The organism is Paenibacillus sp. J31R34, from assembly GCF_059383715.1.
Genome location: NZ_JBXENU010000008.1, coordinates 57,672 through 288,357, shown reverse-complemented (window position 1 = coordinate 288,357; position 230,686 = coordinate 57,672). Strand labels below are relative to the sequence as shown.

Below are 230,686 nucleotides of genomic sequence, written 5' to 3'. Positions count from 1 at the left end.
AGGAAAGAGTGGCATTCGCATTGAAGGTGCTGGACGGCTCTGAAGAGGAATGGGCACTGATTATTGCATCCGTTTTGGAGCAGATAAACTATAGCAATCGGGTTACAATTGACCTGATGTACCAGCTTGCGTCGCGGGAGCTCAAGAACGACGGCGGTCTTGTTGTAGGTACCAATAAAGCGGTATTTAAACTGAATAGAACCGAGGAAGGAAGGCGGTCCCAATGATCCAAGCGCAATGGGTAAAATCGGCGGCAAGCGTGTCGCCATCAGAACGTCAACTTAAATGGCAGTCACTGGAGTTTTATGCCTTTATTCATTTTACGGTAAACACCTTTACAGATCAGGAATGGGGCTTAGGCAATGAAGACCCCGCTGTTTTTAACCCGACGGAGCTAAGTGCTGATCAATGGGTAGAGGCGTGCAAGTCGGCTGGGATGAGGGGGCTAATTTTGACCTGTAAGCATCACGACGGTTTCTGCCTGTGGCCTAGTGAATATACGGATCATACGGTAGCAGCAAGTCCTTGGGAAAATGGCTCCGGCGATTTGGTGCGGGAAGTAGCCGAGGCATGCCGAAAAGGTGGAATCCAGTTCGGTGTGTATTTGTCGCCATGGGATCGCCATGAAGCCTCCTATGGGGACTCGGAGCGTTATAATGAATTTTTCAAAAATCAGCTTAGAGAGCTGTTGACGAATTATGGAGATATTTTTTGCGTGTGGTTTGACGGGGCTTGCGGGGAAGGGCCTAATGGCAAACGGCAGGTTTATGATTGGGACGGCTACTATACGGTCATCCGCGAGCTGCAGCCCAATGCCGTTATTTCCGTTTGCGGCCCCGATGTGCGCTGGTGCGGCAATGAAGCGGGACATACAAGAGCTTCAGAGTGGAGTGTCGTGCCAGCCCATTTGCAGGATAATGAAAAAATCCAAGAGCAATCCCAACAGGCGGATGATCGTGAGTTTGCGACTAGAATTAACTCGCAGGAAAGTGATCTAGGCAGCAGGGAGATCGTTAAACAGTACGACGAATTAATCTGGTACCCAGCCGAAGTGAATACATCGATCCGTCCGGGCTGGTTTTATCATGAGACTGAGGATGATCAAGTAAAATCGCTGGAAGAGCTTCTCAGCATTTATAATGGCTCGGTTGGCGGCAATGCCACTTTTCTGCTGAATCTTCCGCCGGATAAGCGCGGGCTCGTTCACGAAAATGATATAGAGCGCTTACAGCAGCTGGGCGACGCCTTGCGAAGCGCCTTTACTCATAATTTAGCGGCACAACCTCAAGTGGAAATACAAGCGTCGGAAACGATGGATGCTGCTGGGGCCGCTCACGCAGTGTCACAGCTGTTAAATGATGATTTGGATACGTTCTGGTGTCCTCGCGAAGGAACGGAGCAGGCCTGGGTCGAGCTGGATTTGCAGGAAGAACAGCGCTTTGACCGAATCGTGCTCCAGGAACATATTAAGACGGGGCAACGAATCGAACGTTTCCAGCTGGAATATTTTGAGGAGGATGGCTGGAAGCCCTTATATGAAGGGACGATAGTGGGCTATAAGCGCATTTGCTGCTTCGAGCCGGTAACCGCGAGGAAAATCCGTCTCACCGTACAAGAATCGAGATGGTGTCCGACTTTATCTGGGCTTGGCGTCTTTTTGAGCAATCAATTGTAGATACCCCGGATTTGGGCAGCTAGACTGGAAAATAGAATAGTAGACGATTATTGCGAATTGTGTAATACCCGGGAAAAGGGTATACGTTGGTGTGAGGATACAAACATGCGGGAGAGGATGAAGGAAGAGATGAAGGTAGGACTCAGCACATACAGTCTTCAGCAGGCTTTGGACAAAAAAGAAATGACCGTGCCGGATGCGATTCGTTTTATCGCCGAGCAAGGCGGGGAGCATGTGGAAATCGTTCCTATTGGCTACAGCCTAATCGACAATCCGGAGTTGGTTGATCAAATTGTGCAGACAGCCAAGGAAGTGGGCATCGATATTTCCAATTATGCCATCGGAGCTAATTTTGTTGCAAATGACGGCCCCGAAGCGCTGGAGAACGAAATTCAAGCCGTCAAGAAGCATGTCGATGTAGCCAGAGCGCTGGGTGTCACCAAAATGCGCCATGACGTCGCCTTCCGCCCCGCGCATGAGGGAACGATCGCCCAGTTTGAGGCGGATCTGCCGATTCTTGCAGAGGCATGCCGCACCATTGCTGATTATGCAGCAGGCTTCGGCATTACAACAAGTGTAGAGAATCATGGGTATTATGTACAATCCAGTGAGCGAATCCAACGATTATTGCATGAAACAGCGCGGGATAATTTCAAAACGACGCTGGACATCGGCAATTTCCTCTGTGTAGATGAAGATCCTGTCAGCGCTGTGAAAAATAATATTCCTTATGCCTCGATGGTTCATGCCAAGGATTTTTACCTTAGACCCTCCTATCGCAACCCGGGAGCGGGCTGGTTTCAGACGGCGCACGGCAATTATTTGCGGGGGGCAATTGTGGGGCATGGAGACATCGACATGTACGAAGTGTTCCGCGTGTTGAAGCGGTATGGCTATGACGGGTATATTTCCGTTGAGTTTGAAGGCATGGAGGATTGCAGAACCGCCTCCAAAATAGCAATGGACAATGTACGCCGTTTCTGGCAAGAAGCGTAAGCATCAAGCCCAGTAGCAAATGAACAGGCCAAAAAGCAGATCATGGAGGGAAGCAAAATGTCCATATTTAAAATCGCCGTTATCGGCGCAGGCTCTATATCAGATTGCCATTTGCAGGCGTATGCCAGCAATTCGGAAGTTGAAATCTACGCCATCTGTGACTTGAACGAAGGCCGGGCGCAGGAAATAGCGAAAAAATATAACGCTTCTAAAGTGTTCACCGATTATAAGGAGCTGCTGGCGCTGCCTGAAATCCACTCGGTCAGCATTTGTACGTGGAATAATTCGCATGCCGAAATTAGTATTGCCGCCTTGGATGCTGGAAAAAACGTTCTGTGTGAAAAGCCGCTCTGCCAAACCGTCGAGGAAGCGCTCGAAGTGGAGAAGGCGGTGCAGCGTAGTGGAAAGCTCCTACAGGTAGGTTTTGTGCGGCGTTATAGCGACAATGCCCAAATTCTGAAAAAATTCATCGAAGAGGGCGAGCTCGGCGAAATCTACTATGCGAAAGCGTCCTGTTTAAGACGACTTGGCAACCCTGGCGGTTGGTTCTCGGATATCGAGCGTTCCGGTGGCGGCCCCGTTATTGATCTGGGTGTGCATATTATTGATATTTGCTGGTATTTGATGGGCAAGCCCAAGGTCAAGTCGGTATCGGCCAACCTTTCCAATCGCTTAGGCAACCGTTCCAACATCCGCCATCTGTCGTTCTATAAAGCCGCTGACTACGATGCGAAGGAGAATACGGTAGAGGACATGGCCAATGCGATGATTCGGTTTGAAAATGGCGCAAGCTTGCTGGTAGATGTCAGCTTCACACTGCATGCCCAGCAGGACGAAATCTCCGTCAAGCTTTACGGAGACAAGGGCGGCGCCGAGCTGGAGCCGGAAATCTCAATAATCGGCGAAAAATTCGATACGATCCTGAATATGACGCCGCAGGTCGATTCTAAGTCCTTTGATTTCATGGGCTCCTTCAGCAATGAAATCAACCATTTTATCGACAGTGCATTGGGGCGCAAGGAGACGCTGAGCCCGGTAGAGGACGGCGTTGAAGTCATGAAGATCCTTTGTGCGATCTACGAGTCGGCACGTCAAGGACGCGAAATACAATTTTAGGAGATGACGGCGATGAGCGAGCCTAAGGATATTTTGCTGGAGCAGGAAGCGGATGTTGTTGAAGCTGGTGTCCATCATTTCAGCAAAGAGGAAGAATGGATCAGGCCCGAGGAGCCGCTGCTGAATGAGCGATTGGAATGGTTCAAGGACCAGAAGCTTGGCCTAATGATGCACTGGGGGCCCTATTCACAGCTTGGGCTGGTGGAATCCTGGGCGCTGAGCGATGACGATGGGGACTGGTCCCGCCACGATGTGGATTGGACCGACGACATGGAGCACTTCAAGCGCGAATATTTCGACCTAAATAAGACGTTCAACCCGATTCGCTTTCAGCCGGAGGTGTGGGCGGATTTGGCCGCAGACAACGGCTTTAAATATTTTTTGTTCACGACGAAGCATCATGACGGCTTCTGCATGTGGGACACGCATACAACGGATTATCGCATTACGGGAGCGGACACGCCGTTTCATAAGCATAAATACGCCGATATTTGCCGTACGCTGTTTGATGCCTTCCGTGCTAGGGGGCTGGGCATCTCGGCTTATTTTTCCAAAGCGGACTGGCATACGCCTTATTACTGGGCGCCGGGCATGGAGCGCGGACATCATATGTGGCGCGGGCCTTCTTATGATCCAGAGCAGTATCCTTGGCTGTGGGAGAAATTCGTAGAGTTTACGCATGAGCAGATTATGGAGCTGCTGACGAAATACGGCCGAATTGAGTGTCTCTGGCTCGATGCAGGCTGGGTGCGGGAAGGCCGGAAGGGGCAGGATATCCGTCTGGGCGAGGTTGTGGAGCGGGCGCGCAAGACGCAGCCATGGCTTCTGGCTGCCGATCGTACGGTCGGCGGGCCTTATGAGAATATTGTAACGCCGGAGCAGACGATTCCAGAGCAGTCGATGAATATTCCATGGGAGAGCTGCATCACGATTGGCAATTCCTTTGCTTATGCCTTCGATGATCAATATAAGACAGCCAGGCAGCTGGCCCATATTCTACTCGAGGTAGTAGCCAAGGGAGGGAATTTGGCGCTGAACGTAGGGCCACAGCCAGATGGTCGCCTGCCGGCAGGTGCGGTTAAGAGCATCAAGGAGCTTGGAGCCTGGCTGAATGTACATGGCGAGGGCATCTACGCAACGCGGATTTGCGGTCCTTATTTTACAGGTGATTGGGCATTTACCTGCAAGGACAATGTAACATATGCCTTCCGCCTATACGCAAATGAAAATGAGGCGGTCGATCAGCAGCTCGTCATTCCATACTCAGGCCATGTGGAACGAATTGAGCTTGTTGGAGTGGATGATCAAGAGGGTGTTACGTTTGCCAAGGCGGAAGCTGGAGTGGCTGTTAGCCTGCCACAGGTGTCCATCACGGAGCAGGCTCCTATCACACAAACGTTCCGATTGTTTACATCCTAATAAGCATTATTCGAAATCTCGGGGGATAATCAGTGTCCCTCGGGATTTTTTTGTACTCTGCTTATCGCTTGTTCATCCCCTGCTTCTACCTTATGTCTCCGCTAGCCACTGGCGAAAAAAGAGAGGAAAACAGCATTTTTCCCTGATTTGACAAGGGTTTCTGGAATATGGAGAGGTGTGAGAAAATTGCAAATTGCTTAAATGACCTCACTCAAGGTACGATCAATGCAAGAAAGCGCTACCTGATAGAAAAGTTTACACATTAGGCGCACGAAAGAAGTTTTAGTGAAAAAATACGCGGTATAATGAATTTTGTGTTAGGTATTATTACATTAAAATATAGAGGGAATGATGCAGATGAGTCAGAACTCGGGAACGATACCGGCACGAATGAAGCCCCAAAAAAACATGAACCAGAGCGAGCGTAAAATAGAGCCCCCCTTCCTTAAAAGCCTCAAAAGGCATTGGCAGCTTTATTTATTAGTGCTTCCTCCGGTGCTTTATTTATTGATCTTCAAGTACATGCCAATGGCTGGCGTACAAATTGCCTTCAAAAACTACAGCGTCGTTCAGGGTATTTGGGGAAGTCCATGGGTAGGGCTTAAACATTTTGAAACCTTCTTCAACTCTCCAAACTTCTGGCTGCTGCTCAAAAATACGATTGGGATCAGTCTCTACACGCTGATTGCGGGTTTTCCCATTCCGATTTTGCTGGCTTTGGCGCTCAATGAGCTGCGAACGGGCTATTTCAAAAAGACGGTGCAGATGGTCACCTACGCCCCGCATTTTATCTCAACGGTCGTTATGGTATCTATTATTATCTTAATGCTGTCGCCGCATGTTGGCATCGTAGACCGGCTGTTTACCTTCCTTGGCATGACCATGACCAACTTTATGGGCATACCGGAATATTTTAAATCGATTTATGTATGGTCGGGTGTATGGCAGGGGATGGGCTATTCCTCCATTATTTATATTGCTGCCCTTGCTGGAGTTAATCCCTCGCTCTATGAAGCAGCCCGCATGGATGGGGCCTCCCGCCTCAAAAAAATATGGCATATCGACATTCCAAGCCTCATTCCCGTCACCGTCATTCTGCTGATTTTAAATCTTGGCAGCATAATGGGTGTTGGCTTTGAAAAAATTTATTTGATGCAAAATCCGTTGAATACGAGTGCTTCGGAAGTCATTTCCACTTATGTGTACAAGGTCGGATTGATTGGAGCGAATTTCAGCTTTTCCTCGGCGGTCGGATTGTTTAACTCAATCATCAACCTGATTTTGCTTGTTTTGGTCAATGCGGTTTCCCGAAAGGTCAGTAAAAACAGCTTATGGTAAAGGAGGAGGAGGCCATCTATGTTTAATCGGAATCGAATTAAAGACCCACTCGGCGACCGTGTGTTTATGGGTATTAATTATTTATTTCTTGTACTGGTGCTGATTGTCGTCGCTTACCCGCTGCTCTATATCGTCAGCTCCTCCTTTAGCTCCTCCCGAGCGGTCACATCCGGGCAAATATGGCTGCTGCCGGTTGATTTCAACATTAAGGCGTATATTTCGATTTTTAAAAGCACGCAGCTGATGATGGGTTTTTATAATACGATCATCTACACGGTAGTCGGAACGGCGATCAATGTCATCCTGACGGTGATGCTGGCGTATCCGTTATCCCGCAGGACGTTTTATGGGCGCGGTGCCATCATTATTTTCATGATGATTACGATGTTTTTCGATGGCGGCCTGATTCCGACTTACTTGCTGATGAAGGATCTTCACCTGCTCGATACCCGCTGGGCGATGTGGCTGCCGGGGGCGCTGGCGGTATTTCAAGTCATCGTTGCCAGAACCTTTTTTCAATCGTCCATTCCGGATGAATTGCGGGAGGCCGCTGAGGTGGATGGCTGCCGGGATATCCGTTATTTGGTCAGTGTTGTGCTGCCCTTATCGAAGCCGATTTTGGCAGTTATGACGCTCATGTATGCGGTGGGCCATTGGAATGCTTACTTTGATGCACTCATTTATTTGCGCTCTGAATATTTATTTCCGCTGCAATATGTACTGCGCAATTTGCTCATTCTGAATGCGGCCGATCCGGCGATGCTCGCCAATACGAGCCAGCAGCTCCGTGATCAAGGGTTCGAGCAGGTGCTCAAATACGCATTAATCGTTGTAGCGAGCATTCCGATTTTAATCATGTACCCATTCGTTCAACGGCATTTTGTCAAAGGGGTTATGGTTGGTTCCTTGAAAGGGTAGGGCATTTGCCATAGCTACCATCCGGAAGCTTTTGTGGAAGGGGGCGAAGGTCTGGCGGACTTCCGGGACAGGGTTCAATATAGTGCAGTAACAGGCAATTAAGTGGCGTTCATTAAAAAGGAGGAGTCTGGTTTGAAAAAATCTTGGATTTCAATGTTGGTGCTTGTTTTTACTACGGTTGCCGTACTGTCGGCTTGCAGCTCTGCGCCAAGCAATAATACACAAAGCAGCAGCGGTGGCAGTGGGGAGAACACAGGGCCTGTAACGATGACTTTTTTTGCTCCACAGGGCAAGGCGCCTATGGAAGACAATGAGTTCACAAAATTCATTGAAAACAAGTTTGATGTGAAGCTGAAATGGGATCTCGCTCCAACAGATGCGCTCCAGGATCGCAGGCAGCTGCTGCTGGCGAGCGGCGATTATCCCGAAGTATTCCTCCATGGCAAGTTTACAACCTCAGACCTTCAAACGTACGGGAGCCAAGGGATCTTCCTTGGGCTGAACGATTTGATTGCCCAGCATGCTCCGAATCTGACGAAGATGATGGAAGAAAAACCGTATTTCAAAGAGGCCATTACCGCTCCGGATGGTAAAATTTACGCCCTGCCTATTTTTAATGAATGCTATCACTGTACGTATGCGCAAAAATATTGGATAAATACCGATTGGCTCGACAAGGTTGGGCTAGAAATACCGACCACGACCGATGAGCTGTACACCGTTCTTAAAGCTTTTAAAGAAAAAGACCCTAACGGCAATGGCAAAGCCGATGAAATTCCGCTTACAGGTGCTCCAAACAAGTATGTATGGAACGGGAATATTGATGCTTATTTGATGAATAGCTTCATCTATAACGACAACGATAAATATTTAATCGTCAATGATGGCAAGGTTGATTTTGCCGCTAACCAAGAGGGCTGGAAGAAGGGTCTGGAATATATGCACAAGCTGTATTTAGAAGGCTTGATCGACCCGGCTGCTTTTACACAGAATGACCAAGCGGTTGGACAGCTCGGCAACAGGGAAGGCGACGAGGTCGTCGGCTCCATTACGACCGCGCTCGTAAGCTATCTGGTCAATACGTACGATAAGACGATTACGCGCCATCAGCACTGGGATATCGTGCCTCCGCTCAAAGGACCGGATGGTGTGCAAACGACAGGCGCTACGCAAAGCGTAGGCGAATTCGAGTTTGCGATTACGAATAAAGCTTCGGAAGCGCAGCAAATTGCAGCGATTGAAATAATCGATTACATGTTCAGTGAAGAAGGCGCGCTTTATGCGGAATATGGCCCGACTGAGGGCAAGGGCTGGCAAATGGCCGGTGCTGATGAGAAAAATATTAATGGCGAGCCTGCCAAGTACAGCTACTACAACCTGCCTGAGCGTGATCCGAACGTCGTCGTTAACGAAAGCTGGTCGCAAATTGGCGCCCATGATTTGTCCAATACGTTCCGCAACTTGTTTGTGGAAGGGCAGGACCCCCTAGTGTCTGAGGGCTACGGCACTCGTCTGGCACAGGCGACGAAGGTGTACGCTCCTTATGCGCCGAAGGAGGTGTATCCTTCGAACGTCTTCATTCGTCCAGAGGATACCGAAGCAGCTGCTCAGCTGACAACGGCAGTTAAAGACTACGTACAGACCAATATGGCGCAATTCATCCTGGGCAACAAGAGCATTGAGAAAGATTGGGATAGCTATGTCAAAGGCTTCGATGGACTGGGCCTGAGCAATTATTTGGCGATCTACCAGCGCGCGATTGAGAAAAAATAAAACAGCATAAACGTTTATTCTCGGGGGCTGCTCCTTGTTGTCAGACATGACTCGGAGCGGTCTTCTCCTATGACGGCCCCGCTCCATCCTATATAATTAATGAATATTTTAAAGGTTGTTGTCACGTGTATAAAAAGTGAGGGGGGACCTCGGAGATGAACAACAATTGGTTTAGACGTTTGCTGCTGTCGTATTTGCCTGTTTTCTTTATCGTAACGACGATATTGTTTATTATTTTCTTCCAGCTGTTCAATGAGCAAAATCGCAAGGAAGCTTTGAAGGCCAATGAATTTCTGGCATCCCAGGTCATGCAGTATTTGGACAATTCACTGCGCTCAATCGATTTTAAAGTGCTGCGGGAAATTTTGACGAATCCGGATTTGAAAAATTATTATACGGCTGCTGGCAGCAATGATGTGTACGCCGGCATTCAGGTTCTTGACGTTATCGATGAGCTGAAAATCAATTTCCCGTTAATCGATTCCATCTATTTGGTCCGCTACAAGGACAATATCGTATTCAGCAACGGAAAGGCGGTTCCGATTGAGGAGTTTCCAGATGCCTCTTTTATAGAAGAAAGCCGCAGCAGCCCGACGCGAAAATGGGTGGATTTCAGAAATTTCAAAGCTCTTCCTTCACAATCGGCGCAGCAGGTCGTGACGCTTGTTCGCGGCCTGGAGGGCGGAACGGGCCTTGTGGTCGTCAATGTGGATTTGCAGACGCTGCGGAAGTCCATTATGCAGATGTATGATCCCGAATATACCTTCGTCAATGTGATCAGCAGCTCTGGGGGAAGTTTGTGGGATGAACGTGTGCTTGAAAGCGCGGGAACTAAGTCTGCTTCCGGCGAAGTTTTCTCGACGTTTACGTCCAGCTACAGCGGCTGGAAGGTAGAGACGGGCATTAATAATGGGAAAGTCGTTAAATTTGCGCTGCAATTTTATAATATATGGTTTGCTTTCGCGATCGCAGTGGTTCTAATCGGTGTCATTTGGGTTATTTACGTCACTCGGAGAAACTACAAGCCTATCCAGCAAATTGTGACGTTAATTCAGACGGTCGCCTCGCAGAAACAACCGGGAATGAGCTCTACGAAAGAAAATGAGTTCAGGTTTATTCAAAACACGCTGGAGCGAATGATTGATCAAACGAAGCAATATCAAGAAAAATACGAAGAAAATCTGATTTTGCAAAAGAAATATTTTTTTCAGGAGCTGCTTGAAGGGTTGCGTCCTTTCACGGGCAGCGAGCTGCAGGCTGAAATGAAGAAGTTTAAGCTTCCGGAGCTGGATTGCAGCTGGATGGTCATGGTTGTGGAAATTGACCGTTATCCGCAGTTTGCCGCTGACTATCATCAGCATGACCAGACGCTCCTCAAGTTCGTCCTTTCCACTGTGCTGCAAGAAAGTGCCCAGCAGGAGGGGGCAGACGTATGGGCGGAGTGGATTTCCGAACGCCGGCTGCATGCGATTATCTGGCTTTCCGAAACGGCGTTGTCTGAACAGGTAGAGCGCAAGGTGCTGTCTGGCTATTTGGAGAAGGTGGGGCAATATTTGAACTTCACCGTTACGATTGGGACGGGTGGAGTGGCGAGTGATGTGCGAGGCCTGAGAGCTTCGCTCAAGGAAGCCTCCCATGCTTTGGATTATAAAGCGGTGTTGGGTATGAACCGAGTGGTTTCGTATGGGGAAGTGCCGGATTCTAAAAATGATGTGTATGAGTTCCTCAAGACGATTTCCCTGTTTGTGCAAGCGATGCGGCTGTCCGATGAAACGTGGGAAAAGCATTTCGAACGCTTGTTTGACCAGATCAGCGCCTCCGTATTGTCCCGTCAGGAAATGATGAACACGGTGCAGCTGCTGTTTCAGCACTATAATCGGGAGTTTGCCGAGCTGCCGCGTGAATACCAAGATTTGTGGTCGGCCTCGTTTGGCCGTCTCCTTCGCGGGCTGGAGGACTGGGAAGTGCTAGATGATCTTCGGCTGCTCTGCTGGGAGACGTTTCGGGAGCTGGCTGAGCAAATGCAGGCGATGCGCTGCAGCAAGAAGCATCGAACGCATATTTTGGAAATCCGCAAATATGTGGAGGAAAACTATAATAATCCGGAGCTGTCACTGAATTATTTAAGCGATCTGTTTGATATTAATCCGAAATATTTGAGCAAGCTGTTCAAGGATGAAATTGGCGAGAAGTTCGTCGATTTGCTCATCAGCCACCGAATAGAGCGGGCGAAGCAGCTTATGCTGGAGACGGACAGGGCGATTCAGGAAATTAGCGAGGAAGTGGGCTATACCAACTACAATTCCTTTAATCGGGCGTTCAAAAATGTAGTAGGCGTAGCGCCAAGCGATTACCGCAAGGCGATATGAACAGGTAATAGCAGCTAAAGATAGGTACGAACAAGCGTTATGAATAGATGGTAGGGAGCGAAGAGGGCGGCTTCACAAAAATAAACGGCGATAGTTCATTGTGAATGCACAAAAAACGATCGCCGTTTGTCTTTTATTGGGGAAAGTCCGCTGCTCAAGCTTATGCGAAATAGGATGCTTAAGCGGAGTCTCGCGGAATCAAGGTGGCGCTGAGATGCAGCCGCTCCATCGGCGTTCCCGGACGTTCAATGCGGCGCCATAGCGCTTCGATTGCACGGCTGCCGAGTGCTTCCTTGCTTAGGTTCACAGTAGTGAGTCGAGGGGACGTATGGGCGGCTGCCTCCACGTTGTCTATACCCGACACGCGCGTCTGCTCGGGGACGGCTACCCCCATTCTCTGCAGCTGCTGCATCCATTGCATGGCGATGTCGTCATTGGCACAGATCCATGCATCAGGGTGCTGCTCTGGTGCCAGCTGGGCAAACCGTTCCGCAGTAGCGGCGAGCCAATCCTTGTCTTCATAGGCCAGCTCCCATTCCTGCAGCTTCGCTTCTGAGCCGCCGTAGCGCTCCAGTGCGGTTCTTACGCCGATTCGTCTTTCGGCAAAGCTGGCGGAGCGGCCATCATCACCGAGAAAAATAAGGCTTCTGCATTTCTGAGCAACCAGCAAATGATGGGCAATGAGAATTCCCGCTTCAATATTGGCATGATTGACCGAATCAAAATCAAGCAAAGGCTCATTATGATCGAGCAGCACGAGTGGCTTGCCAGTACGGGCCATAAGCTGAAGGGCGGCATAAGGGTATGCGCCCATGACGATGAGCCCAAGGCAGCTGTTCCAGTCCAAATGCGGCGCGATGATTTCCTGCGGAGATAAATCGGACACGGCTGGAAAAGAGACTGGCTGGGAGACGATAACATGAGGCCACCCCCGCTCGCTGCAGCCGGAAATGATTCCTTCGAGCACCCGCTGCCAATAAAAAGGATCGACTCGGTTGGAAGGGTTCATGCAAATCAGGACAAAGGAAGAAGCGGCATCGGGAGCAGGTGAAGGCGCCTTCTGGGAAGGAAGCCCGTAGCCAAGTGTCTTGGCAAACTCTAAAACCCGCTCGCGCGTTGCCTGGCTGACACCGGATTTTCCGCTAAGTGCGCGGGATACCGCATATTTGGATAGGCCGAGTTGATCGGCGATCGTTTGAATCGATACTTTACGTGGCATGATGCTCTCCTTAGGTGCTAGGACTAACAAACGTTACGCTAAAGCCACGCTAAATAACAGCGTTGACGTTTGTTGGCAAAAGTTATAGACTGGCTTTATCATAACGTTATTATATATTAACCTAACAAAAATAACAATAATATTTGTTTAGAGGGCCCATGAAAATTTGAGCATCAGAGCATTCAAACGTTAAATCAACCCAGAAGGAGAATGTGCATATGGACTATAAAGACGCTTCGCTTCCGATTCAAGAACGGGTTCAGGATCTGCTCGAACGAATGACAATAGAGGAGAAAATCGGCCAGCTGATCCAGCCTATGGGGTGGAAAACCTATCTTAAGGAAACGGATGGCACCGTGCAGGTGACGGAACAGTTCAAAGAAGAGGTTGCGCGGGGCGGAGTAGGTTCATTATACGGCGTTCTTCGCGCTGATCCTTGGACAGAGGTGACGCTGGAGACGGGACTTACGCCAAGACAGGGAGCGGTCGCTACGAATGAAATTCAGCGGTATGTCATCGAAAACTCCCGTCTTGGCATTCCGATTTTGTTCGGAGAGGAGTGCTCGCATGGGCATATGGCAATTGGCGCAACGGTATTTCCTGTTCCGCTTACGGTAGGAAGCACATGGAACATAGATTTGTACCGGGAAATGTGCGAGGCCATTGCGGCTGAGACTCGAAGCCAAGGCGGAGCTGCGACGTATTCGCCCGTCCTTGATGTGGTGCGCGACCCGCGATGGGGACGGACGGAGGAATGCTTCGCCGAAGATCCGTATTTGATCGGCGAGCTGGCGGTTCAGGCGATCAAGGGGCTGCAAGGGGAACGGCTGGATACGGACAAAACGATTGTGGCGACGCTTAAGCATTTTGCCGCTTATGGCAGCTCGGAGGGTGGGCGCAATGCGGCTCCCGTCCATATGGGCATGCGCGAGCTTCATGAAATTGATTTGCTGCCGTTCAAAAAGGCGGTCGAAGCAGGCGCCTGCTCCGTCATGACGGCGTACAACGAAATTGACGGTGTGCCCTGCACCTCGAATTCCTATTTGCTGAATGACCTGCTGCGTGAGGAATGGGGGTTTGACGGTTTTGTCATTACCGATTTTGGTGCGATTCAAATGCTGGTCAGCGGCCACAATACGGCGGAGAACGGGGAACAGGCTGTGGCGCAAAGTCTGAAAGCAGGCGTCGATATGGAGATGTCCGGCTATATGTACGGCAAGCATTTAGCGGGTGCGCTTGCACAGGGGCTGATGAGCGAGGATGAGCTGAATACAGCGACAGGACGGGTGCTCGACATGAAATTTAGACTGGGCTTATTCGAACGGCCTTATGTTGATCCTGATTTTGCACACCGGGTCATCGGTTGCGAGGAGCATGTGGAGCTGGCGAGACGGGTGGCCGCAGAGGGCATTATTTTGCTCAAAAATGAAAAGGCCACGCTTCCGCTCAGCAAAGCAGGCACCAAAATAGCCGTTATCGGTCCGAATGCGAATCACGTCTACAATCAGCTCGGCGATTACACCTCGCCGCAGCCGAAGGGGCAAATCGTCACCGTGCTGGACGGTATCCGCCGCAAGCTTGGCGCGAATGCAGAGGCGGACGATCAGGTGCTGTATGCGCCTGGCTGCCGGATTAAAGGAGACGCTAAAGACGGCTTTGGCCATGCTTTCGCCTGCGCGGAGCAAGCGGATGCCATCGTTATGGTCATCGGCGGCTCCAGCGCCCGCGATTTCGGCGATGGCACGATTGATTTGCGGACGGGGGCGTCCGTCGTTACGGATAATGCCTGGAACGATATGGAGTGCGGCGAAGGCATCGATCGTTCGACGCTTAATCTCACGGGTGTGCAGCTCGAATTGGTGCAGGAAATCTATAAGCTTGGAAAGCCGGTCATCATCGTCTATATCAACGGACGGCCGATTGCTGAGCCTTGGATTGAAGAGCATGCCCATGCGATTTTGGAGGCGTGGTATCCGGGACAGGAGGGCGGCAATGCAATTGCGGACATTTTGTTCGGCGACGTTAATCCTTCTGGGCGACTTACGGTTTCCATTCCAAAGCATGTCGGACAGCTGCCTGTTTATTATCATTCCAAGAGAACGCGCGGCAAGCGGTATTTGGAGACGGATCTGGAGCCGCAATATCCATTCGGGTTTGGACTCAGCTATACCCAATTTGGCTACGATAACATACGGGTTGTGCCGGAAATAATTGCTCCAGGCGGAGAAGCCGAGGTGCAAATCGAAGTGACGAACATCGGCGGTGTGGCTGGTGACGAGGTTGTGCAAATGTATATAAGCGACGTATCAGCATCGGTTACCCGCGCTGAAACCTCGCTTAAGGGCTTCCGCAAAATCCATTTGCAGCCGGGGGAGACGAAGCTGGTCACTTTCCCTGTAAATCAAGAGCATCTTGCACTGATTAATGCTCAGCTGGATCCGGTTGTGGAACCGGGTGAATTCCGCTTAATGGTCGGCAGCAGCTCGAAGGATTGGCTGGCATGCAGCTTGCACGTTAAGCGTGAGGGGGAACAAGCATGATTCGAATTCAGCGGTTCATACAGGACATGGCCGAGCGGCAGTGGCTGGAGAAGGTAGAGCTCCCGCAGTGGCATATGCAAAAGGCGAAATATATCCGCCCCGGCGAATACGTGCTGGATGAGCAAAATGTCGGTGTGCAAAATGTGAATCCTCTTCACAGTACACAGGGCACGACTTATTTTTTAACGAAAAAGGCAGACATACCGCAGGCTTGGCATCGAGACGCGGTCGGTCTTATTTTCGAAGCCGGCGGGGAGGGGCTGCTGAAGGTCAACGGGGCTCCGTATCACGGACTCGACCGGAATCACTGGTATGTGCCGCTTCCGGTGGAGCGAGTAGGGAGTACGCCGCTGCTGGAAATTGAATTGTACGATCCGATTCCCGAGCCGCATGATCCGCTGAACCGCCAGGCGGTCATTCAGCCGCCAATCGCCGGCATCCGCTCTGCACTTGTTCGAGTGAATCAGCCGCTGCAAAGCTTGATGTACAGCGTAACGGTGCTGGCGGAGTCGTTGAACGCGCTGCCGGGGAACGATATGAAGCGCAATCGCCTTATGGGAGCGATTCATAGCATTATGGACCTTATGTATGACGAGCCGAAGCGCTGGAATGAGGCGGAGTGGGTGAACGGTCTGGAGCAATTGCTTGCCCAGAAGGTGCAGGAGGAAGATTCGGAGGGAGGCCGTAGTGGCTTTATGCATTTGGTCGGACAATCGCATATCGACATTGCTTGGCTGTGGCCTGTCCGCGAAACGGTCCGTAAGTCCAGCCGCACATTTTCGACGGTATGTACACTAATGGATGAATATCCTGACTTTATCTATTCGCAGAGCCAGCCGCAGCTGTATGCCTTTGTGAAGGAGCATTATCCGGAATTGTATGAGCGGATTAAGGCGCGAATTGCTGAAGGGCGCTGGGAGCTGGTCGGCGGCATGTGGGTCGAGCCGGATTTGAACATTCCGAGCGGCGAGTCGCTGGTGCGGCAGATTTTGTACGGCCAAAGCTTCTATAAGGAGGAGTTCGGCAAACGCTCCAACATCGAGTGGCTTCCTGATACGTTCGGCTACTGCGCGTCGCTACCGCAAATGCTGAAGCTGGCGGATATCCCGTATTTTATGACGACGAAGCTCAATTGGAATGATACAAATGCGTTCCCTTACGACTTGTTTGATTGGGTGGGCATCGATGGCACCTCCGTCATTGCCTATTTGAACCATGGGGTAAATGAGCATACCCGTCCCAAGGATGTCGATGAACACTGGAAATCTTACAAACAGAAGGATTTGCATCCCCAGCAAATGCTGCTTTACGGGCATGGGGACGGTGGCGGCGGCGTGACGAACGAAATGGTCGAGTTTGCCGAGCGGTCCTCCTTTATGGTCGGACAGCCTGTAAGCAAGTTCAGCACGGCCGGGGCTTTTTTTGAAGGAATCGGAAAAAGCGGGCAATCGCTGCCTAAGTGGCATGGCGATTTATATTTGGAGCTGCATCGCGGCACCTACACGACACATGCAAGAAATAAGCGAAGCAACCGCAAGGCGGAAGTGCTGTACCGCGAAGCGGAGCTGTGGGGGCAGTTTGCTGGGCTGGCAAACACCGTGACTGAGGCTCTCGATGAAGGCTGGAAGCTGATTTTGCTGAATCAATTCCATGATATTATCCCGGGAACGTCTATTCCAGAAGCGTATGTGACGTCTACTGAGGAATATGCAAAGGTGGTGGAGATTGGAACGGCTGCGCTGGCCCGCTCTCTTGAGGCCATTGCGGACAATGTAGCGTCAGACGGGGAAGGCCTGCCTTACGTCGTGTTCAACAGCTTGGGCTGGGAACGCGGAGAGGTTGTCAGCTTGACATGCAGCGCTGAAATGAACGGTATATTCGTTGTTGATGTGAACGGGGAGCAGCTGGCTTGCGATGTCTTGCGGAGTGGGGACGTCCAGACGGTATCCGTATACGTTCCGTCTATCCCGGCCTTCGGCTATACGACGATATGGCTGCGTACTTCAAAGCATACGGATAGCGTTGAGGACAAGCAAACGAATGAGGCCTTTCCTGACGTTTGGGAGACGGATTTTTATACGCTTGCATTTAATGACGTGGGTGAGATTACCCGCTGGTACGACAAGTCTGCACAGCGCGAGTGGCTGAAGCCGGGTGATAAGGCAAATGAGCTGCAATTTTTTCATGATAAACCGACCTATTGGGATGCATGGGATATTGATCCGCGCTTTGAATCGCAGCGTGCCGGCTCTGTGCAGCTGATCTCGAAAGAAGTTGTGCAGCGAGGGAGCACCAAGGATGTGCTGCGCTTCCGCTGGAGGCTGAATGATTCGGATATTAGCCAGGATATGATTTTGTATCGCCATCAGCGCCGCGTTGATTTTCAGACGAAGGTAAGCTGGGCGGAGAGCCATAAATTGCTCAAGGTGGCGTTCCCGGTTGATCTAATTGCTGCAAAAGCCACGTATGAAATTCCATTCGGTGCGTTGGAACGGCCAACCCACAATAATACGAGCTGGGAGCAGGCGCAATTTGAAGTGTGCGGGCATCGCTGGGCCGATGTTTCCGAGGGCAACGGCGGCTTGAGTGTGCTGAACGACTGCAAGTATGGATACGACATTAAGGACCAAACCATTCGCTTATCGCTGCTGCGCGCGCCGAAATGGCCGGACGAATATGCAGATCAAGGCGAGCATGAGTTCACTTATTCGGTCTTGCCTCATCAGGAGGATTGGCGGGGAGCTAAGGTCGCTTGCCGTGCGATGGAATTAAATCATCCCGTCTTAATGGTCGCTGGGCAGCCGAATAAAGGTACGCATCCTGCGCATCCTACACGTCCCATGATTCCATCAATTCCCGCACTTTCATCACGGCATGCATGGCTGGATTTTGAAAGCGAGCATGTCATTTTGGACACGATCAAAGCTTCCGAGGATGGGACTGGCACCGTACTGCGGTTTTATGAGTCATCAGGTGGAAGGGAGACGGTGAAGATCCAGTGGCCGAACGAGAAAATGAAGGTGTCTGTCGTGAATCTGCTTGAGGATGAATTGTGGCAGCTGCCATGTGAGCGGGGAGCATTCGAGCTGACGTTTAAGCCTTTTGAGATCAAAACGGTGAAGCTGGTTTCATCGAATCAGGATCAAGAGTAGGGGGAGCTTTGTATTATGGAACGATTTAAGCTGCCGAAGGTAAAGCTGCCGCAGTTGGCACTGCCTGAAGCGATAACAAAGGTGCTGGAGGAAGCGGAGGCGAGGCTGGCACACCGTCCAAAGCTCCAGCAGCAATTTCGCAATTGTTTTCCCAATACGCTGGAAACGACGACGAAGCTGATGGACGACGGTACGACCTTCGTCATTACGGGTGATATTCCGGCGATGTGGCTGCGGGATTCGGTGGAGCAGCTCATTCATTACGTACCTTTTGCCAAAGAGGACGCTTCATTGCAGCGATTAATTTCGGGACTCATTAAACGTCATATGATGTACATTGCAATTGATCCATATGCCAATGCTTTTAATGAAACGGCGAATCATTGGCATTGGGACGCCAATGACGATACGGAGATGTCGCCTTGGGTGTGGGAACGTAAATTTGAGCTGGATTCGTTATGCTTTTCGATACGCCTGTCTTATATGTATTGGAAGGAAACAGGGCTCACTGATATTTTCGATGAGCAATTCAAACAAGCGATGCGTTCTATTGTGAACGTATGGAAAACGGAGCAGCGCCATGCCGAGCAATCGGCGTATCGGTTCAAACGCTCCAACTGCCCGGCCATCGACACGCTGCGCAATGATGGATGCGGGATGCCTGTCAACTATACGGGCATGGTGTGGTCGGGCTTCCGCCCAAGCGACGACGCCTGCGAGCTGCATTATAATATTCCGGCGAACATGTTCGCCGCTGTCTCGCTCGCCCAAATGCAGGAGATGGCGAGATGGGTATTCCGCGACGAAGCGTTTGTGCGGGAAATGGCGATTTTGGAGGAAGAGATCCGCCATGGCATTCAGCTCTACGGGATGTACAACCACCCGGTATATGGCAGAATCTATGCATACGAGACCGATGGGTTCGGCAATTACTGCCTATTGGATGATGCGGGTACACCAAGCTTGCTGTCTATCCCTTACATTGGCTACACCGATGTTCATGATCCTATTTACCAAAACACGCGGCGCTCCATCCTCAGCCGAGACAATCCTTATTATTTTGAAGGAACAGCAGCTAAAGGGATTGGAAGTCCTCATACACCGCCGGGATATATTTGGCCTATGGCTTTATCCATGCAGGGGCTGACCGCCGCGAATGATGAGGAAATGCTGGAGATCATTAAGGTGCTGGAGGCGACGGATGCCGATACGGGCTTCATGCATGAAGGCTTTCATGCAGATGATCCCCATTTATTCACCCGTCCATGGTTCGCATGGTCAAACAGCCTGTTCTCTCAGCTTGTTCACAAGGCGATGGAGAAGGGGATTTTAGAACCGAAGCAGTAAGATTTAAGCTGGCGATTTCTAGCTGGCGGCTAGTTGGAGCATGGTCATGCTGCGGCTCATATCCCCGCACGGAGACATCAAATACAGTTTCAGAAGGAGGGTAATTAATCGATGAAACTAACGAATAAAATAGGGGTAATCGTAGACAGCTTTGGGCTAGGCGTGCGAGAGGGGTTGGCGAAAGCCAAGGAGGTCGGCGCAGAAGGCGTGCAAATTTATGCGGTAAAGGGGGAAATGGACCCGGAAAACTTGTCGCCTGCGGCCCGTAAGGAATTAAGAAGCTACATAGAATCACTCGGCCTAGAAATTTCGGCATTGGTCGGCGATTTGGGCGGTCATGGCTTCGGGGTCAGGGAGGACAATCGCTGGAAAGTGGAAAAATCGAAGCGTATCGTCGATTTGGCGCTGGACCTCGGCACGACGATTGTAACGACGCATATTGGCATCGCTCCACATGATACGTCCTCTGAGGCATTTCATACGATGCACACCGCTTGCGAGGAGCTGGGCCAATATGCCAAAAGCGTCGGAGCCTACTTCGCCATTGAGACCGGCCCCGAAACGGCGGCGGAATTAAAAGCGTTTCTCGACACGTTGTCGACGAACGGCGTATCGGTTAATTTTGACCCGGCAAATATGGTGATGGTAACGGGCGATGATCCGGTGCAAGGCGTTCATCTATTGAAGGATTATATTGTCCATACCCATGTGAAGGACGGCATTCGCCTTAAGGCGGTTGATCCAAGAGACGTATACGGAGCGGTTGGATATGCCCCTATGGATCATGAGAAAATCGCGGAGATGGTTTCCTCCGGCTTGTTTTTCCGCGAGGTTCCGCTTGGTGAGGGCGGAGTCGATTTTGATAGCTATTTTCAGGCGCTGCAGGATATTGGGTATGCCGGTTATTTAACGATTGAGCGTGAGGTAGGCACGCAGCCGGAGCTGGATATTCGTAAAGCCGTTGATTTTATTACAAAGTATAAATGAGTAATATGGATGAGTTTTAACGATTGTAAGGTAGGAAAAAGGCAGAAGTTCGCAGCAGCGGACTTCTGCCTTTTTTAAAAGTATGTGCTGAGACGAAATGGGCAAGAGCCCTATTTGGCGCGTTTGTCGTTTTTTAGGGATTTTTGAAAGTGGCTATGTTACGATGGATGATGCAATGTGACTAGCGAGATTGCCAGCGGTTATCCCAACATGAATGGAGAGTTTCTGGTATGGCGGAAATAGGAAGGCGACAGGCGGCACCAAAAGTCCGAACGGCTATAATCGTTATTATCATTGGTTTGCTGCTTGTAGCCATTTCGGCTGTCGTATGGGAAGGGTATCAGAAACACCAAGCACCTCCACAAGCAATCGATGGAAGTATCGATCTGTCTAATTGGGATTTTCGTAAGGTGGGAACAGTAAGGCTGGATGGAGAATGGGAATTTTATCCTAATCGTTTACTTAATCCGTCCGACATATCCGGCTTGCGACCGGAGCATTATTTACAGGTGCCTGCTGGTTGGAGAAATCCACAGACTTTGTCCTATATGCAGGACAAGGGCGTGGGCACCTACCGACTGCTTGTCAAGGTGAATCCCGAGATTAAACGGTACGGTATTAAAACAACATTTATTAGAAGCTCCAGCGTCATATTTGTGGACGATACGGAGGTTGGCCGCAGCGGAGAGGTATCCGCGCAAGGGGACGAGAACTACAGGGGCCACAATATACCGATTTCAGCATATTTCATGCCAGAGGGAGATTCATTTTACCTGACGATTCAGGCCGCAAACTGGGATTATTATCGTGGAGGCATAATCCAAAGCCTTTATTTGGGAACCTCTGAGGATGTTCGCTCACTGGCGTTGCAAATGAGTGTTGGCGATGCCGTCAACGCGGCTTTTTTGCTGATTTCATCCCTTTATTATTTGGGCATTTATTTAAAACGCCGTCAGGATATTCGTTTTCTGTTTTTCGCCTTATTCTGCCTCGGTTTTTCCTTTTCTGTCATATCAACCAGCGAACGGGTACTTATGCAGCTCATGCCTTCCATACCCTATCTTCTTATTCTGAGAATCAAATTTGTTGTTATCTTGGGAGGCATATACTGCCTGTGCGCCTTTATCCGGAGGACGGAGCCGGCCTTTATGCCGTTATGGTTTATAAGGCTGGTGGCTGGCGGTTGGGCCGTCTATTCGGCTTGCATCCCGTTTGTCGATATGCCGCTGATGGATAGGACGATTCTCGTCATGACTCTGCTTGAGCTGGGAGGGATACAAGTGCTGCTGCTGCGGGCAATCGTGCTGAAGCGATTTGGAGATTCCAATGCGCGGACGGCTTGGCAGCTGATTGTGAGCGTGCTGTTTCTTTTTGTCATGATGATCAGCATGACCCTGTATTTGTATTCCCAAATTTTCACGCTGTTGATTCCTCTTCTAATGATGCTTTTGTTCCTTGGGATGATCGCGCTTATCTTTGCAGAGCAGTATACAAGAGCCTACGATGAGCTGGAGGTAATGAGCCGACGGCTGGTTGAGACAGATAAGCTTAAGGACGAATTTTTAATTCGCACCTCCCACGAATTCAAGACACCACTGCACGGCATTATGAATCTGGCTCGTGTTGTGATGGATCAAGGAGAAAACAATATATCGAAGCAGCAAAAGGAGAATTTGTCCTATATTATGTCTCTTTCAGCCCGGTTGTCGACGCTTGTGAATGACATTATTGATTTCCAGCATCTCCGGGAAGAGAGGCTGGTACTGAAAAACAGCTTATTCGATATTAACGGAACGATTCAAGCGACCATTGATGTCCTTAAGCATATGAAAAAGGAGGAGGAGGTACGCCTAATTAACCGGGTTCCTTCTGGCGAATTTTATTTATTTGCAGATGAAAATCGCTTTACGCAAATTCTGGTCAATCTGGTTGGCAATGCGCTCAAGTTTACGGATGAGGGCAAGGTTGAGCTGCAAGCGGAGGCGCGCGGCAATGCGATAGCTATTAAAATTTCGGATACCGGCGCTGGAATGGGAGAGGAACTGCAGGAGAGGCTTTTTGGCAGAGAGGGCGGCATTGGAGACGGTGTACAGATGGATGATCGGCCATCCGGGATGGGGCTGCAAATCTCTAAACGGCTTGCTGCACGGATGGGAGGAGATTTGCTATTGGTGGAATCCAAGGCGCAGCATGGCACCGTGTTCGAGGTGGTGCTGCCAGCTGCAAGCGATGATCAAAGGCGTGAGCTGGCGGTGCTCGTCTCGGATGCGGCATTGCCGGAGGGTCGAGGCAGCTTGCCAAGGGCCCCTGTAGCTGTAGGAACGACTCCTGCCTGGGAGGATGAAGATAAAAATAAGGTCACTCTGTTGTTGGTTGACGATGAAGCCTCCAATATTAAGGTACTTCAAGAATGTTTTCCGCCAGATCGCTACCGCACCGTGACGGCTTATGACGGAGAGTCCGCTTTAAGGCTGCTGCAGCAGCATAGGGATATTGCCATTGTACTGCTGGATGTTATGATGCCGGGACTGTCCGGTTATGAAACTTGCCGTCTTATCCGCGAGACTTATCCGATCTACAGTCTGCCGGTGCTTCTGCTTACGGTTCGCCATTCTCCCGCAGACATTGCTACGGGTCTGGATGCAGGAGCTAACGATTTTCTCGTAAAGCCGTTTGATGCTCGGGAGCTGCATGCAAGGGTCAATACGCTTCTACAACTGAGAGAGGCTGTTAAAGAGGCTATCCTTATGGAATCGATGTTCCTGCAATCGCAAATCAAGCCGCATTTTATTTATAATGCACTCAGTATTATTATTTCGTTGTGCTATAAGGATGCAGAGCGGGCCGGACGTCTTCTGGGGCAGTTCAGCAATTACCTGAGGCTGAGCTTTGATGTGGACCCTAGACAAGCTAGGGTCACCCTAAGGAGAGAAATCGCCTTGGTGAAGTCTTATGCTGAGCTGGAGCAAGCGCGTTTCGGAGATCGGCTTAGAGTGGAGCTTGCGATTGACGAAGGCCTGATGGACTGTATGCTGCCGGCGCTCACCCTGCAGCCGCTTGTTGAAAATGCCATCCGCCATGGTTTGATGAAGCGAGCTCAAGGAGGTATTGTTCGGCTTGAAGCCGGAATGGAGGGTGCTGAGTTGCAGATCACCATTATCGACAACGGACTTGGATTCACGCTCGACAAGCTGGAAGATTTTTTACATACGGGGCAAGTCGGCGTGGGAGTCGGCCTTGCCAATGTGCACAAGCGCTTGTTGAATGAATATGGACGAGGTTTACGGATTGAAAGCCGGGATGGGTTTGGAGCGAAGGTGACGATTCTGCTGCCTGAAAGAAGGACAGATATTGGGAAAGGCGGTCAATTGGCATGAGGGCGGTTATTGTAGATGACGAGCTGCTGACTGGTGAACATATCGCTAGGCTTCTGGAGGGCATCGGAGTGGAAGTGATCGGATGCTTCACCGATCCGCGCGAGGCACTAGAGAGAATCCGCGGGCTGCAGCCCGAAGTGCTGTTTCTGGATATTGAAATGCCAGAAATGAGCGGTTTGTCGCTGGCGGAACAATTGGCTGACGAAGAAGGTATAATGGAAATCGTATTTGTAACGGCGTATACGAATTATGCCCTCGATGCATTCAAGGTAAGCGCGCTGGATTATTTGCTTAAGCCCGTTATGGAGGAGGAACTGGCCCGCGCGATAGAACGGGTTCGCAGGAGGCTTGCCGGAAATGATGCACGTTTGACCGAACGGAAGGAACGACGGGCGGAGGTTTCATTTTTCGGGCCATTTGCGCTACGACTGGAAAGCAGTACGGTACCGGTGCGCTGGACGACAGCTAAGTGCGCGGAACTGTTTGCGTATATGCTGTTGCAGGGTGAGGGAAAGGAAATAAGCAAATGGACGTTGATTGACACGCTTTGGAAGGAGAAATTCGCGGAGAAAGGAGACGTGAACCTGCGCAGCACAGTCAGCAGAATCAATAAAACGCTGCGGGATAACGGGTCCTCCATCAGCCTGGTTTCGGTCAGGAACGGCTATCGTCTGAACTGTGATGATACGGAGCTTTTGGTGGATGCTTTCCGGCTTGAACGCTTCATTCTTCGAGGATCTTCCATTTCAGAATACAATTCCAAGCAGATTGAGGAATGGATTATAGGATGTGTTCGCCCCTTTCTCGCCGAATTTGGCGGGGAATGGTGTGAAAGCTACCGCTACCGGTATCAGCGCTATTTAATGGAAGTTGGACTCAGGCTGCTTGAGCACTTAGAAATGAATGGCGGTGATCCTTCCAATAGCTTAAGGGTAGCCGAAACGCTGCTTGAGCATGAACCATTTGCCGAGCCTATCCGCTGTGCCGCGCTTAAGCAGCAGGAGCGGATAGGAGGAAGGGTGCGGGCTATTGCGTATTATCGAAGCTATGCGGAGCTGCTGGAACGGGAGCTTGGTACGGAGCCTGGACAAGAGCTCAAATCCAGCTACAGAAGGCTGCTGGAAGCATAGCCTGCTAGGCTTGAAATGAAGCTTTTACATATTGCAAAAGGGAACAGGTACGGATAATCCGTGCCTGTTCTCTTTTTTTTGAAATATAGGAAAGGATATGATTTTTTCATCCCTTCTCTATATTTCTCGGACTGAAACGTGCCGAGTTGCCAAAGGACGGCGACAGCCGTTTATGCTTGCAACAATTTTGTCACAGAAGAGGAGGTATAATGGCGAAAAATGCCACAAAATGTCGAGGTGTTGAGTGACATGCGGCAGAGATAACATTTGGGAGGAAAACCACATTATGATTGGTCGTTATTTACATTCAGTGAGTTTGGGTTATATGAACATAACGCTGGACGAAAATACTGGCGGACTGGCAGGCGCACAAAGAATGAAGGAAAAGGGAGTGGAAGACAACAATGATTAAACGTTGGTTATCAATCGTCATGGCAGTATTGATAGTGGTGGGTCATTTTCCTCAGATTGCGAATGCCGCGAATCCGCTTGACGAGTGGACGGTCCGGGGGCCTCTGCCCACGGGTGTGAATTTATATGACGTGACCTATGGGGATGGGAAATATGTAGCTGTTGGAGATAATGGAACCGTTATGACCTCTGCCGATGGTGCGAGTTGGACAACTCAAACGAGCGGTATTACGAGTAAGCTAAAAGGCATTAGCTATGAAAACGGCCAATATGTGGCGTTAGGCGAAGGCGGGAAATTTATCATCTCCAGCGATGGAGTGAACTGGACGAACGCAACGAACAACGATTCAAGCGAGCTTGCCAGTGTTGCTTATGGGAATGGGAAGTATGTGGCGGTAGGGGGGTTTGGGAAGGTTGTGACCTCCAGCGACGGCATGGACTGGACGTTGAACCCAGTTAGCCCCGTAATTACAAATTCCGTTTTATATAGGATCACCTATGGAAACGGTATTTTTGTAGTAGCGGGGGGGAATGGAAAAATCTTTACTTCCAGTGATGGAACGAACTGGACAGATCAAACGAGTAACTTATCTCTCAATTTGCTGGGAGTCGCCTATGGCAACGGTATCTATGTGGTAGTAGGTTCAGAAGGGAAGGTTGTAACCTCCGAAGACGGGGTAACCTGGACACAGCGGACGAGCGGCACTTCGGAAAATTTGCTTAGCGTCGTTTACGGAAACGGGAAGTTTGTGGCAACGGCGAACTCTGGAGTAATTAAAATTTCTACTGACGGAGTAACTTGGGAAAATCAAACGAGCGGCCTCAACTCAGGAAGTTTAATGGGAGTCGCCGGCGGTAATGGAACCTATGTGGTAGTAGGGACTGGCGGAACGATTTTAACCTATGCTGACGGAGGGAACTGGACGATCCGGAGCCCGTTGCCTACGAGTAATAAGTTAAATAGCATCGCTTACGGTAACGGAACCTATGTGGCGGTTGGTCCAGATGGAACGATTGCAACCTCCGGCGACGGAATCGCTTGGACAAACCGAACAAAGAGCAGTATGACACAAGATTTAAATGGGGTTACCTATGGAAAAGGTATATTCGTAGCAGTGGGTCCAGATGGAACGAATTTTACTTCCACAGACGGGATCGCTTGGGCGAACCGATCGAGCGGCACTTACTCTCAATTATATGGTGTCACCTATGGAAATGGTTTGTATGTTGCAGTAGGGGCTACTGGAAGGATCGTAACTTCCAGTGACGGAACGAGCTGGACACTACGGACGAGTAACACTACGCAAAGTCTAAACAGCGTCATTTATGGAAAAGGGAAGTACGTGGCGGTTGGAAATACGGGAATGGTTGTTACTTCCAGCGACGGCGTGAACTGGACGAGCCCGGCAAGCAGCACTACGCAACAACTAAAGGGGATTGCCTACGGAGGTCACCAGTTTGTGGCGGTAGGGCTTGGTGGAACGCTGATTGTCTCCAACGATGGCGTGAATTGGACGAGCCCGGCAAGCGGCACTTCCTCTCAGCTAAATGCTATCATCTATAGAAATCATATGTTTGTGGCAGTAGGGAATGCTGGAGAGATTGTAACCTCCAGCGATGCAATGAATTGGACGAAATCGGCGAACCAGGATTTGGTCAATCTTAACGGTATCGTCTACAACAATGGGACGTATGTGGCGGTAGGGAACTCAGGAAGGGTTTTGCAATCCGCTGCAATGCCAATATTACCGGAAGTAAGCAACGTCGACGTCAACCCGCGCAGCGTAAGCGTAGTACAAGGCGGAAGCCAGCTGCTCACGGCAGCAGTGGATGCGGCGGGTGGCGCTGCGTCAACTGTGACGTGGGCAAGCAGCGATGCCAGCGGAAAGGTGGCGGTAGATGCTACGGGGGAGGTAATCGTTGCCGCGGATGCCGCGCTAGGCTACCACACGATTACGGCAACATCGACAGAGGATGACGGGCAAATCGGATCCGCGACGATTACGGTGACTGCCGCTCCGGGATCGCCAGCAATAAACAGTGTAAGCGTCAGCCCAATCAACACAAGTGTGCAGCAAGGCAAGAGCGGGCAGCTCTCAGCAACGGTAGGTGCGGCGAACGGCGCAGCGACGACAGTCACGTGGAAAAGCAGCGATGCCAGCGGCAAAGTAGCGGTAGACGCCACGGGCAATGTAACTGTTGCTGCGGCAGCCGTTCCAGGAAGTTACACGATCACGGCAACATCGACAGTGGACAACAGCAAGACCGGAACCGCTATGATTACGGTTACCGTTGTTCCTGTTACGTGGACAAGCCGCGGAAGCTCAGCGTTAACGACCAATATTTTAAATTACGTAACATATGGAGGCGGGAAATATGTGGTCGTTGGGAACACTGGAACGGTTGTAACCTCCGACGACGGAGTAAGCTGGACGAAGCAGACGCTGAGCGGCATTAGTCAAAATCTGTTTAGTGTTATCTATAGGAACGGCAAGTATGTGGCCGTTGGGAACAGTGGAACGATTGTAACCTCCGACGACGGAGTAAGCTGGACGAAACGGACGCTGAGTGGACTGACGCAAAATCTGCTTAGTATCACCTACGGAAATGATAAGTACGTAGCTGTGGGAGCTAGCGGAAAGGTTATTACCTCCGCTGACGGAGTAACCTGGATGAGCCAAACAAGCGGCACCACAAGCGGCCTAAATAGCGTAGCCTACGGAAATAACGTTTATGTGGCTGTGGGAGCCAGCGGCACGGTTGTGACCTCTTCCGACGGAGTAATCTGGACGAGCCAAGAAAGAAACATTTACGTTAATTTAAACGGCATTTCCTACGTAAATGGCATGTTCGTGGCTGTAGGAGCCAGCGGTACGGTTATGGCCTCTTCCGACGGAGTAACCTGGACGAGCCAAGCAAGTAGCACCGCAAATGGCCTAAATAGCGCAGCTTACGGAAATGACATTTATGTGGCTGTAGGAGCCAGCGGAAAGGTTGTGACCTCCGCCGACAGAGTGAACTGGACTACGCAAACGAGTACGAGCAGCACTACAAATAATTTGCTGGGAGTCATTTATGCCAACGGTACTTTTACGGCTGTGGGGGCCAGTGGAACCATTCTACAATCTGTTCCGGCTCCGGCGGTGAACAGTGTGAATGTTAGTCCAAGCAGCGCAAGCGTAGAGCAGGGCAAGAGCCAGCAGCTCACGGCCACGGTAGATGTGGTAGGTGGCGGAGCGACGACAGTGACATGGACGAGCAGCGATGCCAGCGGCAAAGTGACGGTAGACACTGCGGGTAACGTTACTGTTGCCGCTGAAGCAGTGCCGGGAGCTTATACAATCACGGCAACATCGACGGCGGACAGCAGCAAAAACGGAACCGCGACGATTACGGTCACCGTTGCGACGCAGAGCGACGCGGGAGCAGTCAGCGATGACAAGGCAGCTCTGGAGGTCAGCTTCGGAAGTGGCGACAGCGCTACGAATGTCACGCAAGATGTGACGTTGCCTATAGCAGGAGCAAGCGGTACGACAATCACATGGTCATCCGACGATACGACTGTCGTGGATGATGACGGGAAAGTGACCCGTCCATCCTATGCCGAAGGAGACAAGGACGTCACGCTGACCGCGACGATTACGAAGGGAAGCGAAACGGAAACCAAAACCTTCACCCTCAAGGTGAAGGCCAATCCGCAGACCGACGCGGGAGCAGTCAGCGATGACAAGGCGGCTCTGGAGGTCAGCTTCGGAAATGGCGACAGCGCCACGAATGTCACGCAAGACGTGACGCTGCCTGCAACAGGAGCAAGCGGCACGACGATCACGTGGTCATCCGACGATACGAGCGTTGTGGCCGATGACGGGAAAGTGACCCGTCCATCCTACACTGAAGGAGACAAGGAAGTAACGCTGACCGCCACGATTACAAAGGGAAGCGAAACGGAAACCAAAACGTTCACCCTCAAGGTGAAAGCCAATTCGCAGAGCGATGCGGGAGCTGTCAGCGATGACAAGGCAGCTCTGGAGGTCAGCTTTGGAAGTGGCGACAGTGCTACGAATGTCACGCAAGACGTGACGCTGCCTGCAACAGGAGCAAGCGGCACGACAATCACGTGGTCATCCGACGATTCGACCATTATTGCCGATGACGGCAAAGTGACCCGTCCATCCTACACTGAAGGAGACAAGGAAGTAACGCTGACTGCCACGATTACAAAGGGAAGCGAAACGGAAACCAAAACGTTCACCCTCAAGGTGAAAGTTAATTCGCAGACCGACGCAGGAGCAGTCAGCGATGACAAGGCAGCTCTGGAGGTCAGCTTTGGAAGTGGCGACAGTGCTACGAATGTCACGCAAGACGTGACGCTGCCTGGAACAGGAGCAAGCGACACGACGATTACGTGGTCATCCGACGATACGAGCGTCGTGGCCGATGACGGGAAAGTGACCCGTCCATCCTACACTGAAGGAGACAAGGAAGTAACGCTGACTGCCACGATTACAAAGGGAAGCGAAACGGAAACCAAAACGTTCACCCTCAAGGTGAAAGTCAATTCGCAGAACGACGCGGGAGCTGTTAGCGATGACAAGGCAGCTCTGGAGGTCAGTTTCGGAAGTGGCGACATCGCTACGAATGTCACGCAAGACGTGACGCTGCCTGGAACAGGAGCAAGCGGCACGACGATCACGTGGTCATCCGACGATACGAGCGTTGTGGCCGATGACGGCAAAGTGACCCGTCCATCCTACGCCGGAGGGGACAAAGAAGTAACGCTGACCGCCACGATTACAAAGGGAAGCGAAACGGAGACCAAAACGTTCACCCTCAAGGTGAAAGCACAATCGGCTAATAACACGGGATCAGCGCCTGCCTCCAGCAACTCAAGCGGAGATGTGGTCATCGTGTTGGTGAACGGCAAACAGGAAAATGCGGGAATCGCCGCAACAAGTAAGCTTAACGATCAAACCGTTCTCACGATCACCATTGACCAGAAGAAGCTGGAAGACAAGCTGGCTGCGGAAGGCCAGGGTGCAGTCATTACGATTCCGGTCAACACACAGTCTGACGTGGTCATTGGCGAATTAAACGGTCAAATGGTTCAAACCATGGATAATCAAAAAGCTATATTGGAAATCAGAACGAATCATGCGACTTATAAGCTTCCCGCGCAACAAATGAATATTAACATGATAGCGGAGCAATTCGGGAAGTCGGTGCCGCTAAAGGACATCAAGGTTCAAGTTGAAATCGCCGCACCAACGAACGATTCGATGAAAGTTGTGGAGGATGCGGCAGCGAAAGGGAAATTCACGCTTGTCGTTCCGCCGGTTGAATTCACGATCAGAGCTACATACGGAACAAAGACAATCGAAGTATCTAGATTCGATGCTTATGTTGAGCGAACCATCGCCATCCCGGCCGGATTCGACACGAACCAAATTACTACGGGCGTCGTTGTCGAGCCGGATGGAACGGTTCGTCACGTACCAACCAAGATCGTCGAAATCGACGGCAAATATTATGCTCATATTAACAGCTTAACCAACAGCACTTACTCCGTCGTCTGGCATCCGCTTGAATTCCTTGATGTTGCGAGTCACTGGTCGAAAGCTGCTGTTAACGACATGGGGTCGCGGATGATCATTGATGGTACGGGCGGCGGTCTGTTTAATCCAGATCGAGATATAACACGAGCTGAGTTTGCAGCTATCCTGGTACGCGGATTGGGACTAAAACTGGAAAACGGGGCGGCACCATTCTCTGATGTGAAGACGTCAGATTGGTTCAGCAGCGCAATCAATACGGCTTATACGTATCAGTTGATTGACGGTTTTGTAGACGGCACTTTCCGACCGACGGATAAGATCACGAGGGAACAGGCGATGGTTATTCTCTCCAAAGCGATGAAGCTTACAGGACTGAAGGCTAAACTGTCTGTTCAGCCAACAGATGCTACTCTTCGTATGTTTGGAGACGCACAGGAGGTATCCGCGTGGGCGCAAAGCAGTGTTGCGGACATCCTTCAAGCTGGCATTGTATCTGGACGAAGCGTTGATAAGCTTGCGCCGCAGGAGTACATAACCAGGGGCGAGGTTGCAACCGTTATTCAAAAACTTATGCAAAAATCTGATCTAATTTAGGTATAGAGGGGGCCGAATTCGGCCCCCTCTATTTGTGTGCGCCCAGCGTGGTGCTATCTCTAGGGTTCAAATCCCGAATGGTGAAGGCAGTAGCAGCCATAGCTTAAGGCAATGGTGTCCATCGTGAGGTGAAATCTGAAGGAAGCCGATGGCAAATCTCTGGTCTGAGGAACACGAACTTCATATAAGGCTAGCGTAGGTTGGATGAGACTGCACAACATGTAGAAGTCCTTACTGCCAAAGGCGTACGAGATTAAAGAAGCAGATAGATGGAGAGGAAGATAGCGCTCTTAGCCCGGGACGTCTCACAGACGTGGAGTAGGAAAAAAATTCGGAACATGGAAGACGTGAATGTCCCTTTCTCGCGGAATTTGGCGGGGAATGGTGTGAAAGCTACCGCTACATTTATCAGCGCTATTTAATGGAGGCTGGACTAAGGCTGCTTGAGCATGAACCCTTTGCTGAGCCTATCTTGCCTCCAGAGGGAGGATCAGCCGTTGCACTTGCAACAATTTTGTCACAGAAGAGGAGGTATAATGGCGAAAAATGCCGCAAAATGTCGAGGTGTTGAGCGACATGTGGCAGAGATAACATTTGGGAGGAAAACCACATTATGCTTCGTCGTTATTTACATTCCATTCTGATCGTTCTATTGATTTTTTCGGGACTTCCCCCGCTGGGAGTCTCAGCCGAATCCAATGATCCGCTGACTCTCGGCAACGAGGACGTTAGGTTGTTCGACGGCGGTGAGGGAACGGCGGATGATCCGTACCAACTGTCAACCGCGGAGCAATTGGATAGGGTAAGGGACTATCGGGACAAGCATTTTGTTCTGACGTCAAATATTGATCTGGACGCTGCGCCGTACAATCAGGGCGAGGGCTGGAGCCCCATTGGCAGCACAGCGGATAATAAGCCGTTTACTGGAACGTTTGACGGAGGAGACTTCACGGTTTCGGGGCTTACAATCAAGTCGGACAAATTGGACAATTCCTTGTTCGGTTACATCAGCTCCGCAAGAATTCGGAATCTGAATATGGCCGCTGTCAATATAAGTGATGAAACCAATGGCGATACAACCACTGGCGCAACGGCTGGTGCGCTTGCGGGTACGGCCCAAAACTCGATCATTGAAAATGTTTCGGCCTCCGGAACAATTGTCAGCCGGAGAGACAACACTGGCGGTCTGATCGGATCATTGGCCGCAGCAGGTGCCAAAACGGCGGTGATTCATTCCTCTGCATCGGTAAAGGTGCAGCTTCCAAGAAATGGAGCAGGCCAGCTTTCTCTTTTTGCTAATAACAAATACCAGAACAGGGGTGGCTTAATCGGCAGTGTAAAAGGCACGGCAAGCGATCAAGTCGAATTCATTGGCAGCTGGGCAGCGGGAGATGTTGAAGGCACCTTGCAGACAGGCGGATTAATTGGCTATGGTGAGAACATCATCGTTGAAACATCCTATTCGACCAGTTCGGTTAAGGGTTACACTGTGAGCTCGGGCCATATGAACATAACGCTGACCGAAAATGCTGGGGGGCTGGCAGGTGTCCTGAAAAATGCCACGGTGTCTGAGTCTTATGCTGGACCATCCGTTATCCAGGGAATCCCGGGCTCATCCGTCGTGAAGGGCGGGGCGGCGATAGGGGGCTTTGTTGGCAAAGCGCAAGACTCGACCTTTACCGATGTGTTCTCCCGTGCAACAGTCACCGGCTATGAGATGGCGGGCTTTGTTTATAAAATGGAAGGAACGGTAGCCTTTAAGAACGCCTATTTTGCCGGAACCTTGATAGTCGATGAAAGTATTGTGAAAGAGTTTGCGCCGAGCTATGCAAATGCAACGGTTTCCAATGCGTTTTACCATTCAGGTGCGCAATGTTCGGTTGTCAAACCGGGAGATGAGCTGGGTACGCCGCTATGCACCAACAAAATTCAAAATGCCGATACCTATCCGGCAGACTGGAACTTTAAAGGCATATGGCTGATTGACTCTGCCGTTAATGGTGGATTCCCCTATTTTGGTGACAAGCTGGCACCGGAAATTGAAGGAGCAGTTACCGTCGAACCGGGTACAATAAAAGGAACTACGCGTATTAGTGGAGCTTCTGCTGGCATCGCCAACCGTCTTGTGGTACAGATGCTGACGGGCAGTGTGCCGACTCCAGATGCGGGAGCTGCTGCTCCGGTCGGCAACGGAACAAGCGTGATAGATCCTTATGCAGTTGGCAGCGATATTACTATCGATAGCTCTGCGGCAGTTAGCCACCTCGCATTGTACGAGGTTGATGCTGCTGGCAATATCGTAAAATTCAGCCTCATTGAGCTTGAAAATGGTGATGTCCAGCTGTTTGCAGGCGGGTTGGGAACAGCTGCCGATCCATACCAAATTGCGGGCTCAGATGAATTAAATGCTATTCGTTATGTACTGGATGGCCACTTCGTTCTTACGGATGATATTGATCTGACGGATGGTGGAGCAGGGACAAGCTGGACACCAATCGGTTCATATATGACTTACGATGTGCCTACCGAGCCGTTTACCGGGGTATTCGATGGCAATGGCAAAACGATTAGCGGCCTGAACATACAGGTTTATGCCGGCAAGGGTGTTGGCTTGTTTGCGTATACAGAAGGAGCAACGCTCGAGAACGTACATCTGGCCAATGCCGTTATTACGGCAATGGATGAATTAAATCCGCCTGAAATGGTGGGGGCTTTGGTGGGGATGGCCAAGAAAACGCAAGTCATTCATTCGTCTTCATCCGGCAGTGTTACTGGTAAAAGTGCCCTTGGCGGCCTGATAGGCGCCATTGAAGGCCAATCGCTAGTCTCCGGCTCTTATTCCAGCGCCGAAGTGATCATCATTGATTTTAGCGGAAGCGGCGGAGGTGGTTTAATCGGGCGGGCGGGCAACGTTACCGGCGGTGAAAACGAGCGGGTAGCCATTGTTCAATCGTACGCTACGGGCAAAGTTTCCTCAGCCGAAAGCTACTATGGCAGCAAGCTTGGCGGTTTAATCGGTGAGGGCAACAGAATCGATATTGAGAAATCCTACGCTTCAGGAGAAGTGGAAGGGAGAACGATCCTTGGTGGATTGGCGGGCTACCTTGCGGGAGCGACCATTAAGCAGACTTATGCATCTCCGATCCAGCAAGTCATAGGCTCCGGCTTATATATTGGCGGTTTTGTCGGCCAATCCGACAACTCCCTATATGAGAATGTTTACTCGCGTGCAAGAGTTGAAGGTGTTCAGTACGTAGGTGGATTCATCGGAAGCGACCTGGGCTCCAATACGTTTCGTTTCGCCTATTCTACGGGAGCCATATTGGACAAGGATTATATGTATACCGACGCATACAGCTTCGGAGGCAATAACGGCAGCAATGTGTCAGTTGCCGAGTCGGTATACTCTGATAGGGTGACGGGTGAAACCGATCTTAAAATCTTGCTAGATATAAGCGAATATCGGTCTACACCTGACATGAAGGAAAAACCGAAGTTTGAGGAATGGGATTTTGAGCAAATATGGGCGATTTCCCCAGCGTTTAACGAGCGTTATCCGCATTTCCAGTGGAGTTATACAACTCCGCCGGTGATTCCGGTGCCTGTATCGCCGTTTAGTCCCGTTCCTGCAGCCAAGGAAGGCTTGCAGGAAGGCGCTACAAGCCTTCCGTACGCTTTTTCACAGCCGGGCAATCGGTTAGTGGTTTCTATTTCTTCAAGTCCGGTTGTAACACCTAATTATGGCGATTCCGCTCCGATGGGAGCGGGAGTGATCGATCCCTATCAGATGGGTGACATCTCAGGTGTAGATGCTGAAACGAATAAATATATTGGACTTTATGAAATAGATGCTGGCAATAAGGTACTCCGATTTAGCTTGATTGAATTGACAGCAAGCGATATTAAGCAAGGTCAATCGGCGACGCCGACACCGGATACAGGCGCAACCCCGACGCCGACACCGGATACAGGCGCAACCCCGACACCGACACCGGATACAGGCGCAACCCCGACGCCGACACCGGATACAGGCGGAACCCCGACGCCGACACCGGATACAGGCGGAACCCCGACGCCAACACCGGATACGAGTGCAACCCCGACGCCGACCTCACATTCTTCGTCGGGGACGGGTACCGACTCTGGCACTGTCAAAGAAGAGGTGTTCGCGGAGGTTTCGGCGGGCGAAGGCGAATTACTTACTAGAACGCCGATTGAGCGTACGACCAGTTCGGACGGCAAGGTCAGGGATAATGTTGTCTTGGCACAGGATAGAGTTTTGGCAACGGTAGAGCAGCTCAAGGGCAAGTCGAATCCAATAGCGCGAATCATTATACCAGACGAAGAGGGGAAAGTGTCCCAGACGGATATCAAAGTTCCGAAAAATGCCGTCAAACCGCTAGCGGACGGTGGTATTGCATTGGAATTCCAGCTTGAGGGTGTTCGCGTGTTTATTCCGCACGAATCATTGGCGGGATTCGATGAGGATCTTTATTTCCGCTTCATTCCGATCCGGACTGAAAACGAACGTAAAGTCGTGGAGGATCGAGCCAAGAAAGAAGAGCTTGTGCGCCAAATTGCAGGAGACCAGACGATTAAGGTATTGGGCAGTCCGATGACCATTGAAACCAATATGCAGAGCCGGTCTGTAACGTTGATGATGCCGCTTAAAGGCGCTTTGCCTGAAGATGCCGCGGCCCGTCAAAACATTCTGGACAACCTAGTTATTTTCGTAGAGCACAGCGATGGAACCAAAGAGCTGATTCGTGGCGAGATTGCTGCCTATAAGGGCGGGGAGCAGGGCGTGCAATTCGACGTAAATAAATTCAGTACATTTACGATGGTTTACATGGAAGGCTGGAAGGAATATTTTGCTGCCCAGCAGCAGGACGGTGAAGGGGCGAACCTCCACAAGCCATATATTAAAGGCTTCCCTGACGGAACATTTGGCCCAGACAAGCCAGTTACCCGTGCGCAGATGGCGGCTATGCTGGTCAGAAATTTGGAGAGCCTCCCGAACGGGGGAGTAGTATTCTCTTACAAAGACGTTTCTGTGAAGCATTGGGCATATGAGGAAATGGGAGTCGCGTCCGAAGCCGGGTTGATGGAAGGTTATCCAGACGGACGCTTTGGCCCTGAGGATGGTATCACACGCGCTGAAATGGCGGCCATCGCATACCGCTGGCTGACGAGCAAGGGCGTTGAAGCCGAAGTTTCAGCAATAGGACAAACCTATAAGGACCTATCCTCCGAGCATTGGGCTTATGAGGCAATTGCCTTCATCCGTTCCAGTGGCATAATGAGCGGTTATGATAATCATACGTTTAAGCCGAATCAGAAGCTGACACGGTCTGAAGCCGTCAAGGTGCTTAACCGCCTGTTTGAACGGGGACCGCTTTATGGTGTGAATACTCCGACCTTTGAGGATGTTGGCACAAGACACTGGGCCTTCATGGAAGTCGAAGAAGCGGCACAGGAGCACCGATGGTTCATTGATGATCAAGGGCATGAAGTGAAGCGCTAGCAGTAGAGAAAGACGTTTCTTCCTTTAAATGAGGGAGGAACGTCTTTTTGTAGTATGTCCCGCATGGTATAGACTTGTATATTTTGCATTTATAGAAGCGGTACTTGTATAGTAGTAGGGTAGCTTTTATTTTTTTAAAAGGCTTAATAGATATCATACAAAGGTTCGTGAAAAACGGGAAACTTCATAATAGAAAAGGTGTTTTTCTATAGAGCCAGCAACAAGCAAATGGTAGGGATACGAGAAACAGGAGGAAATCAATTGAGTACACAAAGCATTGGAGTTCCATTAGAGGGTTTTGCAGAATTCAGCCGGACGGTAGCTGCAGAGGGTGCCGTATTATTGAAAAATGAAGGACAGGTGCTTCCGTTTAAGGATGGCGACAACGTTGCTATTTTTGGCAGAACTCAAGTGAACTATTATCGCAGCGGTACCGGTTCGGGCGGCAGCGTTCATGTTACTTATACAACAAATCTGCTGGATGGGCTTCGTGGCAGCAAGAATGCTGCCGTCAATGAAGCGCTGGCGGCTGTTTATGAGAAGTGGATTGAAGAAAATCCATTCGATAACGGCGGAGGCGGCTGGGCGGCTGAGCCATGGCATCAGAAGGAAATGCCTTTAACGGCTGAGCTGGTTTCGGAGGCAAGAAGTAAGTCGAATAAGGCTGTCGTGGTGATTGGACGTACAGCGGGAGAAGATCAGGACAATGCTGATGAGTCCGGAAGCTACCAATTGACAGTGGAAGAAAAAGCGATGCTGAAGCAGGTGACGGCTTATTTTGAACAAACCGTTGTCGTGCTTAATGTATCGAACATTATAGACATGAGCTGGCTGAACGATGAAAGCTACGTGCATCCCATTGCAAGTGTCATCTACTCCTGGCAGGGTGGCATGGAAGGCGGCAATGCAATTGCCGATGTGCTGGCTGGAGACGTGACGCCAAGCGGCAAATTGACGGATACGATCGCTTATTCTATTAACGATTATCCGTCGACTCGCAATTACGGCAATGAATTTAAAAACGTTTATGAGGAAGATATCTATGTGGGATATCGTTATTTTGAGACGTTTTGCCCGGATAAGGTTCAGTTTGAGTTTGGCTATGGCATCTCTTATACCTCGTTCGACATCAAGCCGGAGGATGCCAAGCTGACAACCAAAGCAGGAGAGCAATACGTTGAAGTCGACGTCAACGTAACGAATACGGGAACCGCCTTCGCGGGTAAAGAAGTGGTGCAGGTTTACTACGAAGCGCCGCAAGGCAAGCTGGGTCAACCGGCTAAAGCGCTGGCCGCATTCGGCAAAACAAAATTGCTTCAGCCAGGCGAATCGCAGCTCCTTACGGTGAGCTTCCCTGTTTCTGCTATGGCTTCCTATGATGACGCTGGTGTGACGGGGCATCCTTCCGCTTATGTGCTGGAGGCAGGCACTTATCGTTTTTATGTGGGAACGAGTGTGAAAAAGGTAGCGGAAGTGGCTGTTGAGGGTCAAAACGGCTATGTCGTGGATGCTCTTCAAGTTGTGGAGCAGCTGCAAGAAGCGATGGCGCCAACGGAAAGCTTTACGAGAATGAAGCCGGGTGCCCGGAAGACAGATGGCTCGTATGAGCTCATCTTCGTAGAGGTGCCGCAGCGGAAGGTTTCTATGGCGGAACGGATCGAGAACAATCTTCCTGCAACGCTAGTACAGACGGGCAATCAGGGACATACGTTAAGAGATGTTTTTGAGGGTAAAGTCGGTATGGAAAGCTTCATCGCGCAGCTTAGCGATCAGGATTTGGCGGCAATCGTCAGAGGCGAGGGCATGAGCAGCCCGCTCGTTACATCGGGGACGGCTTCGGCTTTCGGCGGAGTCAGCGATCAGCTGTTCAATTATGGCATCCCCGTGGCTTGTACAGCAGACGGCCCGTCCGGCATTCGTATGGATAGCGGTCAGAAGGCAACTCAGGTCGCAATCGGCACCTTGCTTGCGGCAACGTGGAATACGGAGCTAGTCGAAGAGCTGTATGTAATGGAAGGCCAGGAGCTACTAAGAAACAACATCGATACGCTGCTCGGGCCAGGCCTGAATATTCGCCGCAGTCCGCTTAATGGACGGAACTTTGAATATTTTTCAGAAGATCCATTCATTTCGGGTGTATTTGCGGCAGCATGTACGAAAGGGATTATGAAGGGCGGCTCGAACGCTACGCTGAAGCATTTTGCCTGCAACAATCAGGAAAAGCACCGCAGCAAGGTCGATGCGGTTGTCTCCGAACGCGCTCTTCGTGAGATTTATTTGAAAGGCTTTGAAATCGCCGTGAAGCAGGGCGGTGCGAATTCGATTATGACCTCCTACAATCCGATCAACGGACATTGGGCCGCTTCCAACTATGACCTGAACACGACGCTTCTTCGCGGCGAATGGGGCTTTACAGGCATTGTGATGACGGACTGGTGGGCGATCATGAACGATGTCGTGGGTGGCGGCCCAGCGGATCGCAAACTGACGAACTGGATGGTTCGTGCGCAAAACGACCTGTACATGGTGGTGCCGAACTACGGTGCGGAAATCAATGGCTGGGATGACAATACGATTGAATCGCTTGAAAATGGCATGTTGACCCGCGGCGAATTGCAGCGCTCTGCTATGAATATTTGCACATTCATTATGAACGCGCCTGTATTTTCCAGAAAACATGAAATCGTAGAGACGGTTGAAGCGTTTAAGGCGAATGCTTCGCTTGCAGCAGCCGCTTCCTCAGAGCAAATACAAGTGCTTTCCCAAAATGCACAGGTGAAGCCTGCTGTAGCGGGTTCATCCTTTATGCAGGTGGATCAAGCTGGGCAATACCGGATCATTGTCAGCATTATGTCTCCAGAGACGGAATTAGCGCAAAGTGCATGTAATGTAACGCTGAACGATCAACTGATGACGACGATTCAAACGAATGGAACCGAAGGCAAATGGATCAAACAGAAGCTTATGAAAGTCGAACTCGAAGCAGGTTTCTATGAACTGAAGCTGGAATTCATCAAGCCAGGCTTGCAGGTGGAGTGGATTGAGTTTAAACAGGTTTAGGGTAGGTACGACAGCGATTATAAATAAATAGCCTAATTCCAAGCCCCGACCAATCCCGGTCGGGGCTTACAAGGATTTTCAGCCATTTTGTCGAATGATAGACGAGATGCTCGAAAGAGCAAACGAAAGGGAGGTGCCGTCGTGGATACGAGATTGTGGATGTCAGTATTGCTATGCTTTGCGACGGCGCTGATGCTGTTTGTGTTGTTCCTGTCCTATCGGAAACGCCATTTGCAGGTGGCAAGAACGATGGTTTACATGATGGCAGCAGCATCCTGCTATGCGCTTGGCTATGCCTTCGAAATATTGAGTGTTACCTTGGACGGCGTAAAGCTGTCGCTTCAGTTCGAATATTTAGGCATTCCCTTCGTCTCCGCCTTCTGGCTGCTGATGGTGATCCAGTTTACCGGACTTGCAGCTCCTTACCGAAAATGGCTTGCGCTGCTGCTTTTTCTCATCCCGTCGGTCACATTTCTTTTGCATCTTACTAATGAATGGCATCATCTTGTGTACGCGGGCTATTTTCCGAATCCGGACGATACCGTTCCGTTGTACAATACATTAAAAGGCCCTTGGTATGCGGTGCATGGCGTTTATAATTATACGATTTTGCTGCTGGGCATTCTGCTGTTTATTCCGATGTATATACGAGCTTTGCCTATTGTGCGGAAGCAGATTGTCCTCCTTATTCTTGGAGCGGCTGCGCCGATGCTTTTTAATATAGGCTATATGTATAATACGATTATTGACTTTACCCCGCTGGGGTTCGCTGTATCGGGTGTCGTGTATGCGTGGGGGATTTTTAGGTTCGGATTGCTCCGACTAACACCGCTTGCTTATGCCAAAATGTTTGATACCGTTCGCGACGGGGTGGTGCTGCTGGATTATGAAAATCAAATCGTGAACCACAACCGCGCAGCCGAAGAGGTGTTTCCCGAGCTTATACAAACGAAAAGCTTCCCTGCCTTAGGCAAGGACGTACTAGCGACCAGTCCCGAATTGCTCCAGCGAATATCTACCGGGGGTTTTCAGGATGAACGGTTTGCATTCCAGCGTTTGCTGGGTGATCGGCAAATGTATTACATTTGCAGCTTAACGTATATTTACGACACGGGGACGACCCCGATTGGCAAAATGCTGATGTTCAGCGATATTACGGAGCTAAAGGAGAATGAGGAGCGACTTCGTGAAAAATCGCAGCAGCTGTCCCAACTGAACGCCTTTAAGGATAAGCTGTTCACCGTTATGGCTCACGATATTCGCGATCCCATTGCCCTACTGGTGAGCTTAACCGAGCTGCTGGGCGAGGAGCCTACGGATACCGATATTGCCAGCGCCGAGGTATTTCAAGAGATTAGACGGCAAATACGCGGCACCTTCCAACTCGTCGATAATTTGCTGGACTGGTATCGCAGTCAAAATGGAGAGGTTGCATTCCGGCCACAGGCCTGGAACCTGCAGCAGGTTATCCGCCAAGCTTTATCGCTGGCAGGAGCCAGGGCAGGGATGAAAAACATTCAAATTTCCGAGCAGATTGACGAGAGGCTGACGGTGAATGCCGATAAAGAAATGCTGGATCTGATTTTTCGGAATTTGCTTTCCAATGCGATTAAATATACGGATATCGACGGAGAGATCGAGCTCAGCGCTTCTATTGAGCATAATGAGGTAACGGTATCCATTAGCGACAACGGGAGCGGGATTGATGAGGAGACGGCGCGTCTGCTGCGTCATGATGAACTCTTTTTCAAGGAGCCTGGATTTGCAAGTGGGGAGGACGGAAGCGAAATGAGATTTGGTCTCGTATTGACCCGGGAATTTCTCCGCATGCATGGCGGCAATCTCCGATTTGAGAGCTCGGCGGGGCAAGGGACGACATTTCAGTTTACATTGCCAGGGGACGTCAGCAGCAGGGTCGAAAGTGACAGCGAGGAAACGGTGGTGAAAGCTAATGAAGGTCATCTTAATTGATGATGAACCCGTCATGCATTTAATTATGCGGAAAATGCTGGCGAAATACACAGAGCTGCAGGTCGTAGGGGCATTTGTGAATACGCATGCGGCGGGCGATTTTCTCGCTGGAAATACCGATGTCGAGCTGGCGTTTGTAGACATCTCCATGCCGGGTGACAGCGGGCTTGCATTTGCTTCCAAGCTGGACGAGGAGGGCTGCAAAACACAAATTGTGTTCGTTACCTCGCATAAAGATTATGCCGTGGATGCCTTTGAGCTGTCGGTGCTCGATTATTTGGTGAAGCCCGTAACGCAGGAACGGCTGGAGCGGACGATTCATCGTGCACTGGAAGGCAGAAAAAGGATAGGCGATTCCCCGACGGGCAGCGCTCTAATTCAAAACCCCAACCGTGTCAGAATCACAGCTTTAGGCGACTTTTCCGTGCAAAATGAACAGGGACGCGTGAAATGGATTTCCAGCAAAAGCGCCGAGCTGTTTGCCTACCTGCTTCTGAACCGTGGTCGCAGGATTTCGCGTGCCAGGCTCGTTGCAGATATTTTCGCCGGTATGACGAGTATGAATGCGGAAAAATATTTGAATACGACCGTCTATCAGCTTCGCAAATCATTAGAGCCGTTAGCGCTTCGGGATGCCATTCGCTCGGAAAATGACGGCTACGCGCTGGAGCTGGCCGATGCGATGATTGATTTTGAGGAGTTTGAGCGTCAAACAAGCAAGTGTAAAAGGGTTGATGCCGTTAATATGGAGGACGCGCTGAACGCGGAAAGGCTCTACACGGGGGATCTGTTCGGCAGCAAAGCCTACGTCTGGGCTATACACGAGACGGATCGGCTGGCGGAAATGTACACCTCGTTCGTCAAAAATGTAGTGGAGACGCTCTTCGTTCTCTCCAATACGGCCGCAGCATCGAAGCTGTTGCTGAAGCTATATGCGCAAAATCCCCTTGATGAATCCGTTCTGAGCCTGCTGCTCCGCAAGCATGCGCAGGACGGAAACAAGAAGGGGCTTACGACCCAATACATCGACTATGTGAGGCTGATCAAAAAAGAGCTCGGCATTCGTCCATCCAAAGCACTGCTCCTCTTATACGATTCACTTGTCAGTGAATTATCTGATAATGCTAAATAATTTAAATTATGATCTCGACCTACGCTGACCTAAGCTGATTTAAGCTTTAACGGTTTCCGGTCGTGTATACATATTCAGCTCCTGCAGCTGAATCAGCACCTTGCCATAACGTCCACTCTGATGAATGACCACTTTGCCATCCGGATAAGTACGGTGCACATAATCGGTAACGATTTGGCGGGCGGACTCATTAGGAATTAATTTATGGGTTTTCAGCGCTTGCATGACTTCCTCTATTGCTTCTTCGTAAGACGACTCGGTCGTTTTTGTTTCTTTCGTGATAATGGATTGGAATGAATAACCCTTCAAATAGAGCAGGTGCGTTAAGTAGGCCATATCCGAGCTTTCTGCATGAACCTCCTGGCCTGTCAGCAAAGGAAGAACAGCTTGCAGCAGACTATGCTCTCTAGGCCCCGCACCTACACTAATGTAGCAATACTTGCGAGCCGTGCTGAGTACCCGCTCCACGCTTGCCCAATCGACAATGACCGGACACATGGACACAAATACGAAATCGAAGGCATTGTTCCAGCCCCTTGCTTCAATATCCAACTCCTCAAACACATCATGGACCAGCAGGGCCTGCCCCTGATCAAACCTTGCTGTATTCTCCATGAAGAGCTCGCTTAGCGGAACGTTAGGCTCTACAGCCGTCACCCGTGCTCCCCGGTCGATGAAAGGAACCGTAAATCCGCCCGAGGCAGCACCGATATCGAGTACGGACAGCCCTTGGAAGTCGACACCCTGCCCTTCTATCCAGCGAATAATGCGCTCGCTTCGGTGTCTTCCCCCTTCACTGAACACCTCTGCATTAAAGGTTTTTGCTTTATGGTCAAAGGACGTGCGGCCAATGCCGGCCTTCTTCATTTTATTGCCCGTCGCGTTCGGGTCCTCCGTCCAAGCCTTCTCCCACACAGCTGCATTAAACAAATCGCTGCTCATATCCCGTCATTCCTCTCCTGATTATAAAATAGTTTTCATTTCGCAGACTTTAAAGACTCTGTATATCTACAATAACCTTTAATGGAGTGAAAAGCAATTGCTCTTTTTTGAAATATAGGGAGGACGGCGACAGCCGTTTCACCTGGGGTTCGAGCACCGCGCCGTGTCCCGAGACAAGTCCGAAAATAAAATGGAACCGGACAAATAACGTGGAAGTAATTAGAGTATAAATAGAATCTAAAGAGATATTAGTAACATTTAGGAGCTTGTTCGGTTATTCTCTGTTAAAATTAAATATACAGGCAAAGGATGTTGTTGTTTTTACAGATGGAGACAAGTTACCGCATTCGTGGAGGAATTATTTATGGGGAATAATTCGAAATTGTTGAAGCTGCTCGGACTCATAGGCGGAGTTGTCGCTCTAAATATTGTTATTTTGTCACCGGGGCTTGTCGGGGTGGTCATAGGGGGTGAAAATGTTCTTGCAACCGCTTCAGGCGTAACCTTATTGGTCAGCAGCTTTCTGGTTCTGACTTATGGAAGCTATACGCTGCTGCTCAAGCCCGCTTCGGTGCCGCAGATTCGTTCGATTGCCACACGCGAGGATTTCATGGCGGCGCTTTCCTATTACAAAAACGTTAAAGTGCTGCACAAGGATATCGCCTTAGCCCTCGACCAACTGGAGCGAATAGCGAAGAAGAGAGCGATCTTATCCGATATTCTCGGCCAAAGATTTGAGAAGACGGAAATCAGCTACAAGAAATTCGACTCCGTCATCGTTGAGGTCGAGAAGCTTTTTTACTTGAATATTAAAGCAATGCTGAATAAGCTCGGCGTGTTCGATGCTGCTGAGTTTGCCTCCTTGGAACGGCAGCGGAGCGCGAGGAAGTTCTCGAATAAGCTGATGCAGGAAAAAATAGAGCTTTACCAGCAATATCTGGACTACGTGTCCGGTTATCTGGGGGCGAACGAAGAGATTTTGCTGAAGCTGGACCGCTTGGCTCTCGAAATTTCACTGCTAGGGAGCACAGATTATCGAACGGTCGAGGAAATGCCCTGCATGAAAGAAATCGATGTATTAATTAAGCAAACCAAATTATATCAACAATGAGAAGGTGACGCATATGGCGAGTAAAGGAAAAGCTTTTGTAGTCTTGGCACTTATTGCGATTGTCGTTTTTGCTCTCGTTTATTTTGGGATTAGCTTGACCTCGAACATAGGTAAGACAGATACGCAGATTTCGTCCGAGGATGCGGGCAAGCAGCTGAATAAGCTGTATCAAGGCATTTCAGTTACGACTGCGGAGCCGGTTAAAGGACAGATCGATCTTGATCCTGCCGATGTCGGCGACTCCTTGCCGGATATTTCGAAGTTCCCCGTATCGGTTGAAAACACCACAGACCAATTTGTCGAGATTTTTTCCTCGACCGAGAAGTCGGGTACGGATATGGATGGCTGGCTGAACGAGGTGGCCACCGCTTTTAATCAAGCAAAGATTAAAGTGAACGGGAAGACGGCTTCGGTCAAAATCCGCAATATTGCCTCGGGCACCGCGGCGGATTATATCCGTTCAGGCAAATATGTGCCCGATGCGTTCACGCCATCCAACGAGCTGTGGGGCGAGATGGTCGCAGCGAGTGGCGTTCAAACGAAGCTCGTATCCAAACGACTTGTGGGCAATGTAGCGGGAATCGTCTCCACTCAAGCGAAATATGATGAATTGATTGCCGAATATGGCTCCCTCAATGTGAAGACGCTGACCGATGCGATTGCAAGCAATCAGGTAGCGATGGGCTATACCGACCCTTTTGCCAGCTCAACGGGCCTCAACTTTTTAGTGACGTCCCTCGCGACGTTTGACAGCCAAGAGCTGCTGGGCGAGAAGGCGGTGCAGGGCTTTGAGAAATTCCAGGCCAATGTGCCATTCCTTGCCTCGACTACGCTGCAAATGCGTGAGGCTGCCAAGACGGGGATGCTGGATGCTTTTGTACTGGAGTATCAAACCTATGTGAACGCGGCGGATTTCCAGAGCGGCTACGTGTTTACGCCGTTCGGTGTGAGGCATGACAGCCCGCTGTATGCGCTCGGCAAGCTGCCGAAGGATAAGCAGGAAATTATCCAGAAGTTCGCCGACTTTGTTACGCAGGATAAATACCAGAAGGCTGCTGTGGAAAAAGGCTTTAATGGCCTTGAGGACTACAAGTCCGAGATGGAAGCTGTGAACGGAAAGACGCTTGCCGCCGCACAGAAGCTTTGGAAGGAAAAGAAGGATGGCAGCAAGCCGATTGCCGCTGTTTTTGTAGCCGATATTTCGGGCAGCATGGGCGGGGAGCCGCTTAATCGCTTGAAGGAATCGCTGCTCAAGGGGCAGAAGTTTTTGGGCAGGAGCAACAGTATCGGATTCGTCTCGTACTCCAGCGACGTTGCGATTAACTTGCCAATTGGGAAATATGACACTAACCAGCAATCGATGTTTGTGGGCGCGATCAACAGCTTGCAGGCAAGCGGAGGAACGGCCACCTTTGACGGCATCGTAGTCGCCCTGAAAATGTTGCAGGATGAGCTCGCCGTCAACCCGGATGTGAAGCCGATCATTTTTGTGCTAAGCGATGGGGAGACGAATGAAGGGCATTCGCTCAAGGATATTAAAGGACTCATAGAAACGTACAAGGTTCCGATTTATACGATTGGCTACAATGCGAATATCAAGGCGCTGCAAAGCATTTCGAGCATTAACGAGGCGGCAAGCATCAACGCCGATACCGACGATGTCGTTTATAAAATTGGAAACCTGCTGAACGTTCAAATGTAATTTTATATTGCGGATATAGGTTGAAGAGGAGGGGTTGCAATGTCATTTACGATGGAAGTGGTCAGTGAGGAGAAGCTGAAATCGGTCATTGAAGAGCAGGTGAAGCCTGAGCCTGAGGAGGTCACCCAACTGCGCGAGCTGGCGACGAGCAATGTATCATCGATTTTGGAGCTGGATCTGGATTCGCTCGAAAAACGGAAAGCGATTTTGCAATCGATTGACCAGTTTGGCATTCAGTCGATGAGGTCTTCCTCGGAGAAAAATTCGCTGCTGCAGGTGGCGGTCGGCAATTTGTCTCAAACGGGCGATGAAGGCGGCCAAGTGGCGAAAGATTTGACGGAGCTGCACATCCAGCTCAAGGATTTGGACCCGAGCGTCGTCGATTTTGCCAAAAGCGGCGTACTAGGCATGTTTTTTAATCCGTTACGTCGTTATTTTGCCAAATACCAGAAGGCGGATACGGTCATTTCGGGCATCATTTTATCGCTGGACAAAGGCAGTACGATACTTAAAAATGACAACACCACGCTGGAACTGGAACAGCACGCGCTTCGCGAGCTGACGAAAAAGCTGCAAAAGGAAATCCAGCTCGGCATGCTGATGGATGAAGGCATTGAAGCCCAGATTGCAGCCGCCAAGGCGCGTCAGGAGTCGGAGGATAAAATCCGCTTCATAACGGAAGAGGTGCTGTTCCCGCTCCGCCAGCGTGTCATGGATTTGCAGCAAATGCTCGTCGTGAACCAGCAGGGCATTATGGCGATTGAAGTTGTGATGCGCAACAACAAGGAGCTGATCCGCGGGGTGGATCGGGCGAGGAACATCACCGTTTCGGCGCTGAAAATCTCCGTTACCGTAGCAAGCGCGCTCTACAATCAACGAATCGTCCTGCAAAAAATCGAGCTGCTGAATCAGACGACCGACAGCCTGATCAGCGGAACCTCCAAAATGCTGAAAAATCAAGGCGCCGCGATTCAAAAGCAGTCGATGGAAGCAAACATCTCCGTCGATACGCTCAAGACGGCTTTCGCCGATGTGCTTTCGGCGATGGACTCCATCAGCACCTACAAGCAGGAGGCGCTGCCTAAAATGCGCCAAACGATCCAGCAGTTCAGAGAGCTGGCGGATACCGGCGAGGTGCAAATTCAGCGGCTGGAGAAAGGGCAGAAGCTGGGGCTGTAGTAGAGTATGAATAGCAGGGGCAGCAAGCGTGAAGCGCCTCTGCTTTTTTTATACAAGAGATCCTTTTATGAAATATCATAAAGAATGGAGACAAAGTGATGATTAACTTATCCCTAGAAATTCAAAATGCAGACGGAGCGGTGCTTGCGACCTGTACAGACAGCGAACAGGTTTATTTGGTGTACAAGCGGGCTTACGAGCCTGGAAATGTAATCGCTCTCAAAAGCTCGCAAGCGAATGTCCATCTAATCATTCAGTTGGAGGATTCGATGAATTCGGCGTTCATTTATTTGAAGGGCAAGGAGTACCGTTACACGGTCCCTTTTGACGAAAAAAGAGTATCCTACTCACCGAAGTCGTTTACGGGCGACACTCATGTGCTGACTGCTCGCCTGGCAACCGTTGAGGAAATAGGAGCCTATAAAAATGTAGCGAAAAATGAATATGACCAGCACGCCAACGACACCTGCTTCCCGCATGCTTCCGCTAATGTCGAGACGCGGGGAGAGGCTGTATTTGCGGCACGGAACGCCATTAATGGAAATGCTGCGAATGACTCGCATGGCGAATGGCCTTACGAATCATGGGGCATTAACCAGAGAGCGGATGCCGCTATTTCGATTGATTTTGGACGTGCCGTAGTCGTGGACAAGGTTGTTTTAACGCTGCGCGCGGATTTTCCACACGACAACTATTGGGAAAATGTGACGCTGACGTTTTCGGATGGCAGCTCGCATCAGGCAAGCCTAATCAAAACGCATAAGCCGCAAACGATTTTGCTGGAACCAAGAACAGTTGACTCTGTTACGCTAAGCAAATTAGTGAAGTCGTCCGAGCCTTCGCCATTCCCGGCTTTAACGCAGTTTGAGGTGTTCGGAAGAGAAGCCTAATTGCGTCGCATTCAGACATACAAAAATCGATTAGACGAGAGCACCGTACAGGTGCTTTTCTTGTTGTTTGGCAGACGGTTCGCAGCATTGACACTTCCATAGAAACTTTATAAAATGAAGCAGGCACTACAATACTGCCAGTATTCCATGCAGAGTACTCAGGTAATCTGCTGGATATATGAACAGGAGGTTCACTGGATTAAAATGAACTTGAAAATTATCGCAATTGGCGTTTACGTCATGCTTATTTATTGGCTTTCCTTACATTTTTCATTTCTGGACACTTTATTTTTTCCTACTTTGGGGGCTTTCAGCTTCCTGTTCGTCTCGCGCTCATTCCGTTATACGGAGCTCAGCAAAATTACTTTAGGCGCGTTTATTTCGTCAATCGTCGGCACGCTGCTCTTCTCCATCTATCCAAGCGCGATTTCCTTGTTTGTAAATGTGTTGATCACGATTTGGATGATTACGAAATTTAAGTGGAATGCTCCGCCAATTGTAGCGGTGTCGCTCATTCCCTTTTTCTCCCATTCAACGCATCTGTGGCTGATTCCGGTATCTGTATGTACGGCACTGCTGGGTTTGATGTTGATTTTATTCCTTGCCGAATGGGCAGAGAAACGGCTAAGCCCTTTATTTTCGCAGATTAAAAGAATTGGCGTTCCTGTAGAAACGGATTAACGCATTTATAAATTCTTATCAATTGTTTGAAAAGTATTCACTCGCAGCGCAGGTAGTTTTATAATAAAATATATGATAACATGTAGTATTAGATGAGGAATGTGAACAAGGATAAAATTATTCCGTTCATGCCTATATGTCTGTCGTTTATGAGTGTTATTTTAAGCAGTAGATCAATGGGCATGATTGAAAGTTCTATTCATTAAATTGCAACTACACTGAAGGAGGATTTATCATGGCATTGGTTTCGATGAAAGATATGTTGAACAAAGGTTTAAAAGAAGGTTACGCGGTAGGTCAATTCAACATCAACAACTTGGAGTGGACGCAAGCAATTTTGGGCGCAGCTCAAGAAGAGCAATCCCCAGTTATTTTGGGCGTATCTGAAGGCGCAGCTCGTTACATGGGCGGTTTCACGGTTGTTACTGCAATCGTTAAATCCCTAATCGAAGAAATGAAAATCACAGTTCCAGTTGCGATTCACTTGGACCACGGTTCCAGCTTCGAAAAATGTAAAGAAGCAATCGATGCAGGCTTCACTTCCGTTATGATCGATGCTTCGCATTCCCCATTTGAAGAAAACGTAAAAACAACGAAGCAAGTTGTTGCATATGCGCACGAGCGCGGCATTTCCGTTGAAGCTGAGCTGGGAACAGTTGGCGGACAAGAGGATGATGTTATTGCTGATGGCGTTATCTACGCTGATCCACAAGAGTGTAAACAACTTGTTGAGCTTACAGGTATCGATTGCCTGGCTCCAGCACTTGGTTCCGTTCATGGTCCTTACAAAGGCGAACCAAACCTGGGCTTCAAAGAAATGGAAGAGATTTGCCAAACGATCAAGCTGCCATTGGTATTGCACGGTGGTACAGGTATCCCTACGGATCAAATCAAAAAATCCATTTCCCTTGGAACAGCTAAAATCAACGTTAACACTGAAAACCAAATCGCCTTCACTAAAATTGCTCGCGAAATTCTGACTGCGGATTCGGAAGTATTTGATCCACGTAAATTCTTGGCTCCAGGCCGCGATGCAATCAAAAAAACAGTTATGGGTAAAATGCGCGAGTTCGGATCTTCCAACAAAGCATAAGCCTATATATAAATGAAAAAGGGCCGGTCCAGCTGCTGCGTGCAGTTGGACTAGCCCTTTTTTGCTTTATGCTGCTCTCTGCTATTAACGGTATGCTGGGAGCCAGCTGCCATGCGCTTCAATCAATTCGTCGCAAAGCGAGACAATGTCATCCATCGACAATTCCGCTGACGTATGCGGGTCCAGCAGAGCGGCGTGATAAATATGTTCGCGCTTCAATGTTTTGGCAGCTTCAATCGTGAGCAGCTGGGTATTGATATTTGTGCGGTTTAACGCAGCCAGCTGCGGCGGAAGGTCACCGACGTAGGTTGGCGTTATGCCAGAGCGGTCAACCAAGCAAGGCACCTCGACGCAGGCTTCCTTCGGCAAGTTTGTAATAAGGCCCGTATTCATAACGTTCCCGGCGATTTTATAAGAATGATTGGTCTCGATCGCTTCCATAATATGCGAGGCATATTCATGGCTGCGCGTATGCTCAATCTTCTTATTGCCGAGCATCGAATCCCGTCTTTCCTCCCAGCCTTTAATTTGCTCAATACAGCGGCGCGGGTACTCATCCAGAGGAATATTGTAGCGTTCAATGAGCTCTGGATAGCTCTTTTTAATGAAGTACGGATGGTATTCAGCATTATGCTCGGAAGATTCGGTAACATAATAGCCGAACTTCAGCATGAGCTCGTAGCGCACCATATCGTGGTGCTTCTCCGCTTGCTTTTCCGCCGCGCGCCGTTTAATTTCCGGGTATAAATCTATACCGTCCTTTGTTGCTTCCAGCAGCCACGCCATATGGTTAATGCCAGCGATCTTTGTTTTGACACCTGCTGTATCGATGCCCAGATGCTCGAATAGGTGCGGTACACAAATTTGTACGCTGTGACAGAGTCCTACAGCCTGCAAGCCGCCTTGCGAAATGAGCACATTCGTCAGCACAGCCATTGGGTTGGTGTAATTGAGGAACAGAGCGTCTGGACAAACCTCCTGAATATCTGCTGCAAAATCAAGTACGACCGGAATGGTACGGAGGTTGCGGAAAATGCCGCCGATGCCGACTGTATCGGCAATGGTTTGGCGCAAGCCGTATTTTTTCGGAATTTCGAAATCGGTTATCGTACAAGGATCGTAACCGCCAACCTGAATGGCATTGACGACATATTTAGCGCCGCGAAGCGCCTCCTTGCGGTCGGTATATGCTTTAATGACGCAGCTGCTTCCGAGCGACTCCTTCATATTCAGCAGCAGCTGCTCAGATTCACGCAGCCTTCCGCCATCAATATCAAACAAAGCTAGCTCGAAGCCCTGCAGTGCTTCTGTAAGCATGACATCACCCAATACATTTTTCACAAAAACAGTGCTGCCCGCACCAAGGAACGTTATTTTCGCCAATGAATTCGCCTCCGTTTATGAATAGTCTCGACTCCTTAACTATAGTCCCGGAGAGAGCGTGCGAACATGGAGTAATTCCTGATAAACCTGTCATAATGCTTTTTCATTGCATGGTTTCATCCGATCTATTATACTATTACCTGTCATAATGAGGGGGGATGTCGAATGCCTCTGACCGAAGTCAGACATAATCAGGAGACGCCACAGCGGCAGATGGAGCTGTTTTTGCGTTTTTTCGGCAAGGAAGAATGTGAACCCCTGCATAGCTGGGGTCCGGGCTTGCGCGACTTGTATATTATCCATTATGTGATCAGCGGCTCAGGCGAATTTAGTACTGGAGGAGAAACCTACCAGCTGTCGCAAGGTCAGGGCTTTCTCATATCGCCGGGCGCGATTGTCCATTATACAGCGGATGAGGCTGACCCTTGGGTGTATACGTGGGTGGGTTTCGATGGGCTTCACGCTAGGGCGTTTATGCGGCGGGCGGGGCTCAGTGTATCGCATCCGATATTTCGTGCCAAGAGGACGGGGAAGGGCGATAGCCAGAGCGGCAAAGGCAGCGGGGAAAGCGATAGCGGTAATAGTAATTGTAGTGATGATAGTGATGGGTCCAATTGGTTCGATAGCAGCCATCAGGAGCTTGTGGCTGCCCATGAAACGGGCTGTCGGGACATTTTGTACCAGAGCATTTTGTACCGTCTAATTGGAGAATTAATTGAATGTGCAGAGCTTTCATTATTGGACGCGCAGCCGCTCCGTGGCAACACCAAGGAAACCTACATCAATGAGGCGATTACCTATATCGAAAATAACTACAGCCAGAAAACAACGGTTGAGCAAATTGCTCACGCTGTCGGCTTGGACCGGACCTATTTGTCCAGCTTGTTCAAACAGCAGTTTGATGTATCGCTGCAAGCATTTTTGCTGCAATTTCGAATGAATCGGGCGGTGGAGCTGCTGAGCAGCAAACAGCTGTCGGTGAGCGATATTTCACGCTCGGTGGGCTACACCGATCCCTTCCTTTTCTCCAAAATGTTCAAAAAGGTCATCGGCCAATCGCCGCGCCGAACGCGAGAGCTGCTGGAGGAATTGGAGTATAATGAGCCCTGACACTATGTAGCTAAAAGGAGCGAATTTTAGCCATTAGAAGCTGTCTAGCATTACTAGACGCACATAATGTGTCTGAGCTGATTCCTGCTTTTAAAGGATATAATAGTTAATTTATCTATATTTTCATGTGCTTCATGGGTGATACGTAGTAGATGGTGGAATTCAGCAAAGTCTCAAAAACTTCCATTGTTTATTATTGGTGATAGCTACTTTGATTTATCTTTCTTAATAAAGGCTTTTTCTAAATACTCTATTTTTTCTAAAATTGTCTTCTGATATTCGACTAATATTTGAGTTAATTCGTTATCATCCTTTTTATTTCGCCGTTCCACTTGCTTTATAAAATCTTTGGATTTTCTTATCCCACGTAGTTGAACATTTATTCGACTTGCTCCTCTAAATTTTATATTATCAGCATTAATTTCTAAAATCGCATCACATAGTTTTTTACGGGGATCAGTTAAAAAAATTCGTATATGATCAATGCTAGCGTGTTTGATAAACAAGTCGTTCTTAATATCGAGGACACCGACTAAACCTTTGCTGATTTTATTTAACATGGTTGTCCTAATCATTTCAGTGGAATATTGATTTACCAATGTTGGATACTCTTTATTTAAATTGTCCAACCAAATTGCGAGGTAGTGTAATACCGAGATTGTAAAAAGTCCCTTTCGGAGATTTTCCTCTATTTCTTGATGGGGATAGTATTGAAAAATTTTCACTCTCGTAGACACGAATATGCTGCTTTTATTCATTTTACGAGATAGTTCACTAAACGAGCATCTCTCCCAATGAATCCAAAGTTCATAGGTATATTTTGCCCACTCATAGTCGCTCCAATCCATTTTCCCCCCTTGTACGGAGCCGATTCTTTCTAGCTCCTCATCTTTGGATTTGGGGGCATCAACCACGAAAACGGGAATATATTTAAGTGCTAGTTTTTTAGCAGCATACCAGCGTCTATGCCCGGAAAGAATAACATATTGTGTATCCTTTTGATAACAAGTAATGGGGGTTTCCCATCCTTGTTCTTTAATAATCCTTTGCATTTCTTCTGTTTTAATTGCGTGATTCTTTCTCGGATTAAATGGATTGGGGATTATATCTTTTATAGGCACCCTTATGATTCTTGAGAGATTATTCATGTCATCCTCCTTATAATCGTGCATAAATCATAATTTTTTTTATTGTGGTTGAGTAAGTTCAACTATTTTGGCCTCAATATCTAGAAGTGAAGATTGTAATTCTGCAACTAATCTTTCTGCCTCATTCCGGTCTTTTATTTGTAGTTTATTGATTTCATTTTTTGATTTTTTTATGTTTTGGATTATTTTTGTTGTCTCATTGTCTTTGCTAAATTGAGCCCAGAGTACTTCCATTTGGGACTCTTGTAGAGTCTTGTTAGTATCTCTTATGAAGCCCAATATCTGATCGTCAGAGGCTGTAGTGACAAATGAGTTATCGTTGTTAATATGGCTATTAAAACATTTGTTTTCATACTTTTTCAGCATTTGTTGTCTAATAAAGTCCTCACCAATTCTATTAACTAGTTCTGGGTGATAATAAAATAGTTTTTTTAACCAAGTACAGATATAATTCAACATAGCTAATGAGTACATACCATTATCAAGGTTGCCTTCAATTTCTTCGCTTGGGTAAAAGCTGAATACTCTAATTCTTGCTTTTACACGGGTCTCACTTATACCAAGCTTTTCAGCCAAATGTTTATAGGATATACCGCCAGAGTATTGCCATCTGTCATATGTGTTTTTTGCACTTTCATACTCTGTCCATTGAACTTGCCCACTTTGAAGTAATCCTAAGCGCTGCATTTCTTCTTTACTTGTACTAGGAGCTGTTACAATATTTACAGGGAGTTTTGATCTTCCTATTTTTTTGGCTGCATGCCATCTTCTATGTCCCGAGAGGATAATATAAAAATCACCTTTCTGATAACATGTAATAGGTTCTTCCCAATCCAGAGTAGATAGGATTTTCTCCATATGTTCCGAGAGTATCGAATTATCCTTTCTGGGGTTTTTAGGATTTGGCAAGATCTGCTCTATGCTTATCCATTTAAATGGATGATGCTGTTCTTCGTTAATTATTTCCAAAAACCTCATCTCCTTTAATCGTCTTGCTGATTCATTACTAAAACCGTAAGTCTCTTCAATTTTTTGAATCGTAGTTTGTAATTCATATGGGGTAACATTAAGATTGTGTAGGATATTTTCATGACTGTATCCTTCTAACAGTTTACTAATAATTTTTTGTTCTACTATAGAAGAGCCGTTGGAAATGTCGATGTTGAATAGGTCGTCTGTTTGTTTCGAAGCCAATATATCTATAAGTTCTAGTGGTTCTTCGTCATTTGGTGATGGTAGTGGTTGAAATAATGAGCTGACTTTTCTCATCTCTAATAAATTAATAGCTTCACTGGACATTCTTGGGGAGCACCCTAGTATATTAGCTATAAATTCTGGGGAGTGGTTTGCCAAATCTAATTTTCTAATTTGCATCATGACAGAATTTACCTTCTTGCTGGGTCGGAAAGAATTATTGCTATAGGCAGTAAAATCAATCATTTTGCCTTTTACGAATTTTTTTGCATAGCTCCAAAAAGAGAAATTGTTTTTTTGTGCATCAAATTTTTTATAGGCTTCAATGAGACCTACAAAACCTTGTTGGATTAATTCTTCCTCTAGAAAATTTGAACGTGTGTTTAAGCTAGTAGTTACCATACTTCGTGCTATTTTTTTTATTTTATTGGAGTATATTGAAACTACGTCTTCTAAAGTACCAATGTGCTTGTTTTCTGTGAGCACGCCACATCCCTCCCATTTTCAGATATCATAGGTTTCCACAGAAGTAGAGGATTTCCTCCCTTAATCTATCTTTCCGACAAAGGTTCTAACTATCTGACAAGTTTTGATGCTTTAAAAACAAAAAAGCTCACATAATTTTGTGAGCAAAATAAATAAGCATGAGCTTGTTCCAAGTTATAAAAGACGATTTGGACGTAAGCTTGGCGCTTGATATTAATTTTTTGATTATATATTTCAAACCTACCTGCGAGAGTAATTTGGCTATAATTGCTTAAGTTTTTGATGCAGTTTCTCTGCTTGTGTGCACATAGCACGTATTTCATCCCAATTTATAAGAACCTTTGGGATTAAATGATCTCTATATTTTGGTAAGGATTTTTTTGGTTTTCCATCTTTTCTTTTTAGTAATTGGTGTTGATTACTTGAGAGTATATAATCAGGTTTAATGATACACTCAATAAATTGTTTTGGAGGGTTATGATATGATGAATCAAATGCTGCTAATATCCAGCTCTCAGTATTGTCACTTGGGATGCAGAAGATAATGCGCCCCATTAAATCTTGTATATTAAGGGCTGATTTAAGTTTGTTCTCAAGTTCGACTACGGTGTCTTCCGCTTCGGGACAATTCCTTGCACAGTTTATTTCCTGCTCTCGTGCAACGTCGGCATCCACGTGAATGATTATTACATCAACTAGAGGTATCATATTATCCATAAAAAAAATGGGGCCAGAATTTTTGCTGAATTCCTTGCACCATGAAAATACCCCTTTCCATCCACCACCATGTACTCCAAAACCTTCAGTAGCGGATCCTTCAGGCTGTAGCGATAAAAAACGATGATTACCGGGCAAAACTTTTTGGATGATTTGTGTAATAAGTTCGTAATCCCGTGGGCCTTCTGTTACCAACCCAAATGCAAAATCTTTCATATATTAGGAACACCGCCCAGCCAACCTGATGTCCACAGCTTTGATAGACTATACCCTTCCTTTCCTTTAGCAAGAAGTTCATCGGTTACCTTAATTCTATTAATTTGAGTATGACCTCTGGTATTTCTATCAACGCTAAACAATCTTATTCGATCATCATTTATGTTTAGTCCATCTAAAACTAGAGGATTATGAGTGGTTACATAGCAGATCTTATTGTTTTTGATAGCCTGTTCGCAAAATTTAGTTGTTACTGCTCTTGCCAGTCTAGGGTTAAGAGCCTGATCAAAGTTATCAATAGCAAACATCCGCGGAGAATTTTTGTGCATAACTAATGTCAACAAAAATAAGACATACAATGAGCCTTCACTCGCGTCATAAGCCGTTAATTCATTTCTGCCTTCCCGCATAAAGCGGTCTGTAAATCTTATTGTTTTTGACGTAACAGGTACACTAGATGAGAGCATTTCTTTTGCTGGTTTGCCAATAGAGACATGGTTTACCCAAGTTAATAATTCAAATAGATCCTCAAGATCTAATGTGCCAAAGGTATCTTCTTCAATATCTATTAGTTCGTTCACTGCTTCTGAAAGTCTTCCCCCAAGTAGGCCTACAGGTTCTTTTTGAAATGGGTCGGATTGGATACCCCTTAAAGTTGTTGTATTTGGAGTGAATATGCAATAATCCTTAAAAGTCTCATATAAGTCACTCGCATAGCTTTTTCCTTCATTAGTTTTTACTCCTTGTAAAAAAGATAGGAGACCTTTATATGCATCTATCTCGATTTCTGGAAAGTTATCTAATTTATACTTTGAGGCTCTAGATCTACCGAATACTTTATTATTATTCTTTTTTAAAATTTCTGAATAGTATTCCCAGAATGGTTTTGGTTTTTCTAAAGGGTTGTTTAAATTAACTTTATATTGCCAATTATCAAGTTCATTAATCCAATCCACCGCAAATTCAATGTTCAATGCTATTCTTTCCTGATCCTTAAATGATGATTTGTATAATGACGGCGTGCCTAATCGCACACCTTTGTTATACAAAGTAGCATCATCTACTTTATCAGAAATGGCAGCGCTTAAAACGCCCATTGCCTCTAAAATTGCACTTTTACCGCTGCCATTAGCACCAATAAATACGTTAACAACACCTGGTTCAAAAGATACATTTAACAAAGACTTAAAATGAGAAATCTCAATGTTCATCTGCAATTTCAAGCACCTCCTACTGAGCCTATTAGTTATTTTTTGTACGAGCTTTGATAAGCTTATAACAAGCTTTGTATTTCTTACATGATAGTTTTTATGATAAAAATGTCGTAGACACTAATCTGTTCTTGCTTAAGTATCAACTCCTTTAATTGACTACATCTGATAGTTATCTGATTACGTTTATACTTTAGTGTGTTAACCCCTCAAGTTTCTGCTGCTTCATAGTCTAATTTTATCACCATTTATGTTGGTTTTATAGTTAGAAGATGTGAGGTTTAGTTCCTACATTCCTATTCGGTAGGGATACCTTTTATAATTAGCATTGAGGACTAGGCTTATAGTGAGTTTTAATGCTCCATTAGTGCTGTTATCAGAGTGTGTTCTGAGAACTCTGATATTATATAATAGATCTTCGACGATAGTGTAAAGCATAATGATTTGTGACTTAAAATGGTACAGGTTCGATTTACTTTTCGCTCCAGTGATATGATTTTTTTGAGATAGGGCAGTTAACAAGCTTTGTGTAGGGTAGACTTGATTTAGCAATAACCAACCAAAGTACTGTTCGATTGAAAGTGCTCTTTTGCTCACTAATTTTGATTTTTGTAATCCTTGTTAAAGGCAATTTTGTTTAGAGATACGATCTACAATAATAAAAACATTTACGGCCTTGCAGGGTTACGTTAAAATTTTAGCTCTTCTAATACAAGGAGTGGATAGTTTGTTACAGCGTTATTATTATGCTTCTTTTTTGGTGGATTCACCAATTCTATATTGGGAAAGTTAGAACGGGGATATTGAAAATTGAAACGTTAGGAGAACTATAATTTTTGGTATTTATTTTTTAAATACAATTAATACCAGTTTATTATTTTTAGACAGATTGTCAAGCCAAGTGCGACACCTCAACCTGAAAAGCTTTGTGTGCGGTTTTCCATCCTAGACACTTTCGAGGACGGTTATTAATAAGGAACAAAGCGCACGCTAATTCCTCTTCTGTAACGTCTGCGAAATCATAGCCCTTTGGAAAGAACTCTCTTAACAACCCGTTGGCATTTTCATTCGTACCTCACTGCCAAGAGGAATAAGGATCGGCAAAATACACCTTCATGCCATGTGAAAGTAGTTAGGCGTTCGTGGCAGGCAAATTCTTTACCACGATCAACGGTAGCCGTTACGAAGGCCGTTGCCGGGATCGATAGGACAGCCTGTGTATAGGCCATCTCCATGGAAGAGGCTGTACGATCCTGCATTTTAATCGCGTGGTAGAACCTTGTTTTACGCTCAGCGAATGTGGCTACGCAGGCTTTGCTTTTTCCACGACTAGAAACAACCGTATCCAGTTCCCAGTGCCCGAAGGCCTCACGCTTACGTATCTCTTTGCAGCGCTGGTGGATGGACAACCCGATCGTAAAACGTCCGCGCTTCTCCAGCGGTTGACGACGTTTTCCTTTATGCCTTAGAAAGGTTTAACAAGCCTTCCTTGGTACAGCCATCGGTAGATCGTTTTATGGCATACACGAAGATGGGGCTCGTCCCGTTTCATCCTGCCTTCAATCTGTTCCGGCGACCAGGTCTCTGCGAGCTTCATCGTGATGTAACGTTGCCTTTCAGCATTCCATTTACCCGAAGGTTTACAACGAGCTCGCTTGGTTATATACGATGTCTGGGCTCGATTTGCACAATAAGACTCTTCTGTTCCTTGACGCTTGAGCTCACGGGATAGGCTGGAATGATGACGCCCGAGCTTACGTGCAATCGCTCTAGCCAACCATCCCAATTGATGGAGTAATTCTAGCTGGCTTCGCTCTCTTGTGGTAAGATGTTGGTAGCTCATGGCTGATTCTCCTGTGTAGGGGTAGTGTGGTAACTTCATTCTACACACGAATCGGTCATGGGTCATTTTTATGTGTCGCACTTCATATTACAATCCGTCTTTAATAATTAATTTTAATAATAATTTTTAAATAAGTAAATTAATTATTATAATACCAAATACAGGTGGTTAGTGGCTTCATGAAAAAGTTTACCATGATTCTATCCCTCCTTCAATCTAGTATGACTCTATAAGAAGTTGAATCGATTGTTCTAATGATCGATTTTTAAGATAAAGTTTGCATGTTTATGCTCTGACATGATTTTTAATATTGGTGTAAGGCAGCATTTGAGAAGTGGGATAGTTATCGCTCCGCTGCCGTTCATGAGCAAATTCAATTGGAAAACAGTCCGTAAATGGGAAGCTCGAACGGTTGAATCGTTACAAAAAGGATGGGCAGTTATTCGATTACGAGGTCATAAGCATCTCTAAAAACATGTGCAATAAGACAGCAAAAGGATAGGATGTATCTCGACTTTATTTGGTATGACTGATGCCCTACTGGCTGTTGGGAAAACAGAGGTTATTATTTGTATTACGCTAGTCGCTTAGGCCGCTGCCTGCTCATTCAACGGTAGCTATGGTGTCGGGAAAAAGCAAATAATTCCGTTCACTTTAAAGCCTAACTACGACGTAATATCGGAGCTTGACCTTGGTAAATATGAGTTTATGTATACGATGTCCGCAAATTAGATGTTTGCCAAAATAAACGAAAAGGGGTCCTTTTTGGCATGTAAGCCAAAGAGGACCCCACAGAGCAAGTATTCGAGCTACATAGATGGGACAGCTTGCTCTTGTTTATGTTTCCAAGTAGAAATAATGCACTCTCGTGCCACTTTACTAGCTGGAGGTCGCCTTGTGCTTCTTTTTCATGCCAGCTCGCATGGACAGAAGGAAGCACAGTAGAAGCACGATACCAGCGGAGGCGTATGGGAAATTGATATTCATATCAAACAGTACGCCCGCAGTGATCGGTCCGAGAATGTTGCCTAAGCTCGTAAAAGCGGAGTTCAAGCCAGCGAGGTAGCCTTGCTGGTCATTGGCCATTTTTGAAATTTGGGTGCCAATGGCCGGGCGCAAAATATCGACAGACAGGAACAGGAAGAAGGTGACCGCGAATACCATCCAGTAGTTGTTGGTCAACAGCATCAGCAGAACGAATAGACCCGCTATAAACAAAGACCACGTAATGACGTTCTGCTCGCCAAACCGATTCAAAATCCAGCCGAAAATCGTTACCTGTACAACCGCGCCCGCGATGGAGCCGAACGTAATAATAAACGCGATGTCGGTTGCTGTAAACCCGAAGCGATGGTCAACGTACAAGCCGAATACCGTCTCATAGTTCGCAAGCCCGAACGAGGCGACAAGCACGATGATTAAGCTGAAAAAGTAGGGCTGTTTGTAAGACGTCAGCAGCTGGGACATAAAGCTGGGTTCACCAGCCGAAGCCGAGGTCTTAGAGAGAGCTGAAGCGGCAGGCGTTGGAGCGGAAGTCGGCTTGGATTCTGGCAGAACCAGCAGCGTAACAATGGCGGCCACACCGCCGGCGATGCCCGCTACATAAAACGGTACGCGTACGCCAAATTCGGCCAAATAACCTCCGATGCCGGGGCCGATAATAAACCCGGTCGTAATCGCGGCATTGATGTAGCCCATACCTTTGGCGCGTTCTTCGTTGCTAGTAACGTCAGCGACGTAGGCCATAATCGAAGGCATGCTGAATGCGGCCCCGATTCCGCCAAGTATGCGAGAAACAAACAGCAGCCATGGCTCGCTGACCGCGCCAAACATCCATTCCGAGAGGGCGAACAGCGTTACGCCAGCCACGATCATTTTTTTTCGGCCGATAGAATCGGAGAGTCTGCCTGCAAGCGGTGAAAATAATAATTGGGCTAATGAAAAGGCCGCTACCATGAAGCCTAGTATGCTTCCGTTCAAATCCAGCTCTCGCATATAGGCAGGCATAACGGGAATCACGAGCCCGATGCCTGTAAATACGAGCAAAATATTGCCCATCAGAAGGAGTATAGCTCCTCTATTCCGTAGTAATAATGACATGGTTAAAATCCTTTCACCCTGATCTAGGTTGTATTAATATTTAAGTTTGCTGGCGCTTGGAGCTTGAGATGCCGTGAAGGACGACCTTTACAGCGGTTCTGTAAATGGTCAAAACCTCATCCATCGCATAGGAGCGTCTGGACAATTGATTCAAGCCGAAAAACAAGCTTTCCAATATGATCGCCAAATGTTCAACCTGCATCGGCTCTAATTCGCCTCGGTCAATGCCTTCCTGAATAAGGCGTTTGTTGAATTCCAAATGCCGGTCGATCATGACCGTCATTCGCTTCTCCACCTCAGTGGTTTTCTCCTCATGATTGAAAAATTCATCAGCCGCTTTCGTAAGCGGGTGGCTGAAATCATCCATCACACCTTGCTCGACGATGGCGTACAGCTTTTCGGTGGACGTCTCGTAGCGCGCCTGCTGCTCGTTCCATTTTTGCTCCCATTCCAAATCCCATTCCTCTAATAGATAGAGAAACAAGCCCTCCTTGCTTTTAAAATGGTAATAAATATTGCCCTTGCTGCTTTCGGTCGCCTCTACAATATCTTCAATCGAAGTTCCTTTATAGCCCTTCTGGGCAAAAAGCGCCCGTGCGGCGCTTGCGACTTTCTTCTTCGTTTGCTCGCTTTGCAGCTGTTTCTTATTCATGAGGCGCTGCCCCTTTCTCTTAATTATACTGAACGTTCGTTCTATAATAATACCAAAATATAAAGGGAAAATGCAAATGAGAGATGAAGAAGGCTTTATAGCTGAGGAAATACCAAATATTTTATTAACATTTTCATTTTATATGTAAAGAATTTCTGGCCAAATGCCGATAATGGAAGAGTAGAATATATAATGGAGGGATTTACAAGTGGTAAAGAGTGATAAATCTTTTGTAGCAGCAATATTGTTATGTTTCTTTTTAGGATCTTTCGGCATTCATCGTTTTTATGCGGGAAAAGTGGGAACTGGCATTTTGATGCTGATTACATTGGGTTGCTTTGGTATCTGGACACTAATCGACTTAATTATGATCATTTGCGGCGCATTTAAAGATTCAGAAGGCCGTCAAATTAAAGCATAACGATCATTTTATAGGTAAAAAGGGAAAAAGAGCTCATATGAGCTCTTTTTTGCGTCCGCGTATTTAAGTAGGCTGTGCTGATTGCTGATGCTGTACTTATATTCAAGCCTCTTCTTTTTTAATTTTCGCCGGGTTGTTGATTTTATAAGGAACGGGATGCTTGGTCAGCTTTTTGGCTACAATTTTAGCCTCGAAGGTGATGACATCGCCAATTTCCAGCTCCTGCTTTTTGAGCGTGGCGCTGTGGCTGGACCAGGCTTCGCCCACAAGTGTCCCTTGTTCCGTGATAGACAAAGCCTCATAAATGACAACCTCATCATCATTATCGGAAAAATGGTTCGGCACCGTCGTAAACTCTTTAACGGTCGCGATCATTTTCACCTTATCCTCCGGCAGCTCAAGCTTCGGCGCTTTTTCCTTTTTGGCTTTGCTTTTCGGCTTTTCTTCCGTTTGCTCAGCCTGGTCTCTATCGCTGGAATGGGCCGCTTCCTCTACTGCCTCTGGAATCGCTGCTGCACTTTCGACCGAATCGATAGCAAAGCCTGCTTCCGCCAGCATTTCCTCGACTGTCTTGGCAGCGCCCGTATCGCTCTCTCCAGTGGCTGCGGAGTCGCTGCTAACGTTAATGCCGTTTTCTACATTTTGGGCTTCAACAGCTTCTGTTTCATTATTTGTAGTTTCCTCATTAGTCTCGTCAGCCTCAACACCAGCCGCATGCTTCGCGCCATAACTTGCCGCTTGCATTTCTTTCAAATACGAAGGGTGGATGCAGTGCAACTGATCGTTGCCCAGCTGTATGACAGCGGTCATTTTATCGACGAAACCGATGATGCTGCAAACGATATTCAGACCGTGGCCTTTATAATAAAAGGTTTTTGTTTTGCTGGCTTTCCCTGAAAGCAAGCCCCACTCCTGGCATTTCTCTACCTGTTCCTCATCATTCTCAAAGGGCTGGTAATTTTGCGGTTCAATTACAAACGCATACTCCATCATATTCCCGCCTTTCCGTCATTCCGGCTAAATTGTTTTAGGTACAACCAGTTTAGCATAAAAGCGGCCCATCCAGCATCTTGGCTACTGTCCGACCATGGTGCTGGCGGCGCGAAGCCGCCTAAGCTTCTCCTGCCCAGTCCTGCTTCAGCGTAACGAGCTGTTGGAGCGCAGCGTTGTCGAGCTCTGTAATCCACGTCTCGGAGCTGCTGGATATGACATTTTCGCTCAGCTTCTGCTTTGATTCCAGCATTTCGTCGATACGTTCCTCCAGCGTGCCGAGCGCAATGAACTTGTGAACCTGAACGTCGCGGGTTTGCCCCATGCGGTAGGCGCGGTCGGTCGCCTGATTTTCCACGGCGGGATTCCACCAGCGATCGAAATGGAATACATGATTCGCCGCCGTCAGATTAAGCCCGACCCCGCCCGCTTTAATCGACAAAATAAAGACGTTCGGCTGCTCAGACGCAGGCAGCGTGCTGGATTGAAAACGCTCGATCATTCGGTCGCGAGTTAGTTTGGTTGTGCTGCCGTTCAAGTAAAGAACCCGTTCTTGAAGCTCCCGCTCCAGTACGCCCTGCAGCAGCTGGCCCATACCGATATATTGCGTAAAAATAAGGCAGCGCTCGCCTTCGGCTCGCAGCTCCTTCACCATCGCCATCAGCCGCTCCAGCTTTGACGATCGGCTGATTAGCGACTCCATTGCAGCCTCGGCGCCGGTCGTGCCGCTGGCGATTTCCGCTTCCATTACCTCTAGCGGCATCCCATCCTCCAGCAGAGCGGGATGATTGCAAATCTGCTTGAGCTGCGTCAGCACGGACAAAATCGCGCCTCGGCGCTTGTTGCCCTCCACCCGCTGCACCTTAGCCATCAGCTCGTTGACGGTTTGCGTATATAGCGCGCCTTGCTCGGCGGTGAGATGAACATACGTTTTCATCTCGTTCTTATCTGGCAGGTCAAGCTGAATCGCCGGATCTTTCTTTTTGCGGCGCAGCATGAACGGCTTGACCAGCCGCTGCAAATCGACAATGCGCTCCGGGTCCTGCTCCTGCTCGATTGGCGTAGCGAAGCGCTTCTGAAAGCCCTGTGCACTGCCGAGAAAGCCGGGATTCATAAAATCGTAGATCGACCACAGCTCGCTCAGCCGATTTTCAATCGGCGTTCCGGTTAGCGCAATGCGATGCTTGGCGGGCAGACTGCGAATGGCGGCGGCCTGCTTCGTCTGCGCATTTTTAATATTTTGCGCCTCATCGAGGCAAATCGCTTCCCATGTGCGGCTCTGCAGCAGCTCTTGATCGAGCATGGAGGTCGCGAACGATGTGAGTATAACATCCGCCGCGCTGGCGGCTTCGTAGAAAGCGTCGCCCGTCAGCCGCTTGCTGCTGTAATGCAGCATGACGTTCAGTGATGGCGCGAAGCGGCTAATTTCCTTCTGCCAGTTGCCGAGCACCGAGGTCGGGCAAATGATGAGTGCGGCTGCACGGCCAGCGCCGCCCGTTTCCTTCATCTGCATCAGGTAGGCGATGAGCTGCACCGTCTTGCCGAGGCCCATATCATCGGCGAGACAAGCGCCAAGCCCAAGCTGGCGCATAAAAGCAAGCCACGAGTAGCCCTCCTGCTGATAAGCGCGCAGCGTCGCTTGCAAGCCCGCAGGAACGGGGATAGGTGGCGCCTCTTTTTGCTGCACGAGCTGATCCATCATCTCCTGCATATAGCTATTCAGCTCGACTTCCAGCCGCAGCTGCTCGTTCTCATCCTCGGCCTCATCCGCCGATGCCTCTGCGTCTTCTTCCTTGCGGGCGAAGTAGTCTTTCCGCGAAAGCAGATGGAGCTGAAGCACATCCTGAAAGGAGAGCCCTTGGGCGCTGTTCATGCCCTTCATCATTTTGCTGATTTGCTCCAGCAGGCCGGGATCGAGCGTCACCCACTGCCCGCGGAATTGCAGCAGCCGCTCCTGACGGGCGAGCAGCTCCGCGAACTCCGCTTCCGTAAGGGTGAGATCGCCGACGGATACGCGCCAATCGAATTCGATAATGGCGTCGAGCCCGAAGAAGGAGCGGCCCTTCGCCGGGTTTTCCTCTTCCTTGACCTTGGCGCGCAGCTTAGGCTTTTTGCGGCGGGCGCTTTCCCACCAGGCGGGGAGCAGCACCTGCCAGCCCGCCTCGAGCAGACGGTTGCTGCCCACCGTCAGGAAACGCCAAACTGTATCGCTGCTGAGCGGCACTCTCAGCACATCGTATTTCTCGCCTGCCAAATGCTCGTCAGGCAGACTGGCGCGCAGATGATCCAGCCATCCGGCGGATCGACCCTGCACAGCATGAACCCAAGCCGCCGGAACCTCTCCGGCGACATCGCCATGCTGCGACAGCCTCACGGGCCGCAGCACCGACGGGTCCAGCTTGTCCTGCAGCACGAGCCGCAGCTGCCACGCCTCATCGGTTTCCTCGCCCGGCTCAAGCAGCTGCAGCATAGGGCGGAACGGCGCATGGTCTGCCTTCCAGCCGACGGCCATCAGCCAGCCGGACGGATCAAGGCCAGCGAAGATCGCCTTCTCCTTCACGAACAGCAGCGGATATTCCGCGCGCAAATCGGCGGAAGCTGCTTCACTGTTATAATAGCGCTGGAACACCGCCGCCGAGAAGGCAGCCTCCAGCATGCCCAGAAAGCCATTCGACAGGCGGCCGTCCTTCACTTTCTCCTCAGCAAGCGCAAGCTCGCTTGCCAGCTCCGCCGAAGCAGAGCCGTCCCACACCCATTGCAGCTGCCCGGCCCGCCATGCGGAGTGGCTCGGCAAGTAGCGCTTAGCCTCCGTGTGCTCGCGGAGCAATGGCGCGAGCCGGATGAGCGCAGTCGACTGCTCGTCCCATTCCCAATGAATATGCGCCAGCAGGCGCTGCTCGGCAAAGAAGGGGAGCACATGCTCAGCAGGAAGCACGACCAGCTCTACCTGCTCCATTTGCCGAATTTCAAGGTCTGTCCCATAGGTGGTGGCTGCATGCCAAGCGAATAAGCTTTGCTTAAGGCGAACGCCGGAAAGCAGATCCTGGCGGTCGTCCACCGCATACAGCAGCGCATCGCCAAAATCGGTTAAAGCCAAATGTACCGTTATCGTCGTCCATAAAGGGCTCTTCGTCAGCTCTGTGCTCATGACAGCAATTTCCCCTTTCGCAGCTCTTCCTGTAACGCCCGCAAGCGGCTGTAGCGCCCAGCGAAAGCGGTGATGAACGTTTCCCAGCCCGCCTCGTCCTTGCGTTTTTTATACAGCTTCGCTAATCGCTTTAGCAGCTTGACCGCCGATTTGTAGCCGTCCCTGTTTTTCAGCAGCACATAACGCTCGGCGGCTTGATGATAGAAGGGAAGCAGCAGCTCAGGAGCGTGCTTCTCGATCGGGGCGAACATGGCGACGCGATAATACAGCGGGTCGATGCTCTCGCTGAGCTGGTAGTCGATCCACTCCTGCCATTTTTCATAATGATGAAGCTTGTCTGCATAGATGGAGCGCGAGGCGGGCAGCAGGAGCAGCAACTGCTCCCACATCGCTTCCTCCTCCTGAGGCATTTCCGCCAGCACCGCATCCCAATAGGCAAAAAAAGCGTTCAAATGCACGCCATGATGATCTTCCAGCAAGCTCGCCGTTTGCTTCAGCCAGTGGAGCAGGCGATGCCACTCCTTGCGCTGCTCCAGCTCATCCAGCAGGGCATAATAATCATGAATGCGCAGCTTGGATTTGCGGCCCAGCGCGGTTAACAGCGCTTGCGCCTCCTCGTCGCGGCCTAGCAGAAAGCACAGCCAGCATTTGGCGAACATCCATTGATAGCGGGTCTGGGCGATTTTCTGCTGGGGCTTCAGCGCCTCCAAATGTGCAAGCTCCTCTGCAAGCAGCGGGCTGCCCGGCAGGCGCGGGTAGAGCCATTTTCTCCAAAGCGCATAATACACAGGTGAAAAATAATCCGCATACCGCTCCTCCGCGAGCAGTCTTCCACGCAAATCCGCCGCGGTTTCCGCCAGGCGGTCCCAAAACGCCGGCTCGGCATCAGCGAGCGCCGGCGACTGCTCGAACAGCTTGCTGATGCTGCCCTGCACATCCTCCATCGCGACTCGCGTATGGTAGCCGACGAACGTGCCCGTATGCAGCTGCTCCATAATAAACAGGAAGCTGTGCAGCTCGAACAGGCATTTCATCGCAGGGGAAAAAGCTGGCCGCGATTGCTGAATAAGCTCAGCTGCGCGGCCGGCATAGTCGCTGTTTCTCGTTTGTGCGGCCAGCGGCTCCAAGCATTGCAGCAGCCATTTTCGCCACTCCGAAATCGGCAGCGTGGGAAGCTGCTGGAGTGCGTCGTTTTTTTTTCGCTCGTTCTGTTTATCTATAGGCATCATTCGAATCAATCTCCTGAGTCATTTCTTGAAGGCGGGCTTGTTGGCTAGCTTCATTCCGCTTCCATTCTTCAAAAAGTGCGAGGTATAGGCAATTATGGTTAACCATTTTTATGTATTTAGATGAGTAGGAATTTTGATGGACACAGAAGCCGTTATTTACTGTGAAAATGGTTTTTGGCCGTGTTGGCGGACACAGAATTCGCTAATCGTCCCTATTCCTCCTTATTGAAGCGATAGGAGGCGGCATAACGGCTTCTCTGTCCGCGCAGCAGCTGAAAACATGAAAATCGCTGAAATAGCGGAATGTCAGTCCTTCAAAATGGAGAATCATTGAGCTGAGTTGAGCTGACCGAGTGCACGAGTAAGCTGCTCTTGTTCGCTCACCATGTTTCTAACCCTAACTATACGCGAATAAAAATAGAGTTGGCAAATCGCTCGTTCAAACGAAATCGCCGTGCTCCTAATGCTTAGGGGCGCGGCGATTGACGGTTATATGTGTTTTAGGCCAGTATAGAGCACGTGTTGCGCAGAACAGCCTTCATGAAAGGAGAATCTACAGGGACGCTGCCCATAATTTTAATTTTCCGTTTTTGCAGGTCCAGACTTTTCATTTGTTCGGTCAGGACAACCCCAGAGAAAGCAAGACCGCTAGGCAGCGCGACCTCAAACGGATATTCTTTGATTTGGCTTGTAATGGGACACACGACGGCAAAGCCTGTCCTTTCGTTAAAATCAGCTTCGGACAATACAAGAGCTGGTCTTCTCCCAGCCTTCTCATACTCAGCCTGCTCATGACCAGCTTGGGGATCAAAATAAAGCCATATTACATCGCCGCGCTGGGGGATAGGTATCGTCAAATGAGCTCGTCTCCTTCAATGCCAACATCGAATTCCTCATGCCGTGGGGAAGCGGGCTGGATTTTAGCAAGGAGTTGCTTTAAATGAGTGCGCAGCTCTTCATTCGTTTCTTGCTGCTGTTTCATAGGACGCAGCAGTAATTCATTATCAGGAGTAATGACCAATTCGATTTCAGCGCCCTCCTCCAAATTCAGACGTTTAAGAAGCTGATTCGGAATCCGGACAGCACTGCTGTTTCCCCATTTACTAAGCGTTACAGTCGTCATTGGGCTCATATCCTCTCTCTTCTGGTCTTTCAAGTATACTCAATGACCGAAAGAAAGGCGCCTAAATCCAATTATTAAATCTCCTTGCTGTAGTAGTATAATGATTACTACTGAAGTAGGATGCAAAACAGGGAAAGAGGGATCGGATGCTTACTATTTTTCAACTTGAAACGGTTCGTGGGCTTGGCTATCGACTTGAGGTGCAAAAATGATTAAATCATTATATACACGTGTAGTCCTGATATTTTTAGTGTCCGTGATTGGGAGCACGATCATTGCTTTTTTGGCAGCAACTTGGTTATTTGAAGATCAATTAAACGAAAACTCGCAAATTCTTTTGCGTAATTTTGGACAGGACATCACCTCGATTTACGAGACCATTCCGTCACGTGAAGCGGACGAATTAGTAAGTAAAATGAAGCAGCTCAATTCCTATCATATTCGAATTTATGAAGCAACGGATCGATTCCAGTCTTTCGGAGCGCTGGGCGGACACACGCCTGCTGTTATACCTGTGGAGCAAGTAAAAAATGTATTAGATGGAGAAGAAGTTCAAGGCAATAAGGACGGTGTTACGGTGGCCTATATTGGATTTCCGTTGAACACAGATATGGGAATGAAAGCGATGTTTGTGGAGACGCTCTCCCCTCCGTCCACCGCATTTGTCATAAAATGGGGACTAAATATTGCAGCGTATTCGTTAATTACAGGAAGCTTATTTGTTCTAATTGCCTCCTTTTTCATCGTAAGGCCGATTAACAAGCTGACAAAAGCGACCAAGCGGATAGCAGCTGGAGACTTCAACGTCAAGCTGAATATTAAGCAGACGGGTGAATTAGGTGCGTTGGCTCGCAGCTTCGAAGAAATGATGCATGATCTGCAGCGGCTGGAGCAGATGCGCAGGGAATTCGTAACGAACGTGTCGCATGAGGTGCAATCGCCGCTCACCTCGATATCCGGGTATGCTATAGCGCTCAAGCAAGAAGGCATTGAAGCTAATGAGCGCAGCCGTTATCTCGATATTATTATCAATGAAGCGAAGCGAATGTCCAAGATGAGCGATAATCTGCTCAAGCTAAGCTTACTCGAATCACAGTCACAGCAGCTGCAGCTGGCAACGCTCAGTCTTGATGAACAGATAAGGCGAGTTATCGTCGCGATCCAGCCGCAATGGTCGGCGCGCAGCATCCATTTTGAGCTTAATTTGAAGCCAGCTATGCTAACGGCTGATCATGATCAGCTAAATCAGGTATGGACCAATATCATTGGCAATAGCATCAAATTTTCCAAGGAGGGCGGCATAATTAAAGTCAGCATCAAACAAGACAGCAAACAATTTACCGTCCGAATATCAGACAACGGTATTGGTATTTCGCTAGAGGATCAGAAGCAAATATTCGAGCGTTTCTTTAAGGCGGATCGTTCCCACAGTCGAAAATATGAAGGCAGTGGTATGGGGCTGGCCATCGTAAAACAGATCATATCGCTTCATCAAGGCGATATCCGAGTGGAAAGCGAACCGGGTTTGGGAACCACCTTCATCATCACCTTGCCCATCACAAGGCTGACTGAATAAGGGGCTTATCCTTTATCCTAAAGTGGTCACCTCACTTCTCCTATGCCTGCGTCATCTGGTGCAAGCTTCTTGCCTATGATGACGCAGGCTTTTTTGTGCTCGTTCATACTCCGTTCATCCTGCCGGCATGTAGAGTACATCTTCGTCGTGTAAGCTCTCCTTAACGAATCGTAAAGGCAGCCCAATAAAGAGATGACGATAGGAGAAGATGCAAGTGGAAAGACGAGAGGTAAACAACATGGAGCAGGATACAGCAGCAGATAAAAAGCCAGCCAGCAGAATGAAAAAATGGCTTCGCAATTTACTTAAAGGATTAGCAATCGTAGTTATAGCCATTGTTGTTTTTATAGCCGTCGTTTTTTTCATTGATCTGTTCAGCAGCAAATCAGAGCAAGCGAAATTATTACCTTATGGCCAGTCTGTAACTGTGGATGGGAAATATATGAATGTATCGACTTATGGAGAAGGAGAAGAAACCATTGTGCTCCTTCCGGGTTATGGGACAGCTGCGCCAGCACTTGATTTTAAGCCGCTAATTGAACAACTGTCACCCTATTACAAAGTCGTCGTAGTTGAGCCATTTGGTTATGGATTAAGTGATCTAACCGACAAGGAACGAAGCACAGACAATATTGTAAGTGAAATTCATGAAGTGCTGCAGAGCCTTCAAATCAATCGTTATATTTTAATGGGCCACTCCATTTCAGGATTATACAGCTTAGATTATGTGAACAAATATCCAAGTGAAGTGAGCGCATTTGTCGGGCTCGACAGCAGTGTCCCGGCGCTAAAAGAGCAGAAGATAGGGTCCTCCATATTAAAGACGCTTAGCCTGCTTAGAGAATCAGGCTTCGCCAGATTGCAATTGAAGTTAGGCGATGATCCTTATGCTGAATTGCCATATGATGATCAAACAAAAGAACAATTAAAAATACTCATTCGCAAAAACATTTATAATGCCAATCAATTAAATGAAGCTGGAAGTATGTATGCTAATTTTGAAGCAGCAGAACAATTAACCTTCCCAAAAGCTCTTCCCGTTATTTTCTTTATCCAAGCGAATCATCCCGTAACGGATAGATGGATACCAGAGCATGAGAAGCAAATTAAGAATTCTGTTCATGGAAAAATAGTGTTATTTGAAGCGGATCACTATTTATATCGTACTCATTCGGCAGAAATCGTTGAAAACCTTAGGATGTTCAAGGAACAAATTAAACAAGACAAGTAGATGATTTCTACTGTGCTAGGTAACAATTTGCTGCGTATTGCCCTGCTTTGCGCCGGGGCGCTGTACGATTTTCACCGAATGGCTTTGTACGAGTAAAATATATCCAACATCAAAAAGGAAAATAAGGACGTACATGATCATCAGCAGCAGAGAATCAGGATAGAGCTTGTAGCTGAGCACGGAGGCGCATAGGGTGCCGAGCATTTTCGCCCAAGCAATAAAACGGGACTGCCCTAGCAGGTCCTTCTGGAACAGCATCTGAATAAACAGGATCGACATCATCAGATTGATGCCAAAGGCGGTATATTTGCCCTCCGGGTCATGGAATTCGACCGAGACGCCGTAATGCAGCAGAAACGCGGTAACGAGCAGAGCGCTGACGATGACCGCTATTTTTTTCGGCGAATAGTCATTGCGGGTGTAATACAAAAATTGCAGCAAAATGATGATGTCGAGCGCGAACCAGACGATTGTAATGATTTGCTGAAGCGGATTGAATGGCATGAGAAAGCCAAACAGCAGCTCCCACGTCAGGTTGGCGCAGAGTGCAGCCAAAGGCATGCCGCAGGTGCGGTCCTTAAAGCCTTGATAAATAATAAGCAGATAGGTGATTGTCCAAAAAAACGCCATTCCGAGCAGCAGCAGCAGGTCCATCAAGCCTCATCGCATCCTTTCCAAAAACGGTTGTTATAAAAACGTATGTTGGCGGCTGCTCGTCTATGTCTTATGTTAAAATAGAAGGCAACGAAGCTGGCCGGGTGCTGTTAGGCACATATGCAGCCAGAGCAAGGAAAGAAGGACGAACGTATGGCAATCTATGAAATCGAAGAGGATGAGTGGCTGCGTCTGGCACGAATCGGCAATGGGAAGGATGCTTTGCTGTTCTCCAGCCCTTTTTGCGGAACGTGCAAGGTAGCCGAGCGGATGCTGGACATCGTTCAGGCAGCGGAAGTGCCGACGACGATGTATAAAATCAACATCAACTACGCGCCCAAGCTGCGCGAGGCTTGGAAAATTACGAGCGTCCCCTGTCTGGTGCTGGTGAAGGACGGCGAGCCGCAGCGGTTCGAATACGCGATGCGCTCTGTCGATTATCTTTACAAGTTGCTGAAAGAGGATGAGTAGCTATTTACATTTATGAAAAGGGTACATCGGAGCATGCTGCGATGTACCCTTTTTTAAAATATAGGAAAGGATGTGATTTTCCCATCTTTTCTCTATATTTCTCGGAATGAAACGCGCTGCGCCGCCAAAGGACGGCTTTCGGCCGTTTCACCTTGTCTTTCACCTGAAAAAAACAGACATTACCTGAAATAAACAACGGTAGGAAAATAAGCGGCTCTCCATTACGATGAAGGAGAAGCAGGCGGGTATACTAGAATGATTTAGAAGGTGCTTTGCAGGGAGGATGGGGAAGATGCTGAAAGCGGTTGTATTTGATGACGAATATATTGTCCGCCAAGGGCTGAGCCAGATGATCGACTGGCAGCGTTATGGCATCGAGCTGGTAGGAACGGCGGGGGATGGCTTATCGGCACTGGAGATGTTCCGCGAGCTGCGCCCAGACATTGTGCTGACGGATATTCGGATGCCGGGGATGGACGGACTGCGGCTCATTGAGACGGTGGCTGGCGAAGCGGGGGACACGATGTTTATCGTGTTCAGCGGCTTTAATGAATTTGAATATGTGATGCGCGCAATTGGGCTTGGGGTTGTCGATTATTTGGAGAAGCCGGTTACGGTAGAGAAAATAGATGAAGTGATGCGCAAAGCGATAGAGCGGATCGACAAACAGCAAGCGTTCAGCTCCATGAAATCCAAATGGGAAGCGTCTCAGCAGGAGCTGCTGGAGAAAGCGACGTTGAATTTGTTGTTAGCAGGCGATAGTGCGCTAGGCAAATGGAAGCAAAGCTATGGCCCAGATTGGGAGGCTATTGCGGGTATTACGGTGCTGGCTTTTTCCTCGGAATGTGTGGAGCTGGTGAAAAGCTCATCCTATCGCATCGTTGAGGTGACGAATGGAGCGGACCGGCTGTCAGCGGTGCTTCATTTCAAGCTGCCTGCAGATGAGCTATGGGAGCAGCTTATGCTGCAGGGTGAAGATTGCGAGCTGTTCGCAGCTGGAGGAACCTATGCAACGCTTGCCGAAGCGCCAAAAAGCTGCAAGGAAGCACTGCGAGCGCTCCGCTACGGCCGGTTTTTGGAGGAAAGCGGCTTGGTTCGCATTGAGCAAATGGAAGGCAGCGATGAGCTGGCTGGCAACTTGACGAAGCATGAGGAGTCCGTCATTTTCTCCTTGCGTACGGGGGATAAAAAGGGGCTGCTGGCTGCCTTGGACGAATTCGAGGCGTCGGTCGGGCAGCAGAAGCTGGACCCGGAGCAGGCGGAGCGCGAAATTTTGCAGCTCGTTTATGTAGGCCATGAGGTGCTGAAGGAAACGGGGCGCGATACTCGCTCCCTCGGCAAGGTCGCGCATCAGGAGCTTGGCGTCATGTATACGCGCGAGGAAATGTTCCGCTGGCTGCGGGGCAAGGTAGAGGCGATGCTGACGGCGATTACGGAAGCAAGGCGTTCTACGAAGCATACGGCGGTCGAAAAGGCGCTTGCCTATATGGAAGCTCGCTTTGGGCAGGACATTTCCTTGCAGGAGCTGGCGGAGCATGTTGGCCTGAATGCGACGTATTTCAGCCTGCTTTTCAAAGAAGAGATGGGCATCTCCTACATTAAGCATTTGACCCATGAACGGATGGAGCATGCGAAGGTGATGCTGCGAGAAGGGCTGCTGGTCAGTGAAGTCAGCGAGAAGGTCGGCTATCTCAACTACAGGCATTTTACGGAAACGTTTAAGAAGCTCGTAGGCATGACGCCTAAGCATTATCGGGAAGCCCATGCTATCGAGCGTAAGGAAGACGGCCATGCCTAAAAAACGACTAGTGGAATGGCTGCGGTTCAAAAAAATCCGAAGCCGGTTTCTGGCGGCGATGATTTTGCTCATTGTGCCTTCGATTATGCTGCTCGGCTATATTTCCTTCAATATTACAAAGGACACGCTGACGGATATGAATGAAAAAACGAATTTGGATCATTTGCGGACGTCCAGCGAGGTGGCCGACCTATTATTTCGGAATATTAACAATTTTCATCTGTCCATTGTTGTAAACGATGCCATTCGGCAGAGCCTGCGCAGCAGCGGGGAAAACCCGGGCATACAGCCCGATACGGTGAACGGCAGAACCTCCTCGCGGCTCCAGCGCTTAATCAGCAGCAGCTTTGCGGATACGCGTTATGTGACCTCGGTCTGTCTGCTTGATCTGAAGTTTCACACCTACTGCTTTGGCCGCTCCGACGATGCGGGCGTGTATGAAGGAAGCGATAAAATAGCCAAGATTACAGGCTCAGATTGGTACAGGGGGGCGTATGAGAGCAAGGGAAGGGTTGTGTATTATCCGACTGATATTTTTGACGAATCGAATAAGTCCTTTTCCAGCGTGAAGCTGTTTCGCGATGCGGAGGACCCGGGCGGCGAGCCAATCGGCATTCTCGTGGTCAACGTTTCCAAGACGATTTTTGATAAAGTGTTCGGTGGCAGCAAGGAGAATGGCTCGTTCATGGTGCTCAGCGAGGGGGCTGGCCCGACAAAAGCGGTATACAGCCATAATGATACCGTTCCGCTTGCTGGCGGGACAATTTCGGAGACGCTGGGCCACTTGAAGGATGAAGGCTTTCTGGTCAATCCTTATTATAATCAGACGACAAGCTGGACGCTTGTCCATCTCGTTGAATCGAAGGAGCTGCTGAAGCACACCCAATACATTGGCCTGGCGACGACGCTTATTGCTGCGGCTTTCGCGGTGACAGCGCTGATTATTTCCTATTTTATATCGGGGACCATCACAAGACCACTGCTGCGGCTGAAAAAAATGATGAACGACTGGACGCTTGGCAAGCGCGATTTTCCAGCGGAATTTGCCCAGGATGAGGTCGGTGTCATCGGTGAAACGTTCAAGCGTATTGCCCACGAAAATGAGGAGCTGAATGCGCGGCTCATCAACTCGGAGCTGAAGGAGCGGGAAGCGGAGCTTAGGGCGCTGCAATCGCAGATTAAGCCGCATTTTTTGTACAACACGCTGGATTCGATTTATTGGATGGCGATTTTGCAAAATAATAAAGAGGTCGCCCAAATGGCAGTGTCGCTCTCCGAAAGCTTCAAGCTGAGCTTGAACAAGGGCAAGGAGACCATTCTCGTATACAACGAATTGAAGCATATCGAGCATTATTTGAACATCCAGAACATTCGGTTCAACAACCGCTTCCACTATATCGAGGAGGTGGAGGAGTCGATCAAGGGGCTGGAGATGATGAAGCTGCTGCTGCAGCCACTGGTCGAAAACGCCATTTACCATGGTCTGGAGCCGAAGGTCGGAGAAGGAACCATTCGCTTGACGGGTGGAACCGACGGGCCGTATTTGATTTTCACGGTCGAGGATGATGGTGTGGGAATGGCGGATATCGCCCAGACAGAGCAGGGCTACGGGATGCGCAACGTCAAGGAGCGGCTGCTGCTGTCTTATGGGCAAGGAAGCTCGCTGTCCGTTTGGAGCCGCGAAGGAGAGGGCACCCGTGTGACCTTGCGCTTCAACCCATCGAACCTACCTAAAAAAAACCGACACTCACCTGAAAAATGAAGCGCTTTCATAAAAGGCGTTTCCTCCCTACAATAAGGATATAGAAAGCTACTTATACAGCATCAGCGACAACGAACGAGGGGGAACGAAACATGAAGAATATGAAGCTTAAATCGCTCGCAATGACGGCAACTGCACTTGTGCTTACCGGAACGCTTGCGGCATGCGGGGGAAGCAATTCCGGAAGCAATTCGGGTACGAATGCGGCGGCTGGCGGCGAAGGCGGCAATACAGAGAAGAAGGTGACGCTCTCGCTGCTGGTTGATAATACGCAGGATTCGGTCAACTTGGCGAATGCTTATGTCGACGCTTTCCAGAAGAAATATCCGAACATTACAGTGGAGATGGAAACAAGGCCTGGCGGCGGCGAAGGCGATAATATTGTGAAGACCCGCCTGGCGACAGGCGATATGACGGACGTTTTCTTTTATAACTCGGGCTCCTTAATGCAGGCATTGTCTCCAGAGAAAAATATACTGGACCTGACGAATGAAGCGTTCATGTCGGACGTCGTGGATTCCTTCAAGCAGACGGTTGCCGTGGATGGAAAAGTGTACGGGGTGCCGACCTCTTCCACGATTGCTGGCGGTTGGTTCTATAACAAGAAGATCTATGCCGACCTTGGGCTGAAGGTACCAACGACTTGGGCTGAGCTGATCGCGAATAGCGAGAAAATTAAAGCGGCAGGTATTTCCCCTGTCATTGGTTCCTACAAGGACTCATGGACCTCGCAGCTCGTTGTGCTGGCTGATTATTACAATGTACAGGCACAGGTACCAACGTTCGCAGAGGATTTTACCGCCCATAAGGCTACTTTTGCAGGCACACCCGCTGCGTTGAGAAGCTTCGAGAAGCTGCAGGAGCTTTATGATAAAGGCTTTATGAACAAGGATATGCTGGCGACAACTTATGATGCTGGCCTCAAAATGCTTGCTGATGGCAAGGGAGCGCAATATCCAATGCTGTCGTTCGCATCGCCATCGCTTGTGCAGAACTTCCCGGATGAGATTGAAAATATCGGATTTTTTGCCCAGCCTGGCGACGATGCCTCGAAAAACGGCTTGAGCGTCTGGATGCCGGGAGCAGGCTACATTTATAAAGAAACAAAAAATGTGGAGGCAGCCAAGCAGTTTGTGGCATTCATGGCTTCTGTAGAAGGGACACAGGTTGCGGCTACGGTCTCGAAGCCAACCGGTCCTTATCTGATCAAGGATGCGAAGATTCCAGACGATGTGCCAACGCTGGTGAAAGACATGCTGCCATACTTCGAATCGGGCAAAACGGCGCCTGCGCTTGAGTTCGTTTCCCCAGTTAAAGGGCCGAGCCTGGAGCAAATTACCGTTGAGGTTGGCGCAGGCATTAAGAAGGCAGCGGAAGGCGCGGCTGCTTACGATAAAGATGTGGAGAAGCAAGCGAAGCAGCTTGGACTGGCGGGCTGGTAATCTATAGCTTAAATAGTAGTAAAAAATAGCTAGAGAAGTTCGGCCCTGCTTGCAGGGCCGCTTTACTTCAAAATATACGCTTGACAGTGTAGGAGTGATAACGATGAACAGTATTTTTAAACGAACCTACTCCTATTGGTTCCTGCTGCCTGCAGCCATCATTTATTTTATTATTTTCATCCTGCCGACGATGATGTCCTTCTTCTTCAGTATGACGAGATGGACGCTGTCGGATTGGGAGTTTATCGGTTTTGAAAATTTTATTACGTTTTTTCAGGAGCAGTCCTTAAGCATTGGCTTTAAAAATACACTGATCTACGCGGTCGTTACCTGTACGCTCAAGGTTGCGCTGGGACTGCTGCTAGGCGTATTGCTAACCTCGAAAATTCGGACCAAAAGCTATTTGCGGTCTGTCATATTTTTCCCAACCTTGGTGAGTACGATTGCTGTTGGTATTGCCTTCAGCATGATGATGCACCCGACCCAAGGCGTTATTAATACAGCGCTTGCCGCGATTGGCATTGAAGGGCCGGACTGGCTCGGCGATACGAGAATCGCGCTGCTGTCGGTCGCCATGGTCGATGTGTGGAAAGGCTTAGGCTTTGCCACGGTCATTTACATTGCCGGGATTTTGTCTATTCCCGCGGAATATTATGAAGCCTTGCAAATCGACGGCGGCAACAACTGGCATAAGTTTTGGAACATTATTGTGCCGCTGAGCCGTCCAGCTACGAACTCGGTTATTATTTTAGCCTTCATCGGCGGCCTGCGCTCCTTCGATCTAGTGTGGGCGATGACTAAGGGCGGCCCAGGCTTCACGACCGACTTGATCGCGTCGATCATTTATAAGCAGTATCAAGGCGGCTTCTATGGCCTCGCTACGGCGGGCAATGTGATTTTGTTCCTCGTTGTGACAGCGCTTGCCTTCCCGCTCTATACGTATTTGAACCGCAAGGAGGTAGACCTGTGAGAAAGATCAGACAATGGGGCTTTGAAATCGGTGCCGTCTTGTTTACGATTGTCGTGTTCTGGATTCCGTTCTACTTCATATTGGTCAATTCGGGCAAGGACGCGAAGGAGTCTTCGCTGCTCACGATGTCGTGGGCTTCGAATAGTCAGTATTGGGAAAATATCAAAACCGTCGTTATGGCCCGGGATTTTATGCTGGTTCGCGCCTTCATCAATAGTACGGTGCTGACGGTGGCCTCTATCGCTATTTTGATCGTACTGTGCGCCATGGCGGGCTATGTGCTGCAGCGCCGGACAGGAAAGCTATCTCCCTTGTTCAACTTCCTGATTCTTGCCGGGCTTATCATTCCACCAGCAATTGTCCCGACGATCTGGGTCATGGATGGGCTTGGCCTGTTCAAAACGCTGATCGGCCTTATTTTAATCGAAGTCGCGCTGGGCTTTCCGTTCGCGGTTCTGCTTTATAAAGGCTTCATGAGCGGCATTCCGCGTGAAGTGGATGAGGCGGCCGTTATTGACGGCGCAGGTGGCCTTCGACTGTTCTTCGGCATTGTTTTGCCGCTGCTCCAGCCTGTGACGGCAACGGTAGTCGTATTGTCCTCGGTTACCATCTTCAATGATTTCACGAACCCGCTGTATTTTCTGCCGGGCTCGGACAATGTGACGGTGCAGCTGACGCTCTATAACTTCCAGAGCCAGTATGTGACGCAATACAATTTGCTGTTCACGAACATTTTGCTGATTACGATTCCGCCGCTGCTGCTCTTTATTATTTTTAACAAGCGTATTGTATCCGGCATGACGGCTGGTTCGGTTAAAGGCTAACGTAAAATGAATAAATCTATAGTAAAAAGGGGATAGCTACATGTTAAATGTTCATTCCGCAAGCTGTGAATATAGAGGTGCCCTGCTGGGCACCGACATCACAAAGCCGCGCTTCAGCTGGATGCTGGAAGCAGCAGGGCGCAGAGGAGTCCGCCAAGCGGCTTATCAGCTGCAAGTGGCGGAGGCATCTGGCGGCTTCGAGACAAGCCTTTGGGATACGGGCCGGGTCGAAAGCGAGCAATCGCTTCATATTCGTTATGGCGGCCCTGCGCTTGCAGCGCGCACCGCGTATCGCTTCCGGGTTAAAGTATGGGATACAGCAGGAGAAGAGTCGTCTTGGAGCGAGGAGGGCACCTTCGAGCTAGCCCTTGCTGGCGGGGCGGACTGGCAGGCAAAATGGATTACGCCGGATACGTCTGCTATTGCGGCAGATGCGGCCCCAGCCTATTTGCTGCGCCAGACCTTCGATGTAAAACCAGTGGGCATCCTGTCCGCCCGGGTGTATGCGACTGCGCTTGGCGTGTATGAGCTTTACCTGAATGGCGGCAAAGTGTCAGATGATTTGCTCGCTCCCGGCTGGACCAGCTATCACACCCGTCTGCAATATCAGACGTATGATGTGACAGCGGGGCTTAAGGAGGGCGCGAACGGTATTGGCTTTATGCTGGGCGATGGCTGGTATCGCGGCGGATTAGGCTTTGAAGACAAAAATTTTATGTACGGCGACAACCGTGCCGCCCTGCTGGAGCTCCATATCCGTTATGTAGACGGCACGGAAGAGATCATAGCGACGGACAGCTCATGGCAAGCGGCGCTTGGCGCGATTCAATATACAAATATTTATCATGGTGAGACGTATGATGCGCGTCTGGAAATTCAGGGCTGGAGCGAAGCCGATGGAGCGGGAGAAGTAGATAGAGCGGAAGCTCAAAGTGATGCGAAGCTGGCAGCTGGCAGCTGGTCTGGCGTGCAAGTGCTGGATCTGCCATACAGTCAGCTTGTAGCACAAGAAAACTGGCCGACTAACGTTACCGAAGTCATCAAGCCGATCTCCTCGTTTATTACACCGGCAGGCGATCATGTGCTGGATCTGGGTCAAAATATCGTCGGGCGCATGAGATTTACCGTCGAGGCGCCGGAAGGAACGCAAATCGTTCTGCGCCATGCAGAGGTGCTGGACAAGGACGGCAACATTTATTTCGGCAATCTGCGTCCTGCGAAGCAGACGCTGACCTATATCGCGAAAGGCGACGGCATGGAAAGCTATGCGCCCCATTTTACCTTTATGGGCTTCCGCTATGTGCTTGTTCAGTGCTTTCCAGGTCAGGAGGCAGGTGTTCCGCTGCCGGCAGATGCTTTCCAAGGCGAGGTTATTCACTCCGACATGCCTTCATCGGGTGAATTCGAATGCTCTGACGAGCGAATCAACAAGCTCCAGCAAAATATCCGCTGGGGACAGCGCGGCAACTTCCTTGACGTGCCGACAGATTGTCCGCAGCGAGATGAGCGGCTGGGCTGGACGGGAGACGCGCAAGTATTTATTAGCACGGCGTTGTTCAACTTCCAAGGGGCGCCGTTTTTTGCAAAATGGCTGCATGACCTGAAGGCGGAGCAGCATGAGGATGGCGGCATTCCTTTCGTTATTCCTGACATTGTTGGCGGAGCCAATTCGGCGGCCTGGGGAGACGCTGCGGTCATTTGCCCATGGACGGTTTACCAATATTATGGTGATGAGCGGCTGCTCTCCGAGCAGTATGAAAGCATGAAGCGATGGGTCGAGTACATCCGGGCACAGGGCAGCGAGGAATATTTGTGGAATACCGGCTTTCATTTCGGGGATTGGCTTGCGCTCGATGCGAAGGAGAACAGCTATATTGGCGCGACTCCAACGGCATTGGTTGCTACGGCCTACTATGCCTACTCCACGCGCATTGTTCGTGATGCAGCGAAGGTGCTTGGCCATGACGAGGACGCTCAGCGCTATGGAGAGCTGCACAGCCACGTAATCGCTGCTTTCCGCGACGAGTTTATGACCAAGAGGGGGCGTATCGCTTCACCGACGCAAACCGCACATATATTGGCGCTGATGTTCGACTTGGTGGATGAGAGTGTGAAGGATCGGGTGGCGGAGGATTTAAACAACCTGATCGTCGAAAATGACTATCACCTGACGACCGGCTTTGTGGGCACGCCGTATTTATGCTTTGCCCTGTCGAACAGCGGCTATCATACGACGGCGGTTCGCTTGCTGCTGCAAGAGAGCTATCCGGGCTGGCTGTATTCGGTATCGAAAGGCGCGACGACGATTTGGGAGCACTGGGACAGCATTAAGCCGGACGGCTCATTCTGGAGCGACGACATGAACTCGTTCAACCATTATTCCTATGGCGCCATCGGCGATTGGATGTACCGCAAGGTGGCGGGGCTGGACATGGACCCTTCGCAGCCTGCCTTCAAGCATATTCGAATTGAGCCGTTGTTTGGATCGACCATGCTGACCTATGCGAAAGCCTCTTACGACTCTGTTTACGGACGGATCGAGTCGGGTTGGCGTGTGGCTGGCAGCCGTATTGAACTTCAGGTTGTCATTCCGGCGAATACGACCGCAGATATTATTTTGCGGGGAGCGACGCTCGCTGGCACGACAGAAGGCGGGACCTCGCTTGAAAATATAGCGGGCATCGCATCGGCGGAGGAAACCGCAGCTGGCTTGATCATCCGTGCCGGCTCGGGTACGTACCAGTTTGCCTATGAAAGTGAAGGCTTGTTCCGCTCACAGTACAGCGCCAAGACGAAGATGAGCGAAATATGGATGGATGAGCGGGCAATTGCTATTGTAAGCCGGCATATGCCAAATCTGTTCAGCGGCGCACAGGCAAACATTGCTAAGCCGTTCTCTCTTCAGCAAGTCAGCGAAAATGGCATGTTCCGAATTTCCAAAGAGACGATTGATCAGGTATTAGAGGAGCTTGCGGCGTTGTAGAGCGTAAAAATAGAAGAAAACCGCACGGCTGATGCCATGCGGTTTTTTTTATGCAGCGCTTGTTATTCTATTCCCGTACCTAGCATCGACCGGATCGTCAGTTGCTTTAATCCATGAATATAGTCCTGCTGCCAATCCCTAAGTATGAGCTTCGGAAGATGAGTCTCCGGCACATAAACAGCGCTTCGGCTTTTTACTTCGTCCAGCTCTGGCTCAGACAGGTTGATGCTGCAAAAAATAAAAAGATTCGGATTCAGCGTCGCTGTAAAAATCGCAACCAAGCGGCTCATCGCATCAATCAGCTTGGCATCATTACGCTGTTCATTGGGACCATCCGTAAGCTCTTGAATGACCTCGCCAAAGCTTTGCTGCTCAAACAGGGGCAAATAAAAAATCTCGCCCGCAAAATACGTATGCCCCCTTACAAGCTCCCCATTAACCATAATCCCTGCCCCAGGACCATTCATACCAAAATATAAATAGACCAGCGACAGCTCCTGATTGTTGTCCAGCTGGTCGTGATAGCCGAGTACAGTTGCATTCATATCATTTTCAATTTGTACCTGAAGCGGATACCGGCTCTCATATGCGGCCTTCAAATCAAAGCCGTTAAATTTCTCATAGCTGGGAATATGAAATACCTCTCCGTTTGTCACACTTGCAGGAACGCCGAAGGTCAAAGCGCGGATGAGCGGGTATTGCTCCAAATAAACCCTCATTTGCTGATCCAGCGCTTCGGGTCCTTCATCCAAAACGCCGGGCAGCTTGTCCTGCAGCATGACCTCTCCGACGTAGTTCAGCAAGGTGTAAATGGTATAGTCCTTTTCCAGGTATACGGCTAAGCCTGACATATGCGCTGCATTAAGCATATAGATTTGCGGCCTTCGGCCTCCGCTGGATTCCCGTAGCCCCGACAGCAGAACCTCGCCATCCGCCTTCATTTCCTCTATCGCTTTGCTTACGGTCGGGAAAGTCAGCCCTGTGATTTGAGCGATTTCAACCTTGGTCGACTCCTGCTCATAGTAGAGTGCGGTGCGGATTTGCTGCCGGATCATTTCACCCATTAGCTTTGGATTCACAAATGGAAGCTTTATTTTTTTCACCCTCCTGACGGTTATAAAATGTGAGACCTACTTGGTTAACGGCGAGTCCTTCTCGCCAATTGGCCTTGCGGCATGAGACGTCAGCCCTGCGAATACAATGCCGACAAGCACGACGATTAAGGCCATTCGCAAGCCTATTGAATCGCCAATCATGCCAAGCAGCGGCGGTCCAACGAGGAAAGCCAAATAGCCGGCTGTTGCTACAGCTCCGACCCTTACAGCTACACCATGCGGATTGTCGCCAGCGGCGGACAAAGCGACAGGGAAGCCGAAGGCTGCGCCAAAGCCCCATAATACAACGCCGATAGAGGCGATGATGTAATTGTGACCCAGGATTACGATGAGCAGGCCAGCAATAGCGGATACAGCCGACGCTCGCAGCACAGCTACTCGGCCGAATTTATCGAGCAGCATGCCGCCAGTTGCCCGAACGATCGTCATTGCAGCTACAAATATGCCATAGACGAACGAACCTGTTGAAGCAGAAGTATCGTAGCCATCGACCATAATTAAAGGAAGCCAGTCATTGGCTGAGCCTTCGGCGAAGGCCATACCCAAAATAATAATGCCGAGCAGCAGAGTGCGCGGCTCTTTCCAGATCGCGAGGCGTTCTTTAGTCGTTAGAGTTGGCGCGCTTGCGTTTGTTTTGCTTTCTTGGCCCGTTCCTCTAGGCACGAATCGGGACAAATAGACGATGAGCACAACTAATAAAATGAGAACAATACCCAAGTGCATGATGACGGAAACATGAGACTTCGTTGCTAACCAGCCCACGACAGCGCCGATAAAGGTTCCTAAGCTGAAGGCAGCATGAAAGCCGGTCAGCAGCGATTTTTTCGTTGCGCGCTCCAGCATGGTGCCTTCAACATTCATTGCCACATCACAAATGCCGAAGCCAAATCCGAAGATTGCTAGACCCACGAACACAATAGGAGCATAGGTGAAAAAGGAGCTGCCAAGACCAACGATCGCGAGGCCTACTGCCGCGATGAGCAGCCCGTTCATCATCACGAAGCGTCCGCCTTTGCTGGCAATAAAATGCCCTGCACCAAGCAGGCCGAGGATTGAGCCAACAGACAGCCCGAAAATAATCCAGCCCATCTGGCCGGTCGAAGCGCCGAGTGTATCACGAATGGCTGGCGTACGGGAAATCCAGGATGCTGTGGCAAAGCCGCATAAAGTAAAAATCACATAGATGGCATTACGCCATAATCCAATCTGTCTTGCGTTTAATTGTTCGTACATAAGACGCTCTCCTTACTCGCTGAGATACTTTTTAAAGATGTTTAATAACTAGGCAAGCTAATCATAACGTATCTTATCCGCATTAAAAAGCTGTCTTTTTGCGAAAATCATATGGGATTATGGGTTTTGTCGGCCGCGAGATGAATGGGCCCATGCGAGAAGATGCCATGTTCCGCCTTGCTTAAGGTCGACCTTTGTGAAGCTGCTTATGATGGTATCAAAAAATAGCTATTCTAAGAAAGCAGGATTAGCCGATTTTCCTCGAAAATAAAAGGAGTGAAGCAGCCTCATTAGGGCCGCTTCACTCCTTTTATTATTTTCAGCTAATCCTGGATAATGGATAGTCTCGCTGCTTTTTCCCGATGTGGCATCGGACATTTAAGCAGCTCAGTTGCTAGTTAAATTTCATCTTTGGCAATGCCATTTAAGCTTGGGGCATAATCAGCAGCTTTATTGCTTGTCAGCGTCTGTGCTTCTTCTGTTAAATGATCGTTATTTTGTTGATTGTTTTTCTTATCTGCATGATTATTGGATCGGTCCAATTTGGGATCGGCGCTATTTTTGGGCATGATATTCACCTCCATCTATTCAAACATAGTATGAGAAGGTGGTTTGAATTTTATCCCAAGGCATTCTGATGAGACAGCTGCTTGGACAAGCCTGTATTCTAATTTTTCAATGAAATATCAAACGTAGAGCCTGCCTCGCCTGCAAATACGATGCTGCCGTTCTCCGGCAATATGACCTGATTATTATCGCTGATCACGGTATGGTTGATGCAAATACCTGCTTGATTATATACAGCAAAGGAGCCATTTGGAGGCAATTTAACCGTCATGACCTTTCCTTTTTCCTTCGCTGAAACGGAATACCATTTAGCTTCGCCGTCCGCTTGGATCGTTGCCCGGGATTGTTCACCCGAATAGAGTGGTTTTACAAGCTCCTCATTCACGTAGACGTTGCCTGCTGCCGTAAAATATTCGACTCCGTTCTTCTGAAAGAAATTAATTTCCATCGTGTCACGGCCATCCATGACAGGCAGTTGCAGCTGGTTAACGGCTTTGTTTGCTCCAATAATTTTATTATCCAACACATACCCTGGAACCTCTTTAATAGTCTGAAAAGGTATGATAGGCGTCGAATTGAGGTAAACCGTGGATGTATATTTCCCGCTCACCAAATAATATTTTTGGCCTTCACGCTGTGCCCACGCGTCAGCTACGTCTTTGGATAATGGATTTTCTTCGAGCTTTTCAGCGTTATACTCGGAGATTGCCGTTTGACCGAGCCCTGGCACTGATAGATATACGCGGGACCACAAATAGGTGCGTCCATTTTTCTCAACAACGAATTTCAGCTTCTCTGTACCTTTATCGTTTACAAACGAACCATCAGCCGTATACGTATAGGTTTGGGCAGGATTGTTCGGAGCCGTAAGCGAGGCTACAGACAATTCGCCCCCGGGATTCATTTCTACCTTCATAATCTTACCCGAACCGCCACCATAAATACCCGCATACTGGGATACTTCCTGCGGCATATCTGCCTTAATAGGCACGCCATAAGATTTCTCCGATTTCCGCTCTTTAATCATGCCCTTCTCCTGAAGGACGCTAAGCAGCAGTTCATTCGCGAATAATTGGTCTAATGCGCTTGAGCCACCTGAAGAAATAACGGCGGCAGACATATTGTATTCAGGCAGCACCACTAAGGATGAATGATACGAAATCGTGTCTCCACCTTTCGAGAGTGCCTTAATGCCGTACTCGTTGAAGGGGAACAAGCGGACACTATCCCAGCCTAACCCGTATGCGAGGTAGGAGGGATCGGCTTCCTCCGGCCACATGCCGCTTCTATACTCCTCTTGTGCCATAGCCTCTACCGATTTAGCAGAAAGAATGCCCTCGACCTGTCCCGTGAAAATTTGTGAAAAGGCAGCGAGATCTTCGGCTGTGGAGTAAATGCCTCCCGTTGCAATCATATTATAATTCTCCTGTGGAAGCTGTCCCTCATATATAGGGGAATAGATTCCGGCCAGCGCCGCTTGATCAATGAGATCCTGCGGTGTTTTCGTATGGCTCATGTCTAAAGGCTCTGTCATATATTTGTGAATAAATGCTGTAAAGCTTATGCCGCTAACTCTCTCTACTAGAATCTCAGCTAATGTAAAACCATCGTTGCAATAGACCGAAAAGGCTCCCGGATCTGCCTTTAAGCTTTGCGTCGCCAATTGCTCAAGGAAAGTATCATGTGCATAAGTATCATTATCCCCATATAAGGTTGCATTGCTGCCCGTAGTTCCGAGAAAGCCGGAGGAATGATTCAGCAGCATGCGCGGAGTAATCTGCGTGTAGCGGCTGTCCGCCATTTTAAAGTCAGGGATATAGTTCACAACAGGCAAATCCAAATCTACCTTGCCCTCGTCTACAAGCTTCATAACAGCCGCCGTGAGAAACATTTTGCTCGCAGAACCGATGCCGTATATCGTATTTGAGGAAAGTGGAATCGCATCCTCGCTATCATTTTTGCCTGCATGCCCGGAAATCGTAATTTCTCCAGCATCAATGAGTGCATATTGCACGCTTGTGATGCCGTAAGTTTCGGTCAGCAGCTTGGCCTTCTCAGCAGCTATTTTCTTAGTCGCCTCAAAAGCATGATGATTGCTATTCGCAGCAGCCGTTGCAGCCATTGGAGCCAGCATCGTCAGCGCGAGGGTGACAGCGACAATAGAAGTTCGTTTCACTCGCATCTTCTCCTATCCTAATGGGTATATTGAGCCGCCTTAAAGGGCCGCTAAGGAAAGCTTATATGACGGGGATGTCCTCCCCGTGACGTCAATATGAACGGAGTATGAATAAGTAGCGAAAAAAAATGCCATGGCGTCATATGCAAGAAAGCTTGCACATATTGCCATGGCATGGAGATTAAGAGGAGCGCTTGTCTGCTCGAATTATTTTACTTCTTCCATAAATGCCTTAAAGTTTTCAGCAATCTCTTTGGATTTGGTATGGTGCAAATAATGCCCGCCTTCAAAGGTCATCACTTTTCCATGCACTGAATCTTTGACTTGCTCTTCATGCAGGGGTACCCAGGTTGGAATGCCTTCATTGTGAGCTTGGATAAAGAAAATAATAGGCAGCTCTTTCGGGAAGGTTAAATGCTCTGCTGCTTTAAAGTTAGAAGAAATATTCTTCATTTCATTGAGCATAGTGGGACTATTGCTGTTCTTGAGAGAGAGCAAAGTTAGCTGTTCTTTTGTTTCCTCATCGTATGGCAGCCCTTCATAAGGGTCGCTGCCTGTTTTCACGATCAATCGAAGAAAACCGGATTGTTTAAGAAGGTTAAACGTTGTTATAGGGAGTTTAACATCCATGCCAGGCTGTGTCGGAACACTGCTATCAACGCCGGCAAATGCGCTCACTTCGTTCGTATATTTATTCGCATATTCGATTCCATAAATGCCTGCAATGGAGTGGCCCATAAGAATGTAGCGGTCGATGTTAAGGGCTTGCAGCGCTTCATGGAGCTCATTTACTATATTTTCTGTCGTACGCTCTTTATCCGTACCATCACTTAATCCATAACCAAAAGGTTCAACCGCGACTACTTTGTAGTAAGGCGAAAGCTCATCAATTAGCGGTTTGAAATCGAGCGCTGGTGCTGCTGTTCCATAACCCGGCAAGAGCACGATGGTTTCTTTACCGTCCCCTTGAATCAGCACATTCATCTTTTTCCCGTCTACGGGTACGAGCTGACCATAGGCTTGTATTTTTCCTAGCTCAGATTTGCTGCTGACCTTATTCACTATAAACACAATGGCGATAAAAACGACGATTGCTATAACAATTGCTGCTAATATTTTAAGTAAAACCCTAAGCCATTTTTTCATAATCGTATCTTCTCCTGTCGTTATCTTGTTAGTGGGCTGCCTTAATGGGCTGCTAAAGTAAGCTTATACGACGAAGATGTCCTAGCGATGACGACAATGTGAACGGAAGATGAACGAGTGAAATAAATGCTGCGGCAGTACAAAGAGTATTAAAATGAAATTAAATCGAATTCCATTTGCCTCCGCCATTGATTTGAGACATATATTCAAATGCCGTTGTTCCATACACGCTTTTGAAATGTTTATTTAAATGGGTTAAATCCACAAAACCGCAATCAGCTACGGCTGAATAAACATCGCTATTTTTTTCGATTAATTGCTTTGCGAATTCGATTTTGCAGTTAAGAAAGTATTGATAAGGCGAAATCCCCGTATGAGCCTTGAAAAATCGGATAAACTGAAACTTCGATAGTTGAAGCTCTTTACAGATCTCGTCAAGCTTAAGTACATGCTCCAAGTTGGCATGAATCATATCCTTTGCTTTTCTAATTAGAGCGTTATCTTTTTTGTCATCTATGGAAGAATGAGTTTGAATAAGGCCATCCGTGAGGGACAAAAATAATTCGCTGCACAAAGCCTCATCTTTTTCGCTTAATATGGCATGAGCCAGACTTAATATGCGCCGTTCAAGCCTCTGATTATACACAATAGGAGTTGAAAAACGGACGATATCCTTTTTCTCCATAACGTCTAAAAGCAATTGCGGTTCAATATACAGCATGACATACTCAAGCCCTGTCCTATCATGTGCCATACCGTCATGGGCCTGTTCGGGATTAAATAGCATAACACCATTTTGGTAGGATAATTGTAAACCGCCATCCATGTTATAATGCTGAATGCCACGCAAGGTTACGCCTATTGCATACTCCTGATGGGCGTGCTTTTTATATTTAAAATCAGTCATGCTTGCTGACAGCGCGGTAATACCGGCTGATTTTTTATAAATAAATTTGTCCATTACATCCACCTCAAAATAGGGTCAGCTACATCCAGATCATGATAGCAGCATAAACTAGAGATATGGCCATGATTACATTAACAGTCTTATGATGCTTCTGTAAAAACGCCCTGAAGATTTTGCCGAAAAGAACCCACGTCATTAATGCTGAAAAGCCAATGAATGTTATAGCTGCAATGCTTATCGTCACCTCATGGATTACGCTATAGTAGGGCATAATAAAGTTTGGAATGACGGTCATGGCAAATAGAACTACTTTTGGGTTTAGAAACTGCATAAGAAAGCCTGATGTAAAGGTAGCCGTATGGTTTACAGTTGGGTTTGATGTATCCATTTTGTAGACTTGATAAGCAAGATAGACCATATAACAGCTTCCGATTATTTGCATCACAGTTATGATTTTCGGTAATAGCGTTAAGAGCACCGTATTCAACATAGCCGAAATCATAAGTAATAACCCAAAGCCAATCGTTGCTCCATACGTGTATTTCATGGCCTTTTTTGCGCCCGAATTTTGCACGGTGGATAATATAACGATATTAGTAGGCCCCGGTGTAAAGGTAGCAATCATACAATAAATCACAAAAGATGCAGCATCCATGAGAATACCCCTTTCGAGCTATTCTCATATCCTACATCTTAAAGGGCTTGGCCTATAGTACATTATTGCAGATATAAAGCTTCGTCCGCCATGGATCTATGTGGAAGGGGCCGTTCATTGTGGTTTAAAAGAAGAAATGATACGAGCAATAGCCTCTGGGCTTTCCTCCCCATCCGATTCCAGCCATTGATTAATGACGCCCATTGAGCCGTGAACCATATACGTAAAAGCATAGTCCATGGCAGGCCAGTCTTTTTGGTTTGGATCATCTCCCTTTCTCTGCAAATAATCTTGATGAAACTCAAGCAGCACTTCGGATAAAAAGCTGCTTTCGCCTCTATCCAAAATCATGATTCGATAAATGGTTTTCTTCTCTTGGATGATGTTCAATAGCTTGATTAAGGAACCACCTTCCCCGCATGGACTTTGATCCTTGTGCAGCGTTTCCCCTATTTCTTGATTCATTTCCTTCTGCATCACTTCAAATAACTCGTAAGGATCTTTGTAGTGCAAATAGAAGGTGCCGCGGTTAATGTCGGCTTGCTTGCATATTTCGGTGACCGTTATTTGAGGCAATTTCTTCGTCTCCAATAGAGCAAGGAAACACTTTTTAATAAGCTCTGTCGTATATTGGGCTCTTCTATTGTTTTTTACTCCGACCATATGATCCGTCCCTTTCTGTATCAATTCAAACAAATGCTAGTGGATCTGTTGAATAGATAACATTAACTCGCACATTGATTATTGAGATCATGGATATTTTGAGATTATACTATCACCATGATATTAAATGAACAAGTGTTTATTTTATGAGAGTGATCCAAACGGTCATTCCGTTATTTGGAGAGTGAATAAAAATGACAACTAATACGAATAAACCCGACATCCTAATTGTAGGAGCGGGGGCAGTAGGATTTTCTGTCGGCTACCATCTTAGTTTGTCCGGCGCCAACATTACCTTTCTAGTGCGAGAAGGACGGAAAGCCGCATTCCAAGCTCCTCAACAGCTTTATTGCTATGACGACGCTGCACTGAAAAATTTTACCGGATTTGGCGTTATTGAGAATGTCGCTGAGCTGGCAGATAAATCATTTCAGTTTATCTTCATTACACTGGACGGAAATGCCAGCCGAACGAAAGAAGGCATGGCCGTATTGAGCGAGCTTGGCGACGTGGTACGCGCATCTAAAGCGACTGTCATTATGAACGGTTTCGGGTTTGGACTTCGCGAGCACTATATTAAAGTCATGCAAATTTCGGAGGATCGCTTGCTAAGAGGGATTCTCGGCATGCTAAGCCACCAAGGAAGCGCGGGCCTCCCCGTACATGCACCAACAGATCCGGCGAAGATAGCAAAGGCTCTTGTCTGTTACAAGCATCCGGCAAACAAGGTCGGATTCCAAGTCGAGACCAACCATAAAGAGGCAGCGAAGTCATTCATCGAGCTTTACAATCGCAGTAAGGTATCGCGCTGTGGCCAAGTAAGCCCAGCTATGTTTAACATTTACGCAAGCATTGGCTTTCCTGTATATGCAGCGTGTGATATTGCGGGGTGGTCTGATTTTTCGACGGTTTCGGCGAACAAGGAGCTTTGGCGGCTTGCCATCCGTGCACAAGGGGAAATAGCGGCACTCCCGCAGCATGGCTTGTTGGGCAAAATAATGGCCTTGGTTATGGGGGCGCGCTTAACGGCAAATGTGCATATTAAAATGGAGCGGGACATGCTGCCGCTAGATTATCAGGCATTCAACCGCTTCCATCATGGCGGCAAGGTTCGTGCTCAGGACGTTGAATCGATGAAGAGCTCCCTTGCCGAAGGGCAGCGTCGCGGTCATAAGATGCCGGCGCTGCAGGAATTACTGAAAAGACTGGCAGAGCACGAAGCGGCAAGTTAAGCCGTGGAGAAAGAAACAGAAGCTGAGGATATATTGGAGTTGTCGATCTTGGAGGATGGAGCCTTTATACGCTTTGATGACGGGATCAGGTTCTCGATTTAGATATAAACATAACAAAGGAGCTTGCCGCGGCGGCTCCTTTTGTCTTTTTCGCTGATAGAACCCGAATTCGTTAAGCTGATCCTAATCATAAGAATTTACTCCACTTCGATCTCTTTTACGGTTTCGCCTTCAACTAATACGGGTTGGTAGTAGGTGCTCACGGGCAAGTCTTTTTTTCCTTGTATATTTTTAATGACCCAGTCCGCTGCGTCTCTTCCCATCTGTTCTTGGGGGTGCGTCAGAGTCGTTAGCTTGATATTTGCATTTTTGGCCATATACGAATTGTCCTGGCCAATGATGGATAGTTCATCTGGAATGGATATCTCCAGTTTTCTACAGGCATGTACGACTTCCAGACCTACCTCGTCGTTGTAACAAACAAGCGCAGTCAGAACGTCCCTATTGTCGCTTAGGAACTCCTCCAAGCCCGTGGAGAGGTCCGGCTTCGTCGCCGTATCGAAGGAAAGCACCTGCTCGGGGTGAAACCGTAATTTGGCTTCCCCAAGCGCCTTGATATACCCCTTCATGCGATATTTCCCTTGTAGATCATCCATTTTCGCAATAATGCCAATTTGGGAATGTCCTTTAGCAATCAGCTCCCGGGTTGCAAGATAGCTGGACTGCACGTCATCCAAACAGAAGAAAGGGACCTCCAACTCTTCATAGTAGGCGTTAATCATGGTGAACGGAACCTCTTGCTCCTTGAAGGACAGGTAGTAAGCGATATTGGGGTTGTATAAATTGCTTTTGGTTGGCTCAATAATAAGACCGTCCACGCCATAGGACAGCATCATTTCGAGCGCCTTTTTTTCCTGCATAATATCATTATTTGTACTGGCTAACAGCAACGAATAGTTATCTTCATTTAATCGGCCTTCTATGCCACGGATAATAGAGGGGAAGATGTAATCCGAGATATAGGTCGTGATGACGCCAATCGTTTTTTTTGCGGTATTCCCGCCCGATCTGGAGCGGTATTGGCTGCTGACATATGTCCCAGAACCCTTCTCGCTTCTTAGGAACCCTTCGTTGGACAGCTCTAAAATGGCCTTCCGCACGGTCTGGCGGCTAACGTTATAGCTGCTCTGCAAAGCAGACTCTGTAGAAATTTGTTCTCCTGCTTTATACGTACCCGACAGGATATTGCTTTTTATATCATCAATGATGATCTGATATTTTGGCTTCACACAATCCACTTCTTTCATCGTTGTTCAGAAAGTTGTACGTACACATTCTAACATGATTTGCAGGGAATGAACATGCAGTATCATTTTTCGCGAAATAAAAGGTGTAATTCCATGCTTGTACGGAGATTTTTCACATGGGAAAACGTCTAATAAGGGGGCGCCAACTCTAGGGATTAAGAGGTGATGGCACCGTTGTTAGTATAACTATTAGTTAGTGTTGACAAATGTACGTACAAAAAATATACTAAGGCTGTCAGCAATGGAAAGCGCCTTCTTTTGATTCAATGATTACGCTTCTCTCATGGAGTGAATCGTTTAATCTGAAGCAGCTATTATACAAATTAATATAGACCCGTTATTTGAGAGGTCACACTCACTGAACAGAGAGGGGACTTGCGTGATCATGAGTCATGTAGAGTTGAAAGAAGCGATAGCTAAGGGAGAAACCTCGCTAGGTATCGAATTTGGATCTACGCGGATCAAAGCGGTATTGATCGATCATCGTTTTGATACCATCGCGTCAGGAAGCTATGAATGGGAAAATCAATTAAAAGACGGATATTGGACATACAGCCAAGAGGATATCATTACAGGCCTCCAAACGGCCTATCGCGAAATGAAGCAAGAAGTGGAACGCAAATACGAAGTCACCCTCAAGACCGTCGGTTCGATCGGTTTTTCCGCAATGATGCATGGTTATATGGCGTTCGACAGCTCGGGTGAGCTGCTTGTGCCGTTTCGGACTTGGCGCAATGCAACAACCGGCCAGGCAGCAAGGGAGCTGACGGACAAATTCCAATTCAATATTCCTGAGCGCTGGAGCATCGCCCATTTGTATCAAGCGATATTAAACAAAGAGGAACATGTGCCTCGCATTGATTTTGTGACAACTTTGGCCGGTTACATTCACTGGCTGCTAACTGGCAATAAAGCGATTGGCATTGGGGATGCTTCCGGTATTTTCCCCATTGACGAATCGACCCATGCTTACCATCCCTTGATGGTCAAGCAATTCGATGAACTGATCGCAGCTGGCGGCTATCCGTGGAAACTGGAGGAGCTTCTTCCTAAAGTCCACCGCTCAGGCGAGCAAGCCGGTGAATTAACCGAGGCGGGAGCCCGCATTTTGGACCCCTCGCAGGACCTGCAGCCAGGCATTGCGCTTTGTCCTCCAGAAGGTGATGCCGGGACAGGCATGGTTGCCACCAATAGCGTGAGAAAACGTACGGGGAATATCTCCGTGGGAACCTCCGTTTTTGCGATGATTGTACTCGAGAAGGAATTGTCCAAGGTGTATCCGGAAATCGATATGGTTACGACGCCAGACGGAAGCCCGGTCGGCATGGTGCATGCCAACAACTGCTCTAGCGATATCAACGCATGGATGGGATTGTTCCGTGAGTTCTCTGTGGCCATGGGCTACGAAGCGGATAACGAAAAATTGTTCAGCGTGATGTTTAATAAGGCTTTGGAGGCCGACCCGGATGGTGGCGGTTTGCTCAGCTACGGTTATTACTCAGGCGAAAATATTACCGGAATCGAAAAAGGCCGTCCGCTATTCGTTCGCTCGCCGGAGAGCAACTTCACTTTGGCAAATTTCATGCGTACCCATTTGTTCACTGCTTTCGGAGCACTTAGGCTGGGCATGGATATTTTGACCGAAAACGAGCGTGTTGCTATTGATAGCATTTTGGCTCATGGCGGTCTATTTAAAACCCCTGTCGTCGGACAAAAAATGGTAGCAGCGGCACTTAACGTTCCGATTTCGGTCATGTCTACAGCCGGCGAAGGCGGAGCATGGGGAATGGCTTTGCTAGCTTCTTATTTGATTAATAAGGATCAGCAGGAGAGCCTGGACGAATTCCTCGAGCAGAAGGTCTTTAAAGATGTTGAAGGGCAGGAAATTGCTCCGGACCCATCTGATGTGTTGGGTTTTGAAGTGTTTATGGAGCGCTACAACAGTGGGCTGGCCATTGAGCAGGCTGCTGTAGATCATCTGCTGGAGAACGGGAGGGACTAACGATGTTAGAACAGCTGAAAGAAGAGGTATATGAGGCGAATCTGGAATTGCCGAAGCATGGACTCGTAAAATTTACATGGGGTAATGTGAGCGCAATGGATCGGGAAAGCGGCCTGTTCGTCATTAAACCAAGCGGAGTCAGTTATGACAAGATGAAAGCGAGCGATATGGTCGTTGTCGATCTTGACGGCAATGTAGTTGAGGGAAATCTAAGACCTTCCTCCGATACCGCAACTCATGCTGTCTTGTATAAGCATTACCCAGAGATCGGAGGCATCGTGCACACTCACTCCACTTGGGCAACGATCTGGGCACAAGCAGGACTTGATGTGCCGGTAATGGGAACGACGCATGCGGACACCTTTTATGGAGCTGTTCCTTGTGCACGTTTCCTGAACCAAGGGGAGATTGACCGGGGTTATGAGGCTGAAACGGGACGTGTCATCATTGAAACGTTTGAGCAGCGTGGGCTGGATGTCATGGCCATTCCGGCCGTCCTGCTCCATGGTCATGCACCGTTTACTTGGGGCAAGGATGCGAAATCGGCAGTTGTGAACAGCGTTGTGCTGGAGGAAGTTTGCAAAATGAATTTGTATGCGCGGCAATTGAATCATTTTGCCAAAGAGCTGCCGCAAGGCATTTTGGACAAACACTATTTGCGCAAGCATGGGAAAGACGCCTACTACGGGCAGAAGTAATTATTTTATCCACTATTAAATTTAGAAAAGAGGATGATTGTAATGACAGTAACATTAGCTAAACAGTTTTGGTTTGTCGTAGGTTCTCAAAACCTGTATGGGGCAGAAGCATTGGCCGAAGTAAAAGCAGACGCACAGAGAATGACGGATGCGTTGAATGCAAGCGGTGTGCTGCCTTACCCGCTCGTATTGCAGGACCTGGCTATCAGCGCAGATAAAATCACAAGCATGATGAAAGAAGTTAATTATCGCGATGAAGTGGCGGGCGTCATTACGTGGATGCATACGTTCTCGCCTGCAAAAATGTGGATTCGCGGAACGAAATTGCTGCAAAAGCCGCTGCTTCACCTGGCAACGCAATACAACGAAAGCATTCCTTGGTCCACAATCGATATGGACTTCATGAACCTCAATCAGGCTGCTCATGGTGACCGCGAATACGGCTTTATCAATGCCCGTCTGAAGAAGCAAAATAAAATCGTCGTAGGCTACTGGGAACGTCCTGAGGTGCATCAGCAAATTGCCGACTGGATGGATGTAGCCGTTGCCTATAACGAAAGCTTTAACATCAAGGTGGCTCGTTTTGGCGACAATATGCGCAACGTAGCCGTAACGGATGGAGATAAAGTCGAAGCCCAAATTCAGTTCGGCTGGACAGTAGATTATTACGGTATCGGCGACCTCGTACAATACGTGAATGCCGTTACGGAGCAAGAAATCGACGATCTGATGGGACTGTATGCGGAGCTATATACATTTGATTATGGCACGAGCAGCAAAGAGTCTTGGGAAGCTAGCGTAAGAGTGCAAGCGAGCTATGAAATCGCCATGAAACGCTTCTTTGAAGAGAAGGGCTACAATGCCTTCACTACGAACTTCGAGGATTTGCATGGCATGAAGCAGCTTCCGGGTCTGGCCGTCCAACGTCTGATGGCACAAGGCTACGGCTTTGCCGGCGAGGGCGACTGGAAGACGGCCGCGCTTGATCGCTTGCTGAAAGTGATGAGCCACAACCAAAATACAGGCTTTATGGAGGATTACACGTACGAGATGGCAGCTGGGCAAGAAGCTATCCTGCAATCTCATATGCTTGAGGTAGACCCGACTTTGGCCAGCAACAAACCAACCATCATCGTTTCCCCATTGGGTATTGGCGATCGCGAAGATCCAGCGCGTCTCATATTCGATGGCAAAGCTGGTGAAGGTGTCGTTGTTTCCATGGCTGATTTCGGCACACATTACAAACTGTTGATTAATGAGGTTTCCGCATTCGAGCCAACGGTTCCAGCTCCTAAGCTCCCTGTAGCTCGTGTGCTGTGGAAGGTGAAGCCGAACTTCCAGGATGGCGTCAAAGCTTGGATTGAGAATGGCGGCGGCCATCATACTGTCGTTTCCTTGAACCTGACGACAGACCAAATCGTGACTTATGCTAAATTGGTGAACCTGGAGTACGTTATTATCAAGTAACATCGTTATTCATTCAAGCAAATAAGCGTTTTCCTTAAGGCCGGGGGTGACCCTCCGGCCTTTTTCTTTTGCTCTAGGGTGTGTAGGCAAACGTGAGCCCCGCTGCTGCTCCTTGTTTAGTGATTATTCGAGGCAAATCTCCTCGGACCATTCAAGGCTTAAGGAATCGCAGCATGTAATTGTTGCTGAGTGCACAGTTGCAGTGAGCACTGTGGCTTAGACTACAGTTGTAAAGAATACTGTGGCTGAGAACACATAGATTTGGAATCGAATTCCTTTTTTGTTAGACTGAGTTTCCGTTATTCTGGCTTTTGATTCCCTTTCGAGCCTTAAGGGGACAGGAGATTCGCTATTGCCTTCAAAATCCTCTCAAAATGACGATGTGCAGCGCATTAGCGGCCCCTGAGTCCGCAGCCTCTGTCGTAGCCCATGATTCAATTAAAATAGCGGCTTCTGTGTCCACCAAGTCTGTCTTTATGTCTTTGTGCAGGGAGCAAGCCTCAGAAACGAAGAGCATGAAGCAGACTTTTGGTACGTAGGTTCACATTTTTCATATTTATAGGTTGTACCATTCCCGGCAGTAGAGGGAAGACGTTTGAACACTGGTTTTTATCGAAATCCAGCTCGCTTGCGTTTGCATACAGGCTCTAGTTCATTATATTTACTGCTTTGGCAATTGGAGTTGGGGGATAGGTATCCAGCTGTTCATTTTCGGTAATATGACAGCTGTGATTTTGGTGCAATATGGATTAAACTAACTGGAAGTTTTGTTTAAGCAGGAGTATGAAACAACAGGTGAACTTTTGTCGTCTTATAAGAATAGACTCAGATTTAGTTACTATTATTCAACTACAGGGCGAACTTTGTAACAAGAAGAGCTGGATGGAGGAGCATAGTGATGGAAATAAAGCAATCATTTTCGAATCGAGTGAAAGATTATGTTAAATATCGTCCAACCTATCCTAGTGACGCAATAGATTATTTATATAATATTGTCAAACTTGATGAGAATTCGACCGTGGCTGATATTGGGGCAGGGACAGGAAAGTTATCTGAATTACTAGTTGAAAGAGGTACTCATGTTATCGCAGTAGAACCAAATCAGGAAATGCGAAAAGCTTGTATACAAATACTTGGACATGAATCCAACTTTCGTGCTGTGGAAGGTTCAGCGGAATCCACATGTTTGCATGACAATTCCGTGGACTTTATCGTTTGTGCACAAGCGTTCCACTGGTTCGATCGTACGGTTACAAAAAAGGAATTTACACGAATTCTAAAAGACCATGGTAAGGTTATTTTAGTTTGGAATACACGTCAAACAAAAGGAACCCCTTTTTTAGAAGGGATAGAACATTTATTGCTTAACTATGGGATTGATTACTCTGAAGTGAATCACAAAAACATTTCGGAAGATGAATTGCAATTATTTTTTAAAGAAAATACGATGAAGAAATCCGTTTTTAAAATGCAACAATTATTTGATTTTGAGGGTCTAAGTGGAAGAATAATGTCTTCCTCCTATACTCCTATGCCTGAACATCCTAACTACGGACGTATGAAGGAAGAATTAAAAAAGCTATTTAATCGATATGAGAAAAACGGGAAAGTCACTTTTATATATGAGACAGAGTTATATTGGGGAGAGATTTAATATTCACTTAGGGAGCTATCATGCTTATTGTAAGGAACAAAAATATTCTAGGAGTGTGGCATGAATGATGCAGCCATACAAGGTTCTATCTGAACTTCTAGCACGAATAGAAAAAGATGTTTCTGGTACTAGGGAGACAGACTATTTGGCTGATCTCCCGATCTCCGTTGTTCATTTGCGTCGGCTCTTCAAGTTCGCTTTCGGCGTGCCGCTACAAAGCTATATCCGCTCTCGAAAGCTGGCCATCAGCTTGGAGAATTTGATGCTAACCGAGAAACGGGTTCTCGACATTGCAATTGAATGCGGTTATGAACATGAGCAAACCTTCATACGCGCGTTTAAACGAGAGTATGGGCTTACGCCCGGCGAATGCAGGCATTCCGGCAAGAACATCCACGTAACACCTCCTCTTCATCTGTTTCCAAAAAACAATGTTGGCGGAAATTTGGTGTACGGGCCGGAAATGGTCATGATTCCAGCCTTCCATTTAATCGGGCAAAAGTATCGAATCGAAATCGCCGAAGCCCCGACAAAGGCACCCGAAGCTGCCAAGCAGTTTTGGTGGAGCAAGCGGCATAAAGTGCCTAATCCTGTTGAATCCGATATTTATTACGGTCTAACGAGAACACCTGACCCATCGCTTAGTTGGACATATTACATACCGTCTATGCGCGTAAAGAATCTGAGTGAAATTCCGGACGGCTTTACAGGCGACACCGTACCTGCATCCTTGTGCGTCGGCTTTCGATATATCGGGAACCATCATTATGAGGAGATTGATGAACTACGCGCAGAGGCGCTATATAAAGCCATCGATAGGCTTGCACAGGAGCACAACGGGAAATATGAGCTTCTGGAAAGCGAATTTTTCTTAGAGAAAATTGACACGGGTGCCTATGATGGGCAATTTTGTCAAATGGAATGGTTTACACCCATCAGAGTGAGAAACACTTAAAATGATCAAAAAAGTCCATTGAGCTTGTAACTATTATGGTAGATTTTATTGTATAGCAACAAAAAATAGAGGTTTGTGCGAAAGGAGATAAAATGAATTATAACGAAACTGTTTCAATCGGAAATACCTATTTGATTCCAGCAGTAACGGAGTTGTTCGGATTAGAAGGCTATGAAATTAGGCTGATTCCGGCACATGACGGAGGGCGGAATGTCGTATATAACTGTGAGAAAGGAGGGAGCCCTTCAAAAATACTCAGAATCGCTTTCTTACCCGACAGGAGCCGGGAAGATTTCCTAGGGGAAACGGAATATATTCGGTATTTATTTGAGCATGGAGGCAGTGTCTCGAATGTAATCAGCTCCCGGAAGGGGAATCTGCTGGAGGAGATCAGCCACAATAACCATACCTTTTTTGTTTGCCTGTTTGAAAAGGCTAAGGGGAAAATGCTTGTAGAAAATAATTATCGGTACCGAGAAGGGGCTCCAATTACCGAATATTATTATAATTGCGGTAAGGTCTTGGGGAAACTGCACCAAATATCGAAAGGGTATGTGCCCACCCATCAACGGTATAGTTTTTTTGACAAATACAAGGTTGAATATATTGAAAAACGGATACCCGGCTCCCTATCGCTGCTAAAGGAAAGACTAGTTGAGCTCCTTATGACATTAAAAGAATTGGATAGGAACCAGGATACTTTCGGTATGATCCATTTTGATTACAACGATGGGAATTATTCAATAGATTTTGATAATGGTCAAATAACCGTATATGATTTCGATAATTCTTGCTATTGTTGGTATATGTATGACCTGGCAGATCTCTGGTCAAACGGATTGGGCTGGATAAAATTTGAACCAGACGCCGATAAACGTAAAAAGTTTATGAATGATTATTTTGAAACAGTCCTCGCTGGATACAGAACCGAGACCAAGATCGAAAATTCGATGCTGGATAAGTTGCCCTTATTTATTAAAGTAACGCTCATGGAAAATATTGTTGATGCATTCGAGGTGATGCGAAACAACGGTGAGGAGCCGAAATGTGATGAGGAGCTGTCGTATCTCATAAAATGTTTGGAAGATGATATTCCGCATAAGGGATTTTTCCATGAGATTTACTCATGTGAAAAACCCTTTGAATATGAGGAACGAAATATTTAGTTAGCGCTTTAGCGCTCCGTGAAGACGTCCGAGAGTAAAGTCTCCATGACTTACTAACGTTATCGGGGAACGATAGTTGAATTGCCAACACTAGGCCGCGAGTACTTCGACGGCCTTCTGTGCATGCAACGAAACATTAATCATATCACTTATGCATAGATATTTCAGAAATATCACGGAGTTCAAAGTCCAGGCTTCGAGTCATATATTTATTGAAAAAACTTGAATCAATTCCTGTGAGCTGATGGAAGAAAGAAATTTCGGCTTTCCAATCATTCTCAATCATTTGACCAATGTCGATAACTCCTTTTTTTGAAACGAAATCAATGATGGTTTTGATTTTCATTGGTTTCTGTATTGGAATTACGTTATCTAGGGGCTCGAACTCCAAATAACCTTTCCGATGCATGGCCGCATAGAAGTTACGATGATCCTTTGACTGAATGATTCCAAGATTAGCTGCTCTATACCCCAATACCTGCAACGAAGTTTTCCATTTCTTTTTTAAATCCAAATAATCATCTGGATTGGTAAGATGGGACACGTCCTGCATATCGGTGGTGAATTCGTCTTCGGGTAATAATAAAGCGCCAGCAAACATATTTGCTTCATTCTCAATAAGTTTGTGTTCTTTTCGTTCTAGGTTCGTAAACTCCATACGATAATGAAGTAATAAATGACCTAATTCATGAGCGATATCAAAGTTCCTGCGAACAGCCGAACGCTTCATATTGCCTAAAATAATATATGGCCGATCATCCAGAGTCCAAAGGCTATAGGCATCAATTTCTTCACCAATAGCCTTTTCAAACACGAAAACACCGCTCTTTTCAATTAGGAACATAAGATCATCATTATTCGTTTTTGCTAGCTCAAGTCTTTGTCGTGCTAAAAGAGCAACATGGTTGATTTGAGCAGATCTATCGTCCTCTGTATGATTTAAATACGCTATAACTTCATCACGTAATTTAATCATTTTAAGGGTAGGATAACTAATTTTAGTTGTAAGATAGCTGACAAATACATTCAAAAATTCAACATGCTTAGCCTCCGCTTGTGTTTTTGAAATGACATTCAGCACTTTTGAGCGATAGGCAATATTCGTTAAGTCGATATTGGATGAAGTGATGTTCTTTTCAAGCATGTCTTCTGTATAAAAATATTTACTTTTTACTTGGAAAATCCGTTTTAACTCATTTACGATTTGCATTTTAGGTGATGTATAAGCATTCTCGTATTGCCAGACTGCTTGTTCTGTTACGCCTAACTTTTCGGAGAGCTCTTTACGCGAATATCCGTGCATGATTCGTAAATTGGTTAGGTTCTTACCAATAAACATGCTTGCTGCCTCCTAGTTAAATTAACATCATGCCATTTTATATATCTTGTTTTTTATCTTTTTCAATTATACCGATATCAAATGCTGCTGGGTCTATACGTTCATCATTTGATTCAGGTGCGACTACTTCTCGGTCCTCATCAGATAATGTAGCTCCTGAGATGAAATCGGACAGATCCTCGACAAAGTATGCAATGTTATCACTTGGATTGGGTAAATAGTGTAAGATCTCGGAAATTTGATACGCTTCATCAATAGCATATGTGAGTATGTGAAACTCATTGTAAGAAGATTTGAAATAATCCAGATCAGGTTTGACTGCACTTTCTAACATAAATAAGGAGAGCTGTTCGACTCTCTCGGTTCGTGCCCCTCTTTTTGGCGATTTTTCTGAGGCGGAAAATACCAAATTTTTATTTATTTTTGAAAGCTCATGAAGATAGGTACGAAGAGACCCGTTATTTTCACTCTCATCTGGAAGTGTAGCTTGTGAAAAGCAATCTTCATTGAAATAAGCGGCATTTTTAATAAGAAAAAGAATGTTGGAATCTCCATTAACGAATTGGAGGTAGTCCCATGTTAATCCAGCCTTTGCTTTCTTGTATGTAAATCCATGAGCGATGCACTCTTCAGCGAGTTTGCTCTCAATAAAGTTACCCTTAGTCCAAGAAAAAGCAGAGCTGATTTTCATTTTTGATTTTCTGTCTTTGCGATGATCAACATAGTCACGATAACCTTCAACAATGGCATCAACAATCATATTATTATGTGCAGGACTAAACTTGTATTTATCCACATCAAACACCTCAGTTCGATAATATGAAGACAGTTAATATTGTAATCGAAGTTGGGATGTATTGAAATGATTTTTTCTGTTTTTCTTAAAGTTTCAAGCTGTATCTTGCTTTTTCTTTATAGTGGTTGGTTTGAATTATTGACTATCTTTCTTGAATTTATTCGTAGGTTGCCTAAGATCATATCAGTCAATGGCAACAAAGAATGGAATACAATCGTCTAGTTATTGTACTTCCTAGTTACAGCTTGGGAATAAGCAAAGCAAAAGGAGCGTTTCCATGAAACCATATACCAGAAAAATCGTGGTGCTGGGAATCGTTGCTGCGATACTCATACCTATCCTGCTGTTCACAGAGTTTAATTACGGTTTTTACCAAAAGTTTCGATTCGAGCAGCGGGCAGAGCATTATTTGGCGGAAACCTATGCCGAAGACATGAAGATTGTGAGCGTTCGTTATTTATGGGATAACATAGAACCGCTAGTAGCGACTGTACACCCAAAATCCGATTCATCGCTCCGGTTTTATATCTACCATAGTGAGGAACGAGAGCTCGGATTAACAGACGATTATGCGACTACTTTATGGAAAATACAGGCGATGAAAGAAGCGGAGACACTACTGCAGCCCATACGGCCGGAGTACGCCCGCCACGCGAGTATCGATTTTTCCTGCTGTAAGGTCAGTGAATATGATTTTGCGTCGATTCGCGGGGAAGTGCCGCATTACGGGACAACAAAACTGCCCTTCGATTTAGCAGTTACTCTGGAAAGGGCGATGGAAGCAAACGATATGGATCATATGTATCAAGCTGTGGCGTCTCTTCGGGAATCCGCGTCACTTGTGCTTGGGAGCCTTGTATTCCGTTTTCCGCTTTCGGAGACAGGCGGCTTCGCTGTATTTGAGATTCCAGGTGACGCCTTAAATGCTGTCACATCCGCAGCGGATGTGGAAGCCTACAATGCAACGAGGATACCCGCACAGGAAATGGCCGAGCGAATCGGAGCCTCTCTTGAGTGGAACGAGCAGAAGAGCGAGGCGATCTTCACCCGGGATGATACGACTTTGGTCGTTCGCAGCTGGGGAAATGAGGCGTTTCTGAACGGAGAATCCGTTGCTGACCCAATAGGCGCTCATATTGGCGACTTCATGCACCTTATGGTGCCGGTCTGGTTGGCCGAGCACGCTTTTGAACAAAAGATAGCATTGTGGTAGCCTTTCTAATGAACTACGAAATATGACAACAGGTTGAATGGCTCCCAAACTAAATGAGTTAATACGTCCTAAAATGTCAAATTACTAGACATAGTCTTATTGAAAGTCGCTATTTTAGCGGCTTTTTTTGTTTTATCGGTATAAGTAGAATATAGTCCGATTACCGATTAGATGCTGATGAATAAGCAGTGTAAAAAAATAGCTTGCCTTAAAAGAAAATTTGTCATAAACTGTTGATGCATCAACCGTTGATATGTCAACGATTTTTTTGAAATTTATAGATTGCCTGTAGAAAAAGGAGAATAACACATGACAAAGACAGCATTAGTAACTGGTGCGAATAAAGGTATTGGATTTGAAATTGCAAAGCAGTTGTTAGAAGCGGGTTATCGTGTTTTAGTAGGGGCACGCGATCAGGAGCGAGGAGAAACGGCAGTAACTGCCCTCCGAGCATTTGGTGATGCACATTTGGTATTGCTGGACGTTGCTGACCTGCAAAGTATTGATCATGCAGTGACAAGTATTAAGCAGAATTACCCTGAGTTGGCGCTTTTGGTGAACAATGCTGGTATTCCAGGCGATATGCATAAACCAGGATGGGAGTTTGCAGTTGAGGAGCTGCAGGCAACTCATCAAGTCAACTTTATCGGCCCTTATGCACTTTCAAAAGGCTTGCTGCCCCTATTGATTGCCAATAAAGGCATGATTCAAAATATCAGTATCCCTCTTGAGCCGTTGCCTTACTTCAATGCATTTGCCTATGCAACATCCAAGGCTCCATTGAATGTCATGACAAAGTCTTGGGGAATGAGCTTTGAGAAGAACAATATACCTGTACAGATTTTTGCAGTGATGCCGGGGGCGGTTTCAACAGATCTGAATGGTAATATGACAGGAGATTTTGTGAAAACAACTGCTCAAGCTGCGGAATTTATCCTTACCTTTGTTTTGGATGATGAAAATCACAATGGACAGGTCATTAATTACGATGGCACTCTAGCAGTATACTGATTGAATAAAAGATTCAATTATAACTTTTGATCTATTTCCTCTTCGATAAAAGCCCTTTCTCCACTGGAGAGAGGGCTTTTAAGTTTGGATGATAAGCCTTCTACTTATAAAAGCTATGGCTATGGGCAGACTTGCTTGTAAAAAGAATCATTAAGTTGTATATTGTCTAATACATTGCAAGCCTTTAGCAATCATATACTATCAAGAAAGTTGGGATGGTTTTGAGTAAAGATTGGTCACAGGAGGCCACGTTGTTATACCAAATGTACCGTGTAAACAACGCCATAAATACTACATTCGATGCTTACATCAGCATCAGCCAATCTCGCTTTGAAATACTCGCATTGATATATCAAGAGATCGAAATCAGTCAAAGTGACTTACAAAAAAAAGTAACCCTTGATAAGGCAGCTGTCGCTAGGCATCTCAAACAGCTTGAAGACAACGAGATCGTATCAAGAAGAAAAAAAGATGGGGACAACCGTATGATTTTGGTTAAATTGACTGATTACGGAAGAGGATTAATCGAAACTTCACAAAGGGAGAAAGAGCATTTTGCGAAGGAACTATTAACTGATATTAGTGATACAGAACTTACCATGCTAAGAAAAATATTAGTTCAGTTAAATACAAATATTGAAAAAATGAAGGGAAATGCTTAGTAAGAACAGGTCTTTATTTCAGCGGCTTATTTCTTGAAGTAGTCACTTTTAGAGCATCTCTCCAAATCCGAATTAAAAAGGAGTAAAGCAGCCAATGGAAGATGGCTGCTTTACTCCTTTTTTGTCGCTTCCTCAATAAACCTTCTTCTGATCCCGATCCTCCTTGATAATTTCGACCGCTTCCTTGAAGCGTAGCGCATGCACGATCTCCCGCTCGCGCAGAAACTTCAGGCTGTCCTGCAAATCGACGTCGTCGGTCATATCGATGAGCCATTGGTAGGTCGCACGCGCCTTCTCCTCAGCCGCAATATCCTCGTATAAATCCGCAAGTGGATCTCCTTTCGCTTGTATGTAGGCGGCGGTGAAAGGAACACCTGAGGCATTGTTGTAAAATAGCGCGCTGTCATGGCTCACATAATGCGGACCAAGCCCAGCCTCTTCAAGCTGCTCGGGCGTTGCATCCTTGGTAAGCTTGTAAATCATCGTGGCGATCATTTCAAGGTGCGCGAATTCCTCCGTTCCAATATCCGTCAGCAGACCAATGACCTTGCTTGGAATCGTATACCTCTGATTCAAATAACGCAGCGCTGCCGCCAGCTCACCATCGGCGCCGCCATATTGCTCGGCGAGATAACGCGCCATTCGGGGATCGCATTTGCTAACCCGAACAGGGTACTGGAGCTTTTTCTCGTAAACCCACATGCCGTTGTCACCTCCAACATGCTAAGCCGCCGCTTTTCGAGCCTACACTGCCCCGATTGAGCGGCAGCCCGCTGTGCTTCATATTGACTGTCTGGCAGGTTTATTACACCTGCCAAGGCCAAGGCGTATCCGGCCACTGAAAAGGAAAACCAGAGAAGCTGTGTCCGTAGTTCATCAGCGGCCCGTACTTCATCTCGAACTGCTGGGCGCATAGCCGGCGCTGCTGGGCCAAATAATTGAACTGCTGCAAGGCTTGATGGTCATGTGGATGGGTATCGAGATAGAGGTTCAGCTCGAGCAGGCCAAAATCCAGCTGCTGCAGCTCCAATAGCTTGGCATAGTAGGCTTTATCGCACACGATAGGCTGCTCACTCATGACTAATAGCTCCCCCCTCCGCATTTCGATTCGTAAGGGCTGTATAGCGCCGGCCACAATGTTCCAAGCCGCAGCGCCTCCTCTAGCGAAAACTGCGGAAGGTTCGTCGGCTGAAAAGGAATGTATTGGTTCGGCGGAACGACATACGTCCGCACAATCATCGGCTCACACGGATCGTGCGGCCCGACGAAAGGGTACCATCTTCGAATTTGCGAATTGCTGTTCATGCACGGCCTCCTCCATCCAGCCAGAACCGCAGAATTTCCCGCGCTGTCCTGCATCCAGGCTGGAGCAATATTCATATGTATGAGCACCGCCCAGCTATATTGCCTGTCTGCTGCAAAATTTCCAATATTCGGCTTGCAATTGTGACTTTTTTATACGGAGGGACTGCCTTTGCTTACTCCATATCCGGAGGCATCATCTGATTGCGCTCAAGCAGCGCCCATAGCTCTTCGGCCAGCTCTTCGGCCGGATAGGGCATGGAACGGGTTATCCACCACTCCAGAACACCAACTGCGGCGGATACTAAAAACTGCTTCAGTACCTCTTTGTTCCGGTCTTTGTTAATCCCTTGCATATCTATGTTTTCACCGAGCTGCTGAAACATCAACTCCATCATGCGGCTTCGGAAAGCGGGAATGCTCTTGTTCGTTAGCAGCGTTGCATATAGAAAAGTATGCTCCTCTAAAAATTCAAGGGTTTGAAGCAGCAGCTCTTTAGAAGAAAAGGAGGTTGCTTCCTGGCTAGGCAAGCATTTTTGCTGCAGCTGGACCAAATGGACCTCGATGCATTGATCAAGCAGATCGAATTTATCTACATAATGCAAATACACGGTGCCCCGGTTTACATTCGCCTGATCTGCGATCTCATTGATTGTTATTTGCTCAAAATTTTTCTCTGCCATAAGTGCAATAAAAGCTTTCATAATCGCTTCCCGCGTTTTGAGCACCCGTCTGTCCATAGGACCCTCCTGAAAAATGGTTTTGAACAACTTTTCCAAATCTGTTGAATAATCAACAAATGGGCCCATTTTAGCGATTGAAGCGAGCCCAAGTCGTTGGTACTATCATTGTATTGAACGAATGTTGATAAAGCAACAAACGTTCAAAAAGGAGGTCAATATGAAAATATTAGTTTATGGCGCGGGCGTGTTAGGCAGCTATCTGGCCCATGTGTTAGTACAGGGAGGCAATGATGTTACGGTGCTTGCCAGAGGCAGCAGAGCGGAGGAGCTGAGCAGTGACGGGCTCGTGATTCGCCATTATTTTCAGCGTAAAACGACCGTAGATAAAGTGAAGGTCATTCAGACGCTCCCGGCGGATGACAACTATGACTTGATTTTTGTCGTGATGAAATATAATGATTTTCCAGCGGTGCTGCCGATTTTGGCGAAAAATAAAAGCCGCCATATTGTGCTTGTCGGCAATAATCCGACGGCCGCTGCGACGGAGCAAGAGTTATTGGCGGATAGCTTGCCTGACAAAAAGGTCGCCTTCGGCTTCCAGCTAAGCGGCGGCCGCAGAGAAAAGGGGCGCATGATCGCCGTACGTGGAGGCGGTCAAATGGTGCTTGGCAGCCTGAACGGACCTGTTCCCTTTAAAGATTTAATCGACAAAGTATTTGCAGTAGCGAAATATAAAATCGATTATCATGAGGATATAGATGCATGGCTTAAAAGCCACATCGTGCCGATTCTGGTGTTGAGCTCCGTCAGCTATGTCAAAGATAATCAATTTAAACATATAGCGAAAGACAAAAAGCTGCTCCAGCAAATGATTGCAGCTGTTGATGAAGGCTTTAAGGTAATGGAGGCTGTCGGCTATACGATTACACCTGCTAATCAGGTTGATTATTTTCGTCGGAAAAGGCAGCTCGTCTACTTTTTTCTGAAAATTTATCATCGTCTTCCCGTTGCGAAAATGATAGATGGCTCATTCGTGGAAATCGCCCATTTGCATAAAGCGTTTGATGTTTGGAAGCAGCAAGCTCGTATAGCAACGCCAAACTGGAATGAGCTTGAGGAGGCGTTCATCTCTAAAATGGAGGGGGAGGCTAACGGAAGACGATAAGCGGGGGATGAAAAAGGACAGCGCGGCTTCGCTGAGGCCCGCTGTCCTTGCTTATTGGCTTTTCAGTGGTTGATGTCCAGCTGTGCCTGAAGCCGTTCCAGTACCGCTGCCACCCCCGATCCGCTTGAAGATAAGCCGAAGCAGCGGCGGAACTGCAAAATAGATAAACCAAATGCGAAACAGCTGGTAGCAGCTGACGATGGCAATATCGGCGTGAATTTCCTTCGCCATAATGCCCATTTGATCCATTCCGCCGGGGACCATGCTTAGGAAGGCAGTTGCGGGCGCAATCGCATGCAGCTTCCCAAGCAGCACGGTAAGGCCGAATGCGCCGACTAGCAAAACAATTCCGCTAGCGACGGCGAGCAGCGTCATTCGCACTTTGCTTTTCAGACTCTCTGGCCGCAGCAGCAGCCCTACATAGGTGCCGATCATCAATTGTGCGGCGTTAATCATGGCCGATGGAAGTACAGGAGCATCCACGCCCAAGCCGTGAATAATCGCCGTTGCGATCATCGGCCCAAGCAAATAGGCGGAGGGCATTTTGATCCTTTTCGCCAGCAGGGCAGCCGCCACGCATGCGATGGCGAAAGGTACAATGCCGGGAAATAACGCGGCCCAGTAAGCACCCTCAGAACCATCCGTTATTGGTTTAGCCGCCTCATGCACTCCGCCAAATAGAGGGCTGAATACGAGCAGCGGCACACAGAAAATAATCATCATTAATCGCGACACCTGCAAAAAGGTGACGACCGTAATATCAATCCCCTTCGTATCCTCCGCCAAAATCACCATTTGTGACAAGCCGCCGGGAATACAGCCCATGAGCACGGTCGGCAGCGGCAGTCCAGACAGCTTGGCGAAAGTCACGGCGATTAAACCGCTGAACAGCAAAAGCAGCACGGTCATCAGCACCATAGTCGGCAGCTGATGACCCATCTGCCTGATCGTATCCAGCGTTAGCGACAGTCCGATCGAATAGCCGATCATAATGAGTGCGGTATCGCGTATGGAGCTGGGCCACTCCGGCCGCAGCTTCTCCTTGAGCAAGCGGGAGCCGATGAAGGCGAAGACCATCGGGCCGAGCAGCCAAGAAAGCGGCACCTGCAGCAGCGTGAATAGAAAACCGCCAGTCAGCGCGAGTACAAGTGTAATAAGAAAGCGGATCACAGCTGATCAGCTAGCTCGGCAATCCGTTTGTTTGCGTCTCCTTGGAACAACCCGCCGTGGTAGCAAATCACCTGCTCAATATCAAAAGCTTTAAATTTACCGAGGGAACGGATAGCCTCAGCCATATCAGGTGTAGCAGCAGGCACTGGCCCAGATAGCTGGCCATCGATAACGACCATAGCATCGCCTGCAAGAAGCGTCTTGCTCGGCTGGTGGTATAAAGCGACATGCCCCGGCGTATGGCCGGGTGTATGAATGACGGTAAGACCGCCGCCGAAGTCGAGCGTATCGCCATCTGCAATCGTCAAATTGACGTTCGGACGGGTTGGGTGTATGAACGTGTTCTCAAAGGCTGTCCGCTGCTGCTCAGGCATCGTGTCCAGCAGCTGTGCCATCCTTTCAGGAGATGCTTTGAGAAGAGGTTCTAGCCCGTCAATGGCAGCCTGATCCCCAAGATGAGCGTAAACGACAGGCAGCTTGCGGCTTCCGGACAGAAAACCTGGCAAGCCGCCAATATGATCTAGATCCTGATGGGTAAGTATAATCGCGCTAGGCGGTGCATCGGGGAACCCCGCTTCTACGACGATTCGCTGAATGGCTTCAGCAGAGCCGGGCAGACCAGTATCCACCAGCACCCAGAAGTCAGGTCCCCATATCGCTGTGGGATGGAATACTCGTTGATTGCCTCCCAAGCTTAAAGTCAATTCCAGCATTTCAATTCCTTCAGCTATGCGCATGTGCAGGCCACCGCGTCTTTCCTATTTATATAGAAACAAGCGGCAGCGCACCTCCTTTACCAGTAAAGTAAAACTTATGAGTTCAATATAGAACTAAATAGTTTCGGTGTCAACTCTACACATTGACCTTGCTCTTTCCTCATGTCAAGATAGGGGGGAGGTGGGCATACAGATGAAGGAATTACGAAAAGGGAAAATTTTGGATGCTGCTTTAGCGCTTTTTCGAGAGAAGGGCTACAGTGCTGTATCCATGCAAAATATTGCTGAAGCTTGCGGCATGGCGAAAGCGAGCATATATAAATTTTTTGCTTCCAAGGAAGATTTATTTACCGAGGTGTTTACCGTCTGCTACCGTTCTTTGCTGGAGCAGGAAGCGGAGCTTGACCGCGTGCAATCGCAGCAGGGCCTTGCGCCAAAGGAGAAATTTCGCCGGAAGATTGAATTCCAGCTGTATTATACAATGGAGAATCATTTGTTCATGCTCGACTTTAAGGAGCTGCCGATTACGGCAAATGACAAATTTTTGACCGCATGGCAAAATAAAAAGGCCGCTATGCTGACGTGGCATCGGGAGCTGCTGACAGAGGCGTACGGCGAGCAAATCGATCACAGCATATGGGATATCGTCACGATTTTTCGAGGCATGCTGCTGCAATATTTATCCTATGCCATTCAGAAGGTTCTAGCTGTGCCGATGGCTGAGCTGGCGGCTTTTCTGGTGGACCGGATGGACGCTGTCGTCCGCGATATGGCGGCCAAGCAGCCGAAACCGATTATTGACGGCGCCAACGTATATTTTAACCATTTGAACCCAAGCAATGAGCCGGTACGGCGGGAGACGGCCCTGCAGTTTCTGCAAACGCTAGCGGGGAAAATAGATGAGCTGCCTAGATCAGAGGCGGTTCGCGCAGAACTGCGGGAGGTCGTTTCGCTTATTCAGCAGGAGGCTCGGGCAGAGCTGCGAAATCCGACCCTTTTGCGCGTGCTTGCAGCTTATTTAGAAAATGTTTCCGAGCTGAGGGCTGACGTGCGGCAGCTGAATCTCATGCTATTCTAACCGCTTGCTATGGTAAAAGGGTGGATTTGAACACATAAAACTATTTTTTACATCAATTGTAAAAATAGCCGACAGATCCAGCTCTAGAATGAAAATTATTATGTCAGCGTATTCACTCCCTCCCTGAGAATGTCGATATACATATCACACAGATCAAGAGGAGTGAATTTATGAGATTTAGTATTCGATTCAAATTGCTAGCGGGGTTTATTTCGGTAGCATTACTGCTTGTTGCAACAGGAGTAATTGCAATATTTTCCATGAACGGAATGGGCGACAAAGCTAGTGAGATGAATGACAGGTGGATGCCAAGCGTGTCGCTGCTCGGCATTATGAATGGGGACGTGTCTGACATTGAGCGTCTTGCCCTGAACATCATTGTAGAAGAGAATGCGGATGAACTTAACAAGATGAACACTGCTTTGGATGGTCTTCTCGACAAGCTTAAAGCCGAAAACGAACAATTAGCAGCGATGCTTCAAAGTGAAGAAGAGAAGGCACTTTTCGATGAATATAGTAAAAGTCTGGATCTCTATCTAGCCAAAATGCCGGAGTTTGTTGCATATGGCAAGGAAGGAAACTTCGCTAGGTCAAGCGAGCTGCATACGGCAGCTTACCCGCTCTGGTATACGGCCAATGATAATATTACCAAAATGATCAATCTGGGAATCGAAGGATCGAAAAGTGCTGCAGATCAGTCGGTCGACTTGGCTGAGACAAGCACGAATACCATTATTGCTGTAGTCATCATAGCTGTAATACTGGCGCTGGCTGTTGCAATCATGATTGCGCAAATGGTATCCCGGTCTGTGCAGAAAGTAAGCAGAGCGGCAGAGCAAATTGCCCAAGGCGATTTGACCGGAGAGACGATCGTTATTAAAAACCGTGATGAAATTGGCGATTTGGCTAAATCCTTTAATGCCATGACCCATAGTTTGCGCGAGGTCATTCATTCCGTTTCCATGACCTCCTCGCTCGTTGCAGCTTCCTCTGAGGAGCTGATGGCAAGCGCTGACCAGAACAGCAAGGCGTCGGAGCAAATTTCCGAGACGGTCGAGGAGCTGGCTGTCGGGACAAGCGAGCAGGTCGAGATGGTGAAGCGCTCCTCCCAAGCCATCGATGAAATGTCGATTGGCGTCGAGCAGATCGCGCTGCGTGCGCAAAGTGTATCCACATCGGCACTCGATGCGGCAGCTCAATCGTCAGAGGGCAATCGGACGATTCAACAGGCCGTTGTGCAAATGGACTCCATTCAGCGCTCGATTTCCTCGCTTGCTGAGCTGGTTACTGGACTTGGCGAGCGTTCGGATGAGATTGGCAAAATTACCGATGTGATTACGGCTATTGCGACGCAAACCAATTTGCTGGCTCTGAACGCGGCAATTGAGGCGGCAAGAGCAGGCGATCATGGTCGCGGTTTTGCGGTCGTAGCGGATGAGGTCCGCAAGCTGGCGGAGCAATCATCCGCTTCGGCTATGCAAATTACCGGACTGGTCAGCGTTATTCAGAAGGACACGATTAATGCAGTCCAAGCCGTGACAATGAACAAACAAGAGGTGTCGCAAGGCATTTCGGTTGTGACGAATGCTGGAGAAGCATTTGAGCAAATATTGGATGCCGTTAACAAGGTAGCCGGCGAAATCCAAGAGGTTTCGGCTAGCGCGGAGCAAATGGCGGCAAGCACGGATGAGGTTGTCGGCTTTGTGAAGCAGATCTCCCACATTGCGGAGGAAGCTTCGGGCGGCGCGCATAATGTGTCCGCAGCGACACAGGAGCAGCTTGCTTCGATGGAGGAAATTGCTTCCTCAGCGGCATCGTTGTCCAGCATGGCTGAGGAGCTTCAGGATAAGATCAGCAGATTCAAAGTTTAAGTGAATAACGCTCTTAAGCTTCATTAGAAATAAAAGTAAAGAGACAGCTCCCGTAGTATTAGGGACTGTCTCTTTGCTTGTTATGGACGTATTGCTACGGCGTGACACCGACTCATGGATTGTTTAGAAAAATGGATAAGCGCACAATTTTAGCATCTACAATACGGAAATGATAGTCGAGGAGTAACGGATCGGGTAACCCCGTTTTGTCGTAGGTTCCTTCCAACTTGCATGTTACAACAACCTCATCCTTATTTTCTTTTACTGTTCCAGGCTCTAGGGTTACGTTTGCTCCAAAATGGTATTGATCACTCCATTTTTTAATCTCTTGTTTGCCAATCCGCTGTTTACCTTCATCCAACACAACGGCATCTTCCGTAAAGCAATTAATAAATGCTTCCGGATCGGGTTTATTCGATGCATGTATATATTCACGGATTACAGTAGGAATTTGCATGATTTCCATTGTTCTTCCCCCTTAGTTAGTTTGCACCATTAAACGGTAGGAATGGTTCCGCCATCAATGACATATTCACTTCCTGTAATGGATGCTGCACGATCTGAGACCAAAAATGCAGCCAACTCAGCGACTTCTTCAGGAAATCCAGGGCGGCCAATTGGAATGCCCCCAAGCGAATCCATAAGCTGCTGGAGCGCACTTTCTCTGCTTCCTGTTGCAGTTGCCATCCGATCAATCAACGCATCTGCTGCTTCAGTCTGAATAAAGCCAGGAGACAATGAATTAATGCGAATACCACGGGGAGAAAATTCATTAGACAGCCCCTTGCTGTAATTAGCGAGAGCAGCTTTAGCTGCTGCATAAGCTAATGTAGTTTCATAAAGAGGCAATTTTCTTTGGATTGAGGTGAAATGAAGAATAACCCCTGATTTATTTTCCAACATGAGTGGAATTAAGCCGCGATCAAGCCTTACTGCGGCCAGAAGATTCCAATTTAATGCCTGCAGCCAATCTTCATCGCTAAGGGCAAGTGCGCCTCCTGGTGGAGTAGAGGATCCGCCAACACAATGGACAATAATATCAATACCACCAAGCTGTTCTTTCACTGCTGCAATCAATTGCTCTACTCCTTCAGGCGACGCCATATCGGCTTGAACAAATTTCACCGAAGCGGGCATGTCAGCAGATACGGAACGGGCCGTTGTCAAGACAGTAGCTCCGCTGCTTGCTAGCCTCTTCACAACAGCTTGCCCCATTCCTTTTGTACCACCAGTTACAAGCACTTTCTTGCCTTTAAATTCGGTTGCCGAGTACTCAAATGTTCTGCCCATATCCATTCCTCCTTATGATGAATAATAGTACACTTGACTCCCTTATAACGTCCAATCTATTATAATAATGAAAATGATGAATAATATTAATATAAAGAAGGTCATATGATGGAGCTTACACAATTAGAGTACTTTATGACGGTTGCACGTTTAGAACACATGACGATGGCTTCAAAGACACTCGGTATTACCCAGCCAGCGCTAAGTCATGCGATTGCCAAGCTTGAGAACGAAATCGGGGCTCCCTTGTTTGAGCGTAACGGGCGAAATTTGAAGCTGAACCGTAATGGCGCCATGTTCTCGAAATGGATCGGCAAAGCCTTGCAGAACATTGAAAGCGGCGTAAAGGAAATCGAAGAATGGTCTAACCCGGATACGGGCGTTGTTACTCTGTCCTATCTCAATATCCTTGGTGTAGACTTAATCCCTCATTTAGTTCGAAGCTATCAATTAGAATATCCCAAAATCCGCTTTGAATTGACACAAGGGAATCTTGGAGATATAGATGAACATTTGGAACAAGGACATTCGGATCTTATGATTACATCGAAGGAATCTACTTTAGACAATCATAGATGGTTGGTTATTCAGAAGGTCTCATTGTATATTGTTGTATCCTCCCAGCATCATTTAGCGAATCGTTCAGCTTTGAGTTTGGCAGAGCTTTCGGGTGAACCATTCATTGGTTTGAAAAATAATTGCGGATTAAAAGCGACGATTATGTCGCGTTTCCAACATACTGGTTTTGTGCTTGATTCGGCGTATGAAGCCGAGGATTTAATCACAGTAGCTGGCTTTGTTAAGTCAAATCTTGGTGTATCTGTCTTGCCTAAGACGATGGGATTGATGTTAAACGAACTTGTTTGGATTCCGATTACTGATGATGGTTGGTATTGGGAAATAGGCTTAAAGTGGAGGGAGGATCGACATATTTCTCCGGCTGCCAAGCGGTTTATTGCATTTGTTGAAAATGGGCAGCGGCAGTCTGATTTGCAATAACTCAACACTTTTGCAGAAATTGGTTGGATTACGCGTTTGATTTCCTATTGCTGCCGCTGGCGTATTGTTCGGGCGTGACGCCGATAACGGCTTTAAAATCCTTAATAAAATGCGACTGGTCGTGGTAGCCAAGCTCAAGCGACAGCTGCGTCCAATCGTGGCTGGGACTGCGATCCAGCGTTTCAGCGGCATTTTGCAGCCGATACAGCTGAATGACCCATTTAGGCGAAACGCCGACATATTGGTCGAATAGACGCTGCAGCGTTCTTTTGTTGATATGAAAAGCCGCACATAGCTGGTCGACCTTCGTAACGTCGCGCTGTGCCATAATCCAATCGACCATCTGATTAATGAGCGTGACCGACTCATCCTGTACGGGCAGCTTCGGTTTAATGAAGCGCTCGGCGAGCTCGACCATTGCCGCTTCCCCTTCCTGTGACAGCAGCAGTTCCTCCGTGGATGGACCATCAACATCGAAAATTTCACGAATGTCCAGCGGGCGATCAGCTAGTGAGGACACCGGCTGCTGCATAAAAGGATAGAAACCGCCAGGGCGAAATTTTGCCCCGAAGACGCAGCCTTTGCCTTCTACAAGATAACTATACTTCTGCTTGGCTGCGCCGAAAATACCGCTTCTTCCCTGCTGAATAATGAGATTCACGCATGGATTAGGGACAACCTCCTGTAAATACTGTTTTTGCTCAGGCAAGTCCCAACTGACGATCCAGAAATGCTTGACGAAAAAAGCAATATCCTCGGAAGGGGCATAACGCGTAAGCTGAAAATTTTTCTCCCCCTCCTGCAAATGGAGAAGGCCCATGCTTGGTCGATGCTTGCTTGTGCTCATCATAAATTCCTCCGCATATTATTGTCGTTGTCATTATCGTTGTCGCGTTTTTACAATACATGCTGCTGCTTGCACATTATAATAATTTTATCACAGCCAAGCATACTAGCAAGATAAGGTGAAACGGCTTTCGCCGACCTCTGGCGTCGCGTCGCGTTTCATTCCGAGAAATATAGTGAAAGGATGGAACAATCATATCCTTTCCTATATTTCAAGTAAAAAGGTCAGCCCATTCACGATTGCGAAGGAGTGTAGGTATGGATTTGAAATATGATTTTTATATCAATGCCGAGCCGGAGGAGGTATGGAATGCGTTCATGAAGCCGGAAAACACGCGCAAAATCTTTTTTGGCAGCACGCTGCATTCGACCTTTGAGCCAGGCGCCCGTTATGAATACATTGGCCCGAATGAGAAGGGCGAAGAGGTTGTGCATGTATACGGAACGGTGCTGGAATATAAGCCAAATGAGCTATTCAGCTGTACGGAGCATCCGGGGCCATCCTATCGTGAAAATCATGCGGAGCTGGAGACGCGGCTTACCCTGTCGCTTGAGAAGGTCGGGGGCTGCACGAAGCTGACGCTGGTGAATGATAAGTGGCCAGCAGACCACCCGTCGTATGAAAATACGAAGGCGAGCTGGTGGATGATTCTCAGCAATATTAAGACGCTGGCGGAGACGGGCAAGACGCTTGATTTTGGCTGGTAAGCGCACAAACGTAATGGGTTAAAGAGTGAGAGCAATAGAGGCATTTTTTGAAAAAAAGTAAGGATATATCCGCTTTCATCGAAAAAAAGAACCAGAGCCATAGGTGAAGTGCACCCCTTAGAATGGACATTGGAATAAACCCCTGGTTTATCCGATGAAATTCTAGGGGGTGCATTTTTTATGCCGGTAAAGGGACAGAAGTTTAAACGATACACGCATGAGCTGAGATTGGAAGCAATCAGACTCCATGTTGTGGAGGGATGGACCTATCGTCAGATTATTAATCATTTAGGGATAGCAGACGTATGTCGGATGAAAGTGTGGATGAGGAAGTATCGGAAGCAAGGCGAGTTTGGATTATTGGATCGACGTGGTCGGCAAGAGGAATACATCGACGAGAATCGTCACATTCAAAGCCTTAAACGGGAGAATGAGATGCTAAAAAAGTGTTTGGAAATCTGGATGCGGGAGACGTGCGCCATAAGTACAGAACCATTGAACAAGCATCGAAGTGGTATACGGTAGCTGAACTTTGTAAAACATTCCACGTTTCACGAAGCGGTTATTACGCTTACTTAAAGCGAAAGTCTGTGGACCGGGATAAGGATGTCAGGGGGAAAATCCAAGCCTTATACGCGAAGTATGACGGTAAATACGGGTACAGGCAGCTACAGCTCTTTCTCTTGCAGGAGCATGGGATTTGGGTCAATCATAAGAAGGTTCTGCGCCTCATGCAGGAGCTTGGACTACGCTCTAAAATTCGGCGCAAGCATCGTTGTAACTACGCTTCCTCCGCAGGTGGCCGCGTCGCAGAAAACTTACTGAAACGGGAATTTCATGCCGAATGGCCAAATCAAAAATGGGTCACCGATGTCACGCAGTACCGTGTCGCGGATACTTGGCTGTACCTGTCTGCGATCAAGGATCTGTATAACAACGAAATTGTTGCGTACCACATGGGGCTTCGGAACGATAATCAGCTTGTTCTACAGACTTTTGAGAAAGCATTTGAAAAGCAAAAAGACGTGACGGGATTGATCGTTCACAGCGATCAAGGATTCCAGTACACGTCCCTTGCTTACCACGACATGCTGCCAAAGGTTGGCGCCCAAATCAGCATGTCTCGCCGAGGCAATTGTTATGACAATGCCTCCATGGAGAGCTTCTTCTCGCATCTCAAAACGGAAGGACTCTATCCCTATGATATACGAAGTATCGAAGAGGCACAAAGGCGAATTGAAACGTATATCACATTTTATAACAACGCTAGACCGCAAAGAAAACTAAAAAAATTGACGCCGATTGCGTATCGGCGCCAGCATGTTGCTTAGGTGTTTTTTTCATTGTCCGCTAAATGGGGTCTTGACCATAGGCGGCTTTGGTTCTTTTTTGCGATTTAAAGAAAGAATAACGAGTCAGCTTGGTTTGGCCAAACTTCTTTACAAACCCTAAGAACAAGCTAATATGGATGTTATATACATACAAACGATCAAGGGGATGGATTTATGCGGATTAAGTTTGAGGAATGGGTTGTGGAAGCTGATATAGCCTCTATGCACAAAGCTATGGAGGAGGGCGTACTTAGCTCCGAAAAACTGACGCTAATATATTTAGAAAGAATAGATCGTTATAACCCGATCATCAATGCGGTGCTTGAACTAAATCCAGAGGCCATAGCCATCGCGAAGCAGTTGGATAAGGAACGCGAGGAGCGTGGGAGCAGGGGGCTGCTGCATGGAATTCCTATTTTGTTAAAGGATAATATAGATACGCATGACGCCATGCATACAAGCGCAGGCTCCATAGCTTTAGCAGATTCCATTGCCGAAGAGGATTCGTTCGTAGCTGCCCGCTTGCGTGAAGCGGGTGCGGTATTGCTTGGTAAAACAAATATGACCGAATGGGCAGGGTGCATGTCGGGTCAAATATGGGCGGGATACAGCTCTAGAGGCGGTCTCACGCTCAACCCATATGGCCCAGGGGAATTGTTCATTGGTGGCTCCAGTTCTGGTTCAGCGGCAGCTACCACAATTAATTTAGCAGCAGCAGCTATTGGAACGGAGACGACAGGCTCGATCATTAGCCCTGCCAGCCAAAATGGCCTTGTCGGACTGAAGCCAACTATTGGTCTCGTTAGCCGCGCTGGCATTATCCCCATCTCTCATTTACAAGATACAGCGGGTCCTTTGACGAGAACCGTTGCTGATGCAGCACTGCTGTTGGGGGCAATGATGGGTGCGGACGGACAGCAAGAGACGCGCTTTATAAATAACTATCTCCCTTTTCTGGACGCTTCCTATTTAAAAAAAGCGAGAATCGGCATTCCCAGATTTTATTACCAGGGCTTAGATACTGATCGGCTTGAGATAGTAGAGGCTGCAATTGTCGTTCTGAGAGAGGCGGGAGTAACGATTGTTGATCCTGTAGAGCTGCCATGTGAACAGGTACAGTGGGATGGCAATGTCATCTGCTACGAATTGAAGCAGGGCTTGAATGATTATTTGGGCAAGCTTGCTGCGCATGTCCCTGTTCATTCCTTGCAGGAGGTCATTGCCTTTAATGCTGCAAACGCTGAGCAAGCGTTAAAATATGGCCAGGATATGCTTATTTCTTCGGAAGAGACGAGCGGGACCTTAACGGAGCCTGCTTATTTGGAAAGCCTAGCAAGGAATAAAGAAATGGCGGGTAGGCTAGGAATCGACCACGCACTTGCAGAGCATCAACTGGACGCGCTGCTGTTCCTTGGCAACGAGGGGGGGGACGATCTTGCTGCAAGAGCGGGTTATCCGGTTATTACCGTACCTGGCGGATATGCGGAGAAGGGGGTTGTCGCAAGTGGCGGATATGTAACCAATGGACCGCAAGGCATCACTTTTGTGGGGACCGCCTTCAGCGAGCCGACCCTAATAAAGCTGGCTTATGGCTTTGAACAATTAACGAAGCATCGCTTTGCTCCTGTATTGAAGGAAGAAAAATAGAGTTTGAGGCTGCTGCGTAATATTTTCAAAGTATTGCAGCTTGATAACCTTGGCTGTAGCTAGGGAGGGGAAGCCACGATGAGTGTAAAGCTTTTATATATTGAGGATGACAAGGAAATTGGAGATTTCGTATGTGCCCATTTGAAGGAGCAGGGCTATGAGGTACTATGGCTGCTCAGCGGTGAACGGGCGCTGGAGAAGGCAGAGGGCTGTGGACTGGCGATTTTGGATGTGATGCTGCCGGGTCTGGATGGCTTTACGATTGGGCAGAGGCTGAAAAAAAACGACCCGAGCCTGCCGATTTTAATGTTGTCCGCTCGGACGGCCATTGATGATAAGCTGCAGGGCCTGCAATTTGCTGATGATTATTTGACTAAGCCTTTTCATCCTGATGAGCTGACGGCAAGGGTCGAGGTGCTGCTGCGCCGCTTTGCGAACGTTGCGGCTGAGCCGCTGGCGGTGAAGCATTGGCTCGTGTATGAGCAGGAGAACCGGATTGAAAATCGGGAGACCGGAGAAGAGCTGATTTTGACCGGCAAGCAGTTTCAAATTTTCTCCTACCTCCTGCGGCATCTAGGTCAGATTATGACGAAGGAGCAAATTTATGAGGGTGTATGGGGCGAAGCTTACCTGGAAGGGGACAAGACGCTGATGGTACATATCCGTTATTTGCGCGAGAAGCTGGAGAAGGACCCGGCTCATCCCGAAATTATTGAAACGGTGCGGGGCATCGGATATCGGGTGAAGCCGTGAAGCGGGAAAAGAAGGAGCAGCGGAGACGCAAAGGTGGCCGTTTTTTTCAATCGCTGCAATCCAAATATTTGCTCATTATTTTATTGGCGTTTCTGTTCGTGCCGATCGTGTTTCCAGTGGCAACGATTATGTATTATTTGCTGGGAGTTGCGGTTCAACAGCAGAACATGCAGGAGCTTAAATACGGCAACACCAGCCAGATTGAGCTAATGTTTCATCAGCAGGCGGCTGAGCTCTCCGGCGCATCCAACCAGCACATCAATGACACGTTGCACAAGCTGTGGGAGCGTTATCCGGATGCTTCCTTTTTTTGGGTCGATGGGAGTGGAAAGACCAAGCTGGAGCTCGGCGGGCAGATCGGACTGCCGGCGATTTGGTCGAGTGAGGATAGCATCCAGTTTATGAAGGAATATACCGGCTCGGACATGTTTACAGTTGTAGCCTTTATCGGGGATAAGCCGCTCAGCCAAGGCTTTATGGCGATGCAATTGCCGCGTACGCTTGTGCAAAGCAGCACGCCGCTGATTTCTGGTGCCCCTTTTTATATTCTTTTTCTCATCCTTGTGTTCCTATTTTTCGTGGCTTTGTCGCTGTTGTTCTTTCGCCATATACGCAGGCGCTTGCTGCGTTTGCAGGCTGCTATGAAGAGGCAGGGGGAGGAAGGGCTGCCGCTGCTGGTAGAGCAGCAGAAGCACGATGAGATCGGACAGCTCGAAACCGCTTTTAACGAAATGATTTTGCAGCTTAGAGCGAGCAGGCAGCGGGAACGCGAGGAAGAGGAGCTGCGCAAGGAGCTGATTGCGAATTTATCGCATGATCTCCGCACACCGATGACGGTGATGGGCGGTCAGCTGTATACGCTGCACAAGGAGCCTCTTAGTCAGGCGGGACGCGAAACGGTGAAGCAGTTGGAACATAAAATCGATACGGTCAGCAGTCTGATTGAAAATCTGCTCTCGTATACGTTGATGACCAGCGGACGGTATCCGCTGGAGCTTGCGCCGCAGGATGTGCTGCGGCTTGTCAGGGAAAGCGCAGCCTCCTGGTATCCGCTTTGGGAGCGCGAAGGACTGGCGGCGGATATTGAATTGCCCGAGCAGGCGCTCATCTGGCGTGTGGACAAGGAGGGCTTCCGCCGTATTTTGGACAATCTGTTCCAAAATGTTATGCGGCATGCCGCGGACGGTGGTTACATTGGCGCAGCCATAGTGCAACATGGCGAGCATTCGGCACTCGTCATTTCGGATCGGGGGCCCGGCACCCAGTCGGCCTCGAAGGAAAAAGGAGCAGGCATCGGCCTTGCGATTGTTCATTATTTGGTCCGCGAGATGGGGCTGGCGTGGCATATCGACAGCTCGGCTGCTGGCACGCGTATTCTGATCTATCCGGAAGCGGCGGCGGGTTATTTTTTAAACAAAATTTAAACAAAGCAGGTCTATGGTTTTAACCTTGATGCGTTATTCTAGCTTTCGAGGTGATAGACATGAACGAGTGGGTCATAGAAACGAAGGGGCTTAGTAAAAAATATAAAGGGCGCTACGCTGTATCGGGTCTGAATTTGCGAATTGCCAAAGGCGACATTTATGGCTTCCTTGGGCCCAATGGCGCGGGAAAAACGACGACCATCCGCATGCTGCTTGGGCTGATTAAGCCGTCCAGCGGCAGTGTACATATTTTCGGCAAAGCGCTGCAAAAGGAACGGCTGGCGATTCTTCGCAAAATTGGCTCGCTGGTGGAGTACCCGTCCTATTACGGGCATTTAACAGCAATCGATAATTTGGAGGCGATTCGCCGAATTATTGATGCTCCAAAGACGAGAATTTCCGAGGTGCTGGACATCGTTGGTTTAACGAAGGAAGCCCGGCGGCCCGTAAAGGGCTATTCGCTCGGCATGAAGCAGCGTCTTGGCATCGCCAGCGCATTGCTGGGCAATCCGGAGCTGCTGATATTGGATGAGCCAACGAATGGCCTCGACCCATCCGGCATTTTGGAAATTCGCGAGCTGATTAAGCGCATGCCGCAGCAGCATGGCATTACGGTGCTCATCTCCAGCCATTTGCTGAGCGAGGTTGAACAAATGGCTAGAACGGTGGGCATTGTTCGCCAAGGGGAGCTTGTTTTTCAGAATACGATTCAAAATTTGCAGCAGCAGGCACAAGGCTCGATTGTACTGCGGGTATCCGACCCGCAAGCGGCGCTGCTCACCTTGTATGAGCAGGGCTTGGACGCTGTCAGAGAGGGCTCGCTCATTACATTGGAAGGAGTTAGTGATGCTGCTGCGGCGCAGATGGTCAATCAATTAGTAGCGCGCAAGCATGAAGTGTACCGCATCGAGGAAAAAAGAAAGTCGCTGGAGGACCTTTTCCTGCAAATTGTTGGGGAAGGGGGACAGAGGTGATGGGCATGCTTTTCAAGGCACTATCTGCCGATTTATTGAAAATACGTCGTAAAGGGCTTTGGGCGCTCGTTATATTCGCTCCTTTTGGCGTTGTATTGCTGCAAGCTGTCAATTTTGGGCTTCGTTATGACTATTTGGTGAAGCAGTATTCCGAAGATTTATGGGGCGGCCTGCTGCATAACATCTTCATGTTTGTACCAATATCGCTGTTTCTCGGCTGTGTGCTTGTCAGCTCGCTGCTGGCGAATGTGGAGCATGGCACAGGCTCATGGAAGCAGCTGCTGGCGCTGCCTATATCAAGGCTGACGGTGTTTTCTGCGAAATTTGCGCTGAGCGCGATTTTGTTGGCATGCTCCTGCCTGCTGCTTGCCGTGTTCTCTGTCGCCTTAGGTGTGCTGCTTGGCTTCGGCTGGCACTTTCCGCTGACAGAGGTGCTGCGGCTAAGCTTCTATCCTTATACAGGTGCGCTGCCCATGCTTGCATGCATGTTATGGCTCTGCATGACCTTTCGCAATCAGGGCTTCTCCATTTCCGCCGGGATCGTTACCGCGATAGCTTCCTTGTATCTTCCGGCCAAATATACGTGGCTGCCGCTGAACTGGCCGCTGCTCGCCTTCAGAGGCGAGCAGGGAGAGCTTTATATCGGCGCAGGAATATTGACCGGGCTCGTTATTTTTTCACTGGGCTCTGTCCATTTTGGCCGAAGGGATGTGCTCTAAAATGGCTGCATTCATGAGGTTGCTGGCATCCGAGCGGCTTAAGCTATCCCGTACCTTCATCTGGCTGCTCGTTCCCATTAGTCCGCTGCTGGCTCTTTTTCTAGGCGTTCTCTCTAATTCAATAGAGGGCACGCCTGCCGAGCAATATGAAGGCTTGTATTCATCCATGGCGTTGTTTCATGCGGTGCTGCTTTTGCCGATTTTGACAGGCGTCTTTGCGGCTTTCGTCTGCCGCTATGAGCATGCAGGGGGAGGCTGGAAGCAACTGCTGGCGCTGCCAATATCGCGTAAATCGCTGTATTTCGCCAAGTTCTGGCTCGTTTCCGAGCTGCTCATCGGTGTGCAGCTGCTTTTCTTGGCAGCGGTGCTCATTACAGGTGCTGCCCGCGGACTCCATGAAATCCCTTGGCATTTCATGCTGCTGGGTTTGCTGGGAGGCTGGCTCGCTTGCTTGCCATTAGCAGCGCTTCAGCTGTGGGCATCCACCAGCTGGAGCAGTTTTGCAGCGCCGCTAACGATTAACGTCATGCTGACGCTGCCGAATATATTAGTTATCAACTCAGCGGAGTATGGCCCCTTTTATCCTTGGGCGCAGCCGACGATTGCGATGCTGGCACTGGGCTCCGAAAATTATGGTGCCTTCACTATGCCTACAATGAACTTGTTTATGACGATTATAGGCAGCTTGCTTTTATTTTTTATCGGCGGCCTGCTCTATTTTCGAGCTAAAGAAATATAATAACAGGCAGCAGCAGCTCAGCCTTACGGTTTGAGCTGCTGCTGCGTTTTCTGCTGCTTATGCAAGAGCGGCCTGACCACATACCAGAAGTAGAGGGCGCTAATAAGCATAACGATACCGGTAATGAGAAAAGGGAGCTGGACATTTTTGTGCTCCAGCATTAATCCTGTCGCATAGGCAGCCGCCGCGCCGCCTATACTGCGGAACAGAGAGCGCAGACCCGCAAAGCTGTTGCGGTCCTCGTCCGGGAGCGACGACATTGTGTTGCTGTCAATCAGCGTATTAAGGAAGGCGAACAGCCCGCCTCGCAGCAGCAGAGCGCCAGCGAACAGGCTAACCGAGCTCGTTAGGGACAGCACCGCTGCACTTATAATGGTAAGCGCGAACAGAAGCATATACGTTTTCACCTCGCCGAGCCTGGACAAGATTGAAGGCACGAGCAAGGTGCCGATGAATAAGAAGAAATAATGGGCTGCGAGCAGCGACGATACGGCTTCATTTTCCCAATCGAGCTGGTACTTTACGATGACGTTCAGGAAGGGCATGGTTAAAGCGCCAGCAATGCCGGATATGAAAATAAACCCGGACAGCAGCCAAACCTGCTTCGTCGGCAATAGTTGAGCGAGTGAACGCGTGAATTTACGTGAAGCGGATTTTTCCACAATGGTCACCCGATCCTCGCAGCCAGCTCCCGTTTTCCTAGCAATCGCTACCGCTGTCGGTCGATCATCTCCCGGGTGGTGCGCCTCCTGCGTTTGCTGCTTCACTGCAGCGTGGCGGTCAGAAGGCAGCTTCAAGCCGCGAATGATCGCAAGCAGCAGCATGAATATCGCAGCCAGCCACAGCTGCGGCTCATAGTTGTCTTCAGGCGTGCCAAGCCAGCGGGGCAAATACCCGCCGAGCAGCGTACCGCCGATGTTGAAGAACATAAATACAGCAAGAAACAGGCTGTAAGCCTGCGTTTCCGATTCCCGTGAACGATTATATTGAAACAACAGCTGTGTTTCCGTTGCGACAATGAATACGATGCCGCAGGACAGCATAGCCTGAGCGCAATAATATAGAAGCAAGTGGTCGCTCACTGCAAACAGCGCAAAGCTGCCGGACATCAAGCTGATGCCGATGACCATAATGCGCTTTCTACCCAGACGCCCTGCCAGCATGCTGGCGGGGATGCCGACAGCTCCTCCAATTAAGGTGCTGACCGATGTTAGGTGACCGATGGCCCCCTCATTCACACCCTTGGATAAAAAATATAAATTCAGCACAAGGCTCGACAGCCCCATGGTCATTCCAAAGCATATTTCGCTAAAAATCAGCCATTTTGCAGCGGGTGCAAGCTGTTTAATGGCCTTGCCGTATCCAAACATAACGATCCCCAATCTGATGATGAACAGTGCTTTCGTTAAACGACTCTACTGCTTCCCATGTGGAATTTTAACTTTCATGAAGTATAACATGAGCGGTTAGGAGCGTATAGAAGTCCAGGGGATGAACGATTATAATGAAATCTACCCATTCTTTCAAAGAAAGCGGTGTAACCATGAACGGCTCTGTGTACATATTTATTATTTTGATCGCCGGACTGATTTTATGGAGGAGAATGCGCAGCTTTTATCGTCCGATTCGCGGCAGCGGCATCCGGCTGCTGTTTCCCCTCCTTTTCATGCTGCCGGGCATGATGATTTTCCTCAATCCTCGCATCCATGCGCCGCTGCTGGAGTGGATCATCGCTATCGTTATTGGCTTAGCGCTGTCGATACCACTCATCTGGACGACCAATTATGAGGTGCGCGAGGATCAGCAAATTTATGCGAGAAAGAATAGGGGCTTCATCGTCGCTTTTCTAGCGATTTTGGGTATTCGCCTGCTGCTGCGGAATTACGTGTCGATGCTCGATCCGGAAACGTTTGCCGCCTTGTTTATGGTAATCGCCTTTTCCTATGTGATTCCTTGGCGCATCATGTCCTATCTGAAATTCAGAAAGCTCGCAAGAGGACGGCTTGTGGCGTAGTCATGAGAAAGCTCATTGACAGCCTATACGCTTTTCTCTATTATTAGTGAGAATCATTATTACTGAATCGAAACGGAGATAACGACAACATGATTAGAACGACCAAGAAAACGCTGCTAGCTATTGCAGCTACGATTTTCCTCGTATCAACCGTGCTTATGGCATGTGCGAAGCAGGAAGCGGCTCCAAGTGCTAGCAATGGAACTGCTGAAAACGCAGCAGTTGCAACAGAGAAGGCCATTACGCTATCTTGGCCGCGCGATATTGGAACGATGAATCCCCACACCTATAACCCTTCACAGCTATTTGCCCAATCGATGATTTATGAGCCCTTGGTCAGCTATAAAGCAGGAGGCAAGCTTGAGCCGATGCTGGCTGAATCATGGACAATTTCGGAGGATGGCAAGGAATATACCTTCAAGCTTCGTCAAAATGTGAAATTTTCCGACGGAACGTCTTTTAATGCAGCGATCGTGAAGAAAAATTTTGATGCGGTCATGAAAAACCCGAATTTGCACAGCTGGCTTGGCGTTATCAACGTTCTGGACAAGACGGAAGCTGTTGACGAATACACCTTTAAAATGACGCTTAAGCAGGCGTATTATCCAGCTATTCAGGATCTCTCGCTCGTTCGCCCCGTTCGTTTCCTGGGTGAAGCCGGTTTCCCGGATGACGGAGACACTTCAAAAGGAATTAAAGAGCCGGTTGGAACAGGACCGTGGTTGCTGGCTGAATACAAGAAGGATGAATATGCCGTATTTACGCGCAACCCGAATTACTGGGGCGAAAGTCCGAAAATCGATAAAATCACCGTCAAAATCATTCCTGATCCGGAAACACGCGTATTGGCGTTTGAAAAAGGCGAGCTTGATTTGATTTATGGAGAAGGTGTCATCAGCATGGATGCCTTTAATCAATTGAAAGAATCCGGCAAGTATACAACCCAATTGTCCGAGCCGGTCGGAACAAGAAGCTTGCTCCTGAATACAACCAATGACAAGCTTTCCGATTTGCGGGTGCGTCTGGCGCTCCAATCTGGCTTCAACAAGCAGGCGATGGTTGAAGGCATTACGCTCGGCCTTGAGGAAAAGGCGGATACGATTTTGTCCAAAAACTTCCCGTACACGGATATCAACGTACAGCCTGTTGAATACAACACGGACCAAGCGTCTGCTTACCTAGATGAAGCGGGCTGGAAGCTGCCTGCTGGCAAAGCGGTTCGCGAGAAGGATGGACAGGCATTAGAGCTGGAATTGATCTTCGATAAGACTGATCCGATTCAAAAAGCGATGGCTGAAACGATGCAAGCCGAATGGAGCGCTATCGGCGTTAAGCTGAACATTACGGGACTTGAGCTCACGACGCAAATTCAACGCCGGAAAGCGGGCGATTTTGACCTTGATTTCTGGTACAACTACGGAGCACCTTATGACCCGCATTCCTTCATTAATGTTGTAGCAGAAAAAGGCTGGGGCGTTGCCGAAGCCAATTCCGGCTTGCCAATGAAGCAAGAGCTCGATGAGCAAATTCATGAAGCGCTTGCCTCGACGGATGAGACGAAGCGCCAGCAGCTTTACAGCTCGATTTTGCTGACGCTGCAGGAGCAGTCGGCGATTGTGCCAATTTCCTATATTAAGAAAACGGTCGTGTTCCAAAACAAGGTGACGGACTTTGCGTTCCCTGCGAACCGGGACGAAAATCCTTTTGAAGGAATAAACATTAGCCAGTAGCAAGCAGCCAGCAGGGAGGCAATCCATGATTAGCTATATCGGGAAGCGATTGCTCGCAATCGTTCCCATCATTCTTTTTGCCATTCTTATTACGTTCGTGCTGATTCATGTTTCGCCTGTAGACCCAGCGGAAGCCTATTTAACAGCTGCCCATATTCATCCGACGGAGGAGCTGCTCGCCGAGAAGAGACATGAATTTGGCCTGGATCAGCCTTTGCTTGTTCAATATTGGCATACGGTCGTCAAGATGGCGCAGCTTGATTTTGGGCAATCGTATATGACGAATGAGCCGGTATGGGAGGATGTGGTGTCGAAAATGCCCGCGACGGTGCAGCTCGCCGTCAGCAGCATTTTGTTTGCGATGCTCGTCAGCATCCCGCTCGGCTTTTTATCGGCCATTTATAAAAACAGCGTGATTGATTATTTCAGTAGAGGGCTCTCCTATTTCGGGGCGTCCATCCCGCAGTTTTGGCTCGGTTATTTATTGATGTTTTTTTTCGCCGTCAAGCTGGATCTGCTTCCCGTAGAAGGCAAAGGCTCGTGGGAGCATCTCGTGCTCCCGACGCTAACGCTGTCACTCGCTCTTATCGCTATCTATACCCGGCTGCTGCGTGCGAGTGTATTGGAGCAATTGCAGGAGTCGTATGTGATATATGCGAAGACGCGTGGAATCAAACAGCGGATTATTATGGTCAAGCATGTGCTGAAAATAGCGATTTCGCCCGTCATTACAGGACTTGGCATGAATTTTGGCAAATTGCTGACCGGGACGATTATCGTGGAGCAGGTATTTTCCTGGCCGGGGTTCGGACGTTATTTTGTCGATGCGATTTTCAATCGGGATATTCCGGTCATCCAGTGTTATGTTTTCCTTGCGGCTTGCTTGTTCATTATCTGCAATTTAATCGTTGATTTGGTACAGCTTTATATGGATCCCCGAATTTCCCTGAAAGGAAGAACCGACCAGTGATTGCGAGACTACGCACCGTCCTGAGGGGCCAGAAAGCGATAGCCATATGCACGGCCATTTTACTAGTTTTCGCAATAGTGACGCTTTTAGCTCCATGGATTTCGCCGCATGATCCCATTAAAGTCAATTTGGCGCTTAAGCTGCAGTCGCCCTCGGCAGACTATTGGCTCGGTACCGATCATTTAGGGCGTGACAATTTTTCGCGTCTGCTGCATGGCGCCCGTATTTCGCTTGGCCTAGCGTTCCTGATTTTCATTGCCTCCCTGGGGATTGGCTTAGTGATAGGAACCATTGCAGGGTATAGAGGGGGCTGGTTGGATGCCTGCCTGATGCGCTTTTGCGAAGCGGTCATGACGATTCCGAATCTCGTGCTCGTACTGGGTATGGTCGGCATTTTTGGACCGGGACTGCTGCAGGTTGTGCTCGCATTGATGCTGGTACAGTGGGTGTATTACGCCCGCATGTTCCGCGGCATGGTTATCAGCTTAAAAGAACGCCAGTTTATTACCGCCGCTCGAATCAGCGGCTCCTCTGAGTGGAAAATTATTAGACGGCATATTATTCCGAATGTGCTGCCGCCGATTTTGGTCATGGGAACGCTTGAAATGGGCTGGGCGATTATGGATATTTCGGCTTTATCGTTTCTAGGCCTAGGCATTCAGCCGCCGACCCCGGAGTGGGGAGCGATGATTCATGAAGGCAAAGCCTTTATTCGCAGCCATCCGGAATTGATGTTATATCCGGGCTTGATGATTTTGCTTGTGGTCATTACATTCAACGTATTAGGCGAGGCGTTGTCGGAGCGGTTTGGGGTAAAACGACGGATGTGAATAGGAATGAGGCCCATGGTGGAAAAATCTCGCAAGGTACTGCAGGTAAGCGGCTTGCGTGTGAAAGTAAAGTCGGAGCAAGGGATGCTTTCCCTAGTCGAGGATGTTCATTTTGATATTGAGCGTGGCCAGGTGCTTGGCCTTGTAGGAGAGAGCGGCAGCGGCAAGTCGGTAACCTGCAATTCCCTGCTGCAGCTGCTGGACCCGAAGCATACGACCGTCGAAGGCAGCATTCAATTGAATGGCCGTGAGCTGAATGGTCTGAAGGCGGAGGACATGCGGCGAATACGCGGCAAAGAAATGTCTTTCATTATGCAAAATCCAATGAATGCTTTTACGCCGGTGTATACGATTGGCGTTCCTTTCATTGAAACGATTCGCACGCATACCGCCCTTACGAAAAAACAAGCAGCAGAGCTGGCAGTCACCGCGATGGAGGCGATGAATTTGCCTGATCCCGCCAAGTTGCTGAACTTGTATCCGTTCCAGCTCAGCGGGGGCATGCTGCAAAGGGTCATGATTGCGATATGCATGGTTCTGCGTCCAGCGGTCGTCATTGCAGATGAACCAACAACGGCGCTGGATGTCGTGAACCAATTGCAGGTGCTGAGAGAGCTGGATCGCCTGCGTGTGGAGCATGGCACGTCGATTCTGCTCATTTCCCATGATTTAGGCGTCATTTCGGAATTGGCGGACGAGGTTGCTGTGATGCAGCAGGGGCGGATTGTAGAAAAGGCAGATGTGTTTCAATTGTTTGACCACCCGCAGCATCCATACACGCAAAAGCTGCTGAATGCTAGACCGAAGCTGCCGGACCATTTGAGCGGGTATTTTGAAAACAGGGGGTAACGTATGCTGCTGCAGGTAAAGGAAGTCACCCATACCTATGGTGAGACGAGGCTGCTATGGCGTTCTTCCAAGCGTGCCCCTGTGCTCTCGAATGTTTCTCTTGCTCTGGAGGAAGGCGAATGCCTCGGTCTGCTCGGGACGAGCGGTGCGGGAAAAAGCACATTAGGCAAAGTGATTCTCGGATTGGAAAGGCCGCAAGCGGGTCAGGTTTTCTTTCAGGGGCATGATCTTTATCACTCGAATAAAGCGACCCGCAGAGCATTGCGCCGGGATTTGCAAGTGGTGTTTCAGGACTGCTACTCATCGGTCAACCCGCGTGCGACGGCGGAGCAGATTATTGGGGAGCCATTGGAAAATTATGAGCGTCTGTCCCTACAGGAGCAAAAAAGAACGATTGGCGGGCTGCTTGAACGGGTCGGCCTGAAGCCGGATGATATGCGGAAATACCCGAACCAATTTAGCGGAGGCCAATTGCAGCGTATTAATATTGCGAGAGCGATTGCCTTAAAGCCAAAGCTGATTGTGCTGGACGAATCGGTCAGCAGTCTCGATATGGTGAATCAAACGCATATTTTGAGTTTATTAAGCGAGCTGAGGGCGGATTTTGGGCTTTCTTATGTGTTTATTACGCATGATATTAAAGCGGCCTACTCCATATCGGATAAGCTTGCAGTAATGGAGCATGGGCAAGTCGTTGAGATGTGCGACGATAAAGATCAAGTTTTTGCATCCCCTCACAGGGCCGTGAAAAATCTGCTTGCCGCAATGCTTCCTGAGCATCCTCGCTATCGTTCACGTTCGTTGGGCAGCCATTCAGAAGCTTAATCGTAGACAAAGAAGATCGCAAACAAAGAAGACTCCAGCCCCACTTGTAAAGTGGTTTTGGAGTCTTCTTTGTTTGCATTATTAATGACGGATTCCGCTAAGCACGAATGTGGCAAGTAGATTCACAGTGGCAGCGAGTACGCTGCCTTGTCACATCGCCTTGCTGCCGACGTATTGCTTCTTGCGCACATAGAAGCGGCTAGCTGCCATGCGAACGAGCTGATACGTGACCTCAGCGACGAGAATGCCGCCAACAACATCAAGCAGGGAATGCTGCTTAATGAATACGGTAGAGGCGATGATCAGCCACATGAGAATGCTCCAGGCGATACGGGAAACGTTACTCAGCTTCAGGTCTCGGTTAATCGTAATGAACAGCAAATAGCTGGTGAGGCAATGCACGCTTGGGAAGCAATTAAGCGGAGCATCATTGTTATAAATAAACTGTACCAGCGTCAGCGCCAAATTGCTTGGTTCAATGTCCGGGCGCGGCACATACGTAGCAAACAATAGAAAAATCACATTGCAGCCCATAACGGCAATATTGTAGGCAGCTAGAACGCGCCAATAGATTTTGCGGTCAACAATGGCAAAGTAGATAAACGCCAAATACATGACAGGCATCCAGCTCATATAAGGAAAGACAAACCAGGAGAGGAAAGGGATTTTTAAGTCAATCCAATAATAGTTGTAATGGACGGTTTCAATGGCACCTGCATTTCTCCCAATCCATAAGTAAATCAATCCTTGTATATAAATGGTTGAAACACCCAAAACATGCCACCATCGTAAAAAAAACGACTTCATCACGGCCTCCTTAAGCGACGCACTTACAATTTTTAAAAATATTAGCTTATATAAGTATCACACTTATAATGGGCTCATATTTCACCGCGAAACGTTAGCTTTGCCGCCAGAGGACGGCGAAGTCGTTTACGCTAGTCATTTCTATGCCTTAACTATAGACAATTTAGCTTCCTATTTCAAATTGTATGCGATTTCCCTGATTTCTCCTGAAACACAATCGCGCTTTCGTGGGCAGGGCATACAGGCTGTTTCAGCCGGGTTGGTACGTTATCGGGAGAATATGGCAGGATGTTTCTGGATGCCTCCTATGAGCTTGTGAGATAGTGGCTAAGCGCATATTATCGGACCAGAGACGGTCTGACCGGATTTTATACATCCTGCAAAGTCCGCTATACTTAAAGAAACCCGATCGCTGGGGAGAAGGTGAAACGGCTGTCGCCGTCCTTTGGCGGCGCGGTGCGTTTCAGTCCGAGAAATATAAGCGTAATTATAGTGTGAAACTTATAACTCTTATATTTGAACAAAATGGAGGTTACTCACTTGACTTACAAGAAGATGTTGGGACGCCGAAACGAAATTCTGAAACGACACTTGAACTCATTCATTCTTAAAAATAACCGGGAAGGCTTGAGCGGCCAAGAACACAACTTTTACCAAAGCATGCTCAAGGAGCTGTACCAAGGCGAATCACAGCTGAATTCGATGAAAAGCTAAGCTTATTGAAAACAAATGCGTATGCATCAAAGGATATGCAGGCAAGTGGAATAGGGTTACTGAAGGCTGCTGGGAAATGCCCAGCAGTCTTTTTTTCCACTACAGTACGAACGTTATCAAATTTTATAGCTATTTACTTCCTTTCAATAAGATTGCATAGTGATGTATTATAAAGTATGCATATTTATATCATATACTTACCAAAAGGAGAGTGTAACTTGTGCGCGAAAGCTATATTCCAACTGGCGTGAAACTAAAAGAAACGGGCTTTGGATACACGTTGTCCTTAATAGGCGGTAAATATAAAATGATCATTATGTATTGGCTGTCTGAAAATAAGGTAATGCGGTTTAATGAGCTGAACCGATGTATCGGTACCATTTCCTTTAAAACGCAAAGCATCATGTTAAAAGAGCTGGAGGCAGATGGGCTTATTATACGCAAGGAATTTCCCCAAATACCTCCAAAAGTTGAATATTCATTATCTGAAAGTGGTCTTTCACTCATTCCATTGTTAAATATGATGTGCGAGTGGGGAGAGAAAAACAGTTCGCCAGCTCTGGAGGCTGTACAGCAGTAGGCATAGCTATTTTGTTTATATTACAAAGAAGTATCTCCTGAACAGGGAAATACTTCTTTTTTATTGCAGTCTTAATAAAGCTAACTATTTTGCTTGAATGATTTTGTGCGCGTTGATTTTTGCAGTTGGTTAAGCACCAATCTTTTAGATATTAGTTTCTTCTATAATCTTTCTAAGTTCTGGTGGAGTTTTAGAGCGGGTTACTCGTAAATATACCATAACGGTAGTTGCAGCGATGGCAATAACTGCAGCTCCAATCCAACTAATCAAAGCTAAGGAAGCTTGTTCCACGACAACGCCTCCAATTCCTGCACCAGCACCCATAGCAAGCTGTAAAACTGAGGTATTCATACTCACCATAATGCCTGAAGCCGCCGGAGCAAGCGTCATTAAGTGATATTGCTGAGTTGGACTTGTTGACCAAGCGGAGAGAGCCCAAAATATGAGCACAAGGAAAGCGATAGCAGGCCATTGGGCTGATAATGACAGTAGAACTAAGGCTACTGCATGCATTACCATACTGACAAATAAAGTACGAGGGAATCCCCATTTATCTGTACTATAGCCGCCAAACTTTGAGCCGAATAAGCTGGCAATCCCGAAAGCGAATAAAGCAATGATGACTGTTTTACTGTTCATCCCTGTAACCGACAGTAGGAAGGGAGAAATGTAGGTGTAGACAATAGAGTAACCAGAAATCCATAAGAAAGTGATCATTAGGGCTGCCATTATTTTCGGTTGCTTAATTAAAGCAAGCTGTTTGCGCAAGGGAACCAATTCATCGCCATTTGAGCGTGGGATGACTAAGAGTATAACGATCATCGCAAGAATACTAAGTGCACCGATTCCTCCGAAGATTAATCTCCAATCATAAACGGAAGCAATAACTCTGCCTAGCGGAACACCGATAATCAACGAGGTGCTAAAGCCCATAAGGAGCGTTGCAATTGCACTTCCTTGTTTATCAGGTGGAGTCATCTTGGTAGCGACAGTAAAGGAGGTTACAACGAATACTCCCATGCTTAGTGCAAGAATAACGCGTGAAACTATAAGAAATCCAAAGCCAGGTAAAACCACGGCGATAATATTTCCAATCACAAATACGCCAAGTGAATAAACTAGAAGCTTGCGCTGCTCCATTCGTGCTGTAAATGCGATAAGGAAAGGTGTTCCGAAAGCATAGGCGAGTGAAAAAACAGTAATGAGCTGACCAGCAGCAGCGACGGAGACATTAACGTCTCTTGCAACTGTGTCGAGAATCCCTGCTATGATATACTCGGATGTTCCAACCAAAAAGCTAACAGCGGCTAATAAGTAAATTTTCCAGACATTTGACATATAATTATCCCTCTTTCTTAAATTTAAATATTTCCAAGCGTATATAAATCATTTATTTCTTTCTTTTAGTATAAAGATTGTACTATAAATATGTAAGTACGCACTTTTAGTACAGGTACTGTCATAAAGGTAAGTGTCAATCTGAGCATACAAACTAAATTTTGTTAACTGTTGTTGAAGTTATAAATGGGAAGTTGCAGATGGCTTTTGGCGAAGTTGTAACGACTGACCAGGATGAAGCTGTAAGCCAGCTGCGTGAGGGGCTTGAGGAGACAGATCGTGCGTATGCATGGGAGAAGTTTGTCATTGAAAGTTTCATTCAAGGGAAGGACATGGTGGAAGTCAGCTTGAATGGCAAGCAGGCTTTGTACGGGGAAAGCCAATTCATCTGGTTCAGTCCGACGGATGAAAATCGCAGCTTGTGGCCATTGGGGAGCTGTTGGAGTAATGATCAGGGGATGAAACATGAAGGGAAGGAAATCCATAGCCGAACGCGAGCAGGTTAACAGGCGCACGGCTATGGTTTTCTTTTTTTGCGTGCTAAGTACTCAATAGCGCTTCTCTGCGAAAACTGTAGCTAAGCTGCTGTCGACTCCTTCAATATACAGAGGCACCGCGTAGACGACGCTCACATTGGACAAATTATGATTTAAGTTCATATCCTCGATCAACAGGATAAATCGTCCATCCACCCGGTCTTTCCCAAGCATGGTTTGGTGGAACGCGATGCCTTCATCCATATGCAGTGGAGATGTAGAAGAAATAAAATCCATGCCTACAGCCCGCAGGGAATCAAACACCATTAAGTAGTTTGCGGCGGATACGGAAAAACCGGGGTTATTATTGCTGTAGCGAACAGGATCAGACTCACGAATTTCGCCGAATCCCGTGCGAATGAGCAGCAAATCTGAACCGGCGATTTGGTTGGCGAAGGGTTCTAGATCTGCTTTAGTAATCAGCTCATTATCAGATTTGGGAATATCGAGGACGGTGACATGGTTAAAGACGAAATAATCAATGGGAATTTCGGTTAGTTTTTTGCCTTGGGGATTAAAATGCCAGGGGCCGTCGATGTGAGTCCCGCTATGATTAATGGTTTTTATAATAAATTGATTAAACAGGTCGCCTCTTAGGATGCTGAACTGCTGCACGATCTCAACGGGAGGATTATCTTTATAGACAGGAGTATGCTCACTTAGCGGATAGGACAAGAGCAGTCGCTTCATTTCAAGTACTCTCCTTTATATTTATTTTGTAGTGCCTTTTCTACTGCTCTCGCGAGTCTGTAATTGAAGCAAGCCATTCTCGCCGACTAATACAGCATGGAACTATTTTATTGATTAAGCGGCTTATTCATGACCATAAGAGCCGGGAAAACACGGCTAAACCCGCTGTTTCCGCGCTTTTTTTTAATCGCTTACATTTACGCTGGTGTTTTCTAAACAGATGTGTTATGATAAGGGTAATAAAAAATTAGACCTGAATTCACATATGATAGAAGGTTATGGTTTTTGAGGTTATAGCCTGCTACCATATGTGATTTCTTATTTTTAACGAAATAATGGGGTCATGTTTTATAAAGAAGGAGGTGCTCTTATGCAAACAGGAACAGTTAAATGGTTTAACGCTGAAAAAGGCTTTGGTTTTATCGAAGTTGAAGGCGGAAACGATGTATTCGTACATTTCAGTGCAATCACTGGCGACGGATTCAAAACTTTGGACGAAGGTCAACAAGTTGAATTCAACGTGGTTCAAGGTAACCGTGGACCGCAAGCCGAGAACGTTGTAAAGCTGTAGGCTTTAAAACGGACTAAATTCCCGCAAGGGATCAAAGACAGCTGTTCGGGATTTTCCCGGCAGCTGTTTTTTTGTATTTTGGAAATAATCAGCGCAAACGCCCCATTGTATGAGCGTTGACGAAAGGCTGGGCGAGCGCTACACTGAAAGGGAATCATGTTTAGGATGACGAAAGCGCTTACCAGAATAAGAGCTTCTTCCATTAGACTAACGGGTTGGTGAAGAAAGTGGAAAAAATAAAAGTAGGCGTAATTGGGGCAGGTTTTATCGGTCCAGCGCATATAGAGGCCTGCCGAAGGCTAGGCTTTGTAGAAGTGGTAGCGGTTTCCGGTTCGGATCAAAGCTCCACTGACAAAAAGGCGAAGGAACTGGGTGTGCCGCTCGCTTATGGCGATTACCGGGACATGCTGAAAAATCCCGATATTCAGGCGATTCATAACTGTACGCCGAACCATTTGCATTATCAAATTACGAAGGAAGCCATTGAAGCGGGCAAGCATGTGCTTTCAGAAAAGCCGCTGGCGATTTCTAGTAGGGAATCGGCGGAGCTGCTGCGGCTTGCGAAGGAAAAAGGCATCGTCCACGGCATTAATTTCAATTATCGCCAGTTTCCGATTATTCAGCAGCTTGCCTCTATGGTAAGGGATGGCGATTTAGGCAAAGTCAATTTGGTTCACGGCAGCTATTTGCAGGACTGGCTGCTGTACGAAACGGATTATAACTGGCGGATGTCGTCGGATATCGGCGGCAGATCCAGAGCGATAGCGGATATAGGCTCGCATTGGTGCGATTTGATTAAATATGTAACGGGCAAAAAGATTGACGCGGTATTCGCTGATTTCTCCACCGTGCATCCCGTACGGAAGAAGCCGAAGCAGGCTTCCGAAACGTATCAAAAGCATGGAGATAACGTAGAATATGAAGATGTAGCGATTGATACGGAAGACTATGCAACCGTCTTGCTGCGTTTCACCGACGGAACGAAGGGTGCCTTCTCGGTTTCGCAAGTGAGCGCGGGGCGCAAAAACCGGCTCAGCTTCGAGCTGAATGGCACGGAGAAATCAACCTTCTGGAACCAGGAGGAAGCGGAAAAGCTGTGGATTGGCTACCGGGACAAGGCGAATGAGGTTTTGATGGCTGATCCGGCGCTTTTTGCGGCAGACGCCCGTTCCTCCATTCATCATCCGGGTGGGCATAATGAAGGCTGGCCGGATGCCATCAAGAACATGATGCAGCATTTCTATGCGTATATTCGCGACGGCAAGCAGCTGAGCGGCGAGGAGCCGCCTTTCGCAACGTTTTTGGACGGGCATGTTTCGATGAGCACGACGGATGCTATTTTGAAAAGCCAAGCGACGGAGACGTGGGTTAAGGTTGAGATTTTGGAAGTATAGCGGAAATAGAGACATGGCTGCTTTATATGAAGCGCTATGTCTTTTTTTGTGGGACCTTCCAGTACACTAGAATTATTATGAATTAACACTCCATAAAATTAACCTTGCTGTCGATATTATAGTATAACGCTTTTAATAAAGGGGAAATGGGAAATTATGACTACCGTTCAAGCTCTGATTGAAGCCATGCCTTTCATTCGACAAATGATTCGTGAAGATGTTTCACTATCCATCATTGATGAGAAATCCTTTGTTTATTATGATACAGAGGACCCGTTCAAGCTCGGATATAAATCCGGCGACCCTTTGCTGGAGGTTAATCAGAACTATAAGGATTTGAGGAATGGCAACGAGAAGACGGTAGCCCATATTCCGAAGGAAATAGCGGGTGTGCCGCTGGATTGCTTATTTTTGCCTATAAAAAATGGACAAGGTGAAATGCAAGCTTGCCTGTGCGTCACCTACAAAATGGATAATCAAGAGCTGCTGAAACAGCTCATGGATAAGACGGAGCATTTTAATGGAAAATTGCTCGATGGTGTCCAACATCTGGCTGCCCATTCGGAGCAGCTGAACTCGACATCCGAGGAAATTTTAATTAATACGAAGGAAGCGGTCGAAAAGTCACGCGATGTCAATAAAGTCGCAGGCTTTATCCGCGAAATCTCAGAGCAAACCAACCTGCTTGGGCTCAATGCGGCAATTGAAGCAGCACGTGTAGGTGAAGCGGGAGCAGGCTTTGGCGTGGTGGCGTCGGAAATTCGCAAGCTGTCCGTGGATACGAAAGGTGCGACTACACAAATTGAGCAGTCGCTCAAGCTGGTGCAGGAGTCAATCAAGCTGATGGAAACGGAAATTGCCGAAATAACGTCATCCTCCCAAGAGCAAGCGAAGCTGGTCAGCAATCTCATGGAGGTTATTGAGCAGATGAACGAAACGGGGCTGGAAATGCACGGCTTCATTAAAAAAGTCATCTCGTATCAGCAATAAATCGATAGCAAAGGGCGATTTTACTCCATTTGCGGATGTATGCTATGATTCGAGCATACCCTACAACTGGAATGAAATCAGGTGAAAGTCATTAAAATCGGTTTTCGGACGATTAAAACGGCAGTTGGCGTCAGCCTGTCGATCTTAATCGCCCATTATTTGCAGCTGGAAAACTTTACGGCAGCGGGTATTTTGACGCTGCTGTGCATTCAGCGGTCCCGCCGCCAGTCGAATCAAGCGGCGGTCAGCCGCTTTCTTGCTTGTATGACGGGCATGCTTTTCTCGATGCTCATGTTTCAATTGCTCGGCTACCATGCGTACGCCTTTTTGGTCGTTCTGCTGCTGTTCATTCCGTTTTGCGTGAAGCTGCGCATACATGAAGGCATAGCCAGCAGCGCGGTTATTATGATGCATGTGTTTGTCCATGGGAAGGTCGAGGTTTCTTTTCTGCTCAATGAGCTGTTCGTCGTCGTGATTGGCCTTGGCGTTGCGCTGCTGGTAAACAGCTACATGCCGAGTATTGATAAGGAAATGACCCGCTACAAGCAGGAGACGGAGCGTTATATTGCCGTCATTCTCAAGGAATATGCCTGTTATTTGAAGAAGGGGTATACGCTGTGGGACGGCAATGAGCTGCTGCAGCTGGAAACGGTGCTGCGGAAGGCGAGCCAGATCGCCCAACTGGATGCGGAAAATTACCGGTCGCTCAAGAAAGGGCCGAGCTATCGTCAATATTTTGAGCAGAAGCGCAAGCAATATGATCTGCTGGAGCGACTGCTGCCGCTTGTTTCGCAAATTACTTCGCAGCTGGAGCAAGGCGAACGGATTGGCGAATGTATGGAGCAGCTCAGCGCCTATGTTGGCGAAGCCGAGTCTTCGCGAGAAGACCGTTACGATTATTTTTATGAAATGCTGCGCGGCGTGCGCGAATATCATAAGCTGCTGCCTTTGCCGCAGACGAGGGATGAATTTGAAAACCGCGCCAGCCTGTTTGCGGTGGCCAATGAGCTGGAGCGTTTCGTCAATACACTTTAGCCCTCTGAACCGGCAAGCAAAACAATAAAGCCAAGCTATTCTCTTCCTGCACAATGGGAGAGGGTGGCTTGGCTTTTTTATGGCTGGTCGGCAAGTGCCGCTTTCAGAAGAAGGAGAAGGGCAGGCGGAAGAGATTTTTTTTCTTATGCGGCTTGCGCTCCATGCCTACTGCTTCAGGCTGCAAGGATACGAGTGACGACAGCTGCTTATTACGCTCCTGCATGCTCGATAGGGTAGCCGCCAATTGATTAAGCGTTTGACGAATTTCCTCCAGCTCCTCGCGGTGATGAAGCAGCTGCACGCCAATAACCTCGTCAGCTTTGCGCGACAACGTTCCTTCTATGCGCTCTAGGCGTTCTGCCAGCTCTTCCTGCGGATTTTTGAAATCCCAAGCGGAATCGATTTTGCTCTTCGTATCTTCCGGGCTGAAAACAGGGAAGTGAGCGGCAGCACCAGCAGCACTGGCAGCAACTTGCTGCAGCCCGGTGACATCGACCGTTTGAATGAGCTCAGGCAAGGTCATCTCATGAAGTAGCTCACCCGCCTCAAGCTTTGTCTTTACGCTTTGCAGCTTCTCTAAAGCAGGCTCATCAAAAATATAATGACCGAACATATCCTTGCTAAAGGAGGCAGGGAATAGGGCAACCCAGCGTCTGATCGTCGTTTCGCTCACAGCTAGCTGTCTGGCAGCATCTTTCGTTTTTAACAGATTCATTAGCGAGCACCTCGTTTCATTCGTCTTTGCTGTTAAGTATTCGTGGTGAATGAGGTACTCCCTGCTAGGGTGACAAAGGTAGTGTCGAATCGCTAAAACTAGTGTGAAACTGCCGAAAAATGCCCCTGCCGCGCGTGCTGGCGCGCTTCCTCCCGTAATTGGGAAATCCCTATGTGAATATGGCGTCCAAACGTACGAGGGTAGCTGTTTTTCGACAGCAAAAGCTGGGTTTGCGCTATTCTTTTTACCTAAAAATAGGTAGTATAGAGAAAAGGAAGTTTTTCCAGCTTTAAAATAGAGGAAAGTATATGGTTTCGCCATCCTTTCTCTCTATTTCTCGGACTGAAACGCACCGCGCCGCCTGAGGACGTCGACAGCCGTTTCACCTTGGGCCAGCGGTCATGTTGCTGTTCTATTGAAACTGAGTGTCCCATTTGTATTTTTCATTATAGATTTCGGAAACCTCCGTGCCAAGCGCTCCCCAGTTATGCTGTGGGTTATTGCGAATGACATTGTAGAGCCGCAGGAAGCGGTCCTTCGGCAGCTTGCGCGCATAGCGCATAACCAGATGCGGGTATAAAATGACGTAGCGCTTCAAGCGGACGGCTGCTCCGGCAATACCGACGAGAATAGGCTCCCCGTCCTTCATGCGCAAAATTTGCGCTTCATGAATGAGGGCGTAGCGGAACGCCTTCTCCTTCAGCAAACCCCGTTTCAGCTTGGTAAGCTCGCCCATATACTCGACAAGATCCGGATTGAAGTGGTCGAGCAACAGCGGCTCCAGCATCAGGTCCATATCTTTGCGCAGTACGAATGATTGCAGCAGCAAAATTTGCTCTACCTTAATTTGGTCCGTACGGACGAGCGTGCCGATCTCGCGCAGCATCTCATACGCTTGCTGCTTCTCGTCGTTGTGGAACACCTCAATCGCTGCTTCGCGGTCGAGCCGCAGCCCGTCCACCAGCTTAAACGATTCTCTCTGCAGCAGCTTCCCTAACTGGTAGCTTACCCGTTCGGAATGGGTGTTTCGGCGCAGCATCCAGAGGAGAATGAGCGACGTTACGCCGCCAGCAGCGCAAAGACTTGTCTGCAAAGTCGACTCTGAAAAGAATATTCCAGCGGCAACAAGGGCAAGGATGAGAATAGATTCCTTAACGATGCTTCTTCGTTGCAGCGATAGCGCCTTTTTCTCCAGTTTAATGAGGGAAGATTTTCCGCAGGAGGGGCATATTCTATCGCCGAGTATGGTGAAGCGGCCGCAGCTGTGGCAAATTTTAAGCTTTTCATAAGCTTGTCGTGTTTTAATGTAGGGATTCAGCTGCACGGCTATCTTTTTCATCACGAGTTCCCCCGATCGTTGTTCTTGAAGATAGCTAAGGCAAGCTGATCAAGCTGCTCTGGCGTAGGTGCTTTTTTACGCTGGTTGTAGTAGTGGACACCCCGGAGCACGACGAAAAGAAACAATATTCCCAGACATACGTATGTAACCATAAGCGCGAGTCCTCTCTTATGCTTGAAGTGATTTAAGCGATTCTATCAGGTATACTGACAGTATATCATTATTGAGACAACAAGGACCAATATGCTTAATTTGTGGAGAAGGAGCCAAAAGATGATTCAAATATATCGTTACCTCACCCTGTTATTACTTATAACGCTGCTTCCATTAGCTGGATTTGCTCCTGCTCCTGCACATGCAGCCGCACAGAGCTCGCAAATCGACGCCGTTCTGGTGCTGGATGTCAGCCAGTCAATGAGCACGAGTGATCCGGGCGGCATCGGCAATGAGGCGATGAAGATGTTTATCGACATGCTGTCCGAGAAAGGCGATCAGGTGGGTGTCGTATCTTATACCGATCAAATTCAGCGGGAGAAGGCGCTGCTAGAAATTAGCTCGGCCGCTGATAAGACCAACCTCAAGCAGTTCATTGACCAGCTCAAAAGAGGGGCCTATACCGACATCGCTGTCGGCGTGAAAGAGGCGGTGCAAATTTTGAATGACGGTGCCGACCCCGATCATGAGCCTTTGATCATCGTGCTGGCGGATGGAAACAATGATTTTAATTCGAAGTCGGGCCGCACGCAGGCCGATTCGGATGCTGATATGGCTGAGGCGCTCAAGGAAGCGACCAGCAAGGGCTATCCCGTCTATACAATTGGACTGAATGCGGATGGCAAGCTGAATAAAGCGGCACTGGAAAGCGTGTCCCAACAAACGGGCGGTAAATCGTTTTCCACAAATACAGCGGCTGATCTGCCGCAAATTCTAAGTGAAATTTTCGCCAGCCATTCGCAGCTGAATGTAGTGCCTGTCGATTCTTTCACAGCAGATGGCAATTATCAGGATGTTAAAATCACGGTGCCAAACAGCAACGTGCTTGAAGCGAATATATCCATTACATCCTCCAAGCAGGTGGAGGCAAGGCTCATCGATCCTTCCGGCAACAAAATCGCTATTCCAAGTGATCAGGTGCTGCTCTCGACATCCAAGACCTACTCCCTGATGAAGCTAATCAAGCCGGAGGAGGGCGATTGGACGCTTCAAGTGAAGGGTGCGGATCGCGACAAAATCGACATCAATCTTATTTTCAACTATGATCTGGCGCTGGAGATGGATAAGCTGAAAAGCTCGTCATACAGCAAAGGCGACAGCGTCCCGATTAATGCTTATCTGGTAAGCGGCGGGAATAAGCTAAGCGATCAGGAGCAATACCGCAACATGAAGGCGGTTCTGTACGTCAATGATTTGGACACGGGCACCACAGAGGAAGTTCAGCTGAACAATGCGGGCGATCATTTTGAAGGCACCTATAAGGTGGCAGACAAACATGATTATGAGCTGAAGGTTCGTGCGGAGGAGGCAAGCTTCTACCGTGAAACAGCCGTCGTGAAAATTAGCGCTAAAGGCGGTGCCTCGGCGAGCACAGGCACGGGGACTGCGTCGGAAAGCGAAAAGCCATTCCCGCTCATTCCCGTTATTATCGGAGCGCTTGTGCTGATTGCGCTGCTGGTCGCTGCATATTTCATTATGCGTTACTTGAAACAAGCGCGGCGTGGCTTTGTCGGCCAAATGGTCATCGAGATTCGCGATGAAAATACGGGCGACAAAACGTTTCCTCAATATAAGAAGCTTAACGCCTTCCGAGGCAAATTCTCGCTGCACCAGCTGCTGCAGCTGGCACCGGAGCTGAAAGAGACGGAGAAGCTCATATTCGTGCCGGGCAACAGCGACCGCCTTGTCCTTCGTAATGGCTCGCCGTGTACGGTGGAGAAATCCGGGCGTGCGGTTGATGCCAGCGGCGGCCTTGAGGTCAAGAGCGGGGAGCGATTGACTATTCCTTTGCAGCAGATCGATAAGACGATTTTTATCGAATATATTGTTTAGATGGTTTTGGGGTTCGTAAAACCTTTGGGGATGGTGAAGAGTGGAGCTGCGCGGCGTGAAAGGTTTGGCTTACGATCGCCATTGCCCTTGGAATTGTTGAATAAACCGCTCAACGGTACAATTCCAAGGGCAAAAGCGAACGCTCCGCTTCTCCAGCTCAAACCTTTCACTTCGCTGCGCTCCCCTTTCACCGCAATGGTTTTAAAGCACCTTAAAACCATGGGGGTTCTAGCGGGGAAGAACACCCCGTGAACCTAAAAGATAAAAGATAAAAGATAAAAGATAAAAGATGAAAGATAAAAGAGCTAAGAAAAAAGAGCAAGAACAAAGAGCGGAAAGAAAAAGCATGGAGCAAAAATATTAGAGGATTTGCGAGGGGTATGGGGCCTTGCGGTCGTCTATTGTAGATAGCTTTTGCGGCAATATCAGGGTTAGAGGTATGGTGAGAAAAGCGGAATGGAATGAAAAGATTGGACTGGAGAAGCGTTAGCGCTCGTTTACCCTTGAATTTCCCCCTTGGAGAATAATTAATAGAAATTCAAGGGTAATGACGATCGGAAGCCAATCTTTTCATGCAATGCAGCTTCTTTCTCACCATCCTTCTAACAAGTATACAGCAATGATTCATACCATTTGGAGGTAGAACAAATGAAGCCGATTGTTAGAGAACATATCCAGCAGCTAGATGTTTCATTAGGCGGAGGTATCGTCAGTGAGAAAATCCGCGTCGATACGATTGATAATCCTATTCTCATTATTGGCCTCGGCGGCACCGGCATCGATGCGCTGCTGCGCCTAAAATATCAAATCAACCGCCGCTTTAAGCTGCCGGAAGATCCTTTGTCCAAACGCAAGCTGGAAAAACCGAATAACGTCGAGTTTCTAGCTTTTGAGACCAATGAACAGGACCGCAATAAAAAATATAAAGGCATCGGCCTCGACCCGATCAATGAGTTTGTACTGCTATCTAATGCCGAAGTCGGCGGATTGCTGCAAAACCGCAGCATCTTGGAGCCGTACATCACCGACTGGCTGTCGCCAGAGCTGAGTATTACCGATGGCATGAACGGCGCGGCAGGCGTACGCCAAGCGGGACGCTTGCTGCTCTTTACAAAGATCAATCAGGTTGTGCAAAGCATCGATAAAAAAATCAAGACGCTTTCCGTCGGCACGAGCAAAAAGCTGATGGTATTCCTGCTTACCGGTCTATCCGGCGGTACGGGCAGCGGCTGCTTCCTTGATATTTCGTATATCGTGCGCGGTATTATTGAGCGCGATCATGGCTCGGCAGGCGTTGACCGCGTCAACACGCTGGGGTACCTTTTTACGCCGGATATTAATCTCGCGAACAAAAGCTTAAGCGAACATACTAGAGAATATATTAAGAAAAATGGCTACGCTGCACTCAAAGAGCTTGACTACTGGATGAATGTTGACGCCCGCGGCGAGCGCTTCAAGCAGCAATACGGTAGCATTCTCAGTGTCAATTCGCCGCTTCCGCCGTTTAACCTTTGCCATCTGATTTCGGCGACGAATACCGAGGGCAAGCTGCTGGAAAATGCTTATGACTACTGCATGAACGTGACAGCGGAAAATATTACGAACTTTATGGCGAGCGAGGATAAGCAATCCGGCGAGGAATTCGCCATTCATGACTATATCAGCAACATCCGCACGAATATTGCACAAATGAACAAGCAGTATCCGGCGAACTACGATTACAACATTATTGGCGCTTCGTCGGCGGTACTGCCGATTGAGGAAATGACGACCTTTTTGGCGTATCGCCTGTTTAGCAAAATGGATAAAATGTTCCACAAAGCGCCGACGCAGGACGATGTGGAGAAATTTGCCCGCAAGCTCGGCATTGATCTCGATACGATGATCAAGACGTTTGAGTCGCGTGTGCCGGAGCCGCTTCCGGGCTTTGAGAACAGCGAGCGCATGAACTACAGCAATGTGGTGAAAATGCAGGTGGTCAACATGGATACGGAGCTGGAGCAGACGTTCCTGACGCGTGCCCGCGAGGAATATGTGAAGGCGAAGAAGCAGCTGCCAGGGGAAATCGTCGGCCAGTTCACCGATCAAATCCGTCGTACCTTCCTGCATCCGGAGCAGGGACCGTTTTACGTATCCCGCCTGCTGCACACCGAGAAAGGCTTCTGCCTGCTGAAAATGCTGCTTTCCTACATTGAAGTGCTGCGCGAAACGCTGCTGCGCCTGCCGCGCGACATTGAGTCGGCAAGCATTCAAGCGGAAGAGCGGATGGGCGATGCGAAGAGCGCCTTCGTGTCCAAGGACAAGAAGAAAAACAGCTATATCGAAGCTAAAATCAATGAATATTGGCTGCGCGCCGATGTAGAGCGTACCGAGCAAATGATTGAGTTCTACGAGGATCTGTATCAGCTGCTGAACAACGAGAATAATCGCTTCTACAGCGTATTTACCGAAGTGCTGAACGTGCTGAACGGCATTTTTGCGAAAAATGGCGATATTCTGATCAATGGCGACGAGCAAGCCGATCACAAGGGTAACAAAACCTACTATTGGAATTTAGTCGGCGTGCCGGACATTTCCGATGTGATCGCTCGCATCATGGAGAAGAAGGATGTCGATGAGCTCATTCGCGACTTCTCGCAGGGGCTGCTTGACCATTCTGACCAGTGGGTGAAGGAGAAGGACATTGATATCGTCAATTCCATTTCCGACTTCCTGACCGATAAATTCGGCGATTTGATTACGAGGTCGATGGAAGATTTCCTCGTGATGAAATATGGAAATGACGAGTCTATCGAGAAATTCGTCGAGCGCTTTATTGCGACTAAGCTTGATGAAGAGGCGGTTGCCGTATTCAATTTGAGCAACAGCTCAGGCAATTTGCATTTCCCTTCATGGGGCTTCGTATCGGTGCCGCAGCATGCGCCGAGCATTCTCAAGGGCATTCGCAATTACCAGAGCAATGCGGTAGGCAAATCGCATTTCACCATTAAAGAGAGTCAAGTGAAAAACCGGATTTTCTGGCTGAATACGAAAAATGGCGTGCCGCTGTTCGTCTATACGCCGCTCAAGGTGTATGAGGAAAGCTATGAGCGGACGATTCTCGATAAGGAAGGCGTCGGCCGCCATCTCGTGATGACGGAGAAGGTCAACTGGACGAATCTGCCTTCGCCAATTCCTGAGAAATCATGGGGCGATACGTACAGCAATGCGAGGGTGAAAGGCTATAATGCCCGCGTTCGTGCCGAATTCCAGCGTGCGCTTGGCTACCGGATTATTAGCGAGAAGGGTGTCGACAACAGCATGAGCAGCCGTTATGCGGTGCAGTTCACCCAGCCATTCCAACTGCAAGCGCTGCTTAGCTCTTACAATATGGAGGCTGCTGCTGCGAAGCCGAATCTTGGCGAAGTGAAGCGCGCTGTCATTGAGCTGCGCCGACTGCTCGCTGAAGGCTTAGCGCCGGACGGAGTGAAGGATATTTTCGGCAGCCTAAATGAAGATTTGGCGCAGGAGAATCTCATTCGTTCTCCAGAGCTGCTGGCGCGTGTGCGCGAGGAGCTGGTGAAATACGACTCGATTAGCGACAAGGTCGCTGAGCTTGAGAAGCTGCTGAGCCTGCATCAGGATGAGGAGAAGTGGCTGGATCAATTTATTGAGGCGCTTTACACGGATACGATTGTGAAGAAGGGCGCGCTTTACGTCTATGACCGCGACCCAGAGGAAGAGGCGTGGACGCCATTCGCCAATCTGATGAAGAGCAGCAGCTTCGTGGAGCATGAAGTGTTCGAGAGCTTCCGGGCGCTGGATGAGAAAAACCGTGCCGCTCTGCTGCGCAAAGCATCGCGCCGGGTGACGGATTTGACGGCAACGGAGGATACGAAGCTGCTCGTTCATAAGCTGGATGAGCTGTTTAATGCATTCCTCGACGCCCGCGACCGCCTGGAGTACGAGCGGATCGAGCTGGCGAACGGAGAAGATTTGTACCAGTTCTACAAGCAAATGACGAGCAAACTAAACGACATACGCAGAAAGTTGAAGTAGGCCTATGAGAGAGCTTCTGGAGCGGTATGCAGCTGATTATGCGGCTGCCGAGCAAATGCTCAGCGGTCATGGAGACGACCAGAGCATCATTCATTATCCGACCGTGTTTTTGTATATTGGCGACGAGGCGGGCCAAGCGATTGAGCCCATGATTCAGATGAATGCGGCGAAATGGGAAAATAGCGCTGGCGTGATTTATTTTCACGCGGCGTCCGCTTCAAGGAGCGGCGATTCCGCCGGCGGGAACGGACGGCAGGCGGCGAGCGCCGCCCATGCCGCTAAGGTGACAGAGGTCGTGCTGGACGGCTTGTCGCCGTTTGGCAGCGACCATAAGGCGGGGCGCAAGGAGCTATGGGAAGCTTTCCGCGGCAATGCCGGTTATTTGGCTGACCTGAACCGCGCGCTCCGCGGTGTCAGCGATACGATTGCCGATTATGGCAGGCTGTATGCCTCCTTTGATCGGCTGCATTTGGCGGTTATCACGCGTGCGGATGACCCAATGAACGCGCTGGTGCCGGATATTTCCCTGCTGGCACAGGCGATTTTTCAGCAATCGTTCAAATCCGTGCAGATGGATCTTTATACGCTAATCAGCGAGCGTGAGCAAATGGATACCTTCGCTCACGCCAGCGCTATTGGCGTGAGTTTTCTGCGCGAGCTGGAAGGGATGCAGCGGCCGGATTATACGTTCTCGGCGATGCTTGAGGTGACTGGCGACGGGCTGGCGATTCCGGTCGTTCATCCGCCGTCACCGCTGTTCGATCTCGTCTACGTGCTGTCGGACCGCAATGAGAAGGGCATGACAGCCGTCAACGGCATTCGAGACAATTACGATATTATTTGCCATATTCAGCTGCTCAAAAACCGCAAGCGCAAGGACGCGCAGGCGGACGCTGCCTATGGCGGCTACAATAACTCGACGTTCAAGAACAGCCTGCGTACGGAATCAGGCAGGCAGGGCTTCGTCTCTGCGGGGCTGTCGAAGGTGAAGCGCCCGAATTATTCGATTGCGCTGACGGTGCTGTATCATCTTCATATGCAGCTATCCGAGCTGCTGGCGAAGGAGCCTGAGCTCAGCATGCGGGAGAAGCTTGCCTGCTTCGGCCTCGATCCGGCCTCGGTCGATGCGATGCTGACACAGCTGCTGCCGAGCGACGAGCAGCTTGCCGACATGACGGGACTGCTGACCTCCGGCGTTCGTTATGAGCAGCTTAAGCCGTTATCGCTGCGTGACGCTGAGGAGGCGCTGTTTGGGGACGGAGCCTCTGTCTTTTTCCATAATCATTTCGCCCGCACGGCGCAGCAGCGGCTGTCCGAATTTGGCGCGGCGGCGGAAATGCGCCGTGCTGTTGCCAAGTTCGAGCGGGAGCGTACGGACATTAGCTTTTACCAGCTATGTGCTTGGACGGAGCCAAGCGGCGACGATGGCAGTGTGCTTGCAGGCGTCCGCAGCCGCATTAAAGAGCTGGCGATTGCGGTGGAGCAGGCGCGCGAGGAGCTGGAGCGCACGCAGGCGGGACGCGCGGAGGATGTCCGCATTCAGCGGCTGCCTTTTATGGATAAGCAAAACCTGCGTTCGTTTATCCGTGCTTTTTTTGGGCTGGTATATGGCCAGAAATGGGAGCTGCTCCGGCTGGAGCTAGAGCTGTCTCTGTATCGCCGATTGGCGGATGAGCTGGAGCAGCTTCATGAGCTGTATCGTCTGCGCGTCAAGCAGATGGCGGATATGGCAGACGTCATGAAGCTGACGGCGCTGCAAAGCATCAAGACCGCTGATGATTACATCGGGCAAAATATTTTTGAATATTATGCTCGGGTAACGGGTGATATCGTTCTGGATGTACAGGATAAACGGGGTGCGGGCATCTGGTTTGATGAGCGTTATCTCGGTTCGGCGGCGGAGCTGCTGGAGCAGGGCAACGAGGCTTACGTGAATAAGCTAGCCCAGCTAGGCTTGAAGCATGTGCTGACGGCGGAGCCATTTGCCCAGACGTTTGAGGAGGAGCTGCTACGCAGGGCGAATGTGACGATTGACTACACGAACCGCCAAGCGCTGGCGAAAGAGGATTTGTTCAAGCGCCTCTACCGGACTCTGGAGGAAAATGCGTCAATCAACGTTCGGCTGCTGGATTATACGCATGAGCATCGCTACGAGGAAAAATATATGTTCGGCGATGCGGACAGCGAGTTTGTGCAGTATGCGCTTGGCGTCGACGAAACGTCGCGGATCTACAAGCTCGGCTGCATTCACGAGAAGCGCAGCAGCGGTGTGGAGAAGCTGAACCTGATGGGCGGCTTCCATCTTGAAGACCTGCTGTATTATCGCAATGGCAAGGTGTATTACGAGACATATAGAGAGAACGGCTATGCGTTCCACGGCGTGGATCCGGCAGGCTTGCCGGAGCTGCGTTAGAGGCACAGCGAAAAAGCCGAATGCACGTAAGAGAGGATGCTATACACATGCAGCGAAAAATAAACCTGCTACTATTGTTGTTTAGCTTAATAGGGGGATTCATCGGCTACGCCATCGGAGAACTGATGCTGGCGCAGTGGACGGGCGATATGCCGCGTTCGGTTCTCATGGGCTTGTATTTTGGCGTACTCGCATTATTTATCGGGCTCGGCTGCTTTGTTGCAGAGCTGGTCAATCCGCATTTGAACGGCTCCTCCTGGCGCCAGCGCTACACGGGGCTTTCGTGGAAGCTGTTCGTGCCGGCGACGCTTGTGCTGCTATTCGTAGCGGGCTGGGGACTGCAATTTTTTTACGGCCTCAATATTGGCGGCTTAAAGCAGGTGAAGGACATAGTCCTCGTCATCGACAACTCCGGCAGCATGGCGGAGACGGACCCGGACAATCAGCGTTATGTGGCAGCGAAGCAGCTTATTGACCAGATGGACAATGACAAACGCGTCGCGATTGTGGGCTTCAGCGATTTGGCGGAGCAGGTGCTGCCGTTTACGAGTGTAGACTCGGCTGCCAATAAGGCAGCGGTCAACGCGGCGATTGATTCGTTTGTCCCGACGGATGGCGGAACGAATTTCAGCGTCGCGCTGGAGGAATCGTTAAAGACGATTGAGGCGAAGGCGGAGAGCAAGCGTGGAACGATGGTGATTTTGCTGTCGGATGGCTTCAGCGAATCCGATGTGGCTCCGCAGCTTGCGCTCTATAAGGAGCAGCAGATTGCGATTAATTCCGTCGGCCTCAGCCTCGTGGATTCGAGAGGAGCGGACCTGCTGCGCAACATCGCCGAGTCGACAGGCGGCGCTTATTACGATGTGCAGAAGGCAACAGAGGTATCTACGGCCTTCCAGACGATCTATGATACGATCGATGATCGTACGCTCGTAACCGAGCGCACGGGACCGATGGCCGATGCAACGTTTTACAAAATCGTTCGCGTCATCTCGATGCTGCTGATCGGCGGTGTGCTGGGCGTGGCGATCGGACTGTTCTTCGACAATCGCTATTTGGCACGCAGCTTTGGCATTGGCGGCGCAGTTGGCGGCTTGCTGGCGGGCCTCGTGCTGGAAGCGTGGCTGTCAGGCCATGTTCTCAGTGATTCGTTCACTCGCTTTATGGCGATTGCGCTGCTTGCGATTATGATTTCCTTATTCACCTTGATCGTGCCAATAAGGGAGAATAGCCGTCCGGTGAACGACAGGCGCCGCGGGGCTCCGGTTCCAAGAGAGCGCGGAACATCTGGCGGCGAAGGAAGATCGAAGGACAGCCGCAACCATGGATTTTAGAAATATGCTAAGTTTAAAAGCGTGTTGAAAAAGGCGTAGCGGAATAAAAAGCTTGTGCTGGAGAAGCGGTAGCGTTCGCTTAAAGCTTTCCGAAGGAAAGCAGCATCGTAAGCATAAGCTTTTACCCTTGGATTTTCACATTTAGAAACCTATTCAAAGAAATTCAAGGGTAATGGCGATCGGAAGCCAAGCTTTTTATGCAGCATAGCCTCTTTTTCGACACACTCTTAGAAGTCAGCTAGGGGGCGATTGACAGATGCGATTTGTGGAAGCAGAGGGCGATTCGCCGCGAATCAAAGGCTTGACTCATACGCTGAGTGGCGACCGCTGCACGCTGCAATGGCTATGGCCGAGCGGCGTCGAGGCGGTTTATATCGGCAAGGCGGAGGCTGAGCAGGCGGCATTCAGAGGAACGCCGGACCTTGCATCATTAAAGCTCTATACAAGGGCTGAATACAAGTCAAACAACGGCTATCATATACGGCTGGAGGGCATCGGGCGCTACCGCTTTACCGTCTACATTTATGAAGAGGGAGCGGAGGATGGCAAAGTCATCTGGCTGCAGAGCGATGGCCTGAGCGAGCTGGATGTGAGCGCCGGCAGAGCGAAGATCCGCTATTCCGTCAAGCAGAAGACCGGATTTCTTCAGCGCTATAAGACGGTGTCTATTCAGGTGACGGCAGAGGTGCCGATTGCCAAGGATGTATTATGTTATGTGAAAAAGGCAGGGGGCTATCCAGCGAGCAAGGACGATGGCATGATGTATCCATTTGCCGCTGCTTTCGCCTCCGGGCGGAATGTGCTGCCGCCAATCGAGGTCGGCAAGCAGGACTTCGTCCGTGTATTTTTCACCGATGGCCCGCGTTTCGCACAGCTGTACGAACTGGTGCCGGAATGACAGCAGGAAGGGGAGATAAGGCATGGGCTTTTTTGATTTTTTGAAAAGAAAACCGCAAGCAGAGCTGCTTCAAGGCTCTTATGATATTGTATGCCCATTTTGCTTCAGCAAGTTTTCGCCGGAAGATGTCGTATTTCGTGCCACACACAGCCGCGAGGACGATGAGGATTATGCGCTGGGCGAGGATGAGCAGCTGAATCGGTACAGAGAGCGTTTCGGCCTCGATTCGGTACATGATATTGAGGCGGTTATTCATCCCGAGGATGTGCCGGAGGAGAAGCATCTGTATGCAGGCGAGGTGCTGATTGGCTTGAACGACCGATACGGCGAGCTGACGCGCAGAAGGCTGTGTCCGAAATGCCATAACGAGCTGCCGGTGACATCGGGCAAGGTGCCGAGCAATATTATTTCGATTATCGGCGCTTCCCAGGTCGGCAAATCGGTGTATATGACAGCGCTCATACATACGCTGCAAAATACGACAGCCGATCATTTCAACGCGGCGTGCATGCCGCTTACGGCGGAGATCAGCCGCAAGTTCCGCACGAACTATGAGGAACCGCTGTTTGGGCGCGGCGATCTGCTGGCTTCCACGCAGAAGGAAAAAATGCAGGAGCCGTTTATTTTTCAATTCGTCTTCCGTGACGAGTCGAAGCCGCCGCTGACGCTTGTATTTTTTGATGTGGCGGGCGAGGGCATGGTCGAGGAGGATTATTTGGGGCTGCATGGGCAGCACATTAAAAACTCCTCCGGCATTTTGTTCATGGTCGATCCGCTGCAAATCCGCTCCATCCGCGAGAAGCTTCGCATTAACCACGGCGACAAGCCGGGCGAGTGGGCTCCGCAATATGATGAGCCAAGGGATGTCGTGCTGACGATGTTCAAGGATTTTATCGCCTACCAGGACAACAGCAAGACGGATATTCCAACCGCCGTCGTCTTGACGAAGAGCGATATGCTGCATGCGCTTAAGGACGATGAAGGCGAATATATTAAGTCGAACAGCAACATTTTTCACAATATGGTGCATCGCAATTATTTCAATTTAACCGAATTTGAAAATATAGATGGCGAAATGCGGCGCTTTATTGAGAAGGTCGACCGCCCGTTTAAAGGGACGATGGACGTTTACTTTAAGGATACGGCCTATTATGCGGTATCGGCGCTCGGCAGCAATCCAGTCAATCAGAAGATGGAGACGGTCGTCAGCCCGATCCGCGTTGATGAGCCCTTTATATGGCTGCTGTATAAGCTGGGTTATATAGAGGGGAGAAGAGAATAGTGAAGCATTCTACCTCTATGATTGGCCAGCAGCTGTATACGCGGGAGCGGCGCGGCATTTTTCGCTCGACGGAAGGTTATGACACGGTAGCCAAGTCCGAAGGGCTGGATCAGCAGTTTGTGAAAAAGCAGCTGCATCCGCTTTGCGTCTATGATGCTCCAGCTGAGCTGGCCGCAAGCGGCGAGAAGGATGGCGCCGCTTATCCGGAAACAGCGTATGTGCTGAGGCTGGAGGGCGGCGAGGCGGTTGTCGGCCGCAGCGTCTATCAAGCCGTTGACTTTACGGGGCTGCGCAGCGCCTTCTTCACGCACAACTACGTCATTCCTGCCGCGATTGCAGATGCTGACCTGGAAAGCTATAAAGCTTTCCTCGGCGCTGCCTTCGTAGACAGCTACGATATTGAGCAGGGCATGGAGCTGCCCGATTTGGCGGCGCTGCCGCAAGCGGCGGGCGGAGCATGGACGGCCCGCGAGGCCGGGGCCGCTAGCTCTGCGGCTGGCGGAGCAGGGCTTGCGGGCTTTGGCGGTGGACAGCGGGCGGCGCTCGCTGCGCTGAACATAAGCGAGCAGCGCTTTAAGCAGCTGCTGCTTGCCGTAATGGCATCGGTTGGCGGACGCAAGAAGGTATATGTGGCGCTGGATGTGCCTATTGGGCGGCTGCCGGAACAAGCAAAAGCGCTGCTGGCGGTGCTTTATGCGAGCTTGCCTTATGCATTCCGCAAGCAGCTTGGCTTCATGACGTTTGCCAAGGAGCCGCAAAGCCGCAAAGGGATTCATCTCACCTTCGTCGAGAAGGGCAGCCTGCGGGCGGGCGACCGCAATGTGGATAAGGACTACACCTTTGATTTTGTTAACGATCGATTCCTGAATGTGGATTTGGATAAGGGAGAGCATCCTTATTTGGATTTTGCTTGGAGCGTCTTGGACGAGCCGGACCGCGCCGAGCGTTTTTATCAGTTTGCTGAGGAAATGCTCAGCGGCATGGGGCAGGAGCGGCTAATGTCGCTTGGCTCTTACCATGAGCTAAGCGTCCTGTTCCAAGTCGAGGAAGGCAGCGATGAGCTGTATGAAACGCATAAAAGCGCCGTCCTGCGCGGAATGCTGGAGTATTTGCAGCCGGCAGGAGCGCTTGCGCAGCGCATACGGATGAATGATTTGATTTTGTCCCGCTTCGATTATGAGTTTGATGCTGTTCGTGACGGGCGTGTGCCCGAGCCGTTCATTGCGGAGAGCTTTAAGGATTATTACCACATCGACAGCAAATATAATGGTGGCAAAATCGTCGATTTCTTCATCCGTTCCTTGCTTGCTGCACAGCAGCAGGGGCAAGCGGAAGCGATGGCTGCCTACTATGGAACCTTGGAATCCGATCCGCTGCTGCTGAAGGACTTTGTCAGCAAAATGCTCGCGAACGGCCCCTTGCTGGAACGGCTGCTGCTCCCGTTTTTGGACGGCAAGCTGCGGGATGCAAGATCGGCTAAGGATATTATTATTTTCATGGGCAAATGGGGCAAGGAATTTCCCGCCATTCTCGATAATGATGTGGTGCACAAGCTCGTCAGGCAGCAGCTTAAGGATAAGCTGATGGATGAGGCGCAGCCTGTGCAGGTGTTCCAGCAAGTGCATGAGCAGCTGGATAAGCTTAGCGCTACCGCTTTCGACAGCGACGAGGGCCGCGTGAAGACGAACCATTTGACGGCAGGAATTGGCGTCCGGCTGTTTGAGCTGGAGCTCGTCGCTTACCGGACGCTGCTGACGGAGCTTGATTTGGACCGGCTGTCGCAGCGCGAGCTGCTCAAGGGTAGCTTTCTGGAGAGAGCGGATCGGCTGGAGCAGTGGAACGCTCAATTGACTGATCCTCGGCAAAGGTCGACGGCGCTTATTATTAAAGCGGCCTACGACTGGTTCTTCAGACCGCTGCCGAAGGCGAGCCTGTTCGCAAAGCTGTCTCCGGTCGAAATCGACCGCGTCCAGCAGCTTGGACGGCGCTGGATGCTGACGGTCGATTCGGAAATGAAAGCCGAGCGGTTCGAGCAGCTTGTGCTTGCCTTCTATCGCAGCTCAGACATGGAGACGATTGATTATGCAGGGCTGCTGGATACGCTGCGCAAGAGCGCAGGGGAAAAAGAGCTCATTTATCAATTTTTTGCATGGTCGGAGCGCCATGAGGATTTTATGCGGCCGCGAGGCTTCGTGCCTGCGTATGCAACCGCCATTACGAATTATTTCAGGCAGCATGACCGCGATGCCTTCAAGAGCCGTGCGAATCGGAATGAATATTTCTCCAAGGCAGGACCGAGGCTGCAGGCTGTCTACAAGCAGGTTAGAGGGGAGCTGTCTTCGCCTCTGGCGAAGATGTTTCGGCAAAATCGTAAACCGTTCCTCTTCTCCATAGTTATAGCTTTCGCCATACTAATGGTAGGCATAGGTGGCTTGCTTGCGCTTGGTGGCGGAGACGAGCCTGAGGAAGGGGCCAATCTTCCTGGCGCTACGGGTAGCCCTGGCCTGACTACTCCAGGAGCAGCGATTCCCGATACACTCGTATATGCGGCGAAGCAGGAAGGTGTTGACGGCAAACAAACGACAACACTCGTATTCCGGTTCACGGATGCTGCCATATGCAGCGCCTTCTCCCCAGAGACGGTGGCTGTTGTCGCAGCAGATAGAGAAACAAAGGAATATAGCGGCCTAACGTTCATTCCTAGCTGTTCGGCAGCCCCTGCGGAAACCCCCGCTGGGTCAGGAACGGATGAAAGCGGAGCTTCTGCCAGCCCGGGCGATAGTGCATCGCCTACTCCTACAGCAACTAGCGATGCAGCGGCAGGCAATACAGGCAATGTAGAAAATGCAGCCGCTGGTACCGCAGATGACGGATCAGCTAGTCCCGGTATCGCCTCCTCATCGCCGGATGCAAGTGCAGGAGCGGATGACGATGCAGCCTCCACCGGCGGAAGCAGTGCAAACCCAGGTGGAACAGGCACCAGCGACCCAGGTTCTGCTGGCAGCACAGCACAGCCGAATCCGAGCGATTATCCGAACCGCGTCGTTGTCGATTTAGGCGAGGATGTGGAGCTGCTTCCAGCAAGCAAATTGAAGGTAGGAAGCGTTGAATATACGCTGTCCGGGCCTTTTGAGGATGCAGGCCTGACCGATACAGGTGCTGCCATAAGCACTAGCGAACCGACACCATCAACCAACACAACGAATTAAGCATGCAGGAAGCAGCCCTCTGTCGGTTTTATTGGCAGGGGGCTGCTTCCTATGCAACTGAAAGCCATGTTTTTTCCTAAAGTTCACGCTAGATCATGCCAAGCGTAGCATTCTGAATTATAATAAAGGACAGGATAATTTTACATAAAAGCAAAAGATTTAAAACGATAAATTAGACAGAGATATTGCCGGCTGCCGTTGCTCGCATAGCCAGTCATTCGGCAAGCCTTGAGAGGGGAAAAACAATTGAAGCTCAAGCATGTCATGGCTGTTCTGACGGCGCTTGCTTTGCTATGTCTATATCGGGGGACGTTTTCACAGGCTGAATTTTATTTCCAAGACCATGTGATGCAGCGGGAAAGCCCGGTTGATACACAAATCGTCATCGTCGCTGTCGATGATCAAAGCTTGGAGGAGCTCGGCACCTGGCCGTGGAGCCGCAGCGCACATGCGCAGCTGGTGGATACGCTGAGCGAGGGCAAGCCGGAGGTCATTGCCTTTGATGTCACCTTTGCGACGAGCTCGGATGAGGAGGCGGACAGCGAGTTTGTCGATGCGGTTGCGAGAGCAGGCAATGTCGTGCTGCCTGTCTACGGGACCTTCGCCGAGTCGGCGCGTTTAGGCGCGATTGAAGCGGAGGAGCTTTCCGAGCCGTTCGAGGGCCTTAAGGAAGCGGCCGCAGCGACTGGCCACATCAACACGATTACCGATTCAGATCGGGTCGTGCGCAAGGCGCTGTATTCTTTTAATAAAGAGGGCGTGCAGATCGACAGCTTTACATGGGAGATTTACAAGCTGTATATGCAGCGTTTAGGCAAGCAGGCCGAAACGTCCAAGCTGTCGCTCGATGGCTTTCAGCGTTTCCCGATCGCCTATACGAGCAGTCCCAATCAGTATGAGGCGATTTCTTATTCGGACGTGCTGAGCGGCGATGTTCCGGCGGACTATTTTACCAATAAAATCGTCTTGATCGGTCCTTATGCTGTCGGCTTTAACGATCATTATTTGACGCCAATGAACGATAAGCAAGCGATGAACGGCGTTGAAATTCATGCAAATATTCTCCAACAGCTGATGGAGCAGGATTTTAAGCGGGAGCTGGATTGGAAATGGAACGCGCTCGTGCTGCTCGCGGCTGTGGTGCTGGCCTATTATTTGTTCCGCAAGCTGAATATGCTGCTGTCCTTTCTGTCGGTTGCGGTGCTTATCGCCGTATTTATCGCAGGTGGACGTTATTTATATGGGCAGGGCATTTTGCTGTCGCTGGGTTATGTGGTGCCGCTGCTGGGAGCCAGCTGTCTAGCGGTCGTCATTTTCAACTATGTAAGCGAGCTGGCGGAACGGCGGCGGGTGACGGATATTTTTGGCCGGTATGTGGCACCGCAGGTCGTCAACCAGATATTGAAAAATGGCGAGGATGGCTTGAAGCTGGGCGGAAGCAGGCGCGTTCTGACGGTACTGTTCGTCGATATTCGCGGGTTTACGCCGCTGTCGGAGAAGGCTGAGCCGGAAGAGATTGTCGAAATTTTGAATGAGTATTTGGATTTGACCGCCAGCTGCATCTTTGAGCAGGAGGGGACGCTCGACAAGTTTATTGGCGATGCGACGATGGCGATCTTCAACGCGCCGCTGCTGCTGGACGATCATCCGATGAAAGCGGTGCGCGCCGCGTGGGCGATGAAGCAGGGGTCAGTGGAGCTGGAGAAGAAGCTTATCGAGCGCTTTGGCTTTGGGGTGAAATTCGGCATCGGCATCCATACGGGGCCTGCGGTTTTCGGCAACATCGGCTCCAAAACGCGGATGGACTACACGGCAATTGGCGATACGGTCAATACGGCTGCCAGACTGGAAAGCCATACAAAGCCGGGACAAATTGTGCTGAGCGAGTCGACGTATGAGGCGGTCAAGGATCGCATTTTGGCGGAATCGCTTGGAGAAATAAAGGTCAAGGGCAAGGAGCAGGGCATTCACATTTATGAATTGGAGGGATTAAAATGAGAAGCTTCAAATGGCTGCTTGTATGGATGCTTGTGTGTTATGCAGCACTGCCTGCAGTGGCATGGGCGAAGGATACCGATAAAGTCGGCAAGCTGACGTCTGTTTCGGGCAAAGCCGAGGTGAAGAAGGGCGGCGGCACAAAAAGCTTCAATGCGTTTAAGGGCATGGCCATTACGCAGGGGGATACGATTAAGACGGGAAGCAATGGCAAAGTAAGCATGGACCTCGACAGCGACAAGGAAGTGACGATTGGAGTGAACACGACGCTGCTCATCAGTGAGCTGGTCAAAAGCGCCAGCGCGATTGGCGGGAAGACGAAGCTGACGCTCCAGAACGGTTCAGTCATTATTCAGGTGAAGAAGAAGCTCACCGGCGATTCCCGCTTTGAAATCGAGACGCCGACAGCGACAATGGGCGTTATGGGCACTAAATTCGCTGTTTCGTATGAGCAGGACAACAGCTATGTCGGCGTGCTTGAAGGTGTCGTAAGCGTCACCGGAGAGGATGGCGAGCGAATCGCGGCGCTTTTGGCGAATGAGCAGATCGAGCTGAATCAAGCAGGCGAAGGCGCGAAAGGGCCGCTTATGCTGGGCGATCTGCCGCTCGTTGCGCTGGAGAAGCTGCTGGAGGAGCTGGAGCAGGCTGCTGACACGGAAGCGAATGTGGCGCTCAAGCAGCAAATACGCGAGCTCGTGAAGCAAAAACAGGCGGAGCTGGAGAAGGCGGCAGAAGCGGCAGGGCAGCCTTACAGCAAACCGACTATTGTATATGGTCAGCCCGCTTCTAGTGTGCCAGCGAGCAGTGGAGGAAACAGTGGTTCTGGTTCGGGCGGAAGCACGCCGACACCAGCCGTGACGCCAACACCAGAAGCCACACCAACGCCTACTGCTACGGCAACACCAGATGTGACGCCAACATCAGTGCCGACGGAAACCCCGACACCGACACCAGTCGTGTATGAAGGGGCGCCAGAGGCGGATACGTCTGCCTTTTACAGCAATCTATATCATTATTTCATAAATAGCACGACGATCGTTATTCCTTTCACGACGCTGCTTGCCTTCAATGAGCAGGAGGATGATCCGAATCGGACGCTTTTGGATGGCGTAATATTTGCAATCAATGATCCGGAGTTTTTCTGGGAAGCCCGGAGTGCAACGATAGACGGCAAAAATTTGGTTATCCAATTAGCCAATGAGCTTCCGCTCAATTCCAGACTGTATATATCTGTACGTGGCGATTATTTGAAAAACGCTCAAACAGGTGAAGTACAGGCGGACTTTACCGAGCTTGGCCGGGATGGCAATGATATTGATTTTAAGCCAGCGCTTAGCCAAACGGACCTTCGTTATGTACAGAACTTGAGCGAAACGACTGAATTGGACGATATATTCGTCTATCATCTCGGCTATAGCAATGCCACTATGACAATGACTTTGGCAAATGCAGAAGGCCCGGTAGCTTTTGATTCCGAGGTGGCGTATTCCACTCAAATGAGCGGGGAAAATCATTTCACCTTCACCTTTAATAATCAATGGCTCGAAACTTTGGATGCAGCAGCGCATTATACGTTGTCGGTTAAGCTGGATTTGGAAGGCGCAGAGGTTGCAAATTTGACCATGAACATTGTGGTGGAGGATTCTCGCGACCTGCCTTATTTTGACGAGGAGGCCTTCAATAGCGATCGAGATCTTTATATTAAAAATGACCATACGTTTGTGCTGCCTTTCACAACAGCGATTATATACAATGAGCAGGCTTTTCCTAATCAGGGACTCGCACAGCAAGTAGAGTTCTGGCTCTATGACGAGCAAGGAGATCGAAGCAGGAGGCTGCCGCTCGAATATGTCGAAATATCAGGCAAGGAGCTGTCGATCTATTTGGCTGAAGCTGTCCCTAGAGGCACGGGGATTTTAGTAACGATTGCCGGAAACAGCTTGAAAAATCCGGAAAAGGACAAAGTTCAGCCGGATATGCTGAAAACGCCTGAGCGCACTTTCTTTACCGTATCGTGGAGTCCGGGATATGTAAAGCATATCAAAGATAGCAGCATGCCGAATCCCCCTGTTACTCGAATCAATACGATGGGTGATGACTTAGGGGAGGTGCGAATTTATGGTGGATCGGAGATCGGATCGAGAATCGTGGATGCAGCGGATTATACGATTGAACAAGAGCCGGGCAGAGGTCCGACGATTACGCTAACAGAAGCCTTTTATAATCGTTTGGATGTGGGAAGCCATTTCGTTGAAGTCCTTATTATGCAAAATGGGCAAGAAGTCAGCTCGGCGCTCATTGAAATTTTGATTATGCCGGCACGAATATTGGGCTAAAGGGAGTGGAAATCCAATGAACAAAAAAGGAATGCTGCTAGCAGTCGGCGCGCTGCTGGTCACGTCGCTGCTGCCGCAAGGAGGCATAGCCGCGGCCGCTGGGGCAGCCACGGGCGCAACAGCAGGAGCTGGAACAGCTATGGAATGGTCAGTCGCGGAGGAGACAGCTGCCGCTGTAACCTATGAGCTGCAAGGCTTGAAGCAGCCATGGGGCTTGACGGCAGCAGCGAGCGGGGACGAGCTGCTTGTCGTGAGTTCGGGCGGCCATAACATCGGCCGCTGGAACGGTGCTGCGGGTAAAATCAGTGCTGCCGCAGGCAGCGGAGCAGCGGGGTATGTGGATGGGGAAGCGGCGGTAGCTGCATTCCGCACGCCTTCTTTTGCTGCTACGGATGCGAAGGGCAATGTGTACATTAGCGATACAGACAACCATGCTATTCGCAAATTTGCGGGTGGCAAGCTGACGACGCTGGCGGGAAACGGCGAAGCTGGCTACATGGATGGCGAGCAGAGCAAGGCGCGTTTTAACTCGCCAACGGGTATTGCGGTTGATGCTGAGGGCAGCGTTTATGTGGCCGATACGCTTAATCATGTTATTCGCCGGATTACGCCTGAAGGTGTCGTATCGACATTTGCTGGACAGGCGCCTTCAGGAGAAACAGGTGATTATGTAGATGGGACGGCAGCGCAGGCGCGGTTTAATGAGCCTACAGGGCTTGCTTTTGACGAAGCGGGGCGCCTTTTTGTCGCAGATAGTGGAAACCATGTCATTAGGGTAATAGATAAAGGAGAGGTCGCGACGCTTGCAGGGCAAAAGACAGCAGTCGATCCTTTGACCGGCTATCGGATGGGAGGCTATCAAAACGGAGCTGCTGCTGATGCACGCTTCAATCGCCCGCGTGGGCTTGCTTATAAGGGTGGCGTCCTGTTCGTGGCGGACAGCCTTAATCACCGGATTCGCGCTGTGACGGCGAACGGCCGGGTGATAACACTGGCTGGAAACAATATGGCTGGCGACCAGATCGGCACAGCTGAGCAGACGCAGTTCAATCAGCCTTCGGGGCTGTTTTACCGCTCAGGAAAGCTGTATATTTCCGATCCGCCGAATGGCAATGTGAAGAAGCTAGCGGTTAATCCGGCTCAATTGCAGCCTGTGCGAAGTGCAGAGGATTTATTGTCTGGCATTGATTTGTTGCCTGCGGGAGCAGCTGTACAGCTGTGGCTGGACGGCAAGCAGCTGACGAGCGGTCCTGCACCTTACACGCGTGAGAATAAGGTGTATCTCCCGGTGCGAAGCGTATTTTCAGCATGGGGCGCTGAGCTGAATTGGCATGCCGCATCGAAAACCGCCAAGCTGCATAAAGGCGATTGGTCACTGAGCCTTAAGCCGGATTCCAAGGGCAAAGTTGTCATAACGAGAGGCGTGCTTTATATCGAGGCCAGCCACTTGGAGAGCTTAACTTCATTCCTTGCCGTCTATGACACCGAATATCGCGCTGCTGTCCTAGACAGCGGGCAATAATAGGACGTTTTTTATTTGGGAAGTTAAGCGTCGTATGATATGATTATAAGAAATGTGAAGCTACTTTTGGAGGGAACACTCATTACTAACGTCGTCCTTAATGATGCTATGACCATGCTGCAGCAAACAAGCCGGACTTTCTATATTCCTATCAGCCGTCTCGAGCCCGGCTTGAAGGAAGCTGTAGCAGCTGCATATCTGTGTATGCGGGCTATTGATGAAATAGAGGATCATAACGACATCTCAGACCAATTGAAAGTCAAGCTGCTCGTCGGAATGGAAGAAGCTTTCCAGTCTCCTGACGTGACAGCCGCCACACAGAAGCTATTGTCCCCTTATGACGATGTATTGCCAGCTGTATCGATGCGGGTAAATGAATGGGCGGAGCTGTGTCCGTCGACTGTTGCCCGCACCATCTATCGCTATATCGCGATGATGTCGAAGCAAATGGCAGAATGGGTGGAGAAAGGCTGGCATATCCATACGGAGGAGGATCTCGACCGTTATACATACAGCGTAGCTGGAATGGTAGGCGAGATGCTGTCGGAAATCTGGTTATGGTTTGATGGAACGAAGTCGGATACGGTGAAGGCGGTCGCTTTTGGCCGTGGGCTGCAAGCTGTCAATATTCTTCGCAACCGCGATGAGGATTTGGAACGTGGCGTGGACTTCTACCCGGATGGCTGGGGGCCTAAGGAAATGCTGGCGTATACGCGCCGCAATCTGAAGGTTGCGGATGCTTATATCGCGGATTTGAAGAAGGGTCCTGCGCTCAGCTTCTGTAAAATCCCGCTCACGCTGGCTCATGCTACTGTGAACCTTATTGCCGCAGGCGGCAATAAGCTCACTCGCGATGCGGTGCTTAAGCTGGTTAACCGATTGAACTAGCTGCCGATTGGACAGGCGGGCGCTCATAACCCGCAGGGATAACGACTTTGCTCGTAAAGCCGCTATCCCTGCGGGTTATTTGTTATGTTTGCATACACTCTGTATGCGTTCTATACCGTTTACTTTCTACTTTATTGCGCTTAAAGCGTCTGATTAATCACAATCGACAGCTTATAATTGGCATGCTCGTTCAGGTCAGTGAGAAACTGGTCGAGCGCGGCATTGGATGGAAAGCGGCATTCCATCATGTAGCAGGTTTCCCCGCTCGTTTTGTAATGATGGAGGATGACCGTTTGCTGCTGTACAAACGCCAAATAAGGCCCATGATAAATCCCGCGTATGTAAACGTGGATGAAAGCATGGACCGCAAGTCCAGCCTTCTCCTGATTGAAACGAATCGTATATCCCTCGATAAATCCCTCTTCCTCCAGGCGGCTGACACGATTTGCAGCGGCCTGACCGGTCAAATGAACGAGCTGGCCAAGCTCCTTCATCGAGATACGGCCATTTTTCGACAGCTCTTCAATAATGCGTTTATCCGTATGATCCAGCATAAGCGACAACCTCTTTCAAAAATCAAGTATTTGGTGCAATTTAAATGATTGCTGCTATGTTCATGCCATTTCTTAGATAGTAACCTATTAAAGAGCAACAATAAAGGAGGAGCAGCATATGCAAATTACCCAAGTCCGCAATGCAACATTGAAAATAAAATACGGTAGCCTGAGCTTTTTGATCGATCCTTTTTTTGCGTCAAAGGGAACTTATCCGCCGATCCCCAATACAGCTAACCAAGAGCAGTCTAATCCGACGGTCGAGCTGCCTTTTCCAGCGGAGCAGCTGCTCCCTGTAGATGCGGTCATTGTCACACATTTGCATATTGATCATTTTGATCAGGCGGCGATTGAGCTGCTGCCGAAGGATATGCTGATTTTTGCCCAAAATGAGCAGGATGCGGCAGCCATTCGTGAAAAAGGCTTTGAGCAGGTACAGCTGTTTACGCCATCGGGGCAGCTTGGAGAAGTGAGTCTCAGCCGAACCTATGGACGGCACGGAACAGGGGAAATCGGCGAGCAAATGGGCGAGGTGTCGGGGATAGTTTTTCAGCATGCGCAGGAGCAGACGCTTTATGTGGCGGGCGATACGATTTGGTGTGAGGAGACGGGGGCGGCGATCGATAGCTATGAGCCGTCGGTCATCGTCGTAAATGGAGGCGCGGCCCGCTTTTTGCAAGGTGAGCCTATTCTTATGACGAAGGAAGATATTTATGCCACGCATCTTGCGGCGCCGCAGGCGGTCATCCTCTCCTCCCATATGGAGGCGGTCAATCATTGCATGCTGTCTAGAGCTGATTTGCGGGAATATGCAGCCAGCAAAGGGCTCAGCGGCGTAATCCTTGCGCCAGAGGACGGCGAGACGATTACGAGATAATCATAGGGTTCATGAAGTTGAAAAAATCTCCAGCCTCGCTTTAACAGCGACCGGCTGGAGATTTTTTTAGTTGTTCTTATTGATTGTTAGCTGTTTAGTACGGTTGTGCAGTCTGCACGCTCTACGTAAATAGTACAAGCAGCAGCGTAATTAGCGCAGGCAGCCCCTGCATTACCAGGATGGAGCGTTTAGTAGTAAGACCGCCGTACAAAGCAGCAACGAGCACGCAAATGAGGAAAAACAGCTGGATTTGATAGCCGAAATCGGCATTCGGATGCACAAGACCCCAAATCAGGCCGGCGGCCAGAAATCCGTTATACAACCCTTGATTGGCGGCAAGAGACTTGGTTTGCTGGGCAAACTCAAGCGTAGTGTTGAATGTTTTGCGCGTCCGAGGTTTCGTCCACAGGAACATTTCCATAACCAATATGTACAAATGCTCGGCAGCCACAAGGCCGACGAATATTGCAGCTAACATAATAAACCCTCCTGAATAAATTCAAATATTGGAAAAAAACATCCCTACCCATCTTACTCCTAACCTCCCCTATAATCAAGCGCAGACTATGATTTTACGCTATCTTCGCATGACTGGATTTGACAGTCCTGTGAGCAGGTGATACGTTGGGTATACGATAGCATAAGGTCAGATGGACGAGGCAGGTAGGACACAGATGGATCATACTTATGAAATCATTCAGACGGATCATGAGCTTCCGCTGCATATATTTTTTCATAACGTCAGATATGTTCCAAATCATTGGCATGATAGCATGGAGCTGCTGTTTGTGCTGAAGGGAAAGGCGATTATTGCTGTACAAGGCAAGCCATTCGTGCTTAATGAAGAGGATATTATCCTTATCAATAGCAATGATATTCACACGATTCAATCGGAGCAGGAAAATCTGCTGCTGGCGCTGCAAATTCCCGATTCCTTTCTGCGCGAGCAGGGGGTAGACACGGAGCAGACCGCCTTTGAGTGCAATTCCTGCTTGCATGCGCAAGGCGATCAGCAGAAGTTCATTGAGGTTCGCACGCTGCTGTCCACCATTATGTGGAACTTTAATAAAGCTGGATATGGCTATGAAATTAAAGTCCGCTCCCTGCTGCTGGAGCTGATTTATTTGCTGCTGCGCAAATTCAGAAGCACGCAGGAAACGCGGGAATATCCCATTAATCGCCGCACGATGGCGAGGCTTCTTCATTTGAATGAATACATTCAGGAGCATTACAATCGTCCGCTGACTCTTAATGAGCTTGCTGAGCGCGAAAATTTTTCAGTCTCCTATTTATCCAGCTTTTTTCAGAAAAGCATGGGTGTAACCTTCCGTACCTATATTACGAGCATTCGGCTGGAGCATGCGGTCAAAGCGATGCTGACGACACAGGAGCCGATCATCAAAATCGCGCTGGACAGCGGTTTTCCCAATTTAAAAGCTTTTCACAAGGCGTTCAAAGCGGTTTACCAGATGACGCCCACGGAATATCGCGGCCATCGCGGGCAGCCTTCCCCGGAGGCGGAATTGTCCGAGCCTTCCAGCGACAATTACTTGGCTTTTGACCGGGAAAATGCCTACACCAGCTTGTTTAAATATTTGCCAACGGAAGCGAATGCTGGAACGATCGTCGCTGCTGATCAAGGCTCCATCTGCCGGTCCATACAAATCCGCGCCTCTGGCAGCGGTCGGACGCTCAAGCACACTTGGCGCAACCTATGTACAATTGGCAAGGCAAAGGAAGCGTTGTTTGCTCCCGTTCAGCAGCATTTGCGGATGGTGCAGCAGTCCATTGGCTTTCAATACATTCGCTTCCACGGCATCTTCGATGACGAAATGATGGTGGCGCGGCTGGGGCCAGACGGCAAGCCCGTATTCAGCTTTGGCTATGTGGATCAGGTGGTTGATTTTTTCAGGAGCATCGGGCTTCGTCCCTTCTTCGAGCTTGGTTTTATGCCGGGCGATTTTGCAGACCAGACAAAGTTTTTCTTCCATAAAAAAAGTTATATGAGCATGCCTAAGGAGATGGGGCATTGGACCGCGCTGCTGGAAGCCTTCATGCAGCATCTCTTAAATCGTTATGGCAGCGCAGAGGTGGGCAGCTGGCGTTTTGAGTTTTGGAATGAGCCGGATGGCGGGTTGTTCTGGCCGGGATCCTTCAACCAATTTCTGGAGCTGTATGAAGCGAGCTTTAAGGCGATTAAACAGGTGTTTCCGCAGGCGCAAATCGGTGGTCCCTGCGTGCAGGGCGATACGCTCGTATATCGGGGCCGCTGGATGGAACGGTATTTGGCCTATTGTACCGAGAGGGAATGCTTGCCAGATTTTCTGACGATCCATATGTATCCGTTCGAGTATAGGATTGAAGAAGCCGAGGATAATGGTGAAGTCCAGATGAGCGATTTCAGCTACGCGGGGGAAGATTATGTTGCCGAGATGCTCGGCAAGGTGAAGCGCAAGCTGCTGGAGCTTGGCTGGTCAGGCTCCGAGCTGCATGTGACGGAATGGAATGCCACTCCCCATCATCGGGAATTGACGAATGATACTTGCTTCAAAGCAGCATACATTGCCAAAAACATCGTGGAAACGTTCGACGAGATAAGCAGTCTAGGCTATTGGACGGTAACGGATTTACTGGAGGAGCTGCCGCTGCCGCAGGAGACCTTCCATGGCGGACTCGGGATGATAACAAATAATGGACTCAAAAAAGCGGCCTTCTATGCCTACGAGCTGCTTGCCAAGCTGGGCAGCAAGCTGCTGGACCGCGGCGACGGCTATTGCCTGACGATGTCGAAGGATGGCACGTATCAGCTGCTGCTGTTTCATTACGCTCATTTTGACCAGATGTATCTTAAAAATGACGTTTCAGGCATTCAGCCGCATAATCGATATGCGGTATTTAATCATAACGACCAGTTGGAGCTGACCATACAGCTTGAGGGATTAGAGCCGGGGGCTTACCGCATTCACCGGCATACCATTAACCGGGACTCGGGCAGCTCTTATGATGAATGGCTGCGGATGGGAGCGCCCGCAGGGCTGATGCAACCCGATATTGACTATTTGAACCAGTGCAGTGTGCCGAAGCAGTATATGTGTACCGAGATGGCAGGGGATGCTTTGACGCTGAAATTTCTTCTTGCCCCTCATGAGGTGAGGCTGCTGGAGCTCAAGCGAGAAGGGAAGCCAACCTAAGGATACGATAAGAAGGGACAGCTGGAAACAGAGCTGTCCCTTCTTTTATTCAAATGCCTCGCTACCGATTGCAAAATTGGTGGTGGGGCATTTTTTTTATAGCAGATCGATACTTTCTTTCGGTAAAATTTCTACATGTTTACATTTTATTATTTTATTTACCAATTTGTTATATGGAAGCATCACCCAGATGATCTATAATGCAAGTGTTCGGCTATGAAGCGTATATGTCAGCCGGGCTATGCTGAATCGAGAGGGGCACCTCGGGAGGCCCCCCAGATCGCTAGGCACTTCTCGTTATCGTTCCCTCTCGTTCAGTCATTCGGATAATGTATGCGCTTTCTCTCGGAGTTAACCAATCGAAATGAGGAGGAGATCGTTTCATGTTGTACACAGGAAGGTACACCAGAAAACTCGCAGCTATCGTACTTGTATTTTCATTACTCGCCGCAACAGCGTTTGCTGGGCCGGTAGTCACTTATGCAGAGGAAGAGCCCACAATTATTTTCACTTCAGATTTTGAGGATGCTACCTTGCAGGGTTGGAAGCCTCGGATCGGCGGGGAGCTGCTGACGGTTTCAAACCAAACGGCAAATGATAGCACTTATAGTATGCTGGTTGAGCAGCGGGAGCGTTCTTATTATGGGCCGAAGCTTGAGCTCGTCAATGTGCTTGAACGCAATGAGGAATATGAATTTAAAGCATATGTTCGCTTAAAAGAGGAGCCGACGGAGAACAAGACGCTGCAAATGACTGCTTATAAAAATGCGGGTGCGGAGAGCTGGAATGCACTCGATTCGGTAGTTATTGAGAGAGCAGATTGGCAGCAGTGGCATGAACTAAAGGGACAGTTCCAATACAGCGATAATCCGACAGAGCTGAACCTGTTTATTGAGACGCCGTATATATCGGAGGAAACGGTTGATACACTGTCTTTTTATGTCGATAATTTTACGATTAAGAGAGCTTCGCCGCTTGTCATAGAAGAGCAAATTCCTGCGCTGAAGGAACATTTCACAGATGATTTTCCAATCGGCGCAGCGGTCTATACTTGGCAGATGGAGGGCGTCTATGGTGAACTGCTCAAAAAGCATTTCAGCAGCTTGACGGCAACCTATGAAATGAAGCCGAAATTTATTGCGCCAGCTGAAGGCCAATATGTGTTTGATGCAGCGGATCGCTACGTCCAGTTCGCAGAGGACAATAATATGCAGATACGGGGGCATGCGCTTCTGTGGCATATTGACGCTGCAGAATGGATGCTGAAGGATAGTGCGGGGCAGCCAGCAAGCAGGGAGCTGCTGCTTGGCCGCATTCAAAGCTATATTGAAACGGTAATGACACGCTATAAGGGTAAGGTTGATGCCTGGGACGTTGTTAACGAAGCGATAGCTGACAACAGCGGCGATGAGAACGGCATGCGGATCAGTCCATTTTACACACTAATTGGTCCTGATTACGTCGAGAAGGCGTTTGAGTTTGCACGTGCGGCCGATCCTGATGCCAAGCTGTACTATAACGAATATTTTACAGAGGTTCCAGAAAAACGAGCGCATATGTACCAGCTTGTAAAAGGGTTGAAGGAGAAAGGGCTGATCGACGGTGTAGGCCTGCAATCTCACTATGGTCTATACTCGCCGCCAATCGATGAAATTGAGAAAACGCTCAATATGTTTATTGACCTGGGACTAGATATTCAAATTACTGAGCTTGATGTTGATAGCGTCATTCCATTTGGTCAGACGATGCCCTATGATATAGCGGTCAAGCAGGCACATCGCTATAAGGAGCTGTTTGAGCTTTATAAAGAGTACAAGACGCACATTTCTTCCGTGACGCTTTGGGGTCTTCAGGATGAGAAGTCCTATAACAATCAAGCGATGCTGTTTGATGCCAAGCTGCAAGCGAAGCAAGCCTATTGGGGGCTGATTGATCCGTCGCTGCTGCCTGTGGAGACGAATCGTGTTGTTTCACTCGCAGGAACACCGGCAGCTGGTGCTGTGCTGGCTAAAGAGTGGAGTCATGCGGTTGTGAGTAAGCTGAAAGGGAGACATTCGCTGTCTAGCACGTTCCGTACGTTCTGGGATGAAGACTACCTGCATGTTTTGGTGGACGTAAACGACGTGACTTTTAATACAAATGATAAAGTTGAGCTGTTTATTGATGAAAATAATGCTAAATCCAGCGAATATGAGCAAGATGACCGCCATATTACGCTCAAACGATCCGGGCAAGCGCCCAATGGAATCACCTCCATGACGAGAGAAATTCCCGGAGGCTACACTATGGAAGCATCTATTCCATGGGAAAGTGTCCAAGGGTCATTGGGTGCTGATGTTGGATTTGATATTCGGATAACGGATAAAGATTCAGCTGATGGGGAGCAAATGATTTATTGGAATGACAGTACGCTTAGCCAGCAGGATGATCCGAGCAAGTTCGGTATCATTCAACTGGACGGCATGCCGAAAATCGCAGAGTCGGTTAAAGGTGAAGCGCAAATTGACGGAATTATGGAGACAGCTTGGAGCCAAGCAGCACCGTTCCAGCTGGACATTTTGAATCAACCTGGAGGGGCGACTGGAACTGCACGCTCAATGTGGTGGAATGACAGCCTATATTTGTTTATTGAGGTGGAAGACCCTATTGTATTGACTAACGGGCTGAACCCTTGGGATCAGGACTCGGTAGAAATTTTTATAGATGAAAACCATCAGCGGACGCCTTTTTATCAATATGATGATGTACAGTTCCGTGTGAATGCCGATAATGTAGCAACGTTTGGCGGAGGGGCTGCGCCATCGCGGCTGGAAAGCGCGGTAACCCGCACGGATAATGGCTATAACGTTGAGCTGAAGATCAAATTAAACAGCCTTCAGCCCATTCCTGGATCCGTAATGGGCCTTGATTTGCAAGTGAATGACGATAAAGGAACTGGACAAAACAGCAATGCAAAATGGAATGATCCGACGAATGAAACGTGGAGAAATACCTCGAAATTTGGCATTTTAACGTTTGTATGGCCTGAATGAAATATTAATAATTTGTTATAAGAGCCACTCTTTTATCATATAGGCGCAACCCTTTTGTCCTTATACTGAGTACAGACGTTAATTTACATCGTTTGTAGTACGGAATTTGAACAGAAGGGGAGCGCAATTATGAAGCATTCAAGTACCCAGGTAGTGGAAAAAACAGCAAGCGTACTATCGCTTCCAGGCTCAGGCAAGAGTGGGAAGTGGAGAAGGACAATTGTGCTGGATTTGCTGCTGCTGCCGGCGGTCATTTTAACATTAGTTTTTGCCTATATTCCGATGAGCGGTCTTGTTATTGCTTTTCAGGACTTTAAGCCATGGCTGGGCTTCGCCAAATCATCGTGGATTGGCCTTGAGCATTTCGAATACCTGTTTAGCACAAAAGAGAATATGCAGGTTATCTGGAATACGCTCATTATTGCCGGAATGAAGGTTGTTGGCGGGCTGATTGCCCCGCTCGTATTTGCTCTTCTATTAAATGAAGTGCGAAAATCGGCATTTAAACGGACCGTGCAAACCTTCGTCTACTTGCCGCATTTTCTCTCATGGGTTATTTTGGGCGGCATTCTGATCGACATGCTTTCGACTAAGGGGCTGATCAATCAGTTTTTAGTAGCAGTGTTTCACATCGAGCCGATTTTCTTTCTTGGTGAAGGCAGTTGGTTCCGCGTCGTGGTTGTTGTTAGTGATATTTGGAAGGAATTTGGATTTGGCGCCATTATTTTTCTAGCCTCGCTTGCCGGTATCAATCCTTCGCTGTATGAAGCGGCGGAAGTAGATGGCGCGAATAGATGGCAGCAAACATGGTCGATTACGCTGCCATCGCTTATTCCGATTATGATCGTAGTAGGAACGCTGTCACTAGGCAACATTTTGAACGCGGGCTTCGATCAAATTTTCAACCTGTATAATGCATTGGTATTTGATAAAGGCGATATTATTGATACCTTCGTGTATCGCGTCGGAATTGTGGATGGCAAGTTCGGATTCTCCGCTGCGGTTGGACTGTTTAAATCAGTCGTTGGCTTCGTACTGATCGTCGCAGCTTATCGCGCTGCATACAAATTCGCCAATTACCGCATTTTTTAGAGAGGAGGAGCTGAACCTATGTACCACAAAACCAAGTCTTATAAAGTCTTTTCCATTTTTAATTATACGCTTCTTGCTGTACTGTCGCTGGTCTGTCTGATTCCGCTCATCCATATTCTCGCCGTTTCGTTTAGCGGCAAAGCCCCGGCAAATGCCAATCTCGTTGGGCTGCTGCCAGTGCAATTTACAATTGATGCTTACTCCCAAACGCTGGCCAATGAAAATTTTTTACGATCGCTATGGGTTTCATTTGTCAGAACGGGGCTCGGAACGCTAATCAGCATGATCGTCGTGATCTGTGCGGCTTATCCATTGTCCAAGGAAAATAGTAATTTCAAACGCAAAAAAGTGTATACATGGTTTTTTGTGTTCACGATGCTTTTCAACGGGGGACTCATTCCCTTCTATATTCTGATTCAGAAGCTGAATATGATGAATACGCTGTGGGTACTTATCCTGCCAGGAGCGGTGTCGGTATGGAATATGATTTTGCTGCTTAACTTCTTCAAGAACGTGCCGAAGGAGCTGGAGGAGGCTGCATTTATCGATGGGGCGGGCTATTTAAAAACGCTGGTCAGCGTATATCTCCCGGTCTCCATGCCAGCAATTGCTACCATTTCGTTGTTTGCGATGGTCGGTCACTGGAATTCATGGTTCGATGGACTGATCTTTATGACCGATCATAAAAACTATCCACTGGCAACCTTCCTGCAAACGATCATCGTCCAGCAGGATTTCAGCAAAGTGTCGGTACGTCCCGAGGATTTGGAAAGTATTTCACAAAGAACGGTGAAGGCAGCACAAATCTTCATCGGGATGGCACCTATATTGTTCGTATATCCGTTCCTGCAGCGCTTTTTCGTAAAGGGCATCGTCATTGGGGCGGTCAAGGAATAGCAAGATGAGGAAGTAGAAGCGATTACAGCTTTCAAAAAGATATTAAATTGGGGGAAACAACAATGTTGAACAAGCTTAAAAAGCCTTTTACCGTACTGATGTCTGCTACGATGCTTGCTGGCGTACTTGCAGCTTGCGGCAATAACACAGAGGCAGACACAACAAATAGCAGCAGCGACAGCTTTTATTCCGCAGGCTTTGAGAATGGGAAGTATACCGAGCCAGTTTCCATTACTACCGTATTTCCAATCGGCAGCAATGTGAAGTTTAAAAATGGCGAAAACATCGACAACAACGTTCATACGAAGTGGGCAAAAGAGACACTCGGCATTGACATTAAATATTTATGGACCGTCAGCGAGCAAAATAATGCTTATCAAACAAAGCTCCGTTTAATGCTTACATCAGGCCAGGAGATGCCGGATATCATTGCCTTCCGCGGCGAGCCGACACTTATCAGCGATTTGATTGAATCCGGACAATTTACGGATGCGGGAGAATTATTCGACAAATACGCGTCCGAAACGTATAAGCAGGCGATGGCGGAAGATCCAACGGTGTGGAACCCATATATTCGCGATGGCAAGCGTATGGGTATTCCAATATTGGAGAACGCCTACAATAACGACCCGGTAATGTACATTCGTGAGGACTGGCTGAAGGCGGTTGACCTTAAAGCGCCAACTACGTTGGATGAGCTGGAGAAGGTCATGGACGCATTCGTCAATCAGGACCCAGATAAAAATGGAAAGAAAGATACAACGGCCCTTTCTGTAGGCTTCAAAGTCAACCTAAATACATGGATGTCTGATTCAGGCTGGATTTTTGGCATGTTTGGCGCTATGCCGAATCAATGGAACTTGGGAGCAGACGGAACGCTGCTGTATGGCTCTATCCAACCGGAAATGAAGCCAGCGCTGGCCAAAATGCAGGAATGGATGGCAAAGGGCTACATTGACAAAGAAGCGGGCCTCTATGATGAGGTTAAGGCGACAGAAGCATTCACGGCAGGTAAATCCGGTATTATCGTCGGTCCTTACTGGATGACAGGCTGGCCGAATCCTGATCTACTGAAAAACGTTAAAGGCGCGGATTACAAAGCTTATCCACTGCCAGCAGGCCCGGACGGCAAGGTTGGACGTCATGGCACCTCAACGAGTACAGGCGCGGTTCTGATTAATAAAGATATGAAAAATAAAGATGCCTTTTTCGTTTACCAGAATTATTTGTTCGACAATTGGGCGAATCCGAAAGAAGGCGGAGAGTTTGAAAATGGCTTCGCTGAAAACTATGATTTTGCGCTCGATCCAAATGGAAAACCTTATCCTGCTACGGAAACCGATAAAGTTCCTGGCGGCTGGGTCGATCCGATTCGTTACACATTGACGTTCGACGGTGCCATTATTCCGTCTCTGCGTCTCAACACGCTAGCTAAGCTGGCAGGCGGAGCAGAGCCGACGACACGGTTCGAGAAAAATATGTCGTTGTCGCTTCCTAAGCAACTTGACGCTGCTAAAATCGTCATAGATCAGAAGCCTGCCACTATGCCGCAAATGTTTACAGGGGTTCCTACGAAAACGCAGCTGTCGAAAAACGATATGCTGACTAAGCTGGAGAAGGAAGTTTTGAATAAAATCATTTACGGCAAAGCATCGGTGGACGAGTTTGACAGCTTTGTTGAGCAGTATCTCGCCTCCGGCGGTAAGAAAGTTACTGAAGAAGTCAATGATTGGTACGCTACGGTTAAGTAAGCTTGAACATTAGCATTAGCATGAGCATGAGCTTAAGATCGGCGTATTAATAGGCGAATAGGGAAAGAAGAAAGGGCGGCTCCTGCTTGGGAGCCGCCCTATTCGCTATGCTTTTCTAATGTAGCTTATGCCAGTTCCCGGTATTCCTGCGGTGTCATGTCGAATTTATCACGGAAAACCTTAATGAAATATTGCGAATTGGAATAGCCGAGCTTATCGGAAATTTCATAAACTTTATCGCTGGAGTGGCGAAGCAAGTAGATGGCAAGATCCATTTTAACTCCGAGAATGTATTCACTTAGACTAATGCCCTTTAGCTGCTTGAACAGCTTGGATACATAGACCGGATGCAGCCCAACATGATCGGCTATCGACTGAAGGCTGAGCGTAGGCAAGTGAGCGGAAACAAACACCTGAATGGCTTGAATAACGGCATTTTGCTCGTTGAGGGATTGCTCCTCCAGCCTTGTGCGAAGTGTATCGCACAGCTCCTTCGCCCATTCAATCAGCTGGGTTACCGATCGAAACATCAGCCTATAAACCAGCTCTTGTCCAACCAGATCGGATAACAGCGAATGATTTTTATGCGCGATATAATGAAAGGCGGACATTAGCAGGCTTCTGATCTCTTCTAGATGCTCCTCCGTTTGCTCGGATAAGGAAGAATAGGCCGTTTCGATTTGCCGCAAGCGCTCCTCGAAGGCCTCCCATTGTCCCAGCTCTAGCAAATGATTGAGCGCTGGAGGCTCATAAAGCACATGCAGCGAGCGAATGAACACAGCCTGTGGCTGATCCGAAAGCGATAGAAAATACCCGCTTCCCTTGCCAACCTGCTTCTTCAAAGCCGAGGTAGCATGCTCATACATGCCGCGAATGTCCTGCTGAAGCTTGCCCGGAGAGGCAAGAATGACCGAAATGCCTCCCTTCAAATATTCGTTGACATTGTGATGGAGCTGAAGCGATCGGTGCTTGAGCAGCTTATTCAGAAAATCGGTCGTCGGCAGTACTTCAGCCTGCTTGGGTCGCAGCAGAAAAACAAGATAGTCGTAGCTGTCCCGACAATGCCAGATATCAAAGCTGTCCTCAAACAGCTCACAGGCAATATTGGTTACTGCATATTCGAAGAGCTGCAGGCTGTTCAAGCTGTAGCGGGTGAACTGCTCCTCCAGACGAACGAGTACCAAAAATACGTGATCCCCATCGCGAAAAGCGAGCTGGTAGCCTGACAGCCTCTCATTTAAGGTTTCCGTGCTAAAACGAGTTCCCTGAATCAGCTGATTCAGCAGCTTGTCTTTTAATGAAGGCAGATGCTCGCGAAACGTAATCATTGCTTGCTCATAGGAGGCTGCTTTCTCAAGCTGAAGCTCGATTAGACGTATCGTTTTTGTCAGACAGACGGCAAGCTTTTCCTGATCTAGAGGCTTAATTAAATATTCAACAACCCCTTGCTCAATTGCTTCTCTCGCATATTCAAATTCCGCAAAGCCGGTCAGCAAAATGCAGGGGATGCTTCTCCCGCGCTCTCTAACTTGTTTTATTAGCTCCAATCCATTCATGCCAGGCATGGCAATGTCAGTAATGACAATGTCAATGGACTGGCTGTCAATGATTTGAAGCGCGGCCATACCTGAATAGGCTTTATGAATTTTATCTATCCCATAGTCGCTCCATGGAAAAGCGATTTCCAAATCATCAATTACATAAGATTCATCATCAACTAACAATATTTGCAGCATGCTTTTCCTCCAGTTTTTGAATGGTAATGATATAGCAGGTGCCGCCTGACGGAGGAAGCTGTAACGCTAGCCCTGAGCTTTTGCCAAAATAAAGCCGCAGCCGTTGGTTGACGTTGCGAATGCCAGTCCCAATGGCATCCTCCGCATGATGCATAAACTCCTCCATATGCTTACCAATGACGGTCAGCCGCTCCTCGCTTATACCTACTCCGTTATCCCTGATATAAATGCGAATTTCCTGATCGTCTTCCTCGGCTTGGATTTCTATAAGCCCGGGATGTAAGGAAGGCTCAATTCCGTGCTTAATGCAGTTTTCAACCAGCGGCTGAAGAATCATTCTGGGTATGCGAATGAATGATAGGCTTCCGTCAACTTCAATCGTGAAGTTGATCGATTTTTTTCGCAGATGCATGATGGAAAGATAATGTTTAACAAAATTCAACTCCTCTTGAAGCGTAGAGTCGATATCTTCGATTTTGTTAATGTAACGGCAGTAAGAAGCGAGCTCCAGCGTCATTGCTGTCACCGCAGCGTGATCTTTTATGCTGGCTTTGCTCTGGATGTAATTTAGACAGTTATACAGAAAATGAGGATTAATTTGTGCTTGGTATTGCTTAAGCCTTGCCTCCTGAATGGATAAGTCGCCTAGCAGCACCTGCTCAATGAGAAACTGGGTATGCTCGGCCATTCGGTTGAAGGAATTCCCCAGCATGCCAAATTCTTTCGTATGCAAGGACCCGACCCGGCTGGAATAATCGCCGCGATCAAAGCGGTCTATCGCTTTTCTCAGGCCTATAATGGGCGTACGTACTTGATTGTGAAGAATGAGGCTGTATATAAGCGATATAAGCAGCAGCGCGACAAGGGCGATAACGAACAGTGTATTATTTCGTGAAATCGGCTTAATGAGCTGGGTAATCGGATGATAGTCAATAAAATAAAGCTCCAGCATGTCCAGCTTCATATAGCTGAGCAAATATTCCGTTTGATTTTCCTCCAAGGTGATGAAGCCGCTGTGTCCTTTGATGAGCGGAAGAATCCGACTGTCGGCATTCGCCAAGGCGGATGACTCGTCATTGCGGATCGACACCGATTGATGAGCGTCGTAAAGCAGCGGCGTTCCCGAGAGGTATTGATTCATCATTTTCCGCAAATTGTCGAGTGAAATTCTAGTCTCAATATACAGCGGTCCGAGATGGCCTTTGGTTAAATGGGAATAGTAACCCTCTCCATCCGCTTCCATATGGATCGTCCACTGATTAAGCGGTTCATCCGGCAGCTCAAATTTTTGGAATGAGAAGCTGGGATCAGAGGATACGGTTTCCCTCTGGTCGGGATAATATAAAATAACGGTATTGTTCCAGGAGGTAGAAGCACTGTTTAAAGCAAGCTTGTCAATAATGGCGAGCTTCAACTCATATTTTGCATAATCATCACCCCGCTCCAACACATACGGGTAGCTGCGTACCGTCTGATCCTCCGACAAAATGATCGCATTCATTAAAATTTGTTCAAACTGGTTGGATAGCTGAGAGGTCATGAATTTCACCTCGCCAAGCTTGTTTTTGCGCAGCTCAGATTGAATATCCTTTACATTAAGCTGATAAATCCACCAGAAGATAATGACGATAGACAAAAACATCAGCATTAAGCCGAGCGCCAGCTTTTGAAAAATTGAAAAACCGCCCTTTGCGGCCTGTCCTCTCAACATGCTATTTCTCCCCTGCGTCTGAATGATCTTTCTTCCATTATACCTATAAAATGCAGACAAATAGGCGGCAGCTATATAGCCTTTTTCATTTTCTTTTTGAAGGGGTAAGAAACACGCGCAAGGATAATCATAAAAAGTGACATTGTTTTCAATGAAACGAGGGAAGGAAAGCGCTAAACAAACGCAATATACTTAAATTAGTTGATTAGGAAATGGGGATTGGAGCAACTTAAGCTTCTAAGTCATCCATTTTTTTCTGTGGGGCAGAACAGGGACTCATCATCACCTATATCGAATTGGAGGTTTTTACATTGACGAGAAACATTCAGGATATCGTAGCTCAAATGACGCTGGAGGAAAAGGCAGGACTTTGCTCAGGTCTGGACTTCTGGCATTTGAAAGGTGTCGAGCGTCTAGGCGTACCTTCCATTATGGTAACGGATGGACCACACGGCTTGCGTAAGCAGCAAACAGGTGCGGATCATCTAGGGATTTTCGACAGCGTACCGGCAACCTGCTTCCCTTCCGCTGCAGGACTTGCCTGCTCATGGGATGAAGAGCTGATTGGTAAAGTAGGCGTCGCGCTTGGTGAAGAATGCCAGGCCGAAGATGTTGCCGTCCTGCTTGGGCCAGGCGTGAACATTAAGCGTTCCCCACTATGTGGACGCAATTTCGAATATTTTTCTGAAGATCCGTTTTTGTCCTCCGAGATGGCGGCAGGCCATATCAACGGTGTACAAAGCCAAGGCGTCGGAACGTCGCTGAAGCATTTTGCGGTAAACAATCAGGAGCATCGCCGGATGTCGACCGATGCGGTCGTCGATGAGCGCACGCTTCGCGAAATTTATTTGGCAAGCTTCGAGGGCGCAGTGAAAAAAGCGCAGCCTTGGACGGTTATGTGCTCGTACAACCAAGTAAATGGCGCATTTGCTTCCGAGAATGTAAAGCTGCTTACGGATATTTTGAAGGATGAATGGGGTCATGAAGGTTTTGTCGTTTCCGATTGGGGCGCAGTTAATGAGCGTGACCTATCGCTTGCAGCAGGCATGGAGCTGGAAATGCCCGCAAGCAACGGCGTAGGCGAGAAAAAAGTACTTGATGCGATCGGCAATGGAACTTTGACTGAGGAAGCGCTGGATCGTGCCGTAACTCGTCTGCTTCGCATTATTTTCAAATCGGTGGATGAGAAAGTCAAGGATGCTACGTATGACAAAAACGCGCATCACCAATTGGCAAGAACGGTTGCTAGCGAGAGCATGGTATTGCTGAAAAATAAAAACGGCTTGCTTCCACTTGCGAAAAACAGCCGTGTAGCGGTTATCGGCGCTTTCGCCGAGAAACCAAGATTCCAAGGCGGCGGCAGCTCCCATATCGTACCGACAAAGCTGGATAACCCAGTTGAAGAAATTAAAGCGCTCGTTAGCGATGCATCGGCTGTTGTTTATGCGCAAGGCTATCACGCAGGTGATGATGCGCTTGATGAAGCGCTGATCGAAGAAGCGAAGCGTGCTGCAAGCGAGGCGGAGGTTGCTGTTATTTTTGCCGGCCTGCCTGATCGTTATGAATCAGAAGGCTATGATCGCGAGCACCTTAACCTGCCTGAAAATCAAAATAAGCTGATCGAAGCGGTTGCCAGCGTTCAAAGCCGCGTCGTAGTTGTGTTACTCAATGGATCGGCAGTGCTGCTGCCATGGCTGGATCAAGTAGATGCTGTGCTTGAAGGTTATCTTGGCGGTCAAGCTGTTGGCGGAGCCGTAGCAGATTTGCTGTTCGGAGAAGTGAATCCATCCGGCAAGCTGGCAGAGACGTTCCCGCTGAAGCTGAGCGATAATCCTTCATTCCTGAACTTCCCGGGCGAAGGCGACCGCGTTGAATACAAAGAAGGCATTTTCGTAGGCTACCGTTATTATGACAAAAAGGAACTAGATGTTCTGTTCCCGTTTGGATTTGGTCTGAGCTACACGACGTTTAATTATAGCGATTTGTTGCTAAGCGCGGCCAGCATCAAGGATACAGACGAGGTTGAAGTAACGGTTAACGTAACCAATACAGGCAGCGTAGCAGGCAAAGAGGTTGTACAGCTTTATGTGAAGGATGTTGCAAGCACGGTCATTCGCCCAGAGAAAGAGCTGAAAGGCTTTAAGAAGGTTGCACTCGCACCTGGCGAGACAAAGACGGTCAGCTTTGTACTGAATAAGCGCTCTTTCGCCTACTACAATGTAGACATTAAGGATTGGCATGTGGAAAGCGGCGAATTCGCGATTTTGGTGGGACATTCCTCGCAGGAAATCGTTCTTGAAGCGACACTTGCAGTTGAATCTACTGTTAAATTGAAAAAGCATTATTCGCAAAATACGACGCTTGGCGATCTGTATAACAACGAAGAAGCAACGGCTATACTGCAGCCATATATGAAGAAATTCCAAGAAAACAGCCCGCTCGCCAGCGTAGATGAAGATGATGCCCATGCGGAAATGATGGTTAAAATGATGCAATACATGCCGCTTCGCAATCTGATGGCATTCGGTGGCGATGCCTTCACCAAAGACATGCTGGACCAATTAATTGTAGAGTTGAACAGCTTATAAATTAGCGTTAAAGCCAGGTACATGAGGAGAATATGCGATGAGTGCGAATCAGACAGCAAGTGGCGTTCAAGACGACGCGTACCACAAAGTAAGATGGTCGGAACGAATTGGTTATGGTTTTGGTGATGCAGCCAGCAACCTTATCTTCACAGGGGCGGCAACGTTTCTAACGTATTATTATACGGACGTCATGGGACTTGCCGCAGGCGCAATCGGTACGATGATGCTGATTGCCCGTATATTGGATGCCTTCCTTGACGTCGGTGTTGGGGCATTGGTAGACAAAACGAAAAACAAGCATGGTAAAGCACGTCCATGGCTGCTATGGATGATGATCCCGTTTGCCGCTTCAGGCGTACTGCTCTTTACATTCCCGGATGTAGGACCAGGCGGAGCCCTCGTCTATGCCTATGTCACTTATTTGCTCATGAACTTTATTTACTCGTTCATTAACATTCCTTATGGGGTGTTGAATTCGCTTATTACGCAAGACGGCTACCAGCGCTCGGTGCTCAACATCGTTCGTATGCTTGGTGCGCTTGCAGGGGCAATCGGTGTCAGCTTCGCGACTCAGCCGCTGGTACAAGCATTTGGCGGCGGGGAAAAAGGCTGGATTTTAACCTTCTCCCTGTATGGCGTTCTGTCGCTCTTTATGTTCTACATCACTTTTAAATCGACGCGTGAGCGCGTAAAGCCATCCGTGTCCCAAAAAGAAATTCCTTTCAAGCAAGGCTTGGGAGCGTTATTCCGCAACAAATATTGGGGGATTATGCTGATGTTTGCTGTCATTGTGTATACAAACAACGGCATGAGTGGATTGAACATTTATTACGCACAATATTTGCTAAAGGATGCTGGATTGCTGGGTATTCTCAGCTTTGCCGGATTGATTCCAATTGCAATTGGTTTGTTCTTGATTGCTCCGATTATTAAAAAGTATGGTAAACGGAACGTTGCAATTGTCGGAAGCTTTATTATGATTTTAGGCTCGCTAGTCGTATTGATTGATCCAACGAATGTAACCTTTGTTATTCTTGGTTTGGTAATCAAGGCGCTCGGTATGACGCCAATCATTGGTACGATTTTTGCCATGCTGGCCGATACCGTAGAATACGGCGAATGGAAAACAGGCGTGCGTACAGAAGGGCTCGTATACAGTGCAGGAAGCTTTGGTACAAAAGCAGGCAGTGGTCTTGGCGCAGCCATTATTGGCTGGGGGCTGGCGATTGGCGGCTATATCGGCGGTCAAGAATCGATTAGCTCTACCGCAAGCGGTGCAATTCACTTCATGTTTATTTACTTGCCGATTATTTTGGCGGTTATCCAGATTGTCATCCTGTATTTCCATAAGCTCGATAAATTGTATCCGCAAATTGTTGCTGATCTGAAGGCTGTTAATAAAGGTTAATAAGAGGCAACAAACAATTATTTTATAAGTTGAACGGAAGAAAGCGATGGGGAGTGGAGCAACGGAGAGAAAGGTTGGAACTGGAGAGAGCCACAGCGGCTGGAAGTCCAACTTTTCTCGCAGTTGCGATCATCGCCCCATGCTAATCAATTGTTCAATTTATACAGAATGAAAGGTGCTGGAAAACGATGAAATCACATGACACGTTAACGAAACAAAATGGCTTTAATGTGTTGTTTGCGAAAGAATTCACGACGCTTGCATCTTCTTTCGAATCCGAGATCCGCGTCATTTGGCAAGCGAAAAACATTATTTCCGATGGCAAAAGCATTTTGGGCTTAATGGCGCTTGATATTATGAAGGGCACTCCGATCAAGCTTACTGCTGAAGGTCCAGATGAGGATCAGGCGATTGAGAAATTGGCTGCTTTATTCGAGAGCCACGAATAAGCAGGACTCTGCGGCAAAATAGTAAAATCAACATATGGAAAAAGGCAGAGAGAGGAAATCCTCACTCTGCCTTTTTTCTTTAGGACGTGTCTGAAAACTCATTATTGAGTTAGTTTGAAGATGGACGCAACATATACAAACGCCAGGAAAGACTTGGCTAACTTATTGTAACGAGTAGCAACACGTCGAAAGTGTTTGATTTTATTGAAGAAGCACTCCACCAAGTGCCGCTCTTTGTAGCGATACCAATCGACTTTCCAAGGATTCTGACTATTCGATTTAGGGGGAATCGTGTAAGATGTCTGCTTAGAAGTAATCCAACTTCCAATGACTTCTGAGCCGTAGGCTTTGTCGCCAAGAATATGGCTTCCCTTAATATCAAGCTCTTGGAGCAAATCGATCGTTGGAACCGAATCATAGACTTGCCCACCCGTCAGAAGAAAGGCGAGGGGATTCCCTAATCCATCGACGACCGTATGAAGTTTAGTTGTTTTACCACCACGACTGACGCCGATGTGCTGATTTATCTCGTGTCCTTCTGCGTTTTTTTAGCACCAGCACTGTGCTGATGGGCTTTGACCGATGTAGAATCAATACTCAAGTTTTCAAAGTCAGGTTCTTCGTGAAGGGCTTGGAAGATGGAGATAAGTAAGCCAGTGTCTCTCCATTTGCAGAAGCGACTGTATACCGTTTTCCATGAACCATAACGTTCTTCCGGTAAATCTCGCCAAGCTGCTCCACTTCGGGCGATCCAAAGAATGGCATTAAACAGGGTGCGATCATTTAATTTGGACGGACGTCCTGTTTGATAAGGGGGAAACATGTCCTTAATCTGTTCCCACTGTTCATCATCTATTTCGTACCGTCTTGGAATCATGCTCGTTGCCCCATTCGTTTTTTCTCAAATCATATCACATTATTCTATAGTTTTCAGACACGTCCTAGATTATGGGAGAGGATATGATGGTTTCATCCTTTCAAATGTGTCAGATGTTTGAAGACTGTGCTATTATTATCGGAAAGCATCCATAAGCAGCGCCCCCACTATAGGGGCTGTTTTTATCAACAAAAGCCGAGAAGACTCCTTTCTCTACAGAGAGGGGATGAATCGGCCATTTTTGGACGTTTTACGAACATATGTGCTATAATGATAAGAACATATAGGGAAGGAGGAGGGTCTCGTGTTGGTACATAAAGCTTATAAATATCGGATTTATCCGAATGAAGAACAACAAAGGCTGATTCATCAGATGTTTGGCTGTTGCCGTTTTGTATTCAATTATTTCTTGGGCTTATGGAAAGGTACCTATACGGCAACAGGCAAAGGATTATCCTATAACACCTGTGCCACTGAGCTTCCTTCCCTCAAAAAAGACTATGAGTGGTTGAAAGATGCCGATAGTATCGCGCTGCAATCAGCCGTTCGAAACGTGGCGGATAGCTTTGATCGATTTTTTAAGAAACAAAATCAGGCTCCACGTTTTAAGAGCCGTAAGCATCCCGTTCAAAGCTACACCACCAAATATACGAATGGCAATCTAGCGATTAAAGGGGATCAGCTCAAGCTTCCGAAATTGGGCTGGATTCGCTTTGCAAACTCCAGGGCGACAGAAGGGCGCATCCTATCTGCAACGGTTAGGCGAAACGCGGCGGGTAAATATTTCGTATCCATCGTCTGTGAAGTCGACGTTCAATCGTTGCCGCAAACCGACAAACATATCGGAATTGACTTAGGACTCAAAGACTTTGCTGTAGGCTCCGATGGCATGCGGGTTGCCCATCCTAAAGCGTTCCGAAAGCACGAAAATCGGTTGGCGATGTGGCAGCGCCGCATGGCTCGCCGCACAAAAGGCGGCTCAAATTGGCAAAAAGCTAAAAACAAAGCCGCCCACATTCATGAAAAGATTGCAAATGTTCGTCATGATTTTTTGCATCAACTCACAACGAAGCTGATTCGTGAAAACCAAACCATCAGCATCGAAGACTTAAATGTGACAAGCATGCTTAAAAACCATAGGTTAGCCAAAGCCATTAGTGATGCGTCCTGGGGCGAATTCGAACGACAGTTATCGTATAAATCGCAGTGGTACGGACGGATCGTGAAGTTCGCAGCCCCATTTGCCCCGACGAGCCAAAGGTGTCATGGGTGTGGATTCATCCATAAAGAAGTGAAAAACCTTTGTGTGCGACAGTGGAAATGCCCGTCATGTGGTACGGTTCATGATCGGGATGAAAATGCCGCACACAATATTAAAGATGTTGCCGTATAAACGACAACGCCATGAACTGCGGGAACCGCAGGGATCGCTTGGTCTATTTTGCTTCGTTAGAGGCAACTACCCAAGAATCTCCCACTTCAAGCGTTAGCTAAGTGGGGGAGCGTTCAAATAGAGAAATCATGAGTGGTATTGCCTTGTTGCAGCAATCGTTCGCCACATCACGATGCAAGATAGCGCAGAGAGGGATGAAGGTCATCATGGCAGTGTTTCAGTATAATCCGGAGCGTCCCTTTCGTGATAGTCCGGATATGTATTTGCTTTATTGGGGCAAAGAGGCATGCAAGCCTTGCCATCTCATAGGGCCGATCGTAAGGGAAAACTTTAAACTGCATTTTATCCATAAAGGAAAAGGGACTGTGAAGGTGGCGGGCAAAACCTACACGTTGACAGCCGGACAAGCATTCCTCATTTATCCGCAGGTGCTTATTTCCTATGAATCGGACGAGGAGGACCCGTGGACTTACTCTTGGATCGGTTTTTTGGGAGAGCAGGCTGCTCAAATCATTGCCCGGACATCGATTACGCCAGAAAACCCCGTATTCCCCATGGATATGAAGCTGATGCCAACGTTATATGACCAGTTGACGGAAGCTGTCTCCCACCGAGCCAGCAGTGATTTGCGCCTTCAAGCTATTTTGTATGAGTTTTTATCGCTGCTCGTCGAGTTCGTTCCTTTAACGGAAAGCAATATTAGCAATGCCGCGCGCAAGCAGGAAGCCTACATTCACCGAAGCATGGAGTTTCTACACGCCCATTACAGTGAACGAATTACGATGGAACAGTTGGCTGACGTACTCGGCCTGGATCGCAAATATTTGTCTTTTCTGTTTAAAGAGGCTGTAGGCATGCCGCCACAGCAGTATTTGCTTAACTATCGCATGAATAAAGCCTGTGAGCTGTTAGGAAAGGGTATATACAGCATTAGTGAGGTGGCACGTTCCGTAGGGTATCAAGATGCGCTGCTTTTTTCTAAAATGTTCAAAAAGGTAAAGGGTACACCTCCGCGTAATTTTGAATAGCTCATTAAAAAAGACATTATTCCATAAATATCATCCTTGTTGACATAGGATTCATAGTCGTTTCCCGCTACAATAGGTTTATATTAAACCTGAGGGGGAACAAATGAATGAGCTATTTGGCAAGTCATAATCGATATGACACTATGACATATAATCGCAGTGGAAGAAGCGGACTGAAGCTGCCCGCTATTTCGTTAGGGCTGTGGCATAATTTTGGCGGTATTGATTCGTTAGATAAAGGCAGAGAAATGGTTAGACGGGCATTCGACCTCGGAATAACACATTTCGACCTGGCGAATAACTACGGCCCACCTCCGGGCTCAGCTGAGCAAACGTTCGGCAGCATTTTGAAAGCGGACTTTGCAGCTTACCGCGATGAGTTGATCATTTCGACTAAAGCCGGTTACGGCATGTGGGAAGGGCCTTATGGCGATTTTGGCTCCAAAAAATATCTGGTGTCCAGCCTTGACCAAAGCTTGAAGCGGATGGGACTCGATTATGTTGATATATTCTATCATCACCGTCCAGATCCAAATACGCCGCTGGAAGAAACGATGGCTGCGCTTGACCTGATTGTGCGCCAAGGCAAGGCGCTGTATGTCGGCCTGTCCAACTATAAGCCGGAGCAGACGCGTGAAGCATCGCGCATTTTGAAGCAGCTGGGCACACCTTGTCTGATTCACCAGCCAAGCTACTCAATGATTAATCGCCATGTTGAGGATGGCTTGCTGGACGTGCTGGACGAGGAGGGTATTGGATCCATCGTATTTTCCCCGCTTGCGAAGGGCATGCTGAGCGATCGCTATTTGAATGGCATTGCTCCGGATTCGCGCGCGGCTGGACCGAGCGTGTTTTTGCGCCCAGAGGAAATTACCGATGAGCTTATCGCGAAGCTGCGGCAATTGAATGAACTGGCGGCTGGCCGTGGCCAGAAGCTGTCGCAAATGGCACTCGCATGGGTACTGCGTGGCGGCCGCGTGACTTCTGCGCTTATTGGGGCAAGTAAAGTCAGCCAGATTGAGGATGCCGTTCAGGCGCTTGCTGTTGCTCATTTCACCGATGAAGAGCTGACGCTGATCGATCAGATTTTGCAATAGGCATAGGGAGATGAGGCAATGGCTATAAAGGCGCAAGCATTCATCCATCGAGTGCTGCTGACGCTTAAGGCACATATTGTAGAGGATGCCGACGGTGTCTATTATGAGCGATTCCTTCATGCGGACAAGCAGGCAGGCCGAACTGATGTTTATGGAACGGCGGATGCCGCCAATCTGTTATACACGGTTAACGGAATGCCGGAGCTGGAGGCGGATAAAGCCGCCTGGGTAAAGGAACTGCAAAGCTTTCAGGAGCAAGGCAGCGGCATGTTCCGCGGGCTTTACCATAATGAGCTGCATAGCGCGGCTTTCGCAATATCGGCTCTAGAGCTTTTTGATGGAAAGCCACTCTATCCGCTTCAGCAATTTGCAGCCTATAGAAGCAAAGAAGGGCTTTACGAATTGCTGGAGCAGTTGGATTGGGTACAGCAGCCTTGGGGAGAATCGCAGAAGGGTTCTGGCGTCTTCGCAAGTCTGGTGCTCGCGCAGGAAGTAGACTCTGCGTGGGAAACCTGGTACTTCGACTGGTTGAAGGAGCAGGCAGATCCGGCAACGGGCTTGTGGCGTAAAGGCTGCATTGTCAATGGAGGTGGCGAGCTGCGCGGTGCACCGCTATTTCATCATTTGGCCGGCAGCTTTCATTACCTGTTTAATATGGCTTATCGCAATCAGCCGATTCCTTATGTGGAGGCGCTGGTCGATACTTGCATCGCCTTGTTCCGCAGCAAGCAGTGGGAGCAGCCGAAGGAGCAGCTTTCTTTTTTCGAAATCGATTGGGTATACGTGCTGGGCTGCTGCTTGAAGCAAACCGATTATCGGCGGGATGAAGTGCTGGCTGTTATTCGTGAATCGGCAGCACCGTTCCTTGCCTATATCGAGAAATTGGGCGAGCAATCGCCAGCAGAGCCGTTTGAAGACCTGCATTCGCTATGCGGCGCCGTAAGCGGCCTTGCCGTCATTCAACAGCTGGCACCCGAGCTTGTCCTTACTGATCGCCCGCTCCAGCTTGTATTGGATCGCAGGCCGTTCATTTAACGGTCTGTCTATTGAGTTTATAATTTTTTTTATGTTTCGGTTTCCTCTACGACATTTTGTGAAGACTTCCGAAAATTTTGTGGAAAAAAAGAGAGACGAATGCATAGTGCCGTGAAACCTTTGGAAAATGGGTTTCACGGCTTTTTTACATTCTTTATTGAAAAAAAACTTGATGAGCAGGAGTTGAGTTTGACTCTTGCTTTTGTTTATCAAGCAAGCGGGAGTAAATAACGAAGAAATAGAATTGTGAGAGAAGTTGCAAATGTATCTATTAATCCAGTTTGAAAAACTTTAAAAATTTTGGAATTTGTAGTAAGATTATGGAGATCTTTCGCGATTCTACTTTCAGTTAAGAAAACTAAAAAGATGATTAGGAGCGTGTAATAATGACAAGATTTCGTAAGAAAATTAGCTTTTTACTACTGTGTCTTGTAATAGTATTACCTACAATCGCTTCAGCAAGCACCAATAGTGGGGATGGTGCTGTAAGCGCTCTAGATGAGAGTGCATTCTATGACGCAGCAGGAAATATAATTGAGGTGTTAGAAGAATCTGATGGTACAATCGTAGTTTATATTAATGGCGTATTGGACCATAGTGCAAAAACAGACTTAACTACGGGTACAGTTGAGTCGACGGAATATATCGATCCCACTGGGAAACAAGATAAGCACAGCATGATAGCAAACGGCAAGAAAGAGAAAAATATTGATAAAGATAAAATAGGCATGCAAGAAAAAAAGACTATTTATAAAATAGACGATCTTATTAAAGAAGATGTTGTTGTTGATCCAACTGTAGACGTAGCAGAGAAACTAGAAGCTGCAAGTTTAATTTCGGCAGCAGCCTATGACCCAATCTATACCTACCCTCCAACATGGCCTTATAACCAAGGATATACCTATAGAAATACTTATAATAATGATCAAAGGCAAATGTACGCGCATGGTTATTATAAGAATGAGGCACCGACATACACTTCTTCCCAGAAGGTAAGTTTTTTAAGAAGTACCTCAATTGGGGTTGGAGTTTCACTAATTATCGCATTATTTTCTGGTCCGGTAACTGTTGCTGTAGCTACAGGTGCTATTATAGCCTGCATAGGTGCTTGGATATTAGATGGATATTTCACCAAGGATGTGGATGTCAATGTGCATATAAAAATAGAGTGGGAGAGTTGGTTAGCTATCGTTAATGCGAATTCCTATTATGCACAACAAGGTACCCAATATCTTAGAGTAATGAATCAGTCCGGTCCAGGAGAATCAACTAGAGAAATAGGTGGAAAGGTGGGCTTTATTGGGAATTTTACTGAATTCTTAAGACAAAGCTCATGGAATTAGTATCATGGGAACAGGCAATAACACATTTAACCACATGAAATCGAAAGGTAGAACCTACAATTTTGTGATTCAGCCTATGCTGACCTCAGGGGTTTCAACCATTTTTGTAGTCGGCGCTCAATACTTGTTCATGTGGTTCGATTATGGACAATTATTCGCGAATGAGTTATTTGTGAAGGGCATTCAATCAGGATGGTATGTTATTCTGTCCCTATTTATAGTAATGTATACTGCACTAGCCATTATAAACGTAATCAGATGGGAATATCATAAGAGAAAATCGAACTAAAACTTATAGCAGCCGCTTCACACACCGCCGAAGAAGCCTCTCGATTATCGAGAGGCTTCTTCAAGCATAAAACAACATATCGCAAGGCATCTGCACAGCTATGCCGAATGGCGTGATCCTGGTCACATTCTAAATTGGGGAGAGGCTTTTTATGAAGAAAGTGATACATTACCCTTCGTAATAATAGCGGCAATCTGTTCCTCACTGCTGTAGATCGTCTGTTTCTTATCCAAAATGCCTTGCTGCAGCGTCAGCAGTTTAGCGAAGGAGCGCGAAGCTGCTGCGGCATCGCCTTTCTTCACGGACTGGGTCAATAGCTTGCCTTCGGCCGTTATAAGCTTGCGGCTGCTGGATATGCTGCTTTTGGCGGAACGGATCTTAATGCGCTGCGAGGAAGCTGTCTCTAATATGGCGCGTGTCTGCTTCGCTTTCAGCACTGTGGCGGCCTTAAGCTTGCTGTAGGCCTCGGTTTTATTTTTAATATCCAGCTTGGCGAGCTGGACAGCTTGCTTCGTTTGCGCCAGCTGTGCCTTCAGCACGGCATTCAGCTCCTTGCTTTGCAGCAGCTTGGCGGCTTCCTGCTGCTTTCGCAGCGAAGCATACAGGTCAAAGAGCGGCTGATAGCGCTCCTTCGTCTGCTTAACGTCAGCCGCCAGCTGGGCAAGCTTCTCCTCATTCAACTGCTTGATGCGCTGCCGGATGGCAACAAGCGCTTCTTCATTGCGATAGTGGCTGGCGGTGATTTTCCCCTCCCAAGTGTCTTCCTGCTGCTGGGCGGACAGCAGGCTGTCGTATTGCTTCTTGAGCTGGGAGGCTGACGCAGAGTCGGTACTAGCGGTCAGTTTGTCGAAGGCTGTCTGAACGGTCGGCGAAAAGGGCAAGATCGATGTGGCAGCGGTCGAAACAGATGGCAGCGTCAAAAATAAGGATAATGCGATAAGGCTGGTAAATAGATGCAGCGGCTTGAAAATAAACAATGTGGAGCCCTCCTTTAAAATGATGGAAATCAAGCACAAAAGAAAAGACGTTGAAGGGCAGCGATAGAGGGCATAGTCCCGAATGTACGCAAAAAAGCACCCGCAAGAAGGACGCCTGAGGCGTCTTCTCTTACGGGTGCTTCCATCGTAAGCCGCTGCTATTCAAATAATTATTTCCAAATATACTAAAAGGAAGGCCATTCGTCAAGCTCTTTCGGAAGGGCTGTTCCCCCTGCCCATTCTCCTGTATGATAGTAGGAAAAGAGACGAAAGGGAGGAAGCGGCGAATGAATGTACCTATGGGCGTTTGGATTTTTGCCGGAATAATCGTTATTTTACTGACATGGATGACACTTTGGGTAACGAAAAAAGCGTATTCGAAAAAATGGGACGATTCCGATCAGGATATAGGGACGTAAATCGACGAGCCCACATTTTCACAAGGAGTGTGCGTCACAAGTCACACGTCGCAATAGCCTGTTCTTAAGCTAAGGCTGAAATTTCAGCAGCTCAGGATCGATGGCAGGAACGAGCCCTTCCTGCGCAGCGCGGTTCAGCAGCGTCGTAATTGCCTCGTATCCGCTATCGCCAAGGTTGGCAGTGAAGTCATTCACGTATAGATCAATGTGCGCCTTCGCAACGGCCGCGTCCATCTCTTGGGCATGCTGCATGACGTATTCGCGAGGCGCCTCGGGATTCGCCCATGCATAAGCGACTGAAGCCTGAATCCACTTCGTAATGGCAGGCAGATCGAGCGAGCGGCGGGCGATGATGGCTCCGAGCGGTATAGGCAGTCCCGTGTCGGATTCCCACCAGCTGCCCAGATCCGTCATCATGGATAGGCCAAAGCTTGGATACGTGAAACGCGCCTCATGAATGACAAGGCCAGCATCAATATGTCCGTCGCGAACGGCAGGCATAATTTCATGGAATGGCATGATGACGATATCGCCTACCCCTCCTGGAACATGCTTAGCGGCCCAAAGCCTGAACAGCAAATAAGCAGTGGAACGGTCGCTTGGCACCGCTACGCGTTTGCCTGACAACGCTGCCGCATCTGTGCGGGTTCCGGCTGTCAAGACGAGCGGGCCGCAGCCTCTGCCGAGCGCACCGCCGCACGGAAGCAGGGCATAATCTTCCAGCACCCATGGGAGGGCAGCGTAGGAAACTTTCAGCACATCAAGCGGGCTGTCGCCACTGGCTGCCAGACGATTGGTAATGTCGATATCGGCATACGTAATTTCCAGCTCTGGAGCATCCGGAATAAGCCCATGCGCCCAAGCGTGAAAGACGAAAGTATCATTCGGACATGGAGAAAAAGCGATTTTCATACAAGCACCTCCAATAGTGTGGAGCCCGCAGCTTCCAAAGCCTGCAAAGCTTCGCCAATTCGCCATGCACTCCGGTCCCTTGGGCCGATAGCATTCGAAATGGCGCGTATTTCAAGAACGGGAATGCCGAAGCTCTGTGCAGCTGTTGCAACGCCAAAGCCCTCCATCGCTTCAGCGGCGGCGCGAGGAAAGCGTTCACTCAGCACCTGGGCGGTGGCAGCAGTTCCGGTGACGGTCGACAACGTTAAAATGGGAGCCAGCGCTGCAGCAAGCCCAGCCTGAACAAGTGCTGCGGCAATAGCTGCGGCTTGTACATTGGCCGCGATTGTAGAAGAACCGAAGCCGAGTGTGTCCAGACTGCTGAAGCCGTCTTGTGTCTCTGCTCCGAGATCGGCGGCAATGATAGCATCGGCAATGACGAGCGAGCCCACGGCCGCCCGGCCTTCGATTCCTCCGGCGATTCCCATGCAAATGACAAGATCGTAGCTGCCCCGTGTGAGAGCAAGTGTCGTGCGGACAGCGGCTTCCGCTGGGCCAACTCCGGCTTCTGTCACATGAAAGCGCGGGTTGTTTTGCAAGCCCCGACACACCGCATCCTTCTCGACAGTGACGGGGGTCATAATTAAAATATTTGGGCCAGCATCCATCAGGTGCAATCTCCTTTAACGGAAAAATTTCGCACCATCATGCGGGAGCAGATTGCATCTACGGCCGCATAATGCTGCGAAAAGCTAGGGTTAATGCTTTTTCCAAGCTTATTACTTAATTATAGTACGGTTGCAGACGTAAGGAAAGGCGAGCGCTTTCCCGGCTGCGGGCCATGAACGAGCCGCTGACAAGCGGCTATTTGCGTTTCATTTCAAAAAACTCGCATTGCTCCCGGGAAAAATAAGTAATATCGCTGACGCTCGTTTGAATGACGACCTGCGTATCGTCGAAACGGACGATGTTTCCGCCAGAGCACACAATATAATCATTTTCAAAGACACGCAGCCGAAGCTCCCGCTGAAGTGCCTCCTCGAAATCCGCATCCGTTATCAATTTACGGTTTATCGCCATCCTCAGACTCCTTTGCCCATTAAAATTAAATCTTATAAAAGCGGTATGCCCTAGCGCTATGATAGACCAGCTAGCCGCCCGTTGCAACAATGTGCCTCATATTCAGCCGTTTATTCAAATGGGATAAAAACCGCCTTAACAGCACTTGGTTTGTGCGTTGACTGCTAGTACAATAGGAGGGAAAGCTTTAATGCGGGAAAGCTGGCAAGGCAAGCTGCAAGCTTCGCTGTCATAACGTCGGCCATTACACGCAGCGGGGCAGGTCCCGCTAATTTGAAGGAGGAATATAAATCGTGTCTGTACATAATGAACGAGTTGTCGTATTTGTCGGGTCCTATGCAGAGGCTGCGGCAAGCGGCGTATATGCGTACGCTTTTGATGAAAAGGAAGGCAAGCTTTCGCTGCTGGATGAAGTATCCGGCCTTAAAAATCCTACGTTTCTGAATGTGGATATTCCAAGCAAGAGGCTGTACGCCATTGCAGAAGGAGTATCCGCAGAAGGCGCCAAAGTCGGCGATGCTGTAGCTTTTGCCATCGATACGGATAAAACAGCATTGACCGAGCTTAACCGCAGCGAAGCCATTACGGCTCCGGCTTGCCACATTCAACGCGATCCATCCAATCGCTACTTGCTGCTGTCAAGCTACCACGGCGGCAGAATCAGCCTCGTTGCGCTGACGGATAATGGCGAGGTGGGAGAGCTGCTGGATATCGCTCAGCATACGGGAGTCGGCCAGCACCCAGAGCGCCAAAATCAGCCGCATCCCCACAGCATCCAATTCAGCCCGGACGGCCGCTACCTGTTCTCGCCGGATCTGGGCATTGACCGCATTATGGCTTATCGCATTGATAATCAAGCGCACAAGCTGGTTTTCCATGGAGAGACATTGCTTCATGCAGGCGCTGGCCCGAGGCATATGGCTTTTCACCCGAATGGGCAATTTGCTTATGTTATAAATGAGGTAGATTCGACGATTACTCTGTTCCGTTACGATGCTGAGGCAGGCACGCTTGCGACGCTGGCAACCGTTCCAACGCTGCCGTCTGATTTTGACGGTGAAAATACATGCGCTGAAATTGCCGTCTCCGAGGATGGCAAATATGTATATGGCTCGAATCGCGGGCACGACAGCTTCGTAGTGTACGCCATTAATGAAGCAGACGGCAAGCTTACCCTTGCTGGTCATGTGCCGATTGAGGGCGAGCATCCACGCCATTTTGCTTTTGTGCCGGGCGGCCAATATATAATCGCGGCTAACCGCGATACGAATAATTTGGCTGTATTCCGCATAGATGTGGCAACAGGGCTGCCTGTGTATACCGGACATTCCGTTACGGTATCTGGGCCCGTGTATGTGCAGCCGGTGTTAGTCTAACAGCAGGAAATAGTTAAGGTGGACGTGCCTTGAACATGCCTTGAATGATGCGATAAGCGGAAAAGAGAGGTCAGCGGAGATGAAATGGCCATCAGCATGGGTGCAGACTGTCAAAAGCGTACATGGAGAACGCGGTGAGAAGTGGCTGGCTGAGCTGGATTTGCTGCTGGCAAGCTGCGCGGAGCGGTGGGAGCTGCGGCTGGCGGATCACACGCCGTACGAGCTGACCTTTAATCTGGTGCTTCCGGCGCTGAGGAAGGACGGGAGCGAGGCTGTGCTGAAGCTGGGCGTGCCGTCAGGGGAAAGCCGGACGGAGCTGGCAGCGCTTCAGCTATATGAAGGGCGCGGAGCGGTTCGCCTGCTGGCATCGGATGCGGAGCGCGGCGTTATGCTGCTGGAGCGGCTGAGGCCGGGACAGCTGCTCTCGGAAGTGGCAGATGATGCGGCGGCCATCCGCATCGCTGCGGAAGTGATGCGTAAGCTGGCTGTGCCAGCAGCGGACGCAGTGGCTGTAGGGGAAGCGGCCGGAGGCGTGAGCTTCCCTAGGGCTCTGCAGTGGGCGCGCGGGCTGGAGCGGCTGCGCCAGCGCTATGATGGCGGCACCGGGCCGCTGCCGGAGCCGCTCGTCCGACAGGCACAGCTGACCTTCGGCCAGCTATTCGCAACGGGCAAGAGCGAGCCGCAGCTGCTGCTGCATGGCGACCTGCATCAGGGCAATATTTTGTCCGCCGTGCGTGATGGGGAAGCATCTGCCAGCTGGCTGGCGATTGATCCCAAAGGTGTCATCGGCGAGGCGGCTTATGGCGTCATTCCGCTGCTGATGAATCAGCTGCCTAAGACACGGGGGGAGCGAATCAAGCTGCTGCGTAATCGCGTCCATATCCTCAGCGAGGCCCTGTGCCTCAAGCAGGAGCGTGTTCTCGCCTATGGCTTCAGCCATATGGTGCTATCCGCAGCATGGTGCGTCGAAGATGGGGTTGGTGATAGCGCTGCTGCTCTTGAAACAGCTGCTTGCTTTGCAGAACTGCAGCGTGAGGAGCCGAGGCTTGAATAGGCAACAGAGCAGAGCATTTCAATATTTCAACCGAACATGCATCATTTTTTTATCCACTATTAAGGAGTTGGGACGAGATGAGCGAGCAGCAATTGACCGTTTTATTTCAAGGGGATTCCATTACAGATGGTTCGCGAGGGCGCAATGATGATTTAAATCATATTTTAGGCCATAGCTATCCGTATTTAATTGCCTCACGCCTTGGCTATGAATTGGCGGAGAAAGCTCCCCATTTCATTAATAGGGGCATTAGCGGCGATCGGGTCTCTGACCTGTACGCTAGATGGAACGAGGATACCCTCAGCTTGAAGCCGGATATACTCAGTATTTTGGTTGGTGTCAATGATGCGGGGCGCACGATGTCTGGCGAAGCGAGCGGCGCAACAGACCGTTTCGAGCGTGCTTACCGGCATTTGCTGGAGGAGACAACCGAGGTGCTGCCACAGACGCGGCTTGTTCTTGTCGAGCCCTTCATCCTGAAAACTGGCGTGCCGTTGGAGCGCTGGGAAGAGTGGCAGCAAATCATTAAGGGATATCAGGAAAAAACAGCTGCTTTGGCGGCAGAGTATAATGCGGTTCTTGTACGCGTGCAGCATGTATTCGACAAAGCAAGCGAAGTGACAGGCGCGGCCTACTGGCTGTGGGATGGCGTTCATCCGACAGCGGCGGGGCATGAGCTGCTCGCCCGCGAGTGGCTGTCTACGGTACAAAACAGCAGATTAGCGATTAAATAGCCAAAATGATATTTTTAAACCCGTCCGCTTTTTACTGCGTATAGATTTGTAGAAATCGGAGCAGTTGGCAGCTAGGCGGCGGGCGGAAAAAGAGTACTGAGCTTACAATGCGACCACATGATCCGCTCCCGCAAATGAATCTGGCGCTATTGTTTGGTGAGCAATCGAATTTGTCGTGCGTTCCTACCACTATAAAAAGGGTAGGAACGTTTTCCAGATGCTATTTTCATTTAAGAGGCATGCTTTCATTCTCAACATACTGCAGCGCCTTAAAAGCATTCACCACTCCAACCGTTCTGCCTCCGGGATCATTTACAGATAGTTGAGTTGCCATTTCCCTAAGCATGCTAGATATTTCTTCAGGCGCCTTGTTCAGCTTATTCTCTTTAAGTTTATGAATAACCAAGGCATATGTAGCTGAAACAGCGGGAGTTGCCAAACTTGTACCAATATCCAGATCATACCCTTTCGGCAAGCCGATCAATTGTGCAATAGTTGACTGCTCCAAATAGGTTGGATATGTGGTTAATAGAAGAAAACTGAAATCAAATTCATCTTCATGCGCAATCGGACCGTAACTTCCTCCTGGTGCGTAGAAATCAACTTTTTTGCCATAATTCGAATAGGGAGCTGGCATTCGTTCTAATGTTGAAGCACCTACAGTTATTACTTTTGAAAAAACAGAAGGCAACCGAATAACGCCTCTTCCATCTTCTCCTGTCGGAATGATTTGGTCAATATCAACTCCTTCGTTACCGGCTGAGTTTACGATTACACTACCTTTATTATTCGTATAGTCAATCGCTCGCTGGAAAGCTTCCACAACGGCGCCTCCTGATTTTTCGCTGTAAGTCTGATAGATCCCCGAACTAATATTAAGCACCTCATGTCCGTCGTTTGCTGCTTTCACCATCGCTTGGATCATCCAAAAGGCTCTTCCGCCCTCGCGGCTAAATACTTTATAGGGTACAATTCCAATTTCGGGGCCAATACCCGTTAGGTTTCCATTCGCAGCTATAATGCCAGCCACCTTAGTTCCATGGCCGTTGTAATCCATAGCAGTCGGTTCTCCTGGTACAAAGGATTGTCCAGGTGAAATAATATTGTCTGCCAGATCCGGATGGTTCAAATCTATTCCGCTATCCAAAATTGCTACGCTAACATCATGGCTGCCTTTAGTTATAGAATAGCTTTTCTTATTTTCAGTAACATAATTAACGCCCCACTGCCAGTAAGAATATACGTTAGGATCATTCTGGAAATTAGGCATTCCGTTTGATTCAGCATCAGTCGCAAATTGAGCAGCTAGCACTGCATCTAAATCGAGTGGATTCATAACTTCCGATTCTTGAACGATAAACCGTTTAAATTTTTTATGAATATACTTGCTTGCATTTTCTAAGACTTTTTCTTGAGGATGTTCAATTTGAATGACTCCTATTTCTTTTATGTAATCGAGTTTCAAATCCGGATATTTATTGGATATAAATTTGATTAATAAATTCACAAAGTATTTATCCTTAACAACAATGAGTTCATGGGACGTTACCGGCTGCCCAGTCGTATCAGTACCATTCGCCGATAAAAGATTGTTGTTCGTGAGCGTTAATAACAATATTGCTGTAATAATAAGAGATTTTAATAGTCTGGACGTTATTTGTTTCATTTTATTTCTCCTTCGAATTATATAAATAATTTGGAGGTGAAACATTCTTAATAAAGAAGATCCCATCCAACTGCTTATTTGGCACAATTAAACGTTCAAAGCTTCCTGACTCTACTATGATCGTTCTTCGGCTGATCCACTTGTTCTCAGGCTGTACTTCAACCTGGCTAAAATCTATTAAACCGACTTCCGCCTCTTGATGGTTCATATAATCTTCCAAGCTCTTCTTGCGTGGCTTGATAAGTGTATAATCGCTCCCATGATTCAAAGCTGCCGTCCCTTGGTACATAAATAACCCTACATAATAAGAGTCTTCGACTATTTGTTTTGAAACCAACGATCCCATAGGCCTGTATCCTGTGAATGATTTGAAATTTTTGAAAATATGAGCGTTATGCGCCCACACAATCACTTTTTCACAAGGATATAGGACAGTAAGAAGCCATTCCAGATTGTCAGCCATCATTTGATCTCTGCGTTTTGCATACTCTCTAGAACGAAGCGCAATACTATTTAAGAATACTGCTGTATTTTCAAGGTAACGATCCAACACCAACAATACCTGGTTTCTCGGACGAGCTAATAATTCGCTTCTTAACTGCTTAATGGTTCCCAATTTCTCGGTTTTACTGTCTTCATATTCTGCAAGAATCCCTTTCGGTATTCTTTTTCGTTTCGCTCGAAACTCCCCAATTCGGGCGTACCATTGAACAGAATATTCAGCCAGTCGATTCAATTCCTCTATAGTTGCTTTTTCTAATTCTCCTTGTGTTTGCAGCATTTCTCTTAATGGATTGACTTTTGAGGAAGGTTGAAAATCAATCCCAGTCAGGTTTAAATCTGTCGACTTGATCAACTCGAATAATGGCAACGTCTCTTTCGTTCTCCATAGCGAAAAAATAGATTGCTGCATGATTTCCTCAGAGCTAAGTTGATTCTTCATACCATTGACACTGTAACACTCACTTAAACCGCTCTCAAAGGCAATTACTTTAAAATTCATCTCAGTGTAAAGAAATGAAATAAGTTTCGATTTCAATGTATTATTCTGAGATATGCCATGGCTGTTCTCTCCAAGCCATACGATTCGCTTATCGCCGATATACTGACGGATAGGCTCAAAATCGGAGTCCGTGCATCCTTCAGGTTCAGGAAGTCGAACGGTATTTCTTCTAACCCAGCTGCCCTCATCTAAATATTTCTTATTGGAGCTCTCAAATAATCCCATATCTTTGTACCTCCTTAGTGCTGCAAGCAAATAACATATGACTTTAACTTAAGAAGATATTAGTTTACTCCTCGCTTTTCTTTTTTTTTTTAATAATCATCGTTATCCCCGTGATTACGCCTAAAAGCACTAAGATTAGGAGCGACAATTTGATCGAGCCAATTCTAATAAGACTTTCTAACAGTTCTCTCAATAGCGCTAACATTTCCTTCCTCCATATCCCTTATGTATTTACAGCTGCCGGTACTTGGAAAGATTCAATTTGCAGGTTGTATAGATATCGATATTCATTACATACTTGCATTAATTCTTGATGGGTCCCAATCGCGCTTAGTTCACCATTTTCCATATAAATAATGCGATCGGCAAATCTTGTAGATGTATAACGATGTGTAATAAAGATCCCAATCTTGTCATCGATCAGTTTGGTGAACTTTTCAAAAACTTCCTTTTCGGATTCGGGATCAAGCGCAGCGCTCGGCTCGTCTAACACAAAGATACTCCCATCCTTAAAGAATGCTCTAGCGATAGCTATCCTCTGCCATTGGCCGCCAGAGAGCTGAATTCCGTCAGGAAACCACTTTCCTAGCTGCGTATTGATTTGTGCGGGCAAAGCTTTAACTAAATCCGATATTCCCGATTTAAATGCAGATTCATATATTTTGTCATCATTATCCATGTTTTGATAATCGCTGATTCCGATATTTTCTCGTACCGGCATTTCATATTGCATAAAATCTTGAAAGACTACGCCGATGTTACTTCGAATGGACTCCGTCGTATAATCGTGAATATTAATATCGTTAATTAAAATTTCACCCTCATAGTCCTTATACAATTGAGCAATAAGCTTTATCAGGGTTGATTTTCCGGAACCATTTTTACCGACTATCGCAATGGCATCGCCTCTCTTCAAAAACAAATTAATACCCTTCAATGCATATCTGTCTGTGCCAGGGTAGGTGAATGAAACGTTTTTAAATTCGATTGACTCGATTTTAATAAGTTCGATTCCTTTTCCTTCATGGGAATTTTGTTGCGGTTGGGCTGCTTGCATATTTAAAAAATGAAAAAGTTGTTCGATATAGAGGTTGTGCTGACATAATCCAACTAAGCTTTGAGCCAAATGCTGCGAGTTCGATTGCGTAAGCGTAATCGCCTGAATGTAACTAATAAAACTGCCCACTAAGAGCTGTTTCAGCATGGTAGCTTTAGCTACCATAAAGATTGCGAAACCCATTAAGATTAAGTTCAGCGTTCTAAATACTAACGTGAGCTGGAGTCTCTTCTTAGCCAAATTTTTGTCTTCCTTATAGAAGCCTTCCACAATCCCTTCAAACTTGCGTAAGAGATAGTCGGCAACCCCAAACAGCTTTACTTCTTTAAAGGCTTTGTCGTGAGTCAATAGATGCGTATAGTACCAACTCATTCTGTTCCTTGGCGCACGCTGCCAATGGAGTACAAATTCAGAGTTACTTAGTTTCATATAGGATGGGATTGAAATAAGTGGTGTTAGAAGCAAAAGCAAACTCATCCACCAATTCCACTGAAATAAGAAAATAACGGAAGAAATTAACGTAGTGGTGCTAGTTATAAAAGCTAATATTTGTTGGAAAATTTGGTAAGGTCGAAAGCTGGTTTCTTGTTGAGCGCGTTTAAGCTGATCCTGTACTTCGACGTTCTCGAAATCCTCTTGCTCCAACGTGCTGGCCTTTGTCAACACAAGCATATTCATATGATTGGACAATAACGTCTGAAAAAGCCCCTCTATATATTCGCGGATAAGCCCCAGTATATCCCGTACGACAACAAATCCGACGAAAAATAAAAATACGATTAAAACCCCTTCAATGCTGCTGTCTTTCGTTGTTACAATCGTATTCACGAATAATTGAGTCAAATATAGTGAAATGACCGGGCTAACACCCTGTAGCAAAGTGAGAATAATTATTCCAATGAAGTAAATCTTATTCGTTTTATAAAATAGAATTAATAATTTGGGCCAATAAGAAAACGTATGCAGTATCGTCTTGTAATTAATATTTCCGTCCAATTTTTCACCTTCTTTATCCGTTATGAAATAAGGAATATATAGTCCCACTCATAATCCTGATGTTTCAATATGCTTATCAGCACGAGTACAATTCCTGCTGTCCCGACAAGAAGTCCTGGATTCTGCATCGGTCCATGGTCATAATCGTGAAATCCAAAAGCTAACTCTGGATCGTACTCACCCAGTATAGCTTCCAACGTGTCATAGAGCGGTTTCCTGTCCCAATCCGCACTATGCTTAAGATGAAACTTATGCAACAGATATAATAACCCAGCAAATCCATGACAGAACGTTGGCGACTTAATAGACCAAATGTCAATTGGCCGCTTCATCATTTCATTACAAGCACGGATGTCCAAATTCTCGCAAGAGACATCGTTGAGTGCGTTTGCTGCCAAAGATAAAGCGTGACTAATCCCTGGAATGCCGTAACACCAGGATTCGTTATTAACTGTCACTCCGCTCTTAGTACCCGCAGTGTACTCTTCCAACGATATTCGATCAGGCCATACAATTCCATAATCGTCGTGCTGTACCCACCGTTTAAAAAAGGCAACTATATTTTCAATAGCCTCAAGCTGTCCCTCGACTCTAATCCCTTTTGTATAGGCAGAGCTTAGCAACGAAAGCGGTCCTGCAATCCCATGGGAAATGCCCAAGTTGAAGTTTCCTTGTTCATACTTTACCTTCTCCGCTTCTAGAAATTGATTGGATTGGGGGATATACCAGCTTGGAACAAATTCTCCGTGCCTATCGTATTCACTGCTCAATGCAACTAGATAGTCTAAGATAGCCTTCGTACTGGAAACACTCTCTTCATCGTCAAACTGAAGCAAGTATCGCCCAATTCCTGCTAGACCCTCCATGCAGTCGTAGTCCAGCATATCTACGTTACCGTGTAAATTTTCGGTTGCCCGTTCAATCTCTTGCGGCAGATTGAATAAAATAAAACTGTGCAGTGCTTCCTTCATCTTCAAATATTTTTTATTTGTACATGCCAACAATTCCGTGCTTACAGCGATGCCTGTAAGTCCCGACCATAATGATAAAGAATAAACATTGCCATCGTTAATCAATGTTTGCAGCCTGCGCACATATTCGTGCCCGACTTCCTGCCAGTTCTCTTCAGGAAACAGCTTGCCTAACTCCACCGTTAATATAATTAACCCTGGCAGTCCGACAGCAAGTGAGCAAAGATCCGCTTGACTAAATCTTTGCTCCTCATAAAAGTCCATAACCTTGTCAACGTTTCCATATGTTTGCTTTAAATGGTTAATAATTGTTTCGATTTTGTCGATTTGGTTTATATTCATCTGCAAATTGGCATCTTTAAATTTCAACATGAATTTTTAAGCCCTTCTCTTTCTTGATATAGCTTAGATTATGTAGAGTATGGCAGGCAAAAGTCATGATTTTTTCCTCCAAGCTCTGGTTAATACCTATCAATCTATTCAAGCTAAGGTGAATGAAACTGGACAGTATTTGATCTGGCTTATTATATAATGTCTTAGCATTACTCATTTCCTCTATATAAGCTTTCATCTCTATAGAACGATGCCGGATCTGCTCATACAAAAATTCGCCTTCATTTAGGGTGCGCAAGTTACGCCAATTGTCCGAGTCGTTGCCCATTTTCATATAAAAGGAGCGCTGTTCCCTGAACTCTTTCGTATACTTCTTAATTGAAGTCATACGATTCAGCCAGTTCAATTGATCTTCAAAATGGGGATAAAATGCAGCAACATAACTGATTACATTAATGACTCCGATATTCTCAATGGATAGAATGGTATCTTTTTTCTGAGCGTGATTTATGCAATTGGCAACAAACCGGCTATCTGCAGAAAACAGTTCTTCAGCTCTGCTAACAAGAAATGGTCCGCCGTATCTTTCGATCTCAGGCTCATAGCTATCCAAAGAATATTTAGTTGCTATCCCCCTGGAGCGCAAGTTTTCTATCCAGTCGTGAAAGGCTGGAAATAATTTATTTATTAGAAGCTCCTGTTTTCCTTTGAATCGAAGACGTACATGAGCGCGTGGATCTGCATATCGCATAAAGAAGAAAGAGTCAAAGGCTATTCCCTGCATTTCATCAATAAATTTCAGCAACTCAGTTCCTACCCACTCATCCGCTCTGCTTTTCACGCCGTAAATTTTGAAGTACATCCACTCGCTGCCGGGCGGGTATACTCTTATTGTATCCGTTACGGTTGAATAAGCCTGTAAGGCTTCCTTTTCATTTTGAATATACTTGTCTTGAGCATTTATGTGGATTTTCCTACTTAAAGGGAATACTGCTTCCATATAATAGGGCCTTCCATCTTCGGACTTAGTAATAAAGTTACTAAATTTAGATTCGATTTCCGTCAAGACAAGGTAACCGTTTTCAGGCAGTTTACTCACTTCGCCAACCAATTGCTTTAAATGGAATTCGCTGGATAAGTCATACATAATTCGATTGTCTGCTTCTGTTAAGTATATAAACTGAGGTACTTGATATTGCTCTCTCCACTGTCTAAGCAGGGTCACTTTATCCTGCTCTGTATGATTGGAAGCAAAAGCTATGATCTTACGATCAACATTCCAAGTCGCAGGAGAAAATACGATTTTTCCGTATCTTACCCTCGGCAAATAAGGCTGTCGAGATAACATGCCCCAATAGAAGCCGCGCCAATTTTTATACTGCGATATTCCCAGCTCACATAAAAACCTGTATAGGTTAGGAGTACCGCTGGTGAAGTTAAGCATATGATTCGTTACAGGAACGATCTCTTTGTTCAATTTCTTTGATTTAAGATAGAACCTGTATCCGTAACTGCCTACGACCAGATCGTCTAACGAAATTTCCTCAAATCGATTATTGCTGCTAGTTCCGATGACAATTTGATGTTTGGTTAGATTCCTTGTCATAACCACATTAATTGCCTTAGAATGCCTAGGCAAATATACAACCTCTGCAAATATTTTATTGGGATGCTCTTTTACACTTTTTTTAATTTGGTCCGTTACAGCAGGGTCTATCATATCCAAAAACCTTCCAAAGCTTTTACCTGCTCCGGCGGAACCAGGGTTCGGACCCATTATAAGCTCATAATCCGAAGCATCTTGTTCTGGGCTGATTATGGAGAAATATAATTCCATTGAATCCGGAGGCGATAGAAAATCATCCTCGTAACTAACTTTGAGGTCATCTACAATAGCATCCGTTAATTGAAGCTCTTCTCTCTTCAAGATTGCTTCCTGCGCATAATTCATCAGCTTCCTAGAGTAAACGATTTCCTCTTCATAGTCATTATGCAGTACATAGTCGCTTTTCGGATTTTCATAAGTTGGAGGTGCCCCCAAACCGATATCCTCATCCAACAGTTCGCACAAAGGTACCTCTCTGGCTACCCCATAAGCTTCTATAAACTCCTCGTGATATTTGCTAAGATGCTTATACCATGACGTTTGGGGAGAAAGCTTGAGCAAAATATCCGCTGCCTGAGATAACTCACCCTTTATACTTTCATTTAACATATTATGATTGAGGGATGATTTCAGATCGATTTGCAAAGGCGTTTTCACTTCCGCCAATTGATTCATCAAGGTAACCGTCGTCTCGTAGATCGACAAACCCTCTCCAATTTTTTGCTGATTGTATGAATGAATGGACTGTCTTATAACTAGTAACCTTTCGTATAAAAGATGAAGCTCTGTTATGCGTCTAATTTTCTCGATCAAATAGTCAAAGGCATTCTCATCCGTTAACGGCGGTCGAAGCGTGCTTAACAGAAACTCGTTCTTGAATAAACCGAATGTGAAATTTTCGACTGTCTTTCTGTCTACTTGGTTATAACGATTATGAATAATTTGATTCAATTCCGTCATATTAATAGGCTCATATGTCTGCTTCGAGACAAAATCCACAATTTCATTCCAATTAACGGAGGCATATGTAAAATCCTTATTGCTATCTGTATAATCTCCATATGAAGTGATAAAAGGAATTTTAATTCGATCGCCAATTTTATAGGCCGTTTGGTTGAATCTGACGTCCAGCTCCTTGACAATATTATGATCTTCTTCTATATTTTTAATAATTCTTAATAGCCACTGCATATCCGGTCTAGCTCGTTTAACATGTTGTTCAACAGTACCTACTTGAATTGCATTCTCGCTTCCAAAAACTCCAATGTCTACTCCAGAGAATAGCCCGAATGGAGTCGCTCTGGTAGACATGCGATTCATATATTTGAATAAGCTTCCTATCATTTGTTGTTGTTGCCTGTCATTCTTATCCGGTTTCAATAAACTTTTATATAGCGAAGGGCTTGCGATGGCAATAGCCTCAACAATTTCAGGACAGTTCAAGATTTCCTCAAGGTTCTGAGCAATGTCTTGTTCACTATTAAAGTAGGCTTTAATATGATCTACTGGAAAAAGCGGAGTTCTAATCATAAACAAATCTAAAGGTACGTATTTGTCTCTTGAATCTTTTTGCATTTGTCTCTATCCTCCAATTGAAATGGCTACATGGCTTTTTTAGACATATCACGGCGTTTTATTACTTACGAACTGGTAGCTGTGTTACTGATATTAGAATGGGCAACCTGGGGTGCAATATTGTGTAAAGCCACATCCGCATGATGCCTTACACGTTACTTTTGTCACCCAGCATAAAACAGTTCTAATCGTATCCGGGTCAACAACATCGCTATTAAAGCTTTGTACTTTAAAATCCAGTTCAAACAGTTGATTTTGCATGAATGATCGCTCCTTATAAGTTGGGAATATTAGATCGCCGCCGTGATATGCCTAAAAAAGCCATGTAACTGTTTGTGATTTTCATGATTTCGCAAACGACCCATAATGGTTCGCAGCTTCTTCCATACTCGTTGTCAGATTTGTGCGAAAAAAAACAAGGCATTCAACGAATCACAATTGATTGATACACAAGTGCAGTAATTCGTAAGCCTTATTGAACTATTTTGGCGAAAGTGCTAGTTTGTGCTTCTTCGGGCTACTCCCAAACCGAAAATTTACCAAGGTTGACTCCGAATAGAATATGTCATGTTCTATATTTATTTAATTTATATTATATTTCCAAAAACTACGTTTAATTCGTTTTTAATTGTAATTCACAATGTAAAATATTTCAATAGTAGGTTAGTCCTATGGATACATACTTGAATCTGTGGTATGTGTTCTATGAAGATCGAGGCCCGTTTATAGACTTTTACCTGAGAAGTACTGAATATGTTGATTCATTTTCTTGCAGAATAACATCGTCAAAGGCGTTGTCACCGGCGCGGTGAATGGTTGAAAATAAGCTGCTCCTTCGGTTTTTCGACCGGGGAGCAGCTTTTTAGATTGCAAATATACATAGAAAAAAAGTGTGGATATTTTCCTTATTATGATTAATACTGAATTCTTGCGAAATTATAACGATAATCGCATAAAATCCTTGAAGTCCACCGACCTCGTTGTAATTTAATCGGGAATTTAGGGGAAACAGGGAGCAGCGGCAGTTGTATTGTTCTTTTGCAGTAGTTATAGTACGATTGAAAAGCGAGGATAATTATGGAATATATCAGTTGAAGCGATAATTGCTTTGGCTGTGTTGTGTGCAGAAATAGTAGCCGTCAGCAGGTTTTTAAATATAAGCATTTATAAGTTTCACGTTTATAAGGGGCTTATATTTCACCCTCGAAACGGTAGCTTTGCCGCCAGAAGAGGGCGACAGCCGTTTACGCTTGATAGAGTTAGAGAGACAAGGGGAGTGGAGCAATTGCTTCGTGTAGAGGGCTTGTCCCATGCATTTAAGAACGGAAATGAGACGACGCGCGTTCTTCAACAGATCGATTTTCGCGTAAATAAAGGGGATATGGTTGCGCTGCTGGGCAGCTCAGGCTCGGGAAAGTCGACGCTGCTGAATTTGATGGCGGGACTGATGAAGCCGACGGAGGGCAGTATTTACATTGCTGATCACAATATCGTAAATATGAATGAAAACAAGCTGGCGGAGTTTCGCCGTGAGCATATCGGGTTTATTTTTCAAGCGTATGAGCTCATTCCGAACTTGACGGTTCGTGAAAATATCGAGCTGCCGCTCGTGTTTCAATCGACGCGCCCTTCAATACGCAAGCAGAAGGCGTTAAAGCTGCTGGAACAGGTCGGCATACCGGATAAAGGGGAAATGTTTCCTTCCCAGCTGTCGGGCGGACAGCAGCAGCGTGTCAGTATTGCGCGCTCGCTCATTACAGAGCCATCGGTCATTTTCGCTGATGAGCCTACGGGGAATTTGGATACGAAGACGGAAGAGGAGATTTTGGCCATTCTCAAGCATTTGAACAAGACGATGAACACGACCTTTATTATCGTTACGCATGAGCGCGAGGTTGCACAGCAGACCCAGCACATTATTACGCTTCGCGATGGGCTGCTGGAAAAATCGTCGCCTGCTGTCGAGTTAGAGAAGCTTCCGGTAGAGGAGGCTGTCCATTGAGAGTAAGCGATCTTACGAGGCTGTCATGGGATCAGGTCAGACGCCGTAAAGTAGTTACCATGCTGTGTGCAGCCGGCCTGTCGATTGGCTGTGCCGCTATTATTTTGGCGATGAGCATTGGGGAATCTACGCAGAAAATTGTCGAAACCCAGCTCACGAGCTATTTGAAAATGGATGAAATTACGGTTATGCCAGATAATGGCGCATCCGCCGGTCCCGGAAGCCAAAGCACGGCAAGCGATGAAGTGAAAAATCGGGGCAAGCTTTCTGATCAAAAGGTCGAAATTATGCGCAATATTAAGCATGTCAAGGCCGTAGCGGCTATGCAGCAGCTTAACTACATGCAAATGACGACCTCGGACGATAAACAGGCGTATGCCGAAATTATTGGAACGGATCTAAACAGTCTGGAAGCCTTCGGCAATACGTATTGGCAGGGCTCGGCATCAGATGCTCCAAACTCTGTCGTATTAAGCTACGGTACGACGCTTGGACTAATGAATCAGGAAGAGCAGAATAAATTGTTTGAAGCCATGAATCTTAATCCAAGCGATCCAGCACTGCAAGAGCAATACAATACGATGATGACTACACCATCCGCCTTGTACCAGAATCAGATTCAGCTGGTGAACTACGATCAGGATAACAAGCAAAAGATAAGCGAGGGCCTTCGAGTTGTAGGGGTATTGAAGAAGCCTAAAGGTGTATCCGATATGCAAATTGCCAATGACCGCAAAATTTACGTTTCAATTGAAACGGCGAACAAGCTGCGAGAGCAGCTGATGCAAAGCAGCGGTGAGGCGACGGCTAACGATACCTATAATCAAGTTACGGTCAAGGTGGATGCGGAGGAAAATGTGAAGCAGGTGGAGGAGCAAATTAAGAAGCTCACCTTGAACACCCAATCCAATCTTTTGCAAAAGGAGCGCCTTGAAGAGCAATTCGCTGTGTTCAAAAGCATCGCAGTAGGCGCAGGCGTATTCATTCTCATAATCGCTTCGATTTCCATCATTGTAGCGATGACAATGTCCACATACCAACGGCGCCGTCAAATCGGTATTATGAAGGTGCTCGGTGCCAATCTGGCGCAAATCCGCAATATGTTTATTGTAGAGGCAGCCCTGCTTGGATTGCTCGGCGGCCTGCTCGGCGTTTTATTTTCATACTGGATCGTATGGGGAATTAATGCCCTTATTTTATCGATGTCTACCGGCGAGGAAAATATGTCTATCTTTATTCCGTTGACCGCTATTCCGATCGGATTGGCGTTTGCCGTGATGACGGGCATTATATCGGGGATATATCCGGCAGTCAGCGCTTCGCGTACCGATGCATTGACCGCAATCAAGAGAGATTAGAGAAGGCCATGCGCTATGGTCAGGGCATGTCTGAGCCAGCGAGCAGCCAGGGGGAGAACAAGAGATGAAGAAAAAGATTAAATGGATCATCATCGGGATTGTATTAATCGGAATAAGCGTGGTGCTTTACTCCATGTCGAAGCCGCCGGAGATGGTCGATATGTCGGGCGATTCACAGGCCATTACATTTCAGGTGACCAAGGGGACGCTCGTCAATACGATTCAGGTTAAGGGCAAGTCGCTATATGAGCAGGAAACGTCGGTCTATGCGCCTTTCAGCTCCAAGGTGACGCAGTGGAAGGTAAAGGACGGACAGCAGGTAAAAAAGGGCGAGGTATTGTTCACGCTTGACCAGACCGAGCTGCAAAATCAGATTACGCAGGAGGAAGCTGAGCTTCATAAGGCTGATCTAGAGGCGCAGCTGCAAGCTTTTGTAACTAATACGGAAGACGAGCTTGGCATGCTTGAGGCAACGGAGGTTGAGCGCAAGAAGGCGCTGGCTGCCAAGGAAATGGCCCGTTTGACGCAGGAGCTGAACGATGTGAAGGAATCGATTGGGCGCAAAGCGCTGACGCAAAAGCGGCTGAAGCTGAATGAAGCCCAGTATCGTTCGCCGGGCGATGGCATTTTTCTATTTGATCAAGCGGCTAAGCAGCTGCAAGCTGTTGGCGACAACCAGTTGATCGGCAAAATTGTAGATTTGAACAAGCTGCAATTCACTGCCCTTGTCGGGGAGCAGGATGTGTTCCGTATCAAGTCGGACATGCAGGTCAAAGTGAAGATGACAGCGATGAAGGATATTGTGCTTGACGGCAAAGTGCTGCGGGTATCCAAATTTGCGAAAACCGGCACCGATCAAAACAGCCTCAATCAAGCTGCGCAATTCGAGGTTGTGATTTCGCTTGAGCCAAGCGAATATTTAATCGCAGGACTGTCGCTTACTGGCGACATTGAGACGAGCCGTAAGGAGAACGCATTGGCCCTCCCGTCCATTGCTATTATGAGCGATCAGGCTTCGTCTTATGTCATGCTGGAAAAAGGCGCAGGCCAATATGAGCGTCAGGACATCAAGGTCGGAATGTCAGCCGGAGATAAGGTGGAAGTGCTGGAAGGCTTGAAGGAAGGCGACGTTGTTTCCTTGCAATAAATAGGTAGCCCGGGTGTGCGCGTCTAAGCTTGAAAAAGCTGGGCTGCGCACACTCGTTTTTTTATTGGAAGCGTGGTGCGCAGGGAAAGGAATGCTTTGAGCAAGAGTGGAGAAAAATAAGACAGTACGCTAGTTGACAAAAGTGTCCAGCTGGTTCATTATATAATATATGAATACATGCTCATATGTTAGTTTATTTGAAAAAGCGAATGGCTTCGCTTTTAATAGCAGCAGGAGGTAGAGGATATGGATACAAAGAAAAAGCAACAGCAGGCAGCTGGACGGCAGGACAGTCAAAAATGCGATCATGAGCACAGCAAGGAGCACAGTCATGACCAGACTGATCACCATGGGCATAGCCACAGCGAAGGTGACCACCATGATCATAATCACGCCCATGGCCATGGGCACGATCATTCACATGGGCCGGGCGGCCACCATCATTTTGATGTCAATGGCAATAAGGTCGGCTTGATCATTGCACTGTCGATTACAGTCGGAATTATGTTTCTTGAATTTTTCGGCGGTTTATTGACGGGCAGTCTCGCACTGCTTGCTGACTCTGGCCATATGTTGAGCGATGTGAGTGCGCTTATCCTTAGTCTTGTAGCTGTCTGGTTCGCCAGCAAGCCTGCTTCCAAAACGAAAACCTACGGCTTTTACCGCTTTGAAATATTGGCCGCGCTGTTCAACGGCATCGCCTTGTTCGTCATAGCCGGGTTTATTGTATGGGAGGCCTACCATCGCTTGTTCGATCCTCCTGCTGTGGCCAGCGGCTCCATGATGCTCATTGCGCTTGTTGGCCTGCTGGCGAATTTAGCCAGTGCATGGGCTTTAATGCGCAAAGGCGATGTCCATAACAACTTGAATGTACGCAGCGCCTATTTGCATGTTTTGGGCGATGCGCTTGGCTCGGTCGGGGCTGTGCTTGCTGGACTTCTCATCTACTTGTTTGATTGGAATATTGCCGATCCGATTATATCAGTGATTGTGTCGGTGCTTATTTTGCGCAGTGCCTGGAATATTATTAAACAAACTCTGCATATTCTCATGGAAGGCACACCACCTTCCATTGATCACGAGAAGGTGAAGCGGGTGCTTGCGGATATCGAAGGCGTTATAGATGTGCATGATTTGCATATTTGGACGATAACATCAGGACTTGACTCGCTGAGCTGCCATTTGCTAGTGGAGGATGACCGTGACAGCCAGCATATTCTGCAGCAGGCACTTGGGAGAATCGAGCAGCAGTTTGGCATTTCGCATACGACGATTCAGATAGAAAAGTCGCAGATTCAGCATTCTGAGATGAAGGTTTAGCAGGCGGAGCATGAGCTTCTTGGCAAATTGCCCCTTTATAATAAAAGTCAAGCAAGAGTGCTTTCATAATTAAAATGGATTTTTAATGAAATGGATAGGGTCAAGGCGCATGTAAGGGTTGTCCTCTCATTGGTAATTGGTGGGGTAAATAGCTGTGGTATGGTATTAGCAGGAATTATACCGCATCTGTTTTTACCAAGGAGGATACATCATGAACATCATGAACAGCACGAAGAAAACCCTTATGGGCAAAACCCTGCTAGGCAAAACGTTACTTAGTGTCACGCTAAGCCTATCCGTCGCTTTGACCGGCAGTTTGGCTGTACCAGCAGCAAAGGTAGAGGCCGCAACGTCTTCTACAGCCAGCAGCGTCATTGCAACGGGGCAGAAATTTCTGGGCGTTAATTATAAATTTGGGGCAACGACGGGCAGCACCAGCTCGTTCGACTGCTCATCCTTCACACAATATGTTTTCAAGAAGAACGGCATTACGCTGCCACGCTCCTCGGTGAGCCAATCCAAAGCCGGCAAATATGTATCTAAAAGCAATTTGAAGGCTGGAGATCTGATTTTCTCCGATACGAATAGGGACGGCGTCATTAACCACGTCTCCATTTATATGGGCAATGGCAAGCTGCTGCATACGTATCGGAAAGGAATCGGCGTAACGATTTCTACTTTTTCAGGAAGCACATGGGATAAAACATATGTAACCGCTCGTCGAGTCATATAGTGATTTAGCAACAAACGCCCCGCCCCTACTGACCGAAGGCCTAGCCTTGTCAGCGGGAGCGGGGCTTTTGGTTATGGACGGGCAGGCTGCTTGCCTGTGTCTGCTGCTGCATTCCTTGCGGAGCCGCCAAGCGCATGGGTTTTCAGAAACAGGGCAGCTGCGATCAGCATAAGCCCATTGATGATGAACACCCAGCGAATCGGGATGATGCCTCCTAGCACACCGCCAATGACGGGAGCGAGCATCGTGGCGAACATGGTGCCTGACTGGTTAAGGCTGAAGGCTCGTCCTCTAAAGCTGCTGTCCGTTACCTTGACGATCAAGGCATTAATAGCGGGGTAAACGCTGGCGAAAAACAGCCCATAGACGAATCGCAGTGCACCAAACTCTACGTAATCATTGACGAAAAATTGCAAGCAATTGCCGATCCCGCCGCCGAGAAGTCCAATAAACAACACCTTGGAAAAACCGATCCTTGAACCGATTTTTCCCCACTGCGGTGCGGCAATGAGCGTGGCAATCCCGACCGCCGAGAAGACAATGCCTGACTGCAGGGCGGCTTCACTGCCGCTGACGCCAAGCTGCATGACGTAGACGGTGAGCAGCGGCTCCAGAATCATAACCGAGAACGTTGCCAGAGCGGCCAAAATCAGCAGCGTGGTGAAGGAGCGGTTGGACAGCGCAAGCTTCAAGTCCTCTTTGATGGAGGAGCGGGCGCCCGAGCGGTTGAAATTCTTTTCACGCACGAAGAAGACGGCAATAAGCGCGGCAATAAGAACGATGCCTCCCGAGAAAAGGAATGCTTCGCGATTGCCGATGTAATGACTGACGACCCCGCCAATGACGGGGCCGATAATACCGCCTGTCGCACCGGCTGTCGCCATAATGCCAAGGGCATAGCCGGTTTTCTGCTCCGGCGTGTTGGTAGCGACAAGTGCAATCGCCGCTGGAACAAAGCCGGCAAGCAGGCCTTGGAAAATCCGAAGCACGACGAACAAATACGGGTCATAAATAAAGTAGGTCAACATGTAAAGGACAGCTAGGCTGAACCCTGAGCGAATGAGCATGGGCCTGCGGCCATATTTATCGGCGAGCGAGCCCCAATAAGGTGCAATAAGCGCGCTTGCCAGAAAGGTAATGCCGAATGAAATACCGGACCAAGCCTCCAGATGCTGGTCAATACCGAGCTCGGTTGAGAGAAACAGCGGAATAAATGGAATGGAGGTGGTGAAAGCCGTACTCGTAAAAAACACGCCAATCCACAATACATATAAGTTTCTTTTCCAAGAAAAATCCATGTGCAGTCACATCCTGTAGGTTCCATCGTTATTTCCATTGTAAACCTATTTTCGATGGAACACTACTCCATTCCAGTTATTTCCTAAGCGGCTACTCCGAAATCTGACTATGCAAAATCGTTTGATTACGGCCGCTATGCTTGGCTGCATATAATGCATCGTCAGCTTGCTTGAATAAATCGTTCGTATCCTTTAAACGGGTTGTATTGGAAGCAATACCGAGTGACAGGGTGACCTGCCTGCCGATTGGCGTAATTGCCTGCTCCATCTGTATTCGCAGCTGTTCGGCCACGTCAAAGGCCTCTTCCTCCGACGTGTGCGGCAGGACAATTGTAAACTCCTCCCCTCCGTAACGGAAGCAGTAATCGCCCTCGCGTTTGAGCTCCACCATCTTTGCTGCAAGCAGGCGCAGTACTTCATCGCCCTTCGGATGCCCGAATTCGTCATTAACCGACTTGAAATGATCCAGATCCAGCATAATGACAGAGAATGGAATTTGTCTGAGCTCTAAATCCTCGGTAATCAGCTTGAGCGTCCGGCGGTTCGGAAGTCCTGTGAGGGCATCCGTTTGCGATTCTTGGTACAATGCTTCATTTCTCCGCTTCATCTCATGAAAAGCTAGTGCAACGGTGGCATTTAACTGATTCGCCTCATAGTTCCAGTAAACGCGCGAAGGCAGCGTGTCCGGGATATCATCCATCTTGGTCAGCTGCGCCGCATAATTCGCCAGCCGGTACAGTGGAGAGGAAAGCGTGCGCGACAGCCACATGGTCAAAATAAGCAGCAGGAGCACGAACGGCGCCGAAACCTTCAGCATGTCCGTAATGAGATCCCAGCTTTTACTTTCAACGTAGCTAACCGGCGTCTGGGAAACAATTCCCCAATTGGTTTCAGGTACAACAGAATAACCTGCGAGAAAGTCGACGCCTTGGCTGTTGATGACCTGCTGTTCCCCGCTTTTTCCCTGCATCAGCTGCTGCACAACGGGATTCATGCTTACATTTGCCGGATGATCCTCCATATTCGGGTGGTAGATTATATTGCCTTCCCCATCCACGACGTAAAAATAAGAGCCGCTGTTGTTCTCGTTTTGCACGCCAAGAATTTCTCGGAAAATATTTTCATACTGCAAATAAATCGTTCCCGCCACATATCCCCGATAGGCGCCTTCCCGGCTGAAAACCGGGTGGCTGACCAGCACGATCATCCGATTCGTCGAAGAAATATAAGGCTTGGAAATATGCGGCTTCTGTACTTTAAGCGCCAGCTTCGATTCCTCGGTTGACAGCTTGTGGCCGATTATGCCCAAATTATTAGGGGAGCTGGAGACGATGACGCCTTCAGCATCCACAATAGCAATCGAGTTGAAGTAATGGTTGGTTCCCATGAAAAAATCAAGCTGACCCAGCACAGCGCTGCTTTCAAGGTCGGCATCGGATAAATAATTCGCTGCGACTTCAAGGCTATGCTTCATAGAGACAACCAGTGATTGTGTCGTTTTGCTAAGATCCCCGGCCGTAATGCGATTTAATTCTAGTGTATTATGATATAGGGATTCCCTCTGGGACTTGAAAGCGATAATGACATTGATGACGATGGTAATGAGGACGGACAAAAGCACGATGCAGGAGATGATGGATGCCAGAGTAAAGCCTTTTTTGCGTTTTATTGCGCTGTACATGCTAAACCTCTTCTCGTTGAAATTCTATTAAATAGTTTATCATTTTCGTCCGAGATTTTCGACATATAATGACAGGCCAGCCGGATATTTTCTTTGCTTCTGTTCGGTCAGGCATTGCTCCAATTGGAGAGGGACATTATACTGAATGCAGCATTTTGATTAGAAGAAAGCCAGGTGTACGGATGCCTAAAGTAAATTTATTTTCCAAAATTGTTGGGTTGCTCATTATTATGCTGCTGCCGATCATAGGACTGTACTCCTATTCCAATCATATTAGTACAGAAGTTCTAGATTCCGAGCTAAACCGCTCGAATACGAATCAACTCGTTTTTTTTCAAAATCAGGTCAATTCCTCGATTGATCTGCTGGGGCTATGGCCAAATTTGCTCATTCAGGACCCGGATATTGCGAATTTGCGCGACTATTACATTGAACTCGATAATCTTGATCTTCCTGCTATTACGATGGTCAAGCGCATTCAGACTAAGCTGAGCATTCAGGAAAGCTCCTCCAATTGGAAAAGCAATCTGGCGATTTATTCGCCTACGCTGGCACGCGTCATCACGGTGAATGATGCCGTGCCCTATAATAAAGAGACGCTGGCCGCCCGTCTGAAACACGGCTGGCAGGTAAAGCCGCTTGGCGATGATGGCTTCCGTTTCTCGCTGATGACGGCGCTGCCCTATAATAATTTATCCCAGGCTACAGATACGGGACTGCTCATCGAGGTCAGCTTTGACAGCTCGAATATTCAGGGCATGCTTGATCAGTTCAAGCGCGATGGCAGGCGTGATCCTTTTTATTACAATGAAGAATGGGGCACGATATACAATCGTACCGCTGACCGGCAGCTTGGTAATCGGCTCATCGCCCAATTGGATGAGAGCGGCTCTCTGACCAGTGGCAGTCATACCGTTAAAGTAAATGAGGAGCGCTATCTGGTCAATATTGTCCGTTCTGAAACGATAGGCTGGGATTTGATTGATTATATCCCCTTATCGGATGTGCTCCAGCCGATCAACCAAACGAACCGTTTATTTTATTATTCGGTTGGTTTGCTGCTATTGATGAGCTGTTTGATCGCGTATATGCTTTATGCGCAGGTACAGGTGCCGATAAAGCAGCTCGTTGTCAGCTTCCAGAAGCTGAAAAACGGCGATTACGGCGTCCGGCTTACACCGAAAGGGCGCGGCAACAATGAATTCAAGTTTGTGTTTATCCGTTTTAATCTAATGGTTCAGCAAATTCAAGATTTGTTCGAAAATGTTTATTTGGAAAAAATTCATGTGCGCGAAGCGAGGCTCAAGCAGCTGCAATCGCAAATCAATCCGCATTTTTTCTATAACTGCTTTTCCTTTATTTCGAGCATGGCGAAGCTGGAAAACTATCAGTCAGTCATTGCGATGAGTCAGAACCTATCGAATTACTACCGCTATACGACCCGGCAGGAGCGGGATTTGGTCGATGCGCGGGAGGAGATCGATTTTGTCCGTAACTACTTGGATATTCAGCAGATGCGAATGAGTCGGCTGTCTTATGAGCTGGACATTCCGGAGCATTTGCTGCGTTTTCAAATTCCGCCGCTCGTCATTCAGCCATTGGTGGAAAATGCGGTCATCCATGGCATCGAGCAATCCCCAAATGCAGGGCGTATTCGCATATCGGGTGAATTTGACGGCGAGTTTGCAGCCATTACGGTGGAGGATGATGGCGTAGGGCTTGACCCTGAACGGCTGTTTTCCTTGCAGTATCAATTGACGCGGCCCATGGAGCAGGAGATGGGCTGCGGTCTTTGGAACGTCCATCAGCGCTTGCATTTGCGTTTTGGAGCGTGCTCAGGCATCGTGCTGTCGCCTTCGACGCTAGGCGGCTTGAAGGTGCAGATTCGCTGGAATGTGACCCGCGAGAAACAGATCGAACAGACAACGACAGGAAAGGGGCATCCTAATGATTGAATTGCTGCTTGTAGATGATGAGGCTTATGTGACGCTGAGCTTAGAGAAGACCATTCCGTGGGATGAGCTTGGCGTCAGCAAGGTGTACCGGGCCGAGTCTGCTGCCGAGGCGCTCGCTATTATGGAGGCGGGTGACATTGATATTCTGGTCACCGACATTCGTATGCCGGGGATGGACGGCTTGCAGCTGATCGAGCAGGCGAAGAAGCTTTGGCCGGATTTGCGCTGTATTTTAATGACCGGCTACTCGGATTTCCAATATGCGAAAAAAGCGCTGCAGCTTCAGGCGTCGGATTATATTTTGAAGCCGGTGGACGATAAGGAATTTGTGCGCAGCCTGATGAATACGATCGAGGAGCTGAAGGTGGAGTGGGAGCAGGCGGAGCAATACCATCAGCTCGTATACAATATGAAGTCGGAATATGGGCTGCTGCGCCGCAATTTGCTGCATGATCTGCTGCTCGGCCGCCAGCTGTCGGATACGACGATTGGCGCCAAGCTGGCGCAATATGAAATCCCGCTGCGGCTAGATGCTCCTTCGGTCATTTTGCTGATTCAATACAGCAATCCTTATGATGAAAGCAATCGCAGCAGCATGGAGCTGATGGAATATGCGGTCGGCAATATTGGCGAGGAAGTGTTCGCCGAGCATATGAACGTATGGTATGGCAAAGCGCCGCATAATTGCCTCATCTTCGTTGCGCAGCCAAATGAGGAGCAGCAGCGGCTGCTGGAATTTTCGCCGGATTACAAAGGACAGCGGAGGGCGATGCTGGAGCAGGCGGTGGACGTCTTTAGGCGGCAAATCTCACATTTTCTCCGATCGGAAGTATCGCTTATTATTTCCGACTGGTTCTCCTTTCCGAGTGGCATGGCGAATGCCTACCGGACAGGAATGAGCGTCTATTTGTCGAGCGCAATTCATGAATCGGGCATTGCCGTCTACTTGGAAAATCATCAGGCGGAGCCGGAGACGCGAGTGAATCTGATGGAGGCGCTGTATAAGCCGCCTACGCTTATTCATTTGCTGGAGTCCAAGCAGTGGGACACGGCGCTGCTCAAGATCGATGAGGTGTTCGGCAATTTGGAGCAGGTGAAGTTTTCACGTGAGCATCTGTATGAGGTGTTTCTCTCCATTACGAATGCCTTTATGTATACGGCCCATAAACAGGGACAATTTATTTATGAAATTGATCATGCGGGCTTCGATATGCTGCTCGACCACACCGTAATTCATTCGCTGGACAAGCTGCGGAATTGGTCGACAGATATGCTGGAGCGGCTGCGCACAGAGCTGTCGAGTACGGAGGAATACGCCAAGAGCAGTCTGGTCAAGCAGGTGCAGGAGCTTGTGTCCGCAAGCCTTGGTCATGATACGTCGGTGAAGACGATTGCGGACAAGGTGTTTTTGCACCCCGTCTATTTGTCCAAAATTTATAAAGCACAGACTGGCGAGAGTATCAGTGACTATATTACCCGGATGCGGATGGAGCGGGCGCATTATTTGCTGAAGCAGACCAATAAGAAAATTTATGAGATTACGTCGGAGCTAGGTTATCAAAATCCGCAATATTTTAGCAAAATTTTCCGCAAGCATTACGGCATGACGCCGCAGGAGTTCCGCGACCAATAGCGAATTGCGAACAGGTTGCCAAAGGTGCAGAAATGTTCGGTTATTGTCATATGACTTCCCCAGCAATGCTCCTATAATTAAGTCATAAACAATTGCACCACACAGTTGGAGGGGGAAAAACAAAAATGATTAGCGCTTACAAAAAGCAGCTGCTGCTCGTATTAAGCCTCATTCTCGTTGTCAGCCTGCTCGCAGCATGCGGCAAGGATAACACAGGCACGGGCGAGAGCACGAACGCAGGAGCTTCAACAGGAAATGAATATAAAGAGAAATATGATCCGCCTGTCACATTGACGACCGTATGGGGCGTAGCTCCTGAGGTGAAATATAAAAATGGTGAAACGATTGAGAACAATGTAGCGACAAAATGGGCCAAGGAGCAATTCGGCATTGAGATTAAATCGCTATGGTCGGTAACGGATACAAACAATGCTTTAGCTACAAAGCTGCGCCTGGCCATGTCCTCAGGACAGGATATGCCTGACGTGCTGGTTGTAGGCAATAATGATCCGCAGCTGGTTGCTGATTTGGTCGATTCCGGCTATTTCGGTGAAGCTGGCGACCTGTTTGACAAATACGCAAATGACACTTGGAAAAAAGCGATGGAGCTTGATCCTAACGTATGGAATCCCTATATTCGCGACGGCAAAAAAATGGGTATTCCCGTACTAGATTATGCTTATAACAACGATTACTTGCTTTGGATCCGCCAGGATTGGCTGGACAAGCTGAATATGAAGGTTCCAACTACGATTGCCGAGCTGGAAACCGTGATGGAAGCTTTCAAAAACAACAATCCGGACGGTTTGGCTCCGGATAAAGTAACGCCGCTTAGCATTGGCTTCAAAACGAAGCTGAGCAGTTGGATGGGCGACCCATCATGGATTTTTGGTGCTTATGGCGCGATGCCAGAGCAATGGAATGTTGGGACTGACGGAAATCTTGAATATGGCTCTATTAATACAGGCATGAAGCAGGGCCTGGAGAAGCTTTCGGAATGGAGCAAAAAAGGCTTTATTCCAAAAGAAGCTGCGCTATGGGATGAGAACAAGACGGCTGAGCCAGCAGTTGCAGGAACAGCGGGTATTATCCCTGGACCTTACTGGATGAGCGGCTGGCCGCTTGCCGATACAGCGAAAAACGTGCCAACAGCAAAATGGACACCGATCGCACTGCCAAAAGGTCCTGATGGCAAAGCAACAAGCCATGGCACGCCATTTTCCAGCGCTGTTATTTTGATCAACAAAGATATTAAGCATCCTGAGGCTTTGTTCACTTATGAGAACTGGATGTTTGACAACTTCGCAAACCCTGCGAAGGGCAGCCCGCTTGAGGTTGGTATGTTCAAAGGTTATGACTATGATGTTGATGCCAATGGCAACACGCTTTATCAAGATGATATCCCTGGAGGCTATATCAACATTGTTCGTTATTTCCTCGTTCGCGATGGAGCCCGTATTCCAGATGCGCAAATGACAGCTTTGCTGGCTTTGGCAGATGGCAAGGAGCCGGAGACGAAGCTGGAAAAAGATATTGCCAACAGCTTCGGCAAGCAAACGCCAGAGGCGGCGAAGGTGCTCATGTCCCAGAAGGATGTTGCGCTTATGAACATGTTTACTGGCCCTACAACGCCGACGATGAAGTCCAAAATGGATTATCTGAAAAAAATCGAGCTTCAAACGTTTAACGAAATTATTTACGGCACGAAGCCGATTGACGCCTTCGATACGTTCGTTGCCAACTGGAAGAAATCCGGCGGCGAGCAAATCACGAAAGAAGTAAATGATTGGTATGCATCTGTAAAATAGTGCAAGTCAGCAAAGCAGTCTGCCCCCGGCAGGCTGCTTTTGTTTTTTTGAGAGGCTCCTGTGAAAAGTAGTTGCAATAGTGCCATCAATGTTGGTTCCGTCATGTGTTCAGGCGGTTTGGGCCGTTGCTATAATTGAAGTAATTCATACAAATGCGTTCAGGAGGATACTACAATATGAGGCAGCTAAAGCGCCACTGGCCGTTCCATCTCATGATTTTGCCATCTCTTGTTTTTCTGATTTTGTTCAGCTATTTGCCAATGGCCGGCATTGTCATGGCCTTCCAAGACTTTAAGCCCCGGCTGGGCATTACAGGCTCGGAATGGATCGGTCTCGATAATTTTCGCTATATGTTCGAGCGGGAGGACAGCTTGGAGGTTATTTGGAACACGCTGGTCATTGCGGTTTTGAAAATTATTTTTAACCTCGCAGCTCCATTCATCTTTGCTCTTTTCTTAAATGAGGTGCGCAAGGAGCTTTTCAAGCGTTATGTGCAAACGATGGTTTATTTGCCCCACTTCCTGTCATGGGTCATACTGGGTGGTATTTTGATCGACATCCTGTCTAGCGATGGCGGTTTTGTAAACCGACTTCTAGGCATGGTCGGGATCGGGCCTATCTTCTTCCTTGGAGAAGGCAACTGGTTCCGCTTTACGGTTATTGTTTCCGAGGTGTGGAAAGAGTTCGGATACGGAACGATTGTCTTTCTGGCAGCTCTATCGAACATTAACCCCTCGCTGTACGAGGCAGCTGAAGTGGACGGCGCAAGCCGCTGGAAGCAGACGCTTCACATTACGATGCCTTCGATGGTACCGATGGCGATTGTCGTAGGTACACTGGCACTCGGCAACATTTTGAATGCGGGCTTTGACCAAATTTTCAACCTTTATAATCCGCTTGTCTACGATAAAGGCGACATTATTGATACGTTCGTTTATCGCACAGCGATTATAAGCGGGGAAATGGGCTTTGGAACAGCGGTCGGATTATTCAAATCCATTATTAGCATGATCTTGATATTCGTCTCATACCGCATGGCTTATAAATTGGCAAACTATCGAATTTTCTAAGAATGGAGCGAGCCTAGAATGTATCATAAAACACTGTCATATCGCATATTTTCAATACTCAATAATACAGGGCTGCTGTTTATCTCGCTCCTGTGCATTATCCCGCTTGTTCATGTACTGGCGATTTCTTTCAGCGCGAAGTCAGCGGCCGATGCCAATATCGTTAATTTGTGGCCCGTAGATTTCACTTTGGAGGCTTATCGAAAAACGATCGACAACCCGATCTTTTTAAACTCGATCTGGATATCTATCATGCGTACCTCCATTGGTACAGCACTTACACTGCTGCTGGCTTTTATGGCAGCCTACCCGCTTTCCAGAGAAAGCACGAGCTTCAAGGCGCGTTCTTACTACTCCTGGATTTTCGTCTTCGCGATGGTCTTTAATGGCGGGCTTGTTCCCTTCTATATGATGATCCAGAATTTGAACCTGATGGGCTCCTTCTGGGCACTGGTGCTTCCCGGAGCGGTTAATATTTATTTAACGATCCTGATGATGAACTTCTTCCGGGGCATTCCGAAGGAGCTGGAGGAGGCGGCGATGATCGATGGAGCAGGGCACTTCCGGGTGCTGTTCACGATCTTCCTGCCCGTATCGAAGCCAGCGATTGCAACGCTCAGCTTGTTCAGCATCGTGTTCCACTGGAATTCATGGTTCGACGGCCTGCTATACACAGAGGGTGTTCACCAATATCCACTGGCGACCTTTCTGCAAACGGTCATTATTTCGCGCGACATGAGCTCCATGAGCCTTGATCCGGTATCACTTGCCTTGATCTCGCAGAAGACGGTAAGTGCGGCGCAAATTTTTATCGGTGCGCTTCCTGTCCTGATTATTTATCCGTTTCTGCAAAAGTTTTTCGTTAAGGGCCTCGTCGTAGGCTCGGTAAAAGAATAGCGTGACAAAGGCGATCTTGCAGGTTTTAGAAGATGTACAGGAGGCTGTTTTCCGGAAACGGAGAGCAGCCTTTTTTTTGAAATATAGGAAAGTATATCGTAACGCCATCCTTTCTCTATATTTCTACGCGAAACGGAAGCTTTGCCGCCAGAGGACGGCTTCAGCCGTTTTCGATTGCTTCTATATTTTACTGAGCCGTTAAAATCAGCGGTCCGTCTTGCGTGACTGCGATCGTATGCTCATATTGCGCTGACAACTTGCCGTCGGCGGTTCTCGCCGTCCACCGATCCTCATCGATCTTGATGCGGAACGTCCCTTCGTTGATCATCGGTTCAATCGTAAACACCATGCCTTCCTTTAACCGAATGCCTTTACCGGCTACGCCGATATGCTCGTAGCTCGGCTCCTCGTGCAGGCTCCGCCCAATCCCGTGCGCCAGCAGATCGCGCACGACCGAAAACCCGTTCGCTTCCGCATGCTGTTGAATCGCTGACGTTATGTCGCCGAGCCGGCCCCCAGGGAGCGCCCGGGCTATCCCCAGGTCCAAGCATTCCTTTGCCACCTTCATTATTTTTTGCGCCTCGGGCCTGATATTGCCCACCGCATAGCACCAGCACGAATCGCCGAACCATCCGCCGTATTCCACGACGATATCGAGCTTCAGCAAGTCGCCGTCCATAAGCACCTGGCTCGAAGGAATGCCGTGGGCCACTACATCGTTGACCGAAATGCAGGTTTCGGCGGGGTAACCGTTGTACCCTTTCGTAAACTGCTTGCCGCCCAGCTTGGTGATGTGTCTGGCAACAAAGTCATTGATTTCCTGGGTGGTGATCCCAGGCTCGATCAGCTTGCCCACCTCGCGGTAGCAGGCCGCAACGATTTGGCTCGCCGGCTTCATCTCTTCGATTTCTCTAGGTGATTTTAAAATGATCATCTTTGTTTATTCGCTCCTTATCCATTCTATAATTTTAAAAACCGAACGATATCCCTCGCCTCCTCGTGCAGCTTTCCGCGGCGAAGCGAAAGTGAGGCGCAGCCGACCAAGGCGGCCAGCAGCATTTCCGCGTGCTGTAGCCCATAAGGCGGCTCCACTGCGTTCCCAGCAGAAGTGGCAGCCCCGTCCGCCGCACGCCCTGTTTCCAGCAGCGCGGCCAGCGGCGCGAGCACCTCCCGGCGAAAGGCGGCCGAGAGCGTGGCCGAGCGCGCTTCAGGCATCGAGGCAAAGCCCTCACCGGCCAGCTTATACAGCAGGTAATGGGCGTGGTCCTCCGCCCAAAGCTGCAGCAGCCGGACGCTGGCGGCGGCGACAGGGCCAAGCTCTGTGGCAGCGGCCGTTTCGCGGCTGCCGCTTCGGGAATCCGCGGCAGCCGAATTCCTGGTGTCCGCCGTAGCAGCCAAGCCTAAACGCCCGCCCGCCGGCGCCTCCTCCAAAGTCGAAGCGCGAGGAAGCTCCAGCGAAGCCTCTAGCGGCGTCTCGAGCCATCCCCCGGCCCGTTCCAATGCGTCCCATAGCAGATCTTGGAGCAAATCGCCCTTATTGCTGTAATAATGGTATACCGTGCCATAGCCGAGTCCTGCCTGTGCGGCCACATCGCGGATTTCCAGTAAAGGCCCTTTGTTCAAAAACACATCGGCAGCGGCACTCCGGATTTGCGCCAGACGCCGCAGTCGGATCTCATCGTTTTGTTCCTTCGTGCGTGGAGTCATCTCGTCCGACCACCTCTTTTATTTTTGACCTGCTATTATGTCAATATAAAACATCGGCTTGCGAATAACAAGAGATTAGCTGGAATTCTTGTTAAATCCCCGTGATGGAGCTTAAGCATGGAGCTTAAGCACGTTATTTCAGAATTTTTCTACTAGTTCGTTTTTAAAGCGTCTGCTTGCGCAGGTATTGCTTATGAAAACCCTATGAATGATAGCGCTACCAATATTCGGAATGTGCGGCGTCAAACAGGTTGTATAAAATGCTGGAATGTTGCTTTTGGTATGTATATCGCTTTTCATAAAATCGCTTACAATTAGAAGAAGCATGGAGAAACAATATAATCAAGGGAGAGGTTTACATGAAAAAGGGGAAAGGGTACATCAGCCTCGTGCTGGTCGTTGCGCTTTTTATGACGCAAATGGCCTGGCCGCAAGCAGCCGTAAAGGCAGCAGCAGCAAATTTGGCGCTTGGCAAAATCGTTACAGCAAGCCAAGAATATATAGATCCACAGTGGGGCCAGCCGAAGGAAAACGCGGTTGATGGCAATCCAGATACAGCATGGAGCGCAGCAAGCGCTGTTAATCCGACACACTGGCTCAAGGTGGATTTGGGCAGTGAATTTGATCTTTCTGGTGTGGAAATCACTTGGAAGGATGATGAAATCGTCAAGTATATCGTAGAGGTATCGCCGGACGATACGAACTGGACGATCGCTGCCGATAAATCCGCTAACGCTGCAAAGCAGCAGACGGCAAGCCTTGCTTTCGAGGCGGACAGCATGCGTTATGTGCGCGTCACGATTTCCTTTTATGCGGGAAGCGGCTGGTGGCCGGGTATTAAAGAATTAAAGGTAGGAGAGAAGGAAATTGTTAAAAATCCAGCGGACATTACCGGCTATGACGCGGTAAATTTAGAAACCTACAGCGGAACCGCTCCGAGCCTTCCGGCACAGGTGAATGCCGCCTATGCGGATGGCAGCTTTGGGCTGGTCGATGTGGCATGGGACGCTGTTGACCCACAGAGCTATACGGGTGCAGGCAGCTTTGAAGTAGCAGGAACGGTAGCGGGCGCAACCTTGCAGCCGAAAGCGTCAGTAACGGTGCTTGGCTACCGCGATGATTTTATTCGCGGGGTTGATATTTCGACGCTGACCGCGATTGAGGACAACGGCGGTAAATATTACGACAGCAATGGCGTGGAGCGCGACCTGCTGGACATTCTCAAAGACCGCGGCGTCAACTACGTGCGGCTGCGGGTATGGAATGATCCGCAAAACTCAGGCGGCTACAATGATAAGGCTGATGTGCTGAGACTCGCCAAGCGAGTAAAGGCGAAGGGGCTTAAGCTGCTCGTCGATTTCCACTATTCGGATGACTGGGCGCATCCGGGCCAGCAGGTTCGCCCTGCGGCATGGAAAAACCTGACGATGCCTGAGCTGGGCCAGGCGGTATATGACTACACGTATGAGGTCATTTCCGAATTGCAGGCGGAAAATGCGATGCCTGACATGGTGCAGATTGGTAATGAAATTAACAGTGGTGTGCTCACGGGCAAAGGCGGTTCGGTTAATTTTGACGATCAGTCGCTGCTACTGAACAGTGGTTCATCCGCTGTCCGCGCCATACCTGGCGGCGATGATGTGCAAATTATGATTCATCTTGCTGAAGGCGGAAAAAATGCGACCTTCCGCTATTTCTTTGACGGGATCAACGGTAGAGTCGATTACGATATTATCGGATTATCTTATTATCCGTTCTGGCATGGTACGTTGGAAGCAGTGAAAATCAATATGGACGATATGGCATTGCGTTACGGCAAAGAAGTGGTTATTGCTGAAACCTCATATCCGTTCTCTTATAAAAATGGCGATGCCCATGAAAATATTATCAGCTCCGACCAAAAGCTGAAAACGGGCGGGGCAACATGGGACGCAACCGTTCAAGGTCAATATGACGCGATTCAAACGATTATGGATTTGATCTCCAATGTGGAGAATAACAAGGGAGCTGGATTTTTCTATTGGGAGCCGGCATGGATTCCATCGAATGTAGGCTGGATTGCGTCTGAGGGCGACGCATGGGAAAATCATGCGATGTTTGATTATGATGAATATCCAGCTAACGGCGGATATGCATACAAGGGCTATGCGCTGGATTCCTTGAACGTGTATAAGCATGGCTTAACGGCAGCTCCGGCAGATCGTCAGCATTTGGCGGCAGCAATTGCTGAAGCCAAGTCGCTCGTCGAGGAGGATTTTACGCCGCAGAGCTGGCCGCAGCTTGCACCTGCTATCAATCAGGCGCAGCTCGTTCATGATCAAGCGTATACGGCTCAAGGCGTAACGCAAGCTGAAGTGGACGCGGCTGAGGCACAGCTGGCGTCCGTAGTCGCGGGGCTTGAAGTGATAGCGGCGGATAAAGCGGCGCTGACACAGCTGATTGCTGATGCCGAAACGAAGCAAGAGGCGGACTGGTCAGTAAAAAGCTGGCAGGCGCTGCAAAATGCGCTTGCTGTCGCACAGACGGCGTCTGGTGATGCAAGAGCAACACAAACGATCGTCAATCAGGCGGTTGCCGGCTTGCAGGCAGCGCTGAATGGTTTGTCTAACGTGGACAAAG

The 230,686-nt window shown here is 48.3% G+C and carries 175 protein-coding genes and 1 pseudogene (2 of these 176 only partly in view); 113 read left to right on the top strand and 63 right to left on the bottom strand.

Features of this window, described 5'->3' with window-relative positions:
- From AC50YG_RS22480 to AC50YG_RS22440, 9 genes are all read left to right on the top strand, one after another.
- Positions 1-227: the end of an asparaginase gene (locus AC50YG_RS22480; protein WP_494829781.1), read on the top strand. The gene continues 808 nt to the left of window position 1, outside the view; 227 of the gene's 1,035 nt are visible here — the last part of the coding sequence; its start codon lies beyond the left edge, outside the window; the stop codon is at positions 225-227.
- Positions 224-1,675, top strand: coding sequence for an alpha-L-fucosidase (locus tag AC50YG_RS22475; protein WP_494829779.1), 1,452 nt, complete (start codon positions 224-226; stop codon positions 1,673-1,675). Before AC50YG_RS22480 ends, AC50YG_RS22475 begins: the two co-directional genes overlap by 4 nt.
- Before the next feature lie 129 nt (positions 1,676-1,804).
- The gene (locus tag AC50YG_RS22470; protein ID WP_494829885.1) at positions 1,805-2,671 is read left to right on the top strand and encodes a sugar phosphate isomerase/epimerase family protein; all 867 of its coding nucleotides are present in this window, start codon (positions 1,805-1,807) and stop codon (positions 2,669-2,671) included.
- 57 nt (positions 2,672-2,728) lie between these two features.
- Positions 2,729-3,787: a Gfo/Idh/MocA family protein gene (locus AC50YG_RS22465; protein ID WP_494829774.1), complete on the top strand. Its 1,059-nt coding sequence runs from the start codon at positions 2,729-2,731 to the stop codon at positions 3,785-3,787.
- A gap of 12 nt (positions 3,788-3,799) precedes the next feature.
- On the top strand, positions 3,800-5,206 hold the full coding sequence (locus tag AC50YG_RS22460) for an alpha-L-fucosidase (protein ID WP_494829768.1): 1,407 nt from the start codon (positions 3,800-3,802) through the stop codon (positions 5,204-5,206).
- A 390-nt stretch (positions 5,207-5,596) separates the two neighbouring features.
- On the top strand, positions 5,597-6,544 hold the full coding sequence (locus AC50YG_RS22455) for an ABC transporter permease (protein ID WP_494829882.1): 948 nt from the start codon (positions 5,597-5,599) through the stop codon (positions 6,542-6,544).
- 18 nt (positions 6,545-6,562) lie between these two features.
- Positions 6,563-7,462, top strand: coding sequence for a carbohydrate ABC transporter permease (locus tag AC50YG_RS22450; protein WP_494829766.1), 900 nt, complete (start codon positions 6,563-6,565; stop codon positions 7,460-7,462).
- A 132-nt stretch (positions 7,463-7,594) separates the two neighbouring features.
- Entirely contained in the window at positions 7,595-9,235 is a 1,641-nt protein-coding gene (locus tag AC50YG_RS22445) for a type 2 periplasmic-binding domain-containing protein (protein ID WP_494829764.1), read from the top strand.
- 155 nt (positions 9,236-9,390) lie between these two features.
- Complete coding sequence (locus AC50YG_RS22440) at positions 9,391-11,604, top strand: helix-turn-helix domain-containing protein (protein ID WP_494829762.1); 2,214 nt, start codon at positions 9,391-9,393, stop codon at positions 11,602-11,604.
- A gap of 178 nt (positions 11,605-11,782) precedes the next feature.
- Here the strand turns inward: AC50YG_RS22440 and AC50YG_RS22435 are convergent, their stop codons facing one another.
- Positions 11,783-12,823, bottom strand: a complete 1,041-nt coding sequence (locus AC50YG_RS22435) for a LacI family DNA-binding transcriptional regulator (protein WP_473757017.1) — start codon at positions 12,821-12,823, stop codon at positions 11,783-11,785.
- 218 nt (positions 12,824-13,041) lie between these two features.
- On the opposite strand from AC50YG_RS22435, the gene AC50YG_RS22430 reads away from it, so the two are divergent.
- The 12 genes from AC50YG_RS22430 to AC50YG_RS22375 all read left to right on the top strand — a co-directional run bounded on the left by AC50YG_RS22430 (position 13,042) and on the right by AC50YG_RS22375 (position 43,600).
- Positions 13,042-15,363 (top strand): glycoside hydrolase family 3 N-terminal domain-containing protein, encoded by a 2,322-nt coding sequence (locus AC50YG_RS22430; protein WP_494829760.1) that lies wholly within the window; start codon positions 13,042-13,044, stop codon positions 15,361-15,363.
- A complete protein-coding gene (locus tag AC50YG_RS22425; protein ID WP_494829758.1) occupies positions 15,360-18,515 on the top strand; it encodes an alpha-mannosidase in 3,156 nt (1,051 codons plus the stop codon). Before AC50YG_RS22430 ends, AC50YG_RS22425 begins: the two co-directional genes overlap by 4 nt.
- A 15-nt stretch (positions 18,516-18,530) precedes the next feature.
- A complete protein-coding gene (locus tag AC50YG_RS22420) occupies positions 18,531-19,862 on the top strand; it encodes a glycoside hydrolase family 125 protein (protein ID WP_494829756.1) in 1,332 nt (443 codons plus the stop codon).
- Positions 19,863-19,973: 111 nt separating this feature from the next.
- Entirely contained in the window at positions 19,974-20,849 is an 876-nt protein-coding gene (locus AC50YG_RS22415; RefSeq protein ID WP_494829754.1) for a sugar phosphate isomerase/epimerase family protein, read from the top strand.
- Between the two features lie 230 nt (positions 20,850-21,079).
- Positions 21,080-24,226 carry a hybrid sensor histidine kinase/response regulator gene (locus AC50YG_RS22410; protein WP_494829752.1) on the top strand — a complete coding sequence of 1,049 codons (3,147 nt, stop codon included), beginning with the start codon at positions 21,080-21,082 and terminating at the stop codon, positions 24,224-24,226.
- The gene (locus AC50YG_RS22405; RefSeq protein ID WP_494829750.1) at positions 24,223-25,356 is read left to right on the top strand and encodes a response regulator; all 1,134 of its coding nucleotides are present in this window, start codon (positions 24,223-24,225) and stop codon (positions 25,354-25,356) included. The genes AC50YG_RS22410 and AC50YG_RS22405 overlap by 4 nt, the downstream gene beginning before the upstream one ends.
- 286 nt (positions 25,357-25,642) lie before the next feature.
- Entirely contained in the window at positions 25,643-25,768 is a 126-nt protein-coding gene (locus AC50YG_RS22400; protein WP_494829748.1) for a hypothetical protein, read from the top strand.
- Positions 25,761-31,913, top strand: a complete 6,153-nt coding sequence (locus AC50YG_RS22395; protein WP_494829746.1) for an immunoglobulin-like domain-containing protein — start codon at positions 25,761-25,763, stop codon at positions 31,911-31,913. Before AC50YG_RS22400 ends, AC50YG_RS22395 begins: the two co-directional genes overlap by 8 nt.
- A 613-nt stretch (positions 31,914-32,526) precedes the next feature.
- Positions 32,527-37,437 carry an S-layer homology domain-containing protein gene (locus AC50YG_RS22390; RefSeq protein WP_494829744.1) on the top strand — a complete coding sequence of 1,637 codons (4,911 nt, stop codon included), beginning with the start codon at positions 32,527-32,529 and terminating at the stop codon, positions 37,435-37,437.
- Positions 37,438-37,698: 261 nt separating this feature from the next.
- Positions 37,699-40,497: a glycoside hydrolase family 3 C-terminal domain-containing protein gene (locus tag AC50YG_RS22385; protein WP_494829742.1), complete on the top strand. Its 2,799-nt coding sequence runs from the start codon at positions 37,699-37,701 to the stop codon at positions 40,495-40,497.
- Between the two features lie 141 nt (positions 40,498-40,638).
- Positions 40,639-42,468, top strand: a complete 1,830-nt coding sequence (locus tag AC50YG_RS22380; RefSeq protein ID WP_494829740.1) for a sensor histidine kinase — start codon at positions 40,639-40,641, stop codon at positions 42,466-42,468.
- On the top strand, positions 42,449-43,600 hold the full coding sequence (locus AC50YG_RS22375) for a response regulator (protein ID WP_494829738.1): 1,152 nt from the start codon (positions 42,449-42,451) through the stop codon (positions 43,598-43,600). The genes AC50YG_RS22380 and AC50YG_RS22375 overlap by 20 nt, the downstream gene beginning before the upstream one ends.
- Positions 43,601-43,639: 39 nt before the next feature.
- Here the strand turns inward: AC50YG_RS22375 and AC50YG_RS22370 are convergent, their stop codons facing one another.
- Entirely contained in the window at positions 43,640-44,542 is a 903-nt protein-coding gene (locus AC50YG_RS22370) for a class I SAM-dependent methyltransferase (RefSeq protein ID WP_494829736.1), read from the bottom strand.
- Positions 44,543-44,906: 364 nt separating this feature from the next.
- On the opposite strand from AC50YG_RS22370, the gene AC50YG_RS22365 reads away from it, so the two are divergent.
- The 6 genes from AC50YG_RS22365 to AC50YG_RS22340 all read left to right on the top strand — a co-directional run bounded on the left by AC50YG_RS22365 (position 44,907) and on the right by AC50YG_RS22340 (position 51,198).
- On the top strand, positions 44,907-45,653 hold the full coding sequence (locus AC50YG_RS22365) for a hypothetical protein (RefSeq protein ID WP_494829734.1): 747 nt from the start codon (positions 44,907-44,909) through the stop codon (positions 45,651-45,653).
- Between the two features lie 13 nt (positions 45,654-45,666).
- Positions 45,667-47,355, top strand: a complete 1,689-nt coding sequence (locus tag AC50YG_RS22360) for a substrate-binding and vWA domain-containing protein (protein WP_473756997.1) — start codon at positions 45,667-45,669, stop codon at positions 47,353-47,355.
- Between the two features lie 39 nt (positions 47,356-47,394).
- Positions 47,395-48,534 carry a toxic anion resistance protein gene (locus AC50YG_RS22355; protein WP_494829732.1) on the top strand — a complete coding sequence of 380 codons (1,140 nt, stop codon included), beginning with the start codon at positions 47,395-47,397 and terminating at the stop codon, positions 48,532-48,534.
- A 98-nt stretch (positions 48,535-48,632) separates the two neighbouring features.
- Entirely contained in the window at positions 48,633-49,424 is a 792-nt protein-coding gene (locus AC50YG_RS22350) for a carbohydrate-binding protein (RefSeq protein WP_494829730.1), read from the top strand.
- 204 nt (positions 49,425-49,628) lie between these two features.
- Complete coding sequence (locus tag AC50YG_RS22345; protein WP_494829728.1) at positions 49,629-50,105, top strand: hypothetical protein; 477 nt, start codon at positions 49,629-49,631, stop codon at positions 50,103-50,105.
- Positions 50,106-50,340: 235 nt separating this feature from the next.
- A complete protein-coding gene (locus AC50YG_RS22340) occupies positions 50,341-51,198 on the top strand; it encodes a class II fructose-bisphosphate aldolase (RefSeq protein ID WP_341280561.1) in 858 nt (285 codons plus the stop codon).
- An 84-nt stretch (positions 51,199-51,282) separates the two neighbouring features.
- Here the strand turns inward: AC50YG_RS22340 and AC50YG_RS22335 are convergent, their stop codons facing one another.
- Positions 51,283-52,581, bottom strand: coding sequence for an alpha-glucosidase/alpha-galactosidase (locus AC50YG_RS22335; RefSeq protein WP_494829726.1), 1,299 nt, complete (start codon positions 52,579-52,581; stop codon positions 51,283-51,285).
- Positions 52,582-52,746: 165 nt separating this feature from the next.
- Here AC50YG_RS22335 and AC50YG_RS22330 point away from each other — a divergent pair, with 165 nt between their 5' ends.
- Positions 52,747-53,691, top strand: coding sequence for an AraC family ligand binding domain-containing protein (locus AC50YG_RS22330; protein ID WP_494829724.1), 945 nt, complete (start codon positions 52,747-52,749; stop codon positions 53,689-53,691).
- 206 nt (positions 53,692-53,897) lie between these two features.
- Here AC50YG_RS22330 and AC50YG_RS22325 read toward each other — a convergent pair whose 3' ends face one another.
- From AC50YG_RS22325 to AC50YG_RS22295, 7 genes and pseudogenes are all read right to left on the bottom strand, one after another.
- The gene (locus AC50YG_RS22325; RefSeq protein WP_494829722.1) at positions 53,898-54,839 is read right to left on the bottom strand and encodes a ParB/RepB/Spo0J family partition protein; all 942 of its coding nucleotides are present in this window, start codon (positions 54,837-54,839) and stop codon (positions 53,898-53,900) included.
- A 39-nt stretch (positions 54,840-54,878) separates the two neighbouring features.
- Complete coding sequence (locus AC50YG_RS22320; protein ID WP_494829720.1) at positions 54,879-56,519, bottom strand: sigma-70 family RNA polymerase sigma factor; 1,641 nt, start codon at positions 56,517-56,519, stop codon at positions 54,879-54,881.
- A 261-nt stretch (positions 56,520-56,780) separates the two neighbouring features.
- Positions 56,781-57,452: a hypothetical protein gene (locus tag AC50YG_RS22315; RefSeq protein ID WP_494829718.1), complete on the bottom strand. Its 672-nt coding sequence runs from the start codon at positions 57,450-57,452 to the stop codon at positions 56,781-56,783.
- The gene (locus tag AC50YG_RS22310; protein ID WP_494829879.1) at positions 57,449-58,663 is read right to left on the bottom strand and encodes an AAA family ATPase; all 1,215 of its coding nucleotides are present in this window, start codon (positions 58,661-58,663) and stop codon (positions 57,449-57,451) included. The genes AC50YG_RS22315 and AC50YG_RS22310 overlap by 4 nt, the downstream gene beginning before the upstream one ends.
- Before the next feature lie 892 nt (positions 58,664-59,555).
- Positions 59,556-60,506: pseudogene (locus tag AC50YG_RS22305) on the bottom strand (IS30 family transposase).
- Positions 60,507-61,385: 879 nt separating this feature from the next.
- Positions 61,386-62,606 (bottom strand): MFS transporter, encoded by a 1,221-nt coding sequence (locus tag AC50YG_RS22300; RefSeq protein WP_494829716.1) that lies wholly within the window; start codon positions 62,604-62,606, stop codon positions 61,386-61,388.
- A 40-nt stretch (positions 62,607-62,646) separates the two neighbouring features.
- Complete coding sequence (locus AC50YG_RS22295) at positions 62,647-63,258, bottom strand: TetR/AcrR family transcriptional regulator (protein ID WP_473756990.1); 612 nt, start codon at positions 63,256-63,258, stop codon at positions 62,647-62,649.
- 208 nt (positions 63,259-63,466) lie between these two features.
- Here AC50YG_RS22295 and AC50YG_RS22290 point away from each other — a divergent pair, with 208 nt between their 5' ends.
- A complete protein-coding gene (locus AC50YG_RS22290; RefSeq protein ID WP_494829713.1) occupies positions 63,467-63,679 on the top strand; it encodes a TM2 domain-containing protein in 213 nt (70 codons plus the stop codon).
- Positions 63,680-63,781: 102 nt separating this feature from the next.
- Here AC50YG_RS22290 and AC50YG_RS22285 read toward each other — a convergent pair whose 3' ends face one another.
- The 5 genes from AC50YG_RS22285 to AC50YG_RS22265 all read right to left on the bottom strand — a co-directional run bounded on the left by AC50YG_RS22285 (position 63,782) and on the right by AC50YG_RS22265 (position 70,169).
- Positions 63,782-64,669, bottom strand: a complete 888-nt coding sequence (locus tag AC50YG_RS22285) for a hypothetical protein (RefSeq protein WP_494829711.1) — start codon at positions 64,667-64,669, stop codon at positions 63,782-63,784.
- 121 nt (positions 64,670-64,790) lie between these two features.
- Positions 64,791-67,817: a DEAD/DEAH box helicase gene (locus tag AC50YG_RS22280; protein WP_494829709.1), complete on the bottom strand. Its 3,027-nt coding sequence runs from the start codon at positions 67,815-67,817 to the stop codon at positions 64,791-64,793.
- Positions 67,814-69,046, bottom strand: a complete 1,233-nt coding sequence (locus tag AC50YG_RS22275) for an SWIM zinc finger family protein (protein WP_494829707.1) — start codon at positions 69,044-69,046, stop codon at positions 67,814-67,816. The genes AC50YG_RS22280 and AC50YG_RS22275 overlap by 4 nt, the downstream gene beginning before the upstream one ends.
- Positions 69,047-69,546: 500 nt before the next feature.
- Positions 69,547-69,897, bottom strand: a complete 351-nt coding sequence (locus AC50YG_RS22270; protein WP_494829875.1) for a type II toxin-antitoxin system PemK/MazF family toxin — start codon at positions 69,895-69,897, stop codon at positions 69,547-69,549.
- Positions 69,898-69,899: 2 nt separating this feature from the next.
- Positions 69,900-70,169: an AbrB/MazE/SpoVT family DNA-binding domain-containing protein gene (locus tag AC50YG_RS22265; protein ID WP_494829705.1), complete on the bottom strand. Its 270-nt coding sequence runs from the start codon at positions 70,167-70,169 to the stop codon at positions 69,900-69,902.
- Between the two features lie 208 nt (positions 70,170-70,377).
- Here AC50YG_RS22265 and AC50YG_RS22260 point away from each other — a divergent pair, with 208 nt between their 5' ends.
- Together AC50YG_RS22260 and AC50YG_RS22255 are read left to right on the top strand one after the other, a co-directional pair.
- Positions 70,378-71,745 (top strand): sensor histidine kinase, encoded by a 1,368-nt coding sequence (locus AC50YG_RS22260; protein ID WP_494829703.1) that lies wholly within the window; start codon positions 70,378-70,380, stop codon positions 71,743-71,745.
- A 238-nt stretch (positions 71,746-71,983) separates the two neighbouring features.
- Positions 71,984-72,976 carry an alpha/beta fold hydrolase gene (locus AC50YG_RS22255; RefSeq protein ID WP_494829701.1) on the top strand — a complete coding sequence of 331 codons (993 nt, stop codon included), beginning with the start codon at positions 71,984-71,986 and terminating at the stop codon, positions 72,974-72,976.
- Positions 72,977-72,991: 15 nt separating this feature from the next.
- Here AC50YG_RS22255 and AC50YG_RS22250 read toward each other — a convergent pair whose 3' ends face one another.
- Positions 72,992-73,630 (bottom strand): transmembrane-type terpene cyclase, encoded by a 639-nt coding sequence (locus tag AC50YG_RS22250; protein ID WP_494829873.1) that lies wholly within the window; start codon positions 73,628-73,630, stop codon positions 72,992-72,994.
- A gap of 153 nt (positions 73,631-73,783) precedes the next feature.
- Between AC50YG_RS22250 and AC50YG_RS22245 the strand changes: the two genes are divergently transcribed.
- From AC50YG_RS22245 to AC50YG_RS22215, 7 genes are all read left to right on the top strand, one after another.
- A complete protein-coding gene (locus AC50YG_RS22245; RefSeq protein WP_056032253.1) occupies positions 73,784-74,101 on the top strand; it encodes a thioredoxin family protein in 318 nt (105 codons plus the stop codon).
- A gap of 292 nt (positions 74,102-74,393) precedes the next feature.
- A complete protein-coding gene (locus AC50YG_RS22240) occupies positions 74,394-75,899 on the top strand; it encodes a response regulator transcription factor (RefSeq protein WP_494829698.1) in 1,506 nt (501 codons plus the stop codon).
- Complete coding sequence (locus AC50YG_RS22235; protein ID WP_494829696.1) at positions 75,892-77,661, top strand: cache domain-containing sensor histidine kinase; 1,770 nt, start codon at positions 75,892-75,894, stop codon at positions 77,659-77,661. Before AC50YG_RS22240 ends, AC50YG_RS22235 begins: the two co-directional genes overlap by 8 nt.
- Before the next feature lie 92 nt (positions 77,662-77,753).
- On the top strand, positions 77,754-79,103 hold the full coding sequence (locus AC50YG_RS22230; RefSeq protein WP_494829694.1) for an ABC transporter substrate-binding protein: 1,350 nt from the start codon (positions 77,754-77,756) through the stop codon (positions 79,101-79,103).
- A 103-nt stretch (positions 79,104-79,206) separates the two neighbouring features.
- Positions 79,207-80,073 (top strand): carbohydrate ABC transporter permease, encoded by an 867-nt coding sequence (locus tag AC50YG_RS22225; RefSeq protein ID WP_494829692.1) that lies wholly within the window; start codon positions 79,207-79,209, stop codon positions 80,071-80,073.
- Entirely contained in the window at positions 80,070-80,897 is an 828-nt protein-coding gene (locus AC50YG_RS22220) for a carbohydrate ABC transporter permease (protein WP_341280576.1), read from the top strand. The genes AC50YG_RS22225 and AC50YG_RS22220 overlap by 4 nt, the downstream gene beginning before the upstream one ends.
- Positions 80,898-80,937: 40 nt before the next feature.
- Positions 80,938-83,880: a family 78 glycoside hydrolase catalytic domain gene (locus tag AC50YG_RS22215; protein WP_494829690.1), complete on the top strand. Its 2,943-nt coding sequence runs from the start codon at positions 80,938-80,940 to the stop codon at positions 83,878-83,880.
- 62 nt (positions 83,881-83,942) lie between these two features.
- Here AC50YG_RS22215 and AC50YG_RS22210 read toward each other — a convergent pair whose 3' ends face one another.
- The 8 genes from AC50YG_RS22210 to AC50YG_RS22175 all read right to left on the bottom strand — a co-directional run bounded on the left by AC50YG_RS22210 (position 83,943) and on the right by AC50YG_RS22175 (position 92,255).
- Entirely contained in the window at positions 83,943-84,983 is a 1,041-nt protein-coding gene (locus AC50YG_RS22210) for an ROK family protein (protein WP_494829688.1), read from the bottom strand.
- A 27-nt stretch (positions 84,984-85,010) separates the two neighbouring features.
- Positions 85,011-86,228, bottom strand: a complete 1,218-nt coding sequence (locus AC50YG_RS22205; RefSeq protein ID WP_494829686.1) for an MFS transporter — start codon at positions 86,226-86,228, stop codon at positions 85,011-85,013.
- Positions 86,229-86,626: 398 nt separating this feature from the next.
- Complete coding sequence (locus AC50YG_RS22200; RefSeq protein WP_473756977.1) at positions 86,627-86,797, bottom strand: hypothetical protein; 171 nt, start codon at positions 86,795-86,797, stop codon at positions 86,627-86,629.
- 98 nt (positions 86,798-86,895) lie between these two features.
- Entirely contained in the window at positions 86,896-88,977 is a 2,082-nt protein-coding gene (locus AC50YG_RS22195) for a serine hydrolase domain-containing protein (RefSeq protein WP_494829684.1), read from the bottom strand.
- A 201-nt stretch (positions 88,978-89,178) separates the two neighbouring features.
- Positions 89,179-90,117: an alpha/beta fold hydrolase gene (locus AC50YG_RS22190; RefSeq protein WP_494829682.1), complete on the bottom strand. Its 939-nt coding sequence runs from the start codon at positions 90,115-90,117 to the stop codon at positions 89,179-89,181.
- A 160-nt stretch (positions 90,118-90,277) separates the two neighbouring features.
- The gene (locus AC50YG_RS22185; protein ID WP_494829680.1) at positions 90,278-91,078 is read right to left on the bottom strand and encodes an AraC family ligand binding domain-containing protein; all 801 of its coding nucleotides are present in this window, start codon (positions 91,076-91,078) and stop codon (positions 90,278-90,280) included.
- A 25-nt stretch (positions 91,079-91,103) separates the two neighbouring features.
- Positions 91,104-91,679 (bottom strand): LysE family translocator, encoded by a 576-nt coding sequence (locus tag AC50YG_RS22180; protein WP_494829678.1) that lies wholly within the window; start codon positions 91,677-91,679, stop codon positions 91,104-91,106.
- 114 nt (positions 91,680-91,793) lie between these two features.
- The gene (locus tag AC50YG_RS22175; protein ID WP_494829676.1) at positions 91,794-92,255 is read right to left on the bottom strand and encodes a TetR/AcrR family transcriptional regulator; all 462 of its coding nucleotides are present in this window, start codon (positions 92,253-92,255) and stop codon (positions 91,794-91,796) included.
- A gap of 281 nt (positions 92,256-92,536) precedes the next feature.
- Between AC50YG_RS22175 and AC50YG_RS22170 the strand changes: the two genes are divergently transcribed.
- Positions 92,537-93,574: a ketopantoate reductase family protein gene (locus AC50YG_RS22170; protein ID WP_494829674.1), complete on the top strand. Its 1,038-nt coding sequence runs from the start codon at positions 92,537-92,539 to the stop codon at positions 93,572-93,574.
- Positions 93,575-93,771: 197 nt separating this feature from the next.
- Here the strand turns inward: AC50YG_RS22170 and AC50YG_RS22165 are convergent, their stop codons facing one another.
- A complete protein-coding gene (locus tag AC50YG_RS22165; RefSeq protein WP_494829672.1) occupies positions 93,772-94,863 on the bottom strand; it encodes a GntR family transcriptional regulator in 1,092 nt (363 codons plus the stop codon).
- 403 nt (positions 94,864-95,266) lie between these two features.
- On the opposite strand from AC50YG_RS22165, the gene AC50YG_RS22160 reads away from it, so the two are divergent.
- The 6 genes from AC50YG_RS22160 to AC50YG_RS22135 all read left to right on the top strand — a co-directional run bounded on the left by AC50YG_RS22160 (position 95,267) and on the right by AC50YG_RS22135 (position 102,823).
- Positions 95,267-96,883, top strand: a complete 1,617-nt coding sequence (locus AC50YG_RS22160; RefSeq protein WP_494829670.1) for a xylulokinase — start codon at positions 95,267-95,269, stop codon at positions 96,881-96,883.
- A gap of 2 nt (positions 96,884-96,885) precedes the next feature.
- Positions 96,886-97,581: an L-ribulose-5-phosphate 4-epimerase gene (locus tag AC50YG_RS22155; protein WP_341280585.1), complete on the top strand. Its 696-nt coding sequence runs from the start codon at positions 96,886-96,888 to the stop codon at positions 97,579-97,581.
- A 42-nt stretch (positions 97,582-97,623) separates the two neighbouring features.
- Entirely contained in the window at positions 97,624-99,048 is a 1,425-nt protein-coding gene (gene araA / locus AC50YG_RS22150; protein ID WP_473756965.1) for an L-arabinose isomerase, read from the top strand.
- 898 nt (positions 99,049-99,946) lie between these two features.
- Positions 99,947-100,702, top strand: coding sequence for a class I SAM-dependent methyltransferase (locus AC50YG_RS22145; protein WP_494829667.1), 756 nt, complete (start codon positions 99,947-99,949; stop codon positions 100,700-100,702).
- Positions 100,703-100,766: 64 nt separating this feature from the next.
- On the top strand, positions 100,767-101,657 hold the full coding sequence (locus AC50YG_RS22140; protein WP_494829665.1) for a helix-turn-helix domain-containing protein: 891 nt from the start codon (positions 100,767-100,769) through the stop codon (positions 101,655-101,657).
- Between the two features lie 92 nt (positions 101,658-101,749).
- Positions 101,750-102,823, top strand: a complete 1,074-nt coding sequence (locus AC50YG_RS22135) for a phosphotransferase enzyme family protein (RefSeq protein ID WP_494829663.1) — start codon at positions 101,750-101,752, stop codon at positions 102,821-102,823.
- 145 nt (positions 102,824-102,968) lie between these two features.
- On the opposite strand, the gene AC50YG_RS22130 is transcribed toward AC50YG_RS22135, so the two are convergent.
- Both AC50YG_RS22130 and AC50YG_RS22125 read right to left on the bottom strand, forming a co-directional pair.
- Entirely contained in the window at positions 102,969-104,162 is a 1,194-nt protein-coding gene (locus tag AC50YG_RS22130; RefSeq protein WP_494829661.1) for a spr1629 family repressor/antitoxin, read from the bottom strand.
- A 37-nt stretch (positions 104,163-104,199) separates the two neighbouring features.
- Positions 104,200-104,958: a spr1630 family ClpXP-sensitive toxin gene (locus AC50YG_RS22125; RefSeq protein WP_494829659.1), complete on the bottom strand. Its 759-nt coding sequence runs from the start codon at positions 104,956-104,958 to the stop codon at positions 104,200-104,202.
- Between the two features lie 277 nt (positions 104,959-105,235).
- On the opposite strand from AC50YG_RS22125, the gene AC50YG_RS22120 reads away from it, so the two are divergent.
- The 3 genes from AC50YG_RS22120 (at position 105,236) to AC50YG_RS22110 (ending at position 107,844) form a co-directional block, all read left to right on the top strand.
- A complete protein-coding gene (locus AC50YG_RS22120; protein ID WP_494829655.1) occupies positions 105,236-106,171 on the top strand; it encodes a stalk domain-containing protein in 936 nt (311 codons plus the stop codon).
- A 309-nt stretch (positions 106,172-106,480) separates the two neighbouring features.
- Positions 106,481-107,182 carry an SDR family NAD(P)-dependent oxidoreductase gene (locus tag AC50YG_RS22115; RefSeq protein ID WP_494829650.1) on the top strand — a complete coding sequence of 234 codons (702 nt, stop codon included), beginning with the start codon at positions 106,481-106,483 and terminating at the stop codon, positions 107,180-107,182.
- Between the two features lie 215 nt (positions 107,183-107,397).
- Positions 107,398-107,844 (top strand): MarR family transcriptional regulator, encoded by a 447-nt coding sequence (locus AC50YG_RS22110; RefSeq protein WP_473756955.1) that lies wholly within the window; start codon positions 107,398-107,400, stop codon positions 107,842-107,844.
- A 132-nt stretch (positions 107,845-107,976) separates the two neighbouring features.
- On the opposite strand, the gene AC50YG_RS22105 is transcribed toward AC50YG_RS22110, so the two are convergent.
- The 4 genes from AC50YG_RS22105 to AC50YG_RS22090 form a co-directional block, all read right to left on the bottom strand.
- Positions 107,977-108,546, bottom strand: a complete 570-nt coding sequence (locus AC50YG_RS22105) for a manganese catalase family protein (protein WP_473756954.1) — start codon at positions 108,544-108,546, stop codon at positions 107,977-107,979.
- A gap of 103 nt (positions 108,547-108,649) precedes the next feature.
- Positions 108,650-108,922, bottom strand: a complete 273-nt coding sequence (locus AC50YG_RS22100) for a spore coat protein CotJB (protein WP_473756953.1) — start codon at positions 108,920-108,922, stop codon at positions 108,650-108,652.
- A gap of 2 nt (positions 108,923-108,924) precedes the next feature.
- Entirely contained in the window at positions 108,925-109,149 is a 225-nt protein-coding gene (locus tag AC50YG_RS22095) for a spore coat associated protein CotJA (RefSeq protein WP_338554109.1), read from the bottom strand.
- A 173-nt stretch (positions 109,150-109,322) separates the two neighbouring features.
- A complete protein-coding gene (locus AC50YG_RS22090; RefSeq protein ID WP_494829646.1) occupies positions 109,323-109,886 on the bottom strand; it encodes a TetR/AcrR family transcriptional regulator in 564 nt (187 codons plus the stop codon).
- 160 nt (positions 109,887-110,046) lie between these two features.
- Here AC50YG_RS22090 and AC50YG_RS22085 point away from each other — a divergent pair, with 160 nt between their 5' ends.
- Positions 110,047-110,994 (top strand): ketopantoate reductase family protein, encoded by a 948-nt coding sequence (locus AC50YG_RS22085; protein ID WP_494829644.1) that lies wholly within the window; start codon positions 110,047-110,049, stop codon positions 110,992-110,994.
- A 51-nt stretch (positions 110,995-111,045) separates the two neighbouring features.
- Here the strand turns inward: AC50YG_RS22085 and AC50YG_RS22080 are convergent, their stop codons facing one another.
- On the bottom strand, positions 111,046-112,164 hold the full coding sequence (locus AC50YG_RS22080) for an AbrB family transcriptional regulator (protein WP_494829642.1): 1,119 nt from the start codon (positions 112,162-112,164) through the stop codon (positions 111,046-111,048).
- Entirely contained in the window at positions 112,161-112,901 is a 741-nt protein-coding gene (locus tag AC50YG_RS22075; protein ID WP_494829640.1) for an MBL fold metallo-hydrolase, read from the bottom strand. The genes AC50YG_RS22080 and AC50YG_RS22075 overlap by 4 nt, the downstream gene beginning before the upstream one ends.
- Positions 112,902-113,073: 172 nt before the next feature.
- Between AC50YG_RS22075 and AC50YG_RS22070 the strand changes: the two genes are divergently transcribed.
- A complete protein-coding gene (locus AC50YG_RS22070) occupies positions 113,074-113,958 on the top strand; it encodes a TetR/AcrR family transcriptional regulator (protein WP_494829638.1) in 885 nt (294 codons plus the stop codon).
- A 170-nt stretch (positions 113,959-114,128) separates the two neighbouring features.
- On the top strand, positions 114,129-115,829 hold the full coding sequence (locus tag AC50YG_RS22065) for a methyl-accepting chemotaxis protein (protein WP_494829636.1): 1,701 nt from the start codon (positions 114,129-114,131) through the stop codon (positions 115,827-115,829).
- 112 nt (positions 115,830-115,941) lie between these two features.
- Here AC50YG_RS22065 and AC50YG_RS22060 read toward each other — a convergent pair whose 3' ends face one another.
- Positions 115,942-116,295 carry a nuclear transport factor 2 family protein gene (locus AC50YG_RS22060; protein WP_494829634.1) on the bottom strand — a complete coding sequence of 118 codons (354 nt, stop codon included), beginning with the start codon at positions 116,293-116,295 and terminating at the stop codon, positions 115,942-115,944.
- 29 nt (positions 116,296-116,324) lie between these two features.
- On the bottom strand, positions 116,325-117,119 hold the full coding sequence (locus AC50YG_RS22055) for an SDR family oxidoreductase (RefSeq protein ID WP_494829871.1): 795 nt from the start codon (positions 117,117-117,119) through the stop codon (positions 116,325-116,327).
- A 108-nt stretch (positions 117,120-117,227) separates the two neighbouring features.
- On the opposite strand from AC50YG_RS22055, the gene AC50YG_RS22050 reads away from it, so the two are divergent.
- Complete coding sequence (locus AC50YG_RS22050; RefSeq protein ID WP_494829632.1) at positions 117,228-118,118, top strand: LysR family transcriptional regulator; 891 nt, start codon at positions 117,228-117,230, stop codon at positions 118,116-118,118.
- A 28-nt stretch (positions 118,119-118,146) separates the two neighbouring features.
- On the opposite strand, the gene AC50YG_RS22045 is transcribed toward AC50YG_RS22050, so the two are convergent.
- Positions 118,147-118,965: an AraC family transcriptional regulator gene (locus tag AC50YG_RS22045; RefSeq protein WP_494829630.1), complete on the bottom strand. Its 819-nt coding sequence runs from the start codon at positions 118,963-118,965 to the stop codon at positions 118,147-118,149.
- A gap of 257 nt (positions 118,966-119,222) precedes the next feature.
- Here AC50YG_RS22045 and AC50YG_RS22040 point away from each other — a divergent pair, with 257 nt between their 5' ends.
- The 9 genes from AC50YG_RS22040 to AC50YG_RS22000 all read left to right on the top strand — a co-directional run bounded on the left by AC50YG_RS22040 (position 119,223) and on the right by AC50YG_RS22000 (position 127,259).
- Complete coding sequence (locus AC50YG_RS22040) at positions 119,223-119,672, top strand: SRPBCC domain-containing protein (protein ID WP_494829628.1); 450 nt, start codon at positions 119,223-119,225, stop codon at positions 119,670-119,672.
- A 180-nt stretch (positions 119,673-119,852) separates the two neighbouring features.
- Positions 119,853-120,197, top strand: coding sequence for a transposase (locus AC50YG_RS22035; RefSeq protein WP_494829626.1), 345 nt, complete (start codon positions 119,853-119,855; stop codon positions 120,195-120,197).
- Positions 120,119-121,003 carry an IS3 family transposase gene (locus AC50YG_RS22030; protein WP_494829622.1) on the top strand — a complete coding sequence of 295 codons (885 nt, stop codon included), beginning with the start codon at positions 120,119-120,121 and terminating at the stop codon, positions 121,001-121,003. The genes AC50YG_RS22035 and AC50YG_RS22030 overlap by 79 nt, the downstream gene beginning before the upstream one ends.
- Before the next feature lie 174 nt (positions 121,004-121,177).
- The gene (locus tag AC50YG_RS22025; protein WP_494829617.1) at positions 121,178-122,650 is read left to right on the top strand and encodes an amidase family protein; all 1,473 of its coding nucleotides are present in this window, start codon (positions 121,178-121,180) and stop codon (positions 122,648-122,650) included.
- Between the two features lie 78 nt (positions 122,651-122,728).
- Positions 122,729-123,403, top strand: coding sequence for a response regulator transcription factor (locus AC50YG_RS22020; RefSeq protein WP_473756933.1), 675 nt, complete (start codon positions 122,729-122,731; stop codon positions 123,401-123,403).
- Positions 123,400-124,827: a sensor histidine kinase gene (locus AC50YG_RS22015; protein WP_494829614.1), complete on the top strand. Its 1,428-nt coding sequence runs from the start codon at positions 123,400-123,402 to the stop codon at positions 124,825-124,827. Before AC50YG_RS22020 ends, AC50YG_RS22015 begins: the two co-directional genes overlap by 4 nt.
- Before the next feature lie 59 nt (positions 124,828-124,886).
- Positions 124,887-125,801, top strand: a complete 915-nt coding sequence (locus AC50YG_RS22010; protein WP_494829612.1) for an ABC transporter ATP-binding protein — start codon at positions 124,887-124,889, stop codon at positions 125,799-125,801.
- Positions 125,801-126,520, top strand: coding sequence for an ABC transporter permease (locus AC50YG_RS22005; RefSeq protein ID WP_494829869.1), 720 nt, complete (start codon positions 125,801-125,803; stop codon positions 126,518-126,520). Before AC50YG_RS22010 ends, AC50YG_RS22005 begins: the two co-directional genes overlap by 1 nt.
- Before the next feature lies 1 nt (position 126,521).
- Positions 126,522-127,259 (top strand): ABC transporter permease, encoded by a 738-nt coding sequence (locus tag AC50YG_RS22000; RefSeq protein WP_494829610.1) that lies wholly within the window; start codon positions 126,522-126,524, stop codon positions 127,257-127,259.
- A gap of 23 nt (positions 127,260-127,282) precedes the next feature.
- Here AC50YG_RS22000 and AC50YG_RS21995 read toward each other — a convergent pair whose 3' ends face one another.
- Positions 127,283-128,629, bottom strand: a complete 1,347-nt coding sequence (locus AC50YG_RS21995; RefSeq protein ID WP_494829608.1) for an MFS transporter — start codon at positions 128,627-128,629, stop codon at positions 127,283-127,285.
- A 134-nt stretch (positions 128,630-128,763) separates the two neighbouring features.
- Between AC50YG_RS21995 and AC50YG_RS21990 the strand changes: the two genes are divergently transcribed.
- From AC50YG_RS21990 to nikE, 6 genes are all read left to right on the top strand, one after another.
- On the top strand, positions 128,764-129,273 hold the full coding sequence (locus tag AC50YG_RS21990) for a CcdC family protein (RefSeq protein ID WP_494829606.1): 510 nt from the start codon (positions 128,764-128,766) through the stop codon (positions 129,271-129,273).
- 89 nt (positions 129,274-129,362) lie between these two features.
- A complete protein-coding gene (gene nikA / locus AC50YG_RS21985) occupies positions 129,363-131,003 on the top strand; it encodes a nickel ABC transporter substrate-binding protein (protein WP_494829604.1) in 1,641 nt (546 codons plus the stop codon).
- A 25-nt stretch (positions 131,004-131,028) separates the two neighbouring features.
- The gene (gene nikB / locus AC50YG_RS21980) at positions 131,029-131,973 is read left to right on the top strand and encodes a nickel ABC transporter permease subunit NikB (protein WP_494829602.1); all 945 of its coding nucleotides are present in this window, start codon (positions 131,029-131,031) and stop codon (positions 131,971-131,973) included.
- Complete coding sequence (gene nikC, locus AC50YG_RS21975) at positions 131,973-132,803, top strand: nickel ABC transporter permease subunit NikC (RefSeq protein WP_445933823.1); 831 nt, start codon at positions 131,973-131,975, stop codon at positions 132,801-132,803. Before nikB ends, nikC begins: the two co-directional genes overlap by 1 nt.
- A 15-nt stretch (positions 132,804-132,818) precedes the next feature.
- A complete protein-coding gene (gene nikD / locus AC50YG_RS21970; RefSeq protein WP_494829600.1) occupies positions 132,819-133,652 on the top strand; it encodes a nickel import ATP-binding protein NikD in 834 nt (277 codons plus the stop codon).
- Between the two features lie 3 nt (positions 133,653-133,655).
- Positions 133,656-134,477, top strand: a complete 822-nt coding sequence (gene nikE, locus AC50YG_RS21965; protein WP_494829598.1) for a nickel import ATP-binding protein NikE — start codon at positions 133,656-133,658, stop codon at positions 134,475-134,477.
- Between the two features lie 150 nt (positions 134,478-134,627).
- On the opposite strand, the gene AC50YG_RS21960 is transcribed toward nikE, so the two are convergent.
- Positions 134,628-135,284, bottom strand: a complete 657-nt coding sequence (locus tag AC50YG_RS21960; protein WP_494829593.1) for a phosphatase PAP2 family protein — start codon at positions 135,282-135,284, stop codon at positions 134,628-134,630.
- Between the two features lie 934 nt (positions 135,285-136,218).
- Between AC50YG_RS21960 and AC50YG_RS21955 the strand changes: the two genes are divergently transcribed.
- A complete protein-coding gene (locus AC50YG_RS21955; protein WP_494829588.1) occupies positions 136,219-136,578 on the top strand; it encodes a winged helix-turn-helix transcriptional regulator in 360 nt (119 codons plus the stop codon).
- Positions 136,579-136,722: 144 nt separating this feature from the next.
- Here the strand turns inward: AC50YG_RS21955 and AC50YG_RS21950 are convergent, their stop codons facing one another.
- Positions 136,723-137,916, bottom strand: coding sequence for an MFS transporter (locus AC50YG_RS21950; RefSeq protein WP_494829586.1), 1,194 nt, complete (start codon positions 137,914-137,916; stop codon positions 136,723-136,725).
- 200 nt (positions 137,917-138,116) lie between these two features.
- On the opposite strand from AC50YG_RS21950, the gene AC50YG_RS21945 reads away from it, so the two are divergent.
- A complete protein-coding gene (locus AC50YG_RS21945) occupies positions 138,117-138,422 on the top strand; it encodes a hypothetical protein (RefSeq protein WP_494829584.1) in 306 nt (101 codons plus the stop codon).
- Positions 138,423-138,464: 42 nt separating this feature from the next.
- On the opposite strand, the gene AC50YG_RS21940 is transcribed toward AC50YG_RS21945, so the two are convergent.
- A complete protein-coding gene (locus AC50YG_RS21940; protein ID WP_494829582.1) occupies positions 138,465-139,142 on the bottom strand; it encodes a cyclase family protein in 678 nt (225 codons plus the stop codon).
- 370 nt (positions 139,143-139,512) lie between these two features.
- Between AC50YG_RS21940 and AC50YG_RS21935 the strand changes: the two genes are divergently transcribed.
- The 4 genes from AC50YG_RS21935 to AC50YG_RS21920 all read left to right on the top strand — a co-directional run bounded on the left by AC50YG_RS21935 (position 139,513) and on the right by AC50YG_RS21920 (position 143,132).
- Positions 139,513-139,713 (top strand): cold-shock protein, encoded by a 201-nt coding sequence (locus tag AC50YG_RS21935; RefSeq protein WP_046231731.1) that lies wholly within the window; start codon positions 139,513-139,515, stop codon positions 139,711-139,713.
- A 227-nt stretch (positions 139,714-139,940) separates the two neighbouring features.
- Positions 139,941-141,107, top strand: coding sequence for a Gfo/Idh/MocA family protein (locus AC50YG_RS21930; RefSeq protein ID WP_494829579.1), 1,167 nt, complete (start codon positions 139,941-139,943; stop codon positions 141,105-141,107).
- A gap of 156 nt (positions 141,108-141,263) precedes the next feature.
- Positions 141,264-142,097, top strand: a complete 834-nt coding sequence (locus tag AC50YG_RS21925) for a methyl-accepting chemotaxis protein (protein ID WP_494829577.1) — start codon at positions 141,264-141,266, stop codon at positions 142,095-142,097.
- Positions 142,098-142,178: 81 nt separating this feature from the next.
- Positions 142,179-143,132, top strand: coding sequence for an aromatic acid exporter family protein (locus AC50YG_RS21920; RefSeq protein WP_473756919.1), 954 nt, complete (start codon positions 142,179-142,181; stop codon positions 143,130-143,132).
- Positions 143,133-143,235: 103 nt separating this feature from the next.
- Here the strand turns inward: AC50YG_RS21920 and AC50YG_RS21915 are convergent, their stop codons facing one another.
- The 3 genes from AC50YG_RS21915 to AC50YG_RS21905 form a co-directional block, all read right to left on the bottom strand.
- The gene (locus tag AC50YG_RS21915; protein ID WP_494829575.1) at positions 143,236-143,847 is read right to left on the bottom strand and encodes a hypothetical protein; all 612 of its coding nucleotides are present in this window, start codon (positions 143,845-143,847) and stop codon (positions 143,236-143,238) included.
- A 412-nt stretch (positions 143,848-144,259) separates the two neighbouring features.
- The gene (locus AC50YG_RS21910) at positions 144,260-145,186 is read right to left on the bottom strand and encodes a zinc ribbon domain-containing protein (protein ID WP_494829573.1); all 927 of its coding nucleotides are present in this window, start codon (positions 145,184-145,186) and stop codon (positions 144,260-144,262) included.
- The gene (locus AC50YG_RS21905; RefSeq protein WP_494829571.1) at positions 145,186-145,338 is read right to left on the bottom strand and encodes a hypothetical protein; all 153 of its coding nucleotides are present in this window, start codon (positions 145,336-145,338) and stop codon (positions 145,186-145,188) included. The genes AC50YG_RS21910 and AC50YG_RS21905 overlap by 1 nt, the downstream gene beginning before the upstream one ends.
- 121 nt (positions 145,339-145,459) lie before the next feature.
- Here AC50YG_RS21905 and AC50YG_RS21900 point away from each other — a divergent pair, with 121 nt between their 5' ends.
- The gene (locus tag AC50YG_RS21900; protein ID WP_494829569.1) at positions 145,460-147,232 is read left to right on the top strand and encodes a vWA domain-containing protein; all 1,773 of its coding nucleotides are present in this window, start codon (positions 145,460-145,462) and stop codon (positions 147,230-147,232) included.
- On the opposite strand, the gene AC50YG_RS21895 is transcribed toward AC50YG_RS21900, so the two are convergent.
- A complete protein-coding gene (locus AC50YG_RS21895) occupies positions 147,229-147,402 on the bottom strand; it encodes a hypothetical protein (RefSeq protein WP_494829567.1) in 174 nt (57 codons plus the stop codon). The two genes, AC50YG_RS21900 and AC50YG_RS21895, sit on opposite strands and share 4 nt — an antisense overlap.
- 478 nt (positions 147,403-147,880) lie before the next feature.
- Between AC50YG_RS21895 and AC50YG_RS21890 the strand changes: the two genes are divergently transcribed.
- The 10 genes from AC50YG_RS21890 to AC50YG_RS21845 all read left to right on the top strand — a co-directional run bounded on the left by AC50YG_RS21890 (position 147,881) and on the right by AC50YG_RS21845 (position 167,147).
- On the top strand, positions 147,881-151,270 hold the full coding sequence (locus tag AC50YG_RS21890; RefSeq protein ID WP_494829565.1) for a tubulin-like doman-containing protein: 3,390 nt from the start codon (positions 147,881-147,883) through the stop codon (positions 151,268-151,270).
- Positions 151,271-151,274: 4 nt separating this feature from the next.
- Positions 151,275-153,683 (top strand): transcription initiation factor TFIID, encoded by a 2,409-nt coding sequence (locus tag AC50YG_RS21885; protein WP_494829563.1) that lies wholly within the window; start codon positions 151,275-151,277, stop codon positions 153,681-153,683.
- 47 nt (positions 153,684-153,730) lie between these two features.
- Positions 153,731-155,017, top strand: coding sequence for a vWA domain-containing protein (locus AC50YG_RS21880; protein ID WP_494829561.1), 1,287 nt, complete (start codon positions 153,731-153,733; stop codon positions 155,015-155,017).
- A gap of 256 nt (positions 155,018-155,273) precedes the next feature.
- The gene (locus tag AC50YG_RS21875) at positions 155,274-155,915 is read left to right on the top strand and encodes a beta-mannanase (RefSeq protein WP_473756912.1); all 642 of its coding nucleotides are present in this window, start codon (positions 155,274-155,276) and stop codon (positions 155,913-155,915) included.
- 22 nt (positions 155,916-155,937) lie between these two features.
- Positions 155,938-157,197, top strand: coding sequence for a TRAFAC clade GTPase domain-containing protein (locus AC50YG_RS21870; RefSeq protein WP_494829559.1), 1,260 nt, complete (start codon positions 155,938-155,940; stop codon positions 157,195-157,197).
- Positions 157,197-160,406: a GAP1-N2 domain-containing protein gene (locus tag AC50YG_RS21865; RefSeq protein WP_494829557.1), complete on the top strand. Its 3,210-nt coding sequence runs from the start codon at positions 157,197-157,199 to the stop codon at positions 160,404-160,406. The genes AC50YG_RS21870 and AC50YG_RS21865 overlap by 1 nt, the downstream gene beginning before the upstream one ends.
- 246 nt (positions 160,407-160,652) lie before the next feature.
- Positions 160,653-162,404, top strand: coding sequence for a CHASE2 domain-containing protein (locus AC50YG_RS21860; RefSeq protein WP_494829555.1), 1,752 nt, complete (start codon positions 160,653-160,655; stop codon positions 162,402-162,404).
- Entirely contained in the window at positions 162,401-164,737 is a 2,337-nt protein-coding gene (locus AC50YG_RS21855; protein WP_494829553.1) for a FecR family protein, read from the top strand. The genes AC50YG_RS21860 and AC50YG_RS21855 overlap by 4 nt, the downstream gene beginning before the upstream one ends.
- Positions 164,738-164,753: 16 nt before the next feature.
- Entirely contained in the window at positions 164,754-166,259 is a 1,506-nt protein-coding gene (locus AC50YG_RS21850; RefSeq protein ID WP_494829551.1) for an NHL domain-containing protein, read from the top strand.
- Positions 166,260-166,367: 108 nt separating this feature from the next.
- Positions 166,368-167,147 (top strand): squalene/phytoene synthase family protein, encoded by a 780-nt coding sequence (locus tag AC50YG_RS21845; RefSeq protein WP_473757074.1) that lies wholly within the window; start codon positions 166,368-166,370, stop codon positions 167,145-167,147.
- Between the two features lie 140 nt (positions 167,148-167,287).
- Here AC50YG_RS21845 and AC50YG_RS21840 read toward each other — a convergent pair whose 3' ends face one another.
- Positions 167,288-167,701, bottom strand: coding sequence for an Lrp/AsnC family transcriptional regulator (locus AC50YG_RS21840; RefSeq protein ID WP_494829549.1), 414 nt, complete (start codon positions 167,699-167,701; stop codon positions 167,288-167,290).
- Between the two features lie 118 nt (positions 167,702-167,819).
- On the opposite strand from AC50YG_RS21840, the gene AC50YG_RS21835 reads away from it, so the two are divergent.
- The gene (locus AC50YG_RS21835; protein ID WP_494829547.1) at positions 167,820-168,578 is read left to right on the top strand and encodes an MBL fold metallo-hydrolase; all 759 of its coding nucleotides are present in this window, start codon (positions 167,820-167,822) and stop codon (positions 168,576-168,578) included.
- A gap of 121 nt (positions 168,579-168,699) precedes the next feature.
- Here the strand turns inward: AC50YG_RS21835 and AC50YG_RS21830 are convergent, their stop codons facing one another.
- Positions 168,700-169,056, bottom strand: a complete 357-nt coding sequence (locus AC50YG_RS21830; RefSeq protein ID WP_473756904.1) for a DUF1304 domain-containing protein — start codon at positions 169,054-169,056, stop codon at positions 168,700-168,702.
- 196 nt (positions 169,057-169,252) lie between these two features.
- On the opposite strand from AC50YG_RS21830, the gene AC50YG_RS21825 reads away from it, so the two are divergent.
- The 5 genes from AC50YG_RS21825 to AC50YG_RS21805 all read left to right on the top strand — a co-directional run bounded on the left by AC50YG_RS21825 (position 169,253) and on the right by AC50YG_RS21805 (position 178,541).
- Positions 169,253-171,769, top strand: coding sequence for a GH39 family glycosyl hydrolase (locus AC50YG_RS21825; protein ID WP_494829544.1), 2,517 nt, complete (start codon positions 169,253-169,255; stop codon positions 171,767-171,769).
- 383 nt (positions 171,770-172,152) lie between these two features.
- Positions 172,153-174,801, top strand: a complete 2,649-nt coding sequence (locus AC50YG_RS21820; RefSeq protein ID WP_494829542.1) for an endo-1,4-beta-xylanase — start codon at positions 172,153-172,155, stop codon at positions 174,799-174,801.
- A 129-nt stretch (positions 174,802-174,930) separates the two neighbouring features.
- Positions 174,931-175,893, top strand: coding sequence for an ABC transporter permease (locus AC50YG_RS21815; RefSeq protein ID WP_494829540.1), 963 nt, complete (start codon positions 174,931-174,933; stop codon positions 175,891-175,893).
- Between the two features lie 18 nt (positions 175,894-175,911).
- Complete coding sequence (locus tag AC50YG_RS21810) at positions 175,912-176,790, top strand: carbohydrate ABC transporter permease (RefSeq protein WP_494829538.1); 879 nt, start codon at positions 175,912-175,914, stop codon at positions 176,788-176,790.
- Between the two features lie 62 nt (positions 176,791-176,852).
- A complete protein-coding gene (locus AC50YG_RS21805; protein WP_494829536.1) occupies positions 176,853-178,541 on the top strand; it encodes an extracellular solute-binding protein in 1,689 nt (562 codons plus the stop codon).
- Between the two features lie 125 nt (positions 178,542-178,666).
- On the opposite strand, the gene AC50YG_RS21800 is transcribed toward AC50YG_RS21805, so the two are convergent.
- Together AC50YG_RS21800 and AC50YG_RS21795 are read right to left on the bottom strand one after the other, a co-directional pair.
- Positions 178,667-180,277 carry a response regulator gene (locus AC50YG_RS21800; protein WP_494829534.1) on the bottom strand — a complete coding sequence of 537 codons (1,611 nt, stop codon included), beginning with the start codon at positions 180,275-180,277 and terminating at the stop codon, positions 178,667-178,669.
- Complete coding sequence (locus AC50YG_RS21795) at positions 180,255-181,988, bottom strand: sensor histidine kinase (RefSeq protein ID WP_494829532.1); 1,734 nt, start codon at positions 181,986-181,988, stop codon at positions 180,255-180,257. The genes AC50YG_RS21800 and AC50YG_RS21795 overlap by 23 nt, the downstream gene beginning before the upstream one ends.
- A gap of 311 nt (positions 181,989-182,299) precedes the next feature.
- On the opposite strand from AC50YG_RS21795, the gene AC50YG_RS21790 reads away from it, so the two are divergent.
- The 3 genes from AC50YG_RS21790 to AC50YG_RS21780 all read left to right on the top strand — a co-directional run bounded on the left by AC50YG_RS21790 (position 182,300) and on the right by AC50YG_RS21780 (position 186,433).
- On the top strand, positions 182,300-184,576 hold the full coding sequence (locus tag AC50YG_RS21790; RefSeq protein ID WP_494829530.1) for a glycoside hydrolase family 3 C-terminal domain-containing protein: 2,277 nt from the start codon (positions 182,300-182,302) through the stop codon (positions 184,574-184,576).
- Between the two features lie 37 nt (positions 184,577-184,613).
- Positions 184,614-185,984: an MFS transporter gene (locus AC50YG_RS21785; protein WP_494829528.1), complete on the top strand. Its 1,371-nt coding sequence runs from the start codon at positions 184,614-184,616 to the stop codon at positions 185,982-185,984.
- 188 nt (positions 185,985-186,172) lie between these two features.
- Complete coding sequence (locus tag AC50YG_RS21780) at positions 186,173-186,433, top strand: HPr family phosphocarrier protein (protein WP_341280646.1); 261 nt, start codon at positions 186,173-186,175, stop codon at positions 186,431-186,433.
- Positions 186,434-186,534: 101 nt separating this feature from the next.
- On the opposite strand, the gene AC50YG_RS21775 is transcribed toward AC50YG_RS21780, so the two are convergent.
- A protein-coding gene (locus tag AC50YG_RS21775; protein ID WP_494829526.1) for an IS5 family transposase occupies positions 186,535-187,310 on the bottom strand; the annotation gives its coding sequence in 2 pieces (ribosomal slippage) (positions 186,535-186,983 and positions 186,983-187,310; 777 coding nt in all).
- Between the two features lie 304 nt (positions 187,311-187,614).
- On the opposite strand from AC50YG_RS21775, the gene tnpB reads away from it, so the two are divergent.
- The 5 genes from tnpB (at position 187,615) to AC50YG_RS21750 (ending at position 193,206) form a co-directional block, all read left to right on the top strand.
- Positions 187,615-188,703, top strand: a complete 1,089-nt coding sequence (gene tnpB, locus AC50YG_RS21770) for an IS200/IS605 family element RNA-guided endonuclease TnpB (protein ID WP_473756733.1) — start codon at positions 187,615-187,617, stop codon at positions 188,701-188,703.
- Positions 188,704-188,909: 206 nt separating this feature from the next.
- Positions 188,910-189,731 (top strand): AraC family transcriptional regulator, encoded by an 822-nt coding sequence (locus AC50YG_RS21765; protein WP_494829523.1) that lies wholly within the window; start codon positions 188,910-188,912, stop codon positions 189,729-189,731.
- A gap of 107 nt (positions 189,732-189,838) precedes the next feature.
- Entirely contained in the window at positions 189,839-190,828 is a 990-nt protein-coding gene (locus tag AC50YG_RS21760) for an aldo/keto reductase (RefSeq protein WP_494829521.1), read from the top strand.
- Between the two features lie 18 nt (positions 190,829-190,846).
- A complete protein-coding gene (locus AC50YG_RS21755; protein ID WP_494829519.1) occupies positions 190,847-191,863 on the top strand; it encodes a hypothetical protein in 1,017 nt (338 codons plus the stop codon).
- 386 nt (positions 191,864-192,249) lie between these two features.
- Entirely contained in the window at positions 192,250-193,206 is a 957-nt protein-coding gene (locus tag AC50YG_RS21750; protein WP_494829517.1) for a hypothetical protein, read from the top strand.
- A 438-nt stretch (positions 193,207-193,644) separates the two neighbouring features.
- Here the strand turns inward: AC50YG_RS21750 and AC50YG_RS21745 are convergent, their stop codons facing one another.
- Entirely contained in the window at positions 193,645-194,472 is an 828-nt protein-coding gene (locus AC50YG_RS21745) for a hypothetical protein (protein ID WP_494829515.1), read from the bottom strand.
- Between the two features lie 287 nt (positions 194,473-194,759).
- Between AC50YG_RS21745 and AC50YG_RS21740 the strand changes: the two genes are divergently transcribed.
- The gene (locus AC50YG_RS21740) at positions 194,760-194,891 is read left to right on the top strand and encodes a hypothetical protein (protein ID WP_494829513.1); all 132 of its coding nucleotides are present in this window, start codon (positions 194,760-194,762) and stop codon (positions 194,889-194,891) included.
- Positions 194,892-194,960: 69 nt separating this feature from the next.
- Here the strand turns inward: AC50YG_RS21740 and AC50YG_RS21735 are convergent, their stop codons facing one another.
- From AC50YG_RS21735 to AC50YG_RS21725, 3 genes are all read right to left on the bottom strand, one after another.
- A complete protein-coding gene (locus AC50YG_RS21735) occupies positions 194,961-195,803 on the bottom strand; it encodes a 1,4-dihydroxy-6-naphtoate synthase (protein ID WP_473756888.1) in 843 nt (280 codons plus the stop codon).
- Complete coding sequence (locus AC50YG_RS21730) at positions 195,800-196,450, bottom strand: futalosine hydrolase (RefSeq protein ID WP_494829511.1); 651 nt, start codon at positions 196,448-196,450, stop codon at positions 195,800-195,802. Before AC50YG_RS21730 ends, AC50YG_RS21735 begins: the two co-directional genes overlap by 4 nt.
- A 196-nt stretch (positions 196,451-196,646) precedes the next feature.
- On the bottom strand, positions 196,647-196,862 hold the full coding sequence (locus tag AC50YG_RS21725) for a hypothetical protein (protein WP_341280655.1): 216 nt from the start codon (positions 196,860-196,862) through the stop codon (positions 196,647-196,649).
- Positions 196,863-197,155: 293 nt separating this feature from the next.
- Here AC50YG_RS21725 and AC50YG_RS21720 point away from each other — a divergent pair, with 293 nt between their 5' ends.
- From AC50YG_RS21720 to AC50YG_RS21710, 3 genes are all read left to right on the top strand, one after another.
- Positions 197,156-198,238, top strand: coding sequence for a lactonase family protein (locus AC50YG_RS21720; protein ID WP_494829509.1), 1,083 nt, complete (start codon positions 197,156-197,158; stop codon positions 198,236-198,238).
- 79 nt (positions 198,239-198,317) lie between these two features.
- Positions 198,318-199,292 carry an aminoglycoside phosphotransferase family protein gene (locus tag AC50YG_RS21715; protein WP_494829507.1) on the top strand — a complete coding sequence of 325 codons (975 nt, stop codon included), beginning with the start codon at positions 198,318-198,320 and terminating at the stop codon, positions 199,290-199,292.
- A gap of 77 nt (positions 199,293-199,369) precedes the next feature.
- Positions 199,370-200,026: an SGNH/GDSL hydrolase family protein gene (locus AC50YG_RS21710; protein ID WP_494829505.1), complete on the top strand. Its 657-nt coding sequence runs from the start codon at positions 199,370-199,372 to the stop codon at positions 200,024-200,026.
- 226 nt (positions 200,027-200,252) lie between these two features.
- Here the strand turns inward: AC50YG_RS21710 and AC50YG_RS21705 are convergent, their stop codons facing one another.
- From AC50YG_RS21705 to AC50YG_RS21680, 6 genes are all read right to left on the bottom strand, one after another.
- Positions 200,253-201,692 carry a S8 family serine peptidase gene (locus AC50YG_RS21705; protein WP_494829503.1) on the bottom strand — a complete coding sequence of 480 codons (1,440 nt, stop codon included), beginning with the start codon at positions 201,690-201,692 and terminating at the stop codon, positions 200,253-200,255.
- A gap of 1 nt (position 201,693) precedes the next feature.
- Positions 201,694-202,920: an erythromycin esterase family protein gene (locus AC50YG_RS21700; protein WP_494829501.1), complete on the bottom strand. Its 1,227-nt coding sequence runs from the start codon at positions 202,918-202,920 to the stop codon at positions 201,694-201,696.
- A gap of 223 nt (positions 202,921-203,143) precedes the next feature.
- Positions 203,144-204,973, bottom strand: a complete 1,830-nt coding sequence (locus tag AC50YG_RS21695; RefSeq protein ID WP_494829499.1) for an ABC transporter ATP-binding protein — start codon at positions 204,971-204,973, stop codon at positions 203,144-203,146.
- 20 nt (positions 204,974-204,993) lie between these two features.
- Entirely contained in the window at positions 204,994-206,316 is a 1,323-nt protein-coding gene (locus tag AC50YG_RS21690; protein ID WP_473756879.1) for a lanthionine synthetase C family protein, read from the bottom strand.
- Complete coding sequence (locus AC50YG_RS21685) at positions 206,303-209,458, bottom strand: lantibiotic dehydratase (protein ID WP_494829497.1); 3,156 nt, start codon at positions 209,456-209,458, stop codon at positions 206,303-206,305. Before AC50YG_RS21685 ends, AC50YG_RS21690 begins: the two co-directional genes overlap by 14 nt.
- 93 nt (positions 209,459-209,551) lie before the next feature.
- Positions 209,552-209,719 (bottom strand): FDLD family class I lanthipeptide, encoded by a 168-nt coding sequence (locus AC50YG_RS21680; protein ID WP_473756877.1) that lies wholly within the window; start codon positions 209,717-209,719, stop codon positions 209,552-209,554.
- 1,024 nt (positions 209,720-210,743) lie between these two features.
- Here AC50YG_RS21680 and AC50YG_RS21675 point away from each other — a divergent pair.
- The 5 genes from AC50YG_RS21675 (at position 210,744) to AC50YG_RS21655 (ending at position 216,018) form a co-directional block, all read left to right on the top strand.
- Positions 210,744-211,460 carry an ABC transporter ATP-binding protein gene (locus AC50YG_RS21675; RefSeq protein WP_473757072.1) on the top strand — a complete coding sequence of 239 codons (717 nt, stop codon included), beginning with the start codon at positions 210,744-210,746 and terminating at the stop codon, positions 211,458-211,460.
- Positions 211,457-212,818 carry an ABC transporter permease gene (locus tag AC50YG_RS21670; RefSeq protein WP_473756876.1) on the top strand — a complete coding sequence of 454 codons (1,362 nt, stop codon included), beginning with the start codon at positions 211,457-211,459 and terminating at the stop codon, positions 212,816-212,818. Before AC50YG_RS21675 ends, AC50YG_RS21670 begins: the two co-directional genes overlap by 4 nt.
- Before the next feature lie 64 nt (positions 212,819-212,882).
- A complete protein-coding gene (locus tag AC50YG_RS21665) occupies positions 212,883-213,965 on the top strand; it encodes an efflux RND transporter periplasmic adaptor subunit (protein WP_473756875.1) in 1,083 nt (360 codons plus the stop codon).
- Between the two features lie 246 nt (positions 213,966-214,211).
- Positions 214,212-215,285, top strand: coding sequence for a cation diffusion facilitator family transporter (locus AC50YG_RS21660; protein WP_494829494.1), 1,074 nt, complete (start codon positions 214,212-214,214; stop codon positions 215,283-215,285).
- 211 nt (positions 215,286-215,496) lie between these two features.
- Complete coding sequence (locus tag AC50YG_RS21655) at positions 215,497-216,018, top strand: C40 family peptidase (protein ID WP_473756873.1); 522 nt, start codon at positions 215,497-215,499, stop codon at positions 216,016-216,018.
- A gap of 71 nt (positions 216,019-216,089) precedes the next feature.
- Here the strand turns inward: AC50YG_RS21655 and AC50YG_RS21650 are convergent, their stop codons facing one another.
- Positions 216,090-217,316 (bottom strand): MFS transporter, encoded by a 1,227-nt coding sequence (locus tag AC50YG_RS21650; RefSeq protein ID WP_494829489.1) that lies wholly within the window; start codon positions 217,314-217,316, stop codon positions 216,090-216,092.
- A gap of 91 nt (positions 217,317-217,407) precedes the next feature.
- Positions 217,408-218,997: a sensor domain-containing diguanylate cyclase gene (locus tag AC50YG_RS21645; RefSeq protein WP_494829485.1), complete on the bottom strand. Its 1,590-nt coding sequence runs from the start codon at positions 218,995-218,997 to the stop codon at positions 217,408-217,410.
- Between the two features lie 182 nt (positions 218,998-219,179).
- Between AC50YG_RS21645 and AC50YG_RS21640 the strand changes: the two genes are divergently transcribed.
- From AC50YG_RS21640 to AC50YG_RS21620, 5 genes are all read left to right on the top strand, one after another.
- Positions 219,180-220,952 carry a sensor histidine kinase gene (locus AC50YG_RS21640; RefSeq protein WP_494829483.1) on the top strand — a complete coding sequence of 591 codons (1,773 nt, stop codon included), beginning with the start codon at positions 219,180-219,182 and terminating at the stop codon, positions 220,950-220,952.
- Positions 220,945-222,585 carry a response regulator gene (locus AC50YG_RS21635; RefSeq protein ID WP_473756869.1) on the top strand — a complete coding sequence of 547 codons (1,641 nt, stop codon included), beginning with the start codon at positions 220,945-220,947 and terminating at the stop codon, positions 222,583-222,585. The genes AC50YG_RS21640 and AC50YG_RS21635 overlap by 8 nt, the downstream gene beginning before the upstream one ends.
- 125 nt (positions 222,586-222,710) lie before the next feature.
- Positions 222,711-224,393 (top strand): type 2 periplasmic-binding domain-containing protein, encoded by a 1,683-nt coding sequence (locus tag AC50YG_RS21630; protein WP_494829478.1) that lies wholly within the window; start codon positions 222,711-222,713, stop codon positions 224,391-224,393.
- A 176-nt stretch (positions 224,394-224,569) separates the two neighbouring features.
- The gene (locus AC50YG_RS21625) at positions 224,570-225,463 is read left to right on the top strand and encodes an ABC transporter permease (RefSeq protein WP_473756867.1); all 894 of its coding nucleotides are present in this window, start codon (positions 224,570-224,572) and stop codon (positions 225,461-225,463) included.
- An 18-nt stretch (positions 225,464-225,481) separates the two neighbouring features.
- The gene (locus AC50YG_RS21620) at positions 225,482-226,360 is read left to right on the top strand and encodes a carbohydrate ABC transporter permease (protein ID WP_046231688.1); all 879 of its coding nucleotides are present in this window, start codon (positions 225,482-225,484) and stop codon (positions 226,358-226,360) included.
- 187 nt (positions 226,361-226,547) lie between these two features.
- Here AC50YG_RS21620 and map read toward each other — a convergent pair whose 3' ends face one another.
- Positions 226,548-227,294: a type I methionyl aminopeptidase gene (map, locus tag AC50YG_RS21615; protein WP_494829471.1), complete on the bottom strand. Its 747-nt coding sequence runs from the start codon at positions 227,292-227,294 to the stop codon at positions 226,548-226,550.
- Positions 227,295-227,320: 26 nt separating this feature from the next.
- Positions 227,321-228,067 (bottom strand): TetR/AcrR family transcriptional regulator, encoded by a 747-nt coding sequence (locus tag AC50YG_RS21610; protein WP_494829469.1) that lies wholly within the window; start codon positions 228,065-228,067, stop codon positions 227,321-227,323.
- A gap of 359 nt (positions 228,068-228,426) precedes the next feature.
- On the opposite strand from AC50YG_RS21610, the gene AC50YG_RS21605 reads away from it, so the two are divergent.
- Positions 228,427-230,686, top strand: the 5' portion of a protein-coding gene (locus tag AC50YG_RS21605; protein WP_494829467.1) for a glycosyl hydrolase 53 family protein. 2,183 nt of this gene lie beyond the right edge of the window; 2,260 of the gene's 4,443 nt are visible here — the first part of the coding sequence; it begins with the start codon at positions 228,427-228,429; its stop codon lies beyond the right edge, outside the window.

Bases quoted from the DNA above. Each gene is read 5' to 3' on its own strand.
- AC50YG_RS21820 (WP_494829542.1), top strand. From the start codon at position 172,153: ATGTTGTACACAGGAAGGTACACCAGAAAACTCGCAGCTATCGTACTT.
- AC50YG_RS22240 (WP_494829698.1), top strand. From the start codon at position 74,394: ATGCTGAAAGCGGTTGTATTTGATGACGAATATATTGTCCGCCAAGGG.
- AC50YG_RS22090 (WP_494829646.1), bottom strand. From the start codon at position 109,886: ATGGACAGACGGGTGCTCAAAACGCGGGAAGCGATTATGAAAGCTTTT.
- AC50YG_RS22250 (WP_494829873.1), bottom strand. From the start codon at position 73,630: ATGGACCTGCTGCTGCTGCTCGGAATGGCGTTTTTTTGGACAATCACC.
- AC50YG_RS22230 (WP_494829694.1), top strand. From the start codon at position 77,754: ATGAAGAATATGAAGCTTAAATCGCTCGCAATGACGGCAACTGCACTT.
- AC50YG_RS22095 (WP_338554109.1), bottom strand. From the start codon at position 109,149: ATGAACAGCAATTCGCAAATTCGAAGATGGTACCCTTTCGTCGGGCCG.
- AC50YG_RS21705 (WP_494829503.1), bottom strand. From the start codon at position 201,692: ATGAAACAAATAACGTCCAGACTATTAAAATCTCTTATTATTACAGCA.
- AC50YG_RS21725 (WP_341280655.1), bottom strand. From the start codon at position 196,862: ATGGCGATAAACCGTAAATTGATAACGGATGCGGATTTCGAGGAGGCA.
- AC50YG_RS22475 (WP_494829779.1), top strand. From the start codon at position 224: ATGATCCAAGCGCAATGGGTAAAATCGGCGGCAAGCGTGTCGCCATCA.
- AC50YG_RS22045 (WP_494829630.1), bottom strand. From the start codon at position 118,965: ATGAGCACAAGCAAGCATCGACCAAGCATGGGCCTTCTCCATTTGCAG.
- AC50YG_RS22195 (WP_494829684.1), bottom strand. From the start codon at position 88,977: ATGCGAGTGAAACGAACTTCTATTGTCGCTGTCACCCTCGCGCTGACG.
- AC50YG_RS22065 (WP_494829636.1), top strand. From the start codon at position 114,129: ATGAGATTTAGTATTCGATTCAAATTGCTAGCGGGGTTTATTTCGGTA.
- AC50YG_RS22280 (WP_494829709.1), bottom strand. From the start codon at position 67,817: ATGAGCACAGAGCTGACGAAGAGCCCTTTATGGACGACGATAACGGTA.
- AC50YG_RS21815 (WP_494829540.1), top strand. From the start codon at position 174,931: ATGAAGCATTCAAGTACCCAGGTAGTGGAAAAAACAGCAAGCGTACTA.
- AC50YG_RS22110 (WP_473756955.1), top strand. From the start codon at position 107,398: ATGGTTTTGAGTAAAGATTGGTCACAGGAGGCCACGTTGTTATACCAA.
- AC50YG_RS21880 (WP_494829561.1), top strand. From the start codon at position 153,731: ATGCAGCGAAAAATAAACCTGCTACTATTGTTGTTTAGCTTAATAGGG.
- AC50YG_RS22285 (WP_494829711.1), bottom strand. From the start codon at position 64,669: ATGGAGTATGCGTTTGTAATTGAACCGCAAAATTACCAGCCCTTTGAG.
- AC50YG_RS22430 (WP_494829760.1), top strand. From the start codon at position 13,042: ATGGACTATAAAGACGCTTCGCTTCCGATTCAAGAACGGGTTCAGGAT.
- AC50YG_RS22435 (WP_473757017.1), bottom strand. From the start codon at position 12,823: ATGCCACGTAAAGTATCGATTCAAACGATCGCCGATCAACTCGGCCTA.
- AC50YG_RS21750 (WP_494829517.1), top strand. From the start codon at position 192,250: ATGACAAGATTTCGTAAGAAAATTAGCTTTTTACTACTGTGTCTTGTA.
- AC50YG_RS21795 (WP_494829532.1), bottom strand. From the start codon at position 181,988: ATGTTGAGAGGACAGGCCGCAAAGGGCGGTTTTTCAATTTTTCAAAAG.
- AC50YG_RS21715 (WP_494829507.1), top strand. From the start codon at position 198,318: ATGAAATGGCCATCAGCATGGGTGCAGACTGTCAAAAGCGTACATGGA.
- AC50YG_RS21765 (WP_494829523.1), top strand. From the start codon at position 188,910: ATGGCAGTGTTTCAGTATAATCCGGAGCGTCCCTTTCGTGATAGTCCG.
- AC50YG_RS22245 (WP_056032253.1), top strand. From the start codon at position 73,784: ATGGCAATCTATGAAATCGAAGAGGATGAGTGGCTGCGTCTGGCACGA.
- AC50YG_RS22100 (WP_473756953.1), bottom strand. From the start codon at position 108,922: ATGAGTGAGCAGCCTATCGTGTGCGATAAAGCCTACTATGCCAAGCTA.
- AC50YG_RS22170 (WP_494829674.1), top strand. From the start codon at position 92,537: ATGACAACTAATACGAATAAACCCGACATCCTAATTGTAGGAGCGGGG.
- AC50YG_RS21620 (WP_046231688.1), top strand. From the start codon at position 225,482: ATGTATCATAAAACACTGTCATATCGCATATTTTCAATACTCAATAAT.
- AC50YG_RS21735 (WP_473756888.1), bottom strand. From the start codon at position 195,803: ATGAAAATCGCTTTTTCTCCATGTCCGAATGATACTTTCGTCTTTCAC.
- AC50YG_RS22050 (WP_494829632.1), top strand. From the start codon at position 117,228: ATGGAGCTTACACAATTAGAGTACTTTATGACGGTTGCACGTTTAGAA.
- AC50YG_RS21740 (WP_494829513.1), top strand. From the start codon at position 194,760: ATGAATGTACCTATGGGCGTTTGGATTTTTGCCGGAATAATCGTTATT.
- AC50YG_RS22450 (WP_494829766.1), top strand. From the start codon at position 6,563: ATGTTTAATCGGAATCGAATTAAAGACCCACTCGGCGACCGTGTGTTT.
- AC50YG_RS21710 (WP_494829505.1), top strand. From the start codon at position 199,370: ATGAGCGAGCAGCAATTGACCGTTTTATTTCAAGGGGATTCCATTACA.
- AC50YG_RS21780 (WP_341280646.1), top strand. From the start codon at position 186,173: ATGAAATCACATGACACGTTAACGAAACAAAATGGCTTTAATGTGTTG.
- AC50YG_RS22375 (WP_494829738.1), top strand. From the start codon at position 42,449: ATGAAGGTCATCTTAATTGATGATGAACCCGTCATGCATTTAATTATG.
- AC50YG_RS21650 (WP_494829489.1), bottom strand. From the start codon at position 217,316: ATGGATTTTTCTTGGAAAAGAAACTTATATGTATTGTGGATTGGCGTG.
- AC50YG_RS22295 (WP_473756990.1), bottom strand. From the start codon at position 63,258: ATGAATAAGAAACAGCTGCAAAGCGAGCAAACGAAGAAGAAAGTCGCA.
- AC50YG_RS21805 (WP_494829536.1), top strand. From the start codon at position 176,853: ATGTTGAACAAGCTTAAAAAGCCTTTTACCGTACTGATGTCTGCTACG.
- AC50YG_RS22000 (WP_494829610.1), top strand. From the start codon at position 126,522: ATGGCTGCATTCATGAGGTTGCTGGCATCCGAGCGGCTTAAGCTATCC.
- AC50YG_RS21635 (WP_473756869.1), top strand. From the start codon at position 220,945: ATGATTGAATTGCTGCTTGTAGATGATGAGGCTTATGTGACGCTGAGC.
- AC50YG_RS21640 (WP_494829483.1), top strand. From the start codon at position 219,180: ATGCCTAAAGTAAATTTATTTTCCAAAATTGTTGGGTTGCTCATTATT.
- AC50YG_RS22025 (WP_494829617.1), top strand. From the start codon at position 121,178: ATGCGGATTAAGTTTGAGGAATGGGTTGTGGAAGCTGATATAGCCTCT.
- AC50YG_RS21850 (WP_494829551.1), top strand. From the start codon at position 164,754: ATGAACAAAAAAGGAATGCTGCTAGCAGTCGGCGCGCTGCTGGTCACG.
- nikD (WP_494829600.1), top strand. From the start codon at position 132,819: ATGGTGGAAAAATCTCGCAAGGTACTGCAGGTAAGCGGCTTGCGTGTG.
- AC50YG_RS21665 (WP_473756875.1), top strand. From the start codon at position 212,883: ATGAAGAAAAAGATTAAATGGATCATCATCGGGATTGTATTAATCGGA.
- AC50YG_RS22020 (WP_473756933.1), top strand. From the start codon at position 122,729: ATGAGTGTAAAGCTTTTATATATTGAGGATGACAAGGAAATTGGAGAT.
- AC50YG_RS21755 (WP_494829519.1), top strand. From the start codon at position 190,847: ATGGCTATAAAGGCGCAAGCATTCATCCATCGAGTGCTGCTGACGCTT.
- AC50YG_RS22200 (WP_473756977.1), bottom strand. From the start codon at position 86,797: ATGCCCAAAAATAGCGCCGATCCCAAATTGGACCGATCCAATAATCAT.
- araA (WP_473756965.1), top strand. From the start codon at position 97,624: ATGACAGTAACATTAGCTAAACAGTTTTGGTTTGTCGTAGGTTCTCAA.
- AC50YG_RS21950 (WP_494829586.1), bottom strand. From the start codon at position 137,916: ATGTCAAATGTCTGGAAAATTTACTTATTAGCCGCTGTTAGCTTTTTG.
- nikB (WP_494829602.1), top strand. From the start codon at position 131,029: ATGATTAGCTATATCGGGAAGCGATTGCTCGCAATCGTTCCCATCATT.
- AC50YG_RS22075 (WP_494829640.1), bottom strand. From the start codon at position 112,901: ATGCGCATAGCTGAAGGAATTGAAATGCTGGAATTGACTTTAAGCTTG.
- AC50YG_RS22085 (WP_494829644.1), top strand. From the start codon at position 110,047: ATGAAAATATTAGTTTATGGCGCGGGCGTGTTAGGCAGCTATCTGGCC.
- AC50YG_RS21630 (WP_494829478.1), top strand. From the start codon at position 222,711: ATGATTAGCGCTTACAAAAAGCAGCTGCTGCTCGTATTAAGCCTCATT.
- AC50YG_RS22005 (WP_494829869.1), top strand. From the start codon at position 125,801: ATGGGCATGCTTTTCAAGGCACTATCTGCCGATTTATTGAAAATACGT.
- AC50YG_RS22340 (WP_341280561.1), top strand. From the start codon at position 50,341: ATGGCATTGGTTTCGATGAAAGATATGTTGAACAAAGGTTTAAAAGAA.
- AC50YG_RS22035 (WP_494829626.1), top strand. From the start codon at position 119,853: ATGCCGGTAAAGGGACAGAAGTTTAAACGATACACGCATGAGCTGAGA.
- AC50YG_RS22115 (WP_494829650.1), top strand. From the start codon at position 106,481: ATGACAAAGACAGCATTAGTAACTGGTGCGAATAAAGGTATTGGATTT.
- AC50YG_RS22350 (WP_494829730.1), top strand. From the start codon at position 48,633: ATGATTAACTTATCCCTAGAAATTCAAAATGCAGACGGAGCGGTGCTT.
- AC50YG_RS22235 (WP_494829696.1), top strand. From the start codon at position 75,892: ATGCCTAAAAAACGACTAGTGGAATGGCTGCGGTTCAAAAAAATCCGA.
- AC50YG_RS21845 (WP_473757074.1), top strand. From the start codon at position 166,368: ATGACCATGCTGCAGCAAACAAGCCGGACTTTCTATATTCCTATCAGC.
- AC50YG_RS21835 (WP_494829547.1), top strand. From the start codon at position 167,820: ATGCAAATTACCCAAGTCCGCAATGCAACATTGAAAATAAAATACGGT.
- AC50YG_RS21870 (WP_494829559.1), top strand. From the start codon at position 155,938: ATGGGCTTTTTTGATTTTTTGAAAAGAAAACCGCAAGCAGAGCTGCTT.
- AC50YG_RS21625 (WP_473756867.1), top strand. From the start codon at position 224,570: ATGAGGCAGCTAAAGCGCCACTGGCCGTTCCATCTCATGATTTTGCCA.
- AC50YG_RS22260 (WP_494829703.1), top strand. From the start codon at position 70,378: ATGATTAAATCATTATATACACGTGTAGTCCTGATATTTTTAGTGTCC.
- AC50YG_RS22225 (WP_494829692.1), top strand. From the start codon at position 79,207: ATGAACAGTATTTTTAAACGAACCTACTCCTATTGGTTCCTGCTGCCT.
- AC50YG_RS22215 (WP_494829690.1), top strand. From the start codon at position 80,938: ATGTTAAATGTTCATTCCGCAAGCTGTGAATATAGAGGTGCCCTGCTG.
- AC50YG_RS22205 (WP_494829686.1), bottom strand. From the start codon at position 86,228: ATGTACGAACAATTAAACGCAAGACAGATTGGATTATGGCGTAATGCC.
- AC50YG_RS21885 (WP_494829563.1), top strand. From the start codon at position 151,275: ATGAGAGAGCTTCTGGAGCGGTATGCAGCTGATTATGCGGCTGCCGAG.
- AC50YG_RS21915 (WP_494829575.1), bottom strand. From the start codon at position 143,847: ATGAATCTGTTAAAAACGAAAGATGCTGCCAGACAGCTAGCTGTGAGC.
- AC50YG_RS22390 (WP_494829744.1), top strand. From the start codon at position 32,527: ATGCTTCGTCGTTATTTACATTCCATTCTGATCGTTCTATTGATTTTT.
- AC50YG_RS22325 (WP_494829722.1), bottom strand. From the start codon at position 54,839: ATGAATAATCTCTCAAGAATCATAAGGGTGCCTATAAAAGATATAATC.
- AC50YG_RS21925 (WP_494829577.1), top strand. From the start codon at position 141,264: ATGACTACCGTTCAAGCTCTGATTGAAGCCATGCCTTTCATTCGACAA.
- AC50YG_RS22370 (WP_494829736.1), bottom strand. From the start codon at position 44,542: ATGAGCAGCGATTTGTTTAATGCAGCTGTGTGGGAGAAGGCTTGGACG.
- AC50YG_RS22420 (WP_494829756.1), top strand. From the start codon at position 18,531: ATGGAACGATTTAAGCTGCCGAAGGTAAAGCTGCCGCAGTTGGCACTG.
- AC50YG_RS21990 (WP_494829606.1), top strand. From the start codon at position 128,764: ATGAAATCTACCCATTCTTTCAAAGAAAGCGGTGTAACCATGAACGGC.
- AC50YG_RS22180 (WP_494829678.1), bottom strand. From the start codon at position 91,679: ATGGATGCTGCATCTTTTGTGATTTATTGTATGATTGCTACCTTTACA.
- AC50YG_RS21660 (WP_494829494.1), top strand. From the start codon at position 214,212: ATGGATACAAAGAAAAAGCAACAGCAGGCAGCTGGACGGCAGGACAGT.
- AC50YG_RS22265 (WP_494829705.1), bottom strand. From the start codon at position 70,169: ATGACGACTGTAACGCTTAGTAAATGGGGAAACAGCAGTGCTGTCCGG.
- AC50YG_RS21785 (WP_494829528.1), top strand. From the start codon at position 184,614: ATGAGTGCGAATCAGACAGCAAGTGGCGTTCAAGACGACGCGTACCAC.
- AC50YG_RS22275 (WP_494829707.1), bottom strand. From the start codon at position 69,046: ATGATGCCTATAGATAAACAGAACGAGCGAAAAAAAAACGACGCACTC.
- AC50YG_RS22135 (WP_494829663.1), top strand. From the start codon at position 101,750: ATGAATTATAACGAAACTGTTTCAATCGGAAATACCTATTTGATTCCA.
- AC50YG_RS22060 (WP_494829634.1), bottom strand. From the start codon at position 116,295: ATGGAAATCATGCAAATTCCTACTGTAATCCGTGAATATATACATGCA.
- AC50YG_RS21935 (WP_046231731.1), top strand. From the start codon at position 139,513: ATGCAAACAGGAACAGTTAAATGGTTTAACGCTGAAAAAGGCTTTGGT.
- AC50YG_RS21855 (WP_494829553.1), top strand. From the start codon at position 162,401: ATGAGAAGCTTCAAATGGCTGCTTGTATGGATGCTTGTGTGTTATGCA.
- AC50YG_RS21900 (WP_494829569.1), top strand. From the start codon at position 145,460: ATGATTCAAATATATCGTTACCTCACCCTGTTATTACTTATAACGCTG.
- AC50YG_RS21910 (WP_494829573.1), bottom strand. From the start codon at position 145,186: ATGAAAAAGATAGCCGTGCAGCTGAATCCCTACATTAAAACACGACAA.
- AC50YG_RS21905 (WP_494829571.1), bottom strand. From the start codon at position 145,338: ATGGTTACATACGTATGTCTGGGAATATTGTTTCTTTTCGTCGTGCTC.
- AC50YG_RS22185 (WP_494829680.1), bottom strand. From the start codon at position 91,078: ATGGACAAATTTATTTATAAAAAATCAGCCGGTATTACCGCGCTGTCA.
- AC50YG_RS21700 (WP_494829501.1), bottom strand. From the start codon at position 202,920: ATGGGATTATTTGAGAGCTCCAATAAGAAATATTTAGATGAGGGCAGC.
- AC50YG_RS22345 (WP_494829728.1), top strand. From the start codon at position 49,629: ATGAACTTGAAAATTATCGCAATTGGCGTTTACGTCATGCTTATTTAT.
- nikA (WP_494829604.1), top strand. From the start codon at position 129,363: ATGATTAGAACGACCAAGAAAACGCTGCTAGCTATTGCAGCTACGATT.
- AC50YG_RS22145 (WP_494829667.1), top strand. From the start codon at position 99,947: ATGGAAATAAAGCAATCATTTTCGAATCGAGTGAAAGATTATGTTAAA.
- nikE (WP_494829598.1), top strand. From the start codon at position 133,656: ATGCTGCTGCAGGTAAAGGAAGTCACCCATACCTATGGTGAGACGAGG.
- AC50YG_RS21680 (WP_473756877.1), bottom strand. From the start codon at position 209,719: ATGCAAAATCAACTGTTTGAACTGGATTTTAAAGTACAAAGCTTTAAT.
- AC50YG_RS22155 (WP_341280585.1), top strand. From the start codon at position 96,886: ATGTTAGAACAGCTGAAAGAAGAGGTATATGAGGCGAATCTGGAATTG.
- AC50YG_RS21830 (WP_473756904.1), bottom strand. From the start codon at position 169,056: ATGTTAGCTGCAATATTCGTCGGCCTTGTGGCTGCCGAGCATTTGTAC.
- AC50YG_RS22460 (WP_494829768.1), top strand. From the start codon at position 3,800: ATGAGCGAGCCTAAGGATATTTTGCTGGAGCAGGAAGCGGATGTTGTT.
- AC50YG_RS21840 (WP_494829549.1), bottom strand. From the start codon at position 167,701: ATGCTGGATCATACGGATAAACGCATTATTGAAGAGCTGTCGAAAAAT.
- AC50YG_RS22465 (WP_494829774.1), top strand. From the start codon at position 2,729: ATGTCCATATTTAAAATCGCCGTTATCGGCGCAGGCTCTATATCAGAT.
- AC50YG_RS22440 (WP_494829762.1), top strand. From the start codon at position 9,391: ATGAACAACAATTGGTTTAGACGTTTGCTGCTGTCGTATTTGCCTGTT.
- AC50YG_RS21800 (WP_494829534.1), bottom strand. From the start codon at position 180,277: ATGCTGCAAATATTGTTAGTTGATGATGAATCTTATGTAATTGATGAT.
- AC50YG_RS22415 (WP_494829754.1), top strand. From the start codon at position 19,974: ATGAAACTAACGAATAAAATAGGGGTAATCGTAGACAGCTTTGGGCTA.
- AC50YG_RS21995 (WP_494829608.1), bottom strand. From the start codon at position 128,629: ATGTTTGGATACGGCAAGGCCATTAAACAGCTTGCACCCGCTGCAAAA.
- AC50YG_RS22300 (WP_494829716.1), bottom strand. From the start codon at position 62,606: ATGTCATTATTACTACGGAATAGAGGAGCTATACTCCTTCTGATGGGC.
- AC50YG_RS21655 (WP_473756873.1), top strand. From the start codon at position 215,497: ATGAACATCATGAACAGCACGAAGAAAACCCTTATGGGCAAAACCCTG.
- AC50YG_RS21875 (WP_473756912.1), top strand. From the start codon at position 155,274: ATGCGATTTGTGGAAGCAGAGGGCGATTCGCCGCGAATCAAAGGCTTG.
- AC50YG_RS22425 (WP_494829758.1), top strand. From the start codon at position 15,360: ATGATTCGAATTCAGCGGTTCATACAGGACATGGCCGAGCGGCAGTGG.
- AC50YG_RS22330 (WP_494829724.1), top strand. From the start codon at position 52,747: ATGCCTCTGACCGAAGTCAGACATAATCAGGAGACGCCACAGCGGCAG.
- AC50YG_RS21890 (WP_494829565.1), top strand. From the start codon at position 147,881: ATGAAGCCGATTGTTAGAGAACATATCCAGCAGCTAGATGTTTCATTA.
- AC50YG_RS22040 (WP_494829628.1), top strand. From the start codon at position 119,223: ATGGATTTGAAATATGATTTTTATATCAATGCCGAGCCGGAGGAGGTA.
- AC50YG_RS21645 (WP_494829485.1), bottom strand. From the start codon at position 218,997: ATGTACAGCGCAATAAAACGCAAAAAAGGCTTTACTCTGGCATCCATC.
- AC50YG_RS22455 (WP_494829882.1), top strand. From the start codon at position 5,597: ATGAAGCCCCAAAAAAACATGAACCAGAGCGAGCGTAAAATAGAGCCC.
- AC50YG_RS22105 (WP_473756954.1), bottom strand. From the start codon at position 108,546: ATGTGGGTTTACGAGAAAAAGCTCCAGTACCCTGTTCGGGTTAGCAAA.
- AC50YG_RS21945 (WP_494829584.1), top strand. From the start codon at position 138,117: ATGGCTTTTGGCGAAGTTGTAACGACTGACCAGGATGAAGCTGTAAGC.
- AC50YG_RS21730 (WP_494829511.1), bottom strand. From the start codon at position 196,450: ATGGATGCTGGCCCAAATATTTTAATTATGACCCCCGTCACTGTCGAG.
- AC50YG_RS21685 (WP_494829497.1), bottom strand. From the start codon at position 209,458: ATGCAAAAAGATTCAAGAGACAAATACGTACCTTTAGATTTGTTTATG.
- AC50YG_RS22255 (WP_494829701.1), top strand. From the start codon at position 71,984: ATGGAGCAGGATACAGCAGCAGATAAAAAGCCAGCCAGCAGAATGAAA.
- AC50YG_RS22365 (WP_494829734.1), top strand. From the start codon at position 44,907: ATGGGGAATAATTCGAAATTGTTGAAGCTGCTCGGACTCATAGGCGGA.
- AC50YG_RS21760 (WP_494829521.1), top strand. From the start codon at position 189,839: ATGAGCTATTTGGCAAGTCATAATCGATATGACACTATGACATATAAT.
- AC50YG_RS22010 (WP_494829612.1), top strand. From the start codon at position 124,887: ATGAACGAGTGGGTCATAGAAACGAAGGGGCTTAGTAAAAAATATAAA.
- AC50YG_RS22140 (WP_494829665.1), top strand. From the start codon at position 100,767: ATGATGCAGCCATACAAGGTTCTATCTGAACTTCTAGCACGAATAGAA.
- AC50YG_RS22360 (WP_473756997.1), top strand. From the start codon at position 45,667: ATGGCGAGTAAAGGAAAAGCTTTTGTAGTCTTGGCACTTATTGCGATT.
- AC50YG_RS21960 (WP_494829593.1), bottom strand. From the start codon at position 135,284: ATGAAGTCGTTTTTTTTACGATGGTGGCATGTTTTGGGTGTTTCAACC.
- AC50YG_RS22405 (WP_494829750.1), top strand. From the start codon at position 24,223: ATGAGGGCGGTTATTGTAGATGACGAGCTGCTGACTGGTGAACATATC.
- AC50YG_RS22055 (WP_494829871.1), bottom strand. From the start codon at position 117,119: ATGGGCAGAACATTTGAGTACTCGGCAACCGAATTTAAAGGCAAGAAA.
- AC50YG_RS22120 (WP_494829655.1), top strand. From the start codon at position 105,236: ATGAAACCATATACCAGAAAAATCGTGGTGCTGGGAATCGTTGCTGCG.
- AC50YG_RS22470 (WP_494829885.1), top strand. From the start codon at position 1,805: ATGAAGGTAGGACTCAGCACATACAGTCTTCAGCAGGCTTTGGACAAA.
- AC50YG_RS22400 (WP_494829748.1), top strand. From the start codon at position 25,643: ATGATTGGTCGTTATTTACATTCAGTGAGTTTGGGTTATATGAACATA.
- AC50YG_RS21825 (WP_494829544.1), top strand. From the start codon at position 169,253: ATGGATCATACTTATGAAATCATTCAGACGGATCATGAGCTTCCGCTG.
- AC50YG_RS22310 (WP_494829879.1), bottom strand. From the start codon at position 58,663: ATGAACATTGAGATTTCTCATTTTAAGTCTTTGTTAAATGTATCTTTT.
- AC50YG_RS22395 (WP_494829746.1), top strand. From the start codon at position 25,761: ATGATTAAACGTTGGTTATCAATCGTCATGGCAGTATTGATAGTGGTG.
- AC50YG_RS21940 (WP_494829582.1), bottom strand. From the start codon at position 139,142: ATGAAGCGACTGCTCTTGTCCTATCCGCTAAGTGAGCATACTCCTGTC.
- AC50YG_RS22070 (WP_494829638.1), top strand. From the start codon at position 113,074: ATGAAGGAATTACGAAAAGGGAAAATTTTGGATGCTGCTTTAGCGCTT.
- AC50YG_RS22160 (WP_494829670.1), top strand. From the start codon at position 95,267: ATGAGTCATGTAGAGTTGAAAGAAGCGATAGCTAAGGGAGAAACCTCG.
- AC50YG_RS22315 (WP_494829718.1), bottom strand. From the start codon at position 57,452: ATGAAAGATTTTGCATTTGGGTTGGTAACAGAAGGCCCACGGGATTAC.
- AC50YG_RS22130 (WP_494829661.1), bottom strand. From the start codon at position 104,162: ATGTTTATTGGTAAGAACCTAACCAATTTACGAATCATGCACGGATAT.
- map (WP_494829471.1), bottom strand. From the start codon at position 227,294: ATGATCATTTTAAAATCACCTAGAGAAATCGAAGAGATGAAGCCGGCG.
- AC50YG_RS21610 (WP_494829469.1), bottom strand. From the start codon at position 228,067: ATGACTCCACGCACGAAGGAACAAAACGATGAGATCCGACTGCGGCGT.
- AC50YG_RS22190 (WP_494829682.1), bottom strand. From the start codon at position 90,117: ATGAAAAAATGGCTTAGGGTTTTACTTAAAATATTAGCAGCAATTGTT.
- AC50YG_RS21810 (WP_494829538.1), top strand. From the start codon at position 175,912: ATGTACCACAAAACCAAGTCTTATAAAGTCTTTTCCATTTTTAATTAT.
- AC50YG_RS22410 (WP_494829752.1), top strand. From the start codon at position 21,080: ATGGCGGAAATAGGAAGGCGACAGGCGGCACCAAAAGTCCGAACGGCT.
- AC50YG_RS22355 (WP_494829732.1), top strand. From the start codon at position 47,395: ATGTCATTTACGATGGAAGTGGTCAGTGAGGAGAAGCTGAAATCGGTC.
- AC50YG_RS21690 (WP_473756879.1), bottom strand. From the start codon at position 206,316: ATGTTGAAATTTAAAGATGCCAATTTGCAGATGAATATAAACCAAATC.